We start from the raw sequence: 173,082 nt of genomic DNA on the forward strand, positions 1-173,082 counted from the left end.
GGTCAGCCCCGGGACGAGCACGAACCGCACCCGGACGGTGGTGCCCCGGTCGGCCAGCCGCCGCGCGAAGTCCAGGGTCGGCGCCAGATCCTGGCCGGTCAGCCGGCGGTAGAGCTCCCGGTTCCAGGACTTGATGTCCAGCAGGACGAGATCGGTGTCGGCGAGCAGCGCGTCGGTGGCCCGGGCGCCGAGGAAGCCGGAGGTGTCCAGGGCGGTGTGGAAGCCCAGTTCGTGCTTGAACCGGTGCAGCAGCTCGCCCGCGAAGACCGGCTGGAGCAGTGGCTCGCCCCCGCTGAGGGTGGCGCCGCCACCGGAGGCGGCGATGAAGGTCCGGTACTTCGCCGCCTCCGCCACCAGGGTGTCGGCGGAGGTGCGCCGCCCGGCCCGCATCCGCATGGTGTCCGGGTTGTGGCAGTAGAGGCAGCGCAGCGGGCAGCCGGCCAGAAAGGCGACGAACCGGGTGCCGGGACCGTCCACTCCGGTCGACAGGTCCCAGGAGTGCAGGCTTCCGTTGGCGGGCCGCCGGGTCGCGGCGGCCGCCGTGGTCACGGCGCCGGACGGGGGACGAAGAGGGGCGGCGTCCATGGGGACCTCCGACGGGATGCGGGACGGCGGGGCGGGTGGAGAAGCGGGGAATGGAGGGGCGGGCGCGTGGTGCTCGGGTGAGGGGTCGGCCCCGCGCGCCCGCCCCGGTCGGTGGGGCGGTGGCCTCAGAGCGCGTGGTGGAAGGTGCGGTTCACCACGTCGAGCTGCTGCTCGCGGGTGAGCCGGACGAAGTTGACCGCGTACCCGGAGACCCGGATCGTCAGCTGCGGGTACTTCTCCGGGTGGTCCATGGCGTCCAGCAGGGTCCGCCGGTCCAGCACATTGACGTTCATGTGGAACCCGCCGCTCGCGGTATAGCCGTCCAGGACGCCCGCCAGATTGCCGATCCGCTCCTCCCGGGTCCGGCCCAGGCCCTCCGGGGTCACCGTGCTGGTCAGCGAGATGCCGTCCTCGGCGTCGGCGTACGGCAGTTTGGCCACCGAGAGCGCCGCCGCCACATAGCCGTGAGTGTCCCGGCCGTTCATCGGGTTGGCACCCGGCGAGAACGGCTCCCCGGCGCGGCGGCCGTCCGGAGTGGCACCGGTCTTCCGCCCGTACACCACATTGGAGGTGATGGTCAGCACCGACTGGGTGTGCTCGGCGTTCCGGTACGTGGGGTGCTTGCGCACCTTCCGCATGAACTCCTCGACCAGCCGCACCGCTATCGCGTCGGCCCGGTCGTCGTTGTTGCCGTACGCCGGGTAGTCGCCGTCCACGGTGTAGCCGGTGACCAGTCCGGTGGCGTCCCGGTCCACCGTGACCCGGGCGTACTTGATGGCGGAGAGCGAGTCGGCCGCCACCGCGAGACCGGCGATCCCGCACGCCATGGTGCGCCGCACGTCCCGGTCGTGCAGGGCCATCTCCAGCCGCTCATAGGCGTACTTGTCGTGCATGAAGTGGATGACGTTCAGCGCGTGGACATAGACCCCGGCCAGCCAGTCGAGCTGGGCGTCGAACTTGGCCGCCACCTCGTCGTGGTCAAGCACGTCCCCGGTGACCGCGCCGGTGTCCGGGCCCACCTGGGCGCCGCTCTTCTCGTCCCGGCCGCCGTTGATCGCGTACAGCAGCGCCTTGGCGACATTGACCCGCGCGCCGAAGAACTGCATCTGCTTGCCGACCGGCATCGCGGAGACGCAGCAGGCGATGGCGGTGTCGTCGCCGAACCGGGGGCGCAGCAGCTCGTCCGACTCGTACTGCACCGAGGAGGTGTCGATCGACACCCGGGCGCAGAACTCCTTGAAGCCGCGCGGCAGTCCGGGCGACCAGAGCACCGTCATGTTCGGCTCGGGCGCCGGGCCCAGGTTGTAGAGCGTCTGGAGGTAGCGGAACGAGGTGCGGGTGACCAGCGGCCGGCCGTCCGTGCCGATCCCGGCCAGCGACTCCGTCACCCAGGTGGGGTCGCCGGAGAACAGCTCGTCGTACTCGGGGGTGCGCAGAAAGCGCACGATCCGCAGCTTGATGACGAAGTCGTCGATCAGCTCCTGGGCGTGCTCCTCGGTGAGCCGCCCGGCCGCGAGGTCCCGCTGGAGGTAGATGTCGAGGAACGTGGAGGTGCGGCCCAGCGACATGGCGGCGCCGTTCTGCTCCTTCACCGCGGCCAGATAGGCGAAGTAGAGCCACTGCACCGCCTCCCGGCCGGTGCGCGCCGGACCGGAGATGTCATGGCCGTACGAGGCGGCCATCCGCTTGAGCTCGTCCAGCGCCCGCAGCTGTTCGGCCAGCTCCTCCCGCAGCCGGATCGTCTCCTCCGGCGAACGCCCGACCGCCGCGGGGGCGTTCAGCTCCTCCTTCTCGGCCCGCTTGGCCTCGATCAGCCGGTCCACGCCGTACAGCGCCACCCGCCGGTAGTCCCCGATGATCCGACCGCGCCCGTAGGCGTCCGGCAGCCCGGTGACGATGCCCGCCTTGCGGGCCGCCCGGATCTCGGGCGTATAGGCGTCGAAGACACCGGCGTTGTGCGTCTTGCGGTACTCGGTGAACACCTTCTCCAGCTCGGCGGAGACCGGATAGCCGTACGTCTCCAGGGCGCCGGCCACCATCCGCCAGCCGCCGTACGGCATGATCGCCCGCTTCAGCGGGGCGTCGGTCTGGAGCCCCACGATCAGCTCCCGGGCCCGGTCGAGGTACCCGGGGGCGTGCGCGGTGATCGAGGACGGCACGTCGTACGCGATGTCGTACACGCCCTTCGCCCGCTCCTCGGCGAACGCGCCGGCCAGCCCGTCCCAGAGCGCGGTGGTGCGCTCGGTCGGCCCGGCGAGGAAGGCCGCGTCCCCCTCGTACGGGGTGTAGTTGCGCTGGATGAAGTCACGGACGTCGACGGTGTCGCACCAGGGGCCTTCGGCGAAGCCGTGCCAGGCGGCGGTGGGGGCGGGGGAGTTCATGGCGGTCGCCTTCTTCCGGGCGGGGCGGGGGAATGGGGCGGAGGGGGCGGGGCCGGAGGGGAGTGACGGCCCCGGCGGGCGGGCCGGAGGGAGCGGTCCGGAGACGACGCGGGAGGACCGGACCGCTCCCTCCGGCGGCTCATCAGGCCCGGACGCCGTAGTACGCCTGGCGCATCAGCTGCTCCATGTCGGCCAGCATCGGCATCCGGGGGTTGGCCGGGGCGCACTGGTCCTCGTAGGCGTTGAGGGTCTGCCGGGGCAGCTCCAGGATGAACGCCTCCTCGTCCACCCCCGCCTCCTTGAACGAGGACGGGATGCCGACCCGGTCGCGCAGTTCCTCCACGGCGATGGCCAGCGACTCCACCCCCTCCTCGGGTGTGGCGGCCGGCAGCCCGAGGATCTTGGCGATCTCCTGGTAGCGCTCCGGGGCCGTGTAGGCGGTGTACTTGGGCCAGCCGGTCACCTTGGCCGGCGCCGATCCGTTGTAGCGGATCACATGCGGCAGCAGCAGCGCGTTGGTGCGGCCGTGCGCGACGTGGAAGGTGGCGCCCAGGGTGTGCGCCATGGCGTGCACCATGCCCAGGAAGGCCGAGCCGAACGCCATGCCGGCGATGGTTCCGGCGTTGTGCATCTTCTCCCGGGCGACCGGTTGGCGGGGGCCGTCCGCGACCGCCCGCTCCAGGTTCTCGAAGATCAGCCGGATCCCCTGGAGCGCCAGCCCGTCGGTGAAGTCATTGGCGTAGACCGAGACATAGGTCTCGATGCAGTGGGTCAGCGCGTCGAACCCGGAGTCGGCGGTGACCTCCTTGGGGAGGTTCGTGGTGAGCGCCGGGTCGCAGATGGCCACACTCGGCGTCAGCGCGTAGTCCGCCAGCGGGTACTTCTGACCGGTGGCGGTGTCGGTGATCACCGCGAACGGGGTCACCTCGCTGCCCGTGCCCGAGGTGGTCGGCACACACACCAGGTCGGCCCTGGCACCCAGGTCGGGGAAGGTGAAGGCGCGCTTGCGGATGTCGAAGAACTTCTCCTTCAGGTCCGCGAACTCGACCTCCGGGTGCTCATAGAGCAGCCACATCACCTTGGCCGCGTCCATCGGGGAGCCGCCGCCCAGCGCCACGATGGTGTCCGGGCGGAACTCCCGCATCAGATCGGCGCCGCGGCGCACGGTGTCGATGCTCGGGTTGGGCTCCACGAAGTCCACCACCCGCACCTCGGGCGGCTCCGGGCGCCGGCCCAGCAGGGTCCGCACCCGCTCCAGATGGCCGATCTCCACCATGGTCCGGTCGGTGACCACCACCACCCGGCGGCAGCCGCGCATGTCGGTGAGGTAGCGCAGCGAGTTCCGCTCGAAGAAGATCTTCGGCGGCACCTTGAACCACTGCATGTTGTTGTTGCGCCGTCCGATCCGCTTGATGTTCACCAGGTTGAGCGCCGAGACGTTCCCGGAGACCGAGTTGTGCCCGTAAGAGCCGCAGCCCAGCGTGAGCGAGGGGAGGAAGGCGTTGTAGACGTCCCCGATGCCGCCCTGCGAGGAGGGCGAGTTCCACAGCACCCGGCACGCCTTGACCGCGTGGCCGAACTCCTCGGCGAACGCCGCGTCCTCGGTGTGCACGGCGGCCGAGTGGCCGAGCCCGTTGAACTCCACCATCCGCTGGGCCAGTCGCACCCCGTCGGCGCGGTCGCGGGCCGGCAGCACGGCCAGCACCGGGCAGAGCTTCTCCCGGGTCAGCGGCTCCGCCTCCCCGACCGAACCGGTCTCCACCAGGATGACCGAGGTGTCGCCGGGCACCGTGAAGCCGGCCTCCCGGGCGATGGCCTGGGCGCTCCGCCCCACCACCGAGGCGTTGAGCTTCGCCCCGGCGCAGTCCGTGCCCTCACCGACACCGAAGAGATACCGCTCCAGCAGGGCTTTCTCCTCGGCGGTGGCCAGATACGCCTTCAGCTTCGCGAACTCCGCCAGCACCGCCGGACGGAGCTCGTCGTCGACGATCACCGCCTGCTCAGAGGCGCAGATCATGCCGTTGTCGAAGGACTTGGAGAGCACGATGTCATTGACCGCGCGCCGCACGTCGGCCGTCCGCTCGATGTACGCCGGCACATTGCCCGCGCCGACCCCGAGGGCCGGCTTGCCGCACGAGTACGCCGCCCGGACCATCGCGTTGCCGCCGGTGGCCAGGATGGTGGCCACGTCCGGGTGGTTCATCAGCGCCCCGGTGGCCGCGAGCGACGGCTCCTCGATCCACTGCACACAGTGCTCGGGCGCGCCCGCCGCCACCGCCGCGTCCCGCACGGTCCGGGCGGCCTCCGCCGAGCAGCGCTGGGCGGAGGGGTGGAAGGCGAAGACGATCGGATTGCGCGTCTTGAGCGCCAGCAGGCACTTGAAGATGACCGTGGAGGTCGGGTTGGTGACCGGGGTGACCCCGGCGACCACACCCACCGGCTCCGCGATCTCCGTGATGCCGTCGATCTCGTCCCGCCGGATCACCCCGACGGTCTTGGTCCCGGCCATGGAGTGGGTGACGTTCTCGCAGGCGAAGACGTTCTTGACCGCCTTGTCCTCGAAGACGCCCCGGCCGGTCTCCTCCACCGCCAGCAGCGCCAGCGCGGTGTGCCGGGCCAGCGCGGCCAGCGACGCCTTCTTCACGATGTGGTCCACCCGCTCCTGGGTGAAGACCGCGTCGTCGGAGAACTCCCGGAGGGCGCCGGTGGCGGCGGAGACCAGGGCGCCGACGGCGCGCGCCGCCTCCTCCTCCGGGGGGACGCCCCCGGCCGGTGCCGCTTCCCTGTCCTTCGGACGGCGAGCCATGGCTCTCCACCTTTCCCTCATGGCGCGGTGTCGGTGTCTCTCTCGGTCTCTCGTCTTGCGAGACCTCTCGCGCTCCGCCTCCAGCTTCGGTGCGGCGCGGGGCGCCACCCCGCAGCGAACGGGCCATGCCGGGGGGCCGGGCGGCCCGTACCCGGCGCCCGCTCCGGGGCCGAAGGTCCCGGCGGGGACCCCGGGGCCCGGCCGACGGCGTCCGACCGGGACGTACGGCCCCCGGCCCTGGCCCGCCCGGCCCGGGACGGGGACGCGCCGCCGCACCCACAGTGAGTACACCCGGCCAACCCGACCTGGCCGGCCCACGACCGGGCCGGCCCACCGGGCACGGCAGCCGCCGGCCGGGCGACCCCGCCGGACGGACCGACCCGCGCCGCCGTCCGTCCGGTACGGGTCCCGGCACTTCCGCCCGTGTCCCGCGCCGGTCCCTGTCCCTGTCTGATTCCGCCACCTCCCCCAAGGAGTCCCTCATGTCACGCACCGTCGTCGTCGGACTGGACGGCTCGGCCGCCTCGCTGGCCGCCGTCGAGTGGGCCGCCCGGGAGGCGGAGGCGCGGGACCTGCCGCTGCGGCTGGTCCACGCGACGGAGGACTGGGCCGCGCCGTACGGCCAGACCTCCCTGGAACGCACCTATGACCCGACCCACTGGGCCGAGCGGATCACCCGGGAGGCCGCGGAGGGCGTGAGCGAGCGTCACCCCGGGGTCAAGGTCGAGGTGGAACGGGTGGCGGGCCGGGCCTTCGGCGTGCTGATGGACGAGGCCAAGGACGCCGCGCTGCTGGTCCTCGGCTCCCGCCGGCTCACCGCCTTCACCGGCTTCCTGACCGGCTCGGTCTCCATGTCGGTGCTCGCCCACGCGGTGTGCCCGGTCGTCCTGGTCCGGGCCGCCGCGCCGGTGCCCGTACCGGCCGCCGCGCCCGCCGCCCGGGCCGCCGCGCTCACCGCCGCCGACGGGACGGCGGCCGACCGGTCCGGGGCGCCCGCCACCCGGTCCGGCGCGGCCGGGGAGGCCGGACCCGAGGGCGAGGTCGTCCTCGGAGTGGACCTGAGCAAGCCGTGCGACGACGTGATCGCGTACGCCTTCGGCGCGGCCGCCCTGCGCGGCGCGGCGCTGCGGGTGGTGTACGGCTGGAGCATGCCGCCGGTCTTCGGTTACGACCCCGCCGCCCTGGACCCGGCCCACGCCGGCGACCTGGCCGCCCGGCACGCCGTCCAGCTGCGGCGGGTGCTGGGGCCCTGGCGCCGGGCCCATCCGGAGGTCACCGTGATCGAGCAGTGCGTGGTGGGCGCGCCCGCCGAGCACCTGGCCGAGGCGGCGGTGGGCGCCTCCCTGGTGGTGCTCGGGCGCCGGATCCGCCGCTCCGCCTTCGGCCTCCGGATCGGCCCGGTCACCCATGCCGTGCTCCACCACGCGGCGCCGCCGGTGGTCGTCGTCCCGCACGACTGAGCGGGCGGCGCGCGGGCCGGATCGTATGGCACCGGCGGGGTCCGTACGGTACGAACCAGGGGCCGGGGCCGGGGAGTCGCTCTCCCGGCCCCGGCCCCCGGTCTGTCGCGGTTCGTTGCCTGCCGGATGCCGGATGCCGGATGCCGGATGCCGGATGCCGGCTCCGGCGACGGAGGTTCACCGGCTCCGCGCCGGAGGGGCGGGACGCGGACCGTGTGCCCCGCGTCCCGCCCCTCCGGTGTGTCGTCGGCCGGTGTGCCGGCCCCTCCGGTGCGACGGTGGACGGTCCGGTTCCCCGGCCGCCGCTCAGGCCGCCGGGGTGATGAGGCCGTAGTGGCCGTCGTAACGGTGGTAGAGGACGCAGCCCCGCCCGCTCCCGGTGTCCGCGAAGAACACGAACGGCACCCCGCCCAGCTCCAGGCGCTCGGCCGCCTGCCCCACACTCAGCACCGGAGCGGGCAGTGTGCTGAGCGTCAACCCCGGCGCCGTACGCGGCAGATACCCGGGGCCGCCGGTCGCGGTGAGCCGCGGCCGACCGGTTCCGGGGTCCCGGAAGACCATGCTGTCCCGGCCGGAGCTCTCCTCGGTGAAGAGGAAGAAGTCGTAGTCGAGCACATCCAGGTCGACCAGTGCCTCACCGGCCGTCTGCCGGGGCAGCCCGAAGGACTTGTGCCGGACGATCCGGCGCTCCTCGGCCGGTACGTGGTAGCGGTGCGGCCGGTGCGCGGACCGCTCGGCCACGGCGCGAAACGCCGCCCGCTCATGGGCCGTCCCCTGCCGGGCCGCCCGGTCGTGGCGGCGGGCGCGGGCGAGCCGGGTGCGCAGCCGGTCCCGCAGCAGGTCGACGGCCTCGAACATGGTGTCCGCCGCGACATGGGCCCGTACCGGACGACCGTTGACATCGACCGTGACCCGGGCGGTGGCCGGGCGCGGCGCGGGCGCGGGCGCCTGGGTGAGCTTGATCCGCACGGAGAGCACCGGGGTGGTCAGGTGGTCCAGCACGGCCAGCACCTTCTGCCGGGCGTAACGGGCCGCGCCCCGGGGGACCTTGCCGTGCGCCTCCAGCTGGACGTCCACGGCCTGCGGGGTGATGAGACGGTTCATCGGGGAACCTCCTTGGTCACCGTCGATCCTGGTCCCGCCCGCGCGGGCCCGCCCAGAGCCGCCCGGCCCGGTACCCCCGCCTCCGGTCCCGGCCGCCCGTCCGTACACCGGGCCGGTCGGCCGGCACCCCGGGACCTGCGGAGGGATGACGGCGCCCGCCGCGTGTGCCCGCCGGTCACGGAGCCGTGTCCGTCCCCGTCTACGGGTGGCCGAAAACCGTGCCAGGGCCGAAGGGCCCCGCCTGGGCGCCGCCACGGGTCCCTACCGGCCGGTACCGGGCGGCCGTGGCCCCGGGACCTTCGCGGGCCGGTCCGGGGGCGGTGGGGTGACAGAGTTCAAGTGCGGTTCCGGCCAGGGATCTCGCCACCGGAACGGGAGTCACCCCCGGGAGCGGCGGTCGACCCGACCCGACCCCCTCCGCCCCCGCCCGGCGGCCGTCCCTGGCCACCGCACCCCTTCGTACCCCGAGGAGCAGCGTCATGACCTTCCACGTCGATTCCGAGACCGGCCGGCTCAGGCAGGTCGTCCTGCACCGCCCCGACCTGGAGCTGAAGCGCCTCACCCCGCGCAACAAGGACGACCTGCTCTTCGACGACGTGCTGTGGGTCAAGCGGGCCCGGGAGGAGCACGACGCCTTCGCCGACGCGCTGCGCGACCGGGGCGTCCGGGTCCACCTCTTCGCCGACCTGCTGACCGAGACCCTCGACGACCCGGCCGCCCGCGCCCTGGTTCACGACCGGGTCTTCGACGAGCGGGAGTTCGGCCCGCTGGCCACCGACCGGATGCGCGCCCTCTTCGACGCGATGGACCCGGCCGAACTGGCCTCCTGCCTGATCGGCGGCATGACCCGGAGCGAACTCCTCGACCGGCTGGGCCCGGTGGCCAGTGTCCGGCTGCACGCCATGGCGCCCGACGACTTCGTCCTGGCCCCGCTGCCCAACCACCTCTTCACCCGCGACACCTCCTGCTGGATCTACGACGGGGTGAGCGTCAACCCGATGAAGAAGCGGGCCCGGCGCCGCGAGACCGTCCACTTCGAGGCGGTCTACCGGCACCACCCGCTCTTCGAGAAGCAGGAGTTCCACCGCTGGTCCGACGGCCAGGCCGGCTACCCCGCCACCATCGAGGGCGGCGACGTCCTGGTCATCGGCAACGGAGCGGTCCTCATCGGCATGAGCGAGCGCACCACCCCGCAGGCCGTGGAGCAGCTGGCGCTGCGCCTCTTCGCCGCCGGATCGGCCCGCCGGATCGTGGCCGTCGACATGCCCAAGGCCCGCAGCTTCATGCACCTGGACACCGTCATGACCATGGTCAGCGGGGACACCTTCACCAAGTACGCCGGGCTGGGAATGCTGCCCACCTGCACCATCGAGCCGGGCCCCGGCGGCCAGGGCCTCGCCCTCACCGACCACGAGCCGGAGTACATGCACCAGGCCATCGCGGACGCCCTCGACCTGGACTCCATCACCGTGCTCACCGCCGCCCAGGACGTGCGCTCCGCCGAGCGCGAGCAGTGGGACGACGGCTGCAACGTCCTCGCCGTGGAGCCCGGTGTGGTGTTCGCGTACGAGCGCAATGTCACCACCAACACCTATCTCCGGCGCAACGGCATCGAGGTCGTCACCGTCCGGGGCAGCGAGCTCGGCCGGGGCCGGGGCGGCCCGCGCTGCATGTCCTGCCCGGTGGAGCGCGAGGCCGTCTGAGCCCCGGCCCCGCCCCGTACCGCCGTACCTCCCGAACTTCCCCCACCTCCCGTCCGGCACCCGCCGTACCGCACCACCCCGCAAGGAGCGACATCCCCATGGCCCCCAACCTCCGCCACCGCAGCTTCGTCAAGGAACTCGACTTCACCCCCGAGGAGTTCCGTTTCCTGCTCGACCTCTCCGCCGGGCTCAAGGCCGCCCGCTACGCCGGCACCGAGCAGCGGCGGCTGGCGGGGCGGAACATCGCCATCGTGTTCGAGAAGACCTCCACCCGCACCCGCTGTGCCTTCGAGGTCGCCGCCCACCAGCAGGGCGCGCACGTCACCTATCTGGACCCGAGCGGCTCCCAGATAGGCCACAAGGAGTCCATCAAGGACACCGCCCGGGTCCTCGGCCGGCTCTACGACGGCATCGAGTACCGGGGCAGCGGCCACCACATCGTCGAGGAACTGGCCGAGTACGCGGGCGTCCCGGTCTACAACGGGCTGACCGACGACTGGCACCCCACCCAGTCCCTGGCGGACGCTCTCACCATGTGGGAGAACACCGACAAGGCGCTGCACGACGTGTCCGTCGCCTACCTGGGCGACGCCCGCAACAACGTCGGCAACTCCCTGCTGCTGGCCGGGGCTTTGCTCGGCATGGACGTCCGGATGGTCGGCCCGGAGGCGCTCCGCAACGCGCCCGAAGTGGTGGAGCGGGCCCGGGAGATCGCCGAGACCACCGGCGCCCGGATCACCGTCACCGACGACCTCGCCGCCGGGGTGGCCGGGGCGGACTTCCTCTACACCGACGTCTGGGTCTCGATGGGCGAGCCCAAGGAGATCTGGGACGAGCGGATCGCGCTGCTGAAGCCGTACCAGGTGACCATGGACGTCATCGAGGCCACCGGCAACCCCCGGGTGAAGTTCCTGCACTGCCTGCCCGCCTTCCACAACGCGGAGACCAGTGTCGGCGCCGAGGTCCTGGCGCACACCGGGATGACGGCGCTGGAGGTGACCGACGAGGTCTTCGAGTCGTCCCACTCCATCGTCTTCGACCAGGCGGAGAACCGGATGCACACCATCAAGGCGGTCCTGGTCGCCACCCTCGGGGACTGAACCCCTCGGCCCGGCCCGGGAGTTCACCCCGGACCGGGCATCGCCCCCGGGCCCCGGAGCTCTGCCCCGCCTCCCGGTCCCACCCCCGACCGCCCCACCGCACACCCCCACCACCGCACAGGAGGACCGAGAATGCGCGTCGTCGTCGCCCTCGGCGGAAACGCCCTGCTCCGCAGGGGAGACAGCCCGGACGCCTCCGTCCAGCTCACCAACGTCCGGGCCGCCGTGGCCGCCCTGGCTCCGCTCGCCCACCACCACGAACTGGTCATCACCCACGGCAACGGCCCCCAGGTCGGGCTGCTCGCCCTGCAGAGCGCCGCCGACCGGAGCCTCACCAGCCCCTACCCGCTGGACGTGCTCGGCGCCGAGACCCAGGGCATGATCGGCTACTGGCTGCTCCAGTCGCTCCAGAACGCGCTGCCCGACCGACAGGTGTGCGCCCTGCTCAACCAGACGCTGGTCTCCGCCGCCGACCCCGCCTTCGCCGACCCCACCAAGTTCGTGGGCCCGGTGTACGGCGAGGAGGAGGCGAAGCGGCTCGCCGCCGAACGCGACTGGACGGTCCGCCAGGACGGCGTCCACTGGCGCCGGGTGGTGCCCTCGCCGGCCCCGCAGCGGGTGGTGGAGACCCGGCTCATCCGGCTGCTGCTCACCTCCGGCGCGGTGGCCGTCTGTGCCGGGGGCGGCGGCGTCCCGGTCGTCCGCGACGAGGCCGGGCGGCTCACCGGGGTGGAGGCCGTGGTGGACAAGGACCTCACCGCCGCCATGCTGGCCGAGGCGCTGGACGCGGACGCGCTGCTGCTGCTCACCGATGTGCCCCAGGTGGTGAGCGGATACGGCACGCCGGCCGCCGAACCGATCGGGCACACCACCCCGGCCCGGCTGCGGGCCGAGCGCTTCCCGGCCGGCTCGATGGGCCCGAAGGTGGAGGCCGCCTGCCGGTTCGTCGAACTGACCGGCGGGCTCGCCGCGATCGGCGCGCTCACCGACGCGCCCGCGCTGCTGAACGGCACCGCCGGCACCCTGGTCACCCCCGGCGGCCGGCTGCCCGCCGCCGCGCCCAGCCGTGGCGCCTCCGCCGCTCCGGGACCCGGTGGCCCGGCGGCGGTGCCCGATCCCGGCCCCGCTCTCTTCCCCGGCGCCGGCCCGGTACCGGCGTCCGCCACCGCAGCCGCACCCGTCCCCACTCCCGTACCTTCCCAGGACCGGCCATGAGCACACGGATCCGCCCCGCCGTCCCCGCCGACTCCACAGCCCCGGCCGGACGGCCGGAGGGAGCCCCCACCGACCCGGGCACCCCCGCCGTCCCGGCCGCCGGCGGACCGGACGGCTCCACCGCGCCCGACAGCTCCACCGCGCCCGACAGCTCCGCCGGGCCGGACGGCGCCGCGCCGGCCGCCGCAGCGCCGCAGGAGCCGGGCCCGAAGCGCCGCTTCCGGTTCCCCTCCGCCTTCACCGTGCTGGTGGCCGTCACCCTGGTGGTCTGGGCACTCACCTTCGTCATCCCGGCCGGCCGCTACGACACCACGGAGGACGGCGCCCCCGTCCCCGGGAGCTACCACTCCGTCTCGCTCACCACCGGTTTCGGTGACCGGCTCAAGGACCTCTTCCTGGCGCCCGTCAACGGCCTCTACGGAGTCACCGACTCCGGGAGCGGGCTCACCGCGCCGGGCGGCTCCGGGGACTTCGCCGGGGCGGCCGGAGTCTTCCTCTTCGTCCTGGCGGTCGGCGCGTTCATCACCGTCACCCTCCGCACCGGGGCCCTGACCTCGGGCGTCGCCCGGCTCGCCGCCCGGCTCGACCGCCACCGCACCCTGCTGCTCGTGGTGCTGCTGGTCCTCTTCTCGCTGGGCGGCACCACCTACGGCATGGCGGAGGAGACCCTCGGCTTCTACGCCCTGCTCATCCCGCTGGCGCTCAAGCTGGGGTACGACCGGATGACCGGCGCCGCCGTCATCATGGTGGGCGCGGGCACCGGCACCCTGGCCTCCACCGTCAACCCGTTCGCCACCGGAGTCGCCTCGGACAGCGCGGGCATCGGCACCGGCGACGGCATCGCGCTGCGGCTGCTGATGTGGGCGGTGCTCACCGCCGTCTCCGCCGTCTTCCTGGTCCGGTACGCCAACCGCGTCCACCGGGACCCGTCCCGCTCGCTGGCCGAACCGCTGCCGGAGGACGCGGAGCTGCGCGCCGAGGGCACGGAGGCGGAGGCGCTGACCGCCCGGCAGAAGATCGTGCTGGCGGTCTTCGGCGCCACCTTCGCCTTCATGATCTTCGCCGTCATCCCCTGGGCCGATCTGGGCATCGGCTTCCTGCCGACCCTCGGCTGGTACTTCCCCGAGCTGGCCGCCCTGTTCATCGTCGCCTCGGTGGTGGTGGGGCTCTTCGCCGGGCTGGGGGAGCGCGGCACCTCCGAGGCGATCGTGGCCGGCGCCGGGGACTTCATGGGCGCCGCGCTCGTCATCATGCTGGCCCGGGGCGTCACCGTCATCATGAACAACGCCGCCGTCACCGACACCATCCTCCACCGGCTCCACGACGCGGTCTCCGGCACCTCGTCGGGCGTCTTCGCGGTGCTGATGTTCCTGGTGAACCTGCCGCTCGCCTTCCTGGTCCCGTCCTCCTCCGGACACGCCGCGCTGGCCATGCCGGTGCTCGCCCCGCTCGCCGACTTCGCCGGTGTGCCCCGGGCGCTGGTGGTCACCGCCTATCAGTCGGCCTCCGGCTGGATCAACCTGATCACCCCGACCTCGGCGGTGGTGATGGGCGGGCTCGCCCTCGCCAAGGTCCGCTACGACCGCTACCTCCGCTTCGTCGCCCCGCTGATGGGGCTGCTGTTCCTGCTCACCGGCACCTTCCTGGCGGTGGCGGCGGCCCTCGGCTGAGCCGCCCCGCCCCCTCCGCCCGAGAAGGCCGGCGGGCCGCACTCCCCAGAAGGCGCGGCCCGCCGGCCGTGCGGCGTCCGCGCACGCGCCGGCGGTACGGGCCACGGGACACGGGCGCCGCCCGGCCCGCCGGTCAGGCCGGGGGCACGGGCGCCGCCGGGCTCACCGGTCCGGCCGGCCCGGGCACCGCCGGGCGGCCGGCGGCGCCGGGTGCGGCGGCCGGGGCGGCGCCGACCGCGCGGCTCAGATAGGCGCCGTCGACCGGCGCGGGGTCCGGGAAGTCGCCCACCAGCCGCCGGAAGACGGTGCGGTCGAAGGTGCGGCGGTGGGTTCCGAGCGCCGAGAGCAGATCGGTCCAGTGCCGGGAGAGCAGCGTGGCGGCGGCCGGTGACACGGGGGTGCCGGACTCCAGCCGCACCTCGATGCCGGGGTGCCGGAGCCGGACGGCCCCGATGAAGTCACCGAGCGAGATGTTCTCCGGGTGCGTCGCATGAGCCGTCAGACACCCGGCCTCCCGCCGGCCCGCGGCGGCACGGACAGCGGCCTCGGCCGCCCAGCCGACCTGCGAGGTGCTGAGCTCGCCCGCCGGATCGCCGGGAAAGCCGATGAGAAGCTTTCCGGAGTGCCCCGTCCCGGCGGTCCGCCGCACCACGTCGTCCAGGATCTCGTTGAGCACGTCCATCGGCTGTCCCGGTACGCCCGGCGGGGCCACCCGGTCGTCGACCAGCAGCCCGGTACGGAGGACCAGGGCGTCCCGCCCGGTGCGTCCGGCCCAGGCCCGCACCAGCCGTTCGGCGGTGTACTTGCTCTGCTCGTAGGCGGTGGCGAAGCCGTACTCCTCGGTCAGCTCGTCCTCCCGGACCGTCCCGTGGGCCCGGTTGCCGGCCACATAGGCGGTGCTGATGTGCACCAGATCCGCCCCGGGTGCCCGCTCGGCGAGGTCCAGCACGGCCCGGGTGCCCAGCACATTGCTCCGGTGCAGGGCCGCCGGGTCGCCCTGCGCGCTCAGCAGCGCCGCGCAGTGCCAGACCCGGGTCACCCCCTGTGCCAGCTCCGCCGCCTGGTCCTCGGTCAGCCCCAGGCGCGGCCGGTCGAGGTCGGCGGAGGCGTACCGCACCCGCTCCAGGCGCCCGCCCGGCAGCGGCTCGGGGGAGAGCCAGGCGACGGCCCGCTCCACCCGGGCCCGGAGGGTGCCGGGCTCGTCGCGCCCGAGGACGGTGAGGGGCACCGGCGGGTCCTGGGTGAGCAGCAGACGCAGTACACGGCTGCCGAGGAAACCGGTCGCCCCGGTGAACAGCACGGTCATCTCGCACCCTCGCTCTCCCTCCCGCCGGCGGGAGGTGTCCGGCCGCCCGGCCGTCCGGACGCGCGCCGGGGCGGTGATCGCCGCGCCGGCCAGCCTGACCGACGGCTCCCGGCGGCCGGACGGCCCCGGGGCATCCTTCGCCCCGCCGCCGCACGGCAGGTCGTGAACCGGCCGTGCGCCACCCGAAAGTGCTTCGTCCCGAACAGGTGTTGACGACCGGGGCGGTACGGCCGCCCGGCAGACGGGTTGGACGCGTCACCGAGGGAGCCCGCGTCCGCGCATCCGAAGAACACATCATTGCGTCATCCGTGTGCACACCCTGGCGAACGGGTGAATCGTTACGGTGCGCGCCGGTATGCGCCCACTACCGTGCCTACCCGCCACGGGCACGGGAGAGCGCCCGTGCCGACAGCAGGAAGGCCCGCGCCGATGAGCTCTGTCCGCAACGCCCCGCCCCAGTGGCCGATCGCCGTGGTCGGCGCCGCCTGCCGGCTGCCCGGCGGCATCCGCTCGCTCGACGAGTTGTGGACGGCGCTGGAGCAGGGCCGGGACGCGATCACCGAGGTGCCGGCCGACCGGTTCGACCAGCGCCTCTTCGTGGACCCGGCGGTGCCGCGCCCGGGCAAGAGCTACACGGCCGCGGGCGGCTTTCTGGACGATGTGACCTCCTTCGACGCCGGCTACTTCGGGATCTCGCCGAAGGAAGCCGGGCACATGGACCCCCACCACCGGCTGCTCCTCGAACTGACGGCGGAGGCCCTGGACGACGCGGCGATCGACCCGGCGCGCTGGGCCGGCACGGACACCGCCGTCTACGTCGGGATCTCCGACAGCAGCTACGCCGGACTGCGCGCCCAGCAGCCGCGCGGCATCGGCCCGTACACCATGGTCGGCACCGCCTCCTCGATCGCCGCCAACCGGATCTCGCACAGCTTCGACCTGCGCGGCCCCAGCATGGCTGTGGACACCGCCTGTTCGTCCTCGCTGGTCGCCTTCGACCGGGCCTGCCGGACGCTCTGGGACGGCACCAGCCGGACCGCGGTGGTCGGCGGGGCGAACATGCTGCTCGGCCCGTTCTCGTACATCGGTTTCTCGCAGGCGTCGATGCTCTCGCCACGTGGCCGCTGCGCGCCCTTCGCGGCCGGCGCCGACGGTTTCGTACGCGCCGAGGGCGGCGGGGTGGTGCTGCTGAAGCCGCTGGCGGACGCGGTGGCCGACGGCGACCGGGTGCACGCCGTGGTGCTGGGCAGCGGGACCAACAGCGACGGCCGGACGCCGGGCATCGCGCTGCCCAACCCGCATGCCCAGGAGGACCTGCTGCGCCAGGTGTACGCCCGGGCCGGCGTCCACCCCGACGAGCTGGTCTACTTCGAGGCGCACGGCACCGGCACGGCGGCCGGGGACCCGCTGGAGGCCGGCGCCATCGGACACGCGCTGGGCGTCCGCCGGATCACCGGGGAGCTGCCGATGGGCTCGGTGAAGAGCAACCTCGGCCATCTGGAGCCCGCCTCGGGCATGGCGGGGCTGTGCAAGGCGCTGCTGGTGCTGCGGCACCGGCGGGCGCCGGCCTCGCTGCTGCCCGGGGAGATCCCGCACCCGGACATCGACTTCACCGGGCTGGGGCTCCAGCTCCCGGAGGAATCCAGGCCGCTGGCCGCCTCCGGGCGCGCCGTGGTGGGGATCAACTCCTTCGGGTTCGGTGGCTCCAACGCCCATGTCGTCCTCGCCGCCCCGCCGGAGGCCGGACGGGCCGTGGTACCGGACGCGCGGCGGACACCGGCCGCGGGGACGGCGGTCGCGCCCGGGACGACGCCGGTGACGCCCGGGTCGACGGCGGTCCCTTCCGGGTCGGCGGCCGCCGCCGGGGCGGCGCCCGAACCGGATCCCGGGCAGGCGGGGGACGCGGTGCCGCCCCCGGTGCCCGGCTCCCCGGGGGCGGCTTCCGGGGAGCCGGGGGAGCTGCCGGTGCTGGTCAGCGCCCGTACCCCGGCGGCCCTCGGCCAGGCGCTCCGGGACACCGCCGAGCGGCTGGCCGGCGCGGACGCCCGGGACTTCTACGACCTGGCGTACACCTCCTGCGTCCGGCGCGGCCGGCACCCCCACCGGGCCGTGGTGCTGGCCCGTACCCCCGCCGAGGCGGCCCGGCAGCTGGCGGGTCTCACCGCACCGGGAGCGCCCGCCGCTCCGGCGGGGCCCGGGGCGGAGACCGGCCCGGGAGCGCCCGCCGCTCCGGCGGTCCCCGGGGCGGCCGACGCGTACCGCACCGGCGACGGCGCGTCCGGTACCGGCGGTGACGCGTCCCGTGCGGGCACCGAGGCGCCGGGCGGCCCGGAGGCCCGGAAGCAGGCACCCCGGGCCGGGGCCACCGCCCTGGTGCCCGCGCCCGCCCCGGCCCCCGAGGACTCCGCCGGCGGACCTGGCGCGCCCGTCCCGGCCGCCGGGGACCGCACCACCGGGCCCGCCCCGGCCGCCCCCACCGCCGGTTCCGCCGCCCCGGCGACGGTGCCGGCGCCCGCCGCCGCCCCGGAGGACACCCCGGTGCCGGCCGCCGGGGTCGCGAGCCCCCGGCCCACCGCCGGAGCCCGGATCGTCCGCCCCCGGGAGGACGGCTCCGGCACCCCGCCCGGGGCGGCCCGGGGCGAGGCGGTGGCTCGGGGCACGGTCGCCCTGGTCTTCACCGGGAACGGTGCCCACTGGCCGGGCATGGGCGCCGACCTGTTCGCCCGCGACACGGTGTTCCGGGAGGCGGTCGCCGCCGTGGACGCCGAACTGGCGCCGCTCACCGGCTGGTCGGTCGCCGGACTGATGGCCCGCCCGGCCGAGGAGTGGCGGCTCGGCGCCACCGAGGTGGCCCAGCCGGTGCTCTTCGCGCTCCAGGCCGGGCTGGTGGCCGTCCTGGCGGCGCACGGAACCCGGCCCGCGATGGTGCTCGGTCACAGCGTCGGGGAGATCGCCGCCGCGCACGCCGCCGGGGTGCTGACCCTCGCCCAGGCCGCGCGGGTCGTCGCGGTGCGCAGCGCGGCCCAGGCGACCACCGCCGGCACCGGGCGGATGGCCGCCGTGGGGCTCCCGGCGGACGAGGCCCGGGCGGAACTGGCCGCCTACGGCGGGCTGCTGGAGATCGCCGCCGTCAACAGCGAGCGCGAGGTGACGGTGGCGGGCGAGCCGGCCGCCATGGGCGCGCTCGCCGCCCGGGCGGCCGAGCGCGGGTGGTTCTTCCGCAACCTCGGTCTGGACTACGCGTTCCACAGCGCCGCCATGGACCCGGTGCGCCCGGCGGTACGGGAGCCCCTCGCCGGGCTGGCCCCGGCGGCCGGGACGGTGCCCTTCTACTCCACCGTCACCGGTGCCCGCACCGACGGCACCGCCCTGGACGCGGAGTACTGGTGGCGGAACGTCCGGGAGCCGGTACGGTTCTCCGACGCGGCGGACGCGGCCCTCGCCGACGGCGCCGACGTCTTCCTGGAGGTCGGCCCGCATCCCGCCCTCCGCGGCTATCTGCGCACCGCCGCCGACCGGCGCCCGGGCGTCACCGTGGCGGTCCTGCCCACCCTGCGGCGCGGCCAGGACGGCCCCCGGCGGCTGGCCACCACCCGCGCCGCGCTGCTCGCGTGCGGGGCCAGGACCGACTGGGACCGCTACTTCCCGCGCCGGGGCCGGGTCGCGGAGCTGCCCGCCTACCCCTGGCAGCGCGAGCGGCACTGGGAGGGGTCCCCGCACGTCTGGGTGCGGACCAGCGGCGACGGCACCCGGGAGCACCCGCTGCTCGGGGAACGGCTGCCCGCGCCCCATCCGACCTGGAACGGCGCCGTCGAACCGGTGCTCACCCCCTGGCTGGCCGACCACCGGATCGCCGGCTCGGTGGTGGTGCCCGCCACCGGCTATGTCGAACTGGCCCTGGCGGCCGGGCGCCTGGCCCTGGACGCCCCGGTCGAGGTCGAGCACCTGGACATCTCCAACGCCCTGGTGCTGCCCTGGCCGGACGCGGGCGGTGTGCGGGTGCAGACCACCCTCCGGGCCGACGACGGCGCCCTGGCGATCACCAGCCTGGACGAGCAGCTGCGGGAGCCGCGCGGCCATGTCCGGGCGCGGGTGCGCAAGCTGCTGCGGTCCCGCCCCGCCCCGCTGGACCCGGCCGCCGCCCGGGAACGCTGCCCGGAGCTCCGGGACGTGGCCGAGATCCACCGGGCCTACGACCTGGTGGGGCTCCAACTCGGCCCGTCCTTCCGGGTGCTTGAGACACTGCGCACCGGGGCGGGCCGTTCGCTCGCCTCCTACCGGCACGAGGCGCCGGGGGACCCGTACACCGTCCACCCGGGTCTGCTCGACGGCGCGCTCCAGGCCGGGGTCGCCCTGCTCGTGGACCGGCTCGAACAGGGCCACGCCTACCTCCCCGCGACCATCGAGGCGGTCCGGGTCTGGGGCACCCCCGCCCAGGCCGGACTGATCGAGGTGACCGAGCGCAGCCGGACCGACGACGAGGTGTGCTGGGACCTGCTCGTCACCGACGCGTCGGGGGCCGTGACGGCGCAGGTGGAGGGGTGCCGGCTGCGGCGGGCCCAGTCCCGGCACCGCGGGGCGCTCGGCACCGTCCACACCGAACTGCGGGCCGCCCCGCACCCCGGGCCGGTCGCCGCACCCGGCCCGCTGCCCGAGCCGGCCCGGCTGCTCGCCGGCGCCCGGGAACGGATCGACGCGCTGCGGGCGGACTGGCGGGAGCTCTCCGGCGGGGGCGCGGCCATCGAGGCCCAGAAGGAATGGCTGGCCCACGGCTACGGAGCTGCGGTGGCGGAGCTGTTCACCGCCCCGGGCGACTCCTTCGACCTGGACCTCCTGGTACGGCGCGGACTGCCCGCGCACCGTCGCCGGCTGCTCGGGGCGCTCGCCCCGCTCCTCGAACGGTACGGCCTCTGGCGGGCCGAGCCCGGCGGCGGCCGGTGGACGGCGGCCCCGCTCCCGGCCCGGGGCGTCGCGGAGGCGGCGTACGACTATCTGCTCCGCCACCCCGCGTTCGGCCCCGGTCAGGCGCTCGCCCAGCACCAACTGAGCCGATTCACCGAGGAGTCGCGGTCCGGTGGCGGTGCCGGGAAGCCGGCGGTCTCCGAGTCCGCGAACCGGATGCTGGAGCAGTGGTACGACACCGCTCCGGCGGCCCGCTTCCAGCACCGGCTGGCGCAGGCCCTTGTCGAGCGGATCGTGGCCGCCTGGCCCGCCGACCGCGCGCTCCGGGTGCTGGAGATCGGTGCCGGCCCCGGCTCCACGGCCGCGGCGCTGCTGCCGCTGCTGCCCGCCGAGCGCACCCGCTACCACCTCACCGACCTCTCCGCCGCCGCCCTGTCCCGCGCCGAGACCCGGCTGGCCGCCCATGACTTCGTCAGCTACGCACCCTTCGACCTGGACGCCGACCCGGCCGGCCAGGGGCTGGATGAAAGCGGCTACGACGTGGTGATCGCCGCCCACGCGCTGCACACCGCCGCCGACCCCCGTGCCGCCTTGCGCCGGGTACGGGCGCTGCTGGCGCCCGGCGGACAGCTGCTGGCGGTGGAGTCGCACGACACCGAGCTGTACGCGGCGCTCACCGGCTCCTCGGACGGCCCCGGCGCCGCCGCGCTCACCGATCACGAACCGCGCGAACCGCGGCCGTACGGCGGGCTGTTGGCGGGTGACTCCTGGCTCGCCCTGCTGGCCGACTGCGGCTTCACCGGCGCGGTGCACACCGGCGACGACCCGCGCCCCGCGCACTCCGCCCACTCCGTGCTGCTCGCCGCCCGCCCGGCGGAGCCGGCCGGAGCCGCCGGGGAGGCGCCCGGCACGGGCGGGGAACCGGCCGCCGCGCCGGGTGCCGGCCGCCCGGGTGAGCTGCCCGCCGCCGAGCCCGGGACGGTCCATCTGGTGGTCGCCGAGGACGACGGCGAACGCCCGCTGGCGGACGCCCTGGCCGCCCTGCTCACCACCCCGGGCACCGGAACGGCGGCCGTCGCGGGCGGCCTCCCGGAGAGCCCCGGGGCGTGGGCCGACCGGCTGACCGCCGCCCGCGAATCGGCCACCAACGGCGGGACGGCCGGCGCGGCTTCTGGTCCGGCCGGGGAACTGGTGCTCACCGTGCTGCTCGGCGAGCGGGAGCCCGGAGGTCCGGGAGCCGGGGACCCGGCGGCCGACGGGGTGGCCGGTCACGTGGCCGGGGCCGCCCGCCGGCTGGCCGCCCTGGGGGCTCTGGCCTCCGCGTCTCAGAACCTCCCGGGAGAGATCCGGCTGCGGCTGGTCACCCGGGAGTGCGGCGCCGTGCCCGGACCCGACCCCATCACCCACCCGCAGGACGCCGCCGTCTGGGGCGGCGCCCGTACCCTCGCCAATGAACACCCCGGCCTCGGCACCCGCCGGATCGCGCTGCGCCGCACCCCGGACCCCACCGCCGACGCCGGCCGCCTCGCCCGTGAACTGCTCACCCCGACCGACGAGGACGAGGTGGTGCTCACCGCCGCCGACCGGTTCGTCCCCCGCGAGAAGCGGAGCCCGCGCCGGCTGCGGCCCGCCGGGGAGCGGCCGTACGAACTCACCGTCCGTGACCCCGGGCTCTCGTACCGGCTCGTCTGGCGGGAGCGGGCGGAGGCCCCGGCCCCCGGCCCCGGCGAGCTGCTGGTCCGGGTCCGGGCCGCCGCGCTCAACTACCGCGACATCATGGAGAGCACCGGCCTGCTGCCGGGCGAGATGCGCGAGACCACCCACCGGGGTGCGGGTGTCGGCCTGGAGTGCGCCGGCGAGGTGCTCGCCCGCGGCCCCGGCGTCCGGCGGTTCGCCCCGGGCGACCGGGTGACCGGCATGGCCCCCGGCGCGCTCGCCAGCCATGTGGTGATCCACGAGAACCACGCCTCCGCCGTCCCCGGGGGCATGTCCTTCGCCGCCGCCACCACCGTGCCGGTCGCCCACACCACCGTCCGGTACGCCCTCGACCGGCTGGCCCGGCTCGCCCCCGGCGAGACCGTGCTGGTGCACGGGGCGGCGGGCGGCGTCGGGCTGATGGCCGTCCATCACGCCCGGCGGTGCGGTGCCCGGGTGATCGCCACCGCGGGCAGCGAGCTCAAGCGGGACTTCCTGCGCGGCCTCGGCGTCGAACACGTCCTGGACTCCCGCACCCTGGACTTCGCCGAGCGGGCCCGGGAGCTCACCGGCGGCCGGGGCGTCGATGTGGTGCTCAACTCCCTGGCCGGCGAGGCCATCGGCCGGGGCCTCGAACTGCTGCGCCCCGGCGGCCGGTTCGTCGAGCTGGGCAAGCGCGACTTCTTCGAGAACAGACCGCTCTCGCTGCGCCCCTTCACCAGGAACATCGCCTTCTTCGGCGTCGACATCTCCAAGCTCTCCGCCGACGACCCGGCCCTGGTGGAGATGCGGAGCCGGGGCGTGGACACCGCTCTGCCGTACACGGTCTTCCCGGCCGCGCGGATCACCGAGGCGTTCCACCTTCTCCAGCACTCCCAGCAGATCGGCAAGGTGGTGGTCACCCTCGGCACCCTGGACGAACCAGTGCTGGTGGAGGAGCTGCCCGAACCACCGCGGCTCGACCCGGAGGGCAGCTATCTGATCACCGGTGGCACCAGTGGCTTCGGTGCCGCCACCGCGCACTGGCTGGCCGACCTCGGCGCCCGCCGGCTCGCTCTGGTCAGCCGGCGCGGCGCGGAAGCACCGGAGGCCGCCGGGCTCCTGAGAGAGCTGGCCGCGCGCGGGGTCGAGGCCACCGCGTACGCCGCCGATGTCACCGACGCCGGTGCCGTGCGCCGGCTGCTGGACGCGATGGAGGCCGGCGGGCACCCGGTCCGGGGGGTGGTGCACGCCGCGATGCACCTGGACGACGACGAACTCACCGCCCTGGACGCCGGGCGGGTGGCGGCGGTGCTCGCGCCCAAGATGGGTGGCGCCGAGGTGCTGGACCGGGTGTTCCGGGAGCGGGGGGACACGCTGGACCTCTTCCTGCTGTACTCCTCCGGCACCACGACGGTCGGCAACCTCAAGCAGGCGTCCTATGTGGCGGCCAATCTCTTCCTGGAGGCGCTGGCCAGGCAGCGCCGGCAGCGGGGCCTGCCCGGGCTGGCGCTCGCCTGGGGCGCGATCGCGGACGCCGGGTACGTGGAGCGCAACGACCTGGCCCCCTCGCTCGCGGCCTATGGCATGGAGGCCGTCACCGCGCGGGAGGCGTTCGCCGCCGCCGGTGAACTGCTCTCCGGGGAGCGGCCTTTCGTGGGCGTCGCCCGCGCCGACTGGTCCAAGGCGTGGATGCTGCCCCTGCTGGGTACGCCCCGGCTCCGTGGCCTCGCCCCGGCCCGGAGCGCCGGCGACGACGAGCCGGAGGACCTGCTGGCCCGGTTCGCCGCACTGCCGCCCGAGGAGGCCCTGGCGGAACTCACCCGCTGTCTGACCGACTTGCTCGCGGAGGTGCTCCACCTGGAGCCGGGCCAGATCGACCCGTACCGCCGGCTGGACGAGTACGGTCTTGACTCGCTGATGGCGACCCAGGCGCTGGTCACCATCAACCAGCGGTACGGCGTGGACATCCCGCCGATGGAACTGCTCCGGGGCAACGGCACGGCCGACGAGTTCGCCCGGGTGGTACAGCTCCGGCTGGGGCTCGGCGGGCCGTCCGGGGCAGCGGCTTCCGTCGCCCTCCCGGCCCAGCCCGCCGCCGGAGCCGGCGCCCCGGCCCGCCCCGCCGCCGACACGTCGTCCGGCGGCCCCCGATGAGCCCCCGTCACCGGGCCGGGCGGCTCCGGGGTCGTCCCCGTCACCGGGCCGGGCGGCCTTCGGTGGTTCCGCGTCACCGGGCCGGCCGGTGGTGCTCCGGCGCCCCCGCCCGGCGCCCGGCCGGGGCCGGCCGGTGAGCCGCACCCGCTGCGTCGACCGGGTCTATCTGGCCGACGCCGTGCCGGTGACCACCGGGCTCTGCCTGGACCTCGCCGGACCGCCGCCCACCGGGGACGAGGTACGGAACCGGCTGGCCGAGCGGGTGCCCGCGCTGCCGGCCCTCGGGCTCGGTGTGAACCGCTCGGGCACCCGCTTCGTACCCCTCCCGCCGCGCCCCGGCGATCAGTTGCGGCTGCTGCCGGTGGCGCCGGGGGAGTGGGACCAGGCCACCGAGACCCTGCTGCGCCTCCCGCTCGCGGCGGCCGGGGGCCCGCTCTGGGACCTCACCCTGCTGACCGCCCCGGGCGAGCGGCGGTTCCGGCTGTGCCTGCGGGCCCATCACACCCTGCTCGACGGCGTGGGCATCGCCCATACCGCGCTCGCCCTGCTGGCCGACCGGCCGGTGCCCGGACCGTACCCGGCCAGGACCGGCCGGCCCACCGCCACCGGTGCGGCGGCTCTCGCCCGTACCGCCCTCGGCTCGCTGCGCCGCCCCCAGTGGCCCGGGTTCGGAGCGGAACGCCACGGGGACTTCCGCTGGGTCTACGCGGACCTCGGCGAACCGCTGCTGCGGCGGGCCGCCGATCGCCACGGGGTCACCGCCAACGACGTCTTCCTCGCCGCCCTGGCCCGGGCCTTCCACATCTGCCGCCCCGACACCCGGCCGGACGCGCCCTGCCCCGACCTGCCGCTGGCCATGCCGATGTCGGTACGGGACGGGCGCACCCGCCTCCACCCGGGCAACCACCTGGTCTTCGGCCACTTCATGCTGCCGGTCTCCGCCCCGGACGCCCGCACCGCCCTGGCCCGGGTCGTCCGGACGACCGCCAGGCTGCGCGCCTGCCGATACCGGGACACCGTATGGGCGCTGTACGACACCGCCGCGCTCACCCCGGTCACCTCGGCCCACCTGCGGCTCTCCGCCGCCCGCGCCCCGGTCTCGGCCAGCCATGTCGCCCTCCCGGAGGCACCCGTCTGCTTCGGCGCCCCGGTCACCGCGGCCGCCCGGCTCCCGGTCCCCGCCGGCGGCGCCCGCTGCTACGCCGGCCTCACCCGGGTCGCCGCCACCGCCCGGCTCCAGGTGGTCCACGACACCTCCGTCCCCTGGGCCGCCCGCCTCCCCGCCCTCTGCGCCGACACCGTCCGCGCCCTGGCCAAACCGGAGGGGCACGACCCGGCCAGCCGGTGCCCGGGTCGGACCTGCGACTGAACCCGCCTCTCCGGCAGGGGGTCGACGGGACGCGCGGAGCGTCCGGGCGTCGCGTTCAGTGCGCGGGGCGGGTGCCGACGGCGCAGGTGAAGACGGTATGGCCCGCTTGTTCGCCGGTCACCTGCACGACGGTGTGACCAGCCGGGTCGGTCCGGTCGGCCCGGGCCCTGATCCGGCATTCGGTGCCGAGCTCCGCGTAGCGCCGGAAGGTGCCGCTCATGCGGAACGGGACGGGGGATCCCGGACGCGCCAGGGCCAGGGCCGCCTGGCGGGCGGCCTCAAGCAGGACCATCCCCGGCACATGATCCACCGGATGGTCGAAGTAGATGGGATGCGTGGGTTCGACGCGCAGCTGCCACTGGCGGGGGCGGCGTGCGTCCTGCCGGCTGAGCACCACGTCGCGGGACGACTCCCGGCCGACGGTGTCGGGGGAGACCGGTGCCGGCAGCGCGCCGCTCGACGCGTGCCGCCGGTCGCCGCGCAGCCGGTCGTAGGCCGCCGGCGACGCGCAGCTGAAAGCCGCCTCGCCCGTGGCGACCGGCAGTCTGTCCCGGAAGGCGGTGACGCTGTAGCGCAGGGAGGCGAGGTGTCTTCCCCGCATGGTGATCTCATCACAGGTGGTCAGTAGTTCGATCTCCGTCGGGCTGAGGTCGGCGACCAGCCCTCCGGGAACGACGTCGTAGGAGAGGCTCCACATCAGGAAGTGATGGCCCAGAGGCACGCCGTACTGCGTATGGGCAAGCAGTGCCCCGGCCTGCCGGATGGACTCCGCCAGCAGCATGGGGTCCTGCTGACCGGCGCGGGGCCGGTACAGAGAATGCCCACGCGGCCACTGGGCGCCTATCGAGAACGTGTCCCTGTCCAGACGGTGCCAGTCGGTGAGGAAGACCTCCGCGACCGCGGCTCGGTGCACATACTGACGGGGGACCGCTGTGGTGACGGGGCGCCTTCCTGGGGTTCCTGGGCCGGCGGGAGACAGCGGGACGGTGGATGCCGCCGCAGCGGCCTGGCTGGGCAGGGAGGGCATGGGGACACCTTGTCGGGCTGAGGAGAGCACCCGGGAGGTACGGGATTCTCGCCTGGACCGGTCGGTAACATACAGTTGTGTCGGTAATCGAGCGCCGGCAGTGGGGAGTGCAGCGTGGCCCAGCGAGAACGAGGCTCCAGAACACGGCGCCTGATCCTGGAGGCCGCCGCCGAGGCGTTCGACGAATTCGGGTACGACGGGGCCAGTACGACGGACATCCTGGCGCGCTGCGGGCTGACGCGCGGCGGCCTCTATCACCACTTCCCGTCGAAGGAGGCCATCGCCGCCGCGGTGGTCGAGGCACAGAGCGAGGCGCTCGTCGTGGTGCCGCACCCGGTGAACCTGCAGGCGGCCATCCATCTGACGGTGACGTACACCCAGCGCCTGCAGAACGACCCGGTACTGCGGGCCGGCGTGCGCCTGACCGTGGAGCACAGCTCTTTCGGCAGCCGTGACGCGGCCGCGTACGAGGCGGCCACCGGCGCCATGCTCGGCCTGCTGGAGCAAGCCGGCTCGCAGGGCGAGCTGCTGCCGGGCGTCGACATCGAGGAAGCCGCTCAGTTCCTCGTGGGGACCTTCACCGGTATCCAGCTCGTCTCTCAGGTCTACAACAACCGGAAGGACCTGCTGCCGCGGGTGTCCACGATGTGGCGCTTCGTGCTGCCCGGCCTCGCGCAGCCAGGGCTCCTGCCGAGGCTCGACACGGACGCCGACGAGATCGCGGCACGCAATGGAGTACCGAACTGAGGTCGTACGGCAGCCGGTTGACCATCGGTCGGCTCCCCGCGGAGGCGGACCCCCGCAGCGCGCCCGATCCGGGGGCCCGGCATCTCTGTGAACGGCTTCGCCGCTTCCCTGTCACATCTTCGCCCAGTCCCGTCTAGAGCCTGTCGTCCGGATCCCGTCGGAGCTCCCGGCGCCTGGACGCAGGTCGCCCGGTCCGCCGCCTTGCGATGGTTCCCCTCGGCCGTGACGGGCCCGGGGGCGGTCCCGGCTCCTCGCGGCGCCGGACGCCACTCGCCCGGCCCACCGGACCGGGACGAAAACCTCGGTCTCAGCTGGTCCAGACCACTTTCCAAGACGACCGTTCTGCCTGTCAAGTAGATAAGCACGTACATGCCATCTCGCCGTCCATGACCGGCCCGCTGATCAAATCCCTTGTGAATAAAGAGAGCTGGGCGTCCCGGGAGAGCGGAACGGGGTCGTTGACATGCCGACAGGTCTGTCGGTTACTGTGAGGCTGCCTGAGGGGAGCGATGGGTATGACGCGTGCCATGTGCCATACCGCGCACCACCTGTCACATCGGCGGGCACCCTTTCACGCGAAGGTGCCTCGTGCTGGACGTCGCCCTGTGACTGCCCCGCCAGTCCATGTGAGGAGCAGCAGCAAATGCGGCAAACCCGATACGCGCAGCGCACAGTACCGAAGACAGCGGACGATCCGGGCATGACCGAGGCTTCGGGCCTGAGCACTCGACAACGTTTGATCGACGCTTCGTTACAAGCTCTGACACAGGAGATGAGGGAGGTGGCGGAACAGGCTTCGGGTCTGCTCATCGACACCGTCCAGGACGAGGAGAGCGACTCGGCGCTCTTCGCGCGAGTCGCCAGGAGAGCCGTACCTCGCTGGCACTTCGCGATGCTGAACGACGCTGAACGCAACGACGCGCTCATCACGGCTCTGGCGCAGAGGGTGCCCGCCGGAGCGACCGTGCTGGACATCGGTTCCGGGACCGGTCTGCTCGCCATGGCAGCCGTCCGGGCGGGCGCGGCGCGGGTGATCACCTGCGAGATGAATCCCCTCCTCGCGGAAGTCGCCCGGCAGGTGATCGACGCTCACGGATTCAGTGACGCCGTCACCGTGATCGCGAAGCCGTCCACCATGCTGGAGGTCGGCCGCGAACTCGACGGCCCTGTCGACATGCTGGTGTCGGAGATCGTCGACTGCGGTCTCATCGGGGAAGGGCTGCTTCCCTCCATCCGGCACGCCCGCAGGCACCTGCTGAAGCCGGACGGCATCATGATGCCGTCCGCGGCCCGTATTCACGGACGCCTCGTGAGCAGCGAAACGGTATCGCAGCTGAACCAGGTCACCACGGCCGTCGGATTCGACGTCTCGCTGCTGAACAAGCTGTCCACGCGAGGACACTTCCCCGTACGCCTCGATACCTGGCCGCACCAGTTCCTGTCCGACACGGTTTCGGTCGCGGAGTTCGACCTGGCAGTGGACCCCCTGGAACCGGACGCGCGGACCGTCGACATCACCGCGACCGGGGACGGCGACGCGCACGCGCTGGCCGTCTGGTTCGAGCTGGACCTGAGCGATGACATAACCCTGCGTAATGCCCCGAACGGCGGTCGGTCCCACTGGATGCAGGGGTGGGTTCCGCTGGCCAAGGCGACCCCGGTGAGGGCCGGCGAAACGCTGTCACTGCACGTCCGGTGGAGCGATTTCACCCTCAGCGCCGGCGCGTAGACCGCTTGACATCCATGTCACCCACTCGAACGACCTCTTCTCCAGGGAGCAGGACTGACCCATGAGTCGTGTGCCGCAGCATGTACCGTTCGAGCTCGGTGGGGCCGCCCTCCGCGACGCCATCATCCAGTACGCCACCAACCCGATCTACCTCGACGCCGACGACTGGCAGAACCACGACAATCCCTACCGTCGTCAGCTCAGGCCGCAGATCCTTCCCCATCTCGACTTCGACAGGGTGCCGGGCCGGGAGAACATCCTCGACTACCCGAGTCTTGCCGCTCAGCGCCTGCTCACCACCATCTACGAGGCCGACCTGGTCTTCTTCCCCAAGTCAGGACTGAAGGGCAAGGAAGAGGACTTCCGGGCCTTCTACAGCCCCTCCAACCGCGCCCTCGGTGAGAAGATCCGTCCCGCCCTGGAGCGATACGCCTTCGGGTTTCTCGACGACGAGGTCGAGACTTCGGGAAAGTGGACCAAGGCCAGCCTCGACAGCTACCTCGACTCACTGGAAATGAACGGGGGCGACGAGCAGTCGCCGGCGGAGCGGGCGATTCTCGGCTCCGCGGATCCCCGGCGTGCCGCCCGTATGTGGCTCGTCCAGTTCACGGCCGACTTCCTCTCGGAAGCGTCACCGATGCTCCGCAACGTGCTCGGCTACTACGGGCCCACCCAGTCCGAGTGGTTCAAGGTGATCATCGACGAGTACGGCTACGGCGTACACGACACCAAGCACAGCACCCTCTTCGAGCGGACGCTGACCTCTGTCGGCCTGCGGACGGACGTGCACCGGTACTGGCAGTACTACCTCAACAGCAGCCTGCTGCTGAACAACTACTTCCACTACCTCGGCAAGAACCACGAGCACTTCTTCCGGTACGTCGGCGCCCTGTTCTACACGGAGAGTTCCCTCGTCGACTTCTGCAGGCGGGCCGACCGTCTGCTGCGCGAGGTCTTCGGTGATTCCGTCGACACCGAGTACTTCACCGAGCACATCCACATCGACCAGCACCACGGCCGGATGGCCCGCGAGAAGATTCTCGATCCGCTGATCGAGGCCCACGGTGAGGGGATCATCCCGGACATCGTCCGGGGCATCGAGGAGTACCGCGTGCTCCTGGACGTGTCCGACGGCGACTTCTCCGCGCAGATCTCGTGGATGGACGACCAGCCGGAGCTCAAGAAGCTGCACGGTCCGGTCTACGAGGCCATTCGCGAGGGCCGAGTGGAAGCACCCGTGGCGCACCTCGTCGAGCCCTTCAACGAGTTGTCGAACACCCACTGCCACGAGGGCGACGAGCTCTGCCACATCGTCTCGGGCACCATGCGCTTCGAAAGCGGGCTCGACTCCTCGCTGATACTCGAGGCCGGCGAAGGTGTGGTCATCAAGCGCAACCGCTTGCACGGCGCCGACATCCTGTCCGACGAGTGCGTGTACGAGATCCACTCGGTGGGGGACTACCGCTCATGCCTGTTGTGAGCTTCTCCGTGGCCGGCCGGGACAACTGCGTCGTCGTCGGGGGAACGGCCTATGTCTACGCGACGGTCAAGGGACGGGGGTTCGTCATGAACGCCCAGTGCCCTCATCGCGGGGGTCCTCTGCACCTGGCCGATGTGACGGCGGACGGCTCCCAGCTCGTCTGCCCCTGGCACGAGCGGAAGACGGCCACCGCCCGGCTGCGCGGAAGGATCCCGTCGGTCAGAACCGGCAAGCGGGTCACGGCGGTCATCCCCGACCAGCCGGTGTCCCGCGGGTACGCTGCCGCCGCCGTGTGCGGAGGTGCTACGAGTCGCGAGCACCGGCCCCTGTCCCCGTCGATCACGACTCCTGTCACCGAGTCCTGACCGCCCCGGTACGACGGTGTGCCGCGGCCCGTCCCGGGTCCGCGGCACACCGGACGAACCGCAATGAGAAGGAACGAGAAGTTCGACCATGACTGGCGCTGAGCAGAGTCCGACCGCGCCCCAGGGGCCGTGCGTCATCGTCGATCCGTACTCGTCCGGCGCACTGTTCCCCGAAGCGCTGGGGGCGCGTGGTGTGCCGGTGGTGGCGGTGGTCACCGGGCCCCGCCCGCCGGAGGCCTACGCCTCTTCCTACCGGCCGCAGGACTTTCCCGACATCATCGACTACGGCGGAGACGTGAACGCCCTCGCCCGCCGTCTGACCGAACTGCGGCCACGGGCCGTGCTGGCCGGCTGCGAGTCGGGCGTGGAACTGGCCGAACGGCTCGCCCCTCTGGTGGTGCCCGCACGGTGCAATGTGCCCGAACTCGCGGAAGCGCGGCGCGACAAGAGCCGGATGGCGGCCGCCGTGGCGGCGGCCGGTCTGCCGGTCATCCCGCAGCTGTGCACGTCCGACGCCGAGGAGGCGATGGCCTGGCGGGAACGAGAAGGGCTCGCCGGCGCGGACCTGGTGGTCAAGCCACCCAAGAGCGCGAGCACCGACGGGGTGATCAAGCTCTCCGCCGGAGACGACCTGCGGGCGACGTTCGCCCGGCAGCTCGGCCGGACCAACCAGTTCGGCGAGGTGGACGACCGGCTCGTCGTGCAGAAGTTCGTCACCGGGACCGAATACGTGGTCGACACCTTCAGCCACGACGGGAAGCACGGCATCGTCGACATCTGCGCCTATCACAAGGTGTCCAACGGGCCGCACATGGCGGTGTACGACTCCATGCGGTGGCTGCCGCCCGACGACCCGGCCGCCAAGGCGGTCGCGGAGTACGTGTTCGCCGTGCTGCACGCCGTCGGTATGCGCTTCGGATCGGCTCATGTCGAGGTGATGGACACCTCTGACGGTCCTCTGCTCATCGAGCTGGGCGCCCGCCCGCACGGCGGTGGCCACCCCCGGTTCAACCGTCATGCCACCGGTGACAGCCAGATCGACCGGACCGCACGCTGGCTGAACGGGGAACCAGTGCCGGACAGCTATGAATTGCGCATGCACCAGCAGTGCGTCTTTCACATAGCCCCTCGATCCGGTGTCGTTCGCGGGGTGGACGCGCTCAGGGCCATTCGAAGCCTGCCGAGCCATCACTTCTCGGTACAGAACCTGGCCGACGGCGATCAGGTGCCGGTCACCCGGGATCTCGTCGACAGTCTGAATTTTGGCTTCGTCATTCTGGCCCACCACGACTACCGGCAGCTGCGGCGGGACTACAAGGCCGTCCGGGCCGCCGAGCGCAGCCTGTCGATCGGGGGGTAGCAATCAACGTCGTCGCATTCCTGGCCAGCTCCCTGGTGGTGATCGTCACGCCGGGACCCGACCTCGCACTGATCACGAACATGGTGCTGACGCGGTCGGTGCGCACGGCGACGGTCGCGGCACTCGGGATGATCACAGCCGGAGCCGGGCAGATCGCACTCGGAGTGGCCGGACTGACGGCCCTCCTGGCGACCAGTCCGGTGACCTACGCGGCGTTTCGCTGGACCGGGGCTGTCATCCTGCTGGTATGGGCGGTACTGGCGCTCCGCCGGGTGCTTCGCTCCAGGGGCGGGCGAGGTGACGCGCCCTCCGGCGCATCCGTGGACGCGGTCCCCGAGCGCGGCGCGGAGGAGCAGGCGGGAGCGCCGCCGCCCGGGCCGACGGAGGGGGCGGACCTGTCGCCCCGGCGCGCTTTCGCGCAGGGCCTGATGTGCACCGGGGCGAATCCCAAGGTGGGCATATTCCTGATGGCATTCCTGCCGCAGTTCGTGCCCCGGGGCGTCGCCCCGGAAATCGGTGTGCCCGTCCTTGCCGTGTGCTACCTGGCGCTGGGTCTTCTCTGGCTGCTGGTCTGGATAAGAGCCGTTCACCGGTTGCTCCGGTATGTGCGTTCTCCCCGCATGCTGGCGATATTCGACGGACTCACCGCCCTGATATTCGGTGCGTTCTCGATGAGGCTGGCACTGGGGGCGTGACAGCCGATGGAAACACGTCATCGGCGAGTACGAGTCCGTAAATGAAGGCGAACTCCCGGAAGGACGGGGCGGTATGGAGAACTTCACATCACTGACCGCGACAGAGCTTGCCGGCCTGGTCAGGCAGCGGGCCGTGTCGCCCGTCGACATCGTGCGCGCGAGCCTGGATCGCATCGAGGAGGTCAACGCCGGGGTCAACGCGTTCGTGACCGTGTGCGCGGACGAGGCGTTGCTCGCCGCGAAGAAGGCCGAGAAGGCGGTGATGTCACAAGCCGAGCTGGGCCCGCTGCACGGTGTGCCCATCGGCGTGAAGGACCTCGACCCGGTCAGCGGAGTCCGGATGACCCGGGCGTCCAGCATGTTCGCCGAAGACATCTCCCACGAGACGATCCTGTGCGTCCAGCGCCTGGTGGACGCCGGTGCGATCGTGGTGGGCAAGACGAACACCTGTGAGTTCGGCTTCAAGGCGACCACGGACAGCGCGCTGTTCGGGCCGGCGTCCACCCCCTTCAATCTGGCGATGAATGCGGGAGGTTCGTCCGGCGGCAGCGCCGCGGCGGTGGCGTCCGGAATGGTTCCGCTGGCGCAGGGGTCGGACGCGGGGGGCTCGCTGCGGGTGCCCGGCGCGTTCTGTGGTGTCTTCACCATGATGACCACCTTCGGGCGGGTGGCGGTGCCCGCCAGGCCGAACGCCTTCCGGCGGCTGAACCCCATGGTCTGCTACGCACCGCTGGCCCGTACGGTCCAGGACGCGGTGCTCGGCCTCGACCTGATGTCCGGCCCGCATCCCAGGGACCCGTACTCCTTCCCGGTGGGGGAGCCGCTGGCTGCCGCGCTCTCGTCCTCGTTGGCGGGCATGCGCGTCGCGTACACCCCCGATCTCGGCGGCTACCCGGTCGAGCCGGAGGTCGAGACCATGGTGCGGGGAGCGGTGTCCGCCCTCAAGGAGGCCGGGGCCGAGGTCGTGGAGGCGGAGTTCAGGCTCCCGGTTCCGCACGCCGAGCTCACGGCCAAGTGGCGCAGGTACCTGTCGCTCTGTCACGCGGAGTCCGCCGAGGTCAGCAAGGCCCAGGGCATCGACTTCCTGGGTGACCAGGGCAGGGACGTGGACCCGGCCTACCTGGACAGTGTCCGGACCGGCGCCGCCATGAGCGCCGTCGAATTCCGCCTGCTGGATCTGATGCGTACCCGGGTGCTGGACACCTTCGAGGACCTCTTCGACACGTTCGACCTCGTGGTCAGCCCGGTCAACTGCGTGACGGCCATCGCGAACGACGCCACTCGCACGACGGTCGGTCCCCGCCAGGTGGCCGGCCAGGAGGTCGACCGTTTCGTGGGATGGTCGATGACGAGCCCCTTCAACCTGATCGGCAGCCCCGCCGCCACCGTGCCGGTCGGCCGGGCGTCCGACGGCGTCCCGGTCGGCATGCAGCTCGCCGCACGCCGGCACCATGACGCGGCTGTCGTACGCGCGGCCGCGGCATTCCAGGAGCGGCTTCCCTGGCAACATCACTACCGGAACCTGGACCCGTCGCTCGCGGGCTAGGTCCCACGCCCGGTCGGCCGGCTCACTCCGCCGAGGGGCCACGCTCGTACCTCACGAACGCCGGCCGTGATCGAGAACATCGAGAAATTCGAGAAAAAGGACAATCTCTGTGACTGACACAACTCCGGGGGCGCTGCGCATCCGGGCGGCACTCTTCGACCTGGACGGCACCCTGGTGGCCACCGAGCACCGCAGCCGGGCCGCGTGGACCCGGCTGTTCCGCACCCACGGGGTCGAAGTGAACGACACGGTGCTCGCCACGTTCGTCGGGCGGCGGGGCCAGGAGTCGCTGGCCGACCATGTGCACAAGTTCCCCCGCGGCACCGTGGAGGAACTCTTCGCGGAGGCTGTCGGCTACCTCGAAGGTCCCGACATCCCGCCGCCGTATCCCGTTCCGGGCGCCGAGGCGCTGGTCAAGGAACTGCACGCCCAGGGCATCCCGATGGCCGTGGTCACGTCGGGTCTGCGGGAACACGCCCTCGCTCTCCTCGAACACGTCGGTGGAGCGCAGCTCTTCTCCGCCGTGATCACGGCCGAGGACGTGCGGACGGGCAAGCCCGACCCCGAGGGATTCCTGGCCGGGTGCGCGGCGTTGGGCGTCGATCCGTCCCAGGCCACGGCGTTCGAGGACGCGCCGGCCGGCATCGCCGCGGCGAAGGCGGCGGGGCTCCGGTGCGTCGCTCTGACCACCACGCACGACGCCGAGGCCCTCGGCCAGGCCGACACGGTCGCCGCCGACTACACGGAGCTGACCTGGTCGCCGCGGAAGACCCCGACTGCCTGACCCGAGCACACGGACGGACCTCACCATGCACCGCAAGCAGCTTGATCCGGGCGCGACGCCCGCACCCGTCGGGGCGGAGACCACCGGACCGGACGGTCCGGAGTCCCGTTCCGCCATCCATCGATGGAGGCTGCTCGCGGTGCTGCTCGCAGCGCAGTTCATCGCCAACGTCGACACGGCGATCGCGAACATCGCCACGCCCGCGTTCCGGAGCGACCTGCACGCCTCCGGCGGTCAGGCCGGTCTGGTGGTCTCCAGCTATGTGGTGGCCTACGCGGTCCTCCTCGTGACCGGGGCACGGCTGGGAGCGAGTCACGGCTACCGGCGGATCTTCATGGCCGGGACGGCTCTCTTCACGGCCGCGTCGCTGGCGTGCGCGCTGGCCCCCGAGCCCGTGTTCCTGATCGTCGCCCGCTCCGCGCAGGGGGCCGGAGCCGCGTTGATGGTGCCTCAGGTACTGAGCGGCATCCAGCGGTACTTCACCGGTCAGGAGCGGGTCCGGGCACTGGGGTACTACGCGATCGCCCTGTCCACCGGCGCGGTGGCCGGCCAGACCCTGGGAGGGCTGCTGATCGCTGCTGACCTCTTCGGCACGAGCTGGCGGCCGATCTTCCTCATCAATGTGCCGGTCGGACTGGTGCTCATGTGGGCGGCCCTGAGGACCATGCCCAGGGACGAGGCGTCCGAGGAGGACGAGGACATCGATGTCCGCGGGATGGTGCTGCTGGCTTCCACCGTCCTGCTGATCATCGTGCCGCTGCTGCTCGGCACGGACCTGGGGTGGCCCGTCTGGGCATGGTTGTCCTTGGCGGCGAGCGTTCCGGTGGCGGCGTTCTTCCGGCGGAGCCAGCGCCTCCGTGCCGCACGCGGCGGAAGGCCCCTCGTCGCGGAGCAGGTGGTGCGTCATCCGGCGATCCGCTGGTCTCTCGTCGCCCATGGCATCACCACCATGACCTACTTCGCCCTCCTGTTCGTGCTGGCGATCTATCTTCAGGAGGGCATGGGGCGGGGGCCCGCCTACGCGGGGCTGGCGATGGTGACCTGGGTGGGGGCCTTCGGCCTCGCCGGCCCTCTGCTCGCCCGGATTCCGGAGAACCGGCGCGCGTACATGCCGGCGCTCGGCTGCGTGATCCTGGCCGCCGGCTACGCGTCCGTATGGATCTACCTGGTGGCCGGAGAGCGCACCGGGCTCACGCTCTTCCTGCTGTTGGGGATCGGAGGACTGGGGCTGGGCATCAGCTCGAACGCGCTGATCGGCCAGATGACCTCGGTACTGCCGGACCGCTACGCCGCCGACCTGTCCGGGGTCATCAGCACCAACGCTCAACTGTGCGGAGCGCTCGGGGTCGCCGCGCTGGGCGGAGGCTATCTCTTCCTGGGCGGGTCCCGGTCGGGAGAGTCTGCGGCTGACGCCCTGCAGCCCTTTCTGATCGCCCTCGTCGCGGCCTCCCTCTTCTCCGCGCTCGCGGCACGACGAGGCCGGAGTCCCGCCGCGGCCTGATCGCCGCGCCCCGTCACCTCTCCACCGAGTGCCCTGATGGGCATCCCGCTCCGACTGCCCGCCCACCACACCGCCCCGGCCCCGGGCCGGGGCACCGACAAGCCCCGCGACCTGGCGAAGTCCGTCACGGTCGAGTAGCCGTCGGCGCCACGAGCCGGCCGCGCGGCCCCACCACCATCACTGCTGCCGCCCATGATCCCGGAGCGACATTGGGGGAAAGTCATGTACACGCCCGAGTACTTCGTCCCTGAAGCGGAAACCGTTCATGAACTGCTGGCCGGTCATGGTGCGGCCGACCTGGTCACCGTGACGCCACACGGGATGCTGGCGACTCTTCTTCCGTTCGTGTACGAGCGGGAAACCGGCGAGCAAGGCGCGCTTCTCGGCCATCTGGCCCGTGCCAACGGCCAGTGGCGCGCGGAGACGGCGCACGAGGCGCTGGTCATCGTGCGCGGCCCCGATGCCTACATCAGCCCGACCTGGTATCCCTCCACCGCCCGGCACCACCGCGAAGTTCCGACCTGGAACTACATCACCGCGCACGTCTACGGGAACCTGATCGTTCATGACGATCCGGATTGGGTCCGCCGCCAGATCCGCGGGCTCGTCGACCGGCATGAGGCGGGTCAGGACACCCCGTGGTCGGTGGACGACGCCCCGGCGGATTTCGTCGATCGGCTCCTGCGCGGCACCATCGGCGTGGAACTGGCCATCACGCGCATCGAGGCCACGTTCAAACTCAACCAGAACCATTCCGGGGAAAACATCGACGGAGTCGTCGCCGGGCTGATGTCCCGCCGGCACGGCCAGGACGTGGCCGTCGCGGAAGCCGTCGCCGCGCACAGCCCGCACGGCCCGCAAGGCTCCGGACCCGCCGTCAGCTGACGGGATCCCCTGTCGGTCCTGTGGCATCGCCGTCATGCGTATCGCCCACGAGGGAAGGATCTGTGATGTCCGGAGAAGTTTCCGCGGACCTGCTGCCGCTCGCGGTGTCGCGCCGCACCGATGAGGCCGAGGGGGTCACATCCCTCGAACTGCGGCGGACGGACGGGCTGCCTCTTCCCCCCTGGAGCCCGGGCGCGCACATCGAGTTGCACCTGCCGTCGGGGCTGGTACGTCACTACTCCTTGTGCCCGCCGACCGGGGGCGTACGGGACTCGCCGGTCTGGCGCATCGCGGTTCTGCTCAGCCGGAACGGGGCCGGCGGCTCGCGCCATGTGCACGACCGTCTGGTGGAAGGGGCGTGGGTGACGGCCCGGGGGCCGTTCCAGCGCTTCCCGCTGGAGCCGTCCGACCGCTATCTGTTCATCGCCGGAGGAATTGGTATCACCCCGATCCTCTCGATGCTCGGCGAGGCCGACCGGCGGGGAGCTCGCTGGGAGCTGGTCTACGGCGGCCGGTCGCTGTCGTCCATGGCCTTCCGTGAGGAACTCGCCGCCCGGTATCCCGGTCGGGTCAGGGTCGTGCCAGAGGACGAGTGCGGGCGCCCGGATCTGGATTCCCTGCTCGGCCGTCCCCTCCCCGCCACGCTCGTCTACTGCTGCGGGCCCGAGTCTCTTCTTGAGGCGGTCGAGGAGAGGTGCGCGAGCTGGCCCGATGACGTGCTGCGCTTCGAACGGTTCGCTCCGAGCGCGGCAACGCAGCCCGCGAACGGCGAGCAGTTCACCGTGGAGCTGAAGGGGAGGGGGACGACGATCACCGTACCCTCCGGAAAATCGATTCTTGAGGCCGTCGAAGAGGCCGGAGTCGAGGTGTCGTACTCCTGCCGGGAGGGAGTCTGCGGCTCCTGCGAGACAAGCGTGATCGAGGGCAGGGTGGAGCATCGCGACTCCGTCCTCACCCCCGAGGAGCAAGCCGCTGACGACACCATCATGATCTGCGTGTCACGAGCGGCCTCGCGTCGGCTGGTCCTGGACATCTAGGTGTGCGCGGGGCCGGAACCTCGCGCACGCCCTGCCGGACGGTGCGGGCGGGCCGGGGGCCGGCCGGGGTGGACGGCCGGCCCCGGGGAAGGGGTCAGGGGCGGCGGAAGCGGAGGGTGATCAGCTCGAAGGGGCGGAGGGCCAGGGTGACGGCGGGGCCGTCGGTCCGGAGGGGGGTGGTGGGGGTGACGGGGCGTTCCAGGAGGTCGGTCGGGGTCACCCCGGCCACCTCGAAACCGGCCGTCAGGATGGCGGTGGCGCGCCCGCCGTGGGCCTCGTGGCAGCGGACCACCACATCGCCGCTGCCGTCGTCGGCCAGCTTCACGGCGGTGACCACCACCGCCTCGTGGTCCACCGTCACCAGCGGAGCCACCTCCGCGCCGCCGGTGACCGTGCGCTCGGGCAGATTGAGCCGGTAGCCCTCGCGTACCGCGTCGCCCACCGTGGCGCCGGGCACCAGGGCGTGCCGGAAGCGGTGGACGCCCTGGTCGGTGTGCGGGTCCGGGAAGCGCGGGGCGCGCAGCAGGGAGGCCCGGACCGTGGTGGTCGTCCCGCCGTCGGAGGCCCGCACGGTACGGGTGACATCGTGGCCGTAGGTCGAGTCATTGACCAGGGCGACCCCGAAGCCGGGTTCCTCCAGCTGGATGAAGCGGTGGTTGCACGCCTCGAACTTGGCCGCCTCCCAGCTGGTGTTGGTGTGGGTGGGCCGGTGAAAGTGGCCGAACTGGGTCTCGGAGGCGTACCGCTCGGCGTGCACATCCAGCGGGAAGGCCAGCTTCAGGAACTTCTCGGTCTCGTGCCAGTCCACCTCGGTCTCGATGTCCAGCCGCCCGGCGCCGGGGGCGAGGGTGAGCAGCTGGGTGACCCGGGAGGAGCCGAAGGCGCGGGTGACCCGCACTCCGCCGGCCGGGTCGCGGACCACGGACTCGGCGCCGGTGAGATCGGTGACCGCGTTGCGGTAGAACTCGTCCACGTCCCAGGCGTCCCACATATTGGGGAAGTCCGGGTGCAGTTGGAGGAGGTTGGCCGCCGTGCCGGGCGCCACCGCCTCGCGCCCGGCGGTGAGGTCGTACGCCGAGACCACCAGGCCGTCGCCGTCGATCTCCACCCGGAGCAGGCCGTTGTCGAGGGTGAAGCCGCCGCCGGGGCGGTCGGTCACGGTGCCGGTGCCGTCACCGGCGGCGACGGCCGCACCACCGGCGGGGACGCCGGAGCGGTGGTGGGGGGCGGCGTTGAAGACCAGGGCGCGGTCGCCCTCCCCGGCCAGCGCGCGCTGGGCCGCGCCGATGATCCCGGTCAGCTCCTCCGCCACCCGGGCGTAGGTCTTCTCGGCCTCGCGGTGCACCCAGGCGATGGACGAGCCGGGCAGGATGTCGTGGAACTGGTAGAGCAGCACCGTCTTCCAGATCCGGTCCAGCTCCTCGTACGGATAGCGGGAACCGGTCCGTACGGCGGCGGTGGCGGCCCACAACTCGGCCTCGCGCAGCAAGTGTTCGCTGCGCCGGTTGCCCTGCTTGGTGCGGGCCTGGCTGGTCAGCGTCCCCCGGTGCAGCTCCAGATACAGTTCACCCACCCAGACCGGCGGTTCCGGGTGCTCCGCCTCGGCCCGCTCGAAGAACGCGGTGGGCGTCTCCCAGCGGACGGCGGCCGAGCCCTCCAGGTCCCGCAGCCGGGCCGCCTTGGCGACCATCTCCCGGGTGGTGCCGCCCCCGCCGTCGCCCCAGCCGGTGGGCGCCAGCGAGTGGCGGGCGACGCCCTTGTCCTTGAAGTTCCGTACCGCGTGGGCGATCTCGCTGCCCTTCATCGAGCAGTTGTAGGTGTCCACCGGCGGGAAGTGGGTGAAGATCCGGGTGCCGTCGATGCCCTCCCAGCGGAAGGTGTGGTGCGGAAAGCGGTTCGTCCGGGACCAGGAGATCTTCTGGGTCAGCAGCCACTTGGAGCCGGCCGCCCTGATGATCTGGGGGAGACCCGCCGCGAAACCGAAGGTGTCCGGCAGCCACACCTCCTCGTTCTCGACGCCGAACTCCTCCAGGAAGAACCGCTTTCCGTGCACGAACTGCCGGGCCATCGCCTCGGAGCCGGGCATATTGGTGTCGGACTCCACCCACATGCCGCCCGCCGGGACGAACCGTCCCCCGGCGACGGCGGCCACCACCTTCTCCCACACCTCCGGGCGGTGCTCCTTCACCCACGCCCACTGCTGGGCCTGGGACATGGCGAAGACGAACTCCGGCTCGTCGGCCAGCAGCGCCGTCATATTGGAGGTGGTACGGGCCACCTTCCGCACCGTCTCGCGCAGCGGCCACAGCCACGCCGAGTCGATATGGGCATGGCCCACCGCGCTGATCCGGTGGGCGGAGGGGCCGGCCGGGGCGGCGAGCACCCCGGCCAGGCAGTCGCGGGCCGCGGCGGCCGTCCCGGGCACGTCCTGGAGGTCCACCGCGTCCAGCGCCCGGCCCACCGCGCGCAGGATCTCCCAGCGCCGGGGCGTGTCGGCGGGCAGCTCGGCCATCAGCTCGCCCAGCACCTCCAGATCCATCACCAGCTGCCACACCGTCTCGTCGAAGACGGCCAGCTCCATCCGGGTCAGGGTGTACTGCGGCTCACTGCCCGCCGTCTCCCTGTCCCCGAGGGGAGTCGGCAGAAAGGGGTGGTAGTCCAGGACGACCGGGTTGGAGGCCGCCTCGATCCGCAGCTCCACCCGCTCCCCGCCCTCGGCGGGCGCGGCGATCCGCACCCACTGGTTGCGCGGGTTGAGGCCTTTCACCGGGGTGCCGTCCGGCCGGTAGACGAGGCCCTCGCACTGGAAGCCCGGCATGTTCTCGTCGAAGCCCAGGTCGAGCACGGCCTCCACGGTGCGGCCCGCCCACTCCGCCGGCACGGTCCCGGTGACCCGGAACCAACTGGTGCCCCAGGGCGCGCCCCACCGGCTGCCGACCGCGATCGGCTCGGTGGGCGCGGCCAGGCCCTCGGCGACCGGGACCGGCTCACCGGGGGCGTGCCAGACCGACACCTCCAGCGGGACGGAGAGCGGGTACACGGCCGGGCGGACGCGCTCGTCCAGGACCCGCTTGAGACGGGCTTCGACCAGGGTGCGGTCATCGTGCATGGGTGCGGCCTTCGGTGTGAGGGTGAGCGTCAGTGCGGGGGTGCGTGTCGGTGTCGGGGTGGGTCCCGGCGGTCCGGGGGTGGGTGGTGGTCGCGGGGGCCGAGGCGGTGAAGTACGGGCCGACCGCCCGCACTTCGAACCGTACGCCGCTCTCGCCCGGCAGCGGGGTGAGGCCGGCCGGCGCGTACGCCCGCTGCCGGGTGGCGCCCAGGAAGCGCCGGCCGCCGTCCGGGAGCAGCCGGTGCACGGTGTACTGGCGGGCGCCCGGCACGGCGTCCCAGCCGAGCCGTACGACCCCGCCGCCGGCGCCGGTCACCCGGAGCCCGGTGGGCGCGGCCGGCGGCCGGACCGGTGAGCCGTCCCGCACCATCAGGGCGCCCAGCCGCCAGGCGGCCCCGCCCCGGGCGGTGAGCCGGACACCGAGGGCCCGGACCGTCCCGGCCGCGCCGAGCCGCACCGTGCTGGTGGTCCAGCCGGCCCGGCCGCCTCCCTGCAGGGTGGCGACGGGCAGACAGGTGTACGGGACCGGGTCGCCGGGCCGGGCGGGTTCCCGGGTGGCGACGGCCAGTTCGACGGTGACCGCCCCGGTGTCCGCCCGGTGCGTCAGCTCCACCACCGCCCCGGCGGGCAGCGGCAGCCGGGTGGTGAAGAGGTCCAGGGTGGCCGGGGCGTCGAAGGCGCCCCGGACCAGCAGACTGCTGCCGCCCCGCCAGGCGTCCGTGAAGTCGAAGCCCACCTCGGGCCGGCGGCCGGAGGTGCGTACCGTCCAGCGGCGGCCGGGCAGTTGGTCCTGGAGGCCCAGGTGGTTCCAGGCACTGTCGGAGGTGACGGCGCCGTCCTCGTACCAGCGCAGCCCGTGCCCGGTGTTGAAGGTGGTCGCGAAGGGCAGTCCGGTCACCGCCGAGCGGTCGGCCACGGCGGTGGCGGGCGCCCGCCAGGGGTCGGCCGGGTCCGGCCGGGCCGGGTCGGCCGAACGTCCGGTCCAGAAGCGGTCGTCGGCGGTGTGGAACTCGGCGGGACCCGCGCCGGACGGCAGCTGGTGGAAGGTCCACTCGGGGCGGTAGAAGGCGTACGAGGTGGTGGCCGGCTTTCCGTCGGGCAGGATCGCGCCCCAGTCCACCCGGGTGTTCCAGCCGCCCGACTCCACGTCCACCCCGGCCGAGAGCTGGTACCGGTCCCGGCCCAGCCGCCCGGCCAGATCGGCCGAGGAGGCGAGGGTGCCCGGCGTCCAGCGGAAGTCCAGGAACATCGAGTCGGCCTGCTCGAAGAACGCCTGGTTGCGGGAGTTGAGCGCGCCCTGCCAGGAGACCGAGCCCTGCACCGTCAGGGCGTCGTACCAGGTGACCCGGAGCCCGGCGGCGGCCGACCGGCGCTTCAGCTCGGTGACGAAGGCCACCATGGCGGTGCCGAGCGCTGCGTCCCCGCCGCTGGTCTCGGCGTTGATGAACCAGCCGTCGAAACCCAGCACGGTGGCCGCCTCCACCAGCTTGGCGGCGAGCGGGAATCCGCCGGCCGCGTCCCGCTGCACCAGGTCCCGGGTCCACTGGAGCCTGCCGCCGTAGGCGACCGGCGGCAGGAAGACGGTGCCGAGCACCGGCACCCCGTTCTGGTGCGCGGCGTCCACCACCGGCGCGGTCGGCGCCAGGATCAGTCCCTCGCCCGACGAACCGCCCCAGAAGACCAGTTCGTCCAGGAGCGACCAGTGGACGGGGGAGTAGGAGGCGGCGGTGGGACCGCCCTGCGCCGGGTGCGAGGAGGTCGGACCGAAGGAGACCAGGCTCTGGATCCGGGCCTGGCCCGCCCGCGCCGAGGGATGGGCGGCGACCGGGGTGAACCGGGGTGCCAGCGGGGTGGCGGACCGGTTGAACTCCAGGTCGGGTTCGTCGGCGGGGCGCCAGCTCTTCAGGCTCCGCCAGGTGATGCCCGTGCCCGGCGTGCCCTCCGGCAGTGAGTCCGGGTACCAGTAGAGGGCGTACGGCGGGGTGTCGGGTGCGGCGGCGGCCCCTGCTCCGGCCCGGGCCGCCTGCGCGGTGGCGGCCGTCGCGGCCGGGCCGGGGAGGCCCAGCAGGGCGGTGGCGGCCCCGGCCCCGAGGACCAGGGTGCGCCGGCTCGGGTGGTGCGGAGACTGGTTCATGAGGACTCCGTACTCTGCGTGAAGGGAACGGCGGACGGAACGGCGGTGGGGACGGCCGGGCGAAGGGCCGGGGAGTCGACGGGGCGGGCGGTGGCGGAGCGGCCGAGGACCGCCTCCGGGGTGACGGTCTCGGTGATCCCGCGCGCGGCCAGATGGGCCGGGTCTCCGGCCCGGCTCGCCAGCACGGTGGTGGGCCGGGCGCCGTCGGCGCTGAGCCGGGCGAACGCCTCGAAGACCGGGCCACCGGGCGCGCAGACCGAGCGGCGTGGGGCGGTCTCGTCGTCCCCCGCGTCCACCACCAGCGCGGTGGTACGGGGGGCCGGGGCGGCGGCCGGCCGGGCGCGCCGCTCGCGGACGAACTCCGCCAGCACCGCACCGGCCGGCTTGAGCACCCCCTCGCTGGTGAACAGCCCGAGCCCGTATTCCAGTTCGGGGAAGTCGGCCAGCTCCCGGGAGACGTCGTGCGAGCACCACCAGGTGACGCCCCACAGATCCGGACAGTCCAGGGCGTGGGTGACGGTGGCCCGGGTGAACCCGGCGGCGTGCTCGGGCGGCACCAGCGGCGCCGGCGCTCCCACCTCCTGGAGCCAGACCGGCCGGGCGGGATCGGTGGCCCACGCCTTGGACAGCTCCACCAGATAGGCGGCATGGTGCTCGGTGGCGGCGCCGGTACGGCCGTGCAGCTGCGCCGTACCGTTGAAGACCCAGGAGTGGACGGCGGTCACCGCGCCCAGCCGGGCCGCCTGGGCGGGGGTGAACGGCTGGTCGTCCTGGTACCAGACGGCGTCGTACTCGGCGTGCAGATGGAGCCGGTCCGGCGCGCCCTCGGCACAGGCGGCGAGCATCCGCTCCAGCCAGCGGCCGGTCTCCTCCGGGGTCGCCGGGTCGGGGTCGGGGTGCGGCGGGGCGGCGAACTGGGCGATCTCGTTGCCGACCGTCATGCCGAGGAAGTTCGGCCGGCCGGCCAGCGCGGCGGCGAGGGTACGGAGATAGTGCGCCTCGCCGTCCACCACCTCCGGGTCGGTGAAGAGGTTGCGCCGGTGCCAGGTGCGGGTCCAGGCGGGCAGGAAGTCGAAGCTGGAGAGATGGCCCTGGAGCCCGTCCGTGTTGACGTCAAGACCGCGCTCGGCCGCCGCGTCGACCAGGGCGACGAGCTGTTCCACGGCGCGCGGGCGGACCAGGGCCCGGTTGGGCTGGAAGTAGGGCCAGAGCGGGAAGACCCGGATGTGGTCCATCCCGAGCCCGGCGATGGCGTCGAGATCGGCGCGCACCGAGTCCAGGTCGAAGTCGAGCCAGTGGTGGAACCACCCCTGGCGGGGCGTGTAGTTGACACCGAAGCGGACGGCAGGGGGCATGAGGGTCCCGGTTCTGGTCGGGTGCTGTCGGAGGGCCGGCCGGGGTGGCCGGCGCTGGTGTCGGGGCTTCCGGCCGGGTGGTGGCGTACGGGCCTCCGCCGGACGGTGCGGTACGGGCCTCCGCCTCGGCCGGGTGGTGGCGCGGGGCCCCGGCCGGGCGGCGGCGTACGGGCTTGGGGGCGGGCGGCGGCGTACCGGTCTGCGGTCGGGCTCCCGGCCGGGCGGCCGGCGGGGCCGTACCGGTCTCCCCAGGGGCGTACGGGCCTTCGCCGGACGGCGGCCGTACGGTTCCCCGGGGCACTGGCCGTACGGGCCGCCGCCGAACGGTGGCCGTACGCCTGTGGCGGGTGGCGGTCAGCCCTTGACCGCGCCCTCGCCGACTCCGCGGAAGAACAGCCGCTGGAGACAGACGAAGAGCAGGATCAGCGGTGCCACCGCGATGATCGCGCCGGCCGCGACCAGCCGGGGGTCGTTGGAGAAGGTGCCGTGCAGGTAGTTGAGCCCCACGGTGAGGGTGAATCTGGACGAGTCGCTGAGCACGATCAGCGGCCAGAGGAAGTCGTCCCAGGCGCCCATGAAGGCGAAGATCGCGACCACCGCCAGTGTCCCCCGCACGGCGGGCAGGGCGATCCTGGTGAACCGCTGCCAGGCGTTGGCCCCGTCCATGAGCGCCGCCTCGTCCACCTCGACCGGGAGATTGAGGAAGGCGTTCCGCATCAGCAGGACGTTCATCGCGCCGACGCAGCCGGGCAGCACCACCCCCAGCAGGGTGTTGTTGAGGTGCAGTTCCCGCATGGTCTGGAACTGGGCGATGATGATGCCCTCCACCGGGACCAGCATCGCCACGATGAACACCAGGGTCAGCAGTCCGCGCCCCCGGTAGCGGAGCCGGGCGAGGGTGTAGCCGGCGAGCGCGGCGCCCACGCAGTTGGTCAGCACACTGGCGACCGCCACCAGCAGTGAGTTGAGCGCGTAGTCCCACACCGGGATGGTGTCCGCGACCCGGGCGTAGTTGTGCAGGGTGGGGTCGGCCGGGAGGAAGGACGGCGGCGAGCTGTAGATGTCCTCGGTGGGACCCTTGAGCGAGGTGGAGAGCTGCCAGAGGAACGGGCCCACGGTCAGCAGCAGCACGCCGAGGAGCAGGACGTACCGTCCGGCCAGCGCCCCGGCCGTGATCCGGCGGCCGTCCCCGTCGGTGAACCGGGGCCCCTTCCGCCGGGCGGCCTCCGGGCCCGGCCGGCGGCCCCCGGTGGCGCCGCCCCGTTCGCCGGCCGGACCGGACGGGCCCGGACGGCGGCGGGCGGTCGCGGGAGCCGGCGGGGGAGCGGAAGCGGGCGTGGGAGCGGTGGTCACGCGTCCTCCTTCCGGCCCGCGCGCAGCACGATCAGCATCAGCGCGAGGGTGATGACGAAGACCACGACGGAGAGCGCGGAGGCGTACCCCACCCGTCCGGTGAGGCCGGTGCCGGTGCGCTGGACCAGCATGACCAGGGTGGTGTCCTCGCCCGCCGGGCCGCCGGTGGGGCCGGCCAGCAGATACACCTCGGAGAACACCTTGAAGGCGGCGACCGAGGAGAGGGCACCCACCAGCACCATGGTGGAGCGCACCGCCGGCACGGTGACGGCGAGGAAGCGGCGCACCGGACCGGCGCCGTCCACGGCGGCGGCCTCGTGCAGTTCGCGCGGCACATTGGCGAGCGCCGACAGGTAAATGATCATGTAGTAACCGAGCCCCTTCCACACCGTGACGAACATGGCGCTCAGCAGCAACAGCCACTGGTCGCTGAGAAAGCCGACCTTGCCGATGCCCACGGTCTCCAGGAGCGAGTTGACCAGCCCCCGGTCGTCCAGCAGCCAGACCCAGATCAGACCGACCACCACGACGGAGGCGACCACCGGGGTGTAGAAGGCACCGCGGAAGAAGGTGATCCCGGGGATCTGCCGCCGCACCAGGAGCGCCAGCAACAGCGGCAGCAGCACCAGCGCGGGCACCACGCCCACCAGGTAGAGCACACTGTTGCGCAGCGCGGTCCAGAACACCGGATCGCGCGCCATCTCCTGGAAGTTGGCCGCGCCCACCCACTGGCCCGCGACCAGGGTGCGGCGGTCGGTGAAGGCGTTGGCGACGGTCGAGCCGAAGGGATACAGCACGAAGGCGGCGGCGACGGCCAGTCCGGGCAGCGCGAACAACCAGGGTGTGAAGGGAAGATGGCGCCGGATCCGCGAGACGCGGCCGGCCGGGGGCCCGGTGGTGGTGGGCGTGGCGGCGGTGGGCGTGGTCATCGTGGCACTCCCGGGGCGCTAGCTCTGGCGGAGCAGCTGGTCGCAGGCTTTCACGGCGGCGTCCAGCGCCTGCTGCGGCGACTGCTTGCCCTGGAGGGCCCGGGCCACCTCGTTGCCCAGCGCGGTCTTCATCTGGTCGCTGAACAGCACCGGCGTGTAATTGACCGCCGTCTTCAGGGACTTGGCCGAGGCGACCCGTACCCTGGCCGTGTCGGAGCCGTCCTGCCGGGTGAAGTAGGGGTCGTCCAGACTGCCCTGGGTGCTGGGGAAGATGGCCGCGCGCTTGGCGAAGGACATCTGGTTGCGCGCGTCGGTGACGAAGTGCGCGAAGGCGATGGCGGTGGCCTTGTTCCGGGTGGCCGAGTTGACCGCCAGGCCCATCACATACATGTTCGCCTTGCCGGTGCTGGTGATCTGGTCGGTGATGCCGATGTTCCGGTACAGCGTGGGCGCCGACTTCTTGAAGTTGCCCAGGTCCAGGGCGCTTCCGGGGTTCATCGCCACCGCCTGGGTGAGGAACTTCTGCCCGGACGACTCCGGGGTGGCGGTGAGCGCCTGGCCGTCCAGCGCCCCGGCCCGGTACAGCTTCACGTACTGGGTCAGCAGCTCCACGCCCTTGGCGTCGTTGAAGGCGAAGCCGTCCCCCTTCTCGTTCATCAGCCGGGCGCCGTACCGGCCGAAGTCCTCGATGGTGGGGACATTGGCGAGCGTGGCGACCTTGCCCCGGGTCCGCTCGGCGATGGTCCGGGCGTACGAGAACAGCTCGTCATAGGTCCGGGGTGGCTTCTCCGGGTCCAGCCCGGCCTTGGTGAACAGCGCCTTGTTGTAGAAGAGCGGGCCGGTGTTGAGGTACCAGGGGAAGGCATAGGTGCCGCCGAGCCCCGGGACCCGGTTGCCGGCCCAGGCGCCGGGCAGATACTCCTTGGCGTACTTCGCGGCGGCCGGCTCCTTGTCCAGGTCGAGCGCCAGACCCGCCTTGGCGAGCGGGGCGGCGAGGTCGGGGGAGACGTTCACCACGTCCGGCAGGGTGCCCGCCGCGGCGTCCGCGCTGATCTTGTCCGCGTACCGCTCGGCCGGCTGGTCCACCCACTTCACCTCGGTGCCCGGGTACCGCTTCTCGAAGTCCGCGATGAGCGCGGTGAAGTAGTCCTGGTAGCCGGCCCGGAGGTTCCAGGTCTGGAAGGTGAGGGAGCCGCCGACCTTCCCCGAGGCGTTACCGCCGCCGTCGCCGGAACCGCCGCAGGCGCTCAGCGGGAGGAGCGCGGCGAGGGCGACGGCCGTCAGGGTCGTCCGCCGACGGGCCCCGGAGCGCCCGGAACCCGGGATGGCCGGCCCGGGGTGCCCGGCGCCGGGGGCCGGGGCGGCGGCCCCGGTGGTACGGGCGGCTCTGGAGGTACGTACGGGGAAACGCACGGCTTCGGGGAAACGCACGGCAGACGGCTCCTTTGCTCGGTCCGGGCGTGAGGAATCGGCCCTCCGTACCGGAACGGCGCGGCGGCGGAAGGATTCGCGGCAGACGATGCCCGCCCCTGCGGGAGAAAGTCAATGGACGGTCACGAGGAATTATCCGGACCGTCGCCTCAGAGGGCGGACGGGGAAGAGAGTATCCGCAGCTCAGCGATGGTTCTGGGGTGATGTGGAGGTGATCTTCCAAGCGCGACTAATGCGCTTTACCTGCGAGCGGCTCAAGCGCATTAGTCGCACGGCCCGGTACGGTACGATGACGCGCACCATTCCGGATCACCGTGTGCGAGGGGACGATGCGAGGGGACGACGCGCCGGCCAGGCGCCCCGCCGCGCGCCGCGCGACCATGAAGGACATCGCCCGGCACGCCGGTGTCTCCGAGAGCGCGGTCTCGTTCGCGCTCAACGACCGCCCCGGGGTCTCCGAGGCGACCCGGGCGCGGGTGCGCCGCGTCGCCGAGCAGATGGGCTGGCGGCCCAGCGCGGCGGCCCGCACCCTCTCCGGCGAGGGCTCCTCGACGGTGGGTCTGGTGGTCGCCCGGCCGGCCGACACCCTGGACGTCGACTCGTTCTTCCTGCACCTGGTCTCCGGCATCCAGGAGGGGCTGGCCGACCGTCATCTGGCGCTGCTCTTCCAGATGGTGGAGGACGTGGAGGCCGAGTGCGAGGTGTACCGGCGCTGGTGGGCCGAACACCGGGTGGACGGCGTTCTGGTGGTGGACCCCCGCGTCGACGATCCGCGCCCGCCGCTGCTGGACTCGCTGGGACTGCCGGCCGCCGTCATCGGCGGGCTGCCCGGTGAACACCGCGACGGCCTCTCCACGGTGTGGGCCGACGACGCGGACGCGATGGGCGCCCTGGTCGCCCGTCTCCATGAGCTGGGCCACCGCCGGATCGCCCATGTCGCGGGCCTGCCCGGGCTCGCGCACACCGAGCGGCGCATCGCGACCCTGCGGGCCGGCGCCGAGCGGCTCGGGCTCACCGGGGTGCGCTCGCTGACCACCGACTACTCGGACCGGCAGGGCGCCGAGGCCACTCGCCGGGTGCTGAACTCGCCCGACCCGCCGACCGCCCTGGTGTACGACAACGACGTGATGGCCGTCGCCGGAGTGGCCGCCGCCTCGGCGCTGGGCTTCTCGGTGCCCGCCGATCTCTCCGTGATCGCCTGGGAGGACTCGGCGCTCTGCCGGATGGTCCGCCCCTGCCTCTCCGCGCTGGGCCGGGACACCGTGGCCTTCGGCCGCACCGCCGCCCGGGCGCTGCTCGCGCTGCTGGACGGCGAACCGGCCCGTACGGTGCCGGTGCCGGTGCCCCGGCTGGTCGAGCGGGAGTCCACCGGACCGGCGCCGGGGTCTAGCGGGGTGTGACGCAGGAGGCGGGCTTCCCGGGTGCGTCGCCGACGTACTCGGGGTACAGCAGGTAGTCGGTGGGGCCGCAGGACGCCGCGTCCACCACCCGGTACTCCGCCTGCGAAGACCCGCAACTCACCTTCTCCAGCCGCTGTTCGGGCCATTCGCTCTCGTTGTGCACGCAGTCGCCCACCGACAGCTTCACGGGTTTGTCACCGCCGACGATCACGCCCACCACCAGCAGGGCCGGGATCGCCAGCACGATCAGCGCGATCGGGGTGAGGACCAGCAGCGCGGGAGCGCGGAGCAGCACCCGCCTGCCCGGGTCGAGCGGGGGGCGCACGGCGCCGTACGGCTCGGGCAGCCGGCGCAGGGCCGCTCGGGCGCCGAGCACGTTCCCCAGGACCACGAAGGGCGTGATGAAGAAGGAGAAGAGGCCCCACCAGCCGGCCACCAGGGTCCCGGAGGTCATCTGCCGGTAGACGGCGAGCCCGCAGATACGGCAGAGGACACCACGCCGGGTGACCGTGCGCATGAGGACCACCATGCCCTGGTGGGCGCGGACGGTCACGGCGGTCGCCGGCTGCGCCCCGCAGACCTCGCAGCCGGTCGCCGGCGGCCCGTACGACCCCGACTGCCCGGGGAATCCGTACGGTTGGGGCTGTCCCTGCGCCCATCCGTACGGGCCCGGCTGCTGCGGCGCGTACGGCGCGTGAGGAGGGTAGGGCGTGTGCGGAGGCTGGGGCGACGGATAGGCGGGCGGATCCGGGGACTGCTGCGGCTGGTGCGGCTGGTGGTGTGGCGCGTCCGGATACGGAGACGTCATGGTGCTGGCTCCCCCTCGGTGATCGAAATCAGCACCCTAGCCGTGGCCGGTGGCCGAGCCGACGGTGGGTCGCGGTGTGCGGTGATCCGGCGGGATCTCGACGGGGAACGGGAAACGGGGAGCGGGGTCAGAGGACGGGCACGGCGTCGGCCGGGTCGGCGTGCCAGCGGGAGGCGATGGGGTCCTTGACGCCGGCGGCGCCGGGAAGCTTCAGGGAGACGGAGCCGGGGTGGCCGTCGCCGACGCTCACGATGATGTTCTCGTACTGGACGCCGCCGGTCTCCTCGTCGTCCTCGGGGGTGCCGACGAAGGGGTTGACGCCCGCGTGGGCGGTGGTCGAGCCGGAGAGCCTGACCGTGCCGGTCGCGGTGTCCGGGGCGGCCTCGGCGCGGCTGCCGGGGGAGGAGCCGAAGGCGACGGCGGCGGGTGTGCTCTCCAGGGAGCAGATGATGCCGGGCCTGGCCCTGGCGGTGATCAGGTAGTAGCCGCCCGCCTGGGGCTTCTCCTGGACGGTGAAGCTCAGGTCGCCGGTGCCGCAGGCCCGTCGCGCCCGGCCGCCTCCGCCGGGGCCGCTGGTGGCCTCGCTGCTCGTGGGCGTTCGGTCCGTGCCGGTCCCGTACCCCGCGCCGCCCGTGGCGCTGTCACCGCCGCTGTCCTCGGTCGTCTTCTCCACCGTGGACCCGCCGCCACCGGCACTCGTCCGGTGGCCGCCGCCCTTGCCGCCGTGGGTGGAGCGGTGGTGGCCGCCCGAGCAGGCGGTGACGGTGAGAGAGAGCGCGACGGCGAGGGCCAGGGAAAGAGGTCCAGAACGGGACGTGAGACGCGCGTACATGGAGGATTCCCTCTGCTCGGTGGCGGGCCGCCGTGGCCGACGTGATGTGCGCACCAGCCTAGAACCACCCCGGAGGCGAATCATCCCCGGCCGATGAGCACCCTGTTCGCGTTCGGTGACGGGCCGGGAAAAGCCGGGAAGACCGGGGAGAGCCGGGGAAACGCGGGGAGTCGGAAACCGGGGGAAGCCGGGGAAGGCCGTACGAAGGAGTCGTACGTCGTGGCAAGACGGGCGAAAGGAGAGGTGCCCCTGCGGCACCGTGCTCCCCCCTGGTGCTCATCCGGAGGAGGGGAGCACGGCGCCGCCCGCGGGTCAGGCGTACGGGCGGGTGTCCCGGGACTGCTGGTTGCCGGACTGCTCGCCCAGGTGCTGGGTGGCGATGACGGCGGCCTGCACCCGGCGCTCGACGCCCAGCTTCGCCAGCAGCCGGGAGATGTTGTTCTTCACCGTCTTCTCGGCCAGATAGAGCCGCCGGCCGATCTCCCGGTTGGTCAGCCCCTCGCCGATCAGGGCCAGGATGTCCCGCTCCCGCTCGGTGAGGTCGGGCAGCCCCTGCGACTGCTCCTCGGGCCGGCCGCCACCCCGCAGCCGCGCCATCACCCGGGCCGTGGCGCCCGGGTCCAGCATCGACTGGCCCGAGGCCACCGTACGCACGGCGTTGACCAGGTCCGTACCGGTGATCTGCTTCAGCACATACCCGGAGGCTCCGGCCATGATCGCGTCCAGGAGTGCCTCCTCGTCGTCGAAGGAGGTCAGCATCAGACAGGCCAGATCCGGCATCCGGGAACGCAGCTCACGGCAGACGCTCACCCCGTCGCCGTCCGGCAGCCGGACATCCAGCACCGCCACCTGGGGGCGCAGCGCCGGCACCCGGGCCAGGGCCTGTTCCGCCGTGCCCGCCTCACCGACGACCGTCAGGTCCGGCTCCGCGTCCAGCAGGTCGTGCACTCCGCGGCGCACCACCTCGTGGTCGTCCAGGAGGAACACCGTGACCGGCGTCTGCCCGGTGCTGCCGCCGCCGCTGTCCGTCATCTCTCACTCCGCATTCGCTCATCGGCGCCCGCCCCCGGCGGGCCCAGCTTGCATGGTGCCCCACTTCGCGCCGGCCGACCAGGGCCGGATGGCCCTGACCGGCGGTGATACGCGCGACACGGCACGGCGGGGCGGCCCGCCGCCACGGGGGCCGGAGCATTGGCCCGGCATGGACACGGCATGATGACCCGCATGTCCCACACCTCACGGCGTACCCTGCTCGCCGTTCTCGCGGCCTCGGCCGCCACCGCGCCGCTCGGCGCCGTGTCCGCCACACCGGCCGTCGCCGCGCCCGCGCCCGGCGGTGGCCCGGCCGTCCCGGTGACACCCCGCTCCTCGGTGACGCTGGAGCCGCTGGACGCCGCCGGCTTCGCCCGTACCGCCCTCGCCGACACCTTCACCGCCACCGTGCTCCCCGGTACCCCCGCCCGCACCGAGATAATCTCCGGCGGCGAGCGGGTCGCCCTGCTGACGCACGGCGCCCGTACGGTGCTGCTGGCCGGGCCGAAGCGGACGTTCACGGAGAACAAGAAGCCCTTCGCGGACGACTTCCGGCGCACGCTGCCCGACCTCGCGCTGCCGGCGGCGAGCCGGCCGTACTGGGGCACCTCGCCCGGCGGCGGCAGCTGGTCCACGCTCGGACCCGCCCCGGCCGAGTACTCGGTGACACCCGGGGCCGGGGTCATCGCCCTCACCACCGACTACGCCAGCCGCCACGCCACCCTGCGGGACGACCGGATCACCGATGTGGACGTACGCGCGGTGGCCCGCTTCGACAAGGTCCCGACCGGCCAGGCCGTCTCGTACGCGCTCTCCTTCGGCTACCAGGACACCCACAACAGCTACCGCGCCCGGCTGTCCTTCCTGACCACCGGAGCGGTCGAGCTGCGCGTCGAGAAGGAGGTGGCCGACAAGGTCACCCAGCTCTCGGCGGCCCCGCTCACCCTGGCCACCGGGGTGCCGGCCGGCACCGACTGGACGATCCGGGTGAGCCGCGAGGGCACCCGGATCCGGGCCAAGGCATGGCGTTCGGCCACCACGGAGCCCGCCGCCTGGGCGGTGGACATCACCGACGCCACCTTCGGCGCCGGCCGGGTCGGCCTCCGGGCACTGGCCAACGAGGGCTGCTCCAATCTGCCGGTCAAGCTCACCGTCAGCCGCTTCCAGGTGGACGCCGGGAACTGGGAGGAGCCGCCCTCCGTCACCCACGGCGACTGGGTCCGGGTGCTTCCCGAGCCGTTCGACGGCACCTGGACCCCGGAGCTGGAGCGGACCGTCCGCGACTGGGCCGGCTCCGTCGCCCCGGACGTCCTCGCGTACGCCGCCATGTTCCTGGCCGGCGCGCCCACCGTGACGGCGGGCACCGGGCCGGCCCAGGGCAAGCGGGTGCTCGGCGAGGCCGGCTACGGATACCTGGACCCGCAGGGCTACCGCTACGAGGGCGCCGACTTCCACGAGTACATGGACACCGGCTGGACCTTCCCGGACGGCACCCGCACCGGGCCGTCCAGCAAGCAGGTCGGCAACCTGGACTGCTCCGGCTACACCCGGATGGTCTTCGGCTACCACCTGGGCGTCCCGCTGGCCGCCGGCGAGGACACCTCGAAGACCCGGATCCCGCGCAAGTCCCGGCACATCGTGGACTACGCCCCCGGGGTGCGCGTCGACCGGACCGACGGCACCGCCCCGCCCGCCGCCGCCCAGCTCCAGCCCGGCGACCTCGTGCTCTTCAACGCCGACTCGGGGGACGACAACACGGTGGTGACCGTCGACCACGTCGGCATCTACCTGGGCCAGGACGCGGCCGGCAAGCGCCGTTTCCTCTCCAGCCGCAAGACCGTCAATGGCCCCACCATGTCCGACCTGGGCGGCGCCTCCCTGCTCGACGGCACCGGCACCTACGCCAAGACCCTGCACACCGTCCACCGGATCTGAACCCGCACGGGACCTGGACATCCGCCGGGTCCGGGCGTCCACCGGATCCGAACGTCCACCGGGGCCGGGTGCCCACCGGGCCCGGGCACGGCCCCGGCGGGGAGGAGGAAGCTCTCCGCCGGGGCCCCGGCCCGGGGCTCGCGGCGCGCTTCCGGTGCTGCTCATCCGCTGCGGCGGCCGTGGTAGATGGTCCGGTGGGGTGAGACACCCGCCCCGTACCCCCGGTCGACCCCCGCGAGTTCGAAACCGGCCCGGTCGAGCGCGGCCTCCAGGCCGAGGGCCCCGAGGTGGGCCCAGCGCTCGGTCACCCGGGCCAGCACCTTGCTCCCGGTGCGGAAGACCTTGTCGATCAGGACGTGATCGGACTTGGGCCGGAGCCGTTCCCACTCCTCCACCCGGCCGCCGTCGAGCGCCGGGCAGGGCTCCGCCAGACTGAGTCGCCAGTCGCTCTCGGCCCGGGTGTCGAAGCTGCCGCTGACATCGATGTGCACGGACCCACCGGGCTCCAGCACCCGCGCGGCCTCGGTGAGTGTCCGCTCGCGGTCTCCGGCGGTCGGGAGCAACTGAAAGGCCGAGTACGGGATGACCACCGCATCCTGACGAGTCGTCAGTGGCAGTCGGCGCATGTCGCCGCAGACGGGGAGGAGACCCGGGCCACGGGGCATCCTGGCCAGCCGTTCCGGACTCAGGTCCAGTGCGGTCACCCGGCGCCCGGCCCGGTCCGCCAGTGGAGCGGCCACCCGCCCCGTTCCGGCGCCCAGCACGAGGATCCGGTCATGGGGCTCGGTCAGACCGTGCCAGTAGGCGATGTCGCTTCTCTGGTTCCGCAACCGGTGTTCGTTGTGCCAGTCGTACAACAGGGCTTCCCACGCCTCCGGGTTCACCGTGTGCTCTCCTCCGTTCTCCTGCGGGGCCTCTCCTGTGGAGACTCTCCTGCGGTACCTCTCCTGCGGGGCCCGCCGCCCGCGGTGCCGTCAGGGCCCTCCGCGGGCAACCGGTTCACCCACCGTACGCGTCTCCCGAGGCCGGCGGTTGCCCCTAAGGGCAGGGGAGTTGGGCGCTGGTGCGCCGGACATGACCCGCGCCACACAATGATCGAGCCAAATGGACGCGGACGATGGTCGCGGTGCGACGGCACGTCAGGGCGATGGTGCGGGGGACGCCACCGGATACGCGGACCTCTGCGAAACCCCGCCTTTCGGCCAAAGGACCCAACCGGGGTGTTCCCCGAACCGCCCCGGGAGATACGAAGGTTTACGTGATCGTCTTCGTGCACTGGGGGTGAGGAGGGAATGACCGACGCGTCCGTCGATGTACGCACGCGGTCGGAGATCTGGAAGGACTTCGCCCCGGTGGAACGGCGCGAAGTCGCCACGGTCGGGGTGTCGACCCTGCAGAGCCAGAGCACTTCGGCCTTGCTGCTTCTGCTGCTCTCCCTGCTCGCGCTCGACGTCACCGGATCTCCCGCGAGCGCGCCCCTGGTCGTCGCCGCCGGCGCGTTGCCCGCGCTGCTGCTCGTCCGGTGGGTGCGCGGTGTGAACCGGGTGCTCGACCACCGATGGGTGATGCTGCTCTCCGACGCGGGTGCGTTCGCGGTCGCCCTGGTGCTGTTCGTACTGGCTCGCGGTGACATCCAGGCCTGGCAGATCTATCTGGGCATGGCCCTGTTCTCCTCCTTCGGCGCCTTCTATCTGCCCGCCATGCGCGGCTGGGTGGCCGACCAGACCGCCGGACTGGAGCAGCTCACCTGGCTCAACGCGATGCTCGCCGTCTCCACCCAGGCGTCGGTCGTCATCGGGTGGGCGCTCGGGGGTGTGCTGGCCTCCACCATCGGCATCGGTGCCTCACTGGGGCTCTGCGCACTCTCGTACGCGTTCGGCATCGGGCTCCAGTTCGTGGTGTTCGTAGTGATCAACAGAGCGCCCCTCCGTAAAGTCGGCAGGACTGGCAGGACTGGCGGCGCCGGCAGGACCGGTGGGACCGGAGCAACGGAGGCGATGGCCCATGGGCAGGCGGACCCGCCCGCCGGGCCGTCGGTGTCTCCCGCCCCGGGAGTGTGGCGCCAGGTCTTCTCGCCCAGCCGGCTCGGACTGTTCACCGCCTCGCTGCTGGCGATGGAGCTCTCCCATGTCCTGGTCTTCAGCATGTTCGTCCCCCTGCTGACCGGCGGTGCGCCCGAGCGCTCCTGGGTGGCGGGCACCGCCAACGCCTGCTTCGCCCTGGCGGCGATGGCCAGCGGTGTCCTGGTCTCCGGCGGAGCGCTGGGACGCTGGGTCCGGTCCCGGGTGCCCGGCATTCTGCTGGTGGGCTTCGCCGTCCAGGCGGTCTTCGGGCTCAGCGCCGGTTCCACCGTCCTGGCCATCGTCCTCTACACAGTGGTCGGTCTGCTCAGCGGCGGCGACGCCGCGCTCCAGAGCGAAGTGCAGAACCACTGGCGTCCGGCCGGCTCCTCGCAGGCGTTCGCCGTCTTCGGAGCGGTGCAGGGTCCGGCGCAGTTGGCCGGCTCGCTCCTCATCGCCCTGCTGTTGCTGCATCTGTCGGTGACCACGGTCTATGTGGGCACGATCCTGACCCTGGGCATGGGCTCGGGACTGCTACTGATCGCGGCGAGATCCCGCGCCTGAGCCGCGTACCGGCCGGCCCCGCCCCTCCCTTCATGAGGGTGTCGCCGCGAGGGTGCCGCGCGATGCGGTACGGCGCGGACCCGGACCGGCTTCGGACCGGTTCCCGGCCACCCCGCCACTCGCCCCCCGCCTCCCCGGCTCCCGGCCCTCCTCCCGCACTCCCGACCCGTTTCCCCGGACCGAGCGGCTCCGAAGCAATCCCCGAACCCGCGAATCCCCTGAATCCGTGAAGACGTGAACCTCTGAGAAGGAACCCAGGAAAGGAACGCACGTGGTGGACATCGCCCTGTACGGCCTCGGAGAAATGGGCGCGGACATCGCCCGGTGCCTCGTGGGAGGCGGGACGCGGCTCCACGCGTACGATCCGGTGGCCGGGGTGGAGCTGGACGCACCGCACTTCCACCGGCACACCACCGCCGGGGAGGCCGCCCGTGCGGCGTCGGCGCACCTGGTCGTGGTGAAGCGGCCGGAGGATCTGGAGACGCTTCTCTTCGGCCCGGACGGAGTGTGCGCCGCCGCGTCCCCGGACTCCCTGATCGTCCTGCACACCACACTCACCCCGGACGCCGTAAGGGAGTTGCGCGGCCGGGTGCGTGACGGTCACGGCCACACCCTGATCGACGCCGCCCTCAGCAGGCGCGGGGGAGCGGTCCGCGACGGGTCGCTGTCGCTGTTCGTCGGCGCGGACGAGGCCGAGTTCATACGGGCGCGGCCGATCCTCGAACGGTACGCGGACAATGTCGTGCACGCCGGGGCCGGCGGTGCCGGCATGACGGTGAAGCTCTGCAACAACTGGCTGCTCTACAGCAACCGGCACGCCGCGCTCCAGGCCATCCGCACCGGCCGGGAACTCGGGGTGGACCCGGAGGTGTTGCGCGGGGCGCTGGCCTCCTCCACCGGGGCGAGCTGGGCGCTGGCGCACTACTCGGAGCTGGACGAGGCGATCGTCACCGGGCGGGGCGCCCCGCCCGTGGTGCGCGACCGGACCGAGTCCGAGCTGGGAATGGCACGGGAGATGGCGGCGAGCAGCGGCGAGGTGCCCACCAGTCTCCGGGAGACCTTCGCCCTGCTGGATGCCATGTAGACGCCCTACGGGTGCCGGCCGGGCGCGGGTCTCCGCGCCCGGCCGCGCCCCACCTCCGAAGTCCGCCCATGTGTCCCGGCCCTGCCACGGCACCGGCCGCCGGCCCGCTCCCGGAAAGGCGAAGATGCACAGCGACACCGTTTCCCCGGAGACGTACGCCGAGATCGTCACCTCGCTGCCCGTACCCGTGTGGAACTCCCCCCTGGCGGTGGAGCTCTACGGAAACACGCTCAATGTGGTGTGCCGGAGCCGCCGGGGCAGAACCGCCGGGGTCTGGGTCTGTCCGCTGGACGCCGAGGGGGAGGGCGCGGGGGAGCCGGCGGCGCGCCGGGGGTTCCGGCTCCTGCCCTATGCCTCTCCCTGGGTGGATCCCGGGCTGCACCCCGTCGACCGGCACCGGACGGTCGTCTCCCTGGTGGCCGCGGTCATGGAGCGGGTGACCGCGATCGACCTGCCGATGGATCCGCGGTTCGGTGAGGTGGCCGCCCTCGCCGAGGCGGGTGCCGAGGCCCTGTGCCGGCACACCCGGATGCTCGACCTGCGGGACGACAAGGACCCCCGGGAGTCGTACGTCCCCAAGGTCCGCAACCATCTCCGCGCCGCCGGGCGCGAGGTGGACGTCGACCGGGCCGGGCCCGAGTCCTTCGACTTCTCCCGCGCCGTCGTCGGGCAGCCGGAGGCCGCCGTCGCCGCCCGGCGGCGGTCCGGGCTGCGGCTCGGCCGGGATCAGGACGGCACGGTCCACTGCCTCGCCGCGACCGACCGGGAGGGTGTCTGCCGGGGACAGGTGTTCGTCCTCCGGTGTGACGGCGCCGATGTCCTGATGCACTCCTGGTTCGACCGCACGGGACCCCGCGGAGTGCCCAGTCTGCTGGTGGACGCGGCTGTCGCCCGGGCGGTGCGGGACCCCGGAACGGACGCCTTCGACTTCGAGGGCAGTGTGATCCCCAGTATCGACCACTTCATGACCGGCTTCGGCGCGCGGGCGCACGCCTATCCACAGCTTCTGTGGCGCCGGTCCGCCGGGTCGTCCGACGGCGCACGGGAGTTCGGATGACCTTCACCGGGGAGCTGGGCGCGTTGACGCCCGAACAGGAACGCCACTGGCAGGAGTTGTACGAGCGCTTCGGCACCCGGGTGCAGCAGTCGCCCGCGTACGCCAGGGCCGTGCGGGCCGCCGGGCGCCGGGTGCTCGTCGTCCTGGCGGACGGGGCGGCCCTCGCCCTCACCCAGGACGGGGAGTTCTGCACCGCGCTCTGCGACGACCAGCCGCTGCTGGCCGGCGAACCAGGACCCGAGCCGCTGGCACGGCTGGTCGACGCCGTACACCGGTCCGCCGGGGTGCCGGTCTATCTGCCGCTGGTGGACGCCGGCTACGCCGACTGCGCCGACTGCGTCCACCGGGTGGGTGCCCGCGCTTCTGGGCCCTTCACCGCCTGGGCGCGGCCGCCCAACTCGCTGGTCGACTGGTCCCGGGACGGCGCCGATCTGTGGGAACGTGCCCTCGCCCGCGGAAACTCGCAACTGCGCCGCAAGCGACGGCTGGTGGAGCGCGACGGGCTGACCCTCTCCGCCGGGGCGGCCGGCCCCCGGGCCGCCGAGGACATGCTGCGGGTGGACGACCGCTCCTGGAAGGCGGACCGGGGGCAGAGCATGCGGTCGCGGGGCGGCCAGGACCGGCTGTACCGGCGGCTGGTCGAGGACGGGACGCTGACCGCCGCCTTTCTGCGGGACGGTGACCGGCCGGTCGCCTTCCGGCTGGACGCCCGGGTCAAGGACCGGGTGATGTGCCTGAAGTGGTCGTACGACGAGGCCTACCGCCGCTATTCGCCCGGACTCCATCTGCTCACCGAGGGGCTGCGACGGGAGTGGGGCGGTGCCCGGGGCGTCCGGGTGGTGGACCTGCACGGCGGCCCGGACACTCTCAAGGACCTGCTGTACAGCGCCCGGAGCCCGCGGGTGGACCTCTGGTACGGCGATCCGGAGCTGGGCGCCCGCCGGGCCGCGGAGCGAGCGGCGTTCGACGCCCGGGTGGCAGGGGCGCACGACCACGGGAAGGGGCTGCGCCATGCGTTCGGCTGACCACGACACCGCGCACCGTCCCCGGATGCCCGGGAAGTCCCGGGGCGTCGCGGGCACCGGGGGAGCCATGAGCACCGAGGGGCCCACGAGCGCTGGAGGCACCGTGAGCACCGGGCGTACCGAGGGCGCGACCAGTGCCGGGGGTGCCATGAGCACCGAGGACGCGACGAGTGCCGAGGGCGCCTTGAGCGTGGCGGAGGCCGTCGCCGAGCTGCCGCGCCGGTTCGGCCAGCCCGCCGCCGAGTTCACCGCGTCCGGTTCGGCGGCCCTCGAAGTCGCCCTGGAACTACTGGAGATCGGGCCCGGCGACGAGGTGGTGGTGCCGGATGTGGGCTGCCACTCGGTCGCCGCCGCCGTGGTGCGCGTCGGCGCCGTACCGGTGTTCACCGGAGTGGGCGAGGCGCTCACCCTGGAACCGGAACATGTCGCCGCCGCCTGTGGGAGCCGGACCCGGGCCGTCATCGCCGTACACCAGTACGGTCTGCCGTGCGACGTCCCCGGCATCGTGGCGGCGGTGGCGCCGGAGGTGACGGTGATCGAGGACGTGGCCCAGACCTGGGGGTCCTCCGTCCGGGGCGTCCCCGCCGGAGCCACCGGGGCGCTCGCCGTCACCTCGTTCGGCCCCTCCAAGCCGGTGGCCCTGGGCGCCGGCGGAGCCCTCCTGGGCCCGGCGTCCGCCGTGACCGGTACCGTCGCGCACGGGGACGGCGGCGACCGCCATCTGCCCCGCGCCCCGTCACCGGCGCGCTTCCCCGCGCCCCTGCTGGAACTGCTGCCGGGGGCCGTGGCGCGCGCCGACCGCCGGCTGCGGCAGCGCGCGGAGGCGGTGGCGCGCTTCACCCGGGACGAACTCGCCGCCCACTTCCGGTTGCCCCCGATGCCGCCGGACTCCACCGCCGGCTGGACCCGGATGCCCCTCTATCCGCTCGATCCCCTCGATACCCCTGATCCCCTCCATCCCCTTGATCCCGTCCGTCCCGCCGAACCGGCGGAGCCCGCCACGGACGCCCGCGTCGCGCGGATCGAGGCCGTCTTCGGCCCGGTCCAGCGGATGCATCCGCTGCCGCCGTCCGCGCTGCCGATGTTCCGGCGAAGCGCCATCCGCGTGGTCCCCGGCGGCCACCGTCCCACCCAACCCCTGCTCGTGAGGATTGGACGACAACCACGATGACCACCACCGCACGGACCACCACGGCGACCACGGCCGGACCGACCACGGACGGGTCGACCGCAACCGGAGCGACCACCGCCGGGCCGGCGACCACCGGACCGGCCGCCCGACCGGCCACCGCCGGCGGGATGATCAACCCGCATCAGCTCTTCGACCTGTCGCGCGAGGACGCCGACTCCCTCACCCACCTCCGCGCCGTGCTGGGCGACGGCCAGCTCTTCCGCTATGTCGAGGGGGACCGCGAGTCGGCGAACACCCTCATCGAGCGGCACTTCGCCGGGTACTTCCGCAAGGAAGCGGCCGCGGCGGTGGCCAATGGCACCGTCGGACTGCGGCTGGCCCTCCGCGCCCTGGGCATCGGGCCCGGCGACCGGGTCCTGGTCAACGCGTACGCCTTCATCGCCTGCGCCATGGCCATCACCGCCGTCGGGGCGACCCCGGTGCCGATGGATCTGGAGCCGGGCACACTCGGCGCCGACCCCGCCGCCCTGGAGGCCCCCGACGGTCCCGTCGCCGCGGTGATGATCGTCCATGTGCAGGGCCACGCCCTGCCGACCGGACGGATCCGGGCGCTCTGCGACCGCCTGGGCGTACCGCTGATCGAGGACGTCTGCCAGGGGCTGGGCGCCGAGTCGAGCGACGGCCGGGCAGGACAGCTCGGGGACGTCGCCGTGACCAGCTTCCAGCAGGCCAAGCAGATAGCCTCGGGCGAAGGCGGCCTGGTCGCCGGCAGTGCCGAAGTGATCGAGCGGGTCTACCGGATGGCGGACCTGGGGGCCGTACGGCACGACGGCGGGCTCCCCGACTGGGACGACGAGCGGGCGATCATCGGTGACAACCAGCGGATGTCCGAGCTCCAGGCGGCGCTCGTCATGGACCAGGCCGAGGTCCTGGACGACACCCTGGCCCGGCAGCGCGACCGCCGCGCCCGGCTGCGCGAGGCGCTGGGCGACGTCCCCGTGCTGGAGAGCGAGAACCCGGGCGGCGACGCCGGCTCGCACACCCTCCTCCTGGCGCGCGGCGCCTCCGAGGCCCAGGAGTTCTGCGCGGCGCTCGCGGCCCGCGGGGTGCTCGCCCGCCTGGTCTGGAAGAAGACCTGGCTGGAGTACGGTCTGTTCCAGCGGGAGCTGACGAGCCGGTCCTCCGCAGCCCGCCCGTGGTCCGGGAAAGCGACCGCGCTGGCACCGAGGATCCTCAGCGTCCCCACGTCGAAGTACCTGACGGACTCCGCCGTCGCCGAGGTGGCGGACGCCGTCGTGGCCAACCGTCACCACCTCGTTCCTGAAGGGTGAATCCCCCGATGAAGCACATCGCGCTGCTGCTGCGCGGCCTGCCGAACTCCGGCAAGACGACCACCGCCGCCCTGCTGCGGAACCAACTCGCCCCCGCCGTCCGGATCTCCAACGACTCGGTCCGCTACATGGCCCAGCCCCGGGACTTCAGCGACTTCACCATCGAGGCGTCCGAACTCGGCTGCCTGGACCTCGCGCTCTCCTACCTCGACAGTGGTTTCACCCCGGTGATCGACGGGGTGTTCGAGGACATCGGCTTTCTCTCCGCACAGGAACTCCGCTTCCGCAGAAAGGGGTTGCGGCTGATCACCGTCACCCTGGAGGGCGGCCTCACCGATCTGCTGGACCGCAACGCCGCCCGTGACCCGCTGGCCCGCATGGACGAGGACCGGATGCGCGAACTGCACCGGCAGTTCCGGCCGAGCGGCCTGGTGCTCTCCATCGACGGCAAGCAGCCCGAGGAGGTGGCGGACGATGTGCGGGACCTCCTCGAACTGGTGGCCCCGTACGAGGGGTCGGACGAGCCCGCCACCGGCGCCGGGGCGGAGGTGCCGGCCGGAGCCGAGGTGCCGGCCGGGGCGGACGTGCTGTTCCTGCGCCACGGCGCCCCGGAGTACCCGGCCGGTGTCTACCCGGACCCCTACACCATGGGGCTCTCCGCGCGGGGCCGGGACGAGGCCCGGGCGGCGCGCCACGCGGTCGAGCGCTTCGCGCCGCACGTGGTGTACGTCTCCGACTTCCGCCGCGCCGAGGAGACCGCCGCGCTGGCGGCCGGCTCCCTCGGCATCGAGGCCCGCCGGGAACCCGCCCTGCGGGAGCGGGTCTTCCACGGGCTCGCCGGAGTCGGGCTGGACGAGGTCCGCACCCGGCTCGGAGCGGAGGCCGAACGGGTGCTCGGCGGCAACAGCGACCTCTGCGAACACGGCGACGAGGAGAGCTACGAGCAGGCACGGGCCCGGGTGCTCGGCTTCTTCGAGGGCCTGGCCGCCCGCCATCCCGGGGAGCGGGTACTGGTGGTGGGCCACGGCGGACCGCACGCCTGGCTCGTGGAGAAGGCGCTCGGCGCCGAGATGCGGGGCGTCCGCCGCATGCGCTGGGACACCGGTCACTTCTCCCGCTTCCGGGTGGCGCCGGACGGGGTCTCGGTGGAGTTCATCAACCGTTCCCCGGAGGACATCGCCCGGCCCCCGGAGGCCCACAAGGAGGCACCGTGACCAAGGCGACCGCCGACCGGCCCCGGATCGCCGTCGTGGCCACGCCCTTCGGCTTCGGGCCCGCCTCGAAGGCGTACAGCATCGGCCAGGTCCTCGCCCGGGAGCGGGGAATGGACGTCCAGTACTACGGGTCGGCCTCCGCGTGGGACTTCTTCGCCGCACAGCCCGGCGTCCGGCCCCGGCCGCTCGACGCCACATCCCTGGCGGAGGACCCGTCGGTGCTGGAGTCGGCCGACGCCGTGGTGAACGTCCTGGCGCCCGAGCTGATCGCCTCACCGGCAGCCGCCGCCTCGACGTACTACGTGGACAGCCTCGGCTTCATGTGGCAGCGCGCGGACGTGCCCGGGGACAGCCTGCTCAAGCAGGTGCGGTCCTACTTCGCCCAGGACCTGTTCGGCAGCGCGGCCAACCTCGCCGGCCTCGGCGTGCCCGGGGTGACCCCGGTCTCGGGCATCGTGGCCCCGGCCGCTCCGCCCCCGCCCACCGGCCCCCGCCCGCCGGGCCGGACCCGGCTGCTGGTGCAGCTCGGCGGGCTGAGCAATCCGGCCGGACACGCCTCGGCCCAGGTCTATCTGACCCTGGCCGAACGGCTGCTCGCCGCGCTGCGCGGCCCCTCCGTCAAGACCTCCGGGTCTCCGGGGCCTTCCGGATCTTCCGACTCCTTCGAGCTGAGCGTCGCCATGAACCGCGCCGACGGCGCGTTCTCCCTCGATGTGGGCGGCCCGGCCCGGCAGTTGTCCGGGAACGAGTTCCGGGACGAGCTGGGCGCGTGTGACACCGTACTCAGCTCACCGGGGATGACCACCATGATCGAGGTGTCCCGGGCCGGCCGCCCCTATGTGCCGCTGCCGCCGCAGAACTGGAGCCAGGTCGTCATCTGCCGCCATATGGCCCGGCGCTCCGGCCTCGCCGTCTGGCCCTTCCTCACCGGCCCGTACACCGCGATCGACGTCCGGGCGCCCGAGGCCGAGAAGGCCGCGGCGGTACGGGAGGTGAACCGGCTCCTCGGCACCGATGCCGGATTCGCCGGGGACTACGCGGACTTGGCGCGGTCCGCGATCCGGGCACCCGAAGTGCCGGATGTGGGTGCTCCGTTCGAGGGCGCCCGGGAGGTGGCCGCAGCCGTGGCCGCCGGTGTCGCCGCCGATGTGACTGCCGGCGTGACCGCTGGTGTGACCGCCGGTATGGGGACCGGTGCCGAACGAATCAGGAACGAACCGCAGAGGAACGGGAGGACACGATGACCGAGCACACCAAGGGCGTACTGCTCACCACCCTGCAGTCCATCGCGCACGAGGTGGAGACCGCGCGGACCTGGAGCGAGGCGTCCCGCGCCCTGGCCGACGAGCGCGTGGCCACCGTCTTCGGCTCGGCCCGGGCCACCCGGGGGGAGCCCGCCTACGCCATGGCCCAGGAGTTGGGCGCGGCGCTGGCCGCCCGTCGCTGGACCACGGTGACGGGCGGCGGCCCCGGAATCATGCAGGCGGCGCGGGACGGCAGTGGCGAGACCCTCTCCCGCGCGGTCCGGGTGAAGATCGCCGGCGAGGAGCCGGAGACGGTCCTGGATCCCGCCCGGTCCATCACGGTCGCCACCTTCGCCCTGCGCAAGCTGCTGCTCACCCATGACATCGACGCGCTGTTCGTGTTCCCCGGCGGCGTGGGCACCCTGGATGAGCTCTATGAGGTGCTGGTCCACCACGACACCGACCGGCTCGACCGCTTCCCGGTCGTCCTCATGCAGCCGCCCGGGGTCACCCTCTGGACCGCCTGGCTGGACTTCATGGAGGAGCAGCTCGTCAGCACCGGCCTGGTCAGCCCCTCCGTCCTCAAGGAACTGGTGGTGGCGGAGTCCGTCGCGGAGGCCCTGGCGGCGGTCGAGGAGCGGGAGCCGCCCGCCGGGGACTGGCGGACGTACGACCGGGGCGGTGCGCTGCCCGACGCGGAACGCCGCTCGGCATGAGGCCGGAGAGCCGCACGCCGGACGAGCCGACGACCCCCGGCGCCCGGACGACTCCGGACGGCCGGACGACGCCGTACGACCGGCCGACGCCGTACGGCTGGACGACACCCGACGGCCGGACGACGCCGGATCCCCGGCAGCCGGACGACGGGGGGCCCGCACCCGCTCCGGACGCCGGGCGCCCCGTGCGGGTGAGCGTCATCATCCCCGCGTACAACGCGCGCACCACCCTGCGGGCCTGCCTGCTGTCGCTGATCCACCAGGAAGCGGCCCGCCGGCCGCCGGTCCCCGAGCCGCCGGCCCCCGAGCCGGCCGGGCGCGCGCCCCGGCCGTCGTACGGGCCGGACCGGGCGTACGGGGCCGAGCCCGCGCGCGCCCACCCGTACACGCACGCCCCATACACGTACGAGGTGATCGTCGTGGACGACGGCTCGTCGGACGGCACGGCCGGGATGCTCGCCGGGTTCCCCGACCGGCTCGACCTGCGGTACGTCCACCTGCCCCGGTCGCCCCTCTCCGGGCGGGCCCGGGCGCGTAACGCCGGTCTCGCCATGGCCACCGGCGAGCTGGTCGTGACCCTGGACGCGGACCAGGTGGTGGAGCCCGGGTTCCTCGGCGAACACGTCCGGGCGCACGCCACCGACCCCGCCCTGCTGGTCGTCGGCCGGCGGCTCCAACTGGACGAGGGCGAGATCGACCAGGAGGCGCTGGCCCGTGGCTTCGACCTCTCCGCCCTGCCCCCGGTGGTGCGGGGGGACGAGCGGGAGGGCGTCTTCCGCGTCCTCGCCTGCGAGTTGGCGGACATGGCGACCGGCTGGCATCACGCCTGGACGTGCAACGCCTCGGTACGCCGCGACCGGCTGATCGCCGCGGGCGGCTTCGACGAGGGGTTCGCCGGCTGGGGGCTTGAGGACGCGGAGCTGGCCTACCGGCTGGTACGGGACGGCGCGGGGATGCGCTACAGCACCCGGGCGGCGGTCTACCACGAGCACCGGCAGCCGGTCACCGCCGCGATGTACCGGGAGTGGCGGGAGAACCTGGCGTACTTCCTCCGCAAGCACCCCGATCCGGCCGTGCGCCTCCAGGAGATGTTCGCGCCCGCCATCGACCCGGACAGATCCGTCCACGGGAGCTGGGAGGAGACCGCCGCCCGGTTCGAGCACGCCGCCCGCGCGCTCGGCGGTGGCCCCCGGCCGCTGTCCGTCACCTGAACCGATTTCCGAGCCGTTGTCACACCGCCCGTGGCGGGCCGCGCGCCCGGCCCGCCACGGGCGGTCCCCACCGGAAACCACTGAACCCACCGGAACCCACTGAACCCACGGGGACCCACCGGTTCCACCAGAACCCACGGGGGCCCACCGGTCCCGTCGGAACCCGCTGGTCCCCACCGGACCCACTCCTTCCGAGAGGTCGTGTCACACCACCATGCCCACTCCTGCCGCCCACCCGGCGCGTCCGGCCCCCGGCCACCTCGACACCGCCGCCCGCAGAGTCGTCTACCTGCCCGTCAACCGGCCCTTCGAGGACGCCTTCCGCTCCGTCGCCGCGGAGGTGTCGGCCCTGCCGGACGCCGCTCGCGACGGGGTCACCCTGCTCGTCGTGGACGACTGCCCGGAGGAGGTGTCCAAGGCCAACCGGCGGGTGACCGACGAGGTCGCCGGCGCCTCGGGGCTCCGGACCCGCGTACTGGACGGTGACGGCTGGCGGCGCCTGGCCGACGACATCCTGGCGGCGTCCGGCCTGTCCGCCGGCGACCGCGACCTCGCCCGGGCCGCGCTGGTCAAACCGACCGGCTCCTACGGGGCGGGCCCCAACAAGGCGGCCCTGGTGGCCGCCCTCGAAGGCGCCGTCTCCCTGCACCGCCGGGACAGCGACCAGATCACCCGGGTCGACCGGACCACCGGCGCCAGTCCCCTCCGGGTGGAGGCCGAACTGCTGGACCGGGGCCGGGCCGGGGACGACTCCGGAGCCCACTGCGTCGGCTCCTCGCTGACCGGCCGCCCCACCCGCGACCGGCGCGACCTGGAACACGGCGCCGCCGACTACGCCGAGCGTATCGACGCCCTGAGCCGGCTCACCCCGGACCGGCCCCGGCCGCCGCGCCCGGAGGAGCCGGGCCCGCCGGAACGGGTTACCCTGCACGGGGCGGAGAGCGCCGAACGCGACCACACGGGCACCGTGGAGATGGGCATCGCCGCCCTCCGCACCGTGTACGAGTGGATTCCGGAGATGCCCGCGGTGGGCATCCTCGGCAGCGACTACTTCCAGAAGGGTCTGCTCTACCAACTCGGCCTGCCCGTCTACCATCACAACCTGACCGCCCGGCATGTCTACGAGCCCTGGCGGGCCGAACAGAGCAGCACCGCCCATCTCGGCTGGTACGCCCGCGCCGAACTGCGGTACGCGATACTGCGCCGCCACTGGAACGCCTTCAACCAGGCGCTGCTGGCCGACCGCCGACGCGTCCTGAGGGACGGCCGGTTCGACTCCACGGCCTACGGCGAGCTGTTCACCGACGCCCTGCGCCGGGGTGCCGGGGAAGCGGAGCGCATCCCGGACGCCTATGTGGCGGTGTACCGCGAGGCGGCCGGCGCGGCCTCCGGCGAGCTCCGGCGACGGCTGGAGATCCGGATCGCCGCGCTGGAGGACGAGGCCGGCTCGGCGGCGGCGTATGTGGCGGACGCCGTCCATGAGTTCGCGGGCCTGGCACGTGTCTGGCCCGCCCTGATCGCGGCGGCGGGCCGGGCCGGCCGGGACACCTCACTGGAGGCGTACACCTGAGGGCGCCCGGTGCCCGATACGCGGAGAGCCTGAGCGAGGCCGGGCAAGGCCGGGCAAGTACGGGCACAACGCGGTGAGAACCGACACGTACGAGCACGTCAGGAACGACCGGAGAGGACGACATCATGTGCGGCATCGGCGGAATCCTGCTGAAGCGGCGTACATCCGCCGACCGCGACGGAATGATGCGGCGGCTGGGGGCCTCGCTGGCGCACCGGGGGAGAAGCGCCGAGGGGGCCTACACGGACCAGCGGATGGCTCTGCACTGCGCACGGCACGCCGTCATCGCCGTCGAGGAGGCGCGGCAGCCGCTCTTCGACTCCGGACGCGACCTGGTCATGGTGGGCAACGGGGAGATCCTGAACTACCGTGACCTGAAGGCGAGGTTGAGCCCCGAGCGGGCGCGCGGGCTGCGCCCGGGGGACCTCCAGGTCGCGCTGGAGCTCTACGCCGGCCGTGGCGTCGCCGCCTTCGAGGAACTGCGCGGACCGTTCGCGCTCGCGGTGTGGGACGGGGCGGCCGGAGAGCTGACCCTCACCCGGGACCGGCTGGGCGAACGGCCGCTCTACTACTACGACTGCCCGGACTTCTTCGCCTTCGCCTCGGAGATCCGCTGCCTGGTGGCGGCCCTGCCGGGACACCTGCTGCGCCTGGACGAGCCGAGCCTGCTGTCCTTCCTGGGCCTCGGCCGGATGGCGGAGGGCCGCACCCCGTACCGGGAGATCCGGTCCGTACCGCCGGGAGCGGTGCTGCGGGTGGGCGGCGAGGCCCCCGGGCCCCGGCCGGCGGGATCGCTCGCGCCCGTGTCGGAGCTGCGCACCGGAGCGGCCGACGAGGACGAGGTGGAACACCTCATCGACCAGGCGCACCGCCGCGCGCTGGTGGCGGACCAGCCGGTGGCGGTCGGCTTCTCCGGCGGCATCGACTCCTCGGCCGTCCTCAGGGCGGCGCTGGAGGGGGCCGGCGCGGCGGCCGTCATCACGGTGTTCTCCGAGCGCGGGCCGGACAGCGATGTGAACCTGCGCCGCGCCCGTGCGCTGGCCCCGGCGTTCGGGGTGGAGCTGACCGAAGTGCCCTTCGCCGTCCCCACGCTCGGTGACGCGGTGGACATCCTCGACCACACGCTCGACGGCCCCGCCGCCGAACCGCTCGTCCTGCACAACGACGCCCTGCACGCGGCCGCCCGCGGCCACTCCGCCGTGCTCCTGGGCGGCCACGGCGCCGACGAGGTGTTCGGCGGCTATGTCCGCTACGCCGCGCTCCGCGCCGGGACGGAACACACCACCACGGCGGAGTGGATGGCCGCGTCCGCCTGGGAGCGGTGGAACCGCGCGGCCGGCTGGCGGAAGTTCGCCGAGGAGTTCGCCGCGCCCGGACTGCTCGCCGCGCCCCTCACCCCGGCCGACCCGCTGGAGCGGCCCTTCCCCTACGCCGACGCCGAGGAGAGCGACCCCGTGCTCTTCGGCCAGGCGCTGGACCTCTTCCGGCTGATGACCTACGACAACTTCCGGGCCACCGACGAGAACGGCCTGGCCCGGCAGGTGGAGGTGCGGTCGCCGTTCTTCGACATCGACCTCGTGGCGGGTGTCTTCAGTCTCCCCGTGGACCGCCGGCTGGGGCAGGGCGCGCCCAAGCACCTGTTGCGCCGGGTGTTCCGGAACACCGCCCTCGCCGGGGCGTTCACCGAGCACAAGGTGGGTTTCGACGACCACTTCTCGTACTCGGACTGGATGACCGACAACTGGCCCGGCTTCTCCGGCGCCATTGTCGACGGACCGCTGAAGGGGACCGGGATACTGCGCGACGGCGCTCTGGACGGTCTGGAGAGGCTCGACTGGCGCACGCTGTGGCGCCTGTTCGCCCTGTCCACCTGGCTGAACCGCGCGGCCGCCTGAGCCCGGCCGCCCGCCGCCCCAGGGGGGAGGGCGGCCCGCCCGGGCGGCGCGCTCGCGCTCAGCGGGCGTCCCCGGCGGGCGTCCTCACGGCTCTCCCCGGCGGTTCTCCTCAGCGGTTCTCCTCAGCGAGTCTCCTCAGTGGGCGTCCTCGCGGGAGGCGGCGAGGGTGACCACGAACCGGGTGCCGGGGGAGTGGTCCGGGTCGATCCGGATGCCGCCGCCGTGGTAGTCGGCGATCTTCTTGCAGAGCGCCAGGCCGATCCCATTGCCCGGGTACTGGTCGCGGGTGTGCAGCCGCTGGAAGATCACGAAGACCTTCTCCGCGTACTCCGGGTCGATCCCGATGCCGTTGTCGCTCACCGACAGCTCCCAGAATCCGGCGCCGCCCGCCTCCCCGGCCTCCGTCCGCCGGACGCCGACGCGCACCCTCGGCGGGGTGCCGGGGGTACGGAACTTGACGGCGTTGGAGATCAGGTTCTGGAGCAGCATGGTGAGCTGCGTCGGGTCACCGGGCACGGTGGGCAGCGGATCGTGGGTGAGCACCGTGCCGGTCTCCTCCAGCGCCAGGCTCAGTGACTGCCGTACGCCGTCGAGCACGTGCTCCAGGTCGACCGGCACGTCCTCGGCGTGCAGCCGGCCCACCCGGGAGAAGGTCAGCAGGTCGTTGATGAGGTTCTGCATGCGGTGCGCGCCGTCCACCGCGAAGTCGATGTACTGCTTGCCCCGCGCGTCGAGCCGGTCCCCGTACCGGCGCTCCAGCAGCTGGCAGAAGCTGGCCACCTTGCGCAGCGGCTCCTGGAGGTCGTGCGAGGCGACATAGGCGAACTGCTCCAGTTCCGCGTTGGAGCGCTTGAGCTCGGTGCTCCGGGCCAGCAGCTGTGCCCGGGCCCGGTGGCTGTACGCCAGCTCCTCGGCCAGCCGGTGGCGCATCGCCTCCACGTCCGTCGCCAGCAGCCGGATGTCGGCCGGCCCGGTCGCGGCCACCGGGTGGTCGAAGTGGCCGGAGGCGACCCGGCGTACATCGGAGGAGAGCCCGGCCAGCGGCACGCCCACCGCCCGGCGCAGCCCGACGAACGCCGCCGCCATCAGCGCCAGCACCACCAGCGCGATGGCCGAGAAGACCCAGTTCCGGAGCGTCCGGACGTGCTGGAGATCGGCCCGCGCCCGGTCCCGCTGCGCCTGGAGGTGGTCCTGCTGGGCGGTGATCGCCACCCGCAGCGCGTCGAAGGCGCTCTTGCCCTCGGCCGCCCGCTGCCGGGCCGTCTGGAGGGGCGCGGGCGAGCCGACCACGGGCCGGGCGAACTCCGACTGCCACCGCTCCGCGCGCTCCAGCACCGCGCGGAGCCGCTCCGCGCCCTCGGCGTCCCCCGCGTCCAGGACGCGCAGCCGCTCGACAGCGTCCCGCTGCTGCTTCTGGCCCGCGTAGTAGGGCTCCAGGAACTCCCGGTTGCCGCTGGTGCCGTAGCCCCGGACCCCGGTCTCCTGGTCGACCAGCGCCCCCTCCAGCCGTACGGAGGCGATCAGGGCCGGCGTCGAACGGTCGACCAGCCGGTCGCTGACCTCGCTGGAGTGCCCGAACAGCCAGGCCCCGCAGGCCGCCAGCACCAGCAGCACCGCCAGCGCCGCGCCACTGCCCGCGGTGAGCCACCGCTGCGTCGTCCAGCTGGTCACCGGCCCCCCGACGGGCGACCCACCCGCCGCGGGGGCGGACGCGGGGCCTGAATCGGGGCCGGACGCGGAACCGTGCTGGGCCGGGACACCGGCGGGCGGGTCTCCGGCGCGAAGGCCGGTCGGGGCGGTCACGTCGCTGGTGTCTCTTCCACTCAGGGGCTCCTCGGGTGCCACACGGGCACTCGGAGGCCGCACGGGCGCTCGGGGGTCCCACGGGGCCGGCGCCTCGGGGCGGCGCCGCGAGCACTGATCCTACCGCCGCTCGACAACCTGAGTTGTCGGGCGGTGGGGTGGGGTGCCTATGATGCGGCCATGGCGCTGAACCCGCCCGCAGACACCGTGCCCGGCGCCCCCGCCGGAGCCGCCGCCCCTGGCGCTCCCGCCGGACCTGCCGGACCTCTCGACTTCGAGGAGTCCGGCGAGTTCGCGGCGCTCGCCGTGCGCGCCGTCGCCCGGCTGACCCGGGAGCTGGCCGCCGTCCGCCCCGGCGCGGACGGTGACCGGACCGGCACCCCGGGTGCCCCGACCGAGGCGGACGGCGGCCCGGCCGGGCCCGGAAGCCCCGGCCCGACCGGCCTCCCTGCCGCTCCCGGCATTCCGGGGGACCCAGGCGCCCCCGGCGTTCCCGGTGACCCCGCCGTGGCCGCCGTCCCCGACTGGGACGACCCACTGACCTGTCTCCGAATCCTCTCGCACCTCCGCCGGGCGGTGGGGGAGTGCGCGGACCAGGTGGCGGCCGCCGCCGCCCGGGCGGGCGCGAGCTATCCGCAACTCGGTGAGGCGTGGGGGGTCAGCAGGCAGGGCGCCCGCAAGCGCTGGCCGGGCCTGGTCTTCACTGCCGAGCCCCCCACGCGTCCCCTTCCCCACTCGGACACCAGGAGCCCCGCAATCAACACTCACACCGTTCCCCGCGCGTACACCGTCCTGCTGGTCGAGGACGACGAGGCCGACGCCCTGCTCATCTCCGAGGCCCTGGAGGAGCGGGAGATGGTGCGGCACATCCACCGGGCCGACCACGGCGTGGCCGCCCTGGAATACCTGCGCGACCCGGCGGCCGAGCTGCCCGACCTGATCGTGCTGGACCTCAACATGCCCCGGATGAACGGCCGGGAACTGCTGAACGTCCTGAAGAAGGACCCCGAGCTGGCCACCATCCCGGTGGTGGTCCTCACCACCTCGTCCGCCCCCGACGACATCGAGGACGCCTACCGGCAGCACGCCAACGCCTATGTCACCAAGCCGGTGAACTTCGACGAGTTCATCCACTCGGTGCAGAGCATCGACACCTTCTTCCTGGACACCGCCACCACCCCGGGAGTCACCAAGCCCCGCTGAAGTGAACGCCCGTATGCCCCCGGGACGGCTCCGGGGGCGTACGGGCGTGCCTCATGAGGGCCGGTCCCGCCGCCCCGGAGGTCAGCCCTCCTTCGCCGCGTCCTCCAGCCGCTGGATGTCGAGCTTCCGCATGGTGAGCATGGCCCGGAACACCCGGTCGGCCAGTGCCCGGTCCGGCGAGGAGATCAGCTCGATCAGCCGGCGCGGGGTGATCTGCCAGGACATCCCGTACTTGTCCTTGAGCCAGCCGCACTCGCTCTCCGCGCCGCCGTCGGCGGTCAGCGCCGCCCAGTAGCGGTCCACCTCCTCCTGTGAATCGCAGTGCACGATGAGCGAGACGGCCTCGCTGAAGTGGAACTCCGGGCCGCCGTTGAGTGCCATGATCGGGTGGCCCTCCACCTCGAAGGAGACGGTCAGGACCGCGCCCGCCCGGCCGCCGGGCACCGCATCGGTGGCGTACTGCGTCCCGGTGATCCGGGACCGGTCGAAGACCGAGGTGTAGAAGGCGGCGGCCTCCTCGGCCTGTCCGTCGAACCAGAGACATGTGGTGATCTTCTGCATCGTTCCGGCTCCTTGCCGTCCGCGTCGTACGGCCCCGCCCGTCCCGGCGGGGCGTGCTCGAAGGATTGACCGGACCGGACCCCGGAACTCATCGGCCGGCCCGTGACCACACCCCCGGCCGAACCCGCGCCCCGCCGCGAGCACGCGCGGTTCGCCTCCGAGCCGTTCCCCGGCCGCCCCCCCCCGGGCCCCCCGGGCCGCCCCCCGGGCCGCTTCCCGGGTCGTCCCCGTGGACAGCGCCGAACAGCGTCGCGGGGCGGCCCCGCGCCGACCGGCCGGAACGGCCGACCCCAACGAGGGCCCTTGCGGCGGAGCTTGACCGCCCCTAAGTTAAGCGAGCATGTCAATCGACTTAACGTCCCAGTTGAGTCGTTGAACGGTCCGCGTGCGTTCGCCCGTACCGGACCGGTGAAGCACGGCCGGGCCACGCCTCCCCGCGAGGTCCGGACCGGCCCCGCCCCGTCTCCGACGGACGGGCAGCCACTTCCCCACACGCCGGCAGCCGCCGGCGTGGTGCGCTGCCCGGCGGGGTCGCCCCCCACAACCGAGGAGTGCACCTCCGTGAAGTCTCTGAAGTCTCTGAGGCCCCCGAAGTCCCCGAAGAGAGCGCGGTCCCCGCTCGCCGGCTCCGCCGCCGCGCGCCCCGGGTCCCGCGCCCGGCGGCTGACGACGGCCGTCCTGACCGGTGCCGTGGCCACCACCTCGCTCGTACTCGCCGCCCCGCGCGGCGAGGCCACCCCCGGCCCCACGGCCGCCCCGGCGGCGGCCGCCACCGAACACCGCGAGGTCTTCTCGCCCGACGGCTCCATACGCACGGTCGCGGTCACCCCGCCCAAGAAGGCCGGCCTGAGCGCCGGGTCCCTGAAGGCGGCGGCCGCCGCGACCGTGGAGCCGGTGGAGGTCAACGGTCCGAGCAGCAGCAAGGTGGACCTGGTCTTCGTCGGTGACGGCTACACCTCCGCGCAGCTGGACTCCTATCGCGGCCATGTCCGCTCCAAGGTGAACGAGCTGTTCGCCGTGGAACCCTTCAAGAGCTACCGCTCGCTCTTCAACATCTGGCAGGTCAATGTCGTCTCGCGGGAATCCGGCGTGGACGACGACCCGAGCCAGGGCGTCCGGCGGGACACCGCCCTGGACATGAACTACTACTGCGGCGGAACGGCCCGGCTGCTCTGCGTCAACGAGGCCAAGGCCGCGCAGTACGCCGCCCAGGCCCCGGCCGTCGACCAGGTCGTCGCGCTCGCCAACAGCACCACCTACGGCGGCGCGGGCGGCACGGCGGCCACCGCGGCCGGCGGCAACGCCCAGGCGGGCCAGATCGTCGTCCACGAGCTCGGCCACTCGCTGGGCGGGCTGGCCGACGAGTACGACAGCCCCGGCCGCCACCAGGGCGGCGAGGAGCCCGAGCAGAACGTCTCGGTCTACCCGCAGGCCACCATGAAGGCGTACCAGCTGAAGTGGTACCGCTGGCTCGGGCAGCCCACCCCCGACGGCGGCACGATCGGCACCTTCGAAGGCGCCAAGTACGCCGCCACCGGCATCTACCGGCCCAGCCAGAACTCGATCATGCGTACCCTGGGCCGGGAGTTCAACGCCCCGAGCCGCGAGGCCATGATCGCCGCGTTCTACCGCAAGGCCGGTGTCGCCGCCAAGGCCCCGGCGGTGCGCGGCGCGGCCGGCGGCGAGCGGCTCGCGGTCGCCCCGCAGCGGCCGGACGGGCGGGCGCTCACGGTGAGCTGGCGGATCGACGGCCGCCCCTACGCCCACACGGGCGGCTCGCTCGACACCGCCCGGATCCCGGCCGGCCGGCTCGCCGGCAAGGGGCCGCACCGGATCACCGCCACGGTGACCGACCCGACCCCCTGGGTCCGCGACCCGGAGCTCCGGTCCCGGGACCTGACCCGGACCTTCGAATGGACGGTACGCCGCTGACCTGACCGCCCCGCGCATTCCCGCGCGTCCCCGCCCGTCCCCGCACCCGGGGGCGGGCGGTGCGCGTTCCCGGGTGCGGGGGTACGCGTTCCCGGGCCGGGGGGCGGGCGGTGCGTGTCTCCGGGCGCGGCCGGACGCGCGGACCGGAGCGTGGCCGGACCGGCGGACCGGAGCAGGGCCGGCCCACCGGGCCCGGAGGCTCAGAGCGGGGGCTGCGCCGGGGCCGGGCCCAGGGTGGTCGAGCCCCGGGAGGCGTACCGCACCAGTCCGCTCCGGTAGATCTCCACCGCCTCCGCCAGCCGCCCCGTACGGTGCAGCAGATCACCCAGCAGCCGGCAGAGGTCGGCCACGTCACCGGCGGCTCCGGCGGGCCGCAGCAGGTCGAGCGCCGACCGGAACTCCCGCTCGGCCCGCACCGTGTCGTCCCGCTGCTCGGCCATCAGCCCCAGCAGCCGGTGCGCGGCGCCCGCGTGCACCGCACCGTGCTCCGGGCCGAGTTCGGCGAGCACCCCGTCCAGCAGGGCGGCGGCCTCGGCCGGGCGGTCCCGGCGGCGCAGCACATCGCCCAGCTCCACTCCCACCTGGGCGGCGAACAACCCCGCCCGCTTCTCGGCCAGCAGGGTCCGCGCCTCCCGCAACTCCGCCTCGGCGCTCTCCAGTTGACCGGACTGCGCGTGCACATAGCCGCGCATCCAGTGGCAGTGTGCCAGCTCGGTACGGATCTGGAGCCGGCGGTACATCTCCTGTGCCCGCAGCAGATGGGCGTCGGCCTCCTCCGGCCGGCCCCCCGCGATCAGGGTGCGGGCCACCCCCCGGTGCATCCGGGCCAGCAGCGCCGGGTCCGCCACCCGGGGCGCCAGCGCCAGGGCCAGCTCCGCCGCCTGGGCGGCCCGGGTGTGCGCCCCCATGTCCATGTACGGGGCGATCACCGCCGAGTAGAGCAGCAGCAGCGCCTCCGGGTCGGGCAGCCCGGAGGCGTTCAGCCGGTCGATGGCCGTCTCCAGCAGGTAGCAGGCGTACCGGAGGTCGCCCGCCAGCAGATGCGCCGTCGCCCGCCCGCGCAGGGCAGGCACCCGGCGCGGCAGCGGGGCGTCCGCCAGCAGTTCCTCGGCGGCCCGGAAGTGCTCGACCGCCTGCTGGAGCTCCCCGGTCTCCAGGGCGCACTCGCCCAGTCCCAGCAGCGCCGCCGCCTCCTCCTCCGGCAGTTCGAGCCGGGCCGCCTCCGAGCGGACCCCGGCGAACAGCGGGGCGGCCTCCCGGGCGTCCTCGGTCGCCAGCACCCGCCGGGCGTCGGTGACCCGCAGCCGGACCTCGGCCACCAGCCGGGCCGACCGGCCGGTGGCCAGCTCGTCGTAGGTCACCCCGAGCCGGGCCGCGATGTGCCGCAGCGCCGCCTCGGAGGGCCGTACCCGGCCGGCCTCCAGGGTGGAGATGTACGCGGCGGTGTAGTCCGGCTCGGCCACCTGGCGCTGGGTCAGCCCGCCGGCCCGCCGCAGCCGCCGCACCCGCTCGGCCAGCCCGTCGTCCGGGCCCGGAGCCGTTCCCCGGACCCGTCCCGCCCCGGCGTCCGGCCCGGAGCCCGTTCCGCCGGACCCGTTCCCGGCCTCCGTGCGCGTCGGTCCCTCTCGGTCGCTCATAGGAGCATGATCGCCCAGTCGCCGCATCCACCCCAGCCCCCGGCGGGGAATCCGCCCGCGCCCCTCACCCACCGCTCCGCCCCGCGCCCCGCACGCCCCCTCCCGGCCGGGTCACCCGGTACGCCACCGGCCCGCGCCGACACCCGGTACGGCGCCGGTACCGAGCCCGGCCCGGCAGCGGTGCGACACCGGCCCCGCCCGGCACGGCTCCTCACCGCCGGGCGGCCGAGGCCCGGCCCACCGCCTCCACCAGGGGCAGCAACCGGTGCGGCACCCGCTCGCGCAGCGCCATCTCGGTCCGGGTCCGCACCACCCCCGGGAGCCGGATCAGCCGCTGGATCACGTCCTCCAGGTGAGCGTTGTCCCGCGCCACCACCCGGGTCAGCAGATCGCCGCCACCGGTGATGGAGAACGCCTCCACGATCTCCGGTACGGCGGCCAGCGCGTCGCCCACCTCGTCCAGATGCCCCTGGGTGACCTCGATGTGCACGAACGCCAGCACCGGGTGGCCCAGCGCGGCCGGTGAGAGCACCGGGCCGGTACCGGTGATCACCCCGTCCCGTTCCAGCCGGTCGAGCCGCGCCTGCAGCGTGCCGCGCGCGATGCCCAGCAGCCGGGCGTACTCCCGGACGCTGGTGCGCGGCTGCTCGATCAGCAGCCGCAGGATGCGGGTGTCCAGTTCGTCCACCGCCATGACCGCTCCCTTTCCGTCCTTCCCCGCCCGGCTCTTGCCCTTCTCCCCGCCGTCCCGCTCGCGGAATGGCCGGTTCGGGTCTCCTCCGGCGCGGCGGGCCCCGGGCGCCCGGAGTGGTCCACTGGCCTCCCGGGGCCACGCAGGCGCATCTCTCCAGTGTGCCATCGGCCCAGCGATCCGGGGCTCACTTGTACCAATGGGGAAGCGGGTGGTGTCATGGGGGTGTCAATGGCGCTGCGGATCCCGTGGCGCCTTTTCCTTTCACGACGCCGCGAAGCGAACGCGGCGGACGCGGCGGACGCGGCGGACGAAGGGACGCGGCGGACGAAGCGAACCCGGTGAACGCGGCGGGCGCAGAAGACGAAGCGAACGCGGAGACAAAGAAGATGGGGCGGTACAAGCGGTGCTGAAGCGGATGTTCGTGGCTCCGGATCCCGGGCGGGTGCGCCTGCGCTTCGCCGTCCGGGCCGTCCTCGGCATCATGGTGGCCGCCGCCGCGAGCGGAATCACCGGCCACTCGCTGGCCGCCGTCATCACCGGCGGGCTCGCCGCGCTGCTCGCCCTCTTCACCGTGGCCGACCCGACCGTACGGGGCCAGGCGGTGACCACCGCGCTGCTTCCCGCCGTCGGGCTGCCGGTGCTGGCGCTGGCCGCCGGGCTGCACGCCCATCCGCTCGCCCGGGACGTGGCCTTCGTCGCGGTCGCGGCCGCCGGGGTGTACGCCCGGCGGTGGGGCGCGCGCGGTCACGCGCTGGGGGTCTTCGGCTTCATGACCTTCTTCGTCGCCCAGTTCCTGCACACCGTGCCCGGCCAGCTGCCGCGCCTCTTCACCTCGGTGCTGCTCGCCCTGGCGGCCGCGGCGGCGGTCCGGTTCGGTGTCTGGTGCTACGAGCGCCGGCTGCCGCCGCCGCTGGTGCCGGTGCTGCCGGGCGGGCGGGGGCTGGCCCGGACGACCACCCGGCAGGCCGCGCAGGTCGCGGTGGCGGGCGCGGTCGCCCTGGGCATCGGCCAGCTGCTCTCCCAGGACCGCTGGTACTGGGCGGTCGGCGCCGCCTGGTGGATCTTCGTCAACACCGCCTCGCGCGGCGAGACCCTGGTACGCGGCTTCCGCCGGGTCGCCGGGACGGTGCTCGGCATCGGCGTGGGCGCGCTGGTCGCCGTACCGCTGGAGGGCGCCGCGCTGCCCACGGCGGTCCTGGTGGCCCTCTGTGTCTTCGGGATCTTCTACACCGCCGCCGTCTCCTACACCTGGATGATGCTGGCCGTCACCGTACTGGTGGGGCTGCTGTACGGGCTGCTCGGCGTGCTGGAGCCGGCCCTGCTGGCGCTGCGGGTGCTGGAGACCGGGGTGGGCGCGCTGGCCGCCGCGCTCGCCGTACTGCTGGTGCTGCCGGTCTCCACTCATGCCACCAATGACGCCTGGATCCAGCGGGCGCTGCACTGTGTGCACCGCTGCACCACCGAGGCCGCCCGCCGGCTGGCCGGCGACCCGGAGGCGGACCCGGCCCCGCTCGCCGCCGAGCTGGAGACACTGCTCGTCCGCGCCCGGCTCTCGGTCGCGCCGCTGGTGCACCCGCTCAGCCCGCTGCGCGCCCGCAAGGCCCGGGCCCGCCGGGTGCTGGCCCTGCTCGACGACTGCGCCCGGGAGGTCCGGGGGCTGGCCGCCGTCGCCGCCGACCCCCAGGCGTCCCACGACGCCCGGCTCGCCGCCGCCTGCCGCCGGGTGGAGGCCGCGGTGCGAGTGCTGGTCGCGCCCGGTGTCCACCCGGCCGCCGCCGAGCCCGAGGCGGAGACCGCCGCCGCCCACCACCCGGGTGCCGAGGCGGCCCTGCGCCATCTGCACGGCCTGGAACGGGTGCTGGCCGATCTGGTGGCGCCGCTGCACACCTCGCCCCGCGCCCCACTGGTCGACGCCTGACCCGCGGGGCCCGCCGCCCCGTCTTGGTCTAGACCTGCTAGCGTCGGCGCCGTATCGGCCGCGGCGGTCGTACGGGCCGGTGGCGTATCGCCTGTCCCTGGTCGGCGGCCGGTCGGCACGGCGGGGGCCGGGCGCCCGGCCCGGCGGGAGAGGGGCGGCACCATGGCACGGCACACCGACGGCGAGCCGGGGGAGCGACGGCACCCCGCACCGGACGCCCGGACCCCGATCACGCCGGGGCCGCGGGACGGGATCGCGCCGGACGCGCAGGATCACGCCGCCCCGGGGTCGCGGAGCCGGACCGCGCCGGGGCCACGGGACGGGATCAGGCCGGACGCATCGGATCAGGCCCTGCCGGGATCACGGTCTCGGACCGTGCCGGGGCCACGGGACGGGGTCGCGCCGGACGCGTCGGATCAGGCCCTGCCGGGGTCGCGGGATCGGTCCGCGCCGGGATTCCGGGCCCCGATCACGCCGGGGCCACGGGACGGGATCGCGCCGGACGCACCGGATCAGGCCGCGCCCGGGTCGCGGGACCGGTCCGCGCCGGGATCACGGTCTCGGAGCGCGCCGGGGCCACGGGGCGGGATCGGGCCGGACGCGTCGGATCAGGCCCTGCCGGGGTCGCGGGATCGGACCGCGCAAGGTTCACCGACCCCGATCGCGCCCGGCGCACAAGCCCGGACGGCGCGGGGCCTGCCGGACCGGACCGTGCCGGGCGCACGGGCCTGGATCGGCTCGTTCACCTCGGCCGGCGGACCCGGCGTCGTGGCGGCCGAGGTGGACCCGGCGACCGGCACCCTCACCCCGACCGGCGCCTCGCACGCGGTGCCCGACCCCTCCTATCTGGCCCTCGGCCCGGACGGCACGGTGCTGTACGCCGTCTCCGAGACGGCGGACGGCGCGGTCGCCGCCTTCGACGTCTCCGGACCCGCCCCGTGCCCGCTCGCCCCGCCCCGGCCCGTCCAGGGCGCCGCACCCACCCATCTGGCGCTCGCCCACGGCCATCTGCTCACCGCCCACTACACTTCGGGCGGCGTCAGCACCCTGCTGATCACGGCCGACGGCACCCCGGGGCCGGTCTCCGGGCTGCTGCGCCACCGGGGCAGCGGCCCCGACCCCGAGCGGCAGACCGGCCCGCACGCCCATCAGGTGGTCGCCGCCCCCGGCGGGCTGCTGCTGCTCAGCACCGACCTCGGCACCGACTCCGTACGGATCGCCGCTCTGGACCCCGCCGCCGGAGGGCTGCGCCCGCACGGTGAGACCCGGCTGCGCGCCGGCACCGGCCCCCGGCATCTCGCCTTCCATCCGGACGGCCGCCATGTCTATGTCCTCTGCGAGCTGACCCCGGTCCTGGTGGTCTGCGGCTGGGACGCCGCGGCCGGCACCCTCGAACCGCTCGCGGAGCTGCCGCTGCCGGGCGCCGGGGGCTATCCCTCCGCGCTGGTGGCGTCCCCGGACGGGCGGTTCCTCTGGGCCGCCGTACGCGGCGACGACACCGTCCATGTCCTGGCGACCGGCCCGGCCCCCGGGGCTCCCCGGCCGGTCGTCTCGGTGCCCAGTGGCGGCCACTGGCCCCGTGACCTCGCACTTCACCCCTCCGGCCGGTGGCTGTACGCCGCCCATGAGCGCTCCGGCGAGGTGACCTGGCTCGCCGTCGACCCGGCGACCGGCATCCCCGAGGCCGCCGGTTCGATCCCCGTCCCGGCCGCCTCCTGCGTGGTCTTCGGCTGACCCGTCGGGCCCGGCGCCCGGCACGCCCGCCCGGCGGGCCGCGCCGTCATGGCGCCGGCCCCGCCCGGGCACGGAGAAGGCCCGCACCGGCCGGTGCGGGCCATTCTCACGCCGTGGACACTGCCCGGGGTCCGTGGGCCCTGCCCGCCGGGGCACAAGGTCACCGCCGCCGTACGGGCCTTCCCGGGGCCTCCCGGGTGTCGCGGTGCCGGCGTACCCGGGGGCGGTCAGCGGACCGGCGCGCCCTGCGGCTGCGGGGTGATGCCCAGCGCGGCGGCGTACTGCGACAGCACCAGCTTGCCGACCGCCGGGTACGCGCCGAGCGGCTCGGCCACCGAGCAGCCCGCCGCCGCGGCCGCCGCCTCCAGGGCACCCTCGGCCAGCTCGGGACCGATCAGATACGGGGCCAGGGCCAGCGCCTGCGAGCCCGAGGCACGCAGCTGCTCCGCCACGGCGGCCACCGAGCCCTCCTCGTCCAGCGCGGCGGCGATCACGGGCACGGCCAGCCGCGCGGCCAGCAGCATGCCGGTGATCCCGGCCGCCTGCACGGCCTCGGCGCCCCCCGCGGTGGCCAGCACGATGCCGTCGGCCGCGCTGGTGACGGTGAAGAGCCGCGCCCGGTCCGCACGGGACAGCCCGGCCTCGGAGAGCCGCACATGCAGCGCCTCGGCCAGCAGCGGGTGCGGGCCCAGTACATCGGTCAGCTCGGCGGTGGCTCCGCTCTCGGCGACGGCCTGCCGTATCCGCCCGGTCAGGGCGCCGTCCGGGCTCGCCAGCAGCGGCACCACCACGGCGTCCGGGCCGCTGGGCGGGGCGACCTCACGGCCGGCGGCGGTGGCGAACTCGTACCGCTCGACCCGCAGCCGGGCCACGCGCGCGAGCACGCGGGGGAGCGCGGGGAACTCGGCGGCGTCACCGGCCCAGCCGACGCCCCCGGCGTCAGCGGCGGGGCTGACATCGCTGTCATGACCGTCCAGATAGCCGATGGCCGCCTCCAGGCCGGGCAGCTCGGAACGGGCGATGCTCACGACCTCCTCGGCCAGGCTCCGCATGGTCGCGGAGGGGGCGCCGGGAACGGCGAGGACGAGTACGGGCGCGCCCTCGGGAGCCGCCACGGGTTCGGGACGGCGGTGCCGCCCGGACTGGCGGGGTCGCGGCATTCGTACTGGCAGGCCCGACGCAGGCCCAGTGGGGGTGCTCATGGCGCCGCATGCTACTGGCTTTGCCCGGTGTGCCGTTCGGCCAGGGGGCCTTCCCGTGACCTCTGTCCCACTTTGCCCGGCGCGCCGGGCCCCGCCGCCCGCCGGTTGTCCGCCCGTCCGGACCGATCCGTCCCGCTGTGGTCGGTTCGCCGTCCTCGTGGAGGATCGTTCCCGGGTGCTCGCCCCCGTGGGCAACCGTCCCCGAACAGCCATCTCCGGGACAACCGTTCCCGGACAACCACCTCCGGAGAACCGACTGCGGGAACTCGCTCTCACTCCCCGAAGACGTCCAGCAGTCCTGCCGAGACCGGCAGTCGGAGCCCGTCCCCGGCGAGCGCCGCCGCCACGGCCAGCGCGCCCGCCAGCGGGTCGCCGGCCGCCGGTACCGTACGGGCGCCGGGCAGTTGTCCGGCCAGCTCCTGGCGCAGCGGTACGAGCAGGGGCTCGCCCAGCTTGAACAGGCCGCCGGTCAGGGCCACTTCGGGCGTCCCGCCGACCGCGGGTCCCGAGGGGCAGACGGCCCCGGCCGCCTCGGCGATCGCCCGTGCCGCCGCCGCCAGGATCCGGCCGGCCACCGGATCGCCGTCGGCGGCGCAGCCGGCCACCTCGGGCGCGAACGAGGCCAGTACGGCGGGCCGGTCGGCGCGTGGATACACCTGCCCCGGCAGCCCGGTGACGGGCCCGAACCGCGCCCGCGCCCGGGCCAGCAGCGCCGCCGAACCACCGCGCCGCCCGTCGTGGGCGCGCAGGGCCGCCTCCAGGCCCGACCGGCCGATCCACGCGCCGCTTCCGCAGTCGCCCAGCAGATGGCCCCAGCCGTCCGCCCGGCGCCAGTCCGTCAGGTCGGTGCCGAGCGCGATCAGGCCGGTGCCCCCGGCCACCACCGCCCCCGGCCGCTGTCCCAGCGCCCCGGCGTACGCGGTCACCGCGTCGGCCGCCAGGGCCAGTCCGCGCACGCCCAGGGCCTCCCGCAGCGCCCCCGGCAGCACGGCCCGCAACTCGTCGCCGAGGGTCGCCATCCCGGCGGCCCCGACAGCCGCCGCCACCGGCGCGTCCGCCCCCGCGACGGCCAGCAACTCCCGCGCGGCGGGCAGCAGTCGAGCCAGCAGCTCACCGGCGTCCATTCCGCCGGTGCCGGTCGGTACCGGCTCCGCCGGCACGCTCCCGAGGACCTCGGAGACGGGCTCGGGGCCGCCGGACCGCCCCGTCCGGGCGAGCGCGACCCGCAGCCCCGAGCCACCGGAGTCGACCCCGAGCACCCAGCCGCCCGCACCGGCCGCCCCGCGGGGCCCGCCCGGGCGGCCGGCTCCGGTCACGGCAGCCGCCAGTCCACCGGCTGCGCGCCCTGCCGTGCCAGCAGATCATTGGTGCGGCTGAACGGCCGGGAGCCGAAGAAACCCCGGTCCGCCGACATGGGGGAGGGGTGCGCCGACTCGACGGCCGGCAGGTCCCCGAGGAGCGGGCGCAGATTGCGGGCGTCCCGGCCCCAGAGCACCGACACCAGCGGCTTGCCCCGGGCCACCAGCGCCCGGATGGCCTGCTCGGTGACCTCCTCCCAGCCCTTGCCCCGGTGGGCGGCGGGCTTCCGGGGCGCGGTGGTCAGTGCCCTGTTCAGCAGCAGGACGCCCTGCTGGGTCCAGGGGGTGAGGTCACCGCTGGACGGACGGGGCAGGCCCAGATCGGAGTTGAGCTCCCGGAAGATGTTCTCCAGACTGCCCGGGAGCGGCCGGACGTCCGGCGCCACCGAGAAGCTGAGACCCACCGCGTGTCCGGGGGTGGGATACGGATCCTGGCCGACGATGAGCACCCGGACGTCCTCGAACGGCTGCTGGAACGCCCGCAGCACATTCGCCCCCGAGGGGAGGTAGGTACGCCCCTGCGCGATCTCCCCCCGGAGGAAGTCGCCCATGGCGGCGATGCGTTCGGCCACCGGCGCGAGGGCCTCGGCCCAGCCCGGCTCGACAATTTCTTTCAACGGTCGTGCTGCCACGGCCGTCACTCTACTGGCGCAGCCGATCACCGCCGTACGTCCCGGGGCATCGCCGTACGCCCGCAGGCGGGAATCGGACGCCGTCCGCCCGGTCCGTACGGCCCCGCCCCGGCACCGCCCCACCCGGGCCGTGATCCGTCGTCGTCCGCCGTTCCCGGCCGCCGTCAGGCGATCACGGCGGCCCGTACGCAGAGCACGTCCGGCAGATGGGAGGCGAGCAGCCGCCAGCTGTCACCGTCGTCGGCGCTGGCGTACAACTCCCCGTTGCGGTTGCCGAAGTAGACCCCGGCCGGGTCGGCGTCGTCGGTGGTGAGGGCGTCCCGCAGCACCGTGCCGTAGTGGTCGCCCTCGGGCAGCCCGGCCGACAGCGCCTCCCAGTGGCCGCCCGCGTCGGTGGTCCGGAAGACCCGGCAGCGGTGTCCGGCGGGCACCCGGTCCGCGTCGGCGGCGATCGGGAACACGTAGGCGACCCCGGCGCGGTGCGGGTGCGCCACCACCGCGAACCCGAAGTCGGAGGGGAGTCCGGTGCCGATGTCGGTCCAGTGGAGCCCGCCGTCGTCGCTGCGGTAGACGCCCCAGTGGTTCTGGAGGTAGAGCCGGTCCGGATCCCCGGCGTCCTGGGCGATCTTGTGGACACACTGCCCGAACGCGGGGTGCGGGTCGGGCAGGAACACCGCCGACACCCCGTCGTTCGACGGCGACCAGCTCGCGCCGCCGTCCCGGGTGCGGAACACTCCGGCGGTCGAGACGGCGACCGTCACCGCGTCCGGGGTGCGGGGGTCGGTCACCACGGTGTGCACCGCCTCGCCACCGCCGCCCGGCACCCACTGGGAGCGCGTGGGATGGTCCCAGAGCGGCCGTACCAGGGCGAAGGTCTGCCCGGCGTCCTCGGAGCGGAACAGCGCGGCGGGCTCGGTGCCGGCGTAGACCACGCCCGGCGCGGCCGGTCCGGCCGGGTGCAGCTGCCAGACCCGCTCCAGCGAGGCGCCGGTGTCCCGGGGGAACCGGACCGGGGGCGCGGCGGGCTCGGTCCAGCTCCGGCCCAGGTCGTCGGAGTGGAAGACCGACGGGCCCCAGTGCGCGCTGTCCCCGCCGGCCAGCAGCCGGGGCACCGGGCGGCGGGTGTCGATCCCGACCGAGTAGATCGCCTGGGCCGGGAAGGCCGGGCCGTCCAGCTCCCAGTCGGCCGGGCCGCCGCCCGCCCGCCGCCGGCCGGTGAAGAGCCCCTTGCGGGTACCCACGGCCAGGAACACCTCGGACATGACCGGCACCTCCCGGACCGACGCCAGTGCCCCGGGGCGACCGAGCACCCCGGCTACCGGCCAGTCTCCTCGCCGGGGGCCGAAGGCGCACCCGGCGGCCCCGGGCCGGAGGCGCGCCCGGCGGTCCCGGAGCGAACGGGCGGCCCAGGAGAGGGCGGGCCCGGAGCGGACGGGCGCGGGCCGGCCGGTGGCGGCGGCCGGTGGCGGACGACCGGCCGGCGCCCGGCCCGGCGGGCGTCAGACCGAGCGGTGGTACTGGTCCGGGACGTGCACCGGGGCGCCCAGCTCCCGCGCCGCCAGCCGGGCCCAGGAGGGATTGCGCAGCAGCTCACGGCCGAGCAGCACCGCGTCCGCCTCGCCGTTGGCCAGGATCTTCTCGGCCTGCGCGGTCTCGGTGATCAGGCCCACGGCGGCCACCGGCAGCCCGGTCTCCGCCCGCACCCGGGCCGCGAACGGCACCTGGTAGCCGGGCTCCACCGGGATGCGCACCCCGGCGGCGTTGCCGCCGGTCGAGACGTCCAGCAGATCGACCCCGCGCTCCTTGAGCAGGGCGGCGAAGCGGACCGTGTCGTCGCCGGTCCAGCCCGCCCGCTCCAGCCAGTCGGTGGCCGAGATGCGGAAGAGCAGCGGCAGTTCCTCGGGCCAGGCGGCACGGACCGCGTCCACCACCTCCAGGGCGAACCGGGTGCGGTTCTCGAAGGAGCCGCCGTACTCGTCGGTGCGGTGGTTGCTGTGCGGGGAGAGGAACTCGCCGATCAGATAGCCGTGGGCGCCGTGCACCTCCACCGCCTCGAAGCCGGCCTCCAGGGCGCGCCGGGCGGCCGCCGCGAACTGGGCGGTGACCTCCGCGATCTTCTCCTTGGTCAGCTCGTCCGGCACCGGGTGGCGCTCGTCGAACGGCACCGGGCTGGGGCCGACCGGCTGCCAGCCGTCCGCGCCGGTGAGCGGGGCGCCGCCGAGCCAGGGGCGGTCGGTGGACGCCTTGCGGCCGGCATGGGCGATCTGGATGCCCGGCACACTGCCCTGGCTCTTGAGGAAGCCGGTGATCCGGCGGTACGCGGCGACCTGGGTGTCGTTCCAGATGCCGAGGTCGAACGGGGAGATCCGGCCCTCCGGCGAGACGGCGGTCGCCTCCAGCAGGATCAGCCCCGTGCCGCCGCTGGCCCGGGCGGCGTAGTGCGCGAAGTGCCAGTCCGTGGGGCTGCCCGCGTCCGGGCCCGTCGCCTCGGCGCTGTACTGGCACATGGGCGCCATCCAGACCCGGTTGGGAATGGTGACGGAACGCAGGGTGTACGGCTCGAACAGGGCGCTCACGGCGGACTCCACTCGGAAGATCGGAAGATCGGAAGATCGGAAGGTGCGCGGAAGGCACGCGGACGGATCGGATGCGGCGGAGGCCGCCGCGTCGGTTTGTACGATAGACCTCGTAGTACGGTGTCTGTCAAACTACGAGGACCATCAAACTACGAAGACCTTCGTACAAGCCGCCCGTACAATGAGAACCGCCCCCGGGCCGCCACCCCGGCACCCGGACCCTCCGGGCTGGAAAGCCCGGCCGCGACCCCCGACCCCGTGGAGCAACCGTGACCACCCCGACCGGCGCGCGTGAACTCGCCCACCCCGCGTACGAGGAGATCCGCCTCGCGGACGTGCTCCACGCGCTCGCCGACCCCATGCGGCTGCGGGTGGTGTGCGGACTGGCCGTGGCCGGTACGGAGGTGAACTGCTCGGCCGTCGAGCTGCCGGTCTCCAAGTCGACCAGCACCCATCACTTCCGGGTGCTGCGGGAGAGCGGGGTCATCCGCCAGAGCTACCGGGGCACCGCCAAGATGAACGAGCTGCGCCGGGACGACCTGGACGCGCTCTTCCCGGGGCTGCTGGACACCGTGCTGGCCGCCGCCCACCGTCAGAAGGCGCGGCTCGGCCCCGACGCCGGCTGACCGGCCCGCCCGCCGGACCGCCCGTCACGGTGGCGGCCCCGCCCCGTGGTCGTACGGCCGTGGGCGCGCCCGGCCGTACGCTTGTACGGCCGCGCGGCCCGTACGGCCGCCCGGCCGTCACATCGCTCGCATCCGGCCGATCTCGGCGGTCTGCTGGGCCAGCACCTCGCCCGCCATCTCCTCCACCTGGACGTTGTTCCCCTGGCCCAGCACCTCCGTGGCCATGGTGATCGCCCCCTGATGGTGCGTGATCATCAGCTTCAGGAACAGCTCGTCGAAGGCGCTGCCCCGGGCGGCGCGCAACCGGGCCAGCTGCGCGGGAGTGGCCATGCCGGGCATGGCGTGGTGGCCGTGGTCCGGCTGCGGCCGGGGGCCGCCGTTGCGCCGCAGCCAGCCCCGCATCGCGCCGATCTCCGGTGCCTGGCCGGCGGCGATCCGGGCCGCCACCTTCTTCACCTGCCGCGACTCCGCCCGCTGCGGGGCGAGCGCGGCCATCTCCAGCGCCTGGCCATGGTGGACGATCATCATCTGGGTGTAGCGGAAATCGGCCCCGTTGGGGGTGTCCGCCGGAACGGCCCTGGCCGCGTCCTCCGGCGAGAGGGTACGGGCCGGCTCGCCCGGTCTGCCCGGCGCCACCACGGAGCCGGTGGCGCCGGAGTCCGCGCCCGGCTTCCCGGTCCCGGTCGCCGGATCCGGCCCACAGGCGCTCAGGAGCAGTACGGCCGCCAGGCCGGCGATGCCGGGCACGGCGGTGGCGGCGCGGGCCGCCCCGGCGAGGCTGCGGATCGACACGGTGTCCTCCCGTGGTGGTCGTTCGGCGGCCGGCGGCCGGCGGGCAGTCGCCGGCCGCCGGCCGCCGCAGAGGGATGCCGGAGCAACTGGCAGAGGGATGTCAGAGGGAATGCCAGGGGTGACAGCTGACCACTCAACACGTCAAGAGCCTTTCTCGGCCGGACAGTTGGGTGACGTCTCTGTTGCCATCTGTTGTTGTGAGCACGCTAAGGAAGATACTGCCGGAGGTCCATGAGCCGTTCAGCCAGAGACGGACATCAGGGAGGAACCAGTGACACCGACACCAACTCCGCCGGGACGGCGCAGACTTGTCGGCGCGGCCGTCGCGGCGGCCGGGCTCCTCGCCGCACTGCTCACGGCCGGACCGGCGGCCGCCGTCCCCGACCCCGGCGACGTCCCGGCGGCCGGCGCCTCCGTGCCGGCCCGGCAGCAGGCGGAGGCCCGGGCGGCCATCGGGAAGGGCGAGATCCCCGGGGTGGACGAGATCGTCCACAGCGCCAACATCACCCCGCTGGCGAATGTGCCGAAGGACGCCCTCCGGGGAACCAACTCCGACCTCGCCTTCCAGGGCGGATACGCCTTCGCGGGCAACTACGACGGCTTCCGGATCTTCGACATCAGCGACCCGCGCAGGCCCAGGACCGTCACCCAGGTGCTCTGCCCCGGCTCGCAGAACGACATCTCGGTCTCCGGCGATCTGCTCTTCCTCTCCACCGACTCCTCGCGCAGTGACGACTCCTGCGCCAGCACCACCCAGCCCGCCACCGAGAAGTCGTCGTGGGAGGGCATGAAGATCTTCGACATCAGCGACATACGCAACCCGAGGTACGTCGCCGCCGTCGAGACCGCCTGCGGTTCGCACACCCACACCCTGGTACCGGAGCGCCGGAACGTCTATGTGTACGTCTCCTCGTACGCGCCCGACGCCGCGTTCCCCGACTGCCAACCGCCGCACGACGGCATCTCGGTCATCAAGGTGCCGCGCAAGGCGCCCGAACGCGCCGCGGTGGTCGGCTTCCCGGTGCTCTTCCCGGGCGAGGGCCCGGACGGCGGCGGCAACCCCGGCGGGCCCGTCAACCCGGGTGTCACCAAGACCACCGGCTGCCACGACATCACCGTCCTGCCCTCCGAGGACCTGGCCGCCGGCGCCTGCATGGGCGACGGCATCCTCTTCTCCCTCAGGGATCCCGAGCACCCCAGGGTGATCGACCGGGTCCAGGACAACGTCAACTTCGCCTTCTGGCACTCCGCCACGTTCAACCAGCGGGCGAACAAGGTCGTCTTCACCGACGAGCTCGGGGGCGGTGGCGGCGCCACCTGCAACCCGGAGACCGGCCCGAACCGGGGCGCCGACGGGATCTACGACATCACGGGCAAGGGCGACCGGCGCAAGCTGGTCTTCCGGAACTATTTCAAGATCGACCGCTATCAGGGCCCCACGGAGAACTGCGTGGCGCACAACGGCTCGCTGATTCCGGTCAGGGGCCGCGACCTGATGGTCCAGGCCTGGTACCAGGGCGGCGTCTCCGTCTGGGAGTTCACCGACTCCCGGCACCCCAGGGAGATCGCGTACTTCGAGCGCGGCCCGCTCAGCACCGACACCAACGCCACCGGCGGCTCCTGGTCGGCGTACTACTACAACGGCCACATCTACTCGAACGACATCGTCAAGGGCCTCGACGTCCTGAGACTGCACGACCGGCGCACCGACCCGGCCGAGCGGGTGCGGATGGACGAGCTGAACGTCCAGACCCAGCCCGACTACTTCGACTAGGACCCCCCTCCAGGACCCCCTTCACTCCCTTCACTCCCTTCACTCCCTTCGTTCCACCAGGACCCCATTGACTCCGCCGGGCGGGGCGCCGTCCGGCGGAGTGCCGTCCGGCGGGCCTCCGTTCGGCGGGGAGCCCAGTTCCCAGTCCAGCCCGTACCGCTGGAACAGCTCGGCCCGCAGCCGGGCCACCGGCATCGGCGCCCCCGGCAGCAGTACGGCGAAGACCGCGCCCATCAGCAACGCCCGCAGCAGCGGGTAATCGGTGTCGGGGCCGCTCCCTCGGGTCTCCGCCCCGTAGCGGGCCACCGTGTCCCGGAGCAGCGCCGCCAGCCGCTGCTGCTCCGGGCACTGGACGAACCCCTCGGCCTGGAGGATGCCCGCCATGTGCGTACGCATCAGCAGCGGACGCTCGGCCGCCAGCCCCAGCACGGCGTCGATGGCCCGCGCCAGCCGCTCCCGGCCGTCCTCCGTCCGGGGCTCCCGCTCCAGGGCGGCCTCCAGGGTGCGGTGCATCAACCGGTGCACCGCGGACTGGAGCAGCTGCCGTTTGCCGGGGAAGTAATACGAGATCAGGCCACGCGCCGAGCCGGCCCGGTCCGCGATGTCCCCGAGCGTCGTCGCGTCGTACCCCCGCTCGCCGACCAGCTCCACCGTCGCCTGAAGCAGCCGCTCACGGGAGCGCCGCCGCAGCTCTTCATTGACCGATGCGCTCCGGGGAGACATGCTTAACTCCTGCGTTGACTGGCTTGCGGCCAATATACTCAGCGCGTCCCCGCTGCGATGCCCGCGCGTGGCTGGCCAGTGGGGCTGAAGGGGGACCGGACGGACCGGGCGACGCGGGGGATCGTCCGGTTCGGACGGCCTCTTCCGGCCAATCTCGCGGACCCCCGCCGCCGGCCCGGCTCAGGTCTCCCGGACGCCCGGCCCGGGCCTTCCGCCCGCCCGGCGCTCGTACCAGGAGATTCCGGCGGCCAGCACCAGCGCGCCGAGCAGCCAGCCGCCGAGCACGTCCGACGGCCAGTGCACGCCCAGATAGAGCCTGGTCAGACCCACCCCCGCCGCCGACAGCGCGGACAGTACCGCCGCCACCCGCCACGCCCGGCTGCCCGGGCCCCGGCCGTGCCGCGCCAGCAGCCACAGCAGCAGCCCGCAGCCGACCACCGCCGTCATGGCGTGCCCGGACGGATAGGCGGCGAAGTGCGCCGTGTCCACCGGATCGGGCCAGTGCGGCCGCTCCCGGCCCACCAGGGCCTTCAGCACCTGCTGCACCACCGCGCCGGCCGCCATCACCCCGGCCGCCCACACCGCGAGCAGCCGCTCGCCCTGCCACCACAGCCAGACCACGGCCCCGGCCACCAGCGCCCGCAGGGTCCACGGGTCCCACACCCAGTCGCTCAGCACCCGGGTGGTCCGGGTCGCCGCCGGATGGCGCACCGCCGAGGTGTGCAGGTCCTCCGCCACCGACCGGTCGAAGGAGATCAGCGGCCCCCACTCGACGGCGACCAGCGCCAGCAGTACGCCGGAGAACAACGCCGGCAGCAGGACGGGCAGCGCGCTCCGCACGGCGGTGGCCCGGGCGGCGGGAGAGTGGGTGGCGGGAGGGTGAACGGGGGAGGGCATACGAGGATCCTCCCCGGTGAACGCCGGTGCAGTCCTGGCCGGGAGCGACCATCCGGAAGCCGCCCGTCCGGAGTACCCGCCGACGGGCTCCGCGCTCCGGGGCCGCCCGTTCCGCAGTGCCCGCCCGACGGCCTTCCGCGCTCCGGGGCCACCTGTCCCGCGTGCCCGCCCGACCACCTCCGGGCCCCGGGGGCCGTTGTGCGGCACCCCGCCGTCCGCCTCCGCGCTCCGGGGCCGTCCGTTCCGCGGTGCCCGGCCTCCCCGGTCCGCCCGGGCGGCCCGGCCCGTACCCCCGCCGTCCGCCCGGGCGGTCCGCCGTACCCCGCCGTCCGCCTCCGGACCCCCGGCCCGGCCGGGCCCCGTATCCGCCATGCGGCCCGGCCCCGGCGCGAGGCGCACCCCCGGGCCGGACGGCACGCGGGTGACCGCGGCCTGCGTCTGCGGGGCGTACAGCCGAGGCGCACCCCCGGGCCCGGACGAGGACCGGCTCAGCCGAGGGTGCCCAGCGCCGGGCCGAAGGTGAGCAGCAGCGGCAGCACCGGCACCAGCGAGGCCACGGCGGTCAGCCGCAGCCGGCGGCCCGCGGTGAGCCGGGGCTCGGCGGTGAGCAGCCGGTCCACCCGCCGGGCCAGGTGGGCCTCGGGGCCCGGGCAGGGGCCGAACACCCCCCGGTCCTCGTTGAGTTCGACCAGAGCCAGCGCGACCGTCAGCCGGCCGAACCGCCGGGACGCCATGTCGTCGGCGGCCAGCTCGACCAGCCGGTGCATCTCGTCCCGGAACGCGGCGAAGACCGGGATCTGCGGAAAGCCCCGCGCCAGGGCGCCCGAGCAGTGCAGCAGCCAGTCGTGCCGGGCCCGGGCGTGGCCCTGCTCATGGGCGAGCACCGCGTCCAGCTGCCGGCCCTTCAGCCGGCGCAGCGCCGCCGTGGTCACCACCAGCCGGGGCGCCGCGCCCGGCAGCCACCAGGCCTCCGGTCGCTCACCCTCCAGCACCAGCGGCTCGGCGCCGGGCCGCTCGCCGGGCAACAGCGGGGCCCGGGTGAGCAGTTCGGCCCGCCGCCGGCGCCGGCCGGCCCGGGCCCCGCGCACCTCGCGGGTGAGCATGGCCACCGTCCACAGCCCGCCGCCGGCCAGGCCCAGCGCGAGCAGCGCCGACCAGGGGCCGTGCGCGGCCAGGGCGTAGGCGTCCACCACGGCGCGCGGCGCGGGTGCGAAGACATGGCCCCGGACGGCCTGCCAGGCGGCGGAGGCGCTCAGCGTCATCGACAGCGCGAAGCTCAGCAGCACCGCTCCCACCACGCACTGCCACACCCACAGCGCCACCACCGGTTCGCGTTCCGGCCAGTCGGCCCGGGCCAGCAGACGCGGGGCGATCGACGCGGCCAGGGCGCCGAAGGCGAGGAGCGCGAGGGAGACGACCATGGGCTCAGCCTATGAGCGGGGCGGTACTCATCGGTATGGCCTTGCGGCCCAAGTGACGCACGCCACGGTGGGCTTGGCGCGGAGCCCGCCGGGACACCCCGGCCCACCCCCTCACGCCCCCACGCCGGCACGTCCTCACATCGTGAGCAGCATGGCGAGCATCGCCAGCCCCATGGCCAGCCGGCAGGCGAGCACCGGCCCCTCCGTCCCGTCCGCGACCGCCCCGCCCGGCCCCGCCGGAACCAGCCGGGTCCCGGCGCGCAGCACATACCCCCCGTAGTAGAGGAGCAGCACCCCGGTCAGCAGCGGCAGCCCGGCCGGCGGACCGTGCCCCTGGTGCGGCTCCGGGCCGCCTCCGGCCAGCGCCAGCGCCATGTAGACCATGGCGAGCGAGCCGATCAGATGGTGCAGCCGGTGGCCGCCGCGCCGGACGGCCGGGCGGAGCGCGAGCACCGACGCGGCGCCGAAGACCACCGCGTACCCCGTCCACACCCACGCCGGAGGGGTCAGCGGTGCCGCCCCCGCACCGGGCAGCGCCATCGCCGCCATGCCCCAGCCCATCAGCGCCTCGTCGCCACCGCCACCGCCACCGCCACCGCCGCCACCGCCGCCGCCGCCGGTCCGGCGGCCCGGTCCGGCGGGGCCGCGTGGCCGCGCCGGGCCACGGGCCAGGCAGTACGTTCCGGCCGTCGCGCAGACCGCCACCAGCAGCCAGCCGGTCACTCCCGCTCCGTGCACGGCACCCCCTCCCTGTCGTCGCCCGGCGGCCGGCCGGCGGCCGACCGAAGTCTTGGCCGCGCGGCGAGGACCCCGGGGGAGCGATGCCCGGGCCGGTACCGGCACACACGAGCGCAGGGGCGTACGGGCAGGGGCGTATAAGGGGCGCGTGGGAGCCGCGTTACGCTCGACCACCGGCGAGCGGCGGGCACCTCGCGCCCGGGGCCTCCGGCCGGGGCCCCGGCGCCCGGAGCCGTCCGCGCCCGCCGGGCCGGTCGTACCGCAGCGAGGAGAAGCCCCCAGATGAGCACCGTCCCCACCGCCGGCCCCGACCGCACCACCGGCACCGCTCCCACCGCCGCCACCACCGACTCGATCGGCACTGACTCGATCGGCGCTGACCCGATCGGCACCGGCCCGGCCGGGGAGCCGGTCTACCGCGACGCGGTGGAGGGCGACATACCCGGCCTGGTGGCGCTGATCGAGTCGGCGTACCGGGGCGACGCCAGCCGGGCCGGCTGGACCACCGAGGCGGACCTGCTGCACGGACAGCGCACCGACCCGGAGGGCGTCCGGGCGGTCGTCACCGCGCCCGGCTCCCGGCTGCTGATCGCCGAGCGGGAGGGCGCCCCTGTCGCCTGCTGCCAGCTCGAACTCCGGGGCGACGCCGCCTACTTCGGGATGTTCGCGGTCCGGCCCGGGCTCCAGGGCGGCGGCATCGGGCGGCTGGTCCTGGCCGAGGCCGAGCGGCTGGCGCGGGACGAGTGGGGCGCCCGGGAGATGCACATGACGGTGATCTCGGTCCGGGACGAGCTGATCGCCTGGTACGAGCGGCGCGGCTACCGCCGTACGGGAACGATGACCCCGTTCCCGTACGGCGACGAGCGCTTCGGCCTGCCGCAACGCGACGACCTGCGGTTCGAGCTGCTGGTCAAGCCGCTGGCCCGGTAGGACCCTCACCGGCCGCCGCGGCCCCCGGCGCCGCCGTCCCGGGCAGTCCCGGCCCCGGACCGCGCGGTACCCCGCCCCGGCCGGCCCCGTCGCCGGCGGCGCGGTCCGCTCCGGCCCGGGCCGCGTCCGGCGCCGGGGGGCCACCCGCCGGGCCGCCGGGCCCGCCGGAGCCACCCGCCGGGCCGCCGGACTCTCCGGTGCCCGCCGGGCCGCCGGGTCCTTCCGCCGGGGGCTCCGCGCCGAAGGCCAGCCGGTCCTCGCCGTCCACCGTGACCCGGACCCGGGAGCCGGCCGGCAGCGCGCCGTCGAGCAGCAGCCGGGAGAGCCGGTTGTCGACCTCCCGCTGGATGGTCCGGCGCAGCGGCCGGGCGCCGTACTCGGGCTGGTGGCCGTGGCGGGCCAGCCAGTCGACCGCCTCCGGGGCGACCTCCAGCGTGACACCCTGGGCGCGCGTCCTGCGCCGGGTCTCCTCCAGCAGCAGATCGGTGATCCGGCGCAACTGCTCCTCGTCCAGCCGGCGGAAGACCACGATCTCGTCGATCCGGTTGAGGAACTCGGGCCGGAAGTGCTCGCGCAGCGGGCGCAGCACCCGCTCCCGGGCCGCCTCCTCGCCGGCGCCGTCCCCGGTGGAGCCGAAGCCCAGCACCCCCCGGCCGGTGCCGATCACCTCCGAGCCCAGATTGCTGGTCATCACCACGACCGTGTTCTTGAAGCTGACCGTGCGGCCCTGGGCGTCGGTGAGCCGGCCGTCGTCCAGTACCTGGAGCAGGATGTTGAAGACGTCCGGGTGGGCCTTCTCCACCTCGTCCAGGAGCAGCAGCGAGTACGGGTGGCGGCGCACCGCCTCGGTAAGCTGCCCCGCCTCGTCGTGGCCGACGTATCCGGGCGGGGCGCCCACCAGCCGGCTGACCGTGTGGCGCTCCTGGAACTCGCTCATGTCCAGCCGCACCATCCGCTCCTCGCTGCCGAAGAGCGCGCCGGCCAGCGCCCGGGCCAGCTCGGTCTTGCCCACGCCGGTGGGACCGAGGAAGAGGAAGCTGCCGATCGGCCGGGCGGGGTCGGCGAGACCGGCGCGGGAGCGCAGCACCGCCTCGGAGACCGCCGTCACCGCCTCGTCCTGGCCGATCACCCGCTCCCGCAGGTGCTCCTCCAGGCCCAGCAGCCGGTCCTTCTCCTCCTGGGTCAGACTGCTCACCGGGATGCCGGTCTGCCGGCTGACCACCTCCGCGATGTCCTCGGCGGTGACCTCCACCACCCGGCCGTCCCCGGACCGCTCGGCGCCGCGCCCGGCCTCGATCCGGGCGCACAGCTCCTGGATCCGGTCGCGGAGTCCGGTGGCCCGCTCGTACTGCTCGGCGGCGACCGCCTGGTCCTTGTCCCGCACCAGCTCCTCGACCTCGCGCTCCAGCGCGCGTACATCGGTGTCCGAGTGCACCCGCAGCCGCACCCGGGCGCCGGCCTGGTCGATGAGGTCGATGGCCTTGTCCGGCAGGAAGCGCTCGGTCAGATAGCGGTCGGAGAGCTCCACCGCCGCCAGCAGCGCCTCGTCGGTGTACCGGACCTGGTGGTGGGCCTCGTACCGGTCGCGCAGTCCGCGCAGGATCTCCACCGCGTCGCCCGGGCTCGGCTCCGGGACCAGGATCGGCTGGAAGCGGCGGGCCAGGGCGGCGTCCTTCTCGATGTACCGCCGGTACTCCTCCAGCGTGGTGGCCCCGATGACATGCAGCTCGCCCCGGGCGAGGGCGGGCTTGAGCATATTGCCCGCGTCCATCGAGCCGCCCTCGGAGCCGCCGCCGCCCGCCCCGGCGCCGACCACGGTGTGCAGCTCGTCGATGAAGACGATCACCTCGTCGGAGTGGGCACGGATCTCCTCGATGATCGCGTTCAGCCGCTCCTCGAAGTCGCCCCGGTAGCGGGTGCCCGCCACCACCCCGGAGAGGTCCAGGGCGACCACCCGGCGGCCGCGCAGGGTGTCGGGGACGTCGTTCTCCGCGATCCGCTGGGCCAGACCCTCCACGATCGCGGTCTTGCCGACCCCGGCGTCCCCGATGAGCACCGGGTTGTTCTTGCCGCGCCGGGAGAGCACCTCCACGGTCTGCTCGATCTCGTCGTCCCGGCCGATCACCGGGTCCACCCGGCCCGCCCGGGCCAGGTCGGTGAGGTCCCGGCCGTACTTGTCGAGCGTGGGGGTGGTGCCGCCCTGCGGCGGGTGCTGCTCGGGGCCGCCCTCCCAGGAGGCCGCGCCCACCCGGGGGGCCGGCCGCTGCCCGGGCCTCGGGCCGCCGGGATAGGGGCCGCCCGGGTACGGACCGGAGGCCGCGCCCGGGTCGAAACGGGCGGCGATGAGGATCCGGCCGGCCGCCGAGTCGGGGTTGGCGGCCAGCGCGGCGAGCACGTGCTCCGGGCCGATGTAGGAGGCGCCGGTGTGCCGGGCCAGGTCATGGGCGTCCAGCAGGGCCCGCTTCACCGCCGGGGTGACCGCGATCCGGGTCTGCGGCGGGCCCTCGCCGGCCGTGGAGTCGATCTGCGCCACCAGCGCGTCCGGATCGGCGCCCGCGCGGGCCACCAGATCGCGGGTCGGCTCGGTGGTCAGGGCGGCGCGCAGCAGATGCTCGGTCTCCAGGTCGGTACTGCCGTGCTCGGCGGCGTAGGAGGCCGCGTCGCCGACCATGCGCCGGGCCGGCTCGCTCATCAGCCGCCCGATGTCGATGTACCGGGGGCCGGGCCGCGCCCCGCCCGATGACCCCGGCCCGCCTCCGAAGAAGCGGGCCAGGAAGTCGCCGAAGGCGTCGGGGCCGTATCCCTCCGGCCCCATGAAACCGCTGCTCATATGTGTCCGTTCCGGTGTCCAGGGTGGCTGGTACACGCTGTTCCGGGAGACCTGTCTGGATACGCGTTCGCGGGTGCCCAGGCCCGGATCCCGTTACACCTGTGCCGCCGGGACCGGAGTGACGCCTGTGGTCGGTGTGCCGCCCGGCCCGGTCCGGGCCGGGCGTGGATTCCCGGGGTGCCCGGGGCACGAGGGGCGCGGCCGTTTGGGCGCGGATCCCGCGGTCCGGATCCCCCGGTGCGCGGATCCCCCGGTGCCCGGGCCACCGGAAGCGCGGCCGCCCGGGGCGTGGACCGCCGGCGCCCGGGGCCGGTGCTCCACGGCGCCGGGCGGGGACGGGTTCCGGCCACTTCGGTCCGGCTCGGGAGTGGCCGGGCTCGCTCCGGGGCGGGCGTGGATGCGAGCGCGCTACCCCATCTCGTACAGGAAAAACCACGGTCCTCCCGGGGGTCGGGCAGGATAATTTATTCCGCCGGCTCTTGTGGCCGAGAACTGCACATGGATACGGTGCCCTGACGCGAGGTTCTCCCGTGGAGGAATGGTGATGACGGAAATTCTTGTGCAGGACACGACCGGTGGTGAGGTTTCCACCGACGCCCGGGTCGTCGAGCACCTGGCCTGGCCCGCGCTCAAGAATGCCGTGGAGGAGATCCGTCCCTGGCAGTCCGCCGACGGCTCCATCGACCTGACGGCCGAGAGCGCCCCGTCCCGCGCCGACGTGGACGCCGCGCTGGAGCGCGTGATCGCGGGCGTCGAGGCCCTCTCCCCGCTGCTGCCGCACGACGCCGACTACCACCGGGCGCTCGTCTCCGACCTGCGCGCCTGGGCCGAGAGCGGCTACGCGGTCCCGGACTTCCTGGACTCGCTGCTCGCCTTCCGGCCCGCCGCCGACCGCGCCGACGGCCGCCAGCACCTGGTGGTCTTCCCCATGTACACGCAGAACGGCAACCCGGACCGCAACCTGGAGGCGGTCGTCCTGCGCATGGTCTGGCCGGAGTGGCTGGCCGAGCTGGAGGCCACCCGCTACGACAACCCGCTGTTCTGCGGGATCACCTTCGAGGACTTCACCGCCGGGTACGACACCCACTCGGCCGTCCTCTTCCCCGAGACCATAGCCGTGCGCCAGGCCCCCGAGCGGTTCAGCTGGGGCGGCATCTTCTGCGACCGCGAGGCGGCCCGCTTCCGCGCGGTCACCGAGGAGTCCGTACGCATCCTCGGTCTCGAACTCCCCGACGACATCCGCGAGATGGTCGGCGACCAGACCCGCTGCGAGCAGGCGTTCGTGCTCTGGGACATGGTCCACGACCGCACCCACAGCCACGGCGACCTGCCGTTCGACCCGTTCATGATCAAGCAGCGCCAGCCGTTCTGGATGTACGGCCTGGAGGAGCTGCGCTGCGACCTCACCGCCTTCAAGGAGGCCGTCGCGCTGGAGGCCGAGGGCAACCGGCACGGCCGCGACGTGCAGTACGCGGTCCTCTTCGACCGGATGTTCCGCTTCCCGGTCAGCGGCGACCGGGTGCGCAACTACGACGGGCTCGGCGGCCAGCTGCTCTTCGCCTACCTGCACAAGCACGACGTGGTGCGCTGGACCGACAACACCCTGAAGATCGACTGGGAGCGCGCCCCGCAGGTCACCAACCAGCTCTGCGCGGAGATCGAGAAGCTCTACCGGGACGGCATCGACCGCCCCAAGCTGGTCCACTGGTTCGCCGCCTACGACCTGGTCTCCACCTACCTCGCCCCGCACCCCGGCTCCCGCTGGGCCAAGGGCCCCGACGCCCTCGACCTCACCCTGCCGCCGCGCAAGCTGGTGGACGACGTGCTTCCGGACGAGTTTCCGCTCAGCATGTTCTATGAGGCGCTCTCCAAGAAGCTGAAGAACGTGATCGCCTCCACCAAGGGGATCACCGCCGCCCGCGCGGCCGCCGGCACCGCCGGTACCGCGTCCGCCCCGGAGGCCGCCGCGTGAACTCTCGTACGGAGACCGAGGAGGCGACGGCCATGAACGGCAGCGGAAACGGGAACGGACCGCTGGAAGGCGCCGTCATCGCGGTGGCCGGCGCGGCCGGTCCCGCCGGACGGGCCGCCCTGCTGCGGCTCGCGGAGGCGGGCGCCACCGTCGTCGGCGCGGACGCCGACCCGGTCCGGCTGGCCGAGGCGGTCGACGCCGCCCGGTACGCGCACGGCGGGGCCACCGTCACCGGCGACACGGTCGACCTGCTCGACCTGGCGGCCACCCGCGAGTGGGCCGCCAAGACCGAGAAGGAGTTCGGCCGGATCGACGGTCTGGTCCATCTGGTCGGCGGCTGGCGCGGCAGCGCCTCCTTCGCCGAGACCGACCTGGCCGACTGGGAGCTGCTGGAGCGGCTGCTGATCCGCACCGTCCAGCACACCTCTCTCGCCTTCCACCCCGGCCTGCTCCGCAGCGACCGGGGCCGCTATCTGCTGATCAGCGCCGCCGGCGCCGGCAAGCCGACGGCCGGAAACGCCGCCTACGCCGCCGCCAAGGCCGCAGCCGAGGCATGGACCCTGGCGCTCGGTGACGCCTTCCGCAAGGCGGGGGGCGAGGAGGGGCCCAAGGCCGCTGCTGCGATCCTGGTGATCAAGGCACTGGTGCACGACGCCATGCGCGCCGAACGCCCCAATGCGAAGTTCGCGGGCTTCACCGACGTCACGGAGCTGGCCGAGGCCATCGCCGGCGTCTGGGAGCGGCCCGCCGAGGAAGTGAATGGACAGCGCCTGTGGCTGACCCCCAAGCCCTGACCCCGTACGGCTCCGCCACGACCGCCGCGCACCGCCGCCACGACCCGGCGGCGCGCGGGTTCGCCAGCGACAACTACGCGGGCGCCCACCCGGAGGTCCTGGCGGCCATCGCCCTCGCCAACGGCGGCCACCAGGTCGCCTACGGCGAGGACGTGTACACCGAGCACCTCCAGCGGGTGGTGCACAGCCACTTCGGCCCCACCGCCGAGGCGTTCCCGGTCTTCAACGGCACCGGTGCCAATGTCACCGCCCTCCAGGCGCTCACCGACCGCTGGGGCGCGGTCATCTGTGCCGAGTCCGCGCACATCAACGTGGACGAGGGCGGGGCGCCCGAGCGGATGGGCGGGCTCAAACTGCTGACCGTGCCCACCCCGGACGGCAAGCTCACCCCGGAGCTGATCGACCGCCAGGCGTACGGCTGGGACGACGAGCACCGGGCCATGCCGCAGGTCGTCTCGATCACCCAGAACACCGAACTCGGCACCGTCTACACGGTGGACGAGATCCGGGCCATCGTGGACCACGCCCACGGCCTGGGCATGAAGGTGCACCTCGACGGCGCCCGGATAGCCAACGCCGCCGCCTCGCTGAACGTGCCGATGCGGGCGTTCACCAACGCGGTGGGCGTGGACGTGCTCTCGTACGGCGGCACCAAGAACGGCATGCTCTTCGGCGAGGCCGTGATCGTGCTCAACCCGGACGCGGTCAGCCATATGAAGCACCTGCGCAAGCTGTCCATGCAGCTGGCGTCCAAGATGCGCTTCGTCTCGGTCCAGTTGGAGGCGCTGCTCGCCAAGGACCTCTGGCTGCGCAACGCCCGGCACGCCAACGCGATGGCCCAGCGGCTCGCGGACGGCGTCCGCCAGGTGGACGGCGTGGAGATCCTCCACCCGGTCCAGGCCAACGCGGTCTTCGCCCGGCTGCCGCACGAGGTGACCCGCCGCCTCCAGGAGCGCTTCCGCTTCTACTTCTGGGACGAGACGGCCGGCGATGTGCGCTGGATGTGCGCCTTCGACACCACCGAGGACGACGTGGACGCCTTCCTGCTGGCGCTCAAGGAGGAGATGGCGCGCTGAGCGCCCCGGCGGATGTGCCTCCGGCGGGTGCGCCGTCGGCCGCCGCACGGCCGGACCGGACCGTCGTCCGGTCCGGCCGCTCCCTTCTCTCCCCGTCTCCTGTCCGCCCTGCCGCCGCCGTGTCCGCACGGTGGCGGCGGGGCTCCACGCGGTTGACCTTGACACGGTGACAAGGTCTTCACTGTGGCCCGGGAGGTGGTCCCGATGACCATGCCGGAAAAAGACACGAACGAAGACACGAACAAAGAAGACACGCGCACAGGAGACACGCACACAGGACGGGCCCTCGTGGGGCTGGCGGCGGGCAGCGCGTCGGCGCGGCTGCGGGCGGCGCTGGCGGTCGGCACGGCCCCCGACCCCCGGTACGTCGGCACACTCGTCGAACGGTGCGCGATCGAGCCCGACTTCCCGGTGCGGGAGATGCTGACCTGGGCGCTCACCCGCCACCCGGCGGCACTGACGGTCCGGGAGCTGCTCCGCGAACTCCGCTCGGAACGCGCGCAGGCACGAAGCCAGGCGCTGCACACCCTGTCCAAGATCGGGGACCGGCGGGCGTGGCCGGCGATCACCCGGGCGCTGCTGACCGACGCCGACGACGAGGTGGCCCGGGCCGCCTGGCGAGCGGCGGTCGTCCTCGTGCCCGAAGGGGAGAGGGCCGAGTTGGCGGAGGTGCTGGCGACCCAGTTCGGACGCGGCGTGCACGAGACGCGGTTGAGCCTCAGCCGGGCGCTGATCGCGCTCGGTGAGGTGATCATGCCGGCCTTGCGAGCCGCGATGACAGGTTCCGACCCCGGTGCGCGTGAGCACGCGATCGCCACCGAACGGCTGCTGCGTGACCCGGACACCGGCTTCGAGTCCGCGATCGAGGAGGCGAAGCGCGTCGTGGCCCTCGGCCCCACCGGCCCGAAAGGATGACAGCCGATGAGGACGACAGGCCATGAAGGTGACACCCATGGAAGGTGACAGCCCTGGAAAAGGTGACAGCCCTGGAAGGTGGCAGCCCATGCTGATCGGTGAGGTGGCACGGCGGTCCGGGGTCAGCGCCCGCATGCTCCGGCACTATGAATCGCTCGGCCTGGTACGGCCGACGGGCCGGACCGGCACCGGCTACCGGGAGTACTCCGCCGAGGACATCCGGCGGATCTTCCACATCGAGAGCCTGCGGTCCCTGGGGCTGTCGCTGAGTGACGTCGGGCGGGCGCTCGACGAACCCGGCTTCCTGCCCGCGGAGCTGGTCGGCGACCTCGTCCGCCGGACGCGCGAACGCATCGCGGCGGAGACGGAGCTGCTCACCCGGCTCCGCCGGATCGAGGCCGCGGAGCCCGCCGGCTGGGAGGACGTCCTCGGGACCGTCGCTCTCCTCCAGGCGCTGGGGTCGAAGAGCGCCGGTACCCGCCAGCGCGCGGCCCTCTCCTCGGCCGAAGAGGTTCCGGTGCCGGTGGAGGCACTGGTGGAGGCGGCGCTGAGCGAGCCGGACGCCCATGTCGCCGGCGCCCTTCGCTGGGCGCTGGCGCGAACGGGCACCGCCGGCTTGGCGCTGCTCGCGGAGGGCCTCGGCGCGCCCGGGGCCGAGGTGCGGAGACGTGCCGTCCGGACCATCGCGGAGATCCCGGACGACGCGGCGACCGCACTGCTGCGGGACGCCCTCGCCCACCCCGACACCGTGGTCCGGGGCTACGCGGCGCTGGCACTCGGGGAACGTGGCGTGGCCGACGCGGTCCCGGCGCTCGTCGACATGGTCGTGTCGGGGCGGAACGACGCCGAGGCGGCCGACGCGCTGGGCGCGCTGGCGAGCACTCCCGCGGCGGCCGACCGGATCGCCGCCGGGCTCGTCGGCCGCCTCACCCGGGGCACCCCGGAACCGCACGCCCGGCGGCGGCTGACCCAGGCGCTCGCGGACATCCCGGGAGACACGGCGTCGGGCGCCCTCGCGGAGCTGTCCCGCGACGACGACCGGGCCGTCGCACTCACCGCGACCTACGCTCTCGGGATGCGCGCCGCGCGCTAGCGGCCCCTTCGAGGCCCGTACGGCCCGTACGGCCGCACGGCCCGGCCCACGCGACCCCGCGCCCCCGGACGGCCACGGCCGGATCGACCGCTCGCCGTTCACCATGGCGTTCAACCCGGCGGGCACGCCCGCCGGGACCGTACCGCTGACGGCCGACCCGGTACGGCGCTTCGGACCGGCATGCGGTTCGCCCCCGGTCACGGTCACGAGGGCCGTCTCTTCCGCCTCGCTGGTCGACTCGAACGGGCGAGCCTCCGGGCGGGCCGCGACTCCCGCGACACCGGTCGGGGAGCCACCCGGGCCACCGAGAACCACGCCCCACCGGGCGGTCCGGGCCGCCGGCCGCTCGGTCTCCGCGTTCTATCCCGGGGAGCGCGGTCTTCGATCGGAGCCCCCCGGAGCCCCCTAGGCTCCTGATGCCTTCAAGGCATGCCCCTGACAGAACGATCGCATGAAGGAGTCAGCATGAGGATCCAGCGGATCATTCGTGGTGCGGGTCTCGCGGCGGCGGCGGTCACCGCCCTGGCCGTCACCACCGCTCCGGCGAGCGCGGCGGAGGCCAACTGGAAGGAGGTCCAACCCAACGCCAACTGGGAGTGCGGGACCACCATCTCGCACGCCACCTATCCCGGTGTGAAGTTCCAGGGCTGCGTGGTCGCGAACAACAGCGGCGACGCCCAGCTCGTCCTGGTCGTCAACAACCAGGGTCCCAAGGCCGTGAACATCGGTGGCTGGACGTCGTCGCAGTTCGGCTCCAATGTCACCTGCGCCGATTCGGTGCTCAACACCGGCTTCCAGCGCGGCTGTTTCGGTCCGACGGTCAGTGTTCCCTGCAACGTCACCTACGCCAACTCGGTGCACCTCACCGTGAACGGATCCACCAAGATCGCCACCGCGCCCACGCTGACAAAGGTCTGCGGCCGGGAGGGCGCGGCCCTGCCCGCCGCCTGACACACTCCCCGCGTCCCTGACACGGACGGCGCGCCGTGACCTGGCGCGCCGCCGGTGCCGCCCCCGGCCCCCATCGGGTCCGGGGGCGAGCGCCTTTCCCGCCGCGGGCTGGTGACGACGATCAGGGTGACGAGTCGCTGTGGAGACCGGATGCTGCCGGCGCGTCTCCGGCCCGCGTCACCGGCCCCGGACCCGGTGTCAGCCCGCCTCGCGGACCTGGGCCGGGGTCGGGGCCGTACCGCCGAGGTGGGCCGGCACCCACCAGGTGTCCGCCGTGTCCCGGGGGCGTACCGGATAGGCGCGCTGGGCGGCCTCCAGCAGCTCCTGGACACGCTCGCGCAGCCGCCGGGTGATGGCGCCCGCGTACTGGTCGGCGGGGGCCTCCACCGGCTCACCGACCCGGATGGTCACCGGGATATGACTGCGCCGGAAGTTGCGCGGCCGGCCCTTGGTCCACAGCCGCTGGGTGCCCCAGAGGGCCATCGGCACCAGCGGCACCCCGGCCTCCTGGGCGAGCCGGGCGGCCCCGGACTTGAAGCTCTTCAGAGTGAACGACTGCGAGATGGTCGCCTCCGGGAAGACCCCGATCACCTCGCCGGAGCGGAGCGAGTCGAGCGCGTGGGCGTACGCCGCCTCGCCCTTGGCCCGGTCCACCGGGATGTGCCGCATGCCGCGCATCAGCGGGCCGGAGATCTTGTGCCGGAAGACCGCCTCCTTGGCCATGAAGCGGACCAGCCGCTTCTGCGGCAGGGCGGCCAGACCGGAGAAGATGAAGTCCAGGTAGCTGATGTGATTGCTGACCAGCACCGCCCCGCCGCCGCGCGGGATGTTCTCCGATCCCTGAGTGTCGATCTTGAGGTCGAGCGCCTTGAACATCGTGAGCGCGGCGCCGATGACCGGCCGGTAGACCAGCTCTGCCATCTGGAGAGGACCCTTCTTCTCACAGCCTGGGGAGGGTTCTCCCGGCGGAAGTTACGCAGCCGTAGGTAGCGGCCTGCGGCAGATCGTGCCCCATGCGTGCCCCGCAGACCAGTCCGGGAGGTCCCGACCTGCGGAGATTCTCGTCACGTCGTGCCCGCTCAGAGCCTCGCGGGGAATGATTCCCGCCCCGGCGGCGCTGAACCCGCCGTCCCGGGGCAGGCGGTGGGGCGATGCTCCCGGCCCGGCCCCGGCGGACCGCGTACCGCCGCCGCACCGGACCCGGCGCGGACGCCGGGACGGAACGGGGCGGTGGCACGGCCGGGCCGGCGACCGGCCGGCCGAACCGACGTGAGAGTGAGGATACGGACGGTGGTCACGGAACCGGACGGCAGGGTCACCGCGACGGCCGGGGACGGCGGGCGGGCGACAGGGCAGGCGGCGGGCCGGGCGGCGCTCGGTCCGGCGACCCTGGGCGCGGCGCTGGGGGAGCGGGCCACCCTGGTGCAGTTCTCCACCGCCTTCTGCCAGCCCTGCCGCGCCACCCGCCGGGTGCTCGGCGAGGTCGCCGCCATGGTCGGCGGGGTCGCCCATGTGGAGATCGACGCCGAGGCCCGGCTGGCGCTCGTCCGCGACCTCGGCATCGTCCGGACGCCGACCGTGCTGGTCCTCGACGCCGCCGGGCGGATCGTGCGCCGGGCCACCGGACTGCCCCGCCGGGCGGACGTGATCGCCGCCCTGGGCCGGGCCCTGGCGGACGAGCCGCCGGGCGCCGGGGAATCCACGGGCCCCGCTTCCCCGGCCGGTCACCCCGGTGACGTGCCGTGACGCGGCTCTCACCGGGTGGCACGACCTTGACGCCGGCCGCCCCTTGTCGTCAGGCTGACGCTGTGCCCAAGGAAATCCTTCTCCACGGCAGGCCGGACGTCGATCTGGGCCGGCACGCGAGCGCGCGCTGTCGGGGTGTCTGAACTGCCCCGGAACCCCGCCCGCGCCCCCCGCAGCAGAAGGACAACTCCATGACGGCACTCTCCCGGAAGAATCCGACACACCGGACCGAGCACACCGAGCACGTGGACCACGCCGAATGCGGTGACCGCGCCGATCGGGCCGAGCGCGCCGACCGGGGTGAGCGAGTGGATCACGCCGAACGCGGTGACCGCGCCGAACGCGGTGACCGCGCCGAACGCGCCGGCCACGCCGAGCGGGCCGACCGGGGCGAGCGTGTGGATCACGCCGACCGTGCCGACCGCTCCGATCGCTCCGACCGGGCCGAGCACGCCCGTCGGGCCGATCCCGCCGGCCTTCCCGCCCCGCGCACCGCCGCCGGTGTTGGCGGCCGGCCGGGTGCGGGCGCCGCCCCGGAGAAACCGGCGGCGGGACTCCCGGAGGCCGTCGCGCCCGAGCTGTTCCGGTCCGTCTTCCGCGAACACGCGGCGGGCGTCGCGGTCATCACCGCCCGGGGCGACCGGCCCGTGGGATTCACCGCCACCTCCCTCACCTCGGTCGCGGCCGAACCGCCGCTGCTCTCCTTCGGGATCGGCACCTCCTCCTCCAGCTGGCCGGTGCTCGCCGAGGCCGAGTACCTCGGGGTGCACATCCTGGGCGAGCACCAGGCGGAGCTGGCCGCCACCTTCGCGCGCAGCGGCGCCGACCGGTTCGCCGCGCCCACCCGCTGGAGCCCCGGCCCCGGGGGCGTACCGCTGCTCGACGGCGTCAGTGCCTGGCTGGTCTGCCGGGTCGCGGCGCTCGTCCCGGCCGGCGACCACCGGCTGGTCGTCGCCCGGGCGGTGGAGGGCGGCACGGCGGGCGGCGGACGCCCGCTGCTGTACCACCAAGGCCGCTTCAACGCCCTGCGGGACTGAGAAATCCCGGTTACGGAGCGTTGGCAAGGTCACAGTTACCTCGGCTTGCCCGCCGGGCAGGCAGTGGGTGTACTGACGAGTAATATTCCGCGCAGGGGCGTCCGCCGCCCCGTGCGGAAACCGCCCCATCAGGCGCCTATGCTGCGTGCATCAAGGCAGCCAGTAATGACGATGCAGTAGGAGAGCCGGCGTGAGCTTGAGGATCGTTGTCTGTGTGAAGTACGTGCCCGACGCCACCGGCGACCGGCACTTCGCCGATGACCTGACCGTCGACCGGGACGACGTCGACGGCCTGCTGTCGGAGCTGGACGAGTACGCCGTCGAGCAGGCGCTCCAGATCGCGGAGGAGGCGGACGACGCGGAGATCACCGTGCTGACCGTCGGCCCCGAGGACGCCAAGGACGCGCTCCGCAAGGCGCTCTCCATGGGTGCCGACAAGGCCGTCCACGTCGAGGACGACGATCTGCACGGCACCGACGTCATGGGCACCTCGCTGGTGCTGGCCAAGGCGATCGAGAAGACCGGTTACGACCTGGTCCTCTGCGGCATGGCGTCCACCGACGGCGTGATGGGTGTGCTGCCCGCGATCCTCGCCGAGCGTCTCGGCGTCCCGCAGGTCACCCTGCTCTCCGAGGTCTCGGTGGAGGACGGCACCGTCACCGGCCGCCGCGACGGCGACACCGCCTCCGAGCGCCTGGAGGCGTCGCTGCCGGCCGTCGTGTCCGTCACGGACCAGTCGGGCGAGGCCCGGTACCCGTCCTTCAAGGGCATCATGGCCGCGAAGAAGAAGCCGGTGGAGTCCCTGGACCTGGAGGACCTGGAGCTCGACGCCGACGAGGTCGGTCTCGCGGGCGCCTGGACCAAGGTCGACTCCGCGACCGAGCGCCCGGCCCGCACCGCCGGCACGGTCGTCAAGGACGAGGGCGAGGGCGGCAAGCAGCTGGCCGAGTTCCTCGCGGGCCAGAAGTTCATCTAGCCGCCCGCCGCCGTCCCGGGCTCCCGGACCGGGCCATTCGCAGGCCCCCGGACTCACGGACCCGGCCGGCGCCCCGGCTCGCGCAGAGCCCCACCGCCCGATTCTTCGCTTCGCATCCGCAGGAGAGCACATCCCATGGCTGAAGTTCTCGTCTACGTCGACCACGTGGACGGCGCCGTCCGCAAGCCCACCCTGGAGCTGCTGACCCTGGCCCGCCGCGTGGGCGAGCCGGTCGCCGTCGCCCTCGGCAGCGGCGCCGAGTCCACCGCCGCCGCGCTCGCCGAGCACGGCGCCGTCAAGGTCCTGACCGCCGACGCCCCCGAGTTCGCCGACTACCTCGTCGTACCGAAGGTGGACGCGCTCCAGGCCGCGTACGAGGCCGTCTCGCCGGCCGCCGTGCTGGTCCCGTCCTCCGCCGAGGGCAAGGAGATCGCCGCCCGCCTCGCCGTCCGCATCGGCTCCGGTGTCATCACCGACGCCGTGGACCTGGAGGCCGGCGACGAGGGCCCGGTGGCCACCCAGTCGGTGTTCGCCGCCTCGTACTCCACCAAGTCCCGTGTCTCCAAGGGCACTCCGGTCATCACGGTCAAGCCGAACTCGGCCGCCGTCGAGGCCGCCCCGGCCGCGGGCACCGTGGAGGCCCTCTCGGTCTCCTTCTCCGCGCAGGCCACCGGCACCAAGGTCGTCTCCCGCACCCCGCGCGAGTCGACCGGCCGCCCCGAGCTGACCGAGGCCGCGATCGTGGTCTCCGGCGGCCGTGGTGTCAACGGTGCCGAGAACTTCGCGATCATCGAGGCGCTGGCCGACTCGCTCGGTGCCGCCGTCGGCGCCTCCCGCGCCGCCGTGGACGCCGGCTGGTACCCGCACGCCAGCCAGGTCGGCCAGACCGGCAAGTCGGTCTCGCCGCAGCTGTACATCGCCTCCGGCATCTCCGGCGCGATCCAGCACCGCGCCGGTATGCAGACCTCGAAGACCATCGTGGCCATCAACAAGGACGCCGAGGCCCCGATCTTCGACCTGGTCGACTACGGCGTGGTCGGCGACCTCTTCGAGGTCGTCCCGCAGCTGACCGAGGAGGTCAAGTCCCGCAAGGGCTGACCCCGTTCCGGCGCAGCCGGTGCGTCCCGGCGGGTACGGGACGGCCGGCCGGGCCGGTGTGACGGAAACCGGCAGGGGCCGCGCGGTGCACGCTCACCGCGCGGCCCCGCGCCGTTTCGTTCCGGTGGTTCCGGTCGTTCCGGGCGCGCCCGATCGTCCCGAGGACCGTTGACGCCCCGGAGCGAGGACGGATAGCTTCGCGATGCGGATGCTGGATTCCGTTGAGTGAAATACCGGCTCGGGTGTGCGGAGGGTACGGGAATGGCGCAGCAGGAAACGGCGAAGCCGGCGGTGGCGACGAGCCTCGCGAGCGGGGTGGCCGAGCGGATCGGGGCCGATCTCGGGCCGGTCGACGCCGAGCTGGCCCGCCGCTACCCCGGGGACCCCGGCACCCGCCAGCCCGTCCACACCGTGTACGTGCCCGGTGAGACCTTCACCGCCGGGACCGTCCGCTCCTGGGGCGACCGGGCGCTCGCCGCGCTGGACGAGCACGCCCCGGACGCCGCCGCCCTCGCGGCCGTACTGGACCTGCCGGAGGAGCGGGCCGGGGAGGTGTACGCGCGCGTCCGGGCCAAGCTGGAGCGGGAGCCGGTGGAAGACCTGCGCGTCGACTTCGAGGACGGCTACGGCGGCCGGGACGACGCCCAGGAGGACGCCGACGCCGCCCGGGCCGCCCGGCTGATCGCGGAGGCGTACGCGAACGGCACCGCCGCCCCGTACATGGGCATCCGGATGAAGTGCCTGGAGGCCGCCGTGCGCGACCGGGCCATCCGGACGCTGGACGTCTTCCTCACCGGGCTGATGGAGGCCGGGGGACTGCCGGACGGCCTGGTCCTCACCCTGCCCAAGGTCACCTACGCCGAGCAGGTCACCGCCATGGTCCGGCTGGCGGAGGAGTTCGAGCGGACGCACGGACTGCCGGCCGGCCGGATCGGCTTCGAGATCCAGATCGAGACCAGCCAGGCCGTGCTGGCCGCCGACGGCACCGCCACCGTCGCCCGGATGATCGGCGCCGCCGAGGGCCGGGCCACCGGCCTGCACTACGGCACCTTCGACTACAGCGCCTGTCTGGGGGTCTCCGCCGCCCACCAGGCGAGCGACCACCCGGCCGCCGACCACGCCAAGGCGATCATGCAGGTGGCCGCCGCGGGCACGGGGGTACGGGTCTCCGACGGTTCCACCAATGTCCTCCCGGTCGGACCGACGGCCCGGGTGCACGACGCCTGGCGGCTCCACTACGGCCTCACCCGCCGCGCCCTGGCCCGCGCCTACTACCAGGGCTGGGACATGCACCCCGGCCACCTGCCCACCCGGTACGCGGCCGTCTTCGCCTTCTACCGCGAGGGCTGTGAGGCCGCCGCCGCCCGGCTGGCCGCCTATGCCGGCCGGGCCGGCGGAGACGTCATGGACGAGCCCGCCACCGCCAAGGCGCTCAGCTCCTATCTGCTGCGCGGCATCGACTGCGGGGCCCTGGACACCGCCGAGGTCGCCCGCCTGACCGGCCTCACCCGCGCCGACCTCGACGCCTACGCCACCCCCCGCCGGGCCGGCCTCACCCGCACCGCCGCAGCCTGAGCCGGACCGGGCGGACGGCGGGGCGGGCCGGCCAGGCCGGTGGCCGACCGCCGGGCCCGGCCGGGCGTCTGCGGTTGGGGCGGGTGTCCGGGTCGGCCGGGCGTACGGCCGGCGCCTACGGGCCGGCCGGGCCGGTCACCGGGAGCCTCCGGTCCCGGCCGGGCGCCGGGCCCGGGGCCGACTGCCTGGTGGGCCCGGGCCGGGCGGCCGCGATTGGGGCGGGTGCCCGGCGGTCCCGGCCGGGTGTGCGGGCTGGTGCCCCTGGCCGGGCGGACGCGCCTCCTGCCGGGCGGTCCGGTCCTGGCCGGATGCCCGGGGCGCGGACGGGCGGCAGTTCCGGAGCCGCGCGGGCCCCGGGACCGGGCGGCCGCGATGACGGCCGTACGACCCGTGCCCATGGGCGGACCCGGCTGTCCCCGGGGCTCCCGGTCCCGGCCGCGCGGGCTCCGTTCCCGGCCGGGTGGTCCTGGTCCCGGCCGTACGGGCCCCGGTCCCCGCCGTGCGGCGCCCCGGCGCCGGCCGGGCGTACGGCCGGTGCCTAAGGGTCGTCCCGGCCGGCCCCTGGCAGCCCCCGGTCCCGGCCGGGCGGCCCTCGGGCCTGCCCGGGTGCCAGGCGCCCGGGGCTCAGGCGGGTGGCAGTTCGCCGGAGCCGCGTGGGATCAGCCGGGTCGGCAGCTCCAGGCGGGCCGGGGGCTCGCCCGAGCCGTCGAGCCGGCGGAACAGCCGCTCGGCGGCCGTACGGCCCAGCGCCGCCGAGTCCTGGGCGACCACCGTGATCCCCAGCAGATCGGCCAGCTCGATGTCGTCGAAGCTCACCAGCGCCACCGGGCGCGACCGCCCGGCCAGCTCCCGTACGGCCGTCACGGTCACCCGGTTGTTGCCCGCGAAGAGCGCCGTCACCGGATCGGGCCCGGCCAGCATCGCGGCCAGCGCCTCCCGGACCCGGCCCGGCTCCGTCGAGCCCAGCGACACCCAGCCGTCCGCCACCGCGAGACCCGCGTCCGCCATCGCCGCCCGGTAGCCGCGCAGCCGCTCCACCGCCGTGTGGATGCGCGGCTGGTCCCCGATGAAGCCGATCCGCCGGTGGCCGTGCGCGATCAGATGGGCCACCCCGGCCCGGGCCCCGCCGAAGCTGTCGGTCAGCACGGTGTCCACCTCGATTCGGCCGGCCGGCCGGTCCACGAAGACGGTGGCCACCCCGGCGCGCAGCTCGGGCTCCAGATAGCGGTGGTCGGTACCGGCCGGGATCACTATCAGCCCGTCCACCCGGCGCGCGCAGAACGCCAGCACCAACTCCTGCTCCCGGCCCGGGTCCTCGGCGCTGGAACCGTTGATGAGCAGCGCCCCGTGGGCCCTGGCGACCTCCTCCACGGCCCGGCTCAGCGGCCCGTAGAAGGGGTTCGCCAGATCCTCCAGGACCAGGCCGATCGAGGCGGTCCGCCCCTTGCGCAGCACCCGAGCGCTGTCGTTCCGCCGGAAGCCCAGCGCCTCGATGGCCTCCTGGACCCGCCGCTCGGTGTCCGCCGTGACACCCGGCTCCCCGTTCACCACCCGGGAGACGGTCTTCAGGCCCACGCCCGCCCGGGCGGCCACGTCCTTCATGGTGGGCCGGCTGCCGTAGCGGTGGGCGGGGCGGCGGGCGATGTCGGCCACGTGAGCTGTCCTGTCGTCGGTCCGGTGTCCGGTGGGGCGGCGGGGGTACGGCCGGTACGGCGGTACCCGCGTACGGCTGGTCACGGCCGTACGGCTCCGTACGGCACGGCGGGCGGGACGCCGCCCCGGGTGTCCGCCGGGACACTGGCGGACACCCGGCGGGCGCACGGCCCCGGTGCCCCGGGTCGTGGCGTCGAGCATAGGGCCTGGACAACGTTGTCAGGGCGGGAGAGACTGAGCAAGAACATCACCGGCCGCGGCCCGTCCCGGGCCCGGATCCGCTACTCCGTCAGCTCACCCGGGGGATCCGACCGATGTCTGCCCAGCTCGTCGCCGCGCTCGACATCGGCGGCACCAAGATCGCCGGCGCCCTGGTCGACGGCGACGGCGGCATTCTCGTCCGGGCCCGGCGCCCCACCCCGGCCCGGGAGGACGGCGAGACCGTGATGGGCGCGGTCGAAGCGGTGCTGGCCGAGCTGATGGCCGGCCCGCTCTGGTCCGGTGTCACCGCCCTCGGGATCGGCAGCGCCGGACCGGTGGACGCCTCCACCGGTACGGTCAGCCCGGTCAATGTCCCGGGCTGGCGCGGGTTTCCGCTGGTCGAGCGGGCCCGGGCGGTCACGGGCGGGCTGCCGGTCCGCCTGGTCGGGGACGGCGTGGCCATGACCGCAGCCGAGCACTGGCGGGGCGCCGCCCAGGGGTACGACAACGCGCTCTGCCTCGTGGTCTCCACCGGCGTCGGCGGCGGACTGGTGCTGAACGGCCGGCTCCATCCGGGCCCCACCGGCAACGCCGGCCACATCGGGCACATCAGCGTCGAACTGGACGGCGACCCCTGCCCCTGCGGTTCGCGCGGCTGCGTCGAGCGGATCGCCAGCGGCCCCAACATCGCCCGCCGCGCCCTGGAGAACGGCTGGCGGCCCGCGCCCGGCGGCGACCCCGGCGCCGAGGCCGTCGCGGCGGCGGCCCGGGCGGGCGATCCGGTCGCGGTGGCCTCCTTCGAGCGGGCCGCCCGGGCGCTGGCCGCCGGCATCGCCGCCACCGCCACCCTGGTGGAGGTGGAGATCGCGGTGGTCGGCGGGGGGGTGGCCGGGGCGGGCGAGGTGCTCTTCGCCCCGCTGCGGCGGTCCCTCCGGGAGTACGCCGCGCTCTCCTTCGTCCACGGGCTGACCGTCGCCCCGGCCCGCGCTGGTACCGATGCCGGGCTGCTGGGCGCGGCCGCCGCCGCCCTGCCGGTGGCCCGCGACGACGCGCCCGCGAGCCTGCCCGGCTGACCCGGGCCGACCCCGGCCCGCCGGTCCGGGCCGCCGCGCAACCGCCGGTCCGGGTCGCCGGTCCGGGTCGCCGCGCAACCGCCGGTCCGGTCCTGAGGGTTTCCGGCCCGGACCCCAGGGGCCCCGCCTCGGGCCGGGGGCCGCCCGGGGCGGTTCCGGCGTGTGCCCGGGAGAGCGGTGCGCCCGCGCTCCTGGGCGCACACGGCGCACGAGGGGCGCGAACAGCGCACTCGCCCTCCTGCCGGGCGCGGGTTTCCGTGGCAGGGTGAGGCGGGCAACCCACAGGGGGCTACCGAGGAGGGGGAACCGTGCTCGTCTGGATCAACGGTGCGTTCGGCGCAGGCAAGACCAGTGCCGCGCGGGAGCTGGTGGATCTGCTCCCGGACGGCACCCTGTACGACCCGGAGATCATCGGCGGAACGCTCGACCGGCTGCTGCCCCGGAAGCGGCTGGCGGAGGTGGACGACTGCCAGGACCTGCCGATCTGGCGCCGGATGGTGGTGGCCACGGCCGCCGCGCTGCTGGCCGAGGTCGGCGGGGTGCTGGTGGTACCCATGACCCTGCTGCGGCAGGAGTACCGGGACGAGATATTCGGTGGGCTCGCCGCCCGGCGGATTTCCGTCCGCCATGTCGTCCTGACCCCGGACGAAACGATCCTTCGCGCCCGGATCGACGCCCGGCGGGAGCAGCAGGGGGACCCGGAGGCCGGCGAACGCGCCCGCCGCTGGGCCCGCGACCACATCGAACCCTGCCGGGCCGCCCTGGCCGGCTGGCTGGGCGCCGACGCGTACGCCGTCGACAACGGCCCGCTGACGGCCCGGGAGACCGCGTGCGCGGTGGCGGAGGCGGTACGGAGCGGCGCCGCCGGGGAGGCGGGAATCGTCCAGACCCCGGAGCCGACCGGCGAGACCCTCGCGGCGGGCGTGCTGCTCTTCGACGAGCAGGACCGGGTGCTGCTCGTGGACCCGACCTACAAACCCGGCTGGGAGTTCCCCGGCGGCGTGGTGGAGCCCGGCGAGGCCCCCGCGCGCGCCGGGCTCCGCGAGGTGGCCGAGGAGATCGGGCTTCAGCTGCCCGTCGTGCCCAAACTGCTGGTGGTCGACTGGGAACCGCCCCGGCCGCCCGGCTACGGCGGGCTGCGGCTGCTCTTCGACGGCGGCCGGCTCACCGGCAGCCAGACCGACCGGGTGCTGCTGCCCGCCACCGAGCTGCGCGGCTGGCGGTTCGTCACCGAGGCGGAGGCGTCCGGCATGCTGCCGCCGGTGCGGTACGAGCGGCTGCGCTGGGCCCTGCGCGCCCGGGAGCGCGGCACGGTGCTCAATCTGGAGGCGGGCGTCCCGGTCGGCTGAGGCCGCCCCCTGTCTCCCGTCCCGTGCCGCGCCGACGGCCCCGGGGCGGCCGGACACCCCAGCGGCCCGGCCACGCGTCCGGGCGGACCTGCGCCCGCCGGACCGCGCTCCCGCACGGTACCGGCGGGCTCGGCGGGACGGTGAGCCCGTACCGGTACGGCGGTGACTCCCGGACGGGCGGCACCGGTCCGGGCACCGGTGCCTCGCCGGCCGCCCGGCGCGTCCCGCTCGGCGGCCGGTTCCCGGAGCCGTACAGCCGTACCATCGCGCGAGCGCGGCCGGACACCGGGCCGAGCCGGCCGGACACCCGGACCGACCAGGCCGGACACCCGCCCAGCCTGGTCATGCCTCCGGGCGCGGCGTCCGCCGGATCACGCTCCGGGCGCGGCGTCCCGCTCGGCGGCCTCACGCAGCAGGGCCGCCGCGTCCGCCGTCACCGGATCGCCGTGCCCGCAGCACACGGTCTCCGGAGCCAGCCCGGCCATCGCCCGCATCGACTCCTTGGCCCGCTCCCGGTCCACATGGAACACACCCAGTGTCACGCCCCGCACCGAGGCCACCGTGTCCCCGGTGAACAGCACCCCGTGGCGCGGCAGATGGATCGCCATCGAACCGTCGGTGTGCCCTGGCGTGTGCACCGCTCGGGCCCCGTCCCCGAAGCCGAGCTCCTCGCCGTCGGCCACCTCCCGATCCACCCGGGCCGGCGGCGCCGGCGGCACGGTCAGCCCGTGCTCGTACAGCGGTATCTCCCAGTCCAGCAGCACCGGTTCGGGCACCGGCGCCTCGCCCCGGACGACCGGGGCGTCCCGCCCGTGGGCCAGGATCTCGGAGCCGTACCGCCGGGCGAGTTCACCCGCCGCGCCGACATGGTCGCGGTGGCAGTGGGTCAGCACGATCCGGCGCAGCCGCTCCGGCTCCAGACCCAGGCTCCGTATCCCCTCCGCGATGGTCTCCGCCGCACCCGCCCAGCCCGCGTCGATCAGGGTCAGCTCCTGATCGTCCCCCCGCACGTCATGTATGTCTCCGTCGCGCCAGAGGTACGCCTGGCCGATGGGAAAGCGCAGCAGATGCAGCCGCGGCCGCACTTCGATGATCTTCATGCGCGGAGCCTAGGAGTCCGGACCCGCCGGCCGTCACCGATTACGCCCAGCGCGTTGTCCGCGCACAGCGAAGCCCCCGGGCACGGGCCGAACGGCCCGCGCCCGGGGGCTCCTCACGGCCGGTCACGCCGGGCCGGCCGGCCCCCCGCGACCGGCGTCCCGCGCGTCAGCGCGGCGGGTCGCCGCCCTTGTTGATCCAGGCGTCGATCGCTCCATTGCGGGCGATCTTGACCCAGTCGGCCCGGCCGTCGCCGTCGAGTTCGGGCAGGGCGATCGTTCCGCCGGTGCCCTTGGCGATCTTGCCGCGCGGGAACCAGTCGGCGCGCCCGGTGTTGAGCCGGGCGTACGGCACGCCGTCGGAGTCGAGCGCGATGTAGTCGGCCTTGCCGTCGGCGTTCAGATCCGCGAACTCGATCTGCTTGTTGGTGGTCGAGGTGAGGTCGGTCAGGAGCGCGCCGCCGGGCTGCCAGCCGTCGTGGCCGGGGGAGTCGCCGCCGCGGTTGTAGAAGACGTCCACCTTGGTGTCGAAGTCGAGCAGGCGCACGTAGTCCGCGCGCCCGTCGCCGTCGATGTCCGCGAACCGGATGCGGTCCACCGGAGTGTCCGTGCCCCGGCCGTAGTTCGGGTGCGGTTCCCAGCCGGGCCTCCAGCCGTCGGGACCGACGGTGTCACCGCCGCGGTTGTAGTAGGCGTCGATCACCTTGTCCGGCCGGATCACGATGTAGTCGTCGAGCCCGTCCTTGTCGAGGTCCGCGAAGAACACCCGGTCGGGTCCCTGGCCGGTGCCCATGGCGATCTCGCCGCGATAGGTCCAGGCGATCCTGCCGTGGTCGTCCCGGTTCAGCCAGGCGGTCGCCGCACCGGTCGGGGAGAGCCACACGATGTCGTCCCGGTTGTCCCCGTCGAGGTCCGCGTACTTCATCGCTCCGGCGGCGTCCGGGTCGCCGGGCAGGCCCTCCCAGACGCGTCCCTGCGGGTCGTAACCGCCGTAGTTGCCGGGCTCGGCGCCGGGGGTGCCGACGGGGTCGCTGATCCAGCCGTCGGCCAGCGCGGTGCGCACCCCGCCCACATAGGCGTCCGCGATCTTCCGGTAGCCCGCGTCGGTGGGGTGGACCTCGTCGGCCAGGTCGGCGGTGGTCACCGCGCTCAGATCCACCCGGACCAGGTGGTCGCCGTTGGCGATCCGCTGGTCCAGCATCGTGGTGATGGAGGCGTTGTAGGCGTCGATCCGCTGCTGGATCGCGGGGTTGGTGGAGGGCGTGAGCGTGCCCACCACGATCGCGACGCCCGGCGACCCCTGGAAGGTCTGGTCGATCAGCCGGCTCAGCCGGGCCGGGGCGTTGCCCACGTCGACATTGCGGACCATGTCGTTGGTCCCGGCGAGCAGCCCCACCACATTGGGCTTCATCGACGGCACGGCGTCCGAGGCCTCCTCGGCGATCTGGTCGATCGTGTAACCGGGCCAGCCCTCGTGGTCGGGGTCCGGGATGCCCCGGCCGTTCTTCCGCTCACCGACGAGGTCCCGCTTGGCCGGCAGGTCGTAGATCGGCGAGAGGATGTTGTTGCCGTACAGCTGGCCCACGGTCATCTTGCCGAAATCGGCCTGGATCTCGTCGCGCGCTCCGGAGTCGTTGCTGCTGCCGAGGCCCTGGGTGATCGAGTCGCCCTCGGGCATGTAGCGCAGCGCGGAGGGCGGCTGGCCGGCGGCGGCCCGCATCTCGCCGAGGGCGGTGGGCCGGTGGTCCGACGGCGGCCCGGCGTAGACCCAGGCGCCCTGGAGCTCCTGCGCGGCCGCGATGTCGTCGGTGACGAAGTAGTCGTACCGGTTCCCGCTGTCATGGGTGGGCGTGTTGACGTCGGTGCTGACGGTCATGGCCGGCGGGAAGTGGTCCCGGCCCGAGAGCTCGTCCGGATCGACGTTGAAGTCCCCGCCGGCGGTCCAGTGGTAGCTCACATGCCGGTCCGCCGCCCACTGGTCCACCTGGGTGTCGATCGCGTCCAGCAGCACCGCCGAGTCGCCGCCGCCTCCGGACAGTCCATGCACGGTGAAGTACCAGTTCGAGCCGTAGCGCACGCCGAGCGCGAGCCGGCCGTTCCCGACCGGGTTCTCGACGACGTTCACCTCGTCGGGGTCACCGCTGACCACGACGGCCAGGTTGACCCGGCCGCCGACGCCGTTCTGGGTGAGCGCGAAGTAGACGTGCCGCGCGCTGTCGCGTGAGCTCGACCCCACGTTCCACCGGTAGTGGCGGATGGTGTGGGTGTGCACGTTGTTGTTCCGGTCGACCGTGGTCCTGGTCAGATCGGCCTGCCGGTCCGCCATGTCCGCCGGTGCCGCGCCGGCCTCCTGGAGCAGCACGACGGAGGCCTGCCGGGCATAGGTACGGACGTAGTTCTGCCACTTGTTGGTGTCCCGACCCACCTCGTTGGCGCCGCGCATGTTCCAGGTCATCAACGGGGTGCTGGAGATCGGCCGGTCCTCGGCGGCGGCCTGCTGCGGCCGCAGGACGACGAGCAGGCCCGCCACCAGGACCAGCAGCGCCGCGACGACGCCCTGGCGCCGGAGCCGGTGCGTCGAGCCGGTGGAGTGTACGGTCACCGGTCGCCCCCGTCGTTGAGGTAGCCCACGATCGCCCCGTCCTTGTCCATGGTCAGGTAGTCGATCCGGCCGTCGCCGTTGAGTTCGGCGAACATGATCCGCTCCATCGGGTCGTGGGTGCCCGCCGCCCCGCCGACGTGGCCGTCCTTCAGGACGCCGTCCTCGATGCCGCCGTTGGCGACGCTGAGCAGCACACTGCTCGGGTAGAGGTACAGCCGGTCGTCCCGGCCGTCGCAGTCGAAGTCCCCGAAGTCGGCCCGCGAGGTCGCCATCAGGGCATTGCCCTCCGCCACCTTGCCCCAGGCCACCCAGCCGTCGTGCCCCGGCCGGTCGCCGCCCTCGTTGCGCCAGGCGTACAGATCGTCCTGGGGCGCGGTCTGGGTCAGATAGTCGTCGTCGCCGTCACCGTCGAGATCGGCGAAGAACACCTGGCCGGCCGGAGCGCCGGTGCCCCGGGCGATCTGGCCCACCGGCTTCCAGCCGGGCGTGATGCCGGACGGGCCGGTCAGGTCGCCGCCCTCGTTGATCCAGCCGTCGATGGCACCGTTGTCCTTGACGACCAGATAGTCGTCCTTGCCATCGCCGTTCAGGTCCGCGAACTTGATCCGGTCCGGGGCGTATCCGGTGCCCGCCGCGATCCTGGCGCGGTACGACCACCTGCCGTCCCGGTCGTTGCGCCACTCCCGGACGCCGCCGATCTCGTCCAGCAGCAGCCGCTCGTCGTCGCCGTCCCCGTCGAGGTCCGCGAACCGGATCAGGTCCGGCTTGGTGATCCCGGGGATCGCCGGGGCGACCACCCCCTGGGGCACCCAGCCGTTGCGGTCCCCGCAGGCGCTGAGCGCCGACGCCCTGCCGGGAGCCGCGTCCGCCTTCCCGGGGGCGGCGGCCGCGGACGTCATCGCCGCCAGCACGAGCAGGGCGGCGGCGCGGACCCGGAACCGGCGGGGCGGCGCGGGCGCACTTCTCCCCGGCCGGTACGGACCGGTGTCCCCGATGCCGGGGGCGGTGGGCGGGGGTGGAGAAGATGACATGGCGTGCTCCTCGAGGTCCTCAAGATCCGGAAAACAGCGGACCGACCGGGTTCCCTTCCCGAGGACGGGCTCTTCAAGGGGTGCTCTTTCAGCCATCAGCGGGTTCGCTCACCGGCCGGGAAGGCGGGCCATGGCCGCTGACCGGCCGCTGTCCGGCCCGTGACCGGCCGCTGACCGGCCCGTGACCGGCCGGACGCTCGCCCGCCCGGCAGGGCCCAACACGACGGTGCGGGGCGACGGTTGGCTTTGGCGCGCTCCGCTCTCCACTCTCCCGAGTGCGGGAGGCAGCGGTGAGCGGACGCCTGGTCCACACGGTAGAGGTGCCGTTGGGGGACGGAAGCGACGAGGCCGTGCGGGTCCAGATCCGTGAAGCGGACGAGACGCCCGTCCGGGTGGGGCGCGGCGGGGAGATCGTCCGGCCGTCGTGCTGTAGGGGCCGCCCGGCTGCCGGAAATCCTCGGTGGCTCCGGCCGGGGTGGTGCCGGGATGCGGCGCGACGAGGCGTACGAGGTCGTGGACCACGTCCTCCGGCGGTGCGGCAGAGCCGGTACCGGGGACGGGTGTCGCCGCCGGGCCGCCAGGGGGCGCGCGCCCGAGTTGCGCGCCCGGGGCGTGCTCAGCCGGGCGGGGCGCACCCCTCCCGTTTCGGCTACGCGGCATTCCCCGGCCGGACTATGTACCGGTGTGCCTCGCCGAGGACACATTGGGCATCCAGACGCTGGCCCGTACGCGGGGCCGGACCTCGGTACCGCTTCCCGGACACACCGCGAGGCCGACTCGTACCACCCCGACTTCTTCGTCAGGTGCCCAGCGTGACGCCATGGTGAAAGGCCGGCACATGTCACGTGCTCGCAGACTTCTCTCCGTCTTCCTCCCCCTCGCCGCTCTCCTCGCGGCCTTCCTCCTCCCGGTGAGTTCGGCACAGGCCGCACCGGCGAAGGCCGCCGCCACGGTGGTCTGTACCGGCGGACAGGCCCAGCACTACTCGCCGCCGCTCGGGCCGCTTCCGCGCTCCACCCAGGTGGGCATCTCCGAGTCGCTCACCTGCCTCGGCAGCCCGTTCCTCACCGGCGCCGCCACGGCTTCCTTCACGGAATCCGCCAGCTGTCTGATCCCGCCTCCCGCGGGGACCATACCTCCGGCGGACGTCATCACGTACCACTGGAGTGACGGGCAGTCCAGCACCATCACCTACACCCTCACCACGGTCGTCCGGGCCGCCAACCAGACCATCGTGACCTCGGCGGGGACCGTCACCTCCGGGTACGCGCAGGGCTCCGTGGTCGAACGGGAAGTGGTGACCGTCGACCTCGACGTCCTCGGCTGTCTCGCTTCGAGTGTCGATCAGCAGAACGGCAGCGAGGTCCTCACCATCGTCCTCTGAGCGGTGGGCGCGGCTCGCGCCGACCGGCCCGTCACCCGGTGACGTACCGGGTCCCGACCGCGGCCCCGTCGGCGCCCACGCCGACGGGGCCGCCTGCCGTTCCGCCTGCCGTTCCGCCTGCCGTTCCGCGTGCCGCTCGGTCCCGTCGCGACGCCGGTCCCCCCGACGAGACGGGGGTGTCGGCCATGCGTCGCCTCTCCGTCTCTTCCCCCGCCGGCCGGGCTCGCCGGGACGGGGTCCACTCCCCGGGCGCCGCGTCGTCCCGCGCGCACCGGACGCGCGGCGAGATCCACCGTGCCCCCTCACCACGGGCGGCGGCGACCCGAGGCCCTTGCCGCGGTGGCCGCCCCCGGGCCCGCCGGCAGGCGGCACCGCCCCGGTGACGACTGGGCGGGACAGCCCGGGCGACGGCGCGGGCGGGTCAGCCCCGCTTGGAGTCGGCGTAGTTGCGCAGGAACAGCGCCTCGGTCACCGACATGCGCTCCAGCTCCTCCGGCGAGACGCTCTCGTTGACCGCGTGGATCTGCGCCTCCGGGTCGCTCAGACCCATCAGCAGGATCTCCGCCTCCGGGTAGAGGGCGGCCAGCGCGCTGCACAGCGGGATCGAGCCGCCCATGCCGGACGCCTGCATCTCCTCGCCCGGGTAGGCGACCCGCATCGCCTCGGCCATCGCGGTGTACGCCGGGCTGGTGATGTCCGCCTGGAACGGCTGGCCCTGGCCGACCTGCTCCACCGCCACCCGGGCGCCCCACGGGGTGTGCTTCTTCAGATGCGCGGTCAGCAGCGTGGTCGCCTCGGCGGCGTCCACCCCCGGCGGCACCCGCAGGCTGATCTGCGCCCGGGCGGTGGACTGCACGGACGGCGTGGCGCCGACCACCGGCGGGCAGTCGATGCCGATGACGGTGACGGCCGGGCGCGCCCACAGCCGGTCCGCGACCGCGCCCGAGCCGATCAGCTCCACCCCGTCCAGCACCCGGGCGTCCCGGCGGAAGTCCCCGTCCGGGTAGGCGAGCCCCTGCCACTCCGCGTCCGCGACGGCCTCCAGACCGTCCACGGTGGTCGAACCGTCCTCCGCCCGCAGCGAGTCGAGGACCCGGATCAGCGCCGCGAGCGCGTCCGGGGCCGCCCCGCCGAACTGGCCGGAGTGCAGATTGCCGGCGAGCGTGTCCACCGTGATCCGCAGCATGGTCATGCCGCGCAGCGTCGCGGTGACCGTGGGCAGACCCGCCCGGAAGTTGCCGGTGTCCCCGATCACCACGGCGTCCGCCGCGAGCAGTTCGGGGTGGGCCGCCGCGTACTGCTCAAGGCCGCCGGTGCCCTGCTCCTCGGAGCCCTCCACGATCACCTTGACACCGACCGGCACCCCGCCGTTGGCCTTGAGCGCCCGCAGCGCCAGCAGGTGCATGAGGAAGCCGCCCTTGCAGTCGGCGGCGCCCCGCCCGTACCAGCGGCCGTTCCGCTCGGTCAGCTCGAACGGCGGAGTGTCCCAGCCCGCCAGGTCCAGCGGGGGCTGCACGTCGTAGTGGGCGTAGAGCAGCACGGTCGGAGCGCCCTCGGGGCCGGGCAGGTAGCCGTACACCGACTGCGAACCGTCCGGGGTGTCCAGCACGGCCACGTCCGTGAAGTCCTCGGCGCGCAGCGCGTCCGCCACCCAGGCCGCCGCGGCGGCGCACTCGCTCGGCGGGAACACCGCCGGGTCCGCCACCGACTGGAAGGCGACCAGCTCCGTCAGCTCCGCCTTGGCGCGGGGCAGCAGGGAGGCGACGGTCTCGGCGATCGGACGGGCGGTCATGGGCACGCTCCTGTCGGGTGCGACGGTGGGGCAGGGCGGTCGGGAAGCCGGGTCAGGGCCCGGGACGGACGGGGACGCGCCGGTACGGACAAGGGCCGGAGCCCCCGGCGTACCCGGGCACGGGCAGCCGTACGACCCTCCCGGCGGCAGCCGTACCGCCTCCCCGGCGGCCCCGGACCCCCGGGCCCGTCGTGGTGGATGTACGGCGAACGCGTCCCCGATCCTCCCACAGGGCCGGCCCCGCCCCGGCGGTCGGTCCGCCCGGCGGCGCGGCCGCCGGAACGCCCGCCGCCCTCCGGTCGCCCCCCCCGGTCGGAAATTCCGCGCCCCGGCGGCCGGAATGGGCGGAGACTCGTCCCATGGAGGACACGGAGAGCCCGAAGGACGTGCAGGACATGCAGGACATGCAGGGTATGCGGGACCTGGAGGGCGCCGAGGGCCCGGAGGGCATGGCGGCGTTCCGCGAGGCGGCCCTCGCATGGGCGGCCGGTGGTCCCGCCGGGCCCGCGCGCGAGCTGGCCGCGCGGCTTCCCGTCCGGACGGTCGTACTGCTCGAAGGGTTGAGCGACGCGGCGGCGGTCGGAGCGCTGGCCGCGAGCCGTGGCCGGGACCTGGCGGCCGAGGGAGTCTGCGTACTGCCGATGGGCGGTGCGATGAACGTCGGCCGCTTCGCCCGGCTCCTCGGACCTCCCGGCCTGGGCCTCCGGCTCACCGGACTCTGCGACGAGGGGGAGCGCGGTCATTACGTCCGCGCCCTGGAGCGGGCCGGTGCGGCACCGGAGGCGCCGTTCTTCGTATGCGCGGCCGATCTGGAGGACGAGTTGATCCGGGCGCTGGGTGTGACCCGGGTGGCGGAACTGGTCCGGGCGGAGGGCGATCTGCGGGCCCTGGAGACCTTTCAGCGCCAGCCCGCGCAGCGGGGCCGTACCGCACACCAGCGGTTGCGGCGCTTCCTCGGTACGAAGAAGGGGCGCAAGATCCGCTATGGCCGCGTCCTCGTCGAGGCTCTCGAACCCGACCGCGTGCCCGCCCCGCTCGACGAGCTGTTCGCCGCCCTGCTCGACGAGCGGCCTCCCGGCCGCCGGTCACCGGGCGCCGCCGCGGGCTGTGACGCCCGCCCGTAGGATGCGATCGAGAGCAAGCGCCACCGGTCGGGGAATCAGGAGCAGAAGCACACCGTGAGCAGCGAGAACGCAGACGCCGGAAACGCCGAGGACGCCGCGGGCTCCGGGAACGCCGGAGACACCCCGCACGCCGGAGACGCCGAACAGGCCGGAGACGCTGTGGAGGCCGGACAGGGCGAGCAGGCCGGCACCGGGGCCGGGGAGCAGGCGCCGGTCTGGGACGTCGTCGTGGTGGGCGCGGGCCCGTCGGGAGCCTCCGCCGCCTACGCGGCAGCGGTCGCGGGCCGCCGTGTGCTGCTCCTGGAGAAGGCCGAGCTGCCCCGCTACAAGACCTGCGGCGGCGGCATCATCGGCCCCTCGCGCGACGCCCTTCCGCCCGGCTTCGAACTGCCGCTGCGCGACCGGGTGCACGCGGTCACCTTCTCGCTGAACGGCCGGTTCGCCCGCACCCGCAAGTCCCGGCGGATGCTGTTCGGCCTGATCAACCGGCCCGAGTTCGACGCCGGTCTGGTCGAGCAGGCCCAGAAGGCGGGCGCCGAGCTGCGGACCGGCGTCACCGTCGCCCGGGTCGAGCAGCACGGGACGGCCGTACCCGACCGGCGTACCGTCGCGGTGGTCCTGGCGGACGGCGAGACGGTGCTCGCCCGCGCGGTGGTCGGCGCGGACGGCAGCGCGGGCCGGATAGGGGCCCATGTCGGCGTGAAGCTGGACCAGGTCGATCTGGGGCTGGAGGCCGAGATCCCGGTGCCGGAGACGGTCGCCGAGGACTGGGCCGGGCGGGTGCTGATCGACTGGGGGCCGCTGCCCGGCAGTTACGGCTGGGTCTTCCCCAAGGGTGACACCCTGACCGTGGGCGTGATCTCGGCGCGCGGCGACGGCGCGGCGACCAAGCGCTATCTGGAGGACTTCATCGCCCGGCTGGGGCTCGCCGGCTTCGAGCCCGCCGTCTCGTCCGGGCATCTGACCCGCTGCCGCTCCGACGACTCACCGCTCTCCCGGGGCCGGGTGCTGGTCTGCGGCGACGCGGCCGGACTGCTGGAGCCGTGGACCCGCGAGGGCGTCTCCTTCGCGCTGCGCTCCGGCCGGCTGGCCGGTGAGTGGGCGGTGCGCATCGCGGAGGCGCACGACGCGGTGGAGGCCCGCCGCCAGGCGCTGAACTACGCGTTCGCCATCAAGTCCGGCCTCGGCGTCGAGATGGCGGTCGGCCGCCGGATGCTCCAGCTCTTCGAGCGGCGCCCCGGTCTGCTGCACGCCACGCTCACCGGGGTGCGCCCCGCGTGGAAGGCGTTCGCCGACATCACCCGGGGTGTCACCACCCTGGCCGGACTGGTGAGTTCGCACCCGCTGGCCCGCCGGGGCCTGGACGCCCTGGAGCGCCGCTCCTAGCCGGCTCTTCCTCCTTGTACGTTCTTGTACGGTTCCTCCCTCCCGTACGCCCGGCTCACGCGCGGCCGGGCGTACGTGCCTCCCGGTGTCATCGGCCCCCGGCTCATTCCCCCGAGGTGATCCGGAAGACCGGGTGACGGTCCGCCACCGCCCGCAGCTCCTCGTCCGAGGAGTCCGGGCCCACGCCCGGGAAGAACAGTCCCACCTCCGCCTTCCAGCGCCGGAGGTAGGCGCGCAGCACGGCGGGCTTCTCGTCGTCCGGCAGCTCCTCGACGGTGAACGTCTCCGCCCGCTTGCCGAGCAGCAGTTGCCCGCCCCCGGCCGCCCGCATGTTGCGGGTCCACTGGACGTGGCCGCGCGGGGCGACCAGATAGCGGGTCCCGTCCAGGGTGAGCACATTGACCGGCGTACGGCGCCACTCACCGCTCCTGCGGCCGCGCACCGCCAGGATCCGGGAGCCCCAGACGCTGATTCCGCGCCGGGTCAGCCAGGCGACGAACCGGTTGACCACCCGGACGGTGAACCAGCCGGGCGGTACGACATGGGCGGCGGTGGATGCGGCGGGAGCGACGGGAGTTGCGGGCATGACCGGCCTCCAGGGCGGGGACGCGACGGGCGGGGACGGGACGGACAGGGGTGGGACGGGGACGGCGCGGGCGGCCGATGGCGTGCCGGAGCGACGGCCACTGGCATCACCCACCGCCGGAACACACCGAGAGCACTGCTCTCTCTCCGGGTTCAGTCTGCCCCGTTCCGCCCCGCCCGCGCAAGAGCACTGCTCTCATTTCGGTTCACTGCTCCGTCGATGGCAGACTGCGGCCATGGAGAAAATCCGGGGAGCCCGGGCCCGTGCCCGGGACGAGGTCACCGCCGCCATCAAGGACGAGGCGCGGAGGCAGCTGGCCGCCGAGGGCGCCGCCAAGCTGTCGCTGCGGGCCGTGGCGCGGGAGCTCGGGATGGTGTCGTCCGCTCTCTATCGCTACTTCCCCAGCCGGGACGAGCTGCTCACCGCGCTCATCGTGGACGCCTACAACGCGCTGGGCGCCGCCGCCGAGGCCGCCCTCGCCGCGCCGGCGGCCGAAGGCGGGGACCATCTGGCGCGCTGGACCGGCGTCTGCCGGGCGGTGCGCGCCTGGGCGGTGGCCCATCCGCACGAGTACGCCCTGCTCTACGGCTCACCCGTGCCCGGCTATCACGCGCCCCGGGACACCGTGGGTCCCGCCTCTCGCGTGGGACTCGCCCTGGTCGGTGTCGTCCGCGCCGCCCACGACGACGGCAGCGCGCGGCCCTGCCCCGAGCCGCCCGGTGAACTCCGGGACGAGGCGCGGCGGATCGCCGCCGAGCTGGCTCCCGGTCTGCCGCCCGGATCGGCGCTGGTCCTGCTGCGGACGTGGTCGCAGCTGTTCGGACTGATCTCGTTCGAGGTGTTCGGCCAGTTCGACCGGATCGTGACGGAGCGGGAGGCGTTCTTCGCCGAGGCGGCCGCACGGCTGGGCCGGGAGGCCGGGCTGTGACCGGCCCCGGGCCCTCGCCGCCCCGCTGAACCGGCCCCCTTTCTCAGCCCTGCCCGGCCGTCGCCGTGGCGCCCCGGGTGGTCCAGCCGATCAGCGCGGCGACCCCGGCCAGCGCGGCGACGGTGGTCAGCGCCAGCGGCAGCGAGAACCACTCCGCGAGAAAGCCGATGACCGGCGGGCCCAGCAGCATGCCGCCGTAGCCCAGGGTGGAGGCCGCCGCCACCCCGCCGGGCCCGGCCAGCGCGCCCGCCCGGGCGATGGCGACCGGGAAGATGTTGGCCAGCCCCAGACCGGTGACGGCGAAGCCCAGCAGGGCGAGCCAGACGGCCGGGGCGAGGGAGCCCAGCAGCATCCCCGCCATGGCGGTCGCCCCGCCCGCGACCAGGGTGCGGGTCTGGCCCAGCCGCTCCAGGAGCGCGGTGCCGGAGAGCCGCCCGGCGGTCATCGCCAGCGCGAAGACCGCGTAGCCGGTGGCCGCGACGCCCGGCCGGGCGGCCAGGTCCTGGCTCAGGTGCAGCGCGCCCCAGTCGGCCAGCGCGCCTTCGCCGTACGCGGTGCAGAGCGCGATCACCCCGAAGACCGCCACCAGCCGCCGCGCCCGGCGGGTCGCCCTGGCGGGCCCGCGCGCGTCCCCGGCCGGCCGGGTCTCCGGCGCGGTGGGAGCCGGGTGGCGGAGCAGTACGGGCCCGGCGAGGCCGGTCAGCACCAGCCCGGCGGCGGTGAGCCCGAGCAGGTGGACGGTGGGGGAGAGGCTGCCCGCGACCAGCCCGCCGAGCCCGGCGCCGAGCATGCCGCCGAGGCTGAACGCCGCGTGGAAGCCGGGCATCACCGGCCGCCGGAGCGCCGCCACCAGATCGACGGCGGCGCTGTTCATGGCGACGTTGATGCCCCCGTACGCCGCGCCGAAGAGCAGCAGGACGAGGCCGAGCGCGAGCGCCGAGTGGGTCAGCGGCGGCAGCGCGATGCTCAGGCTGAGCAGCAGCCCGGCGGCGACGGTGACCGGATGGCTGCCGAACCGGCGGCAGAGCCGCCCGGTGAGCGTCATGGTCACCACGGCGCCGGCCGACACCCCGAGCAGCGCGAGCCCGAGGTCCCCGGCGGAGGCGCCGGTCTGCTGCTTGATGGCGGGGATGCGTACCACCCAGCCGGCGAACAGGAACCCGTCGAGGGCGAAGAAGAGCGTCAGCGCGGTACGGAGGCGGGCGAGGGGGTCGGGCGCGGGCGGACCGCCGAGAGCGCTTCCGAGCGGCGCCGCCTCCACTTTGTTCATCTTCGGCACAAAGTCAGCATAGGGACGGCCCTCACCGCCATCAACCCCTTACCGCCGCCCCGGACGCGCCGACGGGTGGTGCTCCTGGCCCGTACGGGCCACGGAGGCACCACCCGCCCCTTCCCGCCTCGTTCAGGAGCCCTCCCGGACCTCCTCCGCGATGTCCTTGTCCAGCGCCGCCCGTACCAACGCGGCGGCGAAAGCCGGGAGTTCGTCCTTCTCCACCAGCCCGGCCAGCTTCTCGCCGTCCTTCGGGAGCCCCAGCTTCTCCGCCCCGTCCAGCGCCTTCCCGTCCAGCCGGGGCGCGGCCTCCTTCCATACCCCCTGCACCTCGCGCAGAAAGATGTCCGCCCCGGCCGGTCCGATCCCGGGCACCTCCTGGAGCAGCCGGGCAATGGCCTCCGGGTCGCCGTCCGCCTTCTCCCGCAGCCGCCGCAGATCGCCCCCGTACCGGTCGATCACCAGCTCCGCGCCGTCCCCGAGCTGGGTGGCGGTCCGCTCGTCGTAGCGGCGGTACCCGCCCTCCCCGAGCGCGTCCACCCGCTGCTGCCAGGTGGCGTCCCGCATCTTCTTCGGGCTGCGCATCCCCGCGCCGAACAGCGCCCGCGCCGCCGCCACCGCCACGCTCGCCCGGATCCTGGCGCTGAGCAGCAAGGACAGCACCAGCAGTTCGTAGAGCGGCTGCGGGGTGTCCTTCAACCGGATCCCGGCCTCCTCCGCGTACGTCTTCCCGTGCTCGTCCAGCAGGGTGCGTACCGTCTCCTTGTCACCGGCGCGTGCCATGGACCCTCCGTGCTGTCGTCCCGTCCACCGGCTCCCGCAGTACCCTCCGCCCCCCACCCGAAACCCCCGCCACCCCGGACGGGGGAGTGACGGGGGCTTCGGCGTCACGCGTCGTTCAGCGACGGACCATCCCGACGAAGGCCGCCCAGGCACCGGCGGCCACGGCCAGTGTCGGACCGGCCGCGACCTTGCTGTCCCGTACGGGGACGAGCCCGGTGGTGGCGGCCGAGCGCGGCGCCCACTCGACGCAGTTGCCGCCTTCTGGGCCGCTGTAGCTGGACTTGACCCATCCAGTGCGAGACACGAGCAGTGCGTCGCTCATTTCAGTATCCCCTTCTCTCCCCAAGTAGGGCCGAGAGCAGTCGACTTGATGGCGTTGTGTCCGGGAACACATGGTAGATCCAGACGACTGTCCGGGCCCACCTGCGGGACAACGACGGGTGCCTTGCGCTGCTGTCCAGCATGACGGAGCCCCCGTCTCTCCGGGAGTGGAGTGACGGGGGCCGGCGGGTGCGACTCAGCTGCGGACCATGCCGACGAAGGCTGTCCAGGCGTCGGTGGACATGGCCAGTGCCGGACCGGCCGGGACCTTGCTGTCGCGGACAGGAACAAGGCCGGTGAGGTTCGCGTGAGTCGGCGCCCACTCGATGCACTGGCCCTCGCCACCGCTGTATGTGCTCTTGACCCATTCGACGGTGCCGGGCGCGTTGCTCATCTCTGGTGCTCCTCCATAATCTCGCCCATCAGAATCAGCGACTCGTCCTCGGACAGCGCCGCCATGCGTAGACGGTCGAACATGGCGACCGCCGTATGCACAACGGTACTGGTGTGGTCCACCTGCCCGCCGTGGGTGGGTGTTTCGCTGTAGACCGCTTGCGGTCTGCCTTCTGCTGAAAGCAGCGTGAACGGCAGGTGGCTGGGGGCGGCACCGGCCTTGTGCGGTAGCACCTGCAGTGTGATGTGCGGAGACCGTGTGGCCGTCATGAGGTGTTCGAGCTGGGCGGCCATGACAGCCTTGCCGCCGACTTGGGTTCGTAGGACGGCCTCATGAATGACGACCCACAGGAGCGGCGGATTCTCGCGGTCCAGCACCGATTGCCGACGCATGCGAAGTTCGACCCGCTCACTGATTTGCTCGTCCGTCTCGCGCGGAAAGGCGGCGCGCATGACTGCTTCCGCGTATTCCCGCGTCTGCAAAAGGCCCATCAGGAACGTACATGAGTAGTCGGTGATCCCGCTGGCCGCCTCCTCCAAAGTGATGTATGGGATGAACCATTCCGGATTTCCTTTCTTGTGCAGCTGTGCTCGCAGACGGACGTACACCCCTGGCGTACCGGCTACCCGATCCATGGCTTTGGCGAAGCCTTCAGACGCCAGCACTGCCCCGGATTCCACCTTGCTCAACTGAGGCTGTCCGTAGCGCAGCAGCTCGGCAAATGCGGGCTGCGGCAAGCCCATGGCCGTGCGTAGCGCCTCCACTTCTTGACCGAAGTAGGCGGCCGCGTCGCTTGGTTCGCGCCCTTGATCGACTGCTTCGCTCACGTGTTCAACTCCGCTTCTATTCCATCAACGTTGGAATGGCTTCGGGCCTGTTCAGCGTACGTCCGGACGGCTCAAGCTGTGGGAAGAACGTCATAGCATCCCCCGAAGCTGAGGTCTTCCAATGAACGACGTGCCCCCCTTGTCGCCCGCGAACGGCCATGCCTTGGTGTTGTTGAATCCGTGCATGCTGCCGCCCCCCAAGCGGCCATGCGAGGACGACCAGAAGGTCGAAATGACGGACTCCCCGACGCTGGCACGTATTCGGCTCGCATTGTCTCGGGCGAACGCCCGTTCGCGGGGTGAGGTGTTGTGATCGGGCGCCGGGCCCGGGTTCGGGCGGCGCTGGCGGCGAATCTGGCCGCGTACTGCCAGGAGCACGGGATCGATCTGCTGGCGGCGATCTTCGCGGAGCCGGACCCCGGGCCGCCGCCGGGGCGTTGGGCGGCGTTACGGCTCCGGGCCGACGACCTGCGGGGGCAGGCGCGGTGGCTGCGGGCGCGGGTGCGGATGTCGGTGCGCTGGTGGTGCACCCCGCCCGCCAGGCGCCGGGAGATCGAGCGGGCGGCCGAGGCCATGATGGCCCGCCTCTCGCGAGCAGGCGGGGCCAACGAACCCCGCAGGCCGCCGGGATGAGCCCGGAGACCGAGCCGGCGGTCTACTGGTGCGAGGCGGTGGCCGAGGGACCGGTGTACAGCACCGGACGGATCGTCACGTACGTACTGGGCAGCTGGCAGACGTTCTCCCCGGTGCTGGCGCTGCGCTGGCTGCGCGGCGAGGCCCGGCGGATCGCGGACCGGCTGGACCCCGACCCGGCCTGCTCGGGGTGGGTCACCGAGGCGATGCGCCGGCCGGTGGTCCCCGTACCCGACTGTCCGGCCGAACTGCGGGTGTGGGCCGCCGACATGGACGACCAGCGGGCCGCCCGCGAGCGGATCAAGGCCGGCGAGCCCCTGGTGGTCGTCGTCCCGGACGCCGACTGCCGCTACACCCTCTCCATTCGGCCCCTGCGCCTGCCGGCCCCGCTGCGGCCCGCGCCGCTCGGTGGCGGAGGGGGCCGCCGACGCCGCAGGCTCCGCACCTGGTGGCACCGGCCACGCTGACTCCCCTCCGGGTGACGACAACGGATCCCGTCGCCCGGAGGGGGCTGGACCTCTCGTGCCCACCCGGGCCCGGGAGTTGAGAAAGAGAAGGGAACAGTCCCATGACCGAGTCCACCGAGCCGGAGACCACGGAGGAGCCGATCAGCCCGTCCGGTGAGCCGGAGCGCGTCGAGCCCGACACCGTCGAGCACCAGGACGACGCCGACCGCGAGGGCGACGGCGACGAGGACGCCGCCGAGCCGCTCGACGCGTAGCCACCTCACCAGCACCCGCCCGGCTCGTCCCACCGTGGGGACGGTCGGCAGCCGGGCGGGCCGCTGCGCACTGGGGGGAGACCGAGCCGGATTCGCGGGGGCGCGGTCCCGGCCATCACATCGGGTCAGCGGCCTTCAGGCCGTAGAAGTGGATGCGTGTGTTCGGCTGGAAACCGATGCGTGGGTACACGGGGGCTCCGGCGGCGGTGGCGTGCAGCGTGGCGCGGGTCAGCCCGGTGGCCAGCGCACCCTCGTACAGCGCCTTGCGCGTGACCGCCTCGCCGTAGCCCCTGCCCTGCCACCGCGGGGCCGTGGCGACGAACGCGACGAACAGACGGCCGTCCGCCTCGACCGTGGTGGCACCCGCCACCGGTTCGTCGTCCCGCAGGGCCAGGTATGCGTGGACCTCGTTCTTCCAGAGCGCGGAGGATCCGACCATGCCCTCGCGGCAGTCCTCCAGGGGGAGCCCGTACGCGAGCGCCTGGAGGTCGGCGTAGGCCCGTACCTGCTCGTCGGTGCTCACCCGGGCGAACGTCAGGTCGGGGTGGGCCGGCTCGGGGATGGGGAGCAGATCGCCGGCCATGCCCGTACCGGGGAAGGCGTATGCGAGGCCGGCCTGCTCGGCCGTCGCCTCCAGGGCCGAGCGGGCCTCGTCGTCGAGAAGGTCCTCGAAGAGCCAGAGGAAGCCCGGGTGCTTCTTTGCCCGCATGATGTCCGCGACCTCACCCAGACGACGTGCGAGGGGCCCCGCTCCCGCCTCCGCCTCGGTCAGGGTGACGCAGTTCAAGAACCCGAACCGGCTGTCCGCCCAGCGTACGGCGATGCCCGGGAGGTCGCGCACGTCCGCGTCCGCGTCGCGGCCGAGCACGATGGTCCGCCAGGCCGTGGCGAGTTGCTGTACCGATTCGAGGGATTCCGCGGGAACGGTCACGGTGCCTCCATGACGTGGCTGGGCGACGGACGTATGGAGCCTGGTCAAGGCTCCTGAGCGGAGACCCTATGTGCGTCGTGCGGGTCAGATGATGTTTTCGGCCTCTTCGAGCTGGTCGTGGGCGTTCGCCGCGCTGGAGCGGGGCACACCGTAGGAACGGCGTCCGAACCGCCACCACACGGCGGCCATGGCGAGGGCCACCAGCAGGGCGACGGGTGTGTAGTTGAAGCTCGTGGCGGTGACCGGGCTGGACTGCGGCAGCAGGAACAGCACGGTCACCGCGGCCGCCCAGAGCACCGCCACCCGGCCGATCGGCCGGCTCCAGCGGCCCAGGTGCCAGGGCCCGGGGGTGAACCGGTCCCGGTGGCGCAGCCGCAGCAGCACCGGGATGGCGTAGGCCGGGGTGAAGCCCACGACGGAGATCGCGGTCACCGCCGAGAACGCCGTGGCCGAGTACAGGGACGGCAGGGCGAGGACGAAGGCGACAACGACCGCGAGCCAGACGGCGTTGGCCGGGACGGCCGTACGGCGGCTGACCTTCTGCCAGCGCGCCGAGCCGGGCAGGGCGCCGTCCCGGGCGAAGGCGTAGATCATGCGGCTGGCGGAGGCGGTCACGGTGTAGCCGCACAGCACCTGCGCGACGATGATCACCAGCAGCAGCGCCTTCGCCGCCGCCACCCCCAGGGCGTCCAGGAAGATCTGCGCCACCGGGACCCCGGACCGGCTGCCCAGCGTCCCGGCGTAGTCCTGGACGGCGAACAGCAAGGCGATCAGCAGGACACCGCCGGCGATCCAGGACACCGCCACCGAGCGGATGATTCCGCGCGCCGCGGCCACGGAAGCGCCACTGGTCTCCTCGCTCAGGTGGGCCGAGGTGTCGTAGCCGGCCAGGGCGAAACACGGCAGCAGCATCCCGAGCAGGACCACGTAGACGGGGCTCGACCAGCCGGTGTTGTTGGTGAACTCGGAGAACACGAAGCCGGCCGGCTGGTGGTGGGAGGGGACGAGAGTCAGGGCGCCGACGATGACGACGGCCCCGGCCAGATGCCACCACGCGCTGAGCGAGGTCAGGATGTTCATCAGCCGGCTGCCGAAGAGGTTCAGGGCCCCGTGCAGCGCCAGGATGACCGCGTACATGACCAGCAGGGACCCCGGTGTCGGCACAAAGCCGAACTGCAGGTTCGCCCAGGCGGCGGTGAAGGTCGCGATGCCGTAGTCCTGGGCCGCGATCCCGCCGAGCAGCCCCAGCAGGTTGAGCCAGCCGGTGTACCAGCTCCAGCGCTCACCGCCGAGTTGGCGGGCCATGTAGTACAGACCGCCGCTGGTGGGGTAGCGGGAGGTGATCTCGGCCAGTGCCGCCGCCAGGCACAGCACCAGCGGCCCCACGGCGAGCCACCCCCACACCACCACGGCGGGTCCGCCGCTGTTCAGGCCGAAGCCGAAGAGCAGCAGCGTCCCGGACATGATGGAGATCACCGACAGGGAAGCGGAGAAGTTACCGAAGGCCCCCATGCGCCGGTGCAGTTGCTGGTTGTAGCCCAGCTCTTTGAGTATGCGCTCGTCGTTGTCGAGCGGTTCGGACCGCCGCTGTCGCGCATGTGCCGATGTACGCATCGAGGATCTCCGCAGGGAAGGGATACAAAGGGACACAGAGGACACAGAGGGGAAAGGGGGGTAGGGCGGCGGCCGGGCCGTCAGCGGGACACGGCAGCGCCCGGCCGCAGGATCCCACAGGTGTTCACCGGCGCCTTCTCGCGCTGGGCGGCGGCTTGAGCCGCCGCAGGCAGGCGCTGCGGGCCGCCTCGAACTCCTCCCACCACCGGTCCGGGCCGGGCGCGATGTACTGCCACGGGGCCGGGGTGGCGAAGTCCCCGATGGCCTCGAACACGGCAGCCGCTTCCTTGAGGAAACCGCCCGCCGTCAGGGCGTGGGCCAGATAGTTCAGGTCGGTCGCGGAACCGGCCGCCGGGTCACAACGGCTGAACCAGCCCTCAAAAGCCTTGGCGATGGCCGGAGTGATGGACTCACTGACCCACCAGAGGCTCAGCATGACGCCACCCCTGTTCCGCCGGGCCCGGTACTCCTCCGCATGGGCGTACAGGGGCAGAAGAAGCAGGGGGGAGCCGAGCGGCGCCCTGGAGACCGACCAGCGGGCGAAGTCCATCGCGACCGCCCGCCGGCTGAGATGCGCCGATCCGGGGCCGACCTGGAGCACCCGGAGCATGCGGTGCCACGCCTCGCGGCTGAACCCGTCCCGCCGGTGCGCCGCCTCCAGCAGTCCCCACGGGCCGTGGGGAAGCAGGAAATCCGGCGGCGGTGGGGCCACATGGTGCTCGGGGAAGCGTCCGGACGTATCCGTCTCGGCCAGGGCCAGCGAACAGATCGGGGCCACCGGGTCCCCGGGGCTCACCTCATCCGCCCTGCGGCACGCCCGCCGGGCTCTGTCCGCCAGCTCGTCCAGTCGCTGAACCCGCCGTGGGTCTTCCGCCGACTGGCTGCTGCGATGGGCGTCCAGGGCCCGCTCGGTGGTCACCCTGGCGTGCATCACCCGGGCGGCGGCACTCCTCGGCTCTTCCTGTAACCACAACTCGACCACATTGCGCCGGGCGGCCGCCACACCCAGCACCTGGGTGCGAGCGGTCCACTCCCGCCAGGTCTCCGTCTGGGCCAGCACCTGCCGCATCCGCATCCAGTGCCCGGCCTTCACGTCCTGTACCGCCGCGTAGAGAGCGGTGTCCCGGCCGGCCGGGTGGTAGCCCACCATCAGCGAGAACCCGCCGCGGGTCCGGGTGCCGGAAACCGCGACGCCACGGCGCTCCAGGACTGAGGCAGACCGCCTGAGAAGGGCATCAACGCTCCAATGCGAGGCAAGGGCAGGGCATTAGGAGGGCGCACACGGAGAGCACGGGGAACGAGGAGAACGCGGCGGACACGAAGAACACGAAGAACACGGATGCCGTGGCGCGGCCACCGTCTCGCAGCCGCTGACAACGTGGGGCACCGTAGCAGTCCGGCATACGGACGAGGAAATGAACCACGCGGAAATCGAACGCAGTTGGCGGGCTATCGTCCTTCCGTGCCCGGCACCCGGGTGCGCACCGTACGCGTGGCTCACGGCGCCAGCACGATCCTGCCGAACACCTTGCCCGCGTCCATGGCGCGGTGGGCCGACGCCGCCTGGTCCAGTGGCAGCACCTCGTGCACGACCGTACGCAGGTCCCCGTGTGCGGCCTCGGTGAACTGGGAGGACCGCACGGCCTGTCTGTCGGGGCCGGGCACGGTGTCGGCGCTGAAGGTGGCGAACGACAGCGACTTGCGGAAGGCGTTCATCAGCCGCGTCCCGAAGTCCGCCGGCGGCTGCCCGCCGACCACGCCGACGGCCATGTACCGCCCGTTGGGGTTCAACCTGTCCAGGAAGAGGGAGAGCCCGGGACCTCCCACGACATCGATCACCACGTCGAAGCCCGGTGGCACGTCGGAGTCCGGCGGCGCGTCGGAGCCGGCCTCGCCGGAGCGGTCGAGGACCTGGGTCGCGCCCAGGTCCCGCAGGCGGGCGCCGCGTTCCGCCGATGAGGTGGTGACCGCCACCGCGCCCGCACCGCCCCGGGCCGCGAGCTGGACCGCCGTGATCCCGATGCTGCCCGCGGCACCCCGCACGAGCACCGTCTCGCCGGGCGCGAAACGCGCGCGGTCCAGGGCGAAGTGGGCGACCACACCGGAGCCGCCGAGCGTCACCGCGTCCGCGCCGGCCAGGCCGTCGGGCAGCGGAAGGACCTCCTCGACCGGGGCGACGGCCTGCTCGGCGTACCCGCCGGAGAGGCCGGTGAACGCCCATACCCGCCGTCCCAGCCACGAGGCGTCCACGCCCTCTCCCAGCGCGCTGATCCGTCCCGCCACCTCGCTGCCGAGGAGATGGCCTTCCCGGAAGCCGTACGCGGCGAGCGTCCCCCGGCGGATCACGGCGTCCACGCCGCCCACCCCGATCGCCTCCGTGGTGATCCGCACCTGTCCCGGGCCCGGAACAGGTGCGGGCACGTCGACGACCGCCAGACCGTCAGGGCTTCCGAACTCTCTGATCACGACAGCTTTCATCTCTGCTCCTCGCGTCGGTGAACGGACGGGTGGTCACAGCGGCTGTGACCGAATGGTGCGCTGATCGTGCCACCGCGCCTCGCGCGGGTGGAAGGCTCAGGACGGCCGGGACGGCCGCAGGCCCTGGAGGAGCAGCCCGACCAGTCGGCGGGGCTCGTAGCGGGGGTCGTCGCCGCCGGCGCAGAGATTGCCGATGCCGCGCATCAGTTCATAGGCGTGTGTACCGGGACTGATCTCCCCGGCGTCGACCGCCGCGTCGAGCAACCGCGCGCAGACGGGGACCAGGCGATCGAGGAAGTAGGTGTGCAGCGCCTCGAAGCCACCGCTGTCCGACCGCATCGCGTTGGCGAGGCCGTGCTTGGTGACCAGGAAGTCGACGAAGAGGTCGGCCCACTGGCGGAGCGCGGCGAACGGGGAGCCGGCGTCGGCCAGCAGCGCCGGGCCGGCCTCGGCGCAGGCCTCCACCTGGTGGCGGTAGACGGCGACGACGAGGTCCGCCCGGGTCGGGAAGTGGCGGTAGATGGTGCCCATTCCGACGCCCGCCCGGGCGGCGATCTCGCGGATCGGCGCGTCCACCCCGGAGGCGACGAACACCTCGGCGGCGGCGGTGAGCAGTGTCTGCTGATTGCGCAGCGCGTCGGCTCGTCTGGCGCGGGCCGGCACCTTCCCGGGCTGACTGGCAGGGGTCACCACGCGCTCCTTCGGCGGCCGTTGACAAAGCGGAACAGCGCTCCGTATCTTAATCGGAGCGACGTTCCGCTTAATCTTAGCGGAGCCGGACACTCCTGTATGCCTCGTTCTCCCGCCGGGCGCGCCGACGCCGGTGGGCGAGGCCCTCGAAGGGACGCACGTGATGAGCGAACCAGCCTTTTCCGTCAGTGAACCAGCCTTCCCCACCGGTGACTCCGGCCTGCCGAGCCCCGTCGTCTCGGTCAGCCCGGTGGTGCTGCCGGTCCCCGGGCGGCCGGTGGATCTGGAGGTCCGGGTCTCCGCGCCACTGACCGGCGGCGATCTGCCGATCATCCTTCTCTCGCACGGCCAGGGCCACTCCCACCACCTGTCCTCCCTGAACGGCTATGCCCCGCTCGCCGGTTTCTGGGCGGCCCACGGCTTCGTCGTCATCCAGCCCACCCATCTGAGCTCGCGGACGCTGAGCCTGCCTCCCGGTACCCCCGGAGCGCCGATGTACTGGCGGTCGCGGGCCGAGGACATGAGCCGGATCCTCGACCGGCTCGACACGATCGAGGCCGCCGTTCCCCAGCTCCGCGGGCGGCTGGACCACGACCGGGTCGCTGTGGCCGGGCATTCGATGGGCGGTCACACCGCGAGCCTGCTGCTGGGCGCCCGGCTCACCGACCCCGACGACGGAACGGAAGCGGACCTGGCCGACCCCCGTGTCAAGGCCGGTGTGCTGCTCGCCGCGCCCGGTCGGGGAGGTGACGCACTCAGCCCGTGGGCGGCGGAGCAACTCCCGTTCCTCCTGACGACGGACTTCACCACGATGGCCACGCCCGCGCTCGTGGTCGTCGGCGACCAGGACGCGTCCCCGCACCTGACGGTCCGGGGACCGGACTGGCACGCCGACCCGTACGTCCTCTCCCCGGGTCCCAAGTCCCTGCTCACCCTCTTCGGCGCGGAGCACGGTCTGGGCGGGATCTCCGGATACGACGTGGCGGAGACCACCGACGACAGCCCGGAGCGGGTGGCCGCGGTCCAGCGGTCCACCTGGGCCTATCTGCGAACCCGGCTCCACCCCGGCGACACCGCCTGGGACGAGGTGAGTGACATCCTGGCGGCCGGTTCCGGCCCGCTCGGACGGGTCGAGTCCAAGTAGGACCCCGACCGGCGGCGCCGCCCCCCCCGGGTGGGTGGCCCCCGGGGCACGGCGGGCGCAAGGCTCAGGAAGCCGCCGGGCGGTCCCGCTCCCCGCGCTCGACGCACAGCTCATTGCCCTCGGGATCGGCCAGGACGACCCAGCCGCCGCCGTCAGGACGGGTGCGGTCCGCGATCAGCCGGGCGCCCAGCGAGAGGGCGCGCTCGACCTCCTCGGCCCGGGTGCGGCCGGTGGGCTCCAGGTCGAAGTGGAGTCGGTTCTTGGCCGTCTTGCCCTCCTCCACCCGGACGAAGAGCAGGCCGGGGCCGCCGTCCGGATCCGCGATCAGGGCCTCGGGATCGCCCGGCTTGTCGTCGTCCGCCAGCGGGCGGCCCAGCAGAGCGCTCCAGAACTGTGCCAGCTCATAAGGATCGTTGGTGCAGTCGAAGGTGATGTGGCGGATGGTGGGATTCACCGGCGGCCCTCTCGGGGAGTGTGGATGATCCGGCCGGTACGGGAGGATCCCGCCCGGCCGGGACGGGCGCCGGTGTCCGGACGCGGACGCACGGCGGGGCCCAGCATCGGACCGGCGGCCGGGTGCTGTCGAACGGATATACCGCCGAGGGCCGGGCAGCGGCGCGGTCCGCCCGGTGACGGGGAGGGAGACGGGCGGCCGGCGCCGGGGGAGCCGGCCGGTTCGGCAGTGGGGGGAGCGGGACGGGCGGCCGGGGGAGCCGGCCGGTCCGGCAGCGGGGAGCCGGCCGGTCCGGCAGTGGGGGAGTGGGACGGGCGGCCGGGGGCTCCCGGATCATGGGAAACTCGCCTCATGAACGGCAAGGCGACCACGACCCGGAACCGGCTGGACAGGGGCCGCAGCGCACTCGGCCCGGCCCTGGAACTCGTGCACACCGGGCGGGCGCCCACCCGGGCCGTGCTCACCGCCGAACTCGGGGTCACCCGCGCCACCGCCGGGGCCGTCGCCGCCGAACTGGAGGCGCTGGGACTCATCCGGGTCGACTCCCGGCCCGCCGCCGCCGGCTCCCAGGGCCGCCCGTCGCACCGGCTCGCGGTGGACGAGGACGGGCCGGTCGCGCTCGCCGCGCAGATCCACGCCGACGGCTTCCGGGCCGCGCTGGTGGGCCTGGGCGGGCGGATCGTGGCCACCGCGCCCGGCTGTGTGACCATCGCGCCCGACCCCGCCCAGGTCCTCGCGGCCGTCGTCGCCACCGGCGCCGAGCTGCTGCGGGCGAGCGGCCGGCACTGCGTGGGCGCCGGGCTCGCGGTCCCCTCGGCCGTCGCGGAGCCGGAGGGCACCGCCCTCAACCCGCTGCACCTCGCCTGGCCCGCCGGGGCGGAGGTCCGGGACGTCTTCGCCCGGCTGGTACGGGAGGCCGGCCTCACCGGGCCCGCCTTCACCGGCAACGACGTCAACCTCGCCGCGCTCGCCGAGCACCGGCACGGGGCCGGCCGGGGCGCCCAGCACCTGCTGTGCGTCGCCACCGGCCACCGGGGCGTCGGCGGCGCCCTGGTGCTCGACGGCCGCCTGCACACCGGCAGTTCGGGCCTGGCCCTGGAGGTGGGTCACCTCACCGTCAACCCCGAGGGCCGCCCCTGCCACTGCGGCAGCCGGGGCTGTCTGGACGTCGAGGCCGACCCGCTCGCCTTCCTGACGGCGGCCGGCCGCGACCCGGGCCCCGAGGTCTCCCTGCTCCAGCAGTCCCGCGACCTGCTCCGCGACGAGGGCGACGACCCGGCGGTGCGGGCCGCCACCGAGGAGCTGGTGGACCGGCTGGGGCTGGGGCTCGCCGGGCTGGTCAACATCCTGAACCCGGACCGGATCATCCTGGGCGGCCTCCACCGCGAACTGCTGGCCGCCGCCCCGGAACGGCTGCGCGCGGTGGTCGCGGACCGCAGCCTGTGGGGCCGCAGCGGCGGAGTCCCGATCCTGGGCTGCGCGCTCGACCACAACAGCCTCGCCGGGGCCGCCGAACTGGCCTGGCAGCCGGTGCTGGACGACCCCCTCACCGCCCTGAGCCGGCCGGACTGAGCCCCCGCCGCGCCGGACGGGCGGGTGTCCGGTCCGAGGACCCCAGCCGTCGTCGTACGAGCGTGGTGTCCGCCCCGGACCCGGCCGCCGTTGTACGGACCGGGGTTCCGGTCCGAGCCGCCGGCCGTCGTCGTACGAGCGTGGTGCCCGCCCCGGACCCGGCCGCCGTCGTACGACCGGTGAGCCCGCCGGACCCCGCCGCCGTCGTCGTACCGCCGGGTCGCCCGTACGGCTCTCCGCTGCCGTACGACCCCGGGGGCGCCCGGGAATTCCGGTGCGGGCCCGGCCGCCGGGGTACTACGGTCGCCGCCCATGACCGACAACCACGCCTCCGGTGGACCCGGCGCACCCGCCGCCCCCGCCCCGTACGAGCCCGCCGCCCCCGGCGGTGAGCACGGGCCACCCCGGCTCACCGGCCTGGCCTTCCACGGACCGCTCTCCGAGGCCCGCGCCGGGCGGCTGGTGGCGCGGCTGGCGGCGGGCCGGCCCGCCACCGTGCTGGACATCGGCTGCGGCTGGGGCGAACTGCTGCTCAGGCTTCTCGCCGCGCTGCCCGGGGCCACCGGGACCGGGCTCGACATCGATGCCGAGGACCTGGCCCGGGGCCGGCGGCTGGCCCGGGAGCGGGGGCTGGCGGAGCGGGTCGCCTTCGCCCGGGAGAGCGCCCTGCGCACCGCGCGCGGCCCTGCCGACCTGGTGCTCTGCCTCGGTGCCGGACAGGCCCTCCGCGACCCGGACCGCCCCTACGACCTGGCGGAAGTACTCCGGGAGCTGCGCCGGCTGGTGGTGCCGGGCGGCCGGGTCCTGCTCGGTGAGGGCTTCTGGCAGCGCGCCCCGACCCCGGCCGAGCTCGCGGCCATGTGGCCGGGCGCCCGGGCGGACGACCATCCGTCGCTCGGCGGCCTCGTGGAGCGGGCCGTCACGGCGGGCTTCCGGCCGGTCCGGATCGAGACGGCGAACGAGGACGAGTGGGAGGAGTTCGAGTCGGGCTACCGGGAGGACACGGAGAGCTGGCTCGCCGCGCATCCCGGCCACCCCTCGGCCGCCGGGATCGGGCAGCGCGTCGACCGGCAGCGTGCGAGCTGGCTCGACGGTTACCGGGGTGTCCTCGGGATCGCCTATCTGACCCTGGCACCCGTCCGGGAATGACGCCCGGGGCCGGCGGCGCGCGGGGGGTGCCAGCGCGCGGGGACGCCGGAGCCGGGTCAGCCCACCACCGCGGACCGGGCGGCGGCGGTGTCGCGCACCGGATCGGCCGTGCCCAGCACGTCTTCCATCCCGAAGGGCACCGGATCGGTGAACGGGCCGCTGGTGGCCGCCCCGTAGACCGGCAGGGGTGGCACGGGCAGGGGAGTGGCGGCGGGGGCGGGCAGGGTGAACCAGACGATCTTGCCGCCCGCCTTCCCACCGGGCCGGGCGCCCCAGCTCTCGCTCACCGCCTCGATCAGGGCGAGCCCGCGCCCCGAAGTGGCCAGCGGATCCGAGAGGTTGACCTCCGGCAGCCGGGGATCGTGGTCATGGACCGAGACCGTCAGCCGGTCGAGCAGCAGCTCGATCTCGACGGTGCACACCTTGTCCGGCTGGGCGTGGCGGTGGACGTTGGTCAGCAGCTCGGTGACACCGAGCGCCGCCTTTTCGATCAGCGGATCGAGGTGCCAGTAGCGCAGCTGCGCAGAAACGATTCTGCGGACCTGGCCGATCCGTGACGGCAGGGCCTGGAGCTCCACCGTGCACTGCCTGTTGCTTGCCTGGCTGATCACAGCTGCGACTCCCCGAAGTGAGGTCCGGAAGAAGACGGAGGATCGTATCCAGCAGAGGGCCGGCCCGGCGGGCTGGGTCTCAGCGTCACCGCCGGTGCACCGTGAGTGATGTCCGTCCAGCGTGGACCGTGGGTGAACTCTTCGCAACTCGCGGCGCACCGGCCCCGGTGGTTTTCGGGCGACCGGTCGCCCGGCCGTTGTGGCATTGGATGCCGTACAAGGTGCTCCGGTACGGCGACCCCCGGCACGCCCGAGCCGCCGGGCACACCGAGTCACCGGGCACGCCCGGGGCACCGCTGTCCGTACGGCGGACCCGCGATACCCGGCGGAACCGCCGGGTGGGGAGCACCCGCCCGGTACGCGGGCCGCTCCGGGGCCGCCGGGCGGCCGGCCGGCGGCCGGTCAGCCGCGGCTGCCGCCGGCCCGGCGCACCGCGTCCAGGAACCGGCCGGCCAGCGCCGGGCCGTCCGGCCGACGGCGGCCGTCCCGGCCCATGGTGAGCCGGTAACGGGTGCCGTTGAGCGCCACCGTGGCGTCCTCGCGCGTGCCGAACCACGGCCGGCCGGCCCGGACGGCCCGTACCGGCGCACTGTCGATCACCCGCCCATAGCTGGTGAGCAGCGCCAGTTTGCCGTCCTGGATCAGCACTTCGCCCGCCCTGGTCAGCGAACGCGGCCACCGCTCGATCCGTACGCCCGTGGCACTGAACTCCGGCTCGCTCATGGCTCTCCCCGCTCGTACGCACACCGATGAAGGCCCGGAAAGGTCCACGGGCCCCGCCGGCCGGGGAGCCGACGGCACGGGATGCCGGGACGGACCGGCGCTCGGGACTTCCCGGGAATACGCCCCGCCGGTCAGTCTGCCCCGCCCGGCGCCAGGGCGCCAGACCGCCTCGGAATCCTCCCCTCCAAGCCGTTGCTATGGCCGGTCAAAGTCATCGTTTGCGCAGGTGGGAGGGGTATGTTCGGCGGTGGGAGCCGAGTGGCGCACGAGGCGGGACGCCCGGGAGGTCGCCGGAAAATCACCGGGACATCGCCGGGTGGTCGCCGGAAGCCGCCGGAAGGCGCGGGAAATTGCTGGAAACCGCTGGAAACCGCTGGAATCGAGGAGTGGCGCGGATGAACCCCATGGCGAGTGGCGCGGGCAGCGCGAGCGACGGAAGACACGGGGCGGCCGGAGGCGGGGGCGCGGCCGTCGCGGCCCCGGCCCGGACACTGGACGTGGACCGCAGCGACCCGGAGTACCGGACCTGGCTCAAGGAGGCCGTCCGCAAGGTGCAGGCGGACGCCAACCGGTCCGCCGACACCCATCTGCTGCGCTTTCCGCTGCCCGAGCGGTGGGGCATCGACCTCTACCTCAAGGACGAGTCCACCCACCCCACCGGCAGCCTCAAGCACCGGCTCGCCCGGTCGCTCTTCCTGTACGGGCTCTGCAACGGCTGGATCCGACCCGGCCGCCCGGTCATCGAGGCGTCCAGCGGCTCCACCGCCGTCTCGGAGGCGTACTTCGCCGGGCTGATCGGCGTGCCGTTCATCGCCGTCATGCCCCGGACCACCAGCGCCGAGAAGATCCGGCTCATCGAGTTCCACGGCGGCCGGTGCCACTTCACGGACGACCCGCGCGCGATGTACGAGGAGGCCGCCGCGCTCGCCGTCGCCACCGGCGGCCACTACATGGACCAGTTCACCTACGCCGAGCGGGCCACCGACTGGCGCGGCAACAACAACATCGCGGAGTCGATCTACCACCAGCTGCGGCTGGAGCGCTTCCCGGAGCCCGCCTGGATCGTCGCCACCGCCGGCACCGGGGGCACCTCCGCGACCATCGCCCGCTATGTCCACTACATGCAGTACGACACCCGGATCTGTGTGCCCGACCCGGAGAACTCCTGCTTCTTCGAGGGCTGGACCACCGACGACCCGGCGGTCACCGGCGACCGGGGCTCCCGGATCGAGGGCATCGGCCGGCCCCGGATGGAACCGAGCTTCCTGCCCTGCGCCGTCGACCGGATGATGAAGGTGCCTGACGCGGCCACCGTCGCCGCCGTACGCGCCCTGGAGGACGCCATCGGCCGGAAGGCCGGCGGCTCCACCGGCACCGGGCTCTGGAGCGCGCTGCGGATCGTCGCGGAGATGGTCGCGGAGGGCCGTACCGGCAGCGTCGTGACCCTCATCTGCGACCCGGGCGACCGCTATCTGGACAAGTACTACTCGGACGCCTGGCTGGCCGCCGAGGGCCTGGACATCGGACCGTACCGGGCCGCCATCGACACCTTCCTGGCCACCGGCAGCTGGCCGGAGTGAGCCTGCCGGGGCTCCCGGGCGGGCCAGGGCTCCAGGGCGGGCCCGGTGGCGGCCCGGCGGTGCGGCGGCACGAGGGCCCGCCCGGGCTCAGGGCTGGGGGGCCGCGCCGAGTCTCCGGTCCAGATTCCGCATCGCCTCGCGGAACGAGCGCCCCACCCCGGCCCGCCGGACCCGCATCACCAGCCGGAACGGCCCCGGCCCGTCCAGCGCCATGGTCCAGCGGACCCGGGTGCCCACCGGGTCGGGGCTCAGCCGCCACTCCTCCAGCATCGCCGTCATCCCGGCGGCGTTGGTCTCCTCGACCCGGTACGCGTACCGCTCCCCGGCCTCGGCCGCGAGGACCCGTTCGTGGAACACCACCCCGCCGCGCAGCCGTACCGAGCGGCCCGCCCCGCCCGCGATGGGCCGGGCGGCGGTGACGGCGGTGAACCAGCGGGGGGTGTCGGCGACTTCCTCGGCCAGCGCCCGGTAGACCGCCCGGGGTGGCGCGGCCACCAGCGCGGTGTGGACCAGCCGGACGGGTGCGGTGCCGAGGAAGTCGAGCTGTACGGGGCGGAGCCGACGTGCCATGGGACCGTACCTCCGTCGGGGAGCGTGGGTCGCGCGGGGCCCTACACCCTATCCGGCGCACCGGCCGCTGTCCGCCCCTTTCCCCCCGCCCGGGCCCGCACCGGCCGTGCCTGCCCGTCCCGGACCCGATTCGGGCCCGTCTCCGCCCGTCCCGGACCCGATTCGGGTCCATGCCCTTCGTTCCGGGCCTGCTTCGGGCCCGTCTCCCCACCCGTCTCCGTCCGTCTCCGCGCCGGCGGGCGGGGGGCGGCGGAGACGGCCCGTCAGCGCCGTCCCGCGCCGGCCAGCAGTCCGTCCACCACCCGGCCGAACGCCAGCCGGGCGCCCCACGCCAGCAGCGGGTCGCAGAATCGGGGGAGGCCCCGCACCCGGGCCTCCTCGGTCCAGCTCACCCGGGTGGCGCCGTGCTCCGCGCGCACCTCGATCTCCGCCCAGCCGGTGATCCGCCGGCCCCGCTTCTCCAGCCGGCAGCGGCCCCCGGGGCGGCCGTCCGCCGGGGACTCCCAGCGGACCACCTCCATCGGGTCGTCGAAGCCCAGCGGACCGGCCCCGGTACGGGCGGTGAAGAGGGTGCCGGCCCGGCTCGGGCCCGGCGTGACCACCCGCACCCGGGTCAGCGGCATCAGGGCCCCGTGGGCGGACCAGTCGGTGAGCCGCCGCCATGCCTCGGCGACGGGGAGTTCGGTGCGGCGGTCGACGCGGAAGAGGCTCACCCGGCGATCGTAGGACGGGTCCGCCCATCCCCGCGCGCCCGGCCGCGCCCCCCCACTCCCGCGCGCCCGACCGCGCCCCCCCACTCCCGCGCGCCCGACCGCGCCCCCCACTCCCGCGTGGCCGGCCGGGCCCCCGCGCCCCGCGCAGCCGTCGGCCGCCCCGGCCCGCACCCGCACCGGCCCGCGAGGCGCGCGGGAGCCCGCCGGTCCGGTCAGCCCGCGTCCGGCTCCGGCTCCGCGGGCCCCGCGGCGCCCGCGGGGTCTCCGGCCACCACCAGGCCGGGCAGATGCTCGGCCATCTCGGCCCGCAGCGCGTCGGAGAGGCCCGCGTCCGTGACCAGGGTGTCCACCTCGTCCAGCCGGGCGAACGAACTCAGCCCCACCGTGCCCCACTTGGTGTGGTCCGCGACCACCACCACCCGGCGCGCCGACCGCATCAGCCGCCGATTGGTCTCCGCCTCGGCCAGATTGGGCGTGGAGAGCCCGGCCTCCACCGAGATGCCGTGCACCCCCAGGAACAGCACATCGAAGTGGAGCGAGCGGATCGCCTGGTCGGCCACCGGGCCCACCAGCGCGTCCGAGGGCGTCCGCACCCCGCCGGTCAGCACCACCACCGGCGCCCCCGACCGCGTTTCAGCTCCGGAAGCGGACGCGGAACCGGATCCGCTCCCCGGACCGGCACCCGGGCCCGGCCGGCCCGCCGTGTGGAACACATCGGCCACCCGCACCGAGTTGGTGACCACCGTCAGCCCGGGCACGTCCACCAGCAGCCGCGCCAGCGCGTAGGTCGTCGTCCCGCCCGACAGCGCCACGGCGCAGCCCGGCGTGGCCAGCGGCGCCGCCGCCCGGGCGATCTGCTCCTTGGCGCCCGGTTCCAGCGCCGACTTGGCCTCGAAGCCCGGCTCATGGGCGCTCGCCTCGGTCACCGGCACCGCTCCGCCGTGCACCTTGGCCAGCACGCCCTGCCGCGCCAGGGTGTCCAGATCCCGGCGCACGGTCATGTCGGAGACATTGAGCCGCCGGGTCAGCTCGTTGACCCGTACGCCGCCGCGCCGCCGCACCTCGTCCAGGATCAGGGCGCGCCGCTGCTCCGCGAGCAGATTCTGATGGTCGCTCACCGCAGGGGTCGGTCCTTCCGTGTTCACGCGTACCGGCGGCGTCCCGTACCGCCGCTCCGGCGCCGGTCCGTGCCGGGGCCGGGCCCGGCGCTGTCCGTGCTCCCCGCCGCCGGGCCGGGTGCTCATCCTGCCACGCGCTTCACTTCGGGGGAGGACGGGGAGATTACGTGAGGGTGCCGCCGCCGGTCCGGCCCACCGGTGATCCTGGCCTCCCACCGCCGTTCCGCCGCGCCCCCGGCCGTACCCCCGTACCGCACCGCCCGTCCCGCAGCACCTCCGCCGTACCGCATCACCGTCCCGCAGCGCCCCCGCCGTACCGCACCGCAGGAAGCGAGCCACCGACGTGCCCCCTGCCTCCCCGGCGTCCCCCTCCCCGGCAACGCCCTCCCCGGCGTGCGGGCCCCCGCCCTCCGCCACCCCCGGCCCGGCCCCCGCGTCCGGCCCGGCCGCCGGGCACAGCCCCGGCGCCGCGCTCGAACTGCTGGTCCACGGGGTCGGCGGGGCGACCCCGCAGGACATGCTGGACGACCCCCGCACCGTACGGGTCAGCGGCGACGAGACGGCCGCGATGCACCGGCGTACCGAGGACCGGAACGCCGAGAAGCACCCGGAGCGGTTCCGCGACGGCCCGGTCCAGGAGGCGTACTGCTGGTCCGGCCTCACCTCGGGCAACGGCACCCGCGCCCTCTGGCTGCTGCTCCTGCCGTTCATGGTGGTCAACCTGGCCCACTGGATGCGGCCGCCCACCGAGGGCCGGCGCCGGACCGTACGGCTCTACGGCACCCTGGTCCGGCTCCTCGCGCTCAGCCTGACCGTGCTGCTCACCGCCTCCGTCTGCGAGGTGGCGCTGGACCTGACGGCCTGGCAGTGCGCCGGCTCGGCGGCCTGCGCCGGGCGGCGCTCCTGGCTCGGCTTCCTCGCCGCCGACCAGGGCGGCTGGTGGTCCCAGCCCGGCCGCCGGCTCGCCCTGGCCGCCCTGGTGCCCACCCTCCTGGTCTGGCTGCTCTGGTACCTCTCCAACCGCACCTGGAGCGCGTACGAGGCCCAGCGGCCGCCGCGCGGTGAGCGCGAGGGCCCGCCCGCCGGGGCCGGCCGTCCGCCGCTGGGGCGGCCCGGCTTCTGGTACGGCCGCCGGCTGGTCGCCCGGCTGCGTGCCGCGCACACCGCGGCCGGCTTCCTCACCGTGGCCGCCGCCGTCGGCGGCTCGGCGGCCCGCCACGACCGGCTCGCCCGCCCCGGCACCGGCTGGGCCGCGCTCGGCTGGCTGGTGGAGGCGCTGCTGTTCGCCGGCGCGGTGTTCACCACCTGGGTGGTCTGCCGCCGGGGCCGCAGTGAGCAGCGGCTCGACAACGGGCTGGACCGGGCCGTGGTGACCTGGCTGCCCGCCGCGGCTCTGGCCCTGCTCGCCCTCACCACCGGCTACGCCGCCTGGTCCCGGCCCGGCTGGCGGTCCTCCGGCACCCTGCCCGGGGACGCCACCTTCGGGATCATCGCCGTCGCCCAGGGCGGGCTGGTGCTGGCGCTCGGCCTGGTGGCGCTGCGGCTGTACCGGTCCGCCCCGCACGCCCGCACCGCGCTGTACGGACTCGGCGGCCCCGCCGTCGCGATGCTCGCCTGCGCCCTCGGCGGGGTGATGGCCGGCGGGGTGGCCCAGCGGGTCGCGGACTGGCTCGACGGGGCCGCCACCCCGGGCATGGGCGGGGGGCCGATCGCCGGCCCGCCGGTGATCCTCAGCTGGCAGGCGTCGGTCATCCCGGTGCTGCTGATCCTGCTGCTGGCGCCGGCCGCCTTCCTCACCGCCCGCACCGCCCGGCGGTCCCGGGCCCTGGCCCCCGTGGTGGAGTCGGACTACCCGGGGGAGGAGCCGGACCGGGTGCGCACCCGGCGGATCGCCTCCGCCCGGGCCCGGGCCGCGCTCACCGACACCGCGCCCGTCCTGGTCGGCCTGGTCTCCGCTGCCACCCTGCTGCTCGGCGCGGGCGCGGTCGCCGGGGCGCTGCTGAGCGGCACCGTCCCCGGCAAGGCGTTCACCGGCCGGCCGGCCTTCGTGTCGGGCGCCGCCCAGGCGGCCCAGGCGCTCGGCTCCTGGCTGATCGGCTTCGGTTTCATACTGTTCGTCACCTGGGGCCGCCGGGCCTACAAGGACGCCTCCGCCCGGCGCACCATCGGCATCCTCTGGGACGTCGGCACCTTCTGGCCGCGCGCCGCCCATCCGTTCGCCCCGCCCTGCTACGCCGAGCGCGCCGTCCCCGACCTCGCCTGGCGGATGTCCTCCTGGACCGGCCGCACCGGCGGGCGGCTGGTCATCTCCGGTCACTCCCAGGGCAGTGTGCTCGCCGCCGCGGCCGTCTGGCAGCTGCCCGAGGGCACCCGCCGCCGGGTGGCGCTGCTGACCTACGGCTCCCCGCTGGAGCGGCTGTACGGGCGCTGGTTCCCCGCCTACTTCGGGCCGGGGCCGCTCGGGGCGCTCCACCGGGAGCTGCACTGCTGGCGCAACCTCTGGCGCCGTACCGACCCCATCGGCGGCCCGGTCCAGCTGCCCGCCGAGGCGCACAAGCCTGAGGTGGACCACCGGGCGCTGCGGGACCCGGTGGTCTACGGCCGCACCCATGACCATCCGCTGCCCGAACCGATCCTGGGCCACTCCGACTACCAGGCCGACCCGGTCTTCGCCAAGGAGCGGGCCGTCCTGCTGGACCGGCTGCCGCCCGCCCTCCCGCTGCCCGCCCCGCGCACCGCCGCCTCCCCCGGGGACCCCGTACCGGCGGAGGTCGCCGTGTCCACGACCGGTGCCACGCCGGCCGGCCGGCCGGACCCACCGGACCGCCCGGCCGGGACCGCGCGTCCGCCGCACCGCCCGGCCGGGGGCGCGCCGGCTGCCGGGGCCGCTCCGGCCGGAGATCCGGGCGACCCGGCCCCGGCTCCGGATCAGGGCAGCGCGGGCAGGTCGTCCGGGTAGAGCAGGGTCAGGTCGTCGGTGCTCACCTCGGTGAGCCCGGCGACCCGGCCCGCGTGCCGCTCCACCATCGCCTCGAAGGTCTGCCGGGCGGTACGGCCGTTGCCGAAGGCCGGGCCCCTCGGGACCGCCGCGAAGTACGCCAGCAGCGCGTCGGCGGTGCCCTCGCCCAGCCGGTACTCGTGCTCCTCGGCCTGCTGCTCCACGATCCGCAGCAGTTCCCCGGCCGCGTAGTCCCCGAAGGTGATGGTGCGGGAGAAGCGGGAGGCCACACCCGGGTTGACGGTGAGGAACCGGGCCATCTCGTCGGTGTACCCGGCGACGATCACCACCACCGCCTCCCGGTGGTCCTCCATCAGCTTCACCAGGGTGTCGATCGCCTCGCGCCCGAAGTCGCGCCCGGAGTCCTCGGGCGAGAGCGCGTACGCCTCGTCGACGAAGAGCACCCCGCCGCGCGCCCGCTCGAACGCCTCCTGGGTCCGGATCGCGGTGGAGCCGATGTGCTCGCCCACCAGATCGACCCGGGAGACCTCCACCAGATGCCCGCGCTCCAGCACCCCGAGGGCGGCCAGGATCTCGCCGTAGAGCCGGGCCACGGTGGTCTTGCCGGTGCCCGGCGACCCGGTGAAGACCAGATGCCGGCGGACCGAGGCCGCCTTCAGCCCGGCCTCCTGCCGCTTCCGCCCGACCTCGATCATGTTGATCAGCGAACGGACCTCGCGCTTGACGCTCTCCAGACCCACCAGCGCGTCGAGTTCGCCCAGGACGTCCCCGGCCTCCCGCACCGGCCGTCCGGGCGCCGCCCCGGGTGCCGGGGACGGACCCGGCGCGGGCACGGTGGCGCCGGCCGGGGCGCCCGGGGCGGGCCGGTCCCGCGCGTCGCCCGGCGGCCCGCCCGGACCGGTGGCCCCCGGGGCACCGGGTGCTCCCGGCAGCACCGCCGCGCCCGGCACTCGCGCCGGCGCGGTGGCCGTGGCCGCCGGGCCGACCGCCGTACCGGTGGCGAGCGCGCTCTCGTCGCCCGCGCACTCCTCGCGCACCGGCCCGTCGGTGCCCAGCTCGTACCCGCCGCGCGCGCACCGCTCGGTCCGGCACCGCCGCAGCGTCGTGCGGCAGCCGTCCATGACATGGAAGCCGTAGCCGCCGCTGCCGGAGACCCGGCAGCCGGTGAAGGTGCCCCGGCCCTCGGCGGAGACGTACACCCCGGCCTCGGCGGGCCCGCTGATGGTGCAGCGCTCCACCACCGGGTCGGCGCCCTTGGTGACGATCACCCCGGTCTGCACGGCGTCGATGACACAGCCGGCCAGGGTGCCGCCGCTGCCGTGGTCGCGGAACCAGGCGCCGGTGGACGCCTCCCGGATGCGGCAGTCGTCCAGCTGGGCGACGGCCCCGTCGCTCACCGAGACGGCGGTGTTCCGCACCTGGGTCAGATCGCTGTCCACCACGTCCACCCGGGAGCCCCGGTCCAGCACGAAGAGGGCGTCCGGCACCTCCCGCACCCGGCAGGAGTCGAGCACCGCCGTCGCCCCATCGCTGACCCAGACGGCCGGGTAGTCGCCCGTACTGTCGTGGATCTCGCACTGGTTGGCGTCCACCCGGGTGCCCGGGTCCCACACCGAGAGCCCGTTGCGGCCGAACCGGCGCACCGCCGAGCGGGTCAGCGTCAGCACCGAACGGGAGCGCAGATCCACCGCGTTCTCCGGGACGTCGTGGATGTCGCAGTCGGAGAGGGTGAGCACCGCGTCGGTGTCCAGGGTGACGCCATCGGCCGACGTGCGGTGCACCACCGAGTCGGTGAGGTGCGCCGAGGCGCGCCCGGAGACCTGGAGGCCGCTGCCCCGGATCTCGTACACCTCGCAGCCCAGCGCCTCCAGACCGCTGCCCTCGCCGGTCACCGAGATGCCCGCCCCGGAGGTGTGGTGCACCCGGCAGCGCTCCAGGCGCGGGTGCCCGCCGCCGCGTACCGAGACCCCGGACTGGCCCGCCGCGACCACCTCGCACTCCTCGAACACCCCACCGGCGCCGTCCAGTACGGCGATTCCGACGCCGGCCGGGTTGTCCACGGTGCACCGCCGCACGGTGGGCCGGGCGGCGCCCCGGACCTCGAGACCGGACGCCGAACGGGTCGTCACGCGCAGGTCCAGCAGCTCCGGGGTGCCGTCCTCGATCAGCAGCGCGGGCGCCGTCGGGTCCTGGCCCTCCAGTTGAAGGGCCTGAACGGTCGCCGAGGCGCGCAGGGTGAGCGGCACCCCGTCGGCCGGGGCGATCCGCACCGAGCCGGGCGCGCCGTCCGGGCCGCGCAGGGTGACGGCCCGCCGGAGCACCAGGTTCTCCCGGTACGTGCCGGGCGCCACGGTGAGGACGTCGCCGTCCCCGGCGGCCTCCAGGGCGGCGGCGAGGGAGGCGTACTCGCCCGTGCGGCGCCGCCACCGCGATGTGCCGGTGTGCGTCACCTGGACCGTGCCCTGTGCCATGGTGCTCTGCTGCCCCCCACTTCGTGCTGTGTCCACTGCCCCGTGCCGCGCCCGCCACGAGCCGCGCTCCGTGCGGCGCGGTACCGGATACGGCATCCGGAGCGCGCACGCGAGACCCGAGGCCCGAACCGCGAACCGCGAGACGCCAGATACGGAGCGCGGACGCGAAACGCGAAACGCGAACGACACGGGACGCGGAGCACGGAACGATCGCCCCACCGTAGCGCGCGGCCGGGCGGCCGGGTGACCGGTCCGGCCGTCCGCCCGGGGCGCCGGGCGGGCCGCCCCCGGAACCGGCCGACCGCGCCCGCGAGCCGGTCCGGGCTTGCCCGCCACCGCGTGGTGACCACCGGTCAACTCCCCGTGGCGGTGAGCCCGCCGGGGCTCAGCCGCCGGCGTCGGCCCGGCCCCAGTCCGGGCCCACCGCAGCCCAGGCGCGGTCCAGCCGCACGTACCGGCGCCGGTGCAGCCGCCAGACCACCAGCCGGCGGACCCCCTCCACCAGGCCCGCCGCCGCCAGCGCCGCGCCGGTGCCGGCCAGCACCGCGTGCTCCCGGGCCGTCCCCGCGGTCAGCGGCCGGCCCGTCGGGCGGCCCGCCGGATCGGTCCAGATCCGGAAGGTGTCGCCGGGGTGGGAGGTCGGCCGCGCGGTGGTCAGCGCCCCGGTGCGGGCCTTGCCGTCCGGGGCCTTCCAGCGCGCCAGCACCGTCTTGCGGACCTGCTGTTCGACCGGGGCGCCCTGGGCGCGGCCCCCGCCGGCCGGTACCGCCTTCGTCCCGGCGGGCGCCGGGCCCAGCACCCGGGCGGTGGTGGCATGGCGCTGCTCCTGCTGGAGCCGGGCCGACCGCTGGAGTGCGGCGTCGGTGCGCGCCCCGGCGGCCCACCCCAGGGCCGGTACGGCGACGACGAGCAGCAGCAGCAGGGCGGCCAGGGCCACCCACGCCTCCGTGAGATCGGTGGACCTGCGCAGGGAGTTGTGACGCCAGCGCCAGAGACCGGCGACTGCCCGCACGGACCCCACCCCCTTTCCGTGTGCGGCACCGTGCGTACGGGCGTACGGGACGGCCGGCGCGGGGGAGCAGCTGCGAGAACCGGAGAGCGCCGGAGTCCGCGGCCGGCACCGCACGACGGGGCGGCCGTACGGTCGCCCCGTGGCCCGGTCGTGAAGCCGTCCGGTCGTACGGAGAGGACCGTACGACGGGTCCGGAGCGCCACCGCTCGGCGCGGGCTCCGGACTCGGCGGGGTCCGTCTCCGGCCGCCTCCGGTGTGCTCCGGTTCCGGCGCGGTCCGGCTCCGGGCGCGCCTGCCGCCCCTCCGGGTGCCCGCCGTCCACGGGGCTATGCGAGGATCTCGACCGAGTCTCCCACCCGGAGCGTACCGGTGGTCTCGGGGACCAGATTCTGGCCGAAGATCATCTTTTTGCCGATCAGGCGGTGCCGGGCCAGGGTGCGCAGCGGCTCCTTCCCGCGCGCGGCGGTCCGCTGGTCGGTGGTGGTCACGACGCAGCGGGCACACGGCTTGGCGACCCGGAGGACCACCCCACCGACGGCGATCCGGGACCAGCCGTCCTCCTCCCACGCGCCGGTGCCGTCGATCACCGCGTTCGGCCGGAACCGGTCCATGGGGAGCGGACCTTCCTCGGGGTGGTCCCCGGCGGCGATCAGCGCGTTGAGGGCGTCCAGCGAGGCCGTGGTGGTGACCAGCAGGGGATAGCCGTCCGCGAGGCTCACGGTCTCGCCCGGCCGGGCGTACTCCGGGTCGATGGGCCGGCGGTGCGCCGGATCGTCCAGATGCACCAGGCGCACCGGCTCCCCGGTGAACTCGCTCAGCCAGTCGTCGGCCGCCTCGCCGGCGGGTACGACCTCGACCTTGGTGGTGAAGAGCACCGCCGGGAGGGTGCCGGCGGGTTCGGGCACGGCGACGGTGAGCGGGTCGCGTCCCGGCGCCGACAGCACGATCCCGCCGTCCTCCGCCGGCCGGGCGGAGGCCAGCGCCAGCCGGGGGTGCTGGCGCTGGGTCACGACCTTCGCCCCGGCGTCGATCAGCATCCAGCGGCGGTCTCCGGCCGGCCCCCAGGGCTCGACCCGGATCCGCTCGGGAGCGACGCCCCCGAGCGATTTGACCGGATGGATGTGCAGGGAGCGGAGGACGGCAGTGGGCATGACCTCATCCTGCCAGCCCCTCCCTCGCGGCAGGCCGGAAGGGCGGCGGGGGAGCGGCGTGGACGGACCGCCGGCTCAGTAGCCGCCGCCCTGGTACGGCCGGTACTGGCCGTCGTCGTACGGTGCCGGGCGCGGGGCCGCCGGGCGCATCGCCTCGTACCCGGCGGCCATCGGGCGCGGGTACTGCTGCGGCGGCTGCGGGGCCGGATAGCCGCGCGGGGCCGACACCTGCTGCGGGATGTACGGCGCGGGTGCCTGCTGGAGGGGCGCGGGCGCCGGCGCCTGCTGCTGCGGGTGGCCGTAGCCGTAGCCGCCGCCGTAGGACGGCGCGGCGGGGGCGGCCGGGAGGGCGGGCAGGGCCGCGGGGAGCGCCGGCAGATGGGTGGAGCCGGTGTCATACGCGGAGGGCACTCGGATCGGGGCGATCTGAGGCGTGCCCCGCTCCGCGACGAGGGAGTCGTAGATAGGGGTGTCCGGGAACGACGACGCGTTGTAGTACGCGCCGCCGTATGTGGCACGGGGGGAGGTCATGGCACATAAGTTAAGCCCACGATGTGCTCGTTGGGGTAGCCCGGTCGGACCCTTCTTTCGCGGGTGGTCCCCGGGGCCGGATCCCGGGTGCCCGCGAAACACGCGAAAACTTGGGGAAAACGGTCGCCCGGCGGTGCGGTGATCGCGCAAAGATCGAGCTGACGGGGGGTTACCCCGGGGTTCGGGAGGTCTCGGGGGAGTACCGGAAAGGGCCTCCGGAACGATAATTATTCGGTCCCCCGGACGGTCTTCCTCCCGGTCTTCGCCCCGGTCTTCCCGTCGCTCTTCCCGCCGGTCTTCCGTGTGACCTCCTGGTGCCCTTCCGGCCGCCCTTCGTCCGCTCTTCCCCGGGGCCTTCCGGGCGGACTCCGGCGGGCTTAGCGGTGCCGCCGGAGAAATCGATCATGTTCATGATGGAAAAGCCATTGTTCATCCTTCCCGGGCCACCCCGCCCGGCGCCCTCAACTCCCTTTCCCGGCGCCGGGGGACGGGCCGGAACCGGAGGCTCCGCGAGCCGCCGCCGGGCCCGGCGGCCGGCGCCCATCGGCCCCGGTGGGCCGACGGGCCGGTGGACCGGTGGACTTGTGGGCCGGTGGGCCGCCGCGTCTGTGGGCCGGTGGTCTCACCCCTCCGGGGCGGTGCTCGGCCGGGGGTAGGTGCGCCCCTTCCAGGCCGCGCCCCGGCCCCGGTGGTGTCGCACCGCCGAGTCCACCGTCATGGCGAGGTAGAGCAGCGCCGTGAACGGCAGCAGCGGGGCGAGCGGGAGCGGTTGCCGGTAGTACCGCAGCATCGGGAGGTACGTCCCCGCCATCACCGCCCAGACCACCGCCCCCAGCACCCCCGCGCCCGCCACCGGCCACCCGGCGGATCCGGCTCCGGCGACCAGGGCGAAGAGGGCCGCGCCCACCGCGACGGGCGGCGCCAGGTACACCACCGCGAGCCCCGCCACCGTACCCACCAATAGGGCCGGGCTGTGCCGCAGTTGGGCGTAGGCGCTGCGGGTCACCATCCGCCAGAGGTCCCCGAGGCGCGGACAGGGGCGCACGCTCTCCACCCGGTCGGCCAGTCCCAGCCACACCCGGCCCCCGGCCCGCCGTACCGCCCGCGCCAGCGCCACGTCGTCGATCACCGACTGCCGGATCGACTCCGGCACCCGCGCCCGGTCCACCAGGGCGGTACGGAGCAGGACGCAGCCGCCGGCCGCCGCGGCCGTGCCCCACCGCCCGGAGTTGACCCACCGGAACGGATAGAGCGTGCCGAAGAAGTAGACGAAGGCCGGCACCACCAGCCGCTCCCAGCCGGTGGCCACCCGCAGCCGGGCCATCTGCGACACCAGGTCGAACCCGCCCGTGGTGGCCGCCGCCACCAACTCCCGCAGGCTGCCTGGGGCGTGGGCGATGTCCGCGTCCGTCAGCAGCAGGAACTCTGGCCCCCGCCCGGCGCCCCCCGACTCCCGCCCGGTGGTCCCGGGTTCCCGTACGACGGCTTCCCTCCGCTGCCCGGCGGTCTCGGGCCGTCGCCCGGCGGCCGCGGGCTGTCGCCCGGCGTCGTGTCGCTCGGCGTCCTCCGGCTTCCGTCCGGCACCGTCCCGTGACCGGGCCAGCGCGATCCCGTGCCGTACCGCCCAGAGCTTGCCGGTCCAGCCCGGCTCCGGGGCGCCGGGTGACACCACCGTCAGCGGCAGCCCGCCGTGGTGTGCCGCCAGCGCCCGGGCCAGCTCGCCCGTGCCGTCCGTGCTGCCGTCGTCCACCAGCACGATCTCCGCCTCGCCCGGATACTCCTGCGCCAGCAGCGACGGCAGGCTCACCGGCAGCACCGCCGCCTCGTCCCGGGCCGGCACCACCACGGCCACCCGGGGCCAGCGCGGCGGATCCGCCCGGGGCGGCAGCCGCTGGTCCGTCCGCCAGAAGAAGCCGTGCCCGAACAGCAGCCAGAGCCAGGCAACCGCCGAGAAGAGGACGATCCACACAAGGGCGCTCATTCGCCGCAGTCTGCCCCACAACGGTGGGGGTACGAGGGCGGTCGGCTAGGGTGACCGGGTGAAGATCGCGCTCATGGACTCCGGAATCGGCCTGCTCGCGGCAGCCGCCGCGGTGCGCCGGCTGCGGCCGGACGCCGATCTGGTCCTCTCCTCCGACCCCGACGGGATGCCCTGGGGACCCCGTACCCCCGGTGACGTCACCGCCCACGCGCTCGCGGTGGCGCGCGCCGCCGCCGCCCACCGGCCCGACGCGCTGATCGTCGCCTGCAACACCGCCTCGGTCCACGCGCTCCCCGCGCTCCGCGCCGAACTGGAGCCGGACCTCCCGGTCGTCGGCACCGTCCCGGCGATCAAGCCCGCCGCCGCCGGTGGCGGCCCGGTCGCCATCTGGGCCACCCCCGCCACCACCGGCAGCCCCTATCAGCGGGGCCTGATCCGCGACTTCGCCGCCGGGGTCGCCGTCACCGAGGTGCCCTGCCCCGGCCTGGCCGACGCCGTCCAGCACGCCGACCCGGAGGCCGTCGACCGGGCCGTCGCGGCGGCCGCGGCGCTCACCCCGCCGGACGTACGGGCCGTCGTCCTCGGCTGCACCCACTACGAACTGGTCGCCGACGCCATCCGGACGGCGGTGCACCGCCCCGGCTCCCCGCCGCCGGTGCTGTACGGCTCCGCCGACGCCGTCGCCGCCCAGGCGCTGCGCCGGCTCGGTGCCCTCCCGCAGCCCGCCGCCACCCCCGGCACCGGACTGGCCGTGCTGCTCAGCGGCCGCGCCGCCGCCCTGCCGCCGGCCGCGCTCGGCTACGCCGAGGGCCGGAGCCTCGCCGGCCGGGCTGCCCCCGTCTCCTGACGCCCGCGCGGACCTCCATACATCTCCGTACGCCTTCGTACGCCTCTGACCGGCCGGCACGCCCGGGCCGTCACCCCTCATGACGTCTCGGGCGGCCGGGGACGCCGGGCCTGCCTACGCTGCTGGGCATGAGCGACCTCTCCCGGGTGCCCGACGGCCTCCACCCGGTACCGGACGTCTGGACCGGCCGGGCCACCAACCGCGCCCAGTGGCTGCTCGCCGCCGGGGGCCTCGGCTGTCTGGCCCTCGCCGGCCGGCTGGCCGCCGCCCAGCTCTGGAACGCCGCCGTCGCCGTACCGCTGCTGATGGCGGTGGTCGGACTGGGCGCCGCCGGGCTGCTCGTCCTCTTCGGGACCCTCGCCTTCGTCCATGTCGAGCTGACCGTGGACCGCCATGGCCTGGACGTCCGCTGCGGCCATCTGGGTCTGCCCCGCCGCCGCATCCCGCTGGCCGAGGTGGTGGACGTGGCGCACGCCGCCCTGGTCACGCCCCGCGCCTGGGGCGGCTGGGGCTACCGCTGGCGGCCCGGCCAGGGGATGGCGGTCGTCATCCGCCGGGGCGAGGGCCTGGTGCTGACCTTGCGCGAGGGCCGGATGCTCACCGTCACCGTGGACGACGCCGAGACCGCCGTCCGGATCCTCCGCCACCGGCTGCTCCGCCACCACGACCACCCGGCCCCCGGCCCGGGCGCCTGACCGGCGGAACCCGTGCCGGAGCGGAAGGCACACCGGAGCCGTACCCGAACGGAAGGCACACCGGAGCCGAGCCGTGCCGGTGGGGCGAGACACCGGAGGGGCGAGACACCGGAGGGGAGACGTACCGGAGGGGAGCGGCGCCGGAGCGCCGGGGGCCGGAAGACCGGAATCCGCCGTCCTCCGGGGCCGCCGTAGACTCCGCTCGTGAGCACCGCCATAGCCCCCGCCGATCGCCCCTCCGCCCCCGCCGGGCCGCCGCCCCGGTACGTCCGGCTGCTGCGCGGCGCGGTGCGGCCGGGGGCCGCCGTGCTCGCCGGGGTCCTGCTGTACCTCAGCTTCCCGCCCCGCCCGCTGTGGTGGCTGGCGCCGTTCGGCTTCGCCCTGCTCGGCGGGGCCCTGCACGGCCGGCGGCCGCGGGCCGGCTTCGGGCTCGGCTATCTGGCCGGGCTGGGCTTTCTGGCGCCGCTGCTGGTGTGGACGGGCGAGGAGGTCGGCCCGGTCCCGTGGCTGGCGCTGGTGGCCGCCGAGGCGCTCTTCGTCGGCGGCACCGGGCTGCTGGTGGCCGCCGTCTCCCGGCTGCCCGCCTGGCCGGTGTTCGCGGCGGCGGCCTGGGCGCTGGGCGAGGCGGCCCGCGCCCGGGTGCCGTTCGGCGGCTTCCCCTGGGGCAAGATCGCCTTCGGCCAGGCGGACGGCGTCTTCCTGCCGCTCGCCGCGGTCGGCGGGACACCCCTCCTCGGGTTCGCCGTGGCGCTCTGCGGCTTCGGCCTGTACGCGCTGTACGAGACCGTCCGCGCCGCCCGGGCGGGACGCGCGGCCCAGGCGGCACCCGGCGCCCCCGCCGTCCCGGGGTCCGGGACGGCGGGGGCGCCCACCGGACGCCTTCTCGCCACCGCCGTGGCGGCGGTCTCCGTCCTGGTCCCGCTCGCCGGCGCCCTCGCCGCCCGGCCGCTGGTCTCCGACGCCGCCGAGGACGGCACCGCCACCGTCGCCGCGATCCAGGGCAATGTGCCGCGCCTGGGACTCGACTTCAACGCCCAGCGCCGCGCCGTGCTGGACAACCACGCGCGCCGCACCGAGCGACTCGCCGCCGATGTCGCGGCCGGCAAGGAGCCCCGGCCGGACTTCGTGCTCTGGCCGGAGAACTCCTCCGACCTCGACCCCTACCTCAACAGCGACGCCCGGCTGGTCATCGACCGGGCGGTCCGGGCCATCGGCGTACCCACCGTGATCGGGACCGTGCTCGAACCGGAGAGCGGCCCGCTGCGCAACACCCTGATCGACTGGGAACCGGACCGGGGCCCGGTGGCCACCTACGACAAGCGCCATGTGCAGCCCTTCGGCGAGTACATCCCGCTCCGCCCGGTGGTGCGGCTCTTCAGCAAGGACGTGGACCGGGTGCGCCGGGACTTCGGCCCCGGCGACCGGGTCGGCGTCTTCGACCTCTCGGGCACCCGCGTCGGCCTCGCCACCTGCTACGAGGCCGCCTTCGACTGGGCCGTCCGGGACACCGTCACCCATGGCGCCCAGCTCATCGCCGTACCCAGCAACAACGCCACCTTCGGCCGCAGCGAGATGACCTACCAGCAACTGGCCATGTCCCGGGTCCGGGCCGTCGAGCACAGCAGGTCCGTGGTGGTGCCGGTCACCAGCGGGGTCAGCGCGATCATCCGGCCGGACGGCACGATCGTCCGGCAGACCAGGATGTTCACCCCCGACGCGCTCGTGGAGCGGGTGCCGCTGCGCACCTCGCGGACCCCGGCCACCCGCCTGGGCACCCTCCCCGAGGCCGCCCTGGTCGCGCTGGCTCTGGCCGGGGCCGGCCGGGCCGCCGCCGGAGCCGTGCGCCGCCGCCGGACGGCCGGCTGACCGGGGCGGCCCACCACCGGGCCGGGCGCGGACTCCCGGCCCGCCCCCACCACGCCGGCGCGGGTCGGCACGGTTCCCCGTGATCTCCCCGTGGTCACGGAGGGCGCCGTCACCTCATACGATGACCGGCCATGAGGATGAGTGAGGCCGACAGACCTCTGGTCGACGGGCGCTTCCAGCTGATGTCCCGGCTCGGCAGCGGCGGGATGGGCACCGTCTGGCGCGCCCGTGACACCGCCCTGGACCGCGAGGTCGCCCTCAAGGAGGTCCGCCCGCCGGATCCCGCCGCCGAGGAGGCCCGCCCCGGACTCACCGCCCAGCTCCGCGCCCGCGCGGTGCGTGAGGCCAGGGCACTGGCCCGGCTCTCCGACCCGCATGTGGTGACCATCCACCACATCGTGGAACCGCCGGACGGCTCGCCGCCCTGGATCGTCATGGAACTGGTCGAGGGCAGCTCGGTGTACGACCGGCTGGCCCATGGCCCGATGCCGGTGCCCGAGGTGATCCGGCTGGGCCGGGAGGTGCTCTCCGCCCTCCGCGCCGCCCACTCCGCGGGCATCCGGCACCGGGACGTCAAGCCGGCCAATGTGCTGCTCCGCGCCGGCGGGGGAGCCGTTCTCACCGACTTCGGCATCGCCGTCCTGGACGAGTCGACCTCGCGCCTCACCTCGACCGGCGATCTGATCGGGTCACCCGAGTTCATCGCTCCGGAGCGGGTGCGCGGCGAGGAGGGCAACCCGGCCTCCGACCTCTGGTCGCTCGGCATGCTGCTGTACGTGGCGGCCGAGGGCCATCATCCGCTGCGCCGCGCCACGAGCCTGGCCACCGTGGTCGCCGTCCTGGACGACCCGATCCCGCCGCCGGTCAGGTCCGGCGCCCTGGCCCCGGTCCTCGGCCGGCTGCTGGTACGCGACCCGGCCGCCCGGCCCGACGGGGCGGAGCTGGAACGGCTGCTCGCCGGGGCGGCGGCGGAGGAGACCGGCGGCCACCGCCCCGTACCGGGTCCCGGCGGGCACCCCTCCGCACCCGGGCCCGAGGACCACCGCCCGGTACCGGGTCCCGGCGGATACCGCCCGGCTCCCGGTGCCGGGTCCGTCGCCACCGCCCCGTCGGCCGGGTCCGGACCGGACGGCCGGGAGACGGCACCGGGACCGGTCCCGGCCCCGTACGGCTCGCACCCCGCCTACGGCTCCTCCGCCCCCACCTGGGCCCCGGGCGGTGGAACCGGCGCGGTCACGCCGCCGCACGGGGTGTTCGGGCCGCCGGCTCCCGCTGCCCGCTCGCGCCGTCCGCTGCTGCTCGGCCTCGCCTCGGCCGCCGTGGTCGCCGCGGCGGCCGTCGGCGCGCTGAACTGGTTCCCCGGGGACGGCCCGGACGGCCGCACCGGGGCCGGGGACCCCGGTACGGCGTCCGCCACCGGGGGAGTGCCCGGCGCCGGGCGCACCGGCTCCACCGGGCGGGCGACCGGTGGAGCCGGGAGCGGCACGGACGTGTCCGCCGGGGAGCGCCCGGGGCGTACCGCCGTCACCGGGAACACCCTGCTCACCCCCGCCAACGTCCGCACGGTGCTCCGGGCGTTCCGGGAGGCGAGCGGCAACACCCGGGTGAAGAGGGTGACGTTCTACCCGGAGTACGCGCTCGCCGAGATCCCGACCGCGCCGGGGGCCACGACGTACGACCGCTACGAGTTCCGCGACGGCGCCGCCCGGAAGACCGGCCCGGGCGGCACCATCGCCGCCGGCCAGGCGGCCGAGCAGCCGTTCGACCCCGCCGGACTGGCCTGGGACGAACTCCCCGGCCTGATGGGGCGCGGAGAGCGCGAGCTCAAGGTGGAGAACCCGACCACGCGGTACCTCCTCGTCGATCGCTGGACCTTCAACGACGACCGGCCCAGTTTGCGGTTCTACCTCTCCAACGCGTACCAGGCCAGTGGCTATCTGCTGGCGGACGGCGACGGCACCGTCGTCCGCGCCCATCCGGCCGGCTGACCGCGCGCCTGCCCGGCCGGCCGGCCGGACCGGGGCCCGGCCGGGGGCCCTGACCACGGTCGCCCCGCGCGTGGAGCTGGGCGAGGGCGGTCGGCCGGTCGTGTCCCGGCCGCCGCCGTTCCCGCTTCGGAACCGGAGGCGGTGCCTGCCGACGCCGGTGTCGACCAAGTCGTACTCTCCCCACCGCTCACCCGCCCCGGGCAGGCCGGAGCCGTAGCCGGTGCGGGCGGCGTGCGGTTCGACATGGGGCGCCCCGCGCTCGGCAGCCGGTGCTCCTGCGGCCGAGCACGGGGCCCGCTCCGCCGCGGAGGTCAGCTGGGGGTGACGCCCACCCGCCTCACGACGGCATTCAGGTCGCACCACGTCGTGGAGGTGCCACCCGACAGTGCCCGGTTGCCGAAGTGCGTGTAGATGTAGCCGGACTTGTCGCACTCGATGAACTCGGTGAAGGCGCCCCCGGTGCAGCGGATCGACGCGCCATGGTGACCCCCGCTACCGACCAGGTACTGCGGCGAGTCGCAGGCCAGGGCCGCCTGGCCCCGACCGGCCGCGGTGGCCGATCCGGTCATGCCGCCCAGGACCAGGGCCAGCGTGGACAACCCGGCAGCGCAGGCCGATGACATACGCATACATGTCTCCCTGTTGTGGGGACTCGCTGGAATTTCGCGTTCCGTGTGCATCGCGCGACCGGGCCGGCTGGAGGAGGAGTCTGCTCCCTCGGCTCCGGTCCGTCGCCCGTCGTGCGACACGAGTCGACCAGCTGCGGTTATTGACCACAAGAGATCCACCGAAAGGAAACAACCAACAGCGTTGTCCGGCATCGGGGACGCCCGCTGAACAACCGGGCCACGCACGAGAAGCGGCGGGTGGGCCCGTCTCGGCGCGGTCCGGGTGCATCGCCCGCGATCCGGGTGCCACCGCCCGCTCCGCTGCCGCCCCGGTCGGGGGCGTCTCCGTCCCGGCCCGGGACGAATCGCCCGGCCTGGGCCTGCTCGAACGGCGCTCGGTCCGCGGACGAGCCGGCACCGCCCCGCTCGCCTCACCGGCTGGGTGAGGACGAGGGGCCCGGAGCGTCGCGGAACTCCTGCCCGGCCGCACCTCTCCGCAGCTGACGCCTTTCCAGCGGATGTCCTCCGTGCGGGAGGTGAGTGCCCGTGGGGCGGGCCGGGCGGAGTCGGCCGCGGGGCACGGCGGTTTCAGGGGGCGTCGTAGGCCGCACCTGGGCTCGTACCGAGAGCTGGATGCGGCCGTGGCCCACCGGCTCGGCGCGGGCCCGCACACCGGTCCCGCCACGGGGACGGCTCCGGCGCCGGAAGCGCGGGTGCCCCCGGCCACCGGGGAGCGGTGGCCGGGGGCACGGTGCGGCCGGCGGGTCCGTCGGGGCCCGGGGCCGGCGGTGAGCCGCCGGGCTCAGTCCGAGGAGAGGGCCTCCAGAAGCTGTCCCGCCTGGGGGTCGGGGAGCGCCCGGGCCGCGTCGGCCAGCGCGACCATTCCGACCAGACTGCGTCCGTCGATCACCGGCAGCCGCCGCACCTTGTGCCGGGCCATGGTGTCGAACACCTCGTCCACGTCGTCGTCCGCCCCGATCGTCACCGCCTCGTCCTGGGCGAGGGTGCCGGTCTGGACGGTGGCGGGGTCGAGCCCACGGGCCAGCACCTTCACCACGATGTCCCGGTCCGTCACCACGCCCTGAAGGCGGTTGTTCTCCCCGCAGATCGGCAGGGCGCCGACGCCCAGCTCCGCCATCTTGCGGGCGGCGTCCAGCGCGGTATCGTGCGCGCCCACGCACTCCGCCCCGCCCGTCATGATCTCGCGTGCCTTCGTCACCACTCCTCCTCGTTCCCGGTTCCCGGTTCCCGTGCCGTACGCCCGCACGGGACGGCCGTACGGGTGCCCCGTCCGGCCGTCCCGACACGCGCCGCGCCCGGGCCCACGGGGCCCGGCCGTTCCGCCGCGGTGCGGGGGCGGAACGGCCGTGTGAGGCTGGGCGGGGCGTGGGGACGGGCGCCCGGCCCGTCCCGAGCGGCACCGGAGGCGGCCATGGACCAGCTGGGAGAGAAGCCCGAGGAGATCCGCGAACGGCTGGCGGAGGAACAGGCCCGCCGCGCCCGGTCCCGCCGGGGCGACGGACGCCGGGGAGACGGCCACCGGGGCGACCGGCCCGGCGACCGGGAGACCCCCACCGGCGGGCAGGAGGGCACCACCGATCGGCAGGGTCCCACCCGGGGGGACGCCACTCGGGCCCCGGGACCGGCCGGTGACCGGGACGGCCGGGGCGGCACCGGGCGGCCGGGGGCGGCGCGGACCCGGGGCGACGACCGGGAGGGCTGACGGCCCGGCCGGCGGGCCGGGTGCCCCGGCGGTCAGCCGGCCGGCACCGGACCGCCGGTACCGGCAGGCACCGGCCCGGCCGCCCCGGCGGGCGGCCCCGCCGGCAGGAAGGTGACCTGCGGGGCGCCGGTCCTGGGGTGGACGGCCACCTCGGCCACCACCCCGTACACCTCGGCCAGCAGCCGTTCGGTGAGCACCTCGCCCGGCGGACCGGCGGCCACCACCGCGCCGTCCCGCAGGACGCAGAGCCGGTCGCAGTAGTAGGCGGCCAGATTCAGGTCGTGCAGGGCGACCAGCGCCGTCGTGGGCAGCTCCCGCAGCAGGCCCAGCACCGCCAGCTGGTGCCGGACGTCCAGATGGTTGGTGGGCTCGTCGAGGACCAGCAGCCCGGGCCGCTGGGTCAGGGCGCGGGCGATCAGCACGCGCTGCCGCTCCCCGCCGGAGAGCCGGTCGAACGGCCGGTCGGCCAGCCCGGCGGCGTCCACCGCGGCCAGCGACTCCGCCACCAGCCGGGCGTCCTCGGCGGTGTCGCCGTCGAACAGCCGCTTGTGCGGGGTGCGGCCCATGGCCACCACCTCCCGCACCGTCAGGTCAAGGTCCATTCCCGGGTCCTGCACCACCACCGCCTGGGTGCGGGCCAGCTCGCGGGGCGTGAGCCCCCAGGCGTCGGCGCCGTCCACCCGTACCCGTCCGGAGTCCGGGCGCAGCACCCGGTAGACCGCCCGCAGCAGGCTGGACTTGCCGCTGCCGTTGGGGCCGACCAGCCCGATCACCTCGCCGGGCCCGGCCGTCAGGGACACCTCCCGGACCAGCCGCCGGGCGCCCGCGGTGAGCGTCACCGCCTCGACGCCGAGCTCCACCGCCTCCGGCCACGCGAGGTGCTCCGGCCGGGCCGTGCGCACCGGGGACCCGGTCATGCCGCCCCCCGCTCGGAGTTCCGCCGGGCGTCCCGGCGCATCAGCCAGAGGAAGAACGGCCCGCCGCAGAGCGCCGTGAGCACGCCGACCGGGATCTCCATCGGGGCGGCCAGGGTCCGGGCCGCGATGTCGGCCCACACCAGGAACACCGCACCCGCCAGCGCCGCGGCAGGCAGCAGCCGGCGGTGGTCGCCGCCGGTGAGCAGCCGTACGGCGTGCGGCAGGATCAGTCCCACGAAGCCGATCGGTCCGGCCGACGCCACCATCACCCCGGTGACCAGCGAGAGCACCACGAAGAGCCGGGCCCGGAAGCGCGCCACGTCCAGCCCCATGGTGGCCGCCGCCTCCTCGCCCGCCAGCAGCAGATTGAGCGAACGGGCCCGGGTGAGGAGCAGCCCGACCGACAGCGCCAGCGCCCCGGCCGGCAGCCAGAGGGTGTCCCACTGCACCCCGCCGAGGCCGCCGAGCGTCCAGGCCAGGATCTCGCGCGCCTGATTGCCCCGGTCGGCGGTGATCAGCAGCAGATCCATCACGGCGGTCAGCGTCGAGGCCACCGCCACCCCGGCCAGCACCAGCCGGGCGGAGGTCATCCGGCCGCCGGTGCGGGCCATCACATACACCACCGCCAGGGTGGCCAGTGCCCCGGCGAACGCCGCCGACGGCAGCGTCAGCGGTCCCAGCACCGCGACCCCGGAGACGATCATCAGTACGGCGCCCAGTGAGGCTCCGGAGGAGATCCCCAGCAGATACGGCTCCGCCAGCGGATTGCGCAGCAGCGCCTGCATCGCCGTCCCCACCACCGCCAGGCCCGCGCCGGTCACCGCGCCCAGCAGCACCCGGGGTGCCCGGATGTCCAGCACGATCGTCTCGCGCGCCCGGGTCCAGTCCTGGTCGCCCCAGTCGGCGCCGAGCGCATGGCTGACGATCGCCCAGACCTGGCCCGGCGGGACATGGACGGAGCCGATCGCCAGACCCGCCGTGAGCGAGGCCAGCAACAGCCCCCCGAGCGCGGCCAGCACCAGCCCGTGGGAGGCCCGGGAGGCCCCGCCCGTCCGACCGGAGAGTCCGCCCGCCTTACGGAGGTCGCTGTCCGCCGCGTGGTCCTCGCCCGTGCGGTCTTCCGCCCGGCCGCCCCCCGCCCGGCCTTCGTCCGACCGTCCGCTGTCCGCCCGGCTGTCGCCCTGCCGTCCGTCGTCCGGGGCCGGGGTCACCGCCGGGGCCCTCACCGGAACCGCTCGGGGTGCAGCTGCTTCGCCAGGTCCTCCACCGCGTGCTGCGGGCGCACCCCGACCAGCGTCGCGGTCAGCGGCAGCACCACGAACCGCTTGTTCCTGATCGCCGGCACGTCGGCCAGCGCCGGCTGGGAGAGCAGGAACTTCTTCTTCTCCGCCACGCTGCCCGAGCCGTAGTAGTCGTAGATGGCGATCACCTCGGGCTTGCGGGCCACCACCTGCTCCCAGGAGACGTCCCCGAAGACCTTGTCCAGGTCCGCGAAGACATTGCGGCCGCCCGCCAGCTTGATCACCTCGCTGCCGAGCCCCCGGCCGCCCGCCGTGAACGCGGACTTGTCCCCGCTGTCGTACACGAACACCGAGGCCGGAGCCGTGTCCTTCACCGCCGCCGCGGTCCGGTCGATCCGGCTCCGCAGATCACGGACGAGTGCCTCGGCCCGGTCGGAGACGCCGAAGATCCTGCCGATCGTCCGGATCTCCTCGTAGGTGTCCGCCATCGTCGCCGGCTTGCGCTGGTCGCAGTACTCGCGGTTGAGATAGGTGTCGATGCCCGCGTCCTTGAACGCCTTCCGGGAGCGGCCCTCGTTCTGCGCGAACGCGCTCGCGTAGCCGCCGTAGACGAACTCCGGCTCGGTCTCCAGGATCTTCTCGAAGGAGGGCTCCTTGGCGGAGAGCTGCGGCACGGCCTTGAAGTCCCGCCGGTACTCGGGCAGTACGGGGGAGTCGGGGAAGGCGGTGCCCACCATCTTGTCCTTCAGCCCGAGGGCGAGCATCAGCTCGGCCGGGTGCTGGTGGATGGTGACGGCGCGGGCCGGCGGGTGCCGGTAGGTCGTACGGACGCCGCAGTTCTCCACCGTGACCGGGAAGCCCTTCGCGGCCGCGCCCCCGCCGCCGGCCTTGTCGCCCTTCTCACCGCCACCGCCCGAGCCGCAGCCCGTCAGCAGCGCCGCCGCCAGCGCCACGGCGGTGAACCCGCGCAGCCGCCGGCGGCGGGGGAGCGGCCGTGGCCCGGTGGTCCCGGCGGCGTGCGGGCGGGCGGAAAAGGGACGGGGGACGGGGAAACCGTCGTACACGCAATGCCTCCTGGGGAGTCCGCGCTCCTCGGAACCGGTCCGCGACGGAGCAGTCTCCTGACTCCCGGATCGGCGTTCCCCCGGCCTTCCCGCTCGCGCGGTGGCCATCGGGATGGGAGTCCGCTCCCCGGTCACAGTGGCGGGACCGTGCCGGATTCGCACCGGCTTCCTGATCCCCGTCGTGGTGATGACCAGCTGATCCTACGCAGCCATTCCCGAGGCCCGGCAGCCGGGCACCGCCACCCCGCGCCCGGGCCGGCTCCGGGCCCCGTCCCCGGCCCGGCGTTCCGGGCCCCGTGTCCCTCTGCCCCGTTGTCCCGGGCGTCTCGGGCCTCTCAGGCGGAGGTGTCGATCCCGGTCACCGTCGCGGGCCCCAGCGGCGCCGTCTCCTCGTCGAACCCCGCCTCGCTCAGCGCCGCCGCGGCGGTCCGCTTGGCCCGCTCCTCGGCCTCCCCGCTGGTGTCCGCCTCCACCTCCAGCCGGACGCTGAAGGTGCCGTTGTCGTTGGTGGTGAGAATGTCCAGGTCCTCCCTCCGCCCCAGCTCCGTCTGCTGGGGGTCCGCGGGCCGCAGCCGGCCCACCAGTGCGGCGGACGCGTCATCCGTCAGCGGGCGCAGAAAGGTGCCCGGGATGGTGATGACATAGGTGGTCATGCGCACTCCTCTTCGGCTTCGGCTTCTCGGCCCCGCCCGCCCCCGTGACCTCCCGGAGCCCTCCGGTCGCGTCCGGGCCGGACCATCCTCCCCGGCGGATGCCCCGTGACCGGCCCCGCAACGCCCGCCGTCCGGCGCGTGGCGTGTGGAGGATCCGGCCCGGGGCACTCGGGGAGCGGCCGGCAGGGACCGGCGGACGGACACGGGACGCGGACCGGAGGGTGCGGAATGAACAGCGCGGAGCTGCTCGTGGAGGCGTACGGGCGGATTCGGGAGACCGTGCACGAGGCCGTGGACGGCCTCGGCGCGGAGGAGCTCAACGCCCGGCTCGACCCCGGCGCCAACTCGATCGCCTGGCTGGTCTGGCATCTCACCCGGGTCCAGGACGACCACATCGCCGACGCGGCCGGCGGGGAGCAGGTGTGGACCGCCGACGGCTGGGCGGACCGCTTCGGGCTGCCGTTCGACCCGGCGGAGACCGGCTACGGCCACTCCGCCGCCGAGGTGGGCAAGGTCCGGATCGAGTCGGCCGAGCTGCTCACCGGCTACCACGACGCCGTGCACGAGCGGACCACCGCCTACCTGGAGGGACTGCGCCCGCAGTCGCTGAACCGGGTGGTGGACGAGTCCTGGTCGCCGCCGGTGACCCTGGGCGTACGGCTGGCCAGCGTACTCTCCGACGACCTCCAGCACGCGGGCCAGGCGGCCTTCGTACGCGGCTGCCTGAGCCGCCGCTGAATCCGCCGCCGCGCCACGCGGCCGGAGCCGTGAGGCTCCGAGGGCCGTCGTACGGCCGGGCGGCACGGCCCCGGATCGTCGTACGGCCGGGCGGTACGGCCCCGGGGCCGGCGTCCCCGGAGCCGTACCGGCTGACCGGTGGGCACCGGGTGACGGCGGGTCAGAGGAACCGGCGGATCGGCCGCACGGCCGCCTCCCCGGCCCGCTGGAGCACCGGCCGCCGGCGCCAGCGCTCGGGGTCGACGGCCTCGCTGCGCAGCAGGTCCGCGTCGTAGTCGGCGTCCAGCCGCCCGGTGAACGACTCGTCCAGCACCGCCAGCATGACCTCCTCGTCGTGCTCCAGCGAACGCCGGTTGAAGTTGGTGGACCCGATCAGCGAGGCCACGCCGTCCACCGTGATGATCTTCGCGTGCATCATGGTCGGCTGGTACTGGAGGATCCGCACCCCCGCCGCCAGCAGCGTCCCGTAGTGGTGCTGGCCCGCCAGCCGGCAGGCCCGCTGGTCGGTGTACGGGCCGGGGAGCAGGATCTCCACCGTCACCCCGCGCCGGGCGGTCGCGCACAGCAGCCCGATGAAGTACGGATCGGGCGCGAAGTAGGCGGTGGCCAGCCGGAACCGCTCCTGCGCCGAGGTGAGCATCACCCGCACCAGCGTCTGCATGTCCTGCCAGCCGATGCTCGCCGAACCCCGCACCACCTGCACCACCGCGTCACCCGGCTGCTCGTGCGTGATGAACCGGTCCCGGTCGTCGTAGAGCTCGTCGTGGCACTCCGCCCAGTTCTGGGCGAAGGCGGCGGCCAGCCCGTCCACCGCCGGGCCCCGCACCTGGACATGGGTGTCCCGCCACTCGCCGGGACCCGAGGCGTCCCCGCACCACTCCTCGGCGATGCCGACCCCGCCGGTGAAGGCGGTGTGCTCGTCCACCAGCAGCACCTTCCGGTGGCAGCGGTGGTTCTGCTTGAACGGCGAGAGCCACACCGGCTTGCGGAACCACGCCACCTGCACCCCGGCGTCGTCCATGTCGTCCAGCAGCTCCTGCTCGATCTGCCGGGCGCCGAACCCGTCCAGCAGCAGCCGTACCCGGACTCCGGCGCGCGACCGGGCGGCCAGCGCCGCGGCGAAGTCACGGGCTATCGCCCCCCGCCAGTAGACGAAGGTCATCATGTCGATCGTGTGGGCGGCGCCCTGGATGGCCGCCAGCATGGCGGGGAAGATCTCGTCGCCGTTGCGCAGCGGGGTGAGCAGATTGCCCTCGGTGGCGGCGACTCCGATCAGCCGCTCCAGCCGCCGTCTCAGCCGCTGCTTGCGCGCGGCGGGACCCGTGGCCGGTCCCGGCACCGGCGCGGACGGAACCGCCAGGGACGTGCCGGCGCCGCGGCCACGGGGCGGGGCCGCCGGAGCGGGCGGGGGCGGCAGCTTGTCCAGGGTCATCGGGTGTCTCCGGTCGGCGGGCGGTGGATCGGCGGTTCGCGGACCGCCGGGGTCGGCGGCAGCGTAGACGGCGTCCCGGGTCCGCCGCCACGGCAGGGTGCCGGACCCGGCCCGGACCGGCCGGAACGCCGGACGGAGGCCGTACGGAAGACTGGTCGGAAAAAGAGTGGAATGACTCCGGGAATCCTGGGTACTGGCGCTCCACTGGCACGACGGGGGTCCGGGTGCCACGGACGACACGGGAGGGAACCGCAGGTGAGGGCGATGATGACGAGCGCGCGTGCGACGGAGGAGACCGGCGTCGAGCGCCTGCCCGAGATCGCCGATCCGGGGCGTGTGGCGCCGAAGGACGCGCGAGAGCTGAGCAAGCTGTTCTTCCAGCAGCTCGCGGTGCTCGAAGAGGGCACCCACGCGTACGCGTACGCGCGGAACACGCTGATCGAGATGAACATGTCCCTGGTGCGGTACGCCGCCGGGCGT

137 protein-coding genes, 2 pseudogenes and 1 riboswitch (1 of these 140 cut by a window edge) are annotated in these 173,082 nt (G+C 74.2%); of the genes and pseudogenes, 72 read left to right on the plus strand and 67 right to left on the minus strand.

Features of this window, described 5'->3' with window-relative positions; genetic code table 11:
* The 3 genes from pflA to adhE form a co-directional block, all read right to left on the minus strand.
* On the minus strand, positions 1-585 hold the 5' portion of the coding sequence (gene pflA, locus NX801_RS14750; protein ID WP_258788157.1) for a pyruvate formate-lyase-activating protein. It extends 213 nt beyond the left edge of the window; the window shows 585 of its 798 coding nt (coding positions 1-585); it begins with the start codon at positions 583-585; its stop codon lies beyond the left edge, outside the window.
* 125 nt (positions 586-710) lie between these two features.
* Positions 711-2,966 carry a formate C-acetyltransferase gene (gene pflB, locus NX801_RS14755; protein WP_258788158.1) on the minus strand — a complete coding sequence of 752 codons (2,256 nt, stop codon included), beginning with the start codon at positions 2,964-2,966 and terminating at the stop codon, positions 711-713.
* A 142-nt stretch (positions 2,967-3,108) separates the two neighbouring features.
* Positions 3,109-5,772 (minus strand): bifunctional acetaldehyde-CoA/alcohol dehydrogenase, encoded by a 2,664-nt coding sequence (adhE, locus tag NX801_RS14760; protein WP_258788159.1) that lies wholly within the window; start codon positions 5,770-5,772, stop codon positions 3,109-3,111.
* A 482-nt stretch (positions 5,773-6,254) separates the two neighbouring features.
* Between adhE and NX801_RS14765 the strand changes: the two genes are divergently transcribed.
* Positions 6,255-7,232, plus strand: a complete 978-nt coding sequence (locus NX801_RS14765) for a universal stress protein (RefSeq protein WP_258788160.1) — start codon at positions 6,255-6,257, stop codon at positions 7,230-7,232.
* 306 nt (positions 7,233-7,538) lie between these two features.
* On the opposite strand, the gene NX801_RS14770 is transcribed toward NX801_RS14765, so the two are convergent.
* On the minus strand, positions 7,539-8,336 hold the full coding sequence (locus NX801_RS14770; RefSeq protein ID WP_258788161.1) for a sigma 54 modulation/S30EA ribosomal C-terminal domain-containing protein: 798 nt from the start codon (positions 8,334-8,336) through the stop codon (positions 7,539-7,541).
* A gap of 479 nt (positions 8,337-8,815) precedes the next feature.
* Between NX801_RS14770 and NX801_RS14775 the strand changes: the two genes are divergently transcribed.
* The 4 genes and pseudogenes from NX801_RS14775 to NX801_RS14790 all read left to right on the plus strand — a co-directional run bounded on the left by NX801_RS14775 (position 8,816) and on the right by NX801_RS14790 (position 14,024).
* On the plus strand, positions 8,816-10,039 hold the full coding sequence (locus NX801_RS14775; RefSeq protein WP_258788162.1) for an arginine deiminase: 1,224 nt from the start codon (positions 8,816-8,818) through the stop codon (positions 10,037-10,039).
* A gap of 98 nt (positions 10,040-10,137) precedes the next feature.
* Positions 10,138-11,139, plus strand: coding sequence for an ornithine carbamoyltransferase (gene argF, locus NX801_RS14780; RefSeq protein WP_258788163.1), 1,002 nt, complete (start codon positions 10,138-10,140; stop codon positions 11,137-11,139).
* 132 nt (positions 11,140-11,271) lie between these two features.
* Positions 11,272-12,174: pseudogene (gene arcC / locus NX801_RS14785) on the plus strand (carbamate kinase); the annotation flags it as partial.
* Positions 12,175-12,350: 176 nt separating this feature from the next.
* Positions 12,351-14,024: a YfcC family protein gene (locus NX801_RS14790; protein WP_258788164.1), complete on the plus strand. Its 1,674-nt coding sequence runs from the start codon at positions 12,351-12,353 to the stop codon at positions 14,022-14,024.
* A 133-nt stretch (positions 14,025-14,157) separates the two neighbouring features.
* Here NX801_RS14790 and NX801_RS14795 read toward each other — a convergent pair whose 3' ends face one another.
* Entirely contained in the window at positions 14,158-15,330 is a 1,173-nt protein-coding gene (locus tag NX801_RS14795; protein ID WP_258788165.1) for an SDR family oxidoreductase, read from the minus strand.
* Positions 15,331-15,759: 429 nt separating this feature from the next.
* On the opposite strand from NX801_RS14795, the gene NX801_RS14800 reads away from it, so the two are divergent.
* Positions 15,760-24,063, plus strand: coding sequence for a type I polyketide synthase (locus NX801_RS14800; RefSeq protein ID WP_258788166.1), 8,304 nt, complete (start codon positions 15,760-15,762; stop codon positions 24,061-24,063).
* 133 nt (positions 24,064-24,196) lie between these two features.
* Positions 24,197-25,432, plus strand: a complete 1,236-nt coding sequence (locus NX801_RS14805) for a WS/DGAT/MGAT family O-acyltransferase (protein ID WP_258788167.1) — start codon at positions 24,197-24,199, stop codon at positions 25,430-25,432.
* 55 nt (positions 25,433-25,487) lie between these two features.
* On the opposite strand, the gene NX801_RS14810 is transcribed toward NX801_RS14805, so the two are convergent.
* Complete coding sequence (locus NX801_RS14810) at positions 25,488-26,459, minus strand: ScbA/BarX family gamma-butyrolactone biosynthesis protein (RefSeq protein WP_309505839.1); 972 nt, start codon at positions 26,457-26,459, stop codon at positions 25,488-25,490.
* Positions 26,460-26,573: 114 nt separating this feature from the next.
* Between NX801_RS14810 and NX801_RS14815 the strand changes: the two genes are divergently transcribed.
* The 11 genes from NX801_RS14815 to NX801_RS14865 all read left to right on the plus strand — a co-directional run bounded on the left by NX801_RS14815 (position 26,574) and on the right by NX801_RS14865 (position 38,588).
* Positions 26,574-27,206, plus strand: coding sequence for a ScbR family autoregulator-binding transcription factor (locus NX801_RS14815; RefSeq protein WP_258788169.1), 633 nt, complete (start codon positions 26,574-26,576; stop codon positions 27,204-27,206).
* Between the two features lie 700 nt (positions 27,207-27,906).
* Complete coding sequence (locus NX801_RS14820; protein ID WP_258788170.1) at positions 27,907-28,935, plus strand: 50S ribosomal protein L11 methyltransferase; 1,029 nt, start codon at positions 27,907-27,909, stop codon at positions 28,933-28,935.
* A gap of 61 nt (positions 28,936-28,996) precedes the next feature.
* A complete protein-coding gene (locus tag NX801_RS14825) occupies positions 28,997-30,415 on the plus strand; it encodes an iron-containing redox enzyme family protein (RefSeq protein WP_258788171.1) in 1,419 nt (472 codons plus the stop codon).
* Positions 30,403-30,780: a Rieske 2Fe-2S domain-containing protein gene (locus NX801_RS14830; RefSeq protein WP_258788172.1), complete on the plus strand. Its 378-nt coding sequence runs from the start codon at positions 30,403-30,405 to the stop codon at positions 30,778-30,780. The genes NX801_RS14825 and NX801_RS14830 overlap by 13 nt, the downstream gene beginning before the upstream one ends.
* A gap of 88 nt (positions 30,781-30,868) precedes the next feature.
* The gene (locus tag NX801_RS14835; protein WP_258788173.1) at positions 30,869-32,140 is read left to right on the plus strand and encodes an ATP-grasp domain-containing protein; all 1,272 of its coding nucleotides are present in this window, start codon (positions 30,869-30,871) and stop codon (positions 32,138-32,140) included.
* Positions 32,141-32,175: 35 nt separating this feature from the next.
* Positions 32,176-32,835, plus strand: a complete 660-nt coding sequence (locus NX801_RS14840) for a LysE family translocator (protein WP_258788174.1) — start codon at positions 32,176-32,178, stop codon at positions 32,833-32,835.
* A 73-nt stretch (positions 32,836-32,908) separates the two neighbouring features.
* Positions 32,909-34,381, plus strand: coding sequence for an amidase (locus NX801_RS14845; protein WP_258788175.1), 1,473 nt, complete (start codon positions 32,909-32,911; stop codon positions 34,379-34,381).
* A 109-nt stretch (positions 34,382-34,490) separates the two neighbouring features.
* On the plus strand, positions 34,491-35,165 hold the full coding sequence (locus NX801_RS14850) for an HAD family hydrolase (protein ID WP_258788176.1): 675 nt from the start codon (positions 34,491-34,493) through the stop codon (positions 35,163-35,165).
* Between the two features lie 25 nt (positions 35,166-35,190).
* Positions 35,191-36,666 carry an MFS transporter gene (locus NX801_RS14855; protein WP_258788177.1) on the plus strand — a complete coding sequence of 492 codons (1,476 nt, stop codon included), beginning with the start codon at positions 35,191-35,193 and terminating at the stop codon, positions 36,664-36,666.
* 222 nt (positions 36,667-36,888) lie between these two features.
* Entirely contained in the window at positions 36,889-37,551 is a 663-nt protein-coding gene (locus tag NX801_RS14860; RefSeq protein ID WP_258788178.1) for an FMN-binding negative transcriptional regulator, read from the plus strand.
* Positions 37,552-37,616: 65 nt separating this feature from the next.
* Entirely contained in the window at positions 37,617-38,588 is a 972-nt protein-coding gene (locus NX801_RS14865; RefSeq protein WP_258788179.1) for a PDR/VanB family oxidoreductase, read from the plus strand.
* Positions 38,589-38,682: 94 nt separating this feature from the next.
* On the opposite strand, the gene NX801_RS14870 is transcribed toward NX801_RS14865, so the two are convergent.
* The 6 genes from NX801_RS14870 to NX801_RS14895 form a co-directional block, all read right to left on the minus strand.
* A complete protein-coding gene (locus NX801_RS14870) occupies positions 38,683-41,697 on the minus strand; it encodes an alpha-mannosidase (protein WP_258788180.1) in 3,015 nt (1,004 codons plus the stop codon).
* Positions 41,687-43,831 carry an endo-beta-N-acetylglucosaminidase gene (locus NX801_RS14875; protein ID WP_258788181.1) on the minus strand — a complete coding sequence of 715 codons (2,145 nt, stop codon included), beginning with the start codon at positions 43,829-43,831 and terminating at the stop codon, positions 41,687-41,689. Before NX801_RS14875 ends, NX801_RS14870 begins: the two co-directional genes overlap by 11 nt.
* Complete coding sequence (locus NX801_RS14880) at positions 43,828-45,186, minus strand: glycoside hydrolase 5 family protein (protein WP_258788182.1); 1,359 nt, start codon at positions 45,184-45,186, stop codon at positions 43,828-43,830. Before NX801_RS14880 ends, NX801_RS14875 begins: the two co-directional genes overlap by 4 nt.
* Before the next feature lie 354 nt (positions 45,187-45,540).
* A complete protein-coding gene (locus NX801_RS14885; RefSeq protein WP_258788183.1) occupies positions 45,541-46,539 on the minus strand; it encodes a carbohydrate ABC transporter permease in 999 nt (332 codons plus the stop codon).
* The gene (locus tag NX801_RS14890) at positions 46,536-47,468 is read right to left on the minus strand and encodes a carbohydrate ABC transporter permease (RefSeq protein ID WP_258788184.1); all 933 of its coding nucleotides are present in this window, start codon (positions 47,466-47,468) and stop codon (positions 46,536-46,538) included. The genes NX801_RS14885 and NX801_RS14890 overlap by 4 nt, the downstream gene beginning before the upstream one ends.
* Positions 47,469-47,486: 18 nt before the next feature.
* On the minus strand, positions 47,487-48,752 hold the full coding sequence (locus NX801_RS14895) for an ABC transporter substrate-binding protein (RefSeq protein ID WP_428986151.1): 1,266 nt from the start codon (positions 48,750-48,752) through the stop codon (positions 47,487-47,489).
* A 476-nt stretch (positions 48,753-49,228) separates the two neighbouring features.
* Between NX801_RS14895 and NX801_RS14900 the strand changes: the two genes are divergently transcribed.
* A complete protein-coding gene (locus tag NX801_RS14900; protein ID WP_258788185.1) occupies positions 49,229-50,299 on the plus strand; it encodes a LacI family DNA-binding transcriptional regulator in 1,071 nt (356 codons plus the stop codon).
* Here NX801_RS14900 and NX801_RS14905 read toward each other — a convergent pair.
* Positions 50,286-50,816: an LppU/SCO3897 family protein gene (locus tag NX801_RS14905; protein ID WP_258788186.1), complete on the minus strand. Its 531-nt coding sequence runs from the start codon at positions 50,814-50,816 to the stop codon at positions 50,286-50,288. The genes NX801_RS14900 and NX801_RS14905 overlap by 14 nt on opposite strands.
* Here NX801_RS14905 and NX801_RS14910 point away from each other — a divergent pair.
* Positions 50,815-50,997 carry a hypothetical protein gene (locus NX801_RS14910; RefSeq protein ID WP_258788187.1) on the plus strand — a complete coding sequence of 61 codons (183 nt, stop codon included), beginning with the start codon at positions 50,815-50,817 and terminating at the stop codon, positions 50,995-50,997. The two genes, NX801_RS14905 and NX801_RS14910, sit on opposite strands and share 2 nt — an antisense overlap.
* Before the next feature lie 237 nt (positions 50,998-51,234).
* Here NX801_RS14910 and NX801_RS14915 read toward each other — a convergent pair whose 3' ends face one another.
* Complete coding sequence (locus NX801_RS14915; RefSeq protein ID WP_258788188.1) at positions 51,235-51,939, minus strand: hypothetical protein; 705 nt, start codon at positions 51,937-51,939, stop codon at positions 51,235-51,237.
* Positions 51,940-52,251: 312 nt separating this feature from the next.
* Positions 52,252-52,971 carry a response regulator gene (locus NX801_RS14920; protein WP_258788189.1) on the minus strand — a complete coding sequence of 240 codons (720 nt, stop codon included), beginning with the start codon at positions 52,969-52,971 and terminating at the stop codon, positions 52,252-52,254.
* A 192-nt stretch (positions 52,972-53,163) separates the two neighbouring features.
* On the opposite strand from NX801_RS14920, the gene NX801_RS14925 reads away from it, so the two are divergent.
* Positions 53,164-54,906, plus strand: a complete 1,743-nt coding sequence (locus tag NX801_RS14925) for an NlpC/P60 family protein (protein WP_258788190.1) — start codon at positions 53,164-53,166, stop codon at positions 54,904-54,906.
* Positions 54,907-55,067: 161 nt separating this feature from the next.
* On the opposite strand, the gene NX801_RS14930 is transcribed toward NX801_RS14925, so the two are convergent.
* Positions 55,068-55,790 (minus strand): class I SAM-dependent methyltransferase, encoded by a 723-nt coding sequence (locus NX801_RS14930; RefSeq protein WP_258788191.1) that lies wholly within the window; start codon positions 55,788-55,790, stop codon positions 55,068-55,070.
* Positions 55,791-56,198: 408 nt separating this feature from the next.
* Between NX801_RS14930 and NX801_RS14935 the strand changes: the two genes are divergently transcribed.
* The 12 genes from NX801_RS14935 (at position 56,199) to NX801_RS14990 (ending at position 71,009) form a co-directional block, all read left to right on the plus strand.
* On the plus strand, positions 56,199-57,530 hold the full coding sequence (locus tag NX801_RS14935; RefSeq protein WP_258788192.1) for an MFS transporter: 1,332 nt from the start codon (positions 56,199-56,201) through the stop codon (positions 57,528-57,530).
* Positions 57,531-57,801: 271 nt separating this feature from the next.
* Complete coding sequence (locus NX801_RS14940) at positions 57,802-58,614, plus strand: NAD(P)-dependent oxidoreductase (RefSeq protein ID WP_258788193.1); 813 nt, start codon at positions 57,802-57,804, stop codon at positions 58,612-58,614.
* Between the two features lie 124 nt (positions 58,615-58,738).
* Positions 58,739-59,671, plus strand: coding sequence for a hypothetical protein (locus NX801_RS14945; protein WP_258788194.1), 933 nt, complete (start codon positions 58,739-58,741; stop codon positions 59,669-59,671).
* Positions 59,668-60,696 (plus strand): GNAT family N-acetyltransferase, encoded by a 1,029-nt coding sequence (locus NX801_RS14950; protein WP_258788195.1) that lies wholly within the window; start codon positions 59,668-59,670, stop codon positions 60,694-60,696. The genes NX801_RS14945 and NX801_RS14950 overlap by 4 nt, the downstream gene beginning before the upstream one ends.
* 103 nt (positions 60,697-60,799) lie before the next feature.
* Entirely contained in the window at positions 60,800-61,867 is a 1,068-nt protein-coding gene (locus NX801_RS14955; RefSeq protein ID WP_258788196.1) for a DegT/DnrJ/EryC1/StrS family aminotransferase, read from the plus strand.
* Positions 61,864-63,159, plus strand: coding sequence for an aminotransferase class I/II-fold pyridoxal phosphate-dependent enzyme (locus NX801_RS14960; protein ID WP_258788197.1), 1,296 nt, complete (start codon positions 61,864-61,866; stop codon positions 63,157-63,159). Before NX801_RS14955 ends, NX801_RS14960 begins: the two co-directional genes overlap by 4 nt.
* An 8-nt stretch (positions 63,160-63,167) precedes the next feature.
* The gene (locus tag NX801_RS14965; protein ID WP_258788198.1) at positions 63,168-64,373 is read left to right on the plus strand and encodes a histidine phosphatase family protein; all 1,206 of its coding nucleotides are present in this window, start codon (positions 63,168-63,170) and stop codon (positions 64,371-64,373) included.
* On the plus strand, positions 64,370-65,617 hold the full coding sequence (locus tag NX801_RS14970; RefSeq protein WP_258788199.1) for a hypothetical protein: 1,248 nt from the start codon (positions 64,370-64,372) through the stop codon (positions 65,615-65,617). The genes NX801_RS14965 and NX801_RS14970 overlap by 4 nt, the downstream gene beginning before the upstream one ends.
* A complete protein-coding gene (locus tag NX801_RS14975; RefSeq protein WP_258788200.1) occupies positions 65,614-66,333 on the plus strand; it encodes an LOG family protein in 720 nt (239 codons plus the stop codon). Before NX801_RS14970 ends, NX801_RS14975 begins: the two co-directional genes overlap by 4 nt.
* Positions 66,330-67,544: a glycosyltransferase family 2 protein gene (locus tag NX801_RS14980; RefSeq protein ID WP_258788201.1), complete on the plus strand. Its 1,215-nt coding sequence runs from the start codon at positions 66,330-66,332 to the stop codon at positions 67,542-67,544. The genes NX801_RS14975 and NX801_RS14980 overlap by 4 nt, the downstream gene beginning before the upstream one ends.
* A 214-nt stretch (positions 67,545-67,758) precedes the next feature.
* Positions 67,759-69,114: a DUF6271 family protein gene (locus tag NX801_RS14985; protein ID WP_258788202.1), complete on the plus strand. Its 1,356-nt coding sequence runs from the start codon at positions 67,759-67,761 to the stop codon at positions 69,112-69,114.
* A gap of 125 nt (positions 69,115-69,239) precedes the next feature.
* Positions 69,240-71,009, plus strand: coding sequence for an asparagine synthetase B family protein (locus NX801_RS14990; RefSeq protein WP_258788203.1), 1,770 nt, complete (start codon positions 69,240-69,242; stop codon positions 71,007-71,009).
* Between the two features lie 135 nt (positions 71,010-71,144).
* On the opposite strand, the gene NX801_RS14995 is transcribed toward NX801_RS14990, so the two are convergent.
* Positions 71,145-72,680, minus strand: a complete 1,536-nt coding sequence (locus NX801_RS14995) for a sensor histidine kinase (protein WP_258788204.1) — start codon at positions 72,678-72,680, stop codon at positions 71,145-71,147.
* Between the two features lie 312 nt (positions 72,681-72,992).
* Between NX801_RS14995 and NX801_RS30760 the strand changes: the two genes are divergently transcribed.
* Positions 72,993-74,015, plus strand: coding sequence for a response regulator (locus NX801_RS30760; RefSeq protein ID WP_309505840.1), 1,023 nt, complete (start codon positions 72,993-72,995; stop codon positions 74,013-74,015).
* Between the two features lie 81 nt (positions 74,016-74,096).
* On the opposite strand, the gene NX801_RS15005 is transcribed toward NX801_RS30760, so the two are convergent.
* Positions 74,097-74,576 carry a VOC family protein gene (locus NX801_RS15005; protein ID WP_258788205.1) on the minus strand — a complete coding sequence of 160 codons (480 nt, stop codon included), beginning with the start codon at positions 74,574-74,576 and terminating at the stop codon, positions 74,097-74,099.
* 561 nt (positions 74,577-75,137) lie between these two features.
* On the opposite strand from NX801_RS15005, the gene NX801_RS15010 reads away from it, so the two are divergent.
* Positions 75,138-76,508: a M64 family metallopeptidase gene (locus tag NX801_RS15010; RefSeq protein ID WP_258788206.1), complete on the plus strand. Its 1,371-nt coding sequence runs from the start codon at positions 75,138-75,140 to the stop codon at positions 76,506-76,508.
* Positions 76,509-76,708: 200 nt separating this feature from the next.
* Here the strand turns inward: NX801_RS15010 and NX801_RS15015 are convergent, their stop codons facing one another.
* Both NX801_RS15015 and NX801_RS15020 read right to left on the minus strand, forming a co-directional pair.
* Complete coding sequence (locus NX801_RS15015) at positions 76,709-78,145, minus strand: helix-turn-helix domain-containing protein (protein WP_258788207.1); 1,437 nt, start codon at positions 78,143-78,145, stop codon at positions 76,709-76,711.
* Positions 78,146-78,356: 211 nt separating this feature from the next.
* Positions 78,357-78,839, minus strand: coding sequence for an Lrp/AsnC family transcriptional regulator (locus NX801_RS15020; RefSeq protein ID WP_258788208.1), 483 nt, complete (start codon positions 78,837-78,839; stop codon positions 78,357-78,359).
* A 403-nt stretch (positions 78,840-79,242) separates the two neighbouring features.
* Between NX801_RS15020 and NX801_RS15025 the strand changes: the two genes are divergently transcribed.
* Together NX801_RS15025 and NX801_RS15030 are read left to right on the plus strand one after the other, a co-directional pair.
* On the plus strand, positions 79,243-80,757 hold the full coding sequence (locus tag NX801_RS15025; RefSeq protein WP_258788209.1) for an FUSC family protein: 1,515 nt from the start codon (positions 79,243-79,245) through the stop codon (positions 80,755-80,757).
* A 711-nt stretch (positions 80,758-81,468) separates the two neighbouring features.
* Positions 81,469-82,491, plus strand: coding sequence for a lactonase family protein (locus NX801_RS15030; protein ID WP_258788210.1), 1,023 nt, complete (start codon positions 81,469-81,471; stop codon positions 82,489-82,491).
* Positions 82,492-82,718: 227 nt separating this feature from the next.
* On the opposite strand, the gene NX801_RS15035 is transcribed toward NX801_RS15030, so the two are convergent.
* The 5 genes from NX801_RS15035 to NX801_RS15055 all read right to left on the minus strand — a co-directional run bounded on the left by NX801_RS15035 (position 82,719) and on the right by NX801_RS15055 (position 88,259).
* Entirely contained in the window at positions 82,719-83,693 is a 975-nt protein-coding gene (locus NX801_RS15035; RefSeq protein WP_258788211.1) for a sirohydrochlorin chelatase, read from the minus strand.
* Positions 83,694-83,965: 272 nt separating this feature from the next.
* Positions 83,966-85,009: a BadF/BadG/BcrA/BcrD ATPase family protein gene (locus NX801_RS15040; RefSeq protein ID WP_258788212.1), complete on the minus strand. Its 1,044-nt coding sequence runs from the start codon at positions 85,007-85,009 to the stop codon at positions 83,966-83,968.
* Positions 85,006-85,683, minus strand: a complete 678-nt coding sequence (locus NX801_RS15045) for a uracil-DNA glycosylase (RefSeq protein WP_258788213.1) — start codon at positions 85,681-85,683, stop codon at positions 85,006-85,008. Before NX801_RS15045 ends, NX801_RS15040 begins: the two co-directional genes overlap by 4 nt.
* Positions 85,684-85,847: 164 nt before the next feature.
* Positions 85,848-86,945, minus strand: coding sequence for a WD40/YVTN/BNR-like repeat-containing protein (locus tag NX801_RS15050; protein WP_258788214.1), 1,098 nt, complete (start codon positions 86,943-86,945; stop codon positions 85,848-85,850).
* A 237-nt stretch (positions 86,946-87,182) separates the two neighbouring features.
* On the minus strand, positions 87,183-88,259 hold the full coding sequence (locus NX801_RS15055) for an NADH:flavin oxidoreductase/NADH oxidase (RefSeq protein ID WP_258788215.1): 1,077 nt from the start codon (positions 88,257-88,259) through the stop codon (positions 87,183-87,185).
* A gap of 269 nt (positions 88,260-88,528) precedes the next feature.
* Here NX801_RS15055 and NX801_RS15060 point away from each other — a divergent pair, with 269 nt between their 5' ends.
* Complete coding sequence (locus NX801_RS15060) at positions 88,529-88,885, plus strand: ArsR/SmtB family transcription factor (protein ID WP_258788216.1); 357 nt, start codon at positions 88,529-88,531, stop codon at positions 88,883-88,885.
* Between the two features lie 117 nt (positions 88,886-89,002).
* Here NX801_RS15060 and NX801_RS15065 read toward each other — a convergent pair whose 3' ends face one another.
* The gene (locus tag NX801_RS15065; protein WP_258788285.1) at positions 89,003-89,671 is read right to left on the minus strand and encodes a DUF305 domain-containing protein; all 669 of its coding nucleotides are present in this window, start codon (positions 89,669-89,671) and stop codon (positions 89,003-89,005) included.
* Positions 89,672-89,948: 277 nt separating this feature from the next.
* Here NX801_RS15065 and NX801_RS15070 point away from each other — a divergent pair, with 277 nt between their 5' ends.
* A complete protein-coding gene (locus tag NX801_RS15070) occupies positions 89,949-91,451 on the plus strand; it encodes an LVIVD repeat-containing protein (RefSeq protein ID WP_258788217.1) in 1,503 nt (500 codons plus the stop codon).
* A gap of 39 nt (positions 91,452-91,490) precedes the next feature.
* Here NX801_RS15070 and NX801_RS15075 read toward each other — a convergent pair whose 3' ends face one another.
* From NX801_RS15075 to NX801_RS15090, 4 genes are all read right to left on the minus strand, one after another.
* Complete coding sequence (locus NX801_RS15075) at positions 91,491-92,174, minus strand: TetR/AcrR family transcriptional regulator (RefSeq protein ID WP_258788218.1); 684 nt, start codon at positions 92,172-92,174, stop codon at positions 91,491-91,493.
* Positions 92,175-92,354: 180 nt separating this feature from the next.
* Entirely contained in the window at positions 92,355-93,071 is a 717-nt protein-coding gene (locus NX801_RS15080) for a phosphatase PAP2 family protein (protein ID WP_258788219.1), read from the minus strand.
* 488 nt (positions 93,072-93,559) lie between these two features.
* The gene (locus NX801_RS15085; protein WP_258788220.1) at positions 93,560-94,492 is read right to left on the minus strand and encodes a M56 family metallopeptidase; all 933 of its coding nucleotides are present in this window, start codon (positions 94,490-94,492) and stop codon (positions 93,560-93,562) included.
* Positions 94,493-94,627: 135 nt separating this feature from the next.
* Positions 94,628-95,230 (minus strand): DUF5134 domain-containing protein, encoded by a 603-nt coding sequence (locus tag NX801_RS15090; protein ID WP_258788221.1) that lies wholly within the window; start codon positions 95,228-95,230, stop codon positions 94,628-94,630.
* 282 nt (positions 95,231-95,512) lie between these two features.
* Between NX801_RS15090 and NX801_RS15095 the strand changes: the two genes are divergently transcribed.
* Positions 95,513-96,160 (plus strand): GNAT family N-acetyltransferase, encoded by a 648-nt coding sequence (locus tag NX801_RS15095; RefSeq protein ID WP_258788222.1) that lies wholly within the window; start codon positions 95,513-95,515, stop codon positions 96,158-96,160.
* On the opposite strand, the gene NX801_RS15100 is transcribed toward NX801_RS15095, so the two are convergent.
* On the minus strand, positions 96,141-98,990 hold the full coding sequence (locus NX801_RS15100) for an ATP-dependent Clp protease ATP-binding subunit (RefSeq protein ID WP_258788223.1): 2,850 nt from the start codon (positions 98,988-98,990) through the stop codon (positions 96,141-96,143). The two genes, NX801_RS15095 and NX801_RS15100, sit on opposite strands and share 20 nt — an antisense overlap.
* A 544-nt stretch (positions 98,991-99,534) precedes the next feature.
* On the opposite strand from NX801_RS15100, the gene NX801_RS15105 reads away from it, so the two are divergent.
* The 6 genes from NX801_RS15105 to NX801_RS15135 all read left to right on the plus strand — a co-directional run bounded on the left by NX801_RS15105 (position 99,535) and on the right by NX801_RS15135 (position 105,791).
* The gene (locus NX801_RS15105; protein ID WP_258788224.1) at positions 99,535-100,962 is read left to right on the plus strand and encodes a DUF6421 family protein; all 1,428 of its coding nucleotides are present in this window, start codon (positions 99,535-99,537) and stop codon (positions 100,960-100,962) included.
* Positions 100,963-100,994: 32 nt separating this feature from the next.
* On the plus strand, positions 100,995-101,756 hold the full coding sequence (locus NX801_RS15110) for an SDR family NAD(P)-dependent oxidoreductase (RefSeq protein WP_258788286.1): 762 nt from the start codon (positions 100,995-100,997) through the stop codon (positions 101,754-101,756).
* A complete protein-coding gene (locus NX801_RS15115; protein ID WP_258788225.1) occupies positions 101,735-102,832 on the plus strand; it encodes a threonine aldolase family protein in 1,098 nt (365 codons plus the stop codon). Before NX801_RS15110 ends, NX801_RS15115 begins: the two co-directional genes overlap by 22 nt.
* Positions 102,833-103,036: 204 nt before the next feature.
* Positions 103,037-103,747 carry a HEAT repeat domain-containing protein gene (locus NX801_RS15120; RefSeq protein ID WP_258788226.1) on the plus strand — a complete coding sequence of 237 codons (711 nt, stop codon included), beginning with the start codon at positions 103,037-103,039 and terminating at the stop codon, positions 103,745-103,747.
* Between the two features lie 88 nt (positions 103,748-103,835).
* Positions 103,836-104,840, plus strand: a complete 1,005-nt coding sequence (locus tag NX801_RS15125) for a HEAT repeat domain-containing protein (protein ID WP_258788227.1) — start codon at positions 103,836-103,838, stop codon at positions 104,838-104,840.
* Between the two features lie 465 nt (positions 104,841-105,305).
* Positions 105,306-105,791, plus strand: a complete 486-nt coding sequence (locus tag NX801_RS15135) for a hypothetical protein (RefSeq protein WP_258788228.1) — start codon at positions 105,306-105,308, stop codon at positions 105,789-105,791.
* 198 nt (positions 105,792-105,989) lie between these two features.
* On the opposite strand, the gene NX801_RS15140 is transcribed toward NX801_RS15135, so the two are convergent.
* A complete protein-coding gene (locus NX801_RS15140; protein WP_258788229.1) occupies positions 105,990-106,712 on the minus strand; it encodes a lysophospholipid acyltransferase family protein in 723 nt (240 codons plus the stop codon).
* Positions 106,713-107,180: 468 nt separating this feature from the next.
* On the opposite strand from NX801_RS15140, the gene NX801_RS15145 reads away from it, so the two are divergent.
* Entirely contained in the window at positions 107,181-107,537 is a 357-nt protein-coding gene (locus NX801_RS15145; RefSeq protein WP_258788287.1) for a TlpA family protein disulfide reductase, read from the plus strand.
* Between the two features lie 8 nt (positions 107,538-107,545).
* Here the strand turns inward: NX801_RS15145 and NX801_RS15150 are convergent, their stop codons facing one another.
* Positions 107,546-108,142 (minus strand): hypothetical protein, encoded by a 597-nt coding sequence (locus NX801_RS15150; RefSeq protein WP_258788296.1) that lies wholly within the window; start codon positions 108,140-108,142, stop codon positions 107,546-107,548.
* Between NX801_RS15150 and NX801_RS15155 the strand changes: the two genes are divergently transcribed.
* The 4 genes from NX801_RS15155 (at position 108,116) to NX801_RS15170 (ending at position 112,223) form a co-directional block, all read left to right on the plus strand.
* Entirely contained in the window at positions 108,116-108,574 is a 459-nt protein-coding gene (locus NX801_RS15155; RefSeq protein WP_258788288.1) for a flavin reductase family protein, read from the plus strand. The genes NX801_RS15150 and NX801_RS15155 overlap by 27 nt on opposite strands.
* A 190-nt stretch (positions 108,575-108,764) precedes the next feature.
* Positions 108,765-109,550 carry an electron transfer flavoprotein subunit beta/FixA family protein gene (locus NX801_RS15160; protein WP_258788230.1) on the plus strand — a complete coding sequence of 262 codons (786 nt, stop codon included), beginning with the start codon at positions 108,765-108,767 and terminating at the stop codon, positions 109,548-109,550.
* A gap of 135 nt (positions 109,551-109,685) precedes the next feature.
* Entirely contained in the window at positions 109,686-110,648 is a 963-nt protein-coding gene (locus NX801_RS15165; RefSeq protein WP_258788231.1) for an electron transfer flavoprotein subunit alpha/FixB family protein, read from the plus strand.
* A 261-nt stretch (positions 110,649-110,909) separates the two neighbouring features.
* Positions 110,910-112,223: an HpcH/HpaI aldolase/citrate lyase family protein gene (locus NX801_RS15170; RefSeq protein ID WP_258788232.1), complete on the plus strand. Its 1,314-nt coding sequence runs from the start codon at positions 110,910-110,912 to the stop codon at positions 112,221-112,223.
* Positions 112,224-112,847: 624 nt separating this feature from the next.
* On the opposite strand, the gene NX801_RS15175 is transcribed toward NX801_RS15170, so the two are convergent.
* A complete protein-coding gene (locus tag NX801_RS15175) occupies positions 112,848-113,825 on the minus strand; it encodes a LacI family DNA-binding transcriptional regulator (RefSeq protein WP_258788289.1) in 978 nt (325 codons plus the stop codon).
* A 365-nt stretch (positions 113,826-114,190) separates the two neighbouring features.
* Here NX801_RS15175 and NX801_RS15180 point away from each other — a divergent pair, with 365 nt between their 5' ends.
* Together NX801_RS15180 and NX801_RS15185 are read left to right on the plus strand one after the other, a co-directional pair.
* Positions 114,191-115,150 (plus strand): ROK family protein, encoded by a 960-nt coding sequence (locus tag NX801_RS15180; RefSeq protein WP_258788233.1) that lies wholly within the window; start codon positions 114,191-114,193, stop codon positions 115,148-115,150.
* Positions 115,151-115,458: 308 nt separating this feature from the next.
* Entirely contained in the window at positions 115,459-116,499 is a 1,041-nt protein-coding gene (locus tag NX801_RS15185; RefSeq protein ID WP_258788234.1) for an NUDIX hydrolase, read from the plus strand.
* Positions 116,500-116,870: 371 nt separating this feature from the next.
* On the opposite strand, the gene NX801_RS15190 is transcribed toward NX801_RS15185, so the two are convergent.
* The 3 genes from NX801_RS15190 to NX801_RS15200 form a co-directional block, all read right to left on the minus strand.
* Positions 116,871-117,599 (minus strand): MBL fold metallo-hydrolase, encoded by a 729-nt coding sequence (locus NX801_RS15190; RefSeq protein ID WP_258788235.1) that lies wholly within the window; start codon positions 117,597-117,599, stop codon positions 116,871-116,873.
* 166 nt (positions 117,600-117,765) lie between these two features.
* A complete protein-coding gene (locus tag NX801_RS15195; RefSeq protein WP_258788236.1) occupies positions 117,766-120,198 on the minus strand; it encodes an FG-GAP-like repeat-containing protein in 2,433 nt (810 codons plus the stop codon).
* Positions 120,195-121,229: an FG-GAP repeat domain-containing protein gene (locus NX801_RS15200; RefSeq protein ID WP_258788237.1), complete on the minus strand. Its 1,035-nt coding sequence runs from the start codon at positions 121,227-121,229 to the stop codon at positions 120,195-120,197. The genes NX801_RS15195 and NX801_RS15200 overlap by 4 nt, the downstream gene beginning before the upstream one ends.
* A gap of 838 nt (positions 121,230-122,067) precedes the next feature.
* Between NX801_RS15200 and NX801_RS15205 the strand changes: the two genes are divergently transcribed.
* The gene (locus NX801_RS15205) at positions 122,068-122,613 is read left to right on the plus strand and encodes a hypothetical protein (RefSeq protein WP_258788238.1); all 546 of its coding nucleotides are present in this window, start codon (positions 122,068-122,070) and stop codon (positions 122,611-122,613) included.
* Between the two features lie 421 nt (positions 122,614-123,034).
* On the opposite strand, the gene NX801_RS15210 is transcribed toward NX801_RS15205, so the two are convergent.
* The gene (locus tag NX801_RS15210) at positions 123,035-124,405 is read right to left on the minus strand and encodes a dipeptidase (protein ID WP_258788239.1); all 1,371 of its coding nucleotides are present in this window, start codon (positions 124,403-124,405) and stop codon (positions 123,035-123,037) included.
* A gap of 449 nt (positions 124,406-124,854) precedes the next feature.
* Between NX801_RS15210 and NX801_RS15215 the strand changes: the two genes are divergently transcribed.
* Positions 124,855-125,529, plus strand: coding sequence for a TOPRIM nucleotidyl transferase/hydrolase domain-containing protein (locus NX801_RS15215; protein WP_258788290.1), 675 nt, complete (start codon positions 124,855-124,857; stop codon positions 125,527-125,529).
* Positions 125,530-125,688: 159 nt separating this feature from the next.
* Positions 125,689-126,915 (plus strand): geranylgeranyl reductase family protein, encoded by a 1,227-nt coding sequence (locus tag NX801_RS15220; protein ID WP_258788291.1) that lies wholly within the window; start codon positions 125,689-125,691, stop codon positions 126,913-126,915.
* A 103-nt stretch (positions 126,916-127,018) separates the two neighbouring features.
* Here the strand turns inward: NX801_RS15220 and NX801_RS15225 are convergent, their stop codons facing one another.
* On the minus strand, positions 127,019-127,501 hold the full coding sequence (locus NX801_RS15225; protein WP_258788240.1) for a nitroreductase family deazaflavin-dependent oxidoreductase: 483 nt from the start codon (positions 127,499-127,501) through the stop codon (positions 127,019-127,021).
* A 235-nt stretch (positions 127,502-127,736) separates the two neighbouring features.
* Here NX801_RS15225 and NX801_RS15230 point away from each other — a divergent pair, with 235 nt between their 5' ends.
* Positions 127,737-128,429, plus strand: a complete 693-nt coding sequence (locus tag NX801_RS15230; protein ID WP_258788241.1) for a TetR/AcrR family transcriptional regulator — start codon at positions 127,737-127,739, stop codon at positions 128,427-128,429.
* A gap of 43 nt (positions 128,430-128,472) precedes the next feature.
* On the opposite strand, the gene NX801_RS15235 is transcribed toward NX801_RS15230, so the two are convergent.
* The 5 genes from NX801_RS15235 to NX801_RS15255 form a co-directional block, all read right to left on the minus strand.
* On the minus strand, positions 128,473-129,708 hold the full coding sequence (locus NX801_RS15235) for an MFS transporter (protein WP_258788242.1): 1,236 nt from the start codon (positions 129,706-129,708) through the stop codon (positions 128,473-128,475).
* Between the two features lie 123 nt (positions 129,709-129,831).
* Entirely contained in the window at positions 129,832-130,482 is a 651-nt protein-coding gene (locus NX801_RS15240) for an HhH-GDP family DNA glycosylase (protein WP_258788243.1), read from the minus strand.
* Positions 130,483-130,597: 115 nt separating this feature from the next.
* Positions 130,598-130,804, minus strand: a complete 207-nt coding sequence (locus NX801_RS15245; protein WP_258788244.1) for a DUF397 domain-containing protein — start codon at positions 130,802-130,804, stop codon at positions 130,598-130,600.
* Positions 130,805-130,999: 195 nt separating this feature from the next.
* A complete protein-coding gene (locus NX801_RS15250; protein WP_258788245.1) occupies positions 131,000-131,197 on the minus strand; it encodes a DUF397 domain-containing protein in 198 nt (65 codons plus the stop codon).
* The gene (locus tag NX801_RS15255; RefSeq protein WP_258788246.1) at positions 131,194-132,024 is read right to left on the minus strand and encodes a helix-turn-helix domain-containing protein; all 831 of its coding nucleotides are present in this window, start codon (positions 132,022-132,024) and stop codon (positions 131,194-131,196) included. The genes NX801_RS15250 and NX801_RS15255 overlap by 4 nt, the downstream gene beginning before the upstream one ends.
* 309 nt (positions 132,025-132,333) lie before the next feature.
* On the opposite strand from NX801_RS15255, the gene NX801_RS15260 reads away from it, so the two are divergent.
* The 3 genes from NX801_RS15260 to NX801_RS15270 all read left to right on the plus strand — a co-directional run bounded on the left by NX801_RS15260 (position 132,334) and on the right by NX801_RS15270 (position 133,378).
* The gene (locus NX801_RS15260) at positions 132,334-132,657 is read left to right on the plus strand and encodes a hypothetical protein (protein WP_258788247.1); all 324 of its coding nucleotides are present in this window, start codon (positions 132,334-132,336) and stop codon (positions 132,655-132,657) included.
* Positions 132,654-133,124, plus strand: coding sequence for a hypothetical protein (locus NX801_RS15265; protein WP_258788248.1), 471 nt, complete (start codon positions 132,654-132,656; stop codon positions 133,122-133,124). The genes NX801_RS15260 and NX801_RS15265 overlap by 4 nt, the downstream gene beginning before the upstream one ends.
* A 101-nt stretch (positions 133,125-133,225) precedes the next feature.
* A complete protein-coding gene (locus NX801_RS15270) occupies positions 133,226-133,378 on the plus strand; it encodes a hypothetical protein (protein ID WP_258788249.1) in 153 nt (50 codons plus the stop codon).
* Positions 133,379-133,493: 115 nt separating this feature from the next.
* On the opposite strand, the gene NX801_RS15275 is transcribed toward NX801_RS15270, so the two are convergent.
* The 5 genes from NX801_RS15275 to NX801_RS15295 form a co-directional block, all read right to left on the minus strand.
* The gene (locus NX801_RS15275) at positions 133,494-134,309 is read right to left on the minus strand and encodes a GNAT family N-acetyltransferase (RefSeq protein WP_258788250.1); all 816 of its coding nucleotides are present in this window, start codon (positions 134,307-134,309) and stop codon (positions 133,494-133,496) included.
* Between the two features lie 84 nt (positions 134,310-134,393).
* Entirely contained in the window at positions 134,394-135,923 is a 1,530-nt protein-coding gene (locus tag NX801_RS15280; RefSeq protein ID WP_258788251.1) for an amino acid permease, read from the minus strand.
* A gap of 124 nt (positions 135,924-136,047) precedes the next feature.
* A complete protein-coding gene (locus tag NX801_RS15285; protein ID WP_258788252.1) occupies positions 136,048-137,073 on the minus strand; it encodes a hypothetical protein in 1,026 nt (341 codons plus the stop codon).
* Between the two features lie 347 nt (positions 137,074-137,420).
* Entirely contained in the window at positions 137,421-138,401 is a 981-nt protein-coding gene (locus NX801_RS15290; protein ID WP_258788253.1) for a zinc-binding dehydrogenase, read from the minus strand.
* 96 nt (positions 138,402-138,497) lie between these two features.
* Positions 138,498-139,091, minus strand: a complete 594-nt coding sequence (locus NX801_RS15295; protein ID WP_258788254.1) for a TetR/AcrR family transcriptional regulator — start codon at positions 139,089-139,091, stop codon at positions 138,498-138,500.
* A 163-nt stretch (positions 139,092-139,254) separates the two neighbouring features.
* On the opposite strand from NX801_RS15295, the gene NX801_RS15300 reads away from it, so the two are divergent.
* A complete protein-coding gene (locus tag NX801_RS15300; RefSeq protein ID WP_258788255.1) occupies positions 139,255-140,235 on the plus strand; it encodes an alpha/beta hydrolase family protein in 981 nt (326 codons plus the stop codon).
* A gap of 64 nt (positions 140,236-140,299) precedes the next feature.
* On the opposite strand, the gene NX801_RS15305 is transcribed toward NX801_RS15300, so the two are convergent.
* Entirely contained in the window at positions 140,300-140,689 is a 390-nt protein-coding gene (locus tag NX801_RS15305; protein WP_258788256.1) for a VOC family protein, read from the minus strand.
* A gap of 351 nt (positions 140,690-141,040) precedes the next feature.
* Between NX801_RS15305 and NX801_RS15310 the strand changes: the two genes are divergently transcribed.
* Positions 141,041-142,261 (plus strand): ROK family protein, encoded by a 1,221-nt coding sequence (locus NX801_RS15310; protein ID WP_258788257.1) that lies wholly within the window; start codon positions 141,041-141,043, stop codon positions 142,259-142,261.
* Between the two features lie 312 nt (positions 142,262-142,573).
* Entirely contained in the window at positions 142,574-143,410 is an 837-nt protein-coding gene (locus NX801_RS15315) for an SAM-dependent methyltransferase (protein ID WP_258788258.1), read from the plus strand.
* 56 nt (positions 143,411-143,466) lie between these two features.
* On the opposite strand, the gene NX801_RS15320 is transcribed toward NX801_RS15315, so the two are convergent.
* Both NX801_RS15320 and NX801_RS15325 read right to left on the minus strand, forming a co-directional pair.
* Positions 143,467-144,021, minus strand: a complete 555-nt coding sequence (locus tag NX801_RS15320) for an ATP-binding protein (protein WP_258788259.1) — start codon at positions 144,019-144,021, stop codon at positions 143,467-143,469.
* Between the two features lie 402 nt (positions 144,022-144,423).
* Complete coding sequence (locus NX801_RS15325; protein ID WP_258788260.1) at positions 144,424-144,744, minus strand: hypothetical protein; 321 nt, start codon at positions 144,742-144,744, stop codon at positions 144,424-144,426.
* A 395-nt stretch (positions 144,745-145,139) separates the two neighbouring features.
* Here NX801_RS15325 and NX801_RS15330 point away from each other — a divergent pair, with 395 nt between their 5' ends.
* The gene (locus NX801_RS15330) at positions 145,140-146,324 is read left to right on the plus strand and encodes a PLP-dependent cysteine synthase family protein (protein WP_428986147.1); all 1,185 of its coding nucleotides are present in this window, start codon (positions 145,140-145,142) and stop codon (positions 146,322-146,324) included.
* Between the two features lie 87 nt (positions 146,325-146,411).
* Here the strand turns inward: NX801_RS15330 and NX801_RS15335 are convergent, their stop codons facing one another.
* The 3 genes from NX801_RS15335 to NX801_RS15345 form a co-directional block, all read right to left on the minus strand.
* Positions 146,412-146,894, minus strand: a complete 483-nt coding sequence (locus tag NX801_RS15335; RefSeq protein ID WP_258788261.1) for an SRPBCC family protein — start codon at positions 146,892-146,894, stop codon at positions 146,412-146,414.
* A gap of 263 nt (positions 146,895-147,157) precedes the next feature.
* Positions 147,158-147,607 (minus strand): SRPBCC family protein, encoded by a 450-nt coding sequence (locus NX801_RS15340; RefSeq protein ID WP_258788262.1) that lies wholly within the window; start codon positions 147,605-147,607, stop codon positions 147,158-147,160.
* A 212-nt stretch (positions 147,608-147,819) separates the two neighbouring features.
* Positions 147,820-148,725, minus strand: a complete 906-nt coding sequence (locus tag NX801_RS15345) for a DeoR/GlpR family DNA-binding transcription regulator (RefSeq protein ID WP_258788263.1) — start codon at positions 148,723-148,725, stop codon at positions 147,820-147,822.
* Between the two features lie 517 nt (positions 148,726-149,242).
* Here NX801_RS15345 and NX801_RS15350 point away from each other — a divergent pair.
* Positions 149,243-151,684, plus strand: coding sequence for a hypothetical protein (locus NX801_RS15350; RefSeq protein WP_309505843.1), 2,442 nt, complete (start codon positions 149,243-149,245; stop codon positions 151,682-151,684).
* On the opposite strand, the gene NX801_RS15355 is transcribed toward NX801_RS15350, so the two are convergent.
* The 5 genes from NX801_RS15355 to NX801_RS15375 all read right to left on the minus strand — a co-directional run bounded on the left by NX801_RS15355 (position 151,654) and on the right by NX801_RS15375 (position 158,830).
* A complete protein-coding gene (locus NX801_RS15355) occupies positions 151,654-154,155 on the minus strand; it encodes a right-handed parallel beta-helix repeat-containing protein (protein WP_258788264.1) in 2,502 nt (833 codons plus the stop codon). The two genes, NX801_RS15350 and NX801_RS15355, sit on opposite strands and share 31 nt — an antisense overlap.
* 385 nt (positions 154,156-154,540) lie before the next feature.
* On the minus strand, positions 154,541-155,167 hold the full coding sequence (locus NX801_RS15360; protein WP_258788265.1) for an Rv1733c family protein: 627 nt from the start codon (positions 155,165-155,167) through the stop codon (positions 154,541-154,543).
* A gap of 326 nt (positions 155,168-155,493) precedes the next feature.
* Positions 155,494-156,318 carry an MOSC domain-containing protein gene (locus NX801_RS15365; protein WP_258788266.1) on the minus strand — a complete coding sequence of 275 codons (825 nt, stop codon included), beginning with the start codon at positions 156,316-156,318 and terminating at the stop codon, positions 155,494-155,496.
* A gap of 75 nt (positions 156,319-156,393) precedes the next feature.
* Positions 156,394-156,849 (minus strand): DUF6643 family protein, encoded by a 456-nt coding sequence (locus NX801_RS15370; protein ID WP_258788267.1) that lies wholly within the window; start codon positions 156,847-156,849, stop codon positions 156,394-156,396.
* A gap of 622 nt (positions 156,850-157,471) precedes the next feature.
* Complete coding sequence (locus tag NX801_RS15375; RefSeq protein WP_258788268.1) at positions 157,472-158,830, minus strand: glycosyltransferase; 1,359 nt, start codon at positions 158,828-158,830, stop codon at positions 157,472-157,474.
* A 58-nt stretch (positions 158,831-158,888) separates the two neighbouring features.
* Between NX801_RS15375 and NX801_RS15380 the strand changes: the two genes are divergently transcribed.
* The 4 genes from NX801_RS15380 (at position 158,889) to NX801_RS15395 (ending at position 164,226) form a co-directional block, all read left to right on the plus strand.
* On the plus strand, positions 158,889-159,677 hold the full coding sequence (locus tag NX801_RS15380) for a glutamate racemase (protein WP_258788269.1): 789 nt from the start codon (positions 158,889-158,891) through the stop codon (positions 159,675-159,677).
* Positions 159,678-159,805: 128 nt separating this feature from the next.
* A complete protein-coding gene (locus NX801_RS15385) occupies positions 159,806-160,372 on the plus strand; it encodes a hypothetical protein (protein WP_258788270.1) in 567 nt (188 codons plus the stop codon).
* A 204-nt stretch (positions 160,373-160,576) separates the two neighbouring features.
* Positions 160,577-162,238, plus strand: coding sequence for an apolipoprotein N-acyltransferase (gene lnt / locus NX801_RS15390; RefSeq protein ID WP_428986148.1), 1,662 nt, complete (start codon positions 160,577-160,579; stop codon positions 162,236-162,238).
* Positions 162,239-162,369: 131 nt separating this feature from the next.
* Positions 162,370-164,226, plus strand: coding sequence for a protein kinase domain-containing protein (locus NX801_RS15395; protein WP_258788271.1), 1,857 nt, complete (start codon positions 162,370-162,372; stop codon positions 164,224-164,226).
* 311 nt (positions 164,227-164,537) lie between these two features.
* Here the strand turns inward: NX801_RS15395 and NX801_RS15400 are convergent, their stop codons facing one another.
* Together NX801_RS15400 and NX801_RS15405 are read right to left on the minus strand one after the other, a co-directional pair.
* Positions 164,538-164,855, minus strand: coding sequence for a hypothetical protein (locus tag NX801_RS15400; RefSeq protein WP_258788272.1), 318 nt, complete (start codon positions 164,853-164,855; stop codon positions 164,538-164,540).
* A gap of 781 nt (positions 164,856-165,636) precedes the next feature.
* A complete protein-coding gene (locus NX801_RS15405; protein ID WP_258788273.1) occupies positions 165,637-166,053 on the minus strand; it encodes a CBS domain-containing protein in 417 nt (138 codons plus the stop codon).
* Between the two features lie 213 nt (positions 166,054-166,266).
* Here NX801_RS15405 and NX801_RS15410 point away from each other — a divergent pair, with 213 nt between their 5' ends.
* A complete protein-coding gene (locus NX801_RS15410; RefSeq protein ID WP_258788274.1) occupies positions 166,267-166,557 on the plus strand; it encodes a hypothetical protein in 291 nt (96 codons plus the stop codon).
* Positions 166,558-166,589: 32 nt separating this feature from the next.
* On the opposite strand, the gene NX801_RS15415 is transcribed toward NX801_RS15410, so the two are convergent.
* The 4 genes from NX801_RS15415 to NX801_RS15430 all read right to left on the minus strand — a co-directional run bounded on the left by NX801_RS15415 (position 166,590) and on the right by NX801_RS15430 (position 170,432).
* Positions 166,590-167,474: an ABC transporter ATP-binding protein gene (locus NX801_RS15415; protein ID WP_258788275.1), complete on the minus strand. Its 885-nt coding sequence runs from the start codon at positions 167,472-167,474 to the stop codon at positions 166,590-166,592.
* Positions 167,471-168,685: a FecCD family ABC transporter permease gene (locus NX801_RS15420; protein WP_258788276.1), complete on the minus strand. Its 1,215-nt coding sequence runs from the start codon at positions 168,683-168,685 to the stop codon at positions 167,471-167,473. The genes NX801_RS15415 and NX801_RS15420 overlap by 4 nt, the downstream gene beginning before the upstream one ends.
* A gap of 11 nt (positions 168,686-168,696) precedes the next feature.
* Complete coding sequence (locus NX801_RS15425) at positions 168,697-169,779, minus strand: ABC transporter substrate-binding protein (protein ID WP_428986149.1); 1,083 nt, start codon at positions 169,777-169,779, stop codon at positions 168,697-168,699.
* Positions 169,780-169,808: 29 nt separating this feature from the next.
* A riboswitch (cobalamin riboswitch) is annotated at positions 169,809-169,999 on the minus strand.
* A gap of 115 nt (positions 170,000-170,114) precedes the next feature.
* Positions 170,115-170,432: a hypothetical protein gene (locus NX801_RS15430; RefSeq protein WP_258788277.1), complete on the minus strand. Its 318-nt coding sequence runs from the start codon at positions 170,430-170,432 to the stop codon at positions 170,115-170,117.
* 228 nt (positions 170,433-170,660) lie between these two features.
* On the opposite strand from NX801_RS15430, the gene NX801_RS15435 reads away from it, so the two are divergent.
* Positions 170,661-171,170, plus strand: coding sequence for a mycothiol transferase (locus NX801_RS15435; RefSeq protein ID WP_258788278.1), 510 nt, complete (start codon positions 170,661-170,663; stop codon positions 171,168-171,170).
* A gap of 160 nt (positions 171,171-171,330) precedes the next feature.
* On the opposite strand, the gene NX801_RS15440 is transcribed toward NX801_RS15435, so the two are convergent.
* Complete coding sequence (locus tag NX801_RS15440; RefSeq protein WP_258788279.1) at positions 171,331-172,602, minus strand: phospholipase D-like domain-containing protein; 1,272 nt, start codon at positions 172,600-172,602, stop codon at positions 171,331-171,333.
* 267 nt (positions 172,603-172,869) lie between these two features.
* Here NX801_RS15440 and NX801_RS15445 point away from each other — a divergent pair.
* Positions 172,870-173,082 (plus strand): annotated as a pseudogene (locus NX801_RS15445) (RNA polymerase sigma factor SigF); the annotation flags it as partial.

This window comes from Streptomyces pyxinae, from assembly GCF_024756275.1.
Lineage (GTDB): Bacteria > Actinomycetota > Actinomycetes > Streptomycetales > Streptomycetaceae > Streptomyces > Streptomyces pyxinae.

Coding starts and splice junctions, on each gene's coding strand:
- pflB (WP_258788158.1), bottom strand. CDS start 2,966: ATGAACTCCCCCGCCCCCACCGCCGCCTGGCACGGCTTCGCCGAAGGC.
- adhE (WP_258788159.1), bottom strand. CDS start 5,772: ATGGCTCGCCGTCCGAAGGACAGGGAAGCGGCACCGGCCGGGGGCGTC.
- NX801_RS14765 (WP_258788160.1), top strand. CDS start 6,255: ATGTCACGCACCGTCGTCGTCGGACTGGACGGCTCGGCCGCCTCGCTG.
- NX801_RS14770 (WP_258788161.1), bottom strand. CDS start 8,336: ATGAACCGTCTCATCACCCCGCAGGCCGTGGACGTCCAGCTGGAGGCG.
- NX801_RS14775 (WP_258788162.1), top strand. CDS start 8,816: ATGACCTTCCACGTCGATTCCGAGACCGGCCGGCTCAGGCAGGTCGTC.
- argF (WP_258788163.1), top strand. CDS start 10,138: ATGGCCCCCAACCTCCGCCACCGCAGCTTCGTCAAGGAACTCGACTTC.
- NX801_RS14790 (WP_258788164.1), top strand. CDS start 12,351: ATGAGCACACGGATCCGCCCCGCCGTCCCCGCCGACTCCACAGCCCCG.
- NX801_RS14795 (WP_258788165.1), bottom strand. CDS start 15,330: ATGACCGTGCTGTTCACCGGGGCGACCGGTTTCCTCGGCAGCCGTGTA.
- NX801_RS14800 (WP_258788166.1), top strand. CDS start 15,760: ATGAGCTCTGTCCGCAACGCCCCGCCCCAGTGGCCGATCGCCGTGGTC.
- NX801_RS14810 (WP_309505839.1), bottom strand. CDS start 26,459: ATGCCCTCCCTGCCCAGCCAGGCCGCTGCGGCGGCATCCACCGTCCCG.
- NX801_RS14820 (WP_258788170.1), top strand. CDS start 27,907: ATGACCGAGGCTTCGGGCCTGAGCACTCGACAACGTTTGATCGACGCT.
- NX801_RS14825 (WP_258788171.1), top strand. CDS start 28,997: ATGAGTCGTGTGCCGCAGCATGTACCGTTCGAGCTCGGTGGGGCCGCC.
- NX801_RS14830 (WP_258788172.1), top strand. CDS start 30,403: ATGCCTGTTGTGAGCTTCTCCGTGGCCGGCCGGGACAACTGCGTCGTC.
- NX801_RS14835 (WP_258788173.1), top strand. CDS start 30,869: ATGACTGGCGCTGAGCAGAGTCCGACCGCGCCCCAGGGGCCGTGCGTC.
- NX801_RS14845 (WP_258788175.1), top strand. CDS start 32,909: ATGGAGAACTTCACATCACTGACCGCGACAGAGCTTGCCGGCCTGGTC.
- NX801_RS14855 (WP_258788177.1), top strand. CDS start 35,191: ATGCACCGCAAGCAGCTTGATCCGGGCGCGACGCCCGCACCCGTCGGG.
- NX801_RS14860 (WP_258788178.1), top strand. CDS start 36,889: ATGTACACGCCCGAGTACTTCGTCCCTGAAGCGGAAACCGTTCATGAA.
- NX801_RS14865 (WP_258788179.1), top strand. CDS start 37,617: ATGTCCGGAGAAGTTTCCGCGGACCTGCTGCCGCTCGCGGTGTCGCGC.
- NX801_RS14870 (WP_258788180.1), bottom strand. CDS start 41,697: ATGCACGATGACCGCACCCTGGTCGAAGCCCGTCTCAAGCGGGTCCTG.
- NX801_RS14875 (WP_258788181.1), bottom strand. CDS start 43,831: ATGAACCAGTCTCCGCACCACCCGAGCCGGCGCACCCTGGTCCTCGGG.
- NX801_RS14880 (WP_258788182.1), bottom strand. CDS start 45,186: ATGCCCCCTGCCGTCCGCTTCGGTGTCAACTACACGCCCCGCCAGGGG.
- NX801_RS14890 (WP_258788184.1), bottom strand. CDS start 47,468: ATGACCACGCCCACCGCCGCCACGCCCACCACCACCGGGCCCCCGGCC.
- NX801_RS14900 (WP_258788185.1), top strand. CDS start 49,229: ATGCGAGGGGACGACGCGCCGGCCAGGCGCCCCGCCGCGCGCCGCGCG.
- NX801_RS14910 (WP_258788187.1), top strand. CDS start 50,815: ATGAGGACCACCATGCCCTGGTGGGCGCGGACGGTCACGGCGGTCGCC.
- NX801_RS14905 (WP_258788186.1), bottom strand. CDS start 50,816: ATGCGCACGGTCACCCGGCGTGGTGTCCTCTGCCGTATCTGCGGGCTC.
- NX801_RS14915 (WP_258788188.1), bottom strand. CDS start 51,939: ATGTACGCGCGTCTCACGTCCCGTTCTGGACCTCTTTCCCTGGCCCTC.
- NX801_RS14920 (WP_258788189.1), bottom strand. CDS start 52,971: ATGACGGACAGCGGCGGCGGCAGCACCGGGCAGACGCCGGTCACGGTG.
- NX801_RS14925 (WP_258788190.1), top strand. CDS start 53,164: ATGTCCCACACCTCACGGCGTACCCTGCTCGCCGTTCTCGCGGCCTCG.
- NX801_RS14935 (WP_258788192.1), top strand. CDS start 56,199: ATGACCGACGCGTCCGTCGATGTACGCACGCGGTCGGAGATCTGGAAG.
- NX801_RS14945 (WP_258788194.1), top strand. CDS start 58,739: ATGCACAGCGACACCGTTTCCCCGGAGACGTACGCCGAGATCGTCACC.
- NX801_RS14950 (WP_258788195.1), top strand. CDS start 59,668: ATGACCTTCACCGGGGAGCTGGGCGCGTTGACGCCCGAACAGGAACGC.
- NX801_RS14960 (WP_258788197.1), top strand. CDS start 61,864: ATGACCACCACCGCACGGACCACCACGGCGACCACGGCCGGACCGACC.
- NX801_RS14965 (WP_258788198.1), top strand. CDS start 63,168: ATGAAGCACATCGCGCTGCTGCTGCGCGGCCTGCCGAACTCCGGCAAG.
- NX801_RS14975 (WP_258788200.1), top strand. CDS start 65,614: ATGACCGAGCACACCAAGGGCGTACTGCTCACCACCCTGCAGTCCATC.
- NX801_RS14980 (WP_258788201.1), top strand. CDS start 66,330: ATGAGGCCGGAGAGCCGCACGCCGGACGAGCCGACGACCCCCGGCGCC.
- NX801_RS14985 (WP_258788202.1), top strand. CDS start 67,759: ATGCCCACTCCTGCCGCCCACCCGGCGCGTCCGGCCCCCGGCCACCTC.
- NX801_RS14990 (WP_258788203.1), top strand. CDS start 69,240: ATGTGCGGCATCGGCGGAATCCTGCTGAAGCGGCGTACATCCGCCGAC.
- NX801_RS30760 (WP_309505840.1), top strand. CDS start 72,993: ATGGCGCTGAACCCGCCCGCAGACACCGTGCCCGGCGCCCCCGCCGGA.
- NX801_RS15005 (WP_258788205.1), bottom strand. CDS start 74,576: ATGCAGAAGATCACCACATGTCTCTGGTTCGACGGACAGGCCGAGGAG.
- NX801_RS15015 (WP_258788207.1), bottom strand. CDS start 78,145: ATGAGCGACCGAGAGGGACCGACGCGCACGGAGGCCGGGAACGGGTCC.
- NX801_RS15020 (WP_258788208.1), bottom strand. CDS start 78,839: ATGGCGGTGGACGAACTGGACACCCGCATCCTGCGGCTGCTGATCGAG.
- NX801_RS15035 (WP_258788211.1), bottom strand. CDS start 83,693: ATGAGCACCCCCACTGGGCCTGCGTCGGGCCTGCCAGTACGAATGCCG.
- NX801_RS15050 (WP_258788214.1), bottom strand. CDS start 86,945: ATGTCCGAGGTGTTCCTGGCCGTGGGTACCCGCAAGGGGCTCTTCACC.
- NX801_RS15075 (WP_258788218.1), bottom strand. CDS start 92,174: ATGTCTCCCCGGAGCGCATCGGTCAATGAAGAGCTGCGGCGGCGCTCC.
- NX801_RS15080 (WP_258788219.1), bottom strand. CDS start 93,071: ATGCCCTCCCCCGTTCACCCTCCCGCCACCCACTCTCCCGCCGCCCGG.
- NX801_RS15085 (WP_258788220.1), bottom strand. CDS start 94,492: ATGGTCGTCTCCCTCGCGCTCCTCGCCTTCGGCGCCCTGGCCGCGTCG.
- NX801_RS15095 (WP_258788222.1), top strand. CDS start 95,513: ATGAGCACCGTCCCCACCGCCGGCCCCGACCGCACCACCGGCACCGCT.
- NX801_RS15100 (WP_258788223.1), bottom strand. CDS start 98,990: ATGAGCAGCGGTTTCATGGGGCCGGAGGGATACGGCCCCGACGCCTTC.
- NX801_RS15105 (WP_258788224.1), top strand. CDS start 99,535: ATGACGGAAATTCTTGTGCAGGACACGACCGGTGGTGAGGTTTCCACC.
- NX801_RS15110 (WP_258788286.1), top strand. CDS start 100,995: ATGAACGGCAGCGGAAACGGGAACGGACCGCTGGAAGGCGCCGTCATC.
- NX801_RS15120 (WP_258788226.1), top strand. CDS start 103,037: ATGACCATGCCGGAAAAAGACACGAACGAAGACACGAACAAAGAAGAC.
- NX801_RS15125 (WP_258788227.1), top strand. CDS start 103,836: ATGCTGATCGGTGAGGTGGCACGGCGGTCCGGGGTCAGCGCCCGCATG.
- NX801_RS15135 (WP_258788228.1), top strand. CDS start 105,306: ATGAGGATCCAGCGGATCATTCGTGGTGCGGGTCTCGCGGCGGCGGCG.
- NX801_RS15140 (WP_258788229.1), bottom strand. CDS start 106,712: ATGGCAGAGCTGGTCTACCGGCCGGTCATCGGCGCCGCGCTCACGATG.
- NX801_RS15165 (WP_258788231.1), top strand. CDS start 109,686: ATGGCTGAAGTTCTCGTCTACGTCGACCACGTGGACGGCGCCGTCCGC.
- NX801_RS15170 (WP_258788232.1), top strand. CDS start 110,910: ATGGCGCAGCAGGAAACGGCGAAGCCGGCGGTGGCGACGAGCCTCGCG.
- NX801_RS15175 (WP_258788289.1), bottom strand. CDS start 113,825: ATGAAGGACGTGGCCGCCCGGGCGGGCGTGGGCCTGAAGACCGTCTCC.
- NX801_RS15180 (WP_258788233.1), top strand. CDS start 114,191: ATGTCTGCCCAGCTCGTCGCCGCGCTCGACATCGGCGGCACCAAGATC.
- NX801_RS15190 (WP_258788235.1), bottom strand. CDS start 117,599: ATGAAGATCATCGAAGTGCGGCCGCGGCTGCATCTGCTGCGCTTTCCC.
- NX801_RS15200 (WP_258788237.1), bottom strand. CDS start 121,229: ATGTCATCTTCTCCACCCCCGCCCACCGCCCCCGGCATCGGGGACACC.
- NX801_RS15205 (WP_258788238.1), top strand. CDS start 122,068: ATGTCACGTGCTCGCAGACTTCTCTCCGTCTTCCTCCCCCTCGCCGCT.
- NX801_RS15210 (WP_258788239.1), bottom strand. CDS start 124,405: ATGACCGCCCGTCCGATCGCCGAGACCGTCGCCTCCCTGCTGCCCCGC.
- NX801_RS15215 (WP_258788290.1), top strand. CDS start 124,855: ATGGCGGCGTTCCGCGAGGCGGCCCTCGCATGGGCGGCCGGTGGTCCC.
- NX801_RS15225 (WP_258788240.1), bottom strand. CDS start 127,501: ATGCCCGCAACTCCCGTCGCTCCCGCCGCATCCACCGCCGCCCATGTC.
- NX801_RS15230 (WP_258788241.1), top strand. CDS start 127,737: ATGGAGAAAATCCGGGGAGCCCGGGCCCGTGCCCGGGACGAGGTCACC.
- NX801_RS15240 (WP_258788243.1), bottom strand. CDS start 130,482: ATGGCACGCGCCGGTGACAAGGAGACGGTACGCACCCTGCTGGACGAG.
- NX801_RS15245 (WP_258788244.1), bottom strand. CDS start 130,804: ATGAGCGACGCACTGCTCGTGTCTCGCACTGGATGGGTCAAGTCCAGC.
- NX801_RS15250 (WP_258788245.1), bottom strand. CDS start 131,197: ATGAGCAACGCGCCCGGCACCGTCGAATGGGTCAAGAGCACATACAGC.
- NX801_RS15265 (WP_258788248.1), top strand. CDS start 132,654: ATGAGCCCGGAGACCGAGCCGGCGGTCTACTGGTGCGAGGCGGTGGCC.
- NX801_RS15270 (WP_258788249.1), top strand. CDS start 133,226: ATGACCGAGTCCACCGAGCCGGAGACCACGGAGGAGCCGATCAGCCCG.
- NX801_RS15280 (WP_258788251.1), bottom strand. CDS start 135,923: ATGCGTACATCGGCACATGCGCGACAGCGGCGGTCCGAACCGCTCGAC.
- NX801_RS15285 (WP_258788252.1), bottom strand. CDS start 137,073: ATGGTGGGCTACCACCCGGCCGGCCGGGACACCGCTCTCTACGCGGCG.
- NX801_RS15290 (WP_258788253.1), bottom strand. CDS start 138,401: ATGAAAGCTGTCGTGATCAGAGAGTTCGGAAGCCCTGACGGTCTGGCG.
- NX801_RS15300 (WP_258788255.1), top strand. CDS start 139,255: ATGAGCGAACCAGCCTTTTCCGTCAGTGAACCAGCCTTCCCCACCGGT.
- NX801_RS15310 (WP_258788257.1), top strand. CDS start 141,041: ATGAACGGCAAGGCGACCACGACCCGGAACCGGCTGGACAGGGGCCGC.
- NX801_RS15315 (WP_258788258.1), top strand. CDS start 142,574: ATGACCGACAACCACGCCTCCGGTGGACCCGGCGCACCCGCCGCCCCC.
- NX801_RS15325 (WP_258788260.1), bottom strand. CDS start 144,744: ATGAGCGAGCCGGAGTTCAGTGCCACGGGCGTACGGATCGAGCGGTGG.
- NX801_RS15330 (WP_428986147.1), top strand. CDS start 145,140: ATGAACCCCATGGCGAGTGGCGCGGGCAGCGCGAGCGACGGAAGACAC.
- NX801_RS15335 (WP_258788261.1), bottom strand. CDS start 146,894: ATGGCACGTCGGCTCCGCCCCGTACAGCTCGACTTCCTCGGCACCGCA.
- NX801_RS15350 (WP_309505843.1), top strand. CDS start 149,243: ATGCTGGACGACCCCCGCACCGTACGGGTCAGCGGCGACGAGACGGCC.
- NX801_RS15355 (WP_258788264.1), bottom strand. CDS start 154,155: ATGGCACAGGGCACGGTCCAGGTGACGCACACCGGCACATCGCGGTGG.
- NX801_RS15365 (WP_258788266.1), bottom strand. CDS start 156,318: ATGCCCACTGCCGTCCTCCGCTCCCTGCACATCCATCCGGTCAAATCG.
- NX801_RS15370 (WP_258788267.1), bottom strand. CDS start 156,849: ATGACCTCCCCCCGTGCCACATACGGCGGCGCGTACTACAACGCGTCG.
- NX801_RS15375 (WP_258788268.1), bottom strand. CDS start 158,830: ATGAGCGCCCTTGTGTGGATCGTCCTCTTCTCGGCGGTTGCCTGGCTC.
- NX801_RS15385 (WP_258788270.1), top strand. CDS start 159,806: ATGAGCGACCTCTCCCGGGTGCCCGACGGCCTCCACCCGGTACCGGAC.
- NX801_RS15395 (WP_258788271.1), top strand. CDS start 162,370: ATGAGGATGAGTGAGGCCGACAGACCTCTGGTCGACGGGCGCTTCCAG.
- NX801_RS15400 (WP_258788272.1), bottom strand. CDS start 164,855: ATGCGTATGTCATCGGCCTGCGCTGCCGGGTTGTCCACGCTGGCCCTG.
- NX801_RS15410 (WP_258788274.1), top strand. CDS start 166,267: ATGGACCAGCTGGGAGAGAAGCCCGAGGAGATCCGCGAACGGCTGGCG.
- NX801_RS15415 (WP_258788275.1), bottom strand. CDS start 167,474: ATGACCGGGTCCCCGGTGCGCACGGCCCGGCCGGAGCACCTCGCGTGG.
- NX801_RS15430 (WP_258788277.1), bottom strand. CDS start 170,432: ATGACCACCTATGTCATCACCATCCCGGGCACCTTTCTGCGCCCGCTG.
- NX801_RS15435 (WP_258788278.1), top strand. CDS start 170,661: ATGAACAGCGCGGAGCTGCTCGTGGAGGCGTACGGGCGGATTCGGGAG.
- NX801_RS15440 (WP_258788279.1), bottom strand. CDS start 172,602: ATGACCCTGGACAAGCTGCCGCCCCCGCCCGCTCCGGCGGCCCCGCCC.